General features: G+C 70.6%; 186 protein-coding genes, 5 tRNA genes, 1 pseudogene and 2 riboswitches (1 of these 194 cut by a window edge). Of the genes and pseudogenes, 123 read left to right on the forward strand and 69 right to left on the reverse strand.

Translation table 11 applies throughout. The annotated features are described in order from the left end of the window. Positions 1–70: 70 nt before the first annotated feature. Both ACZ7M2_RS42155 and ACZ7M2_RS42160 read right to left on the reverse strand, forming a co-directional pair. On the reverse strand, positions 71–2,197 hold the full coding sequence (locus ACZ7M2_RS42155) for an alpha-1,4-glucan--maltose-1-phosphate maltosyltransferase (RefSeq protein WP_471599844.1): 2,127 nt from the start codon (positions 2,195–2,197) through the stop codon (positions 71–73). Between the two features lie 194 nt (positions 2,198–2,391). Next, complete coding sequence (locus ACZ7M2_RS42160) at positions 2,392–3,594, reverse strand: S8 family peptidase (protein ID WP_471599845.1); 1,203 nt, start codon at positions 3,592–3,594, stop codon at positions 2,392–2,394. Positions 3,595–4,178: 584 nt separating this feature from the next. Here ACZ7M2_RS42160 and glgP point away from each other — a divergent pair. After that, entirely contained in the window at positions 4,179–6,818 is a 2,640-nt protein-coding gene (gene glgP, locus ACZ7M2_RS42165; protein WP_471599846.1) for an alpha-glucan family phosphorylase, read from the forward strand. A 31-nt stretch (positions 6,819–6,849) separates the two neighbouring features. On the opposite strand, the gene ACZ7M2_RS42170 is transcribed toward glgP, so the two are convergent. The 7 genes from ACZ7M2_RS42170 to ACZ7M2_RS42200 form a co-directional block, all read right to left on the reverse strand. Beyond that, positions 6,850–7,365 carry a DUF1990 family protein gene (locus ACZ7M2_RS42170; RefSeq protein ID WP_471599847.1) on the reverse strand — a complete coding sequence of 172 codons (516 nt, stop codon included), beginning with the start codon at positions 7,363–7,365 and terminating at the stop codon, positions 6,850–6,852. A gap of 87 nt (positions 7,366–7,452) precedes the next feature. Continuing rightward, positions 7,453–9,111: a M4 family metallopeptidase gene (locus ACZ7M2_RS42175; RefSeq protein ID WP_352049300.1), complete on the reverse strand. Its 1,659-nt coding sequence runs from the start codon at positions 9,109–9,111 to the stop codon at positions 7,453–7,455. A gap of 298 nt (positions 9,112–9,409) precedes the next feature. Further along, positions 9,410–11,452, reverse strand: a complete 2,043-nt coding sequence (locus ACZ7M2_RS42180; protein WP_471599848.1) for a M4 family metallopeptidase — start codon at positions 11,450–11,452, stop codon at positions 9,410–9,412. Positions 11,453–11,956: 504 nt separating this feature from the next. Beyond that, entirely contained in the window at positions 11,957–13,696 is a 1,740-nt protein-coding gene (locus tag ACZ7M2_RS42185) for an ABC transporter ATP-binding protein (RefSeq protein WP_471599849.1), read from the reverse strand. Continuing rightward, the gene (locus tag ACZ7M2_RS42190) at positions 13,693–15,402 is read right to left on the reverse strand and encodes an ABC transporter transmembrane domain-containing protein (protein ID WP_471599850.1); all 1,710 of its coding nucleotides are present in this window, start codon (positions 15,400–15,402) and stop codon (positions 13,693–13,695) included. Before ACZ7M2_RS42190 ends, ACZ7M2_RS42185 begins: the two co-directional genes overlap by 4 nt. Before the next feature lie 67 nt (positions 15,403–15,469). After that, the gene (locus tag ACZ7M2_RS42195; RefSeq protein ID WP_471599851.1) at positions 15,470–17,401 is read right to left on the reverse strand and encodes an ABC transporter ATP-binding protein; all 1,932 of its coding nucleotides are present in this window, start codon (positions 17,399–17,401) and stop codon (positions 15,470–15,472) included. Further along, positions 17,398–19,182, reverse strand: a complete 1,785-nt coding sequence (locus ACZ7M2_RS42200; RefSeq protein ID WP_471599852.1) for an ABC transporter ATP-binding protein — start codon at positions 19,180–19,182, stop codon at positions 17,398–17,400. Before ACZ7M2_RS42200 ends, ACZ7M2_RS42195 begins: the two co-directional genes overlap by 4 nt. 206 nt (positions 19,183–19,388) lie before the next feature. On the opposite strand from ACZ7M2_RS42200, the gene ACZ7M2_RS42205 reads away from it, so the two are divergent. From ACZ7M2_RS42205 to ACZ7M2_RS42220, 4 genes are read left to right on the forward strand one after another with little or no spacing between them, the layout of a single operon-like run. After that, entirely contained in the window at positions 19,389–20,291 is a 903-nt protein-coding gene (locus ACZ7M2_RS42205; RefSeq protein WP_471599853.1) for an ABC transporter ATP-binding protein, read from the forward strand. After that, entirely contained in the window at positions 20,288–21,022 is a 735-nt protein-coding gene (locus ACZ7M2_RS42210; RefSeq protein ID WP_471599854.1) for an ABC transporter permease, read from the forward strand. Before ACZ7M2_RS42205 ends, ACZ7M2_RS42210 begins: the two co-directional genes overlap by 4 nt. Positions 21,023–21,047: 25 nt before the next feature. Next, positions 21,048–22,313 carry a sensor histidine kinase gene (locus ACZ7M2_RS42215; RefSeq protein ID WP_471599855.1) on the forward strand — a complete coding sequence of 422 codons (1,266 nt, stop codon included), beginning with the start codon at positions 21,048–21,050 and terminating at the stop codon, positions 22,311–22,313. Beyond that, positions 22,303–22,989, forward strand: coding sequence for a response regulator (locus tag ACZ7M2_RS42220; RefSeq protein ID WP_471599856.1), 687 nt, complete (start codon positions 22,303–22,305; stop codon positions 22,987–22,989). Before ACZ7M2_RS42215 ends, ACZ7M2_RS42220 begins: the two co-directional genes overlap by 11 nt. Positions 22,990–23,045: 56 nt before the next feature. On the opposite strand, the gene glgX is transcribed toward ACZ7M2_RS42220, so the two are convergent. Beyond that, positions 23,046–25,313 (reverse strand): glycogen debranching protein GlgX, encoded by a 2,268-nt coding sequence (glgX, locus tag ACZ7M2_RS42225; RefSeq protein WP_471599857.1) that lies wholly within the window; start codon positions 25,311–25,313, stop codon positions 23,046–23,048. Positions 25,314–25,588: 275 nt separating this feature from the next. Between glgX and ACZ7M2_RS42230 the strand changes: the two genes are divergently transcribed. The 7 genes from ACZ7M2_RS42230 to ACZ7M2_RS42260 all read left to right on the forward strand — a co-directional run bounded on the left by ACZ7M2_RS42230 (position 25,589) and on the right by ACZ7M2_RS42260 (position 32,777). Beyond that, positions 25,589–26,806, forward strand: coding sequence for a L,D-transpeptidase (locus ACZ7M2_RS42230; RefSeq protein ID WP_471599858.1), 1,218 nt, complete (start codon positions 25,589–25,591; stop codon positions 26,804–26,806). A gap of 203 nt (positions 26,807–27,009) precedes the next feature. Further along, a complete protein-coding gene (locus ACZ7M2_RS42235) occupies positions 27,010–28,269 on the forward strand; it encodes a L,D-transpeptidase (protein WP_471599859.1) in 1,260 nt (419 codons plus the stop codon). A 91-nt stretch (positions 28,270–28,360) separates the two neighbouring features. Continuing rightward, the gene (locus tag ACZ7M2_RS42240) at positions 28,361–29,128 is read left to right on the forward strand and encodes an enoyl-CoA hydratase/isomerase family protein (RefSeq protein ID WP_054234656.1); all 768 of its coding nucleotides are present in this window, start codon (positions 28,361–28,363) and stop codon (positions 29,126–29,128) included. Positions 29,129–29,392: 264 nt separating this feature from the next. Next, positions 29,393–29,896, forward strand: coding sequence for an ATP-binding protein (locus ACZ7M2_RS42245; protein ID WP_054234655.1), 504 nt, complete (start codon positions 29,393–29,395; stop codon positions 29,894–29,896). A gap of 83 nt (positions 29,897–29,979) precedes the next feature. Beyond that, a complete protein-coding gene (locus ACZ7M2_RS42250; protein WP_471599860.1) occupies positions 29,980–30,888 on the forward strand; it encodes a polysaccharide deacetylase family protein in 909 nt (302 codons plus the stop codon). Then, on the forward strand, positions 30,888–32,078 hold the full coding sequence (locus tag ACZ7M2_RS42255; RefSeq protein WP_471599861.1) for a YncE family protein: 1,191 nt from the start codon (positions 30,888–30,890) through the stop codon (positions 32,076–32,078). The genes ACZ7M2_RS42250 and ACZ7M2_RS42255 overlap by 1 nt, the downstream gene beginning before the upstream one ends. A gap of 90 nt (positions 32,079–32,168) precedes the next feature. After that, positions 32,169–32,777 (forward strand): ADP-ribosyltransferase, encoded by a 609-nt coding sequence (locus tag ACZ7M2_RS42260; protein WP_471599862.1) that lies wholly within the window; start codon positions 32,169–32,171, stop codon positions 32,775–32,777. 3 nt (positions 32,778–32,780) lie between these two features. On the opposite strand, the gene ACZ7M2_RS42265 is transcribed toward ACZ7M2_RS42260, so the two are convergent. Beyond that, entirely contained in the window at positions 32,781–33,413 is a 633-nt protein-coding gene (locus tag ACZ7M2_RS42265; protein ID WP_471599863.1) for a GNAT family N-acetyltransferase, read from the reverse strand. Between the two features lie 49 nt (positions 33,414–33,462). Here ACZ7M2_RS42265 and ACZ7M2_RS42270 point away from each other — a divergent pair, with 49 nt between their 5' ends. After that, positions 33,463–34,377, forward strand: coding sequence for a helix-turn-helix domain-containing protein (locus tag ACZ7M2_RS42270; RefSeq protein ID WP_471599864.1), 915 nt, complete (start codon positions 33,463–33,465; stop codon positions 34,375–34,377). A 48-nt stretch (positions 34,378–34,425) separates the two neighbouring features. Beyond that, positions 34,426–34,638 (forward strand): EF-hand domain-containing protein, encoded by a 213-nt coding sequence (locus ACZ7M2_RS42275; RefSeq protein WP_095852504.1) that lies wholly within the window; start codon positions 34,426–34,428, stop codon positions 34,636–34,638. A gap of 66 nt (positions 34,639–34,704) precedes the next feature. On the opposite strand, the gene ACZ7M2_RS42280 is transcribed toward ACZ7M2_RS42275, so the two are convergent. Then, positions 34,705–35,493, reverse strand: a complete 789-nt coding sequence (locus ACZ7M2_RS42280; RefSeq protein WP_471599865.1) for an ABC transporter ATP-binding protein — start codon at positions 35,491–35,493, stop codon at positions 34,705–34,707. Further along, complete coding sequence (gene leuA, locus ACZ7M2_RS42285; protein WP_471599866.1) at positions 35,490–37,256, reverse strand: 2-isopropylmalate synthase; 1,767 nt, start codon at positions 37,254–37,256, stop codon at positions 35,490–35,492. Before leuA ends, ACZ7M2_RS42280 begins: the two co-directional genes overlap by 4 nt. Before the next feature lie 193 nt (positions 37,257–37,449). Between leuA and ACZ7M2_RS42290 the strand changes: the two genes are divergently transcribed. Together ACZ7M2_RS42290 and ACZ7M2_RS42295 are read left to right on the forward strand one after the other, a co-directional pair. Further along, entirely contained in the window at positions 37,450–38,166 is a 717-nt protein-coding gene (locus ACZ7M2_RS42290; RefSeq protein WP_471599867.1) for a FadR/GntR family transcriptional regulator, read from the forward strand. Between the two features lie 60 nt (positions 38,167–38,226). Beyond that, on the forward strand, positions 38,227–38,898 hold the full coding sequence (locus tag ACZ7M2_RS42295; protein WP_471599970.1) for an NADPH-dependent F420 reductase: 672 nt from the start codon (positions 38,227–38,229) through the stop codon (positions 38,896–38,898). Positions 38,899–38,900: 2 nt separating this feature from the next. Here the strand turns inward: ACZ7M2_RS42295 and ACZ7M2_RS42300 are convergent. The 7 genes and pseudogenes from ACZ7M2_RS42300 to gcvT all read right to left on the reverse strand — a co-directional run. After that, positions 38,901–39,358: pseudogene (locus ACZ7M2_RS42300) on the reverse strand (MOSC domain-containing protein); the annotation flags it as partial. 21 nt (positions 39,359–39,379) lie between these two features. Beyond that, complete coding sequence (locus tag ACZ7M2_RS42305; protein WP_352049321.1) at positions 39,380–39,733, reverse strand: hypothetical protein; 354 nt, start codon at positions 39,731–39,733, stop codon at positions 39,380–39,382. A 131-nt stretch (positions 39,734–39,864) separates the two neighbouring features. Beyond that, on the reverse strand, positions 39,865–40,422 hold the full coding sequence (locus ACZ7M2_RS42310) for a glycoside hydrolase family 25 protein (RefSeq protein WP_352049399.1): 558 nt from the start codon (positions 40,420–40,422) through the stop codon (positions 39,865–39,867). A 164-nt stretch (positions 40,423–40,586) separates the two neighbouring features. Beyond that, entirely contained in the window at positions 40,587–41,954 is a 1,368-nt protein-coding gene (locus ACZ7M2_RS42315) for an L-serine ammonia-lyase (protein WP_471599868.1), read from the reverse strand. 142 nt (positions 41,955–42,096) lie between these two features. After that, entirely contained in the window at positions 42,097–43,359 is a 1,263-nt protein-coding gene (glyA, locus tag ACZ7M2_RS42320) for a serine hydroxymethyltransferase (protein ID WP_352049323.1), read from the reverse strand. A 13-nt stretch (positions 43,360–43,372) separates the two neighbouring features. After that, positions 43,373–43,750: a glycine cleavage system protein GcvH gene (gene gcvH, locus ACZ7M2_RS42325; RefSeq protein WP_067370840.1), complete on the reverse strand. Its 378-nt coding sequence runs from the start codon at positions 43,748–43,750 to the stop codon at positions 43,373–43,375. A 141-nt stretch (positions 43,751–43,891) separates the two neighbouring features. Next, positions 43,892–45,010, reverse strand: a complete 1,119-nt coding sequence (gene gcvT, locus ACZ7M2_RS42330; RefSeq protein WP_471599869.1) for a glycine cleavage system aminomethyltransferase GcvT — start codon at positions 45,008–45,010, stop codon at positions 43,892–43,894. Positions 45,011–45,044: 34 nt separating this feature from the next. Then, positions 45,045–45,156, reverse strand: a riboswitch (glycine riboswitch). Next, positions 45,157–45,257: riboswitch (glycine riboswitch) on the reverse strand. Between the two features lie 168 nt (positions 45,258–45,425). Between gcvT and ACZ7M2_RS42335 the strand changes: the two genes are divergently transcribed. From ACZ7M2_RS42335 to ACZ7M2_RS42370, 8 genes are all read left to right on the forward strand, one after another. Next, positions 45,426–46,106: an AAA family ATPase gene (locus ACZ7M2_RS42335; protein ID WP_471599971.1), complete on the forward strand. Its 681-nt coding sequence runs from the start codon at positions 45,426–45,428 to the stop codon at positions 46,104–46,106. 130 nt (positions 46,107–46,236) lie between these two features. Continuing rightward, a complete protein-coding gene (locus ACZ7M2_RS42340; RefSeq protein ID WP_471599870.1) occupies positions 46,237–47,040 on the forward strand; it encodes an enhanced serine sensitivity protein SseB C-terminal domain-containing protein in 804 nt (267 codons plus the stop codon). Positions 47,041–47,264: 224 nt separating this feature from the next. Next, positions 47,265–48,074, forward strand: coding sequence for an enhanced serine sensitivity protein SseB C-terminal domain-containing protein (locus ACZ7M2_RS42345; RefSeq protein WP_351304002.1), 810 nt, complete (start codon positions 47,265–47,267; stop codon positions 48,072–48,074). A gap of 344 nt (positions 48,075–48,418) precedes the next feature. Beyond that, complete coding sequence (locus ACZ7M2_RS42350; RefSeq protein ID WP_351304005.1) at positions 48,419–49,426, forward strand: ABC transporter permease; 1,008 nt, start codon at positions 48,419–48,421, stop codon at positions 49,424–49,426. A 70-nt stretch (positions 49,427–49,496) separates the two neighbouring features. Then, on the forward strand, positions 49,497–51,293 hold the full coding sequence (locus tag ACZ7M2_RS42355) for an ABC transporter substrate-binding protein (protein WP_471599871.1): 1,797 nt from the start codon (positions 49,497–49,499) through the stop codon (positions 51,291–51,293). A gap of 111 nt (positions 51,294–51,404) precedes the next feature. After that, complete coding sequence (locus tag ACZ7M2_RS42360) at positions 51,405–52,403, forward strand: ABC transporter permease (protein ID WP_471599872.1); 999 nt, start codon at positions 51,405–51,407, stop codon at positions 52,401–52,403. Next, positions 52,400–53,494, forward strand: a complete 1,095-nt coding sequence (locus tag ACZ7M2_RS42365) for an ABC transporter ATP-binding protein (protein ID WP_471599873.1) — start codon at positions 52,400–52,402, stop codon at positions 53,492–53,494. The genes ACZ7M2_RS42360 and ACZ7M2_RS42365 overlap by 4 nt, the downstream gene beginning before the upstream one ends. 23 nt (positions 53,495–53,517) lie before the next feature. Continuing rightward, positions 53,518–54,897 (forward strand): ABC transporter ATP-binding protein, encoded by a 1,380-nt coding sequence (locus ACZ7M2_RS42370; RefSeq protein WP_471599874.1) that lies wholly within the window; start codon positions 53,518–53,520, stop codon positions 54,895–54,897. Between the two features lie 80 nt (positions 54,898–54,977). Here the strand turns inward: ACZ7M2_RS42370 and ACZ7M2_RS42375 are convergent, their stop codons facing one another. Then, positions 54,978–55,499: a hypothetical protein gene (locus tag ACZ7M2_RS42375; protein ID WP_471599875.1), complete on the reverse strand. Its 522-nt coding sequence runs from the start codon at positions 55,497–55,499 to the stop codon at positions 54,978–54,980. Between the two features lie 347 nt (positions 55,500–55,846). Between ACZ7M2_RS42375 and ACZ7M2_RS42380 the strand changes: the two genes are divergently transcribed. Then, complete coding sequence (locus ACZ7M2_RS42380; protein WP_471599876.1) at positions 55,847–57,238, forward strand: M1 family metallopeptidase; 1,392 nt, start codon at positions 55,847–55,849, stop codon at positions 57,236–57,238. 47 nt (positions 57,239–57,285) lie between these two features. Then, positions 57,286–57,951 carry a trimeric intracellular cation channel family protein gene (locus ACZ7M2_RS42385; RefSeq protein ID WP_352049333.1) on the forward strand — a complete coding sequence of 222 codons (666 nt, stop codon included), beginning with the start codon at positions 57,286–57,288 and terminating at the stop codon, positions 57,949–57,951. On the opposite strand, the gene ACZ7M2_RS42390 is transcribed toward ACZ7M2_RS42385, so the two are convergent. Continuing rightward, positions 57,851–59,080 carry an alpha/beta hydrolase gene (locus tag ACZ7M2_RS42390; RefSeq protein ID WP_352049401.1) on the reverse strand — a complete coding sequence of 410 codons (1,230 nt, stop codon included), beginning with the start codon at positions 59,078–59,080 and terminating at the stop codon, positions 57,851–57,853. The genes ACZ7M2_RS42385 and ACZ7M2_RS42390 overlap by 101 nt on opposite strands. A 214-nt stretch (positions 59,081–59,294) precedes the next feature. Here ACZ7M2_RS42390 and ACZ7M2_RS42395 point away from each other — a divergent pair, with 214 nt between their 5' ends. Continuing rightward, a complete protein-coding gene (locus tag ACZ7M2_RS42395) occupies positions 59,295–60,155 on the forward strand; it encodes a thioesterase family protein (RefSeq protein ID WP_352049334.1) in 861 nt (286 codons plus the stop codon). Here the strand turns inward: ACZ7M2_RS42395 and ACZ7M2_RS42400 are convergent. Beyond that, on the reverse strand, positions 60,148–60,729 hold the full coding sequence (locus tag ACZ7M2_RS42400) for a TIGR03086 family metal-binding protein (protein ID WP_471599877.1): 582 nt from the start codon (positions 60,727–60,729) through the stop codon (positions 60,148–60,150). The genes ACZ7M2_RS42395 and ACZ7M2_RS42400 overlap by 8 nt on opposite strands. Before the next feature lie 208 nt (positions 60,730–60,937). Here ACZ7M2_RS42400 and ACZ7M2_RS42405 point away from each other — a divergent pair, with 208 nt between their 5' ends. Next, positions 60,938–61,921, forward strand: a complete 984-nt coding sequence (locus tag ACZ7M2_RS42405) for a helix-turn-helix transcriptional regulator (protein WP_471599878.1) — start codon at positions 60,938–60,940, stop codon at positions 61,919–61,921. A 125-nt stretch (positions 61,922–62,046) separates the two neighbouring features. Beyond that, complete coding sequence (locus ACZ7M2_RS42410) at positions 62,047–62,457, forward strand: hypothetical protein (protein ID WP_471599879.1); 411 nt, start codon at positions 62,047–62,049, stop codon at positions 62,455–62,457. Positions 62,458–62,504: 47 nt separating this feature from the next. Here the strand turns inward: ACZ7M2_RS42410 and ACZ7M2_RS42415 are convergent, their stop codons facing one another. After that, positions 62,505–63,131 (reverse strand): TetR family transcriptional regulator, encoded by a 627-nt coding sequence (locus ACZ7M2_RS42415; protein ID WP_352049338.1) that lies wholly within the window; start codon positions 63,129–63,131, stop codon positions 62,505–62,507. 144 nt (positions 63,132–63,275) lie between these two features. Here ACZ7M2_RS42415 and ACZ7M2_RS42420 point away from each other — a divergent pair, with 144 nt between their 5' ends. The 3 genes from ACZ7M2_RS42420 (at position 63,276) to ACZ7M2_RS42430 (ending at position 65,110) form a co-directional block, all read left to right on the forward strand. Beyond that, on the forward strand, positions 63,276–63,443 hold the full coding sequence (locus tag ACZ7M2_RS42420) for a hypothetical protein (protein ID WP_095852481.1): 168 nt from the start codon (positions 63,276–63,278) through the stop codon (positions 63,441–63,443). A gap of 175 nt (positions 63,444–63,618) precedes the next feature. Beyond that, the gene (locus ACZ7M2_RS42425) at positions 63,619–63,831 is read left to right on the forward strand and encodes a hypothetical protein (protein ID WP_054234680.1); all 213 of its coding nucleotides are present in this window, start codon (positions 63,619–63,621) and stop codon (positions 63,829–63,831) included. Between the two features lie 109 nt (positions 63,832–63,940). Beyond that, positions 63,941–65,110: a cysteine desulfurase family protein gene (locus tag ACZ7M2_RS42430; RefSeq protein ID WP_471599880.1), complete on the forward strand. Its 1,170-nt coding sequence runs from the start codon at positions 63,941–63,943 to the stop codon at positions 65,108–65,110. A gap of 49 nt (positions 65,111–65,159) precedes the next feature. Here ACZ7M2_RS42430 and ACZ7M2_RS42435 read toward each other — a convergent pair whose 3' ends face one another. Both ACZ7M2_RS42435 and ACZ7M2_RS42440 read right to left on the reverse strand, forming a co-directional pair. Then, a complete protein-coding gene (locus ACZ7M2_RS42435) occupies positions 65,160–66,653 on the reverse strand; it encodes a multicopper oxidase family protein (protein WP_352049340.1) in 1,494 nt (497 codons plus the stop codon). Between the two features lie 261 nt (positions 66,654–66,914). Beyond that, positions 66,915–67,703: an N-acetylmuramoyl-L-alanine amidase gene (locus tag ACZ7M2_RS42440; RefSeq protein ID WP_471599881.1), complete on the reverse strand. Its 789-nt coding sequence runs from the start codon at positions 67,701–67,703 to the stop codon at positions 66,915–66,917. Between the two features lie 110 nt (positions 67,704–67,813). Here ACZ7M2_RS42440 and mnmA point away from each other — a divergent pair, with 110 nt between their 5' ends. Next, positions 67,814–68,941, forward strand: a complete 1,128-nt coding sequence (gene mnmA / locus ACZ7M2_RS42445; RefSeq protein ID WP_471599882.1) for a tRNA 2-thiouridine(34) synthase MnmA — start codon at positions 67,814–67,816, stop codon at positions 68,939–68,941. A gap of 108 nt (positions 68,942–69,049) precedes the next feature. On the opposite strand, the gene ACZ7M2_RS42450 is transcribed toward mnmA, so the two are convergent. Next, positions 69,050–69,373, reverse strand: a complete 324-nt coding sequence (locus ACZ7M2_RS42450) for a DUF427 domain-containing protein (RefSeq protein WP_352049341.1) — start codon at positions 69,371–69,373, stop codon at positions 69,050–69,052. A 50-nt stretch (positions 69,374–69,423) separates the two neighbouring features. Here ACZ7M2_RS42450 and ACZ7M2_RS42455 point away from each other — a divergent pair, with 50 nt between their 5' ends. From ACZ7M2_RS42455 to ACZ7M2_RS42525, 15 genes are all read left to right on the forward strand, one after another. Further along, entirely contained in the window at positions 69,424–69,963 is a 540-nt protein-coding gene (locus ACZ7M2_RS42455; protein ID WP_471599883.1) for an LOG family protein, read from the forward strand. A 7-nt stretch (positions 69,964–69,970) separates the two neighbouring features. After that, a complete protein-coding gene (locus tag ACZ7M2_RS42460) occupies positions 69,971–70,669 on the forward strand; it encodes an SDR family oxidoreductase (RefSeq protein WP_352049343.1) in 699 nt (232 codons plus the stop codon). After that, on the forward strand, positions 70,666–71,661 hold the full coding sequence (locus ACZ7M2_RS42465) for a methionine synthase (protein ID WP_471599884.1): 996 nt from the start codon (positions 70,666–70,668) through the stop codon (positions 71,659–71,661). Before ACZ7M2_RS42460 ends, ACZ7M2_RS42465 begins: the two co-directional genes overlap by 4 nt. 15 nt (positions 71,662–71,676) lie before the next feature. After that, on the forward strand, positions 71,677–73,872 hold the full coding sequence (gene ligA / locus ACZ7M2_RS42470; RefSeq protein ID WP_471599885.1) for an NAD-dependent DNA ligase LigA: 2,196 nt from the start codon (positions 71,677–71,679) through the stop codon (positions 73,870–73,872). A gap of 260 nt (positions 73,873–74,132) precedes the next feature. After that, complete coding sequence (locus ACZ7M2_RS42475; protein WP_352049346.1) at positions 74,133–76,379, forward strand: putative bifunctional diguanylate cyclase/phosphodiesterase; 2,247 nt, start codon at positions 74,133–74,135, stop codon at positions 76,377–76,379. Positions 76,380–76,827: 448 nt separating this feature from the next. Continuing rightward, positions 76,828–77,124 carry an Asp-tRNA(Asn)/Glu-tRNA(Gln) amidotransferase subunit GatC gene (gene gatC, locus ACZ7M2_RS42480; protein WP_010984178.1) on the forward strand — a complete coding sequence of 99 codons (297 nt, stop codon included), beginning with the start codon at positions 76,828–76,830 and terminating at the stop codon, positions 77,122–77,124. A gap of 5 nt (positions 77,125–77,129) precedes the next feature. Further along, positions 77,130–78,635 carry an Asp-tRNA(Asn)/Glu-tRNA(Gln) amidotransferase subunit GatA gene (gene gatA / locus ACZ7M2_RS42485; RefSeq protein ID WP_471599886.1) on the forward strand — a complete coding sequence of 502 codons (1,506 nt, stop codon included), beginning with the start codon at positions 77,130–77,132 and terminating at the stop codon, positions 78,633–78,635. Then, on the forward strand, positions 78,632–78,874 hold the full coding sequence (locus ACZ7M2_RS42490; protein ID WP_352049348.1) for a hypothetical protein: 243 nt from the start codon (positions 78,632–78,634) through the stop codon (positions 78,872–78,874). Before gatA ends, ACZ7M2_RS42490 begins: the two co-directional genes overlap by 4 nt. A gap of 16 nt (positions 78,875–78,890) precedes the next feature. Further along, complete coding sequence (gene gatB / locus ACZ7M2_RS42495; protein WP_471599887.1) at positions 78,891–80,408, forward strand: Asp-tRNA(Asn)/Glu-tRNA(Gln) amidotransferase subunit GatB; 1,518 nt, start codon at positions 78,891–78,893, stop codon at positions 80,406–80,408. Positions 80,409–80,653: 245 nt separating this feature from the next. Beyond that, a complete protein-coding gene (locus tag ACZ7M2_RS42500; RefSeq protein ID WP_471599888.1) occupies positions 80,654–82,909 on the forward strand; it encodes an MMPL family transporter in 2,256 nt (751 codons plus the stop codon). Then, a complete protein-coding gene (locus ACZ7M2_RS42505; RefSeq protein WP_054234584.1) occupies positions 82,887–83,453 on the forward strand; it encodes a GNAT family N-acetyltransferase in 567 nt (188 codons plus the stop codon). The genes ACZ7M2_RS42500 and ACZ7M2_RS42505 overlap by 23 nt, the downstream gene beginning before the upstream one ends. A gap of 64 nt (positions 83,454–83,517) precedes the next feature. Next, positions 83,518–84,114 carry a hypothetical protein gene (locus ACZ7M2_RS42510; protein ID WP_471599889.1) on the forward strand — a complete coding sequence of 199 codons (597 nt, stop codon included), beginning with the start codon at positions 83,518–83,520 and terminating at the stop codon, positions 84,112–84,114. Between the two features lie 222 nt (positions 84,115–84,336). After that, the gene (locus ACZ7M2_RS42515; RefSeq protein ID WP_471599890.1) at positions 84,337–84,534 is read left to right on the forward strand and encodes a hypothetical protein; all 198 of its coding nucleotides are present in this window, start codon (positions 84,337–84,339) and stop codon (positions 84,532–84,534) included. Positions 84,535–84,680: 146 nt separating this feature from the next. Continuing rightward, positions 84,681–87,764 (forward strand): helix-turn-helix transcriptional regulator, encoded by a 3,084-nt coding sequence (locus ACZ7M2_RS42520; RefSeq protein ID WP_471599972.1) that lies wholly within the window; start codon positions 84,681–84,683, stop codon positions 87,762–87,764. A 38-nt stretch (positions 87,765–87,802) separates the two neighbouring features. Then, positions 87,803–88,039 (forward strand): DUF6191 domain-containing protein, encoded by a 237-nt coding sequence (locus ACZ7M2_RS42525; protein ID WP_471599891.1) that lies wholly within the window; start codon positions 87,803–87,805, stop codon positions 88,037–88,039. Positions 88,040–88,049: 10 nt separating this feature from the next. Here the strand turns inward: ACZ7M2_RS42525 and ACZ7M2_RS42530 are convergent, their stop codons facing one another. Together ACZ7M2_RS42530 and ACZ7M2_RS42535 are read right to left on the reverse strand one after the other, a co-directional pair. Further along, positions 88,050–89,201 (reverse strand): PQQ-dependent sugar dehydrogenase, encoded by a 1,152-nt coding sequence (locus ACZ7M2_RS42530; protein WP_471599892.1) that lies wholly within the window; start codon positions 89,199–89,201, stop codon positions 88,050–88,052. A gap of 118 nt (positions 89,202–89,319) precedes the next feature. After that, on the reverse strand, positions 89,320–90,327 hold the full coding sequence (locus tag ACZ7M2_RS42535; protein WP_471599893.1) for an aldo/keto reductase: 1,008 nt from the start codon (positions 90,325–90,327) through the stop codon (positions 89,320–89,322). 76 nt (positions 90,328–90,403) lie between these two features. Between ACZ7M2_RS42535 and ACZ7M2_RS42540 the strand changes: the two genes are divergently transcribed. The 6 genes from ACZ7M2_RS42540 (at position 90,404) to serA (ending at position 100,340) form a co-directional block, all read left to right on the forward strand. Continuing rightward, complete coding sequence (locus ACZ7M2_RS42540; RefSeq protein ID WP_352049356.1) at positions 90,404–91,345, forward strand: 2-hydroxyacid dehydrogenase; 942 nt, start codon at positions 90,404–90,406, stop codon at positions 91,343–91,345. 380 nt (positions 91,346–91,725) lie between these two features. Then, positions 91,726–94,731 carry a putative bifunctional diguanylate cyclase/phosphodiesterase gene (locus tag ACZ7M2_RS42545; protein ID WP_471599894.1) on the forward strand — a complete coding sequence of 1,002 codons (3,006 nt, stop codon included), beginning with the start codon at positions 91,726–91,728 and terminating at the stop codon, positions 94,729–94,731. 226 nt (positions 94,732–94,957) lie between these two features. Beyond that, positions 94,958–96,811, forward strand: a complete 1,854-nt coding sequence (locus ACZ7M2_RS42550) for an acetolactate synthase large subunit (RefSeq protein WP_471599895.1) — start codon at positions 94,958–94,960, stop codon at positions 96,809–96,811. Positions 96,812–96,838: 27 nt separating this feature from the next. Further along, on the forward strand, positions 96,839–97,369 hold the full coding sequence (ilvN, locus tag ACZ7M2_RS42555) for an acetolactate synthase small subunit (RefSeq protein ID WP_054234575.1): 531 nt from the start codon (positions 96,839–96,841) through the stop codon (positions 97,367–97,369). A 115-nt stretch (positions 97,370–97,484) separates the two neighbouring features. Next, a complete protein-coding gene (ilvC, locus tag ACZ7M2_RS42560; RefSeq protein WP_471599896.1) occupies positions 97,485–98,483 on the forward strand; it encodes a ketol-acid reductoisomerase in 999 nt (332 codons plus the stop codon). A 267-nt stretch (positions 98,484–98,750) separates the two neighbouring features. Beyond that, a complete protein-coding gene (serA, locus tag ACZ7M2_RS42565; protein ID WP_352049359.1) occupies positions 98,751–100,340 on the forward strand; it encodes a phosphoglycerate dehydrogenase in 1,590 nt (529 codons plus the stop codon). A gap of 52 nt (positions 100,341–100,392) precedes the next feature. On the opposite strand, the gene ACZ7M2_RS42570 is transcribed toward serA, so the two are convergent. Both ACZ7M2_RS42570 and ACZ7M2_RS42575 read right to left on the reverse strand, forming a co-directional pair. Then, a complete protein-coding gene (locus tag ACZ7M2_RS42570; RefSeq protein WP_471599897.1) occupies positions 100,393–103,359 on the reverse strand; it encodes a helix-turn-helix transcriptional regulator in 2,967 nt (988 codons plus the stop codon). Between the two features lie 496 nt (positions 103,360–103,855). Next, positions 103,856–105,421 carry an MFS transporter gene (locus tag ACZ7M2_RS42575; protein ID WP_471599898.1) on the reverse strand — a complete coding sequence of 522 codons (1,566 nt, stop codon included), beginning with the start codon at positions 105,419–105,421 and terminating at the stop codon, positions 103,856–103,858. A 97-nt stretch (positions 105,422–105,518) separates the two neighbouring features. Between ACZ7M2_RS42575 and ACZ7M2_RS42580 the strand changes: the two genes are divergently transcribed. Then, positions 105,519–106,106: a TetR/AcrR family transcriptional regulator gene (locus ACZ7M2_RS42580; RefSeq protein ID WP_471599899.1), complete on the forward strand. Its 588-nt coding sequence runs from the start codon at positions 105,519–105,521 to the stop codon at positions 106,104–106,106. Between the two features lie 4 nt (positions 106,107–106,110). On the opposite strand, the gene ACZ7M2_RS42585 is transcribed toward ACZ7M2_RS42580, so the two are convergent. Further along, positions 106,111–107,307, reverse strand: a complete 1,197-nt coding sequence (locus ACZ7M2_RS42585; protein ID WP_471599900.1) for an MFS transporter — start codon at positions 107,305–107,307, stop codon at positions 106,111–106,113. Positions 107,308–107,354: 47 nt separating this feature from the next. Between ACZ7M2_RS42585 and pdxR the strand changes: the two genes are divergently transcribed. Continuing rightward, the gene (gene pdxR, locus ACZ7M2_RS42590; protein WP_471599901.1) at positions 107,355–108,788 is read left to right on the forward strand and encodes a MocR-like pyridoxine biosynthesis transcription factor PdxR; all 1,434 of its coding nucleotides are present in this window, start codon (positions 107,355–107,357) and stop codon (positions 108,786–108,788) included. Here the strand turns inward: pdxR and ACZ7M2_RS42595 are convergent. Together ACZ7M2_RS42595 and ACZ7M2_RS42600 are read right to left on the reverse strand one after the other, a co-directional pair. Further along, positions 108,785–109,993, reverse strand: coding sequence for a winged helix-turn-helix domain-containing protein (locus ACZ7M2_RS42595; protein ID WP_471599902.1), 1,209 nt, complete (start codon positions 109,991–109,993; stop codon positions 108,785–108,787). The two genes, pdxR and ACZ7M2_RS42595, sit on opposite strands and share 4 nt — an antisense overlap. Before the next feature lie 131 nt (positions 109,994–110,124). Continuing rightward, positions 110,125–111,408, reverse strand: a complete 1,284-nt coding sequence (locus ACZ7M2_RS42600) for a PucR family transcriptional regulator (protein WP_471599903.1) — start codon at positions 111,406–111,408, stop codon at positions 110,125–110,127. Between the two features lie 163 nt (positions 111,409–111,571). On the opposite strand from ACZ7M2_RS42600, the gene ACZ7M2_RS42605 reads away from it, so the two are divergent. From ACZ7M2_RS42605 to ACZ7M2_RS42615, 3 genes are all read left to right on the forward strand, one after another. Further along, entirely contained in the window at positions 111,572–112,498 is a 927-nt protein-coding gene (locus ACZ7M2_RS42605) for a proline dehydrogenase family protein (protein ID WP_470054060.1), read from the forward strand. 49 nt (positions 112,499–112,547) lie between these two features. Beyond that, on the forward strand, positions 112,548–114,179 hold the full coding sequence (pruA, locus tag ACZ7M2_RS42610; protein ID WP_471599904.1) for an L-glutamate gamma-semialdehyde dehydrogenase: 1,632 nt from the start codon (positions 112,548–112,550) through the stop codon (positions 114,177–114,179). A 111-nt stretch (positions 114,180–114,290) separates the two neighbouring features. Then, positions 114,291–115,154 carry an alpha/beta fold hydrolase gene (locus ACZ7M2_RS42615; protein WP_471599905.1) on the forward strand — a complete coding sequence of 288 codons (864 nt, stop codon included), beginning with the start codon at positions 114,291–114,293 and terminating at the stop codon, positions 115,152–115,154. 31 nt (positions 115,155–115,185) lie between these two features. On the opposite strand, the gene ACZ7M2_RS42620 is transcribed toward ACZ7M2_RS42615, so the two are convergent. After that, a complete protein-coding gene (locus ACZ7M2_RS42620) occupies positions 115,186–115,392 on the reverse strand; it encodes a DUF5988 family protein (RefSeq protein ID WP_054234564.1) in 207 nt (68 codons plus the stop codon). A gap of 156 nt (positions 115,393–115,548) precedes the next feature. After that, positions 115,549–117,483 carry a glycoside hydrolase family 97 protein gene (locus ACZ7M2_RS42625; RefSeq protein WP_471599906.1) on the reverse strand — a complete coding sequence of 645 codons (1,935 nt, stop codon included), beginning with the start codon at positions 117,481–117,483 and terminating at the stop codon, positions 115,549–115,551. Positions 117,484–117,549: 66 nt separating this feature from the next. On the opposite strand from ACZ7M2_RS42625, the gene ACZ7M2_RS42630 reads away from it, so the two are divergent. Continuing rightward, complete coding sequence (locus ACZ7M2_RS42630; RefSeq protein WP_471599907.1) at positions 117,550–118,254, forward strand: MFS transporter; 705 nt, start codon at positions 117,550–117,552, stop codon at positions 118,252–118,254. Between the two features lie 202 nt (positions 118,255–118,456). Next, positions 118,457–118,585, forward strand: coding sequence for a hypothetical protein (locus ACZ7M2_RS42635; protein ID WP_352049372.1), 129 nt, complete (start codon positions 118,457–118,459; stop codon positions 118,583–118,585). A gap of 57 nt (positions 118,586–118,642) precedes the next feature. On the opposite strand, the gene ACZ7M2_RS42640 is transcribed toward ACZ7M2_RS42635, so the two are convergent. Continuing rightward, positions 118,643–120,211 (reverse strand): purple acid phosphatase family protein, encoded by a 1,569-nt coding sequence (locus tag ACZ7M2_RS42640; RefSeq protein ID WP_471599908.1) that lies wholly within the window; start codon positions 120,209–120,211, stop codon positions 118,643–118,645. Positions 120,212–120,353: 142 nt separating this feature from the next. Here ACZ7M2_RS42640 and ACZ7M2_RS42645 point away from each other — a divergent pair, with 142 nt between their 5' ends. The 4 genes from ACZ7M2_RS42645 to ACZ7M2_RS42660 all read left to right on the forward strand — a co-directional run bounded on the left by ACZ7M2_RS42645 (position 120,354) and on the right by ACZ7M2_RS42660 (position 125,414). Next, complete coding sequence (locus ACZ7M2_RS42645; RefSeq protein ID WP_054234560.1) at positions 120,354–121,397, forward strand: 3-isopropylmalate dehydrogenase; 1,044 nt, start codon at positions 120,354–120,356, stop codon at positions 121,395–121,397. A gap of 265 nt (positions 121,398–121,662) precedes the next feature. Then, complete coding sequence (locus ACZ7M2_RS42650) at positions 121,663–122,751, forward strand: branched-chain amino acid aminotransferase (protein ID WP_471599909.1); 1,089 nt, start codon at positions 121,663–121,665, stop codon at positions 122,749–122,751. A gap of 204 nt (positions 122,752–122,955) precedes the next feature. Beyond that, entirely contained in the window at positions 122,956–124,026 is a 1,071-nt protein-coding gene (locus tag ACZ7M2_RS42655; protein ID WP_471599910.1) for a hypothetical protein, read from the forward strand. 5 nt (positions 124,027–124,031) lie between these two features. Further along, a complete protein-coding gene (locus ACZ7M2_RS42660) occupies positions 124,032–125,414 on the forward strand; it encodes a KamA family radical SAM protein (RefSeq protein ID WP_471599911.1) in 1,383 nt (460 codons plus the stop codon). Here ACZ7M2_RS42660 and ACZ7M2_RS42665 read toward each other — a convergent pair. Beyond that, on the reverse strand, positions 125,361–126,794 hold the full coding sequence (locus ACZ7M2_RS42665; RefSeq protein WP_471599912.1) for a cytosine permease: 1,434 nt from the start codon (positions 126,792–126,794) through the stop codon (positions 125,361–125,363). The genes ACZ7M2_RS42660 and ACZ7M2_RS42665 overlap by 54 nt on opposite strands. A 143-nt stretch (positions 126,795–126,937) precedes the next feature. On the opposite strand from ACZ7M2_RS42665, the gene ureA reads away from it, so the two are divergent. From ureA to cimA, 5 genes are all read left to right on the forward strand, one after another. Continuing rightward, the gene (gene ureA, locus ACZ7M2_RS42670) at positions 126,938–127,648 is read left to right on the forward strand and encodes an urease subunit gamma (RefSeq protein ID WP_471599913.1); all 711 of its coding nucleotides are present in this window, start codon (positions 126,938–126,940) and stop codon (positions 127,646–127,648) included. Beyond that, entirely contained in the window at positions 127,645–129,321 is a 1,677-nt protein-coding gene (locus tag ACZ7M2_RS42675) for an urease subunit alpha (RefSeq protein ID WP_471599914.1), read from the forward strand. The genes ureA and ACZ7M2_RS42675 overlap by 4 nt, the downstream gene beginning before the upstream one ends. 14 nt (positions 129,322–129,335) lie before the next feature. After that, positions 129,336–130,373 (forward strand): agmatine deiminase family protein, encoded by a 1,038-nt coding sequence (locus ACZ7M2_RS42680; protein WP_471599915.1) that lies wholly within the window; start codon positions 129,336–129,338, stop codon positions 130,371–130,373. Positions 130,374–130,453: 80 nt separating this feature from the next. Next, positions 130,454–130,990: a TetR/AcrR family transcriptional regulator gene (locus tag ACZ7M2_RS42685; protein ID WP_471599973.1), complete on the forward strand. Its 537-nt coding sequence runs from the start codon at positions 130,454–130,456 to the stop codon at positions 130,988–130,990. Between the two features lie 637 nt (positions 130,991–131,627). Beyond that, positions 131,628–133,232, forward strand: a complete 1,605-nt coding sequence (gene cimA, locus ACZ7M2_RS42690) for a citramalate synthase (protein WP_352049380.1) — start codon at positions 131,628–131,630, stop codon at positions 133,230–133,232. Between the two features lie 470 nt (positions 133,233–133,702). Here cimA and ACZ7M2_RS42695 read toward each other — a convergent pair whose 3' ends face one another. After that, positions 133,703–135,571, reverse strand: a complete 1,869-nt coding sequence (locus tag ACZ7M2_RS42695; protein ID WP_471599916.1) for a ricin-type beta-trefoil lectin domain protein — start codon at positions 135,569–135,571, stop codon at positions 133,703–133,705. Positions 135,572–135,933: 362 nt separating this feature from the next. On the opposite strand from ACZ7M2_RS42695, the gene ACZ7M2_RS42700 reads away from it, so the two are divergent. Together ACZ7M2_RS42700 and ACZ7M2_RS42705 are read left to right on the forward strand one after the other, a co-directional pair. After that, positions 135,934–138,951, forward strand: coding sequence for a glycoside hydrolase family 3 protein (locus ACZ7M2_RS42700; RefSeq protein WP_471599917.1), 3,018 nt, complete (start codon positions 135,934–135,936; stop codon positions 138,949–138,951). A gap of 150 nt (positions 138,952–139,101) precedes the next feature. Beyond that, entirely contained in the window at positions 139,102–140,445 is a 1,344-nt protein-coding gene (locus tag ACZ7M2_RS42705) for a hypothetical protein (RefSeq protein ID WP_471599918.1), read from the forward strand. 41 nt (positions 140,446–140,486) lie between these two features. Here the strand turns inward: ACZ7M2_RS42705 and ACZ7M2_RS42710 are convergent, their stop codons facing one another. Beyond that, entirely contained in the window at positions 140,487–140,942 is a 456-nt protein-coding gene (locus tag ACZ7M2_RS42710) for a MarR family winged helix-turn-helix transcriptional regulator (protein ID WP_471599919.1), read from the reverse strand. Between the two features lie 60 nt (positions 140,943–141,002). On the opposite strand from ACZ7M2_RS42710, the gene ACZ7M2_RS42715 reads away from it, so the two are divergent. Further along, positions 141,003–142,049, forward strand: coding sequence for an FUSC family protein (locus tag ACZ7M2_RS42715; RefSeq protein ID WP_471599920.1), 1,047 nt, complete (start codon positions 141,003–141,005; stop codon positions 142,047–142,049). On the opposite strand, the gene ACZ7M2_RS42720 is transcribed toward ACZ7M2_RS42715, so the two are convergent. Both ACZ7M2_RS42720 and ACZ7M2_RS42725 read right to left on the reverse strand, forming a co-directional pair. Then, positions 142,050–142,853 carry a response regulator gene (locus tag ACZ7M2_RS42720; RefSeq protein WP_471599921.1) on the reverse strand — a complete coding sequence of 268 codons (804 nt, stop codon included), beginning with the start codon at positions 142,851–142,853 and terminating at the stop codon, positions 142,050–142,052. Next, the gene (locus tag ACZ7M2_RS42725; protein ID WP_471599922.1) at positions 142,850–144,040 is read right to left on the reverse strand and encodes a sensor histidine kinase; all 1,191 of its coding nucleotides are present in this window, start codon (positions 144,038–144,040) and stop codon (positions 142,850–142,852) included. The genes ACZ7M2_RS42720 and ACZ7M2_RS42725 overlap by 4 nt, the downstream gene beginning before the upstream one ends. 158 nt (positions 144,041–144,198) lie before the next feature. Between ACZ7M2_RS42725 and ACZ7M2_RS42730 the strand changes: the two genes are divergently transcribed. The 4 genes from ACZ7M2_RS42730 to ACZ7M2_RS42745 are packed head-to-tail and all read left to right on the forward strand — an operon-like array spanning position 144,199 to position 147,969. Next, positions 144,199–145,143, forward strand: coding sequence for an ABC transporter ATP-binding protein (locus tag ACZ7M2_RS42730; protein ID WP_471599923.1), 945 nt, complete (start codon positions 144,199–144,201; stop codon positions 145,141–145,143). After that, on the forward strand, positions 145,140–146,690 hold the full coding sequence (locus ACZ7M2_RS42735; RefSeq protein ID WP_471599924.1) for a DUF1349 domain-containing protein: 1,551 nt from the start codon (positions 145,140–145,142) through the stop codon (positions 146,688–146,690). Before ACZ7M2_RS42730 ends, ACZ7M2_RS42735 begins: the two co-directional genes overlap by 4 nt. Then, positions 146,687–147,556, forward strand: a complete 870-nt coding sequence (locus tag ACZ7M2_RS42740) for an ABC transporter permease (RefSeq protein ID WP_471599925.1) — start codon at positions 146,687–146,689, stop codon at positions 147,554–147,556. The genes ACZ7M2_RS42735 and ACZ7M2_RS42740 overlap by 4 nt, the downstream gene beginning before the upstream one ends. A 50-nt stretch (positions 147,557–147,606) precedes the next feature. Continuing rightward, positions 147,607–147,969 carry a DUF4180 domain-containing protein gene (locus ACZ7M2_RS42745; RefSeq protein ID WP_471599926.1) on the forward strand — a complete coding sequence of 121 codons (363 nt, stop codon included), beginning with the start codon at positions 147,607–147,609 and terminating at the stop codon, positions 147,967–147,969. Between the two features lie 64 nt (positions 147,970–148,033). Here the strand turns inward: ACZ7M2_RS42745 and ACZ7M2_RS42750 are convergent, their stop codons facing one another. Further along, complete coding sequence (locus tag ACZ7M2_RS42750; protein ID WP_471599974.1) at positions 148,034–148,690, reverse strand: class I SAM-dependent methyltransferase; 657 nt, start codon at positions 148,688–148,690, stop codon at positions 148,034–148,036. Positions 148,691–148,907: 217 nt separating this feature from the next. Here ACZ7M2_RS42750 and ACZ7M2_RS42755 point away from each other — a divergent pair, with 217 nt between their 5' ends. The 4 genes from ACZ7M2_RS42755 (at position 148,908) to ACZ7M2_RS42770 (ending at position 152,854) form a co-directional block, all read left to right on the forward strand. Further along, positions 148,908–149,843, forward strand: a complete 936-nt coding sequence (locus tag ACZ7M2_RS42755) for an ABC transporter ATP-binding protein (RefSeq protein WP_168511504.1) — start codon at positions 148,908–148,910, stop codon at positions 149,841–149,843. Next, positions 149,840–150,688, forward strand: a complete 849-nt coding sequence (locus tag ACZ7M2_RS42760) for an ABC transporter permease (protein ID WP_352049393.1) — start codon at positions 149,840–149,842, stop codon at positions 150,686–150,688. Before ACZ7M2_RS42755 ends, ACZ7M2_RS42760 begins: the two co-directional genes overlap by 4 nt. Positions 150,689–150,791: 103 nt before the next feature. Continuing rightward, positions 150,792–152,162: a sensor histidine kinase gene (locus ACZ7M2_RS42765; protein ID WP_471599927.1), complete on the forward strand. Its 1,371-nt coding sequence runs from the start codon at positions 150,792–150,794 to the stop codon at positions 152,160–152,162. Continuing rightward, positions 152,159–152,854, forward strand: coding sequence for a response regulator transcription factor (locus ACZ7M2_RS42770; protein WP_351708820.1), 696 nt, complete (start codon positions 152,159–152,161; stop codon positions 152,852–152,854). Before ACZ7M2_RS42765 ends, ACZ7M2_RS42770 begins: the two co-directional genes overlap by 4 nt. Before the next feature lie 101 nt (positions 152,855–152,955). On the opposite strand, the gene ACZ7M2_RS42775 is transcribed toward ACZ7M2_RS42770, so the two are convergent. Then, positions 152,956–153,567 (reverse strand): YceI family protein, encoded by a 612-nt coding sequence (locus tag ACZ7M2_RS42775; protein WP_471599928.1) that lies wholly within the window; start codon positions 153,565–153,567, stop codon positions 152,956–152,958. A 495-nt stretch (positions 153,568–154,062) separates the two neighbouring features. Here ACZ7M2_RS42775 and ACZ7M2_RS42780 point away from each other — a divergent pair, with 495 nt between their 5' ends. Together ACZ7M2_RS42780 and ACZ7M2_RS42785 are read left to right on the forward strand one after the other, a co-directional pair. After that, positions 154,063–155,652, forward strand: coding sequence for an acyl-CoA carboxylase subunit beta (locus tag ACZ7M2_RS42780; RefSeq protein ID WP_471599929.1), 1,590 nt, complete (start codon positions 154,063–154,065; stop codon positions 155,650–155,652). Positions 155,653–155,709: 57 nt separating this feature from the next. Continuing rightward, entirely contained in the window at positions 155,710–155,904 is a 195-nt protein-coding gene (locus ACZ7M2_RS42785) for an acyl-CoA carboxylase subunit epsilon (RefSeq protein WP_067370986.1), read from the forward strand. Between the two features lie 159 nt (positions 155,905–156,063). On the opposite strand, the gene ACZ7M2_RS42790 is transcribed toward ACZ7M2_RS42785, so the two are convergent. The 8 genes from ACZ7M2_RS42790 to ACZ7M2_RS42825 all read right to left on the reverse strand — a co-directional run bounded on the left by ACZ7M2_RS42790 (position 156,064) and on the right by ACZ7M2_RS42825 (position 166,527). Further along, positions 156,064–156,645: a GTP-binding protein gene (locus ACZ7M2_RS42790; RefSeq protein WP_026248371.1), complete on the reverse strand. Its 582-nt coding sequence runs from the start codon at positions 156,643–156,645 to the stop codon at positions 156,064–156,066. Continuing rightward, a complete protein-coding gene (locus tag ACZ7M2_RS42795) occupies positions 156,626–157,216 on the reverse strand; it encodes a DUF742 domain-containing protein (protein ID WP_352047762.1) in 591 nt (196 codons plus the stop codon). The genes ACZ7M2_RS42790 and ACZ7M2_RS42795 overlap by 20 nt, the downstream gene beginning before the upstream one ends. A gap of 94 nt (positions 157,217–157,310) precedes the next feature. Continuing rightward, complete coding sequence (locus tag ACZ7M2_RS42800) at positions 157,311–157,724, reverse strand: roadblock/LC7 domain-containing protein (protein ID WP_030948713.1); 414 nt, start codon at positions 157,722–157,724, stop codon at positions 157,311–157,313. 10 nt (positions 157,725–157,734) lie between these two features. Further along, positions 157,735–160,959 (reverse strand): sensor histidine kinase, encoded by a 3,225-nt coding sequence (locus ACZ7M2_RS42805; protein WP_471599930.1) that lies wholly within the window; start codon positions 160,957–160,959, stop codon positions 157,735–157,737. Positions 160,960–161,309: 350 nt separating this feature from the next. Beyond that, the gene (locus tag ACZ7M2_RS42810) at positions 161,310–161,885 is read right to left on the reverse strand and encodes a GTP-binding protein (RefSeq protein ID WP_054235412.1); all 576 of its coding nucleotides are present in this window, start codon (positions 161,883–161,885) and stop codon (positions 161,310–161,312) included. Next, positions 161,866–162,264, reverse strand: a complete 399-nt coding sequence (locus ACZ7M2_RS42815; RefSeq protein ID WP_054235411.1) for a DUF742 domain-containing protein — start codon at positions 162,262–162,264, stop codon at positions 161,866–161,868. Before ACZ7M2_RS42815 ends, ACZ7M2_RS42810 begins: the two co-directional genes overlap by 20 nt. Positions 162,265–162,375: 111 nt before the next feature. Further along, on the reverse strand, positions 162,376–162,789 hold the full coding sequence (locus ACZ7M2_RS42820) for a roadblock/LC7 domain-containing protein (protein ID WP_010984127.1): 414 nt from the start codon (positions 162,787–162,789) through the stop codon (positions 162,376–162,378). Between the two features lie 9 nt (positions 162,790–162,798). Beyond that, positions 162,799–166,527, reverse strand: a complete 3,729-nt coding sequence (locus ACZ7M2_RS42825; RefSeq protein ID WP_471599931.1) for a sensor histidine kinase — start codon at positions 166,525–166,527, stop codon at positions 162,799–162,801. Between the two features lie 598 nt (positions 166,528–167,125). On the opposite strand from ACZ7M2_RS42825, the gene ACZ7M2_RS42830 reads away from it, so the two are divergent. The 10 genes from ACZ7M2_RS42830 to ACZ7M2_RS42875 all read left to right on the forward strand — a co-directional run bounded on the left by ACZ7M2_RS42830 (position 167,126) and on the right by ACZ7M2_RS42875 (position 173,776). After that, positions 167,126–167,311, forward strand: coding sequence for a hypothetical protein (locus tag ACZ7M2_RS42830; protein ID WP_352047765.1), 186 nt, complete (start codon positions 167,126–167,128; stop codon positions 167,309–167,311). Positions 167,312–167,675: 364 nt separating this feature from the next. After that, the gene (locus tag ACZ7M2_RS42835) at positions 167,676–168,464 is read left to right on the forward strand and encodes a fumarylacetoacetate hydrolase family protein (protein WP_471599932.1); all 789 of its coding nucleotides are present in this window, start codon (positions 167,676–167,678) and stop codon (positions 168,462–168,464) included. Then, complete coding sequence (gltX, locus tag ACZ7M2_RS42840; protein ID WP_471599933.1) at positions 168,457–169,980, forward strand: glutamate--tRNA ligase; 1,524 nt, start codon at positions 168,457–168,459, stop codon at positions 169,978–169,980. Before ACZ7M2_RS42835 ends, gltX begins: the two co-directional genes overlap by 8 nt. A gap of 172 nt (positions 169,981–170,152) precedes the next feature. Then, positions 170,153–172,390 carry a FlgD immunoglobulin-like domain containing protein gene (locus tag ACZ7M2_RS42845; protein ID WP_471599934.1) on the forward strand — a complete coding sequence of 746 codons (2,238 nt, stop codon included), beginning with the start codon at positions 170,153–170,155 and terminating at the stop codon, positions 172,388–172,390. A 36-nt stretch (positions 172,391–172,426) separates the two neighbouring features. Further along, positions 172,427–173,158 (forward strand): HAD family hydrolase, encoded by a 732-nt coding sequence (locus ACZ7M2_RS42850; RefSeq protein ID WP_471599935.1) that lies wholly within the window; start codon positions 172,427–172,429, stop codon positions 173,156–173,158. Positions 173,159–173,248: 90 nt separating this feature from the next. After that, positions 173,249–173,320, forward strand: a tRNA-Gln gene (locus ACZ7M2_RS42855). A 42-nt stretch (positions 173,321–173,362) separates the two neighbouring features. Further along, positions 173,363–173,435, forward strand: a tRNA-Glu gene (locus ACZ7M2_RS42860). Positions 173,436–173,497: 62 nt separating this feature from the next. Continuing rightward, positions 173,498–173,570: transfer RNA gene (locus ACZ7M2_RS42865), tRNA-Glu, on the forward strand. Positions 173,571–173,602: 32 nt separating this feature from the next. Beyond that, a tRNA-Gln gene (locus tag ACZ7M2_RS42870) sits at positions 173,603–173,674 on the forward strand. 29 nt (positions 173,675–173,703) lie between these two features. Beyond that, positions 173,704–173,776, forward strand: a tRNA-Glu gene (locus tag ACZ7M2_RS42875). Between the two features lie 100 nt (positions 173,777–173,876). Here the strand turns inward: ACZ7M2_RS42875 and ACZ7M2_RS42880 are convergent. Next, the gene (locus ACZ7M2_RS42880; RefSeq protein WP_388119207.1) at positions 173,877–174,521 is read right to left on the reverse strand and encodes a MerR family transcriptional regulator; all 645 of its coding nucleotides are present in this window, start codon (positions 174,519–174,521) and stop codon (positions 173,877–173,879) included. Positions 174,522–174,603: 82 nt separating this feature from the next. Here ACZ7M2_RS42880 and ACZ7M2_RS42885 point away from each other — a divergent pair, with 82 nt between their 5' ends. Continuing rightward, entirely contained in the window at positions 174,604–175,137 is a 534-nt protein-coding gene (locus ACZ7M2_RS42885; RefSeq protein ID WP_471599936.1) for a DUF4188 domain-containing protein, read from the forward strand. Positions 175,138–175,310: 173 nt separating this feature from the next. On the opposite strand, the gene ndgR is transcribed toward ACZ7M2_RS42885, so the two are convergent. Next, on the reverse strand, positions 175,311–176,030 hold the full coding sequence (gene ndgR / locus ACZ7M2_RS42890) for an IclR family transcriptional regulator NdgR (RefSeq protein WP_352047772.1): 720 nt from the start codon (positions 176,028–176,030) through the stop codon (positions 175,311–175,313). 189 nt (positions 176,031–176,219) lie between these two features. Between ndgR and leuC the strand changes: the two genes are divergently transcribed. The 4 genes from leuC to ACZ7M2_RS42910 all read left to right on the forward strand — a co-directional run bounded on the left by leuC (position 176,220) and on the right by ACZ7M2_RS42910 (position 179,559). Next, entirely contained in the window at positions 176,220–177,653 is a 1,434-nt protein-coding gene (gene leuC / locus ACZ7M2_RS42895; RefSeq protein WP_352047773.1) for a 3-isopropylmalate dehydratase large subunit, read from the forward strand. A 6-nt stretch (positions 177,654–177,659) separates the two neighbouring features. Beyond that, positions 177,660–178,253, forward strand: coding sequence for a 3-isopropylmalate dehydratase small subunit (gene leuD / locus ACZ7M2_RS42900; protein ID WP_075031174.1), 594 nt, complete (start codon positions 177,660–177,662; stop codon positions 178,251–178,253). A gap of 277 nt (positions 178,254–178,530) precedes the next feature. Beyond that, complete coding sequence (locus tag ACZ7M2_RS42905; RefSeq protein WP_054235400.1) at positions 178,531–178,761, forward strand: SCO5555 family protein; 231 nt, start codon at positions 178,531–178,533, stop codon at positions 178,759–178,761. Between the two features lie 138 nt (positions 178,762–178,899). After that, positions 178,900–179,559, forward strand: a complete 660-nt coding sequence (locus ACZ7M2_RS42910; RefSeq protein ID WP_352047774.1) for an HU family DNA-binding protein — start codon at positions 178,900–178,902, stop codon at positions 179,557–179,559. Between the two features lie 91 nt (positions 179,560–179,650). Here the strand turns inward: ACZ7M2_RS42910 and ACZ7M2_RS42915 are convergent, their stop codons facing one another. Both ACZ7M2_RS42915 and cofC read right to left on the reverse strand, forming a co-directional pair. Continuing rightward, the gene (locus tag ACZ7M2_RS42915) at positions 179,651–179,854 is read right to left on the reverse strand and encodes a hypothetical protein (RefSeq protein ID WP_054235398.1); all 204 of its coding nucleotides are present in this window, start codon (positions 179,852–179,854) and stop codon (positions 179,651–179,653) included. Positions 179,855–179,944: 90 nt separating this feature from the next. Next, positions 179,945–180,592 (reverse strand): 2-phospho-L-lactate guanylyltransferase, encoded by a 648-nt coding sequence (gene cofC, locus ACZ7M2_RS42920; RefSeq protein WP_471599937.1) that lies wholly within the window; start codon positions 180,590–180,592, stop codon positions 179,945–179,947. 145 nt (positions 180,593–180,737) lie between these two features. Between cofC and ACZ7M2_RS42925 the strand changes: the two genes are divergently transcribed. The 3 genes from ACZ7M2_RS42925 (at position 180,738) to ACZ7M2_RS42935 (ending at position 183,846) form a co-directional block, all read left to right on the forward strand. Beyond that, entirely contained in the window at positions 180,738–181,544 is an 807-nt protein-coding gene (locus tag ACZ7M2_RS42925) for a lysophospholipid acyltransferase family protein (RefSeq protein ID WP_352047776.1), read from the forward strand. After that, a complete protein-coding gene (locus tag ACZ7M2_RS42930) occupies positions 181,541–182,551 on the forward strand; it encodes an NAD(P)H-dependent glycerol-3-phosphate dehydrogenase (RefSeq protein WP_471599938.1) in 1,011 nt (336 codons plus the stop codon). Before ACZ7M2_RS42925 ends, ACZ7M2_RS42930 begins: the two co-directional genes overlap by 4 nt. 137 nt (positions 182,552–182,688) lie before the next feature. Further along, positions 182,689–183,846 carry a D-alanine--D-alanine ligase family protein gene (locus ACZ7M2_RS42935; protein ID WP_352047778.1) on the forward strand — a complete coding sequence of 386 codons (1,158 nt, stop codon included), beginning with the start codon at positions 182,689–182,691 and terminating at the stop codon, positions 183,844–183,846. 57 nt (positions 183,847–183,903) lie between these two features. Here the strand turns inward: ACZ7M2_RS42935 and ACZ7M2_RS42940 are convergent, their stop codons facing one another. Further along, positions 183,904–184,398 (reverse strand): DUF3515 domain-containing protein, encoded by a 495-nt coding sequence (locus ACZ7M2_RS42940; RefSeq protein ID WP_471599939.1) that lies wholly within the window; start codon positions 184,396–184,398, stop codon positions 183,904–183,906. A 20-nt stretch (positions 184,399–184,418) separates the two neighbouring features. Then, entirely contained in the window at positions 184,419–184,652 is a 234-nt protein-coding gene (locus ACZ7M2_RS42945) for an Lrp/AsnC family transcriptional regulator (protein ID WP_028802415.1), read from the reverse strand. 206 nt (positions 184,653–184,858) lie between these two features. Here ACZ7M2_RS42945 and ACZ7M2_RS42950 point away from each other — a divergent pair, with 206 nt between their 5' ends. Then, positions 184,859–185,824 carry a thiamine-phosphate kinase gene (locus ACZ7M2_RS42950; protein WP_054235392.1) on the forward strand — a complete coding sequence of 322 codons (966 nt, stop codon included), beginning with the start codon at positions 184,859–184,861 and terminating at the stop codon, positions 185,822–185,824. 12 nt (positions 185,825–185,836) lie between these two features. Here ACZ7M2_RS42950 and ACZ7M2_RS42955 read toward each other — a convergent pair whose 3' ends face one another. The 3 genes from ACZ7M2_RS42955 to rpmB form a co-directional block, all read right to left on the reverse strand. Further along, positions 185,837–187,045: an FAD-dependent monooxygenase gene (locus tag ACZ7M2_RS42955; RefSeq protein WP_471599975.1), complete on the reverse strand. Its 1,209-nt coding sequence runs from the start codon at positions 187,043–187,045 to the stop codon at positions 185,837–185,839. Positions 187,046–187,183: 138 nt separating this feature from the next. After that, positions 187,184–190,261, reverse strand: coding sequence for an AfsR/SARP family transcriptional regulator (locus tag ACZ7M2_RS42960; protein ID WP_471599940.1), 3,078 nt, complete (start codon positions 190,259–190,261; stop codon positions 187,184–187,186). A 203-nt stretch (positions 190,262–190,464) separates the two neighbouring features. Next, positions 190,465–190,650 (reverse strand): 50S ribosomal protein L28, encoded by a 186-nt coding sequence (rpmB, locus tag ACZ7M2_RS42965; protein WP_003993230.1) that lies wholly within the window; start codon positions 190,648–190,650, stop codon positions 190,465–190,467. A 260-nt stretch (positions 190,651–190,910) separates the two neighbouring features. Between rpmB and ACZ7M2_RS42970 the strand changes: the two genes are divergently transcribed. After that, on the forward strand, positions 190,911–192,740 hold the full coding sequence (locus tag ACZ7M2_RS42970) for a DAK2 domain-containing protein (RefSeq protein ID WP_471599941.1): 1,830 nt from the start codon (positions 190,911–190,913) through the stop codon (positions 192,738–192,740). Positions 192,741–192,962: 222 nt separating this feature from the next. On the opposite strand, the gene ACZ7M2_RS42975 is transcribed toward ACZ7M2_RS42970, so the two are convergent. Together ACZ7M2_RS42975 and ACZ7M2_RS42980 are read right to left on the reverse strand one after the other, a co-directional pair. Then, on the reverse strand, positions 192,963–196,097 hold the full coding sequence (locus ACZ7M2_RS42975; protein ID WP_471599942.1) for a tetratricopeptide repeat protein: 3,135 nt from the start codon (positions 196,095–196,097) through the stop codon (positions 192,963–192,965). Next, entirely contained in the window at positions 196,094–197,923 is a 1,830-nt protein-coding gene (locus tag ACZ7M2_RS42980; protein WP_471599943.1) for an HSP90 family protein, read from the reverse strand. Before ACZ7M2_RS42980 ends, ACZ7M2_RS42975 begins: the two co-directional genes overlap by 4 nt. 166 nt (positions 197,924–198,089) lie before the next feature. On the opposite strand from ACZ7M2_RS42980, the gene ACZ7M2_RS42985 reads away from it, so the two are divergent. The 8 genes from ACZ7M2_RS42985 to mutM all read left to right on the forward strand — a co-directional run bounded on the left by ACZ7M2_RS42985 (position 198,090) and on the right by mutM (position 206,578). After that, positions 198,090–201,329, forward strand: coding sequence for a helicase-related protein (locus ACZ7M2_RS42985; protein ID WP_471599944.1), 3,240 nt, complete (start codon positions 198,090–198,092; stop codon positions 201,327–201,329). A gap of 39 nt (positions 201,330–201,368) precedes the next feature. Continuing rightward, complete coding sequence (rsmD, locus tag ACZ7M2_RS42990) at positions 201,369–201,956, forward strand: 16S rRNA (guanine(966)-N(2))-methyltransferase RsmD (protein WP_471599945.1); 588 nt, start codon at positions 201,369–201,371, stop codon at positions 201,954–201,956. A 26-nt stretch (positions 201,957–201,982) separates the two neighbouring features. After that, positions 201,983–202,462 (forward strand): pantetheine-phosphate adenylyltransferase, encoded by a 480-nt coding sequence (gene coaD / locus ACZ7M2_RS42995; RefSeq protein ID WP_471599976.1) that lies wholly within the window; start codon positions 201,983–201,985, stop codon positions 202,460–202,462. A gap of 99 nt (positions 202,463–202,561) precedes the next feature. Further along, the gene (locus tag ACZ7M2_RS43000; RefSeq protein ID WP_471599946.1) at positions 202,562–203,635 is read left to right on the forward strand and encodes an ATP synthase F0 subunit B; all 1,074 of its coding nucleotides are present in this window, start codon (positions 202,562–202,564) and stop codon (positions 203,633–203,635) included. Positions 203,636–203,807: 172 nt separating this feature from the next. Further along, positions 203,808–204,461 (forward strand): YceD family protein, encoded by a 654-nt coding sequence (locus ACZ7M2_RS43005; protein ID WP_471599947.1) that lies wholly within the window; start codon positions 203,808–203,810, stop codon positions 204,459–204,461. A gap of 2 nt (positions 204,462–204,463) precedes the next feature. Beyond that, on the forward strand, positions 204,464–204,637 hold the full coding sequence (gene rpmF / locus ACZ7M2_RS43010) for a 50S ribosomal protein L32 (protein WP_006139588.1): 174 nt from the start codon (positions 204,464–204,466) through the stop codon (positions 204,635–204,637). A gap of 19 nt (positions 204,638–204,656) precedes the next feature. Beyond that, complete coding sequence (rnc, locus tag ACZ7M2_RS43015; RefSeq protein WP_060895408.1) at positions 204,657–205,514, forward strand: ribonuclease III; 858 nt, start codon at positions 204,657–204,659, stop codon at positions 205,512–205,514. A gap of 179 nt (positions 205,515–205,693) precedes the next feature. Beyond that, positions 205,694–206,578, forward strand: coding sequence for a bifunctional DNA-formamidopyrimidine glycosylase/DNA-(apurinic or apyrimidinic site) lyase (mutM, locus tag ACZ7M2_RS43020; protein ID WP_471599948.1), 885 nt, complete (start codon positions 205,694–205,696; stop codon positions 206,576–206,578). On the opposite strand, the gene ACZ7M2_RS43025 is transcribed toward mutM, so the two are convergent. Next, a complete protein-coding gene (locus tag ACZ7M2_RS43025) occupies positions 206,568–206,981 on the reverse strand; it encodes a winged helix-turn-helix transcriptional regulator (protein WP_471599949.1) in 414 nt (137 codons plus the stop codon). The two genes, mutM and ACZ7M2_RS43025, sit on opposite strands and share 11 nt — an antisense overlap. Positions 206,982–207,082: 101 nt before the next feature. Between ACZ7M2_RS43025 and ACZ7M2_RS43030 the strand changes: the two genes are divergently transcribed. After that, positions 207,083–207,691, forward strand: a complete 609-nt coding sequence (locus ACZ7M2_RS43030; RefSeq protein WP_471599950.1) for a flavodoxin family protein — start codon at positions 207,083–207,085, stop codon at positions 207,689–207,691. Positions 207,692–207,978: 287 nt separating this feature from the next. Here ACZ7M2_RS43030 and ACZ7M2_RS43035 read toward each other — a convergent pair whose 3' ends face one another. Then, the gene (locus tag ACZ7M2_RS43035; protein WP_471599951.1) at positions 207,979–208,968 is read right to left on the reverse strand and encodes a CAP domain-containing protein; all 990 of its coding nucleotides are present in this window, start codon (positions 208,966–208,968) and stop codon (positions 207,979–207,981) included. Between the two features lie 140 nt (positions 208,969–209,108). Here ACZ7M2_RS43035 and ACZ7M2_RS43040 point away from each other — a divergent pair, with 140 nt between their 5' ends. From ACZ7M2_RS43040 to ACZ7M2_RS43055, 4 genes are all read left to right on the forward strand, one after another. After that, a complete protein-coding gene (locus tag ACZ7M2_RS43040; RefSeq protein WP_054235378.1) occupies positions 209,109–209,390 on the forward strand; it encodes an acylphosphatase in 282 nt (93 codons plus the stop codon). 381 nt (positions 209,391–209,771) lie between these two features. Continuing rightward, the gene (locus ACZ7M2_RS43045; RefSeq protein WP_028802434.1) at positions 209,772–209,975 is read left to right on the forward strand and encodes a hypothetical protein; all 204 of its coding nucleotides are present in this window, start codon (positions 209,772–209,774) and stop codon (positions 209,973–209,975) included. Positions 209,976–210,190: 215 nt separating this feature from the next. Then, positions 210,191–213,949 (forward strand): AAA family ATPase, encoded by a 3,759-nt coding sequence (locus ACZ7M2_RS43050; RefSeq protein ID WP_471599952.1) that lies wholly within the window; start codon positions 210,191–210,193, stop codon positions 213,947–213,949. 252 nt (positions 213,950–214,201) lie between these two features. Further along, a complete protein-coding gene (locus tag ACZ7M2_RS43055; protein WP_471599953.1) occupies positions 214,202–215,620 on the forward strand; it encodes a sugar porter family MFS transporter in 1,419 nt (472 codons plus the stop codon). Positions 215,621–215,707: 87 nt separating this feature from the next. On the opposite strand, the gene ACZ7M2_RS43060 is transcribed toward ACZ7M2_RS43055, so the two are convergent. Both ACZ7M2_RS43060 and ACZ7M2_RS43065 read right to left on the reverse strand, forming a co-directional pair. Continuing rightward, the gene (locus tag ACZ7M2_RS43060; protein WP_471599954.1) at positions 215,708–216,679 is read right to left on the reverse strand and encodes an LLM class flavin-dependent oxidoreductase; all 972 of its coding nucleotides are present in this window, start codon (positions 216,677–216,679) and stop codon (positions 215,708–215,710) included. A 45-nt stretch (positions 216,680–216,724) separates the two neighbouring features. Continuing rightward, the gene (locus ACZ7M2_RS43065) at positions 216,725–218,191 is read right to left on the reverse strand and encodes a cytosine permease (protein ID WP_471599955.1); all 1,467 of its coding nucleotides are present in this window, start codon (positions 218,189–218,191) and stop codon (positions 216,725–216,727) included. 151 nt (positions 218,192–218,342) lie between these two features. Between ACZ7M2_RS43065 and ftsY the strand changes: the two genes are divergently transcribed. Then, entirely contained in the window at positions 218,343–219,551 is a 1,209-nt protein-coding gene (gene ftsY / locus ACZ7M2_RS43070) for a signal recognition particle-docking protein FtsY (RefSeq protein ID WP_471599956.1), read from the forward strand. 106 nt (positions 219,552–219,657) lie between these two features. On the opposite strand, the gene ACZ7M2_RS43075 is transcribed toward ftsY, so the two are convergent. Next, complete coding sequence (locus ACZ7M2_RS43075) at positions 219,658–220,320, reverse strand: bifunctional DNA primase/polymerase (protein WP_471599957.1); 663 nt, start codon at positions 220,318–220,320, stop codon at positions 219,658–219,660. Between the two features lie 458 nt (positions 220,321–220,778). Between ACZ7M2_RS43075 and nsdA the strand changes: the two genes are divergently transcribed. From nsdA to ftsH, 6 genes are all read left to right on the forward strand, one after another. Continuing rightward, on the forward strand, positions 220,779–222,254 hold the full coding sequence (gene nsdA / locus ACZ7M2_RS43080) for a transcriptional repressor NsdA (protein ID WP_471599958.1): 1,476 nt from the start codon (positions 220,779–220,781) through the stop codon (positions 222,252–222,254). 337 nt (positions 222,255–222,591) lie between these two features. Beyond that, positions 222,592–223,929: an ammonium transporter gene (locus ACZ7M2_RS43085; protein WP_352047801.1), complete on the forward strand. Its 1,338-nt coding sequence runs from the start codon at positions 222,592–222,594 to the stop codon at positions 223,927–223,929. Then, positions 223,926–224,264: a P-II family nitrogen regulator gene (locus ACZ7M2_RS43090; protein WP_054235369.1), complete on the forward strand. Its 339-nt coding sequence runs from the start codon at positions 223,926–223,928 to the stop codon at positions 224,262–224,264. Before ACZ7M2_RS43085 ends, ACZ7M2_RS43090 begins: the two co-directional genes overlap by 4 nt. A 42-nt stretch (positions 224,265–224,306) precedes the next feature. Beyond that, positions 224,307–226,742, forward strand: coding sequence for a [protein-PII] uridylyltransferase (locus tag ACZ7M2_RS43095; protein WP_470054180.1), 2,436 nt, complete (start codon positions 224,307–224,309; stop codon positions 226,740–226,742). A gap of 162 nt (positions 226,743–226,904) precedes the next feature. Further along, positions 226,905–228,458, forward strand: coding sequence for a signal recognition particle protein (gene ffh / locus ACZ7M2_RS43100; protein ID WP_471599959.1), 1,554 nt, complete (start codon positions 226,905–226,907; stop codon positions 228,456–228,458). A 161-nt stretch (positions 228,459–228,619) separates the two neighbouring features. Beyond that, a complete protein-coding gene (gene ftsH, locus ACZ7M2_RS43105) occupies positions 228,620–230,557 on the forward strand; it encodes an ATP-dependent zinc metalloprotease FtsH (RefSeq protein WP_471599960.1) in 1,938 nt (645 codons plus the stop codon). A gap of 121 nt (positions 230,558–230,678) precedes the next feature. Here the strand turns inward: ftsH and ACZ7M2_RS43110 are convergent, their stop codons facing one another. Continuing rightward, positions 230,679–230,686, reverse strand: the end of a protein-coding gene (locus tag ACZ7M2_RS43110; RefSeq protein WP_471599961.1) for a class I SAM-dependent methyltransferase. It continues 820 nt past the right edge of the window; only the last 8 of its 828 coding nucleotides appear in the window; the start codon falls outside the window, past its right edge; its stop codon occupies positions 230,679–230,681.

Here is a 230,686-nt window from a genome sequence, read left to right on the forward strand (position 1 = left end):
TTGAACCAGTCGGGGTCGCGGTCCCTGGCCGGGGTGTCCTCGAAAGTGTCCGGGACGGGCTCGTTGACGATCATGTGGTGGGTGACCCTCCGATCTGCGGTGAGGACGGTCGCAGGACGGTGAGGATGTGCGCGGGGCTGTGCCCTGGCTCAAGACGCACATAGTTGGCCCTGCCCCAGTGGTAGGTCTCGCCGGTGAGCTCGTCGCGCACCGGCACGGACTCGTGCCAGTCCAGGCCGAGTTGCGGCATGTCCAACGAGACCGTCGCCTCCTGGGTGTGGTGGGGGTCGAGGTTGACCACCACCACAACCGTGTTCGATCCGCTCCCGTCCGTGACCGACTTCGAGTAGGCGATCACCGCGTCCTTGTCCGTGTGGTGGAAGTGGAGGCCGCGCAACTGGCGCAGCGCCGGACTGCGCCGGCGGATGGCGTTGAGCGCCCTCAGCAATGGCGCGATGCTACGACCCTCCCGCTCCGCCGACTCCCAATCCCGCGGACGCAGTTGGTACTTCTCGGAGTTCAGGTACTCTTCGCTGCCCGCACGCAGCGGGGTGTTCTCACAGAGCTCGAATCCGCTGTAGACGCCCCAGGTCGGAGACAGCGTCGCGGCGAGTACCGCACGCAGTTCGAAGGCCGGCCGCCCGCCGTGCTGAAGGAACTCGTGCAGGATGTCCGGGGTGTTCACGAAGAAATTGGGCCGCATGGAGGCGGCCGCCTCCCCCGACAGCTCACTGAGGTAGTCGGTGAGCTCCTGCTTGGTGTTGCGCCAGGTGAAGTAGGTGTACGACTGCTGGAAGCCGACCGCCCCCAGCGTGCGCATCATCGCGGGCCGGGTGAACGCCTCGGCCAGGAAGATCACGTCAGGGTCGGTGCGGTTGATGTCCGCGATGACCCGCTCCCAGAAGACGACCGGCTTGGTGTGCGGGTTGTCGACGCGGAAGATCCGCACGCCGTGGCTCATCCAGTACCGCAGCACCCGCAGCGTCTCCTGGACCAGCCCCGGCATGTCCTGGTCGAAGGCGATCGGATAGATGTCCTGGTACTTCTTCGGCGGATTCTCCGCGTACGCGATCGACCCGTCGGCCCGGTGGTGGAACCACTCGGGATGCTTCTGCACCCACGGGTGGTCCGGCGAGCACTGGAGCGCGAAGTCGAGCGCGATCTCCAGCCCCTCCCGCTCCGCCCGGCGCACGAACGCGTCGAAGTCGTCGATCGTGCCGAGGTCCGGATGAACGGCGTCGTGCCCGCCCTCCGGGGAGCCGATCGCCCACGGCACACCGACGTCGTAGGCCCCCGCCGAGAGCGTGTTGTCGGGCCCCTTGCGGTAGGTGGTCCCGATGGGATGGATCGGCGGCAGATACACCACGTCGAAACCCATCCGCGCGATGGCGGGCAGCCGCTCGGCGGCGGTGCGGAAGGTGCCGTGCACCGGCGGATCGAGATGGCCGCTCTCCGAACGCGGAAAGAACTCGTACCAGGAGCCGTACAACGCCCGCTCGCGCTCCACCAGCAGGGGCAACGGCTCCGAGCTGCTGACCAGCTCACGCAGCGGATGACGCGTGAGGACCCGGTCCACTTCAGGGGTACGGGCGGCGGCGAGCCGGGCCGCCGAGGAACGGCCGGTGTCCCGCAGCGCGTCCGCCGCGGCGAGGACGACATCCCTTCTGCCCTTGCTCTTCGGCACTCCGGCGGCAGCGCGCTCGTACAGCCGGGCGCCCTCCTCCAGGACCAGTTCCGTGTCGATGCCCGCCGGGATCTTGATCCCCGCGTGATGGCGCCAGGTGGAGACAGGATCGCTCCAGGCCTCCACGGTGTACGTCCAGTGGCCGGTCGTCCCGGCACGGACGGCGGCGCCCCAGCGGTCGGTGCCGGGGGCGAGTTCGCGCATCGGGGTCCAGGGGCCGGTGCGGCCCTCCGGATCGCGCAGGACGACGTTCGCGGCGACGGCGTCGTGACCTTCGCGGAAGACGGTGGCCGTGACCTCGAAGACCTCGCCGACAACTGCCTTGGCGGGGCGGCGGCCTTGCAGGACGAGGGGCCGAACGTCGACGACGGGAATGCGTCCGACGCTCTCGCCGCCTTCGGCTCCCTGTTCGGAGGGTTGCTCCGGGGCGCGCGGGACGGCGTCGACCTTGCGTATGGGGGGTGTGTCGGAGGTGGTCGTCGGGGGTGGCGACGTGTGGTGCGTGGCGGGCATGACCGCTCCTGTCCGCGTCAACGTGGGTGGGCGGATGACGGTGTGGGGAGGTGGGGCCTGCGGGGTGTACCGGGGGAGCCTTCCCACCCTATTCGGGTGAGCAATCCGGCAGGTTGCTAACTACTTACGCGTATGTCTACACACAAGACCGGCCTCGTCCGACGGGCGAGGCCGGTGCCTGCTGCGGCGGTTCCTTACATAGAGCCGACCTGTAGAAGCCTGTTCGGCGAACCGAGCCCCGCACCGCCGACCTTCCCGTACACCGCTCGCTGGACCAACGCTTTGCCCACTTGGGCCGGGGTCGCCTTCGGGTGGCCGGCGAGATAGAGCGCCGCCGCGCCCGCGACATGCGGGCTCGCCATCGACGTACCGGAGAAGGTCGCCTTCCCGGTGTCGCTCGTATACGACGCCGACGTGATCGCCACGCCGGGCGCGAACAGGTCGAGCGCCGCGCCGAAGTTGGAGAAGCTCGCCCGGGCGTCGGCCCGGTCGCTCGCTCCGACCGTCAGCGCCTCCTTGACCCGGGCGGGGGAGTACAGCCCGGCGGCCAGTCCGTCGTTGCCCGCCGCGACCGAGTACGTCACCCCGGAGGCGATGGAGTTGCGTACGGCGGCGTCCAGCTGGGCGTTGGCGTGGCCGCCCAGGCTCAGATTGGCGACCGCGGGCTTGTGCGCGTGCCGGGTCACCCAGTCGATACCGGCGATGACCTGCGCGGTGGTGCCGGACCCGGCGTTGTCGAGCACCCGCACGGACACGACCTTGGCCTTCTTCGCCACACCGTAGGTCGTCCCCGCGATGGTCCCGGCGACATGCGTCCCGTGTCCGTTCCCGTCCCCCGCCGTCTTGTCGTTGTCCACGAAGTCCCAGCCGTAACTGGCCCGCCCCCCGAAGTCCTTGTGCGTGATCCGGATCCCCGTGTCGATGACGTACGCCGTCACGCCCGCGCCCGCCGACTCCGGCCACGTATAGCCCTTGTCGAGCGGCAGAGCGGGCTGGTCGATCCGGTCAAGACCCCAGGACGGCGGGTTCTTCTCGAAGTGGTCGAGTGCCACCCGGGTGTCCTGGACGACGGAGGCCACACGGGAGTCCGCCGCGAGCCACCGCGCCTGCTTCTCGCCCACCTGAACCGCGTACCCGTTGAGTGCCGTGCCGTACGTGTGGCTGATTCGCGCTCCGTACTTCTCGGCGATGCCCTTGCCCGCCGACGACGGAGCCGTCGTACCCCCCTTGAGTGTCACGATGTAACTGCCGCTGACGGAACCGGGTTCGCCGGCGCCGAGTATGCGCCCCTGCGGGGCGGCGTGCGCGGGCAGGGTGATGGCCGAAAGCACCGCGGCCGTCGTGACCGCGGTGAGGCATCCTGCCCAGCGCAGACGCCGCTGTCTCGTCTGTGCCATGACGTGAGTTCCCCTCCTCAAGTCGGCGTACGCCGACCGGGACCGACCGGTGTGCGACCGGGGCCGCGCGTACGCCACTTGGCAGCCTCTCGTGTGGTGTGAAGCACCACAAGGCCGCCCATGCGGGCGGAATCGGCCATACCCTCCGGGGGTGGGGCGGAATGGTTGCGTCGATTCCCGGTCGACGGTCCCTCTTGCCGACGCCCTCGGCCGAGCCCGTCGCCCATGGGCCACTGGTGTCCGTCCGCGCCGTTCCCCGCGCCCCTGACGGGCACTTTTGACGGAGCGTTCCACTCACCCGCAGCTGTCGGACTGCGGAAGGGGGCGTGGGGGTGTGTCGCAAGCCCGTCGCTTACGTTCGGATCGAGCGGCGGCTCGCTTGCCCGGCCCACGTCTGATCCGGCGGCGACGGGCTCGACGCACCCCCACGCCCCCGACCCACCCACGCGCCCGCCACCCACCCACGCACCCGCCACCCACGACGCCGGAGTTCATCGATGCGCCGTGTTGTGGAAACACCCTCGCCGCTACCGTCGTCGGTGACGTACTTCCCGCCGCATACGTCTTTTGTGAAGGTGGAACTTGTGAAGGCAATCCGCAGATTCACCGTTCGCCCCGTACTGCCCGACGCCCTTCACCCGCTCAGCGACCTCGCCCGCAACCTGCGCTGGTCCTGGCACGCCGAGACCCGCGACCTCTTCCAGTCCGTCGACCCCGAACGCTGGACCGCCTCCGACGGCGACCCCGTACGCCTGCTCGGCAGCGTCGCTCCCCACCGCCTCGCGGAACTCGCCGAGGACCGCCGCTTCCTGCGCCGCCTCGCCGCCGTCGCCGACGACCTGCGCGACTACGTGACCGGCGAACGCTGGTATCAGACCCAGACCCAGATTCCCGACCTCCCCGCCGCCATCGCCTACTTCTCACCCGAGTTCGGCATCACCGCGGCCCTGCCCCAGTACTCCGGCGGCCTCGGCATCCTCGCCGGCGACCACCTCAAGGCGGCCAGCGACCTGGGCGTACCCCTCATCGGCGTAGGACTCCTCTACCGGCACGGCTACTTCCGTCAGTCCCTCTCCCGAGACGGCTGGCAGCAGGAGCACTATCCCGTCCTCGACCCCAACGAACTCCCTCTCGTACCCCTGCGCGAATCCGACGGCGCCCCGGCCCAGGTCACCCTCGCCCTCCCCGGTGCCCGTGCCCTGCGCGCCCGCATCTGGCTGGCCCAGGTCGGTCGCGTCCCCCTCCTCATGCTCGACTCCGACGTCGAGGAGAACGACCTCGGCGAACGCGGGGTGACCGACCGGCTGTACGGCGGCGGCAGCGAGCACCGGCTGCTGCAGGAGATGCTGCTCGGCATCGGCGGGGTGCGCGCCGTACGGACGTACTGCCGGCTGACCGGCCACGCCCAGCCCGAGGTGTTCCACACCAACGAGGGCCACGCGGGCTTCCTCGGCCTGGAACGCATCGCCGAACTCGCCGAGGGGCAGGACGGGCACGACGGGCTGGACTTCGAGGCCGCTCTCGAATCCGTCCGCGCCGGTACCGTCTTCACCACTCACACCCCCGTCCCCGCCGGCATCGACCGCTTCGACCGCGAGCTGGTCGCCCACCACTTCGGCCCGGACGCCGAACTCCCCCGTATCGACGTCGAGCGCATCCTCGGCCTCGGCATGGAGACCTACCCGGGCGGTGAGCCGAACCTCTTCAACATGGCCGTGATGGGGCTCAGGCTCGGCCAGCGGGCCAACGGGGTGTCGCTGCTCCACGGTCACGTCAGCCGCGAGATGTTCTCCGGGCTGTGGCCGGGTTTCGACCCGGACGAGGTCCCGATCACCTCGGTCACCAACGGCGTGCACGCACCGACCTGGGTGGCACCGGAGGTCTTCCGTCTGGGCGCCCGCCAGATCGGCGCCCAGCGCACCGAGGACGCGATGACGGTCGGCGGCTCGGACCGCTGGGACGCGGTGGCGGACATCGGCGACCAGGAGATCTGGGACCTGCGCCGGGTGCTGCGCGAGCAACTGGTCCTCGAGGTACGCGAACGCCTGCACGCCTCCTGGCGCCAGCGCGGTGCCGGAACGGCCGAACTCGGCTGGATCGACGGGGTGCTGGACCCGGACGTCCTCACGATCGGCTTCGCCCGTCGCGTCCCTTCCTACAAGCGTCTGACCCTGATGCTGCGCGACCGCGACCGCCTGATGGACCTCCTCCTGCACGCCGAACGCCCGATCCAGATCGTGGTCGCGGGCAAGGCACACCCCGCCGACGACGGCGGCAAGCGGCTCGTGCAGGAACTGGTGCGGTTCGCGGACGACCCGCGTGTGCGCCACCGGATCGTCTTCCTCCCGGACTACGGGATGGCGATGGCGCAGAAGCTGTACCCGGGCTGCGACATCTGGCTGAACAACCCGCTCCGCCCGCTGGAGGCCTGCGGCACGTCCGGGATGAAGGCGGCACTCAACGGCTGTCTGAACCTCTCCGTCCTGGACGGCTGGTGGGACGAGTGGTTCCAGCCGGACTTCGGCTGGGCGATCCCGACGGCGGACGGTACGGCGACGGACGACGACCGCCGGGACGACCTGGAGGCGGCGGCCCTCTACGAGCTGCTGGAACAGCGGGTGGCGCCCCGCTTCTACGAGCGGGGTCAGCACGGTCTGCCCGACCGGTGGATCGAGATGGTCCGCCAGACGCTGACCCATCTCGGCCCGAAGGTCCTGGCGGGCCGGATGGTGCGCGAGTACGTGGAGCGCCTGTACGCCCCCGCGGCCCGCGCCCACCGCGCCCTGGCCCCGGAGACGGCCCGTGAACTGGCCGCCTGGAAGTCCCGCGTCCGGGCGGCCTGGCCCCGGGTCACGGTGGACCATCTGGAGGCCTCCGCCGCCACCACGACCGCCGAGCTGGGCACCACCCTGTCCCTGCGGGTGCGGGTGGCGCTGGCCGACCTCGTCCCGGACGACGTCGAGGTCCAGGCGGTCTCGGGCCGCGTCGACTCGCAGGACCGCATCGCGGACGCGAGCTGCGTCCCGCTGAAACCGGCGGGCGGTCCGGACCTGGAGGGGCGCTGGGTGTACGAGGGTCCGCTCTCCCTCGACCGCACCGGCCCGTTCGGCTACACGGTCCGTATTCTCCCCACGCACCGACTGCTCGCGTCCGGCGCCGAGCTGGGCCTGGTGACGATGCCTTCGGAGGAGGTGGGGGAGGAGGCCGGGGTCCTGATGCGCTGAGCGAGCCGCGAGCGGAAGGCGGACAGCGGGCCTACGGTTCGAACCCCGCGCACAGCCGGCGCAGTACCGTCCCGCAGCGCCGTGCGTAGGCGTGCTGGAGCCCCCGGGTCGCCGGTCCGCCCGCACGGGTGTACCACTTGGCCGCACGGCTGAAGGCGGTCACGGTCAGCCAGACCGTGCCGTCGCCCGTGCGGTCGATCACGAAGGCCTCCTCGCCGCGCTCGGGGTGGCCGGGCAGGGTGCCGTAGGCCCAGCCGGCCCGGCGGTATTCCTCGACCGTCCAGACCACACGGCAGGGGGCCTTCAGGGGGCCGAGCCCGACGGTGACGTCGACTCCGGGGGCCGCCTTGTCGGCGGTGGCGGTTATACCCACGCCCATCGCGCGGTGCATCTCCCAGGTCATCACCGCTTCGGACGCGGCGCGGAAGACGGCCTCGCCCTCGCCGACGCGGGTGCGCAGGTGCAGGGGGTGGAACCCCGGCGGGCAGCGGCCGTCGCGCGTTGCGCCCACGTCCTCGTATGTGAAGGGGTTGTCCGGGGAGACCATGGGGGACAGCGTAGGGCGGTACCCGGAGGTGCTTTCTCTCCGGGTACCGCCCAAGTGCCTAGGCGGGTCTCGAGGACCCCGTGGGCACTAGCTCACGTTGACCGCGGTCCAGGCCGCGGCCACCGCCTTGTACTCGGCGCTGGTCGAGCCGTACAGGGCGGACGCCGCGGAGAGCGTCCCCGTGCGGGCCGACTTGTAGTTGGTCGTCGACGTGAAGTACGTCGTCAGCGCCTTGTACCAGATCTGCAGCGCCTTGTCCCGGCCGATGCCGGTGACGGCCGTGCCGTTGTACGTGGGCGAGTTGTAGCTGACGCCGTTGATGGTCTTGGCGCCGCTGCCCTCGCTCAGCAGGTAGAAGAAGTGGTTGGCGACACCGGACGAGTAGTGCACGTCCAGGTTGCCGACGCTGGAGGACCAGTAGTCGGCGGAGCCGCCGTCCTTGCTGGGCTTGTCCATGTAGCGCAGCGGGGTGCCGTCGCCGTTGATGTTGATCTTCTCGCCGATGAGGTAGTCACCCACGTCGGAGGAGTTCCCCGCGTAGAACTCGACGCCGGTGCCGAAGATGTCGGAGGTCGCCTCGTTCAGACCGCCGGACTCGCCCGAGTAGTTGAGACCGGCCGTGTTGGCGGTGACGCCGTGGCTCATCTCGTGCCCGGCCACGTCCAGCGAGGTCAGCGGGTGGTTGTTCCCGGAACCGTCGCCGTACGTCATGCAGAAGCAGCTGTCGTCCCAGAACGCGTTGACGTACGCGTTGCCGTAGTGGACCCGGGAGTACGCGCCGACACCGTTGTTCTTGATGCCGCTGCGGCCGAAGGTGTTCTTGTAGAAGTCCCACGTCTCCTGCGCGCCGTACGCGGCGTCGGCCGCCGCGGTCTGGTCGGTGGTGGAGCTGGAGGCCGCGCCGGTGCCCCAGATGTCGTCCGCGTCGGTGAACAGGGTGCCCGCGGAGGAGGAGGTGGTGTGCGACTTGTTGTACGTCTTGTGGCCGCCGCGGGTGCCGTCGGTCAGCTGGTACGTCGAGCCCGACAGGGTGGTGTTGAGGCTGACCGTGCCCGAGTAGAGGGTCTTGCCGGTGCCGGTCTCGATGCCCTGGTACTCGTAGAGCTTCTTGCCGGTGGCCGCGTCGGTGATGACGTGCAGCTCGTTCGGGGTGCCGTCGTCCTGGAGACCGCCGATGACCGTCTCGTAGGCGAGGGTGGGCTTGCCGGTGGCGGCCCAGATCACCTTGCGGGGAGCGCGGTCGGCCGTGGTCTTCTCCGAGCCGGCGGCCTTCGCGGCGGTGAGAGCCTGCTTCTCGGCCTTCGCGGTGGTGACCTGCGGCTTCAGCGAGGCGACCTTGATGGCCGTCTTCACGGCCTTGGTGACGCCCTCGGTCTTGCCGGCCTTGGACTCGTGGACGACCAGGTCGCCGCCGAGGACCGGAAGGCCGTTGTACGTGCGCTCGTAGCGGGTGTGCACGGTGCCGTCCGCGTCCTTGAGGACGTCTCTGACGACGAGCTTCTCCTTGGCGCCGAGGCCTATCTGCTGGGCGGTCTCGGGCGCGGCCGCGTCGGCCTGCTGGATCAGGCTCGTGCGCGCGGCGGCGGAGAGCTGGACCGTGGCGCCGGGGATCTTCGCCTTGGCGGCGGCCGACTCGGTCTGGGCGGAGGCGCCGGTGGTCAGACCGGTGGTGAGCAGGGCTCCGGCAGCGACAGCGGTGGCGATGGCCAGAGTGGTGCGCTTGTGACGCGCGTAGAGGGGGGTCACGCAATCTCCTCTTGTGGGGGCGACCGGACGGCGTGGGGTGGCCGTACGGAAGGTGCGAAGTTGCGGTGCGGGTGAGCCGTGCGGTGGAAGAGTGACATCCGGGACGCGTACATGTCAGGAGGGCGATGAAATCTTGGCCGAAAAGCGTCCGGTGGATGAAGATCGCCGTTCGTTACGCGGATCTCGATCTTCGTCAAGCGACAGCAAAAGCAGGGTCATGGAGCAGCAAAGAGGGCGCCGCCCCGGGGAGTCGACCCCCGGGGCGGCGCCCTCTCGATGCCGCGTGTTCAGACGCGGTCTACGGGAACGTCAGCTTCCAGCTGTCGATGTAACCGGTGTCCTGCGCGGCCTTGTCCTGGACCCTCAACTTCCACGTGCCGTTGGCGACTTCGGAGGACGCGTTGACCGTGTAGGTCTCCTGGACGTTGTCCGCCGAGTCGGAGGAGCTGAAGGCCTTCAGGGGGTACACCGTGCCGTCCGGAGCCAGCAGGTCCACGACCAGGTCGCCGCGCCAGGTGTGCACGATGTTCACGTCGACCAGAAGGTTCGACGGGGCGTTGCCGGTACGGCCGGTGACCGCGATCGACGACGTCACGGCCGGCCCGTTGTCCGGAATCGATACGTCGCCGGTGTTCTCGAACGACGTACCGGTACCGCCGCCACCGCCCGGACGCGAGCCGACCTTCACGGCCGCCCAGGCGTTCTGCACCGCCGTGTACTCGGCGCTCGTCGTGCCGTACAGCTCGCCCGTCGCCGCGAGCGTGCCGGTGCGGGCCGCCGCGTAGTTGGTGGTCGAGGTGAACTTGGTGGTGAGCGCCCGGTACCAGATCTGCAGGGCCTTGTCCCGGCCGATGCCGGTGACCGGAAGGCCGTCGGCGGTCGGCGAGTTGTAGCTGACGCCGTTGATGACCTTGGCGCCGCTGCCCTCGCTCAGCAGGTAGAAGAAGTGGTTGGCGACACCGGACGAGTAGTGGACGTCGAGACCGCCCACGCTGGAGGACCAGTTGTCCGCCGAGCCGCCGTCCTTGCTGGGCTTGTCCATGTAGCGCAGCGGGGTGCCGTCGCCGTTGATGTTGATCTTCTCGCCGATGAGGTAGTCACCGGGGTCGGAGGCGTTGTTGGCGTAGAACTCCACGCCGGTGCCGAAGATGTCGGAGGTCGCCTCGTTCAGACCGCCGGACTCACCGGTGTAGTTGAGGCCCGCGGTGTTGGAGGTGACGCCGTGGCTCATCTCGTGCCCGGCCACGTCCAGCGCGGTCAGCGGGTCGGCGTTGCCGGAGCCGTCGCCGTACGTCATGCAGAAGCAGCTGTCGTCCCAGAACGCGTTGACGTACGCGTTGCCGTAGTGGACCCGGGAGTACGCACCCACGCCGTTGTTCTTGATGCCGCTGCGGCCGAAGGTGTTCTTGTAGAAGTCCCAGGTCTCGGCGGCGCCGTAGTGCGCGTCGGCGCCCGCGGTCGCGGCGTTCGACGTGGTGCCGTTGCCCCAGGTGTCGCTGGTCTGCGAGAACAGGGTGCCGGTGCCGGACGTGCCGCGGTTGAGGTTGTACGTCTTGTGGCCGCCGCGCGCGCCGTCGGTGAGCGTGTAGTTGGAGCCCGACTGCGTGGTCGTCAGCGTCACCTGGCCGCTGTACTGGGTGTTGCCGATCCCGGTCTCGATGCCCTGGTACTCGTAGAGCTTCTTGCCGGTGGCCGCGTCGGTGATGACGTGCAGCTGGTTCGGGGTGCCGTCGTCCTGGAAGCCGCCGACGACCGTCTCGTACGCGAGGGTCGGTTTGCCGTCCGCCGCCCAGATCACCTTGCGGGGCGCCCGGTCGGCGTCGGTCTTCTTCGAACCGTCGGCCTTCGCGGCGGAGAGGGCCTGCTTCTCCGCCTTGGAGGCGGCGACGGCGGGCGTGAGCGAGGCGACCTTGAGGGTGGCCCGCGTCGCCTTGATGACCCGCTCGGTCTTCCCTGCCTTGGTGGTGTCGACCACCAGGTCGCCGCCGAGGACCGGGAGTCCCGCGTACGTGCGCTCGTAGCGGGTGTGGACCGTGCCGTCCGCGTCCTTGATGACGTCGCGGGCGACGAGCTTCTCCTTGGCCCCGAGGCCCAGGTCCTTGGCGGTGGCCGCCTTGGCGGTGTCCGCGTCGCGTATCAGCTCCGCGCGCTGCGATGGCGTGAGCTGGACGGCGAGAGAACCACGGTTGATCTTGCCGAGGGAGGACTTCTGGGGGGCCGCGCTCGCGGCGCCCGACTGGACGGCCGCGGCCAGCAGGGCGGAGACGCCGACGAGGGCGACGGCCGCGACGCGGCGCTGGGTGGTGTGGGAGGTGCGTCTGTGGGAGGAACTGCTGCTCAACACACTGACTCCTTCTGCGTGGCCACGGCTCGCGCGGCCAGTGGGGATCCGGTCGGGGTGGGTACCCGTCCGGGCAGAACAGGGCAGAACAGGGCAGAACAGGGTGGAACGCGGGACCAGTTGCCTGAGGGTCCACGGCCACGACACGGCGACGGTGCTGTGAGGTTGCTGTGAAGTTGCCGTGGGAAGAGTGGCAGGAGATTTCGCTTTCTGTCAGGACCGCGTCAGGAAGTTGGCCGGAATTCGTCCGTTGTCCGGGTGTTCATGTTCGGCATGCGGACTGTTCGCCGGAGTGCGTCTGGTCTGTGGCGCGGCGCGGCGCCGCGGCCCTGCCGCCCCGTGCCCAGGACGACCGGACGTGACCCGATTCGTCGCGCCCTGAGCGGGTCGGGCGAAGTCCGCTGCGGTTCGGCAGCGCCCTGAAGGGGCGCGGGGAACCGCGCGACCCGTCACGAGGGCGCCGCAGACGATCGACGGCACATCCCGGTACGTCCAGCGGAGCGCTCAGTCCCCGTGCCACGTCCGCCACAGTGCCGCGTACGCCCCCTCGGCCGCCACCAGCTCGTCGTGCGTGCCGAGTTCGGTGAGCAGTCCGTCCTCCATCACGGCGACCCGGTCCGCGTCGTGCGCGGTGTGCAGCCGGTGCGCGATGGCGATCACGGTGCGCCCCTCCAGTACGGCGGCGAGCGCACGCTCGGTGTGGCGCGCGGTCGTCGGATCGAGCAGGGCCGTCGCCTCGTCGAGGATCAGGGTGTGCGGGTCGGCCAGCACCACCCGGGCCAGGGCGAGCTGCTGGGCCCGCGACCCGTCCGTCCGGCGGCCGCCGGTACCGAGCTCGGTGTCCAGGCCGTCCGGCAGCTCCCGGACCCAGCCGTCGGCACCGACGGCGGCCAGCGCCGCCCACAACGCCGCGTCATCGGCGGCGGGTTCGGCGATCAGCAGGTTGTCGCGAACGGTGCCCAGGAACACGTGGTGCTCCTGGGTGACGAGGACGACCTGCCGGCGCAGCTGCTCGGGATCGAGGTCGGCGATCGGTACGCCCCCCACCGTCACCGACCCGGACCGCGGCGCGTCGATGCCCGCGAGCAGTCGGCTCAGCGTGGTCTTCCCGGCGCCGGAGGGCCCGACGACGGCCAGCCGTTCCCCGGGCCGCACGATCAGGTCGACTCCGCACAGCACCTCGCCCCCGCGGTCGTAGGAGTAGCGGACATCCGTCACGTCGATCCGGTCGTCGACCGGGGTGGGCGAGCCCGACGCCACGGCCCGTGGCGCGCGGGCCAGCCCCTCGACGCGGGCGAACGAGGCGCCGCTGCTCTGGAGCTGCTCGACCTGCATCAGGATCTGGTCGAGCGGCTCCGCGAGCTGGCGCAGATACAGGGTCGCGGCGACCACCGCACCCAGGCTCATCGACCCCCGCGCGTGCAGGGCACCGCCCACCAGCAGGGCGGCGACCACGGGAACGACGTACGACACCTCCACGGCCGGGAAGAACACGCTGCGCAGGAACAGGGTCCGCATCCGCCTGAGCCGGGACGTCTCCAGCGTCCGACGGCTCGCGGTGATCCGCCCGCGCTGCAGCCCGAACGCCTCCACCGTACGGGCACCGGACGCGGTGGCCGCGAGGATCTCGGCGACGTCCGAGGTGGCGGTGCCCTCGGCGAGATACGCGGTGCGCGCACGGCGCAGATACCAGCGCAGGGCGAACCAGATCCCGACGAGCCCGAGCACCCCGCAGGCGCCGAGCAGCGGGGCGATGACGAAGACCGCGCCGAGGATGAACAACGCCTGGGCGCAGGAGATGAGCAGTTCGGGTCCGGCGTCGCGCAGGGTGTTGCCCACCACGGTGACATCGGCGGTGCCGCGCGCGGTCAGGTCACCGGTGCCGGCCCGCTCCACGACCGAGGCGGGCAGACTCAGCGCCCGCTCCACGAACTGCTCCCGCACCCGGGCCAGCGTCCGCTCCCCGAAGCGGTGCCCGACGTACCGGGCCCACCGCGCCAGCAGCAACTGCGCCAGCGAGCACACCAGGATGACCGAAGCCAGCCGGTCCACGACGTCCACACCGTCCCCGGCCCGTACGTCGTCGATGATCCGCCCGAGCAGCCAGGGCCCGACCAGACCGGCCGCGGCGGCCAGCGCGTTGAGGCCGAGCACGGCGGCGAAGGACCGCCCGTCCGCCCGGATCAGCCGCAGTGCCGCCCGGCGCACCTCGGCGGGTTCGGCGACCGGCAGATGCGCGCTCATCGCAGGACCTCTTCCGTGTCGCGGGCCACCAGTGCCCGGTATCCCGGCTCCCCGTCGAGGAGTTCGTGATGGCTGCCGCTCGCCGCGACCTTGCCGTCGACCAGGAAGTGCACGGTGTCCATCTGGTCGAGCATCAGCGGCGAGGTGCTGGTGACGACGGTCGTACGGCCCGAGCGTGCGGCCCGCAGCCGGGCCGCCACGGCCGCCTCGGTGTGCGCGTCGAGCGCCGAGGTGGGTTCGACGGCCAGCAGTACCTCGGGGTCGGCGAGCAGCGCCCGCACCAGGCGTACGCGCTGCCGCTGGCCGCCGGAGAGGCTGCGGCCCTGGGCGGCGACATCCGAGTCGAGACCGTCGGGGAGACCGAGCACGATGTCGTCCGCCGCCGCCGCGCGCACCGCCCGGGCGATCGCCTCCTCGTCGTGCTCCCGGCGGCCGGAGACCAGCTCGCGCAGGGTGCCCGCGAACAGGTCGGCCTCGTTGTCCGCGACCAGGATCCGCTCGCGCAGCTGCGCCAGGGCGATCTCGTCGAGCCGTACGCCACCCCAGGTGACCGCCGACTCCGCGTACCGGCCGAGGCGGTCGACGACGGCCTCGGACTCCGCGGGAACCGCTCCGACCAGCGCGGTGAGCCGCCCCGGCAGCACCCGTACACCGGAGTCCGGATCGTGCAGTACCGCCGGGGAGGCGGGCGCGTCCCGGGCGTCGGGGTGGTCGGCGACGGGCTCCAGGGACAGGAACCGTACGACGCGCCGGGCGGCGACGACGGCTCTGCTGAGCTGGTAGCCGCTCTCGATGAAGAAGTACACCGGCATCACGAGGACCGCGACATAGCCGTACACGGACACCAACTGGCCGATGGTGATCTCCCCCTGGGCGGCGAGCCGGGCCGCGAGCCAGGTCACGAGGGCGAGGAAAAGGGTCGGCAGCCCCGTGCCCAGGGCCTGGATCCAGCTGGTCGCCGCACCGACCCGGTACCCCTGCGCCCGCAGCTGCTGCGAGTCGCGGCGGAAGGTGTCCGCGAACAGCCCCTTGCCGCCCAGGCCGTTGAGGACGCGCAGACCGCCCGCGAGGTCGCCGATCCGCGCCGTCAGCACGCCCTGCCGCTCGCGGTACTCGGTCTCCGCACCCTGCAGCCGGCCCATCAGCGGGCCGACGAGCCCGGCGATCAGCGGCACCCCGAGGAGTATCACCACCGACAGCTGGAGCGAGACCGACATCAGCAGCGCGGCCACCACGCCGTAGGTGACGATCGCGGCGATGCCGGGACCCACGACGGTCAGCGACTGGCTGATCGTCTGGACGTCACCGACGCCGATCGTGACGACCTCCCCGGCGCCGACCTGGCGGCCCAGCGCGGCACCCAGCCGCGCCGACTGTCCCACCACGACCTTGACCGTGCGGAAGTTGGCGTCCATCCGGACCTTGGTCATGGTGCGGTGCCGCATGATGCCCAGCCAGGCGTTGAACACGCCGATGCCCAGCACGGCGGCCGTCCAGCCGAACAGGGCGCCCCGGTCGCCCGGCTCCAGGCCGTCGTCGATCGCACGGGACAGCAGGTACGGCGGCAGCGCCAGGAGCGTCATCCACACCGTGGCGAGCAGCGCGCCCGCCGCGCTGCGCCCCGACTGCCGGGTGACCAGCCACCACAGATACCGCCACCCGCCCCGGCAGTCGGGCGTCCCCGGGTCCTCGTGAGCGTCGATCATGCAGCCCTCATGCCTTTCCCTTGCCGTCCGCCGTCCGCCGTCCGCCGTACGAGTCGTTCGCCGTCTGCTAGACGAGGCTGTCGCGCCACGCCTGGTGCAGGTCCGCGAATCTGCCGGTGGACGCGACGAGTTCGGCCGGGCTGCCGTCCTCGACCACCCGCCCGTGCTCCATCACCAGCACCCGGTCGGCGATCTCCACCGTGGACAGGCGGTGGGCGATGACCACCGCCGTCCGGCCGCGCAGGACCGTCGACATGGCGCGCTGCACCGCCCGTTCCCCCGGGATGTCGAGGGAGCTGGTGGCCTCGTCGAGGATGAGGACGGCCGGGTCGGCGAGCAACGCCCGTGCGAAGGCGACGAGTTGGCGCTGCCCGGCGGAGATACGGCCGCCCCGTTTGCGTACGTCCGTGTCGTAGCCCTCGGGCAGCGCGCTGATGAAGTCGTGGGCGCCGATCGCCTTGGCGGCCCGCTCGATCTCCTCGCGGCTCGCGTCGGAGCGGCCGATGGCGATGTTCTCGGCGACCGTGCCGGAGAACAGGAAGGCCTCCTGGGTCACCATCACCACCCCGCGCCGCAGCTCGGGCACCGACAGCTCGCGCAGGTCGACGCCGTCGAGCAGGACCCGGCCGTCCGTGGGGTCGTAGAAGCGGGCCAGCAGCTTGGCGAGCGTCGACTTGCCCGCGCCCGTCGAGCCGACCACGGCCACCGTCTGCCCCGCGGGGAGCGTGAGCGAGAAGGTGGGCAGCACCTCGCCGCCGGTGCGGTAGGCGAAGCGGACGTCCTCGAAGACGACCTCGCGGCCCGGCTGCGCGGAGGCGAGCGCGGGCAGCCGCTTCGGTTCGGCCGGTTCCGGCACGGACGGCGTCTGGGCCAGCAGGCCCGCGATCTTCTCCAGCGAGGCCGCCGCGGACTGGTAGGCGTTGAGGAACATGCCCAGCCGGTCGATCGGGTCGTACAGGCGGCGCAGATACAGCACCGAGGCGGCCAGCACGCCCAGCGCGAGGGAACCCCCGGCCACCCGGTACGCGCCCCACAGCACGATCCCCGCGACCGCCGTGTTGGCGACCAGCCGGGAGCCGACGACATAGCGGGCCATCTCCAGCAGGGCGTCCCCGTTGGTGCGCTCGTGGCGCTTGTTGAGGACCCGGAACTCGGCGTCGTTGGCGTCCTCGCGGCGGAACGCGCGCACCGGCCGGATCCCGTTCATCGTCTCCGCGAACTTCACGATGACGGCGGCGATCGCGGTCGAGCGGAGGCGGTAGATACGGCCGGCGCGGCGCCGGTACTGCCGTACGAGGAGGTAGAGCGGCACGAAGGACGCCACCGCCACCGCGCCCAGACCCAGGTCCAGCCAGAGCAGCATCGCCGAGATGTAGACGAAGGACAGGATCACCGTGATGAGCTCCTGCAGGCCCTCGCTGAGCAGTTCGCGCAGCGACTCGACGTCCGTCGTGGAGCGGGAGATCAGCCGGCCCGAGGTGTAGCGCTCGTGGAAGTCGATGCTGAGCGCCTGCGCGTGGCGGAAGATCCGGCCGCGCAGGTCGAGCAGCACGTCCTGGTTGACGCGGGCGGACGCCCGGGTGAAGGCGTACTGGAGTCCGCCGGCGGCCAGCGCGCACAGCAGATAGCCGACACCCACCGCGATCAGCGGGCCGTGATCGTGCGCGCGGAACGCCGGTACGGCACGGTCGATGGCGTACGCGACGATCAGCGGGCCCGCCTGGATCGCGGCCTGCTGGAGCAGGAGCAGCACCAACGTCAGCACCACACGGGCCTTGAGCGGGGCGAGGAGGGAACGCAGGAGCGCGCCGGTGGCGCCCGGGGGAGTGGGCAGGGCGTCGCGGTCGAAGGGGTCCTGGTGCGGGTGGGACTCTCGCGCGTCCGGACGGTCCTCGCCGGGCACCCCGCCGTCGGGTTCCGCGCCCGCGTCCCTGCCCGTTTCCCTGCCCGGTTCCCGGTCCGGCTCCTTGTTCGGCGCCGTCGTCGTGGGCACCGTCATCGGTCGGCCTCCTCGTCACCTGACATCAGATGGGCGTACTCGGCGTTGCTGCGCAGCAGTTCGTGGTGGGTGCCGATCGCGGTGATACGGCCGCCGGAGAGCAGGGCCACGCGGTCGGCGAGCAGGACCGTGGACGGGCGGTGCGCCACGATCAGCGCGGTCGTCTCCGCCAGGACGCGGCGCAGCGCGGCCTCGACCGCGGCCTCCGTGTGGACGTCCAGCGCCGACAGGGGGTCGTCGAGGACGAGGAAGCCGGGGCGGCCGACGACGGCCCGCGCGAGGGCGAGGCGCTGGCGCTGGCCGCCGGACAGGCTCAGGCCCTGCTCACCGACCTGGGTCCGCGTGCCCTGCGGGAGCGTGTGCGCGAAGTCGGCCTGGGCGACGGCGAGGGCACGGTCCAGGTCCGCTTCGCCCGCGGAGTCCGGGGCGCCCATGAGCACGTTCTCCCCGACGCCGGCCGAGAAGAGGGTGGGCTCCTCGAAGGCCACGGCCACGCGCGCGCGAAGCTCCTCGCGGGGCATCGCCGTGATGTCCTCGCCGTCCAGCGTGATCCGCCCGGCCGTCACCTCGTGCAGCCGTGGGACGAGGGCGGTGAGGGTGGTCTTCCCGGTGCCGGTCGCGCCGACCAGGGCCATCGACTCACCCGGACGGATGTGCAGATCGATGCGGTCGAGGACGGGCGGCGCGTCCGCCGGGGCGTCGGGATAGCGGAACTGGACGCCGTGGAAGCGGAGTCCGCCCTCGCCCTTCCTGGCGACGACCGCGGATGTCCCGGTGGACTCCGGCTGCTCGTCCATCACCTCGAAGTACCGCTCCGTCGCCGTCGCCGCCTCCTGGCTCATCGCGAGGAGGAAGCCGATGGACTCGACGGGCCAGCGCAGCGCGAGCGCCGTGGACAGGAACGCCACCAGCGTGCCGGCGGACAGCCGGCCGTCGGCGACCTGCACCGTGCCGAGCACGAGGGCGGCGCCGATGGCGAGTTCGGGGAGGGTGACGATGACCGTCAGGATGGCGGCGAGGAGGCGGGCCTTGGCCAGCTCCGTGCCGCGCAGCGTGCGGGACAGCTCGCGGAAGGCGAGGGCCTGGCTGCGGTAGCGCCCGAAGCCCTTGATGATGCGGATGCCGAGCACGCTCTCCTCGACGACCGTCGTCAGATCGCCCACCTGGTCCTGGGCCCGCCGCGCCACCAGCGAGTAGTGCCGCTCGAAGAGCCAGCAGACCACCATCAGAGGCACCGCGGGAGCGAGCAGCACCAGGCCGAGGGTCCACTCCTGGGCCAGCATGATCATGACGCCGACGAGGATCGTCACGGAGTTGACCAGTAGGAACGTCAGTGGGAAGGCGAGGAACTGGCGCACCAGCATCAGGTCCGTGGTGCCCCGGGACAGCAGCTGACCGGAGGCCCAGCGGTCGTGGAAGGCGACCGGGAGCCGTTGCAGATGCCGGAACAGATCCGCCCGCATGTCGGCCTCGACGCCCGACAGGGGCCGCGCCACCAGCCACCGCCGAAGCCCGAACAGCACCGCCTCCGCGATCCCGAGCAGCAGCAGATACAGCGCGCCGAGCCAGATGCCCGCCGCGTCGTGTCCGGCCACGGGACCGTCCACCATCCACTTCAGGACGAGCGGGAACACCAGCCCCGTACAGGAGGCGAGGACCGCGACGAAGGCGGCACTGAACAGCCGCGTGCGCACCGGCCGCACGTACGGCCACAGGCGCAGCAGGCTGCGTACGGTCGAATGGTCGGCTCGGCCCGGGGTCACCGCATCTGGAGTGGACATCAGGAGCGAGCCTACGGTTCGGCACTGACAGAGCCCACCGAGTTTTGGCCGGGCCTGAATCGTTCCACGGATCCGGGACCGGTGCCCCGGACCCCGGACCCCGGACCCCGGGACTCGGTCGTATCGCCGCATCAACCGATCGGCTGATGCCGCTTCGAGCGCGATGGACGATGTGCCCGCTCCCGTCCCGACGGGATCCTCGGGACATGTCAGTCATCGAAGTCACCGGACTACGCAAGTCCTACGGAGGCCGGCCCGTCGTCGACGGTGTCTCCTTCGCCGTCGAGGAGGGCGAGATCTTCGGGATCCTCGGCCCGAACGGCGCCGGCAAGACCACCACCGTCGAATGCGTCGAGGGCCTGCGGATCCCCGACGCGGGCCGCGTCCGGGTCACCGGGCTCGACCCCGTCGCCGACCACGAACAGGTCGCCCGCGTCCTCGGCGCCCAGCTCCAGGAGAGCGAGCTGCAGGCCAAGCTCACCGTCCGCGAGGCCCTGGAGCTGTACGCGGCCTTCTCTCCGCACCCCGCCGACTGGCGGCCCCTGGCCGAACGCCTCGGCCTGACCGCCAAGCTCACCACCCGCTTCGCGAAGCTCTCCGGCGGCCAGAAGCAGCGCCTGTTCATCGCGCTCGCGCTCATCGGCAACCCCCGGGTCGTCGTCCTCGACGAACTGACCACCGGGCTCGACCCGCGCGCCCGCCGCGACACCTGGCAGCTCATCGAGGACGTCCGGGCGAGCGGGGTCACCGTCCTGCTCGTCACGCACTTCATGGAGGAGGCGCAGCGCCTGTGCGACCGGATCGCCGTGATCGACAAGGGCCGGGTGGCCGCGCTGGACACCCCGGCAGGGCTGATCCGGCGCTCCGCGGGCTCCACCGTCATCAGCTTCACGCCGTCCGCGCCGCTGGACGAGGGTGACCTGAACGCGCTGCCCGCGCTCGCGTCGGTCGAGCACAAGGACGGCCGGATCACGCTGTCCGGCACCGACGAGACCGTCAACGCGGTCATCACGCTGCTCGCCCGGGGCCACATCACCGCCCACCAACTCCGCGTCTCCGACGCCACGTTGGACGACGCGTTCCTGGATCTGACGGAGGTCACCTCATGAACACCACAGTCCTGCGCACCGAGTTGCGCCTCTTCCGCCGCGAACCGGGCGCCCTCTTCTGGGTCCTGGTGTTCCCCACCCTGTTGCTGGTGATCCTCGGTTCCATCCCGTCGTTCCGCCGTCACCACGCCGACCTGGGGGGCCTGCGCACGGTCGACGTGTACGTCCCGATCGCCGTGCTGCTCGGCATGATCGTCGGCACGCTGCAGTTGATGCCGCAGCACATCACCGGCTATCGCGAGCGCGGCATCCTGCGCCGCATGTCCACCACCCCGGTACGGCCGTCCGCCCTGCTGTCCGCCCAGATGCTCGTCTACGGCGCGGCGGCCCTGGCCTCGGCCCTGTGCGCGCTGATCGTCGGCCGACTGGCCTTCGACGTGCGACTCCCGAAGCAGCCGTACGGCTATCTCCTCGCCCTGCTCCTCGCGACCCTGGCCGCGCTCGCGCTCGGCGCCGTGGTCTCCGCGCTGTCCCGGACGACGAAGATCGCGGGCGCGATCGGGTCGGCGGTGTTCTTCCCGATGATGTTCTGCGCGGGCGTGTGGCTGCCGGTGCAGTCGATGCCCGACCTGCTCGCCCGGATCGTCGGATACACCCCGTTCGGCGCCGCCGCGCAGGCCCTGAACCGGGCGGCGGCGGGGGACTGGCCGGGCTGGGCGCACCTGGGGGTCCTCGCGGCCTGGACGGTGCTGCTCACGGCGGGTGCCTCCCGCTGGTTCCGATGGGAGTAGGCGAGGGGCCGTGCAGACTGGGGAGATGACCACCAAGGACAGGCAGATCGAGCGGCGTTGGGAGCAGCTGCACACCTGGGGGCCGTACGGTCTGCTCGGCATCAGTGTCGTCCTCGCGCTCGCCTCCACCGGCGTGTTCGACCGTTCCACCGAGTGGTACGCCGCCTGGGCCCTGGTCGCCGTCGCGGTCGTCCTCCAGCTGTGGTGGCACGGCACCCGTTCCCGCCGGGCCGGCCGCGGCCGGATCCCGAGCCGGGCGGGGACGGCGTACTACGTCGTCCGCTGGGCCCTCGCCTTCGCCCTCGCCTGGATCGACCCGTTCTTCGCGTTCTACGCCGCCGCCGGCTACATGGACGCCGACGAGCTGATCCCCGGCAGGTGGCAGCGGCTCGGACTGTTCGCGAGCGCGGTCACCGTGGCCGGTGCGCAAGCCGGCGGGCTGCCGTTCGGGAGCGGCGTTCAGTGGATCCTCTTCGCCGCGCTCCTGGTCGCCAACTCCGGCCTGCAGATGGTGGTCGCCCATCTCACCCAGCAGGAGGCCCAGCGCTCCCGCGAGCGCACCGAGACCATCACCGAACTCGAACGCACCAACGCCGCCCTGCAACAGGCCCTCGACGAGAACGCCGCCCTGCACGCCCAGCTTCTCGTCCAGGCGAGGGAAGCCGGCGTCGCCGACGAACGCCGCCGGCTGGCGGCCGAGATCCACGACACCATCGCCCAGGGCCTGACCGGCATCATCGCGCAGCTCCAGGTCGTCGCGAACACCCCCGATCCGGGGGCCGCCCGCGTCCATCTGGGCCGCGCGTCGGAGCTGGCCCGCCAGAGCCTGGGTGAGGCGCGCCGTTCGGTGCACAACCTCGCTCCGGTCGCCCTGGAACACGACGGCCTTCCCGAGGCGCTGAAGAAGACGGTCGCGGACTGGGCCCGACGCACCGGCGTCCGCGCGGACTTCACCCTCACCGGCACGGTGGAACACCTCCACGAGGAGATCTCGGCGACGCTGCTGCGCATCGCCCAGGAGGCCCTGTCCAACGCGTCCCGGCACGCGCGCGCGGCCCGGCTCGGCGTCACCCTCTCCTTCATGGGCGACGAGGTGACCCTGGACGTACGCGACGACGGCCGCGGCTTCGACCCCGCCGCCGTCCCCGAACGCACCGGCAACGGCGGCTTCGGCCTGGACGGCATGCGGGCCCGCGCCGAACGCGTCGCGGGCTCCCTCACCCTGGAGTCCGAACCCGGCCACGGTACGGCGGTCTCGGCGCGCGTACCGTTGGTCCGCCATGACCGATGACTCGTTCCCCCCGGCCGATGACACCGCGATCACCCTCCTCGTCGTCGACGACCATCCCGTCGTACGGGACGGTCTGCGCGGCATGTTCGAGTCCGCGCCGGGATTCACGGTCCTCGGCGAGGCCGCGAACGGCGTCGAGGCCGTCGCCCTCGCCACCTCCCTCGACCCGGATGTCGTCCTGATGGACCTCCGCATGCCCGGCGGCAACGGCGTCGAGGCCATCGCGGAACTCACCCGCCGCGGCGCTCGCGCCAAGGTGCTCGTCCTCACCACGTACGACACCGACTCCGACACCCTCCCCGCGATCGAGGCGGGCGCGACGGGCTATCTGCTGAAGGACGCCCCGCGGGAGGAGCTCTTCACCGCCGTCCGCGCGGCAGCGCAGGGCCGTACGGTGCTCTCCCCGGCGGTCGCCTCCCGCCTGGTCTCGGCGGTCCGCGCGCCCGCCTCGACCCAGGACTCCCTCTCGGCCCGCGAGTGCGAGGTCCTGGCCCTGGTGGCCAAGGGCACCTCGAACCGTGAGACAGCCCGAGTGCTGTTCATCAGCGAGGCCACGGTCAAGACCCACCTCACCCACCTGTACGCCAAGCTGGGCGTCAACGACCGCGCGGCGGCGGTGGCGGTCGCCTACGACCGAGGCATCCTGGGCCGGCACCCAGATTCCCGCGCCCCTTGAGAGCGCCGGCGCGCATCTTTCAGCCCGTCCGGCGTTCGAGGACGAGGACAGGTGTCTCAGCCCACCACGCGTAGTAACAGCACCGCCCGCGCGGGCACGGTGACCGTGCCGCCCGCGCGGTGGATCACGCCCGGCGCCCGCGCCTGATCCTCCGTCGAGGTGTCGACCACGACTTCGTAGCGCGAGGCCCACGGAGGCCCCGGCAGGACGAAGCTCACCGGCCGGTCCCCGGCGTGCAGCACCGCGAGGAAGCTGTCGTCCACGACCGGCGCTCCGCGGGCGTCGCGTCCGGGGATGTCCCGGCCGGAGAGGTACATCCCCAGGGTCGCGGCCGGCGCGTACCAGTCCCGTTCCGTCATCTCCGCCCCGCGCGGGGTGAACCACGCCAGGTCCCGCAGCCCGTCCACCGAATGGGCCCGCCCGGAGAAGAACGCCCGGCGCCGCAGCACGGGGTGCTGGTGCCGGAGGGAGATCAGCCGGGACGTCAGGTCGTACAGCGCTCGCCAGCCCGGTTCCTCCAGCAGGCTCCAGTCGACCCAGCTGATCTCGTTGTCCTGGCAGTACGCGTTGTTGTTGCCGCGCTGGGTGCGCCCGAACTCGTCCCCCGCGACGAGCATCGGCACCCCCGTGGACAGCAACAACGTCGTCAGCAGGTTCCGCAACTGGCGCCGCCGCAACCCCTGTACCCGCTCCTCGTCCGTCTCTCCCTCCGCCCCGCAGTTCCAGGCCCGGTTGTCGTTCGTGCCGTCCCGGTTCCCCTCCCCGTTGGCCTCGTTGTGCTTGCGCTCGTAGGAGACGAGGTCGCGCAGCGTGAAGCCGTCGTGGGCGGTCACGAAGTTCACCGAGGCATAGGGGCGCCGCCCGCCCCACGCGTACAGGTCGCTCGACCCCGAGAGGCGGTACCCCAGGTCCCGTACGTCCGGCAGCGCGCCCCGCCAGAAGTCCCGGACCGCGTTGCGATAGCGGTCGTTCCACTCCGTCCACAGGGGTGGGAAGGCGCCCACCTGGTAGCCGCCGGAACCGACGTCCCACGGTTCGGCGATCAGCTTCACCCGACGCAGGACCGGGTCCTGGGCGATGACCGCGAGGAAGGGGGAGAGCATGTCGACGTCGTGCATCGAGCGGGCCAGCGCCGCCGCCAGGTCGAAGCGGAAGCCGTCCACCCCCATCTCCGTCACCCAGTACCGCAGCGAGTCCGTGATCAGGCGCAGGACGTGCGGCTGCACCACGTGCAGCGTGTTGCCGCAGCCCGTGTAGTCGGCGTACCGGCGGGCGTCCGACTGGAGCCGGTAGTAACCCCGGTTGTCTATGCCGCGCAGGGACAGCATCGGGCCCAGTTCACCGGCCTCCGCCGTGTGGTTGTAGACCACGTCGAGGATCACCTCGATACCGGCCGCGTGCAGCGCCCGCACCATCCGCTTGAACTCGCCGACCTGCTGTCCCGTCGTCCCGGAGGACGCGTAGCCCGCGTGCGGGGCGAAGTAGCCGATCGAGTTGTAGCCCCAGTAGTTCTTCATTCCGCGCCGTAGGAGGTGGTCCTCGTGGGCGAACTGATGGACGGGCAGGAGTTCCACGGCCGTGACGCCCAGCCCGGCCAGGTGCTCGATCGCCGCCGGGTGGGCGAGCCCGGCGTAGGTCCCGCGCAGTTCCTCCGGGATCCCGGGGTGCAGCCGCGTGAAGCCGCGGACGTGCAGCTCGTAGATCACCGAGTCCGCCCACGGGGTCTTCGGGCGGTGGTCGTCCGACCAGTCGTCGTCATCGTGGACGACGACGCCCTTGGGGACGTACGGCGCCGAGTCGCGGTCGTCGCGCACGGTGTCCGCGACCTGCTGCTGGGGCCAGTCCCGGACATGCCCGTACACCTCGGGCGGCAGACTGAAGTCGCCGTCCACCGCACGGGCGTACGGGTCGAGGAGCAGCTTCGCCGGGTTCCAGCGGGCGCCGGTCCACGGGTCCCAGCGGCCGTGCACGCGGTAGCCGTAGCGGCGGCCGGGCAGCACGCCGGGGACGAAGCCGTGCCAGATCTCGTGGGTCAGCTCGGTGAGCGGCACGCGCGTCTCGTGGACCTCGCCCTCCCGCTCGTCGAAGAGGCAGAGGTCGACGGCCTCCGCCCCGCCCGCCCACAGGGCGAAGTTGGTGCCCGCCGCGCCGTCGGGGCCGACGCGGAAGCGCGCCCCGAGCGGGGTCGGGGCGCCCGGCCACACGGACACGGCGGGCGACGGCGCCCGCTGGGCGCCGTTCAGCACGGGGGACGACTGCGCGGGCAGTTTCTCGCCCGTGGCCCGCCCCTCCGGCACTGCCTCCTGCTCGGCTGCGCTCGACACCGTTCAGCCTCCTGCGGCTCGGTGGACGGCCGGAAGAGGAGCGTGCGGCGTCCCGGCACCTCTTGTCGGCCCGCTCGCCTCCGGGGCGCCACAGCCGGTGTCGGGAGGCCGACCGTGCTCAGCCCTTCGGGCCTCCGCGCGCTCGACCTCCCGACACCGGCGCGCCCCTGCGGCTCACGGGCGCGGCTCCCCTTCGCGTCGTCCTCCCCACTGTTCTGCCCAGCGCTTGGCTCGCACTCACGTTTCCCCAGAGGTGCACACTCGTTGGGCCCGCTGTGAAGCACGAACAGACACGCGCGCGGCGCGCAGGGGCCGCACTGGCCGCCGTACTGACCTGGGCCGGCCTGCTCGCCGGAGCAGCCGGCTGCACCTCGCACGGGATGGAGGACGTGCTCGGCAAACCCCCCGCCGCCGAGGACGTCATCCGGATCTCTCCCGACGACAACAGCAAGGGCGTACGCCCGCGACAGGCGCTGCGGGTGCGGGTGCCCGACGGGCGTCTGGAGTCCGTGCAGGTCGTCAAGGACCAGGACGCGCAGGAGTCCGCGGTGCCCGGGCGTATCTCCGCCGACGGCCTGAACTGGGCCCCCGACGACCCGCGGCTCGCGCTCGCCGCCAAGTACACCGTGGACGTGGTGGCTCTCGACGGGCACGGGCGGCGCTCGGCGCGGCACACGACGTTCACGACGTACGTCCCCGAGGAGCGGTTCATCGGATACGTGACGCCGGAGAACCGCTCCACCGTCGGCACCGGCATGATCGTCTCCCTCGCGTTCAACCGGGAGATCGAGAACCGGTCCGCCGTCGAGCGCGCGATCCACATCGAGGCCAGCCCCGCGGTGGAGGTCCGCCCGCACTGGTTCGGCAAGAGCCGCCTCGACTTCCGGCCCGAGAAGTACTGGAAGCCGGGCACGAAGGTCACCGTCGGGCTGCGGCTGCGCGACGTCGAGGGGGCGAAGGGTGTCTACGGACTCCAGTACAGGACCTTCTCGTTCACCATCGGACGCAGTCAGGTCTCGCTGGTCGACGCCGCCGCGCACACGATGGAGGTACGCCGCGACGGCGACCTCCTCGCCACGGTGCCGATCACGGCGGGCGCTCCGAAGAGGACGACGTACAACGGGAAGATGGTCGTCATGGAGATGCTGGACGTGACGCGCATGAACAGCCGCACGGTCGGCTTCGGCGGCGAGTACGACATCCCGGACGTCCCGCACGCGATGCGCCTCACCGATTCCGGGACCTTCGTGCACGGCAACTACTGGGCCTCGGGCGTCTTCGGCAACAGCAACGTCAGCCACGGCTGCGTCGGTCTCCAGGACGTGAAGGGCGGCAGCTCCGACACCCCCGCGGGCTGGTTCTTCGACCGCACTCTCATCGGCGACGTCATCGAGGTCGTCAACAGCGACGACAAGGAAGTCGCTCCCGACAACGGCCTCGGAGGTTGGAACATGGACTGGAAGGAGTGGAAGGCGGGCGGCGCGGTGAAGTAGCCCGGCGAAGCGGCCCGGTCAAAGGGGGGAAGCACGTGTCGTAGGGCAGGGGACTCCAGCGCGCCCCCACACGGCCGAACTTGGGACTGAACGGTGACAATCCCGGGGAGCCATCTCTCAGAGCCGTGTGATTAATTAGCGCGATACGCGCGGCGACGCGCTGGGGTGCGGGCCTGATCAGGCCGTGCGAGGGGAGAACAGACTTGAACGGGCGACCGATATCGGGGGCGTCGGTTGGAACGCGGGCACGGGGGAGCCGGGGGAGCAAGGGGATCCTGGCGCTGCTGCTGGGCGTGCTGCTGCTCGCCGTGACCGCGTGCGGCGGGGGAGGGGACTCGGACGCCGGGTCCGGGAACGGCAAGGACAAGAGCACGGGCAGCTCCACCAAGGCCGACACCAAGGTCTCGCAGGCCGTGGTGACCATCGCCCCGAAGGACGGCACGAACGGCGTGGCCACCAGCGGAGCCCTCAAGGTCAGCGCGGCCAAGGGCAAGCTGACCGAGGTCACGGTCAAGGACGGCAAGGGCAACGCGGTCGACGGCGCGATAACCGGCGGGGGTGCCACCTGGACGCCCTCGACCCACCTCGCCTCCGCCACCAAGTACAAGGTCCACGCGGTGGCCAAGGACGCCGACGGCCGTGAGGCCGCCGAGGAGTCCGCCTTCACCACGCTGACCCCGAAGAACACCTTCGTCGGTATGTTCACGCCCGAGGACGGTTCCAAGGTCGGCGTGGGCATGCCCTTCTCGGTCCGCTTCACCCGGGGCATCACGCACCCGGACGCCGTCGAGAAGGCCATCAAGATCAAGACCGAGCCGGCCGTCGACGTCCAGGGCCACTGGTTCGGCAACGACCGCCTCGACTTCCGCCCCGAGCAGTACTGGAAGGCCGGCACAAAGGTCACCGTCACCCTCAACCTCGACGGCGTCGAGGGCCGGCCCGGGGTCTACGGCAAGCAGGCCAAGACCGTGTCCTTCACGATCGGCCGCAGCCAGGTCTCCACGGTCGACGCCAAGACCCACAACATGGTCGTCAAGCGCGACGGCAAGGTCATCAGGAACATCCCGATCACCACGGGCAAGCCGGGCTACGACACCTGGAACGGCCAGATGGTCATCAGCGAGCAGCTCCGGGTGACCCGTATGAACGGTGAGACGGTCGGCTACGGCGGCGAGTACGACATCAAGGACGTGCCCGACGCCCAGCGCCTGACCGACTCCGGCACCTTCATCCACGGCAACTACTGGGGCGGCGACGCCTTCGGCAACTACAACGCCAGCCACGGCTGCGTGGGCCTGCGCGACGTGCGCGGCGGCGGCGACCGCAGTGCCCCCGCCGCCTGGTTCTTCGACCACTCCATCACCGGTGACGTGGTGATCGTGAAGAACTCCCACGACAAGACGGTCGCCCCGGACAACGGCCTCAACGGCTGGAACATGTCCTGGTCGGCCTGGACCGCCTGACCGTTTCGCCTCGACGGGCCCGCTGTGCCAGGTCACTTCTGTGACCGAGTACACCGGGCCCGTTGTCGTTAGTCCCCGTTAACCTGCCTCCATGACTGTGCATCTCGAAGTGGCCGAAGGCGTCGGCACCCTCCGCCTGGACCGCCCGCCCATGAACGCGCTGGACGTCGCCACACAGGACCGGCTCAAGGAGCTCGCCGAGGAGGCCACCCGCCGCGAGGACGTGCGCGCCGTGGTCATCTACGGCGGCGAGAAGGTGTTCGCGGCGGGCGCGGACATCAAGGAGATGCAGGCCATGGACCACGCGGCGATGGTCGTGCGGTCCCGTGGCCTGCAGGACTCCTTCAGCGCCGTGGCCCGTATCCCCAAGCCGGTCGTCGCCGCCGTCACCGGGTACGCGCTGGGCGGTGGCTGCGAGTTGGCGCTCTGCGCGGACTTCCGTATCGCCGCGGACAACGCCAAGCTCGGTCAGCCGGAGATCCTGCTGGGCCTGATCCCCGGCGCCGGCGGCACCCAGCGCCTGTCCCGTCTGATCGGCCCCTCCAAGGCGAAGGACCTCATCTTCACGGGGCGGATGGTGAAGGCCGACGAGGCGCTGTCGCTCGGTCTCGTGGACCGGGTCGTCCCGGCCGACGAGGTGTACGCCCAGGCGCACGCGTGGGCCGCGAAGCTGGCGCAGGGTCCCGCGCTCGCGCTGCGCGCGGCCAAGGAGTCCATCGACGCGGGTCTGGAGACCGATCTCGAGACGGGGCTCGCGATTGAACGGAACTGGTTCGCGGGGCTGTTCGCGACCGAGGACCGCGAGCGCGGCATGCGCAGCTTCGTGGAGGAGGGGCCGGGGAAGGCGAAGTTCCTCTGATCCCCTTGCAGTTGACGCGATGTCTTATCCAGTGTCCCCCGAAGGGCTGGTTTATGTAAGCCTTAAGGGAACCTTAAGCTTGCCTTGTCGGCGACGACTGGCGATTGCCGTCAACTGGGGCATTCCGGCAGGTCAGATGGGCCCTGGCGAGCCACGAACTGCCGGGGGCATATGCCGATCGGATGGTGCGGAATGGGCGGTTCCGGGGGGCGTATTCCTCCGGAACGGCCCCGAAGCGAGCTCTGGGCGGCCATGATGGGGGGCATGGCGGGGCTGGAGGGTATCGAACAGCCGCGGCGGCACGGGAGTGCGACCGCGGCGCGCTGGTCGCCTGCGGTCGAGGACGAGCGGGCGCTCAAGGCGCTCGAGTTGTTCGGCAATCCGACGGAGGGCGAGGTCCCGCTGCCGTCCCGCCCCGAGTCCGCCGCCACCGCGCGGCGGCTCACTCAAGTCATCGTCCTGCGGCACTGGGGGCTCTCCCCGAAGATGACCGAGGACGCCGTGTTACTGGTGTCCGAACTCGTCGGCAATGCCGTACGGCACACGGGCGCCCGCGTCTTCGGACTTCGGATGCGCCGCCGCCGGGGCTGGATCCGCGTCGAGGTCCGTGACCCCTCCCGCGGTCTTCCCTGTCTGATGCCGGTCCAGGAGATGGACCTGAGTGGTCGCGGTCTCTTTCTCGTCGACAAGCTCTCCGACCGCTGGGGAGTCGACCTCCTGCCCCGCGGCAAGACCACCTGGTTCGAGATGCGCGTCGCCGACCGCTGACCGCTCACCCCCAGGGCCCGCGTCGCGACCCGCACCTTCATCAATCGGACCAATCGCACGTTTTCTTACCATTACACCCTTAAATGGTGCGGGTGATCACGCCCGCTCGTCCCCCTCAGCCGTCCCCCGACGGAAGCTCCGCCGGAAGTCCCCAAGAAAGCGCCGACGGCAGCCCCGACGCAAGCGTCGCGCGCGCGGCGCCGGATCGACGTGCGGCGCTGCGGTCGGGTGTCGCGCTCGCCGCCGGATCACTCGCCGCGGGGTGTTCCACGACCGGCGCCGTCGCCCACCCGGTCGCCGTGTCCCGCACGGCCGTCTCTCCCTCCGCGAACCCGTCCGCGAACCTCTCCGCCAAGCCCGCCGCCGCGCCCGCGCCCCGCCGCTTCCCGCAGCAGCCCGCCGAGATCACCCACGGCCCCCGCGACCGTCCGCGGGTCGCCCTCACCTTCCACGGCCAGGGCGACCCGGCCGTCGCCAGGGCACTGCTCGGCGAGGCGGAGAAAGCCGGCGCCCGGGTCACCGTGCTCGCGGTGGGCAGTTGGCTCGACGAGCACCCCGACATCGCCCGCCGCATCCTCGACGGCGGCCACGACCTCGGCAACCACACCCTGCGCCACCTCGCCATCAACACGATGTCCGAGGCGGACGCGGAGGCCGAGATCCGGGGCTGCGCGGACCGGCTGCGGCGGCTGACCGGGTCCATCGGCACCTGGTTCAGGCCCTCCCGGACCCCGACCGCCTCCGCCCTTGTGGCGGGCGTGGCCCGCCGCGTGGGCTACCCGCACGTCCTCTCCTACGACGTCGACTCGCTCGACTACACCTCGCCGGGCGCCCCCGCCGTCACCCGCCAGGTCATCGGCGGGGTCCGCGACGGATCCGTGGTGAGCCTGCACTTCGGGTACGCGGACACGGTCGCCGCGCTCCCCGCCGTCCTGGAAGAACTCGGCCGCCGCGGTCTGCGCGCGGTCACCACCACGGAGCTGCTGAGCTGATGCACCGCAACCGGAACCTCACGAAGCGCGCCCTGCTCGCGGGCGCGGTACTCGCCGCACTCGCCGCACTTCCGGGCTGCGACGGCGAGTCCAAGAACACCGCCCACGAGGCCGTCGGCACCCAGGCCGCCGTCAAACCGGCCCAGCCGAAGCAGCTCGACGGCCTGCCCGGCATGCCGCCCGTGCTCGACCCGAAGGACGTCTACGCCGCCGACCGGCCGAACAAGCTCTCGCCGGTCGTCAAGGACTTCCCGTCCCGCGTGTACGTCCCCAACACCAACTCCAACACGGTCTCCGTGATCGACCCGAAGACGTACGAGGTCATCGAGACGATCCGGGTCGGCGCCCAGCCCCAGCACGTCGTCCCCTCCTGGGACATGAAGACGCTCTGGGTCAACAACGACCGGGGCAACACCCTCACCCCCATCGACCCGAGGACCGGCAAGGCGGGCAAGACCGTCGACGTGCACGACCCGTACAACCTGTACTTCACGCCCGATGGCAAGTACGCGATCGTCATGGCCTCCCTCGACCGCGAGCTGGTCTTCCGCGACGCCCACACCATGAAGCGCGTGCGGACCGAGCCGGTCAGCTGCTACGGCGTCAACCACGCCGACTTCTCCCCCGACGGCCGCTACTTCATCGTCTCCTGCGAGTTCAGCGGCGAGCTGCTGAAGGTCGACACCGCGCGGATGAAGGTGGTCGCCCAGCAGAAGCTGCCCTTCCGCGGCGCCATGCCGCAGGACGTCAAGATCTCCCCCGACGGCAAGCGGTTCTACATCGCCGACATGGTGGCCAACGGCGTGTGGGTCGTCGACGGCGACAAGTTCACCAGGCCGTCCTTCCTCCCGACCGGCAAGGGCTGCCACGGGCTGTACGTCAGCCGTGACTCGCGCGAGATGTACATCTCCAACCGGGGCGAGGGCACCATCTCCGTCTTCGACTTCACCCAGAACAGGCTGACCAAGAAGTGGCGCCTGCCACACGGCGGCAGCCCCGACATGGGCGGCGTCTCCGCCGACGGCAAGGTCCTGTGGCTGTCGGGTCGCTACAACTCCGAGGTGTACGCCATCGACACCCATACCGGCGCCCAGCTGGCCCGCATCCCGGTCGGCAGCGGCCCGCACGGCCTGGCCGTCTACCCGCAGCCGGGCCGCTACTCGCTCGGCCACACCGGCATCTTCCGCTGATCCACGCCCGGTCGGCCCGAAGGCGGTGACACGCCGCCGTACGGGTGAAGATCCCCGGCCCGCCGCCGCAGAACCGAGATCGTGCTCCCCATGATCACCACTCGCCTGCGGCGACGGGCCGCCGCCGTCGTCGTTTCCCTCTCGGCCGTCTTCGCGACCTCCGCCGCGACGCTCCCCGCAACCCTCGCCGCCCCGTTCGCCAAGGCCGTCGCGCCCACGTGTCCCCAGTTCGACGACCCGGTCAAGGCCGCCGCCGACCACCGCGTGCAGGTCGACCGCATCACCCCCGAGCCGGTCTGGCGCAAGACCTGCGGCACGCTGTACCGCAGCGACAGCCGGGGCCCCGCCACCGTCTTCGAGCAGGGCTTCCACCCCAAGGACGTCATCGACGGGCAGTACGACATCGAGCAGTACGTCCTGGTCAACCAGCCCTCGCCGTACGTATCGACGACGTACGACCACGACCTGTACAAGACCTGGTACAAGTCGGGCTTCAACTACTACATCGACGCGCCCGGCGGCGTAGACGTCAACAAGACCATCGGTGACACCCACAAGTGGGCCGACCAGGTCGAGGTCGCCTTCCCCGGCGGTATCGCGCGCCAGTACATCATCGGCGTCTGCCCGGTCGACAAGAAGACCAAGACCGAGATCATGAGCGACTGCGAGAGCAACCCGTACTACGAGCCCTGGCACTGACGCCTACCCGGCGACGAGCAGCGCCTCCGAGCCCACGGGACGGTAGCCGGCGGCCTGGAACGCCCGCATGCTGCGGGCGTTCCCCGGCGCGACCTGGGCCCACAGCGGCTCCGGGGCGAGCTGCCGGGCCGCCGTCACCAGGGCCCGGCCCAGCCCTCGGTGCCGTACTCCTTCGTCCACCTCGACGGAGACCTCCAGCCGCCCCGCGATCCCTCGCCCCAGCACCAGCACACCGCCCTCCGTCGTCCACGCGCGCACGTCGGTACGGCGCCTGCGGGCGTACACGATCCGCGGATGTTCGCCGTCCGATATCTCCTTCAGCGGGAGCGATGGCCCGCCCGGCAGGGGAGAGCCCACGAGCATCGCGTCGATCGTCTCGGACGTACGCCCCGTCCGCTCGACGAAGGCCGCCAGGAACCGCGCGTTCATCGGCGCGGCGAGGGCGTCGCACGGCACGGCGGCCAGCGTGTCGTGCACCCACCGCGGATCCTCGTCCGTGAAGACCACCGCGTGCGCGGTGAAGGCGAGCACACCCGCGTCCCGGTGGGACGCCTGCGCCACGACGGTCGTACGACCGTCCGCCGGTGGGAAGACACCCCGTGCGGCCGCGTCGAGAATGTCCCGAAGAGTCTCCATCACCGCGCTCCTTGAGTCTCCACCCACTGGAAGGCCCAGACTCGCAGACATGATCGACGACGGCACCGGACTTCTCACCATCGGCGAGCTGGCCCGGGCCACCGGACTGACCGTGCGCACCATCCGCTACTGGTCGGACGAGGGCGCCCTTCCCCCGGTGGCCCGCTCCTCGGGCGGCTACCGGCTGTACGACGCCGCGTCCGTGGCCCGCCTCGAACTGATCTGCACCCTGCGTGAACTGGGCCTCGGTCTGGACGCCGTACGCAAGGTGCTGGCCGGCGAGACGACGGTCGCGGAGGTGGCCGCCGCCCATGTGACGGCGCTGGACGCGCAGATCGGCTCGCTGAAGGTGACGAGGGCGGTGCTGTCGTCCGTGGCGCGACGCGGTTCGACCGCGGAGGAGATGACGCTCATGAACAAACTGGCGCGGCTGTCGGCCGCTGAACGGAAACGGATCACGGAGGAGTTCGTGGAGGAGTTGTTCCACGGGCTCGACTCCGTGGACCCGACCATCCAGGAGCGGATGCGGTCCACCGCGGTGGACCTGCCTCAGGACCCGACACCCGAGCAGGTGGACGCCTGGGTGGAGCTGGCGGAGATGGTCCAGGATCCGGAGTTCCGGGCGCAGATGCGCGCGGTGGTCGAGTTCAACGCGGCCGACCAGGACCACGCCGCGGCCGCCGGGCGGTCCGTGTGGTTCCCCATGCGCATGCTCCAGGTGGGGACCGAGGCCCGCGCCCGGGGAATCGCCCCCGAGTCGCCGGAGGCGGCGGCGCTCCTGCGGGAGGTGCTGGGGGACGGCGACCCGGCCGCCGTACTCGCACGCATGGAGTCGGCGTCCAACGACCGGCTCGCCCGCTACCGGGAGTTGCTGTCCACGGTGAAGGGCGCGGGGACCCCGTCCGGGCACCGTGCGGAGTTCGGCTGGGTGGTCGCCGCACTGAGGGCCGAAGCGGACCGTTAATCTGACCTCCGTCAACACAGCTGTCATGCACTACGAAGGGGCGGATCGGTGGCGGACATCGAGGAAGCACGCAAGCAGTTCGAGCGGATCGATACGGACGGTGACGGTTTCATCACCGCGGCCGAGTTCAAGAGCGCCCTCGCCCAGGGCGGCGACTGGAACGTCACGGACTCGGTGGCGGAGGCCATCATCGCCACCCGCGACCTCAACGGGGACAAGGTCCTCTCGTTCGACGAGTTCTGGACCCACCTGAACAAGTGACCCGGGCCCTGACCAGGTGACCCGGGCACAGGGGCGCCCGCCGAGCATCCGGCGGGCGCCCCTTCGTCATGCCGGCCTTCGGATCCGTACGCTCCAGCGCCCGTCCCGCCGCTCCAGGGTCAGCGGCAGGTCGAGGCACTTGCCGACCTGATCGCCGGTCAGGACGGCCTCGACCGGTCCACGGGCGAGTTCGCGGCCCTCCCGCAGGAGAAGCGCGTGCGTGGTGCCCGGGGGCAGCTCCTCCAGGTGATGGGTCACCAGGACCGTCGCCAGAAGCGGGTGTGCGCGGCGGAGGGTGTCCAGCGCGTCGAGCAGGTGCTCGCGGCCCGGCAGGTCGAGGCCCGTCGCCGGTTCGTCGAGGAGCAGCAGCCGGGGGTCGGGCATCAGGGCCCGGGCGATCAGGGCGCGACCGCGTTCCCCCTGGGAGAGCGTCGGCCAGCGGGCCTCGCGGCGGCCCGCGAGCCCCAGGGTCCCGATGAGCCGGTCGGCACGGCGTCCCTGTTCCGGTGTCGGCTCCCAGCGGGGCGGACGTTCGACCGAGTTCGTGAGGCCGGTCAGCACCACATCGCGCACGCGCAGGGGGGAGCGCAGCGGATGGCGGGGGTTGACGTGGCCGACGTACGAGCGCAGCTCCCGCAGGTCGACGGTGCCCAGCCGTCTGCCGAGCACCTCCACGGTGCCGTGGGTGGGGTGGGTGAGCGCGCCGAGCAGGCCGAGCAGCGTCGTCTTGCCGGCCCCGTTGGCGCCGAGCAGGGCCCAGTGCTCCCCGGCGCGGACGCTCAGCGACACCTCCTGGAGGATCGGGACGCCGTCGCGGACGACGTGGACCTCGTGGGCGCGCAGTACCTCCGTCACAGCGCCCTCGCCCCGTTGACGGCCGACAGCACGGCCTGGACCGAGGCCGTGAGGACGGAGGTGTCGCGGCCCGCGCCCCAACGGGTGACCCCGTCGACGCGGCACTGCGCGTAGGCGACCGCCTCGCTGTCGGGGCCGGGGGTGGTCGCGTGTTCGTGGAAGTCGAGGATGTCGACGCGGAGACCGGCGCCGGTGAGGGCGTCAGTGAAGGCGGAGAGGGGGCCGTTGCCGGTGCCCTCGTAGTCGCCGAACCGGTCGCGGACCTGAAGGGTGCAGACGAAACGGTGGGCGCCCGACGCCTCCCGGTGAGTGGACCAGGCGTGCAGGAGCACATCGCCCTCGGGGAGCAGATACGTCGCCCGGAACAGCTCGTACAACTCCTTGGGCGTCGCCTCGCGACCGCTCGCGTCCGTCGCCTCCTGGACCACGCGGGAGAAGTCCGGACGCATGCGCTCGGGCAGGTCCACCCCGTGGTGGGTCTTCAGCAGATACGCCACTCCGCCCTTGCCCGACTGGGAGTTGACGCGGATGACGGCCTCGTACGTACGCCCCACGTCGGCCGGGTCGATGGGCAGGTACGGGACGGCCCACGGCGCCCGCCCGGCCGGTACCCCCAGCTCCGCCGCTGTCCGGGCGTGGTGCGCCAGGCCCTTGCTGATCGCGTCCTGATGGGTGCCCGAGAACGCCGTGTGGACGAGGTCACCGCCGTACGGGTGGCGCGGATGCACCGCCAGCCGGTTGCAGTGTTCGACCGTCTCCCGCACCCCGTCGAGGTCGGAGAAGTCGACCATGGGGTCCACCCCCTGGGCGTACAGGTTGAGGGCGAGGGTCACCAGGTCGACGTTCCCGGTCCGCTCCCCGTTGCCGAACAGGCACCCCTCCACGCGCTGCGCTCCCGCCAGCACCGCGAGCTCTGCGCACGCCACCCCCGTACCGCGGTCGTTGTGCGGGTGCACGGACAGGATCACCGAGTCGCGGCGCGCCAGGTGCCGGTGCATGTACTCGATCTGGTCCGCGTAGACGTTCGGGGTCGCGATCTCGACCGTCGCGGGCAGGTTGTGCGTGACCGGGCGGTCGGGGCTCGCGTCCCACAACTCGGTGAGTCCGTCGCAGAGTTCGAGAACGTAGTCCGGCTCGGTGAGGTTGAAGGTCTCGGGCGCGAACTGGAAACGGATGTACGGAGACGGCATCGACGGCGTGGACGGCATCGCGTCCGCCCGTCGGACCATGTGCGCCGCCGCGTCCCGTACCGTCTCCCACACCTGGCCCCGGTCCCGCCCGAGCACCACCTCCCGCCACACCGGCGAGGTCGGGATGTACAGGTGGACGACCGCGCGCGGCAGCCCCTCGATCGAGTCGAACGTGCGGTCGATCAGATCCCGTCGGGCCGGAGTGAAGACCACCGGTGTGACGTCGTCCGGGACGGCGCCGGTCCGCACGAGGCGGACGAGGTGGCGTACGAAGTCGAAGTCCGTCCGGCTCGCGGAGGGATAGCCGACCTCGATCTCCTTGAAGCCGACCCGGGTCAGCAGGTCGAAGAAGCGGCGCTTGCGGGCGGTGTCCATCGGCTCGGCGAGCGCCTGGTTGCCGTCGCGCAGGTCGACCGGCACCCACAGGGGCGCACGCTCGATGCGGGCGGAGGGCCAGCTCCGGTCCTCCGCGGGGACGTCGACCCGTTCGTGGAAGGGGCGGTAGCGGTGGTGCGGCATGGGACCGGGGCGTTGCGGATTCCAGCGGGGAGTGTCGTACGACGTGGTGGTCATCTCTGGCCTTCGGCTCGGTCGGACGCGGACCGGCAGCACGGCGACCCGCGGCGGGGTGCCGGTCGCGTCAGGCCCCGCCGCGGCAGCCGAGAAGAAGGAGACCGCGAAGCGTCATGCCGGTAGGCTAGCCATGGTTCAACTCCTCAGACAAGTGAATTCCTCTCACTCCTCAGACAAGTTGGTGGGAACGCCGATGCAACCGGGCCCCGTCCGCCCCAGCCCCCTGGTCGAACAGGCCGCCGAACGCCTGCGCGCGCGGATCGCCGACGGCAGCTGGGCCGTGGGCACGAGGCTGCCGGGCGAGACCACGCTCGCCGCCGAACTCGGCGTGGGCCGCTCCACCGTCCGCGAGGCGCTGCGCGCGCTCGCCGGGGCGGGGCTGGTGCGGCCCCGGCAGGGCTCCGGCGTCTTCGTCATCGCGACCCAGCCCGTCGAGGACTGGCCCACCCGGCTGCGCCGCGCCGCGGTGACGGACGTCTACGAGGTGCGGATCCTGGTGGAGGTGCAGGCGGCCCGCCTCGCCGCCGCTCGCCGCACACCGGAGGACGTCACCGCCCTGGACGCCGCGCTGGCCGGCCGCCGCGCCGCGTCCGCCGGGGACGACGCGGCCTTCGTCGACGCCGACATCGCGCTGCACGCGGCCGTGGTCGCCGCCGCCCGCAACCCCGTACTCACCGACCTCTTCAGGGAGTTCGTGCCCGCCCTGCGGGAGGGCCTGATCGAGATGCTGGACCTGGTGGGGATGCGGGAGCACGACCCCAACACGGGCGACGACGCCCACGCGGCGCTGGTACGGGCCGTCGCGGACGGGGACGCGGACACGGCGGGGACGGTGCTCCGGGAGGAGCTGGAGGAGACGCTCGCCCTGTTGCGGCGGCCCGGCACCCGGACGCCGTACGTCCCGGAATAGGCGCGCGTGCACCACGGTTGACGATCACCGTCAGTCCAGTGGCGTCAACCCCGGAAGGGCCTGTCCATCATGAAGATCGGCATCATCGGAGCGGGCAACATCGGCGGCAACCTCACCCGACGGCTCACCGCCCTCGGACACGACGTCTCGGTCGCGAACTCCCGCGGTCCGGGGACCCTCACCGCACTCGCGGAGGAGACCGGGGCGACCGCCGTCAAGGTCGAGGACGCGGCGCGCGACGCCGAGGTCGTCGTCGTCACGGTTCCCCTGAAAGCGGTCCCGAACCTGCCGCACGGGCTTCTGGACCAGGCCGCCGAGGGCGTCGCCGTCATCGACACCGGCAACTACTACCCCCAGCAGCGCGACGGCAGGATCGCCGCGATCGAGGACGAGGGCCTGACCGAGAGCGGCTGGACGGCCAGGGAGATCGGCCACACCGTCGTCAAGGCGTTCAACGGCACGTACGCCCAGGACATCCTGGACCGGCACCGCCCGGCCGGCGCCCCCGACCGACTGGCGCTCCCGGTGGCCGGTGACGACGAGGCCGCCAAGCGGGTCGTACGTGAGCTCATCGACGAACTCGGCTTCGACACGGTCGACACGGGCGGGCTCGACGACTCCTGGCGCCAGCAGCCCGGCACCCCGGTCTACGGCCTCCAGAAGGGCGTCGACGAGGTGACCAAGGCGCTGGCGGAGGCGCCGCGGGAGCGCCCCGCGGACTTCCGCGCGTAACGTCAGACGATCCGCAGCGGAAGGTGCGGCCCGGCCGGCAACCCGACCTCGACGGGGGCCCCGGGCCGCACCACACCGCCTTCCCGTACGACGCTCATGACCCCGGACTTGTAGACGACGCCGCCGCTGTCCTCGTCTCTCCCGACGACCTGCTTGAGCAGCCCCTTCTGGAAGTCGTCGATCTGCGCGCAGGGATTGCGCAGACCGGTGATCTCCACGACGGCCTCGTCCCGAGACGCAGCAGCGTGCCCACCGGCAGCCCCAGCAGATCGACACCCCGGGTGGTGACGTTCTCCCCGAGTTCCCCGGGAGCGACGGCGAAGCCGTTCTCGCGCAGCTCGTCGAACAGCTCCTCGTGCATCAGGTGCACCTGTCGCAGGTTCACCTGCGACGGGTCCTTCGCCATCCGGAACCGGTGCTTCACGGTGGTTCCCGCGTGCACATCACCCTCCACCCCGAGCCGCAGGTCGGAGCGTACGCGTCAGGAGAACTCATGGGTCAGCCGGATCTCTCCGACGATGTGGGCGTTGAACTCGTCGAGTTCCTCGGCCGGCACCCACAACTCGAGGATGGTCCGCCCGCCGACCTGCTGGACGGGGTACCGGCTCAGGAACTCCGAGTCGACCTCGAAGCGGGTGACGTAGCCGGCACCGCTGTGCTTCACGTTCCAGTCCCGCGCGATCCTGATCGCGTAGTCCTCGTTGAGCACCGGATAGAAGATCGGCTGCTCGGGCAGCCGGGGCGGCCAGGCGCGCCACCCCGACTGCCGGACCAGGTCCAGCTCCTCGGGACCGGTGGGGCGCCACAGGGGCGTGGTCGCCGGCTGGCTGGACATGCGCACCGCTTTCGAAGGGGGAGGTACGGGGGAGCCCGGACGATACCGGCGTCATGAGCCCGGCGGCCACGAGGTTTCCGTCCGTTCCACGGGGGGCGGCGGCCGGTCCACAGGGGGCGGCGGCCGGCTCGTCAGCCCCCCGTCGCCCACTCCTTCAGCGCGGCCTTGCTGCCGAAGTTGGCGACATCCCTGTCCAGGGGCTCGTCGGTGAACTGGTGGAATCGCCACGAGGCCTCGATACGGGGCTTGCCCGCGGTCACGTAGTCGGCGATCCACAGCCCGTCCCCGGCGTACGAGGTGGTGTCGACGGTGAGCCAGTAGTTGCGGTTGGTGTAGAGCAGGACCCGGTGGTGCGGCCGAAGCTGCTTCACCATCCGGATGAAACGGTCCTTCTCGGCGTTGCTCGCGTGCGTGCCGTCACCGGTGGCCTCCCAGTCGACGGCGAGCAGGTCCCCGGCTTTCTCGGGGGCCTTGCCGACGAAGTACTCCGCCTGGGCGGTGATGTTGCCGGGCCACAGGAAGTGGTAGAACCCGACCACGCACCCGGCGTCCCGGGCCGTCTTCACCTGTGCCGTGAGTTTCGGATTGACGTACGTATGGCCCTCCGTCGCCTTGACGAAGACGAAGGAGAGACCCTCGGTGGAGAAAGCGGACGACTGGTAGGCGCTTACGTCGATGCCGCGCAGCATGGGCGACTCCTCCGTGCGTGGGGGGATGAACACGTACCGTCCTGCCTGATACGTGCGGGGACCGACTCCTTGTCACATGCCCCCGCTTCCTCCACCACACCCTCGAACAACGGCCCGGACACGGAACCTCCGCTACCGCAGGCACGGGAAGCCGCGGCCGGCGCTCAGCACTCGATGATGTTGACCGCCAGCCCGCCCCGCGCCGTCTCCTTGTACTTGACGCTCATGTCCGCGCCCGTCTCCTTCATGGTCTTGATGACCTTGTCGAGGGAGACCTTGTGGGAGCCGTCGCCGCGCATGGCCATGCGGGCGGCGGTGACCGCCTTGACCGCTGCCATGCCGTTGCGTTCGATGCAGGGGATCTGGACGAGGCCGCCGACCGGGTCGCAGGTGAGGCCGAGGTTGTGTTCCATGCCGATCTCGGCGGCGTTCTCGACCTGTTCGGGGCTGCCGCCGAGGACCTCGGCGAGGGCGCCCGCGGCCATCGAGCAGGCCGAGCCGACCTCGCCCTGGCAGCCGACCTCGGCGCCGGAGATGGAGGCGTTCTCCTTGAAGAGCATCCCGATGGCGCCGGCGGCCAGCAGGAAGCGCACGACGCCGTCCTCGTCCGCTCCGGGGATGAAGTTGATGTAGTAGTGGAGGACCGCCGGGATGATGCCCGCGGCGCCGTTCGTGGGGGCCGTGACCACGCGGCCGCCCGCCGCGTTCTCCTCGTTCACCGCCATGGCGTAGAGCGTGATCCACTCCATCGCGTGGGCCAGCGGGTCGCCCTCCGCCCGCAGCTGGCGGGCCGAGACGGCGGCGCGGCGGCGGACCTTGAGCCCGCCCGGCAGGATGCCCTCGCGGGCCATGCCCCGGGAGACGCACGCCTGCATCACACGCCAGATGGCGAGCAGACCCTCGCGGATCTCCTCCTCGGTGCGCCAGGCCCGCTCGTTCTCCAGCATCAGGGCGGAGATCGACAGGCCGGTCTCCTTCGTCAGCCGCAGCAGCTCGTCGCCCGTGCGGAAGGGGTACTTGAGCACCGTGTCGTCGAGCTTGATGCGGTCCTCGCCCACCGCGTCCTCGTCGACCACGAAGCCGCCGCCGACCGAGTAGTACGTCTTCTCCAGGACGAGTGTGCCGGAGGCGTCGTAGGCGAAGACCGTCATGCCGTTCGCGTGGTACGGCAGGGCCTTGCGGCGGTGCAGGACCAGGTCGTCGGCGAAGGAGAAGGAGATCTCGTGCGTGCCGAGGAGCGAGAGACGGCCCGAGGACTTGATCTGCTCCACGCGGTCGTCGGCGCCCTCCACGTCCACGGTTCGCGGCGACGCGCCCTCCAGGCCAAGGAGCACCGCCTTGGGGGTGCCGTGGCCATGACCGGTCGCGCCCAGGGAGCCGTACAGCTCCGCCCGGACGGAGGCCACGGAGTCCAGCAGCTCCTCGTTGCGCAGCCGGCGGGCGAACATGCGCGCCGCACGCATCGGGCCCACCGTGTGGGAGCTCGACGGGCCTATGCCGATCGAGAACAGGTCGAAGACCGAGATGGCCACGGGGACTCCTCACAACAGGGGTGGTGCAGGGGGGCGGGCGCCGCGCACAGCTCCGGTTCCAGTGTGCGCGGCGTCCCGGTGAATCGTACGTTCCATGCGAATTTCTGTACGAAAGTGAACTTTCGCAGGAACTGGTTCTGTACTACTTCAGGCCGGGGTACAGCGGGTGCTTGTCGGCCAGGGCGGAGACCCGGGACTTGAGGGACTCCGCGTCGTACGAGGGCTTCAGCGCCTCGGCGATGATGTCCGCGACCTCGGTGAAGTCCTCGGCCTGGAAGCCGCGGGTGGCGAGGGCGGGCGTGCCGATGCGCAGGCCGGACGTGACCATCGGGGGTCGCGGGTCGTTCGGGATGGCGTTGCGGTTGACCGTGATGCCGACCTCGTGGAGACGGTCCTCGGCCTGCTGACCGTCCAGCTCGGAGTTGCGCAGGTCGACCAGGACCAGGTGCACGTCCGTGCCGCCGGACAGGACGTCCACGCCCACGGCCTTGACGTCGTCCTGGACCAGGCGCTCGGCCAGGATCCGCGCGCCGTCCAGCGTGCGCTGCTGGCGCTCCTTGAAGTCGTCGGAGGCGGCGACCTTGAAGGAGACGGCCTTCGCGGCGATCACGTGCTCCAGCGGACCGCCCTGCTGGCCGGGGAAGACCGCGGAGTTGATCTTCTTCGCCAGCTCGGCGGTGGACAGGATCACGCCACCGCGCGGGCCGCCCAGCGTCTTGTGCGTCGTGGTCGTGACCACGTGGGCGTGCGGCACCGGGTTCGGGTGCAGGCCCGCGGCCACGAGGCCCGCGAAGTGCGCCATGTCGACCATCAGGTACGCGCCGACCTCGTCCGCGATCCGGCGGAACGCGGCGAAGTCCAGCTGACGCGGGTAGGCCGACCAGCCCGCCACGATCAGCTGCGGCCTGGACTCCTTGGCGAGGCGCTCGACCTCGGCCATGTCGACCTGACCGGTCTCGTCGTTCACGTGGTACGCGACCACGTTGTACAGCTTGCCGGAGAAGTTGATCTTCATGCCGTGGGTGAGGTGCCCGCCGTGCGCGAGGTTCAGACCCATGATCGTGTCGCCCGGCTTCAGCAGCGCGAACATCGCCGCCGCGTTGGCCTGGGCGCCCGAGTGGGGCTGCACGTTCGCGTGCTCGGCGCCGAAGAGCGCCTTGACGCGGTCGATGGCGATCTGCTCGACCACGTCGACGTGCTCGCAGCCGCCGTAGTAGCGGCGGCCCGGGTAGCCCTCGGCGTACTTGTTGGTCAGGACCGAGCCCTGGGCCTCCATGACCGCGACCGGAGCGAAGTTCTCCGAGGCGATCATCTCCAGGGTGGACTGCTGGCGGTGCAGCTCGGCGTCGACGGCGGCGGCGACGTCCGGGTCCAGCTCGTGCAGGGGCGTGTTCAGAAGCGACATCAGTCAGAAGTCCTTAAGAGCCGGAGAACTCGGTGTACTCGTCGGCGGAGAGCAGATCGGCCGGCTCGTCCGTGACGCGTACCTTGAACAGCCAGCCACCCTCGAAGGGGGCGGAGTTCACCAGCGACGGGTCGTCGACCACGTCCTGGTTGGCCTCCACGACCTCGCCGGTGACCGGCGCGTACAGGTCGCTGACCGACTTGGTCGACTCCAGTTCGCCGCAGGTCTCGCCCGCGGTCACCGTGTCACCGACCGCCGGAAGCTGGGCGTAGACGACATCGCCGAGCGCGTTGGCCGCGAACTCGGTGATGCCGACCGTCGAGACGCCGTCCTCGGCGACCGACAGCCACTCGTGCTCCTTGCTGTAGCGCAGCTGCTGGGGGTTGCTCATGGCCTGAATTCTCCTGTACGCGGGGGAGTGCGGATGAACGGGATGACCGAGTGGTCTTGGGATACGAGACGTGACACAGCGGCGTGCGTCACGTGGGCGCGCTGGACGGGGCCCTTTCGGCCCCGAAGCTCGGCCCCGAAGCTACTTCTGGCGCTTGTAGAACGGCAGCGCCACGACCTCGTAGGGCTCATGGCTGCCCCGGATGTCCACGCCGACCCCGGCCGTGCCCGGCGAGGCGTGCGCGGCGTCGACGTACGCCATCGCGATCGGCTTGCCCAGCGTCGGGGAGGGCGCGCCGGAGGTGACCTCGCCGATCACCTTGCCGTCGGCGACGACCGGGTACCCGGCGCGCGGCACGCGACGGCCCTCGGCGACAAGCCCGACGAGTACCCGCGGAGGGTTCTCCTCGGCGCGGGAGGCGGCCTCCTGGAGCGCGGCACGCCCCACGAAGTCCCCCTCCTTCTCGAACTTCACGACCCGCCCGAGCCCCGCGTCGAAGGGGGTGAGCGAGGTGGTCAGCTCATGCCCGTACAGCGGCATGCCCGCCTCCAGGCGCAGCGTGTCGCGGCAGGAGAGGCCGCAGGGGACGAGCCCGACGGGCGTGCCCGCGTCCGTCAGCGCCTGCCACAGCTTCTCCGCGTCGGACGGGGCCACGAACAGCTCGAAGCCGTCCTCGCCCGTGTAGCCCGTGCGGGCGATCAGCGCCGGGACGCCCGCGACGGTGCCCGGCAGGCCCGCGTAGTACTTCAGCCCGTCCAGGTCGGCGTCGGTCAGCGACTTGAGGATGCCGGGGGACTCGGGGCCCTGCACGGCGATCAGCGCGTACGCGTCGCGGTCGTCGCGCACGAGGGCGTCGAAGACGGCGGCACGCTCGGTCAGCGCGTCCAGCACCACCTGGGCGTTGGAGGCGTTCGCGACGACCATGTACTCGTTTTCGGCCAGCCGGTAGACGATCAGGTCGTCCAGGATGCCGCCGTCCTCCCGGCAGATCATCGTGTAGCGGGCGCGGCCGACGCCGACGGAGGCGATGTTGCCGACCAGCGCGTGGTTGAGCAGGGCGGCGGCCTGCGGTCCGGTGACCGTGATCTCGCCCATGTGCGACAGGTCGAAGAGACCGGCCCGGGTGCGCACGGCGAGGTGCTCGTCGCGCTCGGAGCCGTAGCGCAGGGGCATGTCCCAGCCCGCGAAGTCGGTCATCGTCGCGCCGAGCGAGCGATGCAGGGCATCGAGCGCGGTGAGACGGGGTGCGTTACTGCTCATCGGTGGGGCTCCCAAGGCATGACGGCGAGGTCGTTCCTCCCCATCTGTCATCGGAACCTGAGAGGTTCATCACGACCCCGCGAACGGAGGTCCTGACTTGCACCTTGGGTGGAGCCGCTGGACAGCGGCCCGCTTTTCAGATGTGCCTCGCCCGCGCGGTAACGGGGCCTGAGAGATTCAAGGGAGGGACTTGCTCCTTCGGCGCCCGGGTACCCGAAGGTTCCCGGAACTCTCCCGCGCGGATTCAAGCGGCCGGTATGCAGTTGGCGGGCACATCATCGCACGCGCCGTCCGATCATGGCAGTCCGCATCTGTAACCGGCCTGTGGCAGTCCGCGTACGGAAACGAGAGACACCGCGCATTACCTTCTCTTTACACTCGACGGGGATGGGACTCCAGACCCAAGGGGAGGACGATCACGGTGAACAGGACCACGGCGTACGCCACGACCTCGGGCCTCGCGCTGCCCGAGCAGCCCGGTGCCCCGGCCAGGACCCGGGAGACGTGCGGAGCGCTGCCGACGGCCGTCGTCCGCGACCTCAGAGAGCGCGCGGGACACTCTCCGCACGGTCTGCACTTCGCGGCGGCCGACGTCGTCGTGGTCACCGGACTGCCGGGCAGCGGCAAGTCCACCCTGATGCGCCGCGCCGTCGAGGGCCCGCGCATCGACTCCCAGGACACCCGGGACCGCTGGGACGAGCGGACGGGCGGCCGGCTGCCGTACGCCGCCTACCGGCCCCTCGTCCGCCTCGCGCACTACGCGGGCCTGCGTCGCGCCCTGCGCTCCGGTGCCGGGCTCGTCGTCCACGACTGCGGTGCGCAGGCCTGGGTGCGCCGCTGGCTCGCCCGCGAGGCCCAGCGCCGCGGCGGCACCCTCCACCTGCTGCTGCTCGACGTCGCGCCCCGCACGGCGCTGGAGGGCCAGCGTGAGCGCGGCCGGGGCGTGTCGCGATACGCGTTCGCCCGTCACCGGGGCGCGGTCGCCCGGTTGCTGCGCTCCGTCGAGCGGGGCGACCTGCCGGAGGGCTGCGGCTCGGCGGTGCTCCTCGACCGGGACGCGGCGGACGTACTGCGGCGGATCGGCTTCGGTGACTGAGAAACGGCCGCGAGTGGCCGAGAGCAGTCGAGAGGCGCCGCGAGCGGTCGGGAAGTCGTACAGGCCCACTAACCTTTCCAGCCAGAACACCAGAACAGTGGTTCACCGCAGGCGGTAGACAGGTAGACAGATGGACATCCCCGACTTCCCGGACTTCTCGGTACCGGCGTACCCGCAACCCGGCCCCCACCCCCACTCGCACGGCGGCTGGCCGGGCAACGAACTGGAGGAGGTGCTCTCCGCGTCCCTCGGAGTGCCCTCGGCCGGCGGCCGCATCGTCGAGGTCCTCGGCCGCAGCTTCGTCTGGGTGCCGCTGCCCAACGGCGGCGGACCGCACGCGGGATCCCTCGACCTGCCCACCCTGGAGATCGAGGGCCAGGCGTACGTGCCGGTCTTCAGCTCCGAGGAGCAGTTCCGCCAGGTCGCCGGCAGCCATCTGTCGTACACGATCGCGCCCGCCGTCGAGTTCGCCCGCGGGCTGCCCCCGCAGGTCGGTATCGCGATCAACCCGGACGGGGTGGTCGGCGTGCCGCTGCCGCCCCTCGCGGTCGCCGAGCTGTGCCGGACCGGGCGCACCCCGCTGGACGGGCCCACGAGCGGTGGCCGGGTGAAGCTCTACGAGCCCGACTGGCAGGACGACCCGGTGGACTTCTTCGCCGCCGCCTCGGCCGAGTTCGCGGCGACGGGAGTCGTCCTGACCGCCCGCCGCTGTCTGGCCAGCATCGAGGGCGACGACCCGGTCATGTTCGTCGGGGTCGAACTCTCCGTGTGGGAGGGAGACCTCCGGACGCTCCCCATGGACGCCCTCGCCCGCGCCCTCGCCCGCGTCGCGGTCAAGTGGCCGGTGAACCTGGTCCTCCTCGACGTCGCCCAGGACCCGGTGGCCGACTGGATGCGCGCCCAGGTGCGGCCCTTCTACCAGCAGGCCCGGTAGAAGCGCCCCGAAAGGGGCGCGAGGCTGCGACCCTTGTGCGGCTCCGCCGCGTGGGCGCGCCCGGCCACGAACAAGCCGCGGCCTCCCGACCGCAACGGGTCCCGAGCTCTCAACGGCTCCCCCGGCGGAGCGCATTCGCCGCTTAAGCTGGTTTCATGGCTCGGCCGGGGTTCGGCCGAGGTGTTGGTCGACGTCATGATTTCTTCGCGAAGGGGCGGTTGAAGGTGAGCGCGTCGGGCACGGCCGCGGCCGGTCAGGTCGAGCACATGCTGCGCCAGGTGACGCCCGGGCGTTACGACGCCTACGAGGCGCTCCTTCGCGCGCTCGCGACCCCGTCGTCCGGCCAGGTGTGGATGCTGCTCTGGCACGGCCAGGCCGGCTCTCCGGACGCCCAGTACGGGAACATGGAGGTGGAGGGCTTCGGCTACGCGCCGTGCGTCACCTCCGCCCAGGAACTCTCGGCCAGCGGCTGGAACCGGTCGTACGAGGTCGTCGACGGTCTCGACGTGGCCCGCACCCTCTACCCCGACCACTTCGGGCTCTGGCTCAATCCGCACGCCCCGGGCGGCGGGGTCGGCATCCCATGGCTCGATCTGCGCAGAATCGCGGCGGGTCTGGAGCGCCAGCCCGCCGGTCCGCTGCGACTGTCCGAACCCGGCATCGAGATCCCGCAGTTCTACGCCCTGCTCACGCAGAACGCTCATCGCACCACCGCCGTGCGCTCGCTGCGCCGCGCCTGGGTGCAGCCGGCGCTCGGGGCGCCGTATCTGGCCATCGGGCTGGACGTCTACGACACTTCGCCGCCCGCCGTCGACTCGGTGCGGGCGATGATGCAGCAGTCCATCGGCGCGGTTCCGGACGGGCTGCCCGTGTCGACCGTCGCGATGTCGGACGAGTACGACCCGGTGGCGATGTGGCTGCGCGCCAACGCGCGGCCGTTCTACGACCGCGAGGCCCACGCGGCTCCCGCGGCCCCCGCCCAGGCTCCGATGGCGGGTGGGTACGGCTATCCACCGGCACCCGGCGGATACTGATCCGCCGTCCGGTGGACTGTGAAGGATCGGCACGGGTCCTTCACCGCGGCTCTGCATTTCTTCGCGCGTAGATGGCGAGGGAACGTCCGGGTAATGCCCGTATTAACCTCCGGAGTCCCAACTGTCCCGTGTCCGACCCCCGTTACCCGCCGTCCGGATAACGGAACCCCCCTGACAGCATCACGTTTACGCATCCATTCACCGTCAAGTCTGGCTACAGATCGCCGAGGCGTTGAAGACTCCCGCTCCAGGGGGTTTAGCCCCTGTGTACGACGGACTGATCACGCCGCTACAAGCGGCACGTGTGGGCCGGCTACCGCCGGTTGAGAGGGGTCCCTGCCACGATGACGGCACCATTGCACGAGCCGACCACGGACGCGACACCGAGTGCGGCCGAAGAAGCGGCGGCTGCCGCCGCCGGCGAGAAGGTCGTGCAGGGACGTTCCCTGGGCCGGATTGCCTGGGAGCGCCTGAAGAGGGACAAGCTCGCCCTGACCGGCGGCATCGTCGTGCTCGTCCTCATCGTGATCGCCCTGCTGGCGCCAGTGATCACCCACCTGCTCGGTCAGGACCCGGACACCTTCAACGAGAAGCTGATCGACCCTCTGTTCGGCACCCCCACGGGGTCATTGGGCGGCATCAGCGGTGACCACCTGCTGGGCGTCGAGCCCGTCAACGGCCGCGACATCCTCGCCCGCATCCTCTACGGGGCTCGCGTCTCGCTCCTGGTGGGCTTCCTCTCCGCCGTCGTCGCGGTCGTCCTCGGCACCGTGCTCGGCATCCTGGCGGGCTTCTTCGGAGGCTGGGTGGACTCGCTCATCAGCCGCGTGATGGACGGCCTGCTGGCCTTCCCGCAACTCCTGTTCACGATCGCCCTGGTCTCGGTGATGCCGAACGACATGCTGGGCCTGTCCGGCTCCAACGTGCGCGTGTTCGTGATGATCCTGGTCATCGGATTCTTCGGCTGGCCCTACATCGGACGCGTGGTGCGCGGCCAGACGCTCTCGATGCGTGAGCGCGAGTACGTCGAGGCCGCCCGTTCGCTGGGCGCCGGGCGCTTCTACATCCTGTTCAAGGAACTGCTGCCCAACCTGGTCGCGCCGATCATCGTCTACACGACGATGATGATCCCCACGAACATCCTCACCGAGGCGGCACTCAGCTTCCTGGGCGTGGGCGTCAAGCCGCCCACCTCGTCCTGGGGACAGATGCTGTCGAGCGCGATCGACTACTACGAGTCCGACCCCATGTACATGGTGGTCCCTGGTGTGGCGATCTTCATCACCGTCCTTGCCTTCAACCTTTTCGGCGACGGCGTGCGGGACGCGCTGGACCCGAAGGCCTCCCGCTGAACCTGCCACACCCCAAGCGTCCCGTGGCATCGACACGGGGTCTCTCATCAAATCCGGAGGATCCGAGATCGTGACTACCCAACGCACCTCAGGGCGGCGTAAGCAGGCGTTTGCCGCCGCTGCTGCGGTCGCCGCACTGCTGACCACGGCGGCGTGCGGCGGTGGCGGCAGCGACGACAACAACGGTTCGAAGACCGGCGCCGCCGGCTTCGACGCCGCCAACAACAAGGTCGCCCAGGCCTCCCTGGTCAAGAAGGGCGGCACGCTGCGGTTCGGCGGTGCCCAGGACGCGGACTCGTGGGACACCACGCGTGGCTACTACGGCTTCATGTGGGACTTCGCGCGCTACTACAGCCGCCAGCTGGTCACGGGCAAGGCGGAGCCGGGCAAGGCCGGCGCCGAGCTGACCCCGGACCTCGCCACCGGTCTCGCCAAGGTCACCGACGACGGCAAGACCTACACGTACACCCTGCGTGACGGCATCACGTGGGAGGACGGCAAGGCGATCACGTCCAAGGACGTGAAGTACGGCATCGAGCGCGTGTGGGCGCAGGACGTGCTGTCCGGCGGTCCGACGTACCTCAAGGACTTCCTGGACCCCAAGGGCGAGTACAAGGGTCCCTACAAGGACACGTCCAAGGACAAGCTGGGCCTGAAGGCCATCACCACGCCGGACGACAAGACGATCGTCTTCCACCTCCCCAAGGCCAACTCGGACTTCCAGGAGGTGCTGGGTCTGGTCTCCGCCTCCCCGGTCCGCCAGGACATGGACACCAAGTCCAAGTACAGCCTGAAGCCGTTCTCCTCCGGCCCGTACAAGTTCGAGTCGTACAGCCCCGGCAAGAGCCTGACGCTGGTGCGCAACACGAACTGGAAGCAGTCCTCGGACCCGGTCCGCAAGGCGTACCCGGACAAGATCACCGTCCAGTTCTTCTCGGACGCCAACCAGCTGGACCAGCGCCTGCTCAACGGTGACCTGGACCTGGACATCAACCAGACCGGCATGTCCCCGCAGGGCCGCACCACCGCCCTGAAGGAGCACAAGGCCAACCTGGACAACCCGATCTCGGGTTACATCCGGTACGCGGCCTTCCCGCAGAGCGTGAAGCCGTTCGACAACGTCGAGTGCCGCAAGGCCGTCATCCTCGGCGCGGACCACGTCTCGCTGCAGACCGCGCGCGGTGGCCCGGTCGCCGGTGGCGACATCGGCACCAACATGCTCCCGCCGTCCGTCCCGGGCGCCGAGGGCCAGAAGTACGACCCGTACAACATCGCCGGCGCCGACAAGAACGGCAACGTCGAGAAGGCCAAGGCGGCGCTGAAGGCGTGCGGCAAGCCGAACGGCTTCTCCACCACCATCGCGGTGCGCAACAACAAGCCGGTCGAGGTGGCCACGGCCCAGTCGCTGCAGGCGTCGCTGAAGAAGGTCGGCATCACCGCGCAGATCGACCAGTTCGACGGTTCGCAGACCACCGGCATCATCGGCAGCCCCGAGAACGTGAAGAAGAAGGGCTACGGCATCATCATCATGGGCTGGGGTCCGGACTTCCCGACCGTCCAGGGCTTCGGTCTGCCGCTGTGGGACAGCAAGTACATCGCGCCGAGCGGTAACAACAACTTCGCCCTGATCAACGACAAGACCATCGACGGTCTGTTCGACCAGTACGTCACCACGCTGGACGACGCGGGCAAGACCAAGCTCTCGACCGAGATCAACCACAAGGTCATGGAGGGCGCGTACTACCTGCCCTTCACCTTCGAGAAGTTCATCAACTGGCGCGGCGACAACCTCGCGAACGTCTACACGACCGACAACTACAGCGGTACGTACGACTTCGTGAACCTCGGTCTGAAGTCCGCAAAGTAATCCCGGCACACCCGCCGTACGGCACGAAAGGCAGGTGAAGGCCGGCGCGGCGTGGTCGTGGGCCATCGGATGACCTCCGGTGGCCCGCGGCCCCGCGGCGGGCCGTAAGCTGTGCTCGCTTACCTGATCAGGCGGCTGTTCGCCGCCGCAGTGATGCTGGTGGTCATCGTCATGGTGGTCTTCGGCATCTTCTTCCTCGTCCCCAAGTGGGCGGGCGTGGACATCGCCTCGAGCTTCGTGGGCAAGCAGGCCGACCCGGCCGCCGTCGAGGCCGTACGACAGAAGCTGGGCCTGAGCGACCCGATCTACTCCCAGGTCTGGGAGTTCTTCAAGGGCATCTTCGCCGGCCGCACCTACTCGGGCGGCGGCGACGTCACGCACTGCGCCGCGCCCTGCTTCGGCTATTCCTTCCGCAGCGAGCAGGCCGTCTGGCCGGTGCTCACCGACCGCTTCCCGGTGACCCTGGGGCTCGCGCTCGGTGCCGCCGTGCTGTGGCTGGTCTTCGGTGTCGCGGCCGGTGTGCTCTCCGCGCTCAAGCGGGGCACCATCTGGGACCGTGGCGCGATGGTCGTCGCCCTGGCGGGTGTCTCCCTCCCCATCTACTTCACCGGTCTGCTCAGCCTGGCGATCTTCGCCTTCGGCCTGAAATGGATCAACGCGCAGTATGTGCCCCTCGACCAGAGCTTCAGCGGCTGGTTCGGCGGCATGATCCTGCCCTGGATCACCCTCGCGTTCCTCTACGCGGCGATGTACGCCCGGATCACCCGCGCCACCATGCTGGAGATCCTCGGCGAGGACTACATCCGCACGGCACGCGCCAAGGGCCTCAAGGAGCAGGTCGTCATCGGCAAGCACGCCATGCGCTCCACGATGACCCCCATCCTCACCATGCTGGGCATGGACCTCGGCGCCCTCATCGGCGGCGCCATCCTGACGGAGTCGACGTTCAACCTGCCCGGCCTCGGTCGTGCGGTGCTCGACGCCATCCGGAACCAGGACCTGCCCATCATCCTGGGCGTCACCCTGATCACTTCTCTCGCGGTGCTGATCGCCAACCTCGTGGTGGACGTCCTGTACGCCGTGATCGACCCCCGAGTGAGGCTCTCATGACCGAACTCAGCAAGAGCGGAGCGGTGGCCGAGCCCGTCAAGGACTCGTCCGCACCCTCCGCCTTCCTCGAAGTACGCGACCTGAAGGTGCACTTCCCGACCGACGACGGTCTGGTCAAGTCCGTCGACGGGCTCAGCTTCCAGCTGGAGAAGGGCAAGACCCTCGGGATCGTGGGCGAGTCCGGCTCCGGCAAGTCGGTGACCTCGCTCGGCATCATGGGCCTGCACACGGCCGGCCAGTACGGCAAGCGCAAGGCGCAGATCTCCGGCGAGATCTGGCTGAACGGCACCGAACTGCTGTCCGCCGACCCGGACTACGTACGCGAGCTGCGCGGCCGCGAGATGGCGATGATCTTCCAGGATCCGCTGTCCGCGCTGCACCCGTACTACACGATCGGTCAGCAGATCGTGGAGGCGTACCGCATCCACAACAACGTGGACAAGAAGACGGCGAAGCGCCGCGCGGTCGAGATGCTCGACCGGGTGGGTATCCCGCAGCCGGACAAGCGCGTCGACAGCTACCCGCACGAGTTCTCCGGCGGTATGCGCCAGCGCGCGATGATCGCGATGTCGCTGGTCAACAACCCCGAACTGCTCATCGCGGACGAGCCGACGACCGCCCTGGACGTGACCGTCCAGGCGCAGATCCTCGACCTGATGCGGGACCTGCAGAAGGAGTTCGGCTCCGCGGTCATCATCATCACCCACGACCTGGGCGTCGTCGCGGAGCTCTCCGACGACATCCTGGTGATGTACGGCGGCCGTTGCATCGAGCGCGGTCCGGCCGAGAAGGTGTTCTACGAGCCCCGGCACCCCTACACCTGGGGGCTGCTCGGCTCGATGCCGCGCCTGGACCGTGAGCAGACCGAGCGCCTCATCCCCGTCAAGGGCTCCCCGCCCTCGCTGATCAACCTCCCGTCCGGCTGCGCCTTCAACCCGCGCTGCCCGTACGCGGACGTTCCCAAGGACAACGTGACCCGCACGGTCCGCCCCGAGCTGACCGAGGTCGGCGGACGGCACTGGGCCGCCTGCCACATGACCCAGGAGCAGCGGGAACGCATCTGGACCGAAGAGATTGCGCCGAAGCTGTGAGCGAGAAAGCCAAGGACGCGGAAGTGACCATTCCCGCACAGGCACAGGACGAAGGCGGCGCCACCCTCACCAAGGACGCCGCTCCCGGTGACGTCCTGCTGAAGGTGACCGGACTGCAGAAGCACTTCCCCATCCGCAAGGGCCTGCTGCAGCGTCAGGTCGGTGCCGTGCGCGCCGTCGACGGCCTCGACTTCGAGGTGCGCTCCGGGGAGACCCTGGGCGTCGTGGGCGAGTCCGGCTGCGGCAAGTCCACGATGGGCCGGCTCATCACGCGGCTGCTCGAACCGACCGCGGGCAAGGTCGAGTTCCAGGGCAAGGACATCACGCACCTCGGTGTGAACGGTATGCGTCCGATGCGCCGTGACGTCCAGATGATCTTCCAGGACCCGTACTCGTCACTCAACCCCCGCCACACGGTCGGCACGATCATCAGTGCCCCGTTCAAGCTGCAGGGCGTCACTCCCGAGGGCGGCGTCAAGAAGGAGGTCCAGCGACTGCTGTCGGTCGTCGGCCTCAACCCCGAGCACTACAACCGCTATCCGCACGAGTTCTCCGGCGGTCAGCGCCAGCGCATCGGCATCGCCCGTGCGCTCGCGCTCAACCCGAAGCTGGTCGTGGCGGACGAGCCGGTCTCGGCGCTCGACGTGTCGATCCAGGCGCAGGTCGTCAACCTCCTCGACGACCTTCAGCAGGAGCTCGGCCTGACGTACGTGATCATCGCGCACGACCTGTCGGTGGTCCGGCACGTCTCGGACCGGATCGCGGTGATGTACCTCGGCAAGATCGTGGAGCTCGCCGACCGCGACTCGCTCTACAAGGCGCCGATGCACCCGTACACCAAGGCGCTGATGTCCGCGGTGCCGATCCCGGACCCCAAGCGCCGGAACGTGAAGAGCGAGCGCATCCTGCTCAAGGGCGACGTGCCCTCGCCGATCGCGCCGCCGAGCGGCTGCCGCTTCCACACGCGGTGCTGGAAGGCCACGGAGATCTGCAAGACGACCGAGCCGCCGCTCCTGGAGCTGAAGCCCGGCCAGCAGGTCGCCTGCCACCACCCGGAGAACTTCGAGGACCAGGCGCCGCAGGACACGGTGCTGCTGTCCGCGGCGAAGGAGGCCGCGGCGCTCGTGGCCGACGAGGTGCTGGCGGAGTCGGCGGAGACGTCGGCGGCGGTGGCCGCGGAACTGGAAACCTCGGAGGAGACTCCGGAGCCCGCCGCGGAGACGACCACCGAGCCTGCCGAGGAGGCCGCCCCGAAGGAGGCCGCACCTGAGGAGGCCGTCACTGAGGAGGCCGCGGCTGAGGAGGCCGCCCCCGCGGAGGTCGCCGCTGAGGAGGCTTCCGAAACGGTCGCCGTCGACGAGTCGGACTCGTCGGAGGAGTCGGGAACCGAAAGCCAGAAGTGAACAGGGCGGTGTGAATTCACCGAAACAAATGCCCCGGTAACCAGAGGAATGGTTACCGGGGCATTTGTTTTGAAGAATTATCAGGAACTGGTTTCCCAGTAGTGCCAGCCGACCGAAGTTGCCGGAAGCTTGGCCGTGCCCCTCGCGAGCGTCGTCACCGAACAGTTCGGGTTCGTGCGGTTCGACTCCCATCCGACCTTGAAGCCGTTGGAGCCGTACTGCAGGTTCCCGTACTTGTTGGAGTGGATGTTGTGCGAGTACGTGTGGCCGGTCGTGATCGCCACGGACTTCGTGATGCTGCCGCTCACCGACGCCTTGGCCGAGGCGAAGAGGTAGCTCGCGCTCACCTCCAGGGAGGCGGAGACGCTGTACGTGATGGTGGACGCCCTGGTGACGGAGGCGGTGATGGTGCCGCCCGGACCGTCCTTGAAGTAGGCCCCCGAGGCGGGAATCCGGTAGGCCGAGTGCGAGGTGATCAGGACCCCGTAATCGACCGGGCACGACCTTTTCGGAGTCACGACCGCCGAGGCCGGCGCCGCACCCGCGACGAGCGGCATTACTCCGGCGACGACGAGTGTGGCCAGCTTGGTTCTCGTACGCATGAATTTCCCCCATGCAAGTGGTCCGGCCTCCGTTTCGGCGGAGCCCGTCAAGCTGGAATGAGCCTATGAAGTTGACCGAGACCGGTCAATCACATTCTGTGGAGTTGAGCAACAATTGAGCCTGTCGCTCCGGGCGGTAAAGACTCGGAAATGCCAGGGTCTTCGTACGGTCAAATGGCGGACCGTTTCCGTCCGCTCGGAGAGACCGGAAGTCGATCGTCAGGAGTCAACTGACGGGTAGGCCATGACGATTGGGCAAAGTCATGAGCATGCCCGAAGGGAAGAGTGCAGAGTCTCGCGTGTCCAACTGATCGGGAACGATCGGAACACGTACGAAAGGGACGCTCATGGCACTCTCCCGTTCGGCACGTTTAGGAGCCCTCGCGACCGCGGCGGCCTCCTTCCTCGTCATCGCCGCCTCCTCCGCCCCGACCCCGGGCGCCGACGGCATCGGCGACTCCTACTTCCCCCAGCTCGGCAACGGCGGCTTCGACGCCCGCCACTACGACCTGAACGTGGCGTACAACCCGGACACCGACCGCCTGGACGGCCGTACGACGCTCACGGCCCGCGCCACCCAGTCCCACTCCTCCTTCGACCTCGACCTCCAGAGACTGGAGGTCACGCGCGTCGAAGTGAACGGCAGACGCGCCGACTTCACCCGCGACGGCGACGAGATCCACATCACCCCGCACGGGGCGATCCGCAAGGGCAGGACCTTCACCGTCACCGTCACCTACGGCGGCGTCCCCGAGGCCCTCAACGGTCCCATCGTCTTCGGCTCCGACTACGGGTGGATGAAGACCGCCGACGGAGTCTTCGTCGCCTGTGAGCCCAACGCCGCCTCCACCTGGTTCCCTTCCAGCGACCACCCCTCCGACAAGGCCACCTACGACATCCGGATCAAGGCACCCAAGGGCCTGACGGGCGTCTCCAACGGGCGGCTGATATCGACGTACGACAAGGGCGACAGCACGGTCGCGCACTGGCGCGAGAGCAGGCCGATGGCGACCTACCTCGCGACCGCGACCATCGGGAAGTTCGACGTGAAGACGGGGACGACCCCGGCCGGGACGCCGATCTACGTGGCCATCGACCCGGTGCTCGCGGGCAGCAACAGCGTCGACGTGTACGCGGTGACGGCCGAGGCCACCGACTACTGGTCGCAGGTCTTCGGCCCCTACCCCTTCGAGGAGACCGGCGCCATCGTCGACGACATGCCGCAGGCGGGGTTCTCGCTGGAGGTGCAGTCGAAGCCCGCGTACTCCGCCGTGCGCTCGGAGTCGACCATCGTGCACGAGCTGGCCCACCAGTGGTTCGGCGACTCCGTGTCGGTGGAACGCTGGAAGGACATCTGGCTGAACGAGGGGTTCGCGACCTACGCCCAGTGGCTGTGGTCCGAGCACAAGGGGATCCGCTCGGCGCACGACTCCTTCCTCGCCGGGTACAACGCGCGGCCCGCGGACTCCGCCTTCTGGGGGACCGTCGTCGCCGACCCGCAGCGCGACACCATGTTCGCCTCGGCGGTCTACCAGCGCGGCGCGATGACCCTCCAGATGCTGCGCGAGCGCATCGGCGACACCGCGTTCTTCGAACTGCTGCCCGCCTGGACGAAGCTCCACAAGTACGGCAACGCCGACACCGCCGACTTCATCCACCTCGCCGAGAGGATCTCGGGACGACAGCTCGACGACCTCTTCCAGACCTGGCTGTTCACCACAGGGAAACCAACCCTGTAGGCCTTCCTTTGTAAGGTGCGAGCCCCGTGACGGGTGAGAATGTCCGGGTGCTTCAGGAACTGTTCACCCCCTCCGTCCAGCATGTGCTCGACCTCGTGGGGATCTTCGTCTTCGCGATCTCCGGCGCCCTGCTGGCCGTCCGCAAGAACTTCGACGTCTTCGGCATCGCCGTCCTCGCCGAGGTCACCGCACTGGGCGGAGGGCTGTTCCGCGACATGGTCATCGGGGCCGTACCCCCGGCCGCGTTCACCGACCTCGGCTACTTCAGCACCCCGCTGCTCGCCGCCCTGCTGGTGTTCTTCCTTCACCCGGAGGTGGAGCGCATCCAGGTCGCGGTCAACGTCTTCGACGCGGCCGGACTCGGCCTGTTCTGCGTCGCGGGCACCACGAAGGCGTACGAGTACGGCCTCGGCCTGACCCCGTCCGCCGCCCTGGGCCTGGCCACCGCGGTCGGCGGCGGTGTGCTGCGCGACGTCCTCGCCAACGAGGTGCCCTCACTGCTGCGCTGGGACCGCGATCTGTACGCGGTCCCGGCGATCGTCGGCGCCACGATGGTGGTCCTGTGCATCCGCTACGACGCGCTGTCCCCGTTCACCAGCGGAGTCGCGGCCGTCACCGCTTTCGTCCTGCGGCTGCTTGCGATGCGCTACCACTGGCGAGCGCCTCGTGCTTGGCACCGCCGGTCGACGGCGACGGAGTCGGAGACTCCTTAGCGTGCGCCCCCGGCCCGATCTGCAGGGTCAGCCAACGGAAGGTCTCCGGGATCTGCGGCCGCCACAGGGCCATGTTGTGGCCGCCCGCGCTCCGCGGCAGCAGCACCACCTGCACGCTCGTCGGTGCCTTCGCGATCGACTGGAGCGCCGCGCCGGCCTCGTAGCCGTCGTGCGCCTCGCCGGAGACGTAGAGGGAGATGCGGGGCGGCGTGCGGTAGGACTTGAGCAGCAGGTAGGGATTGTTCTCCCGGCGCAGCGTCAGGCTCCGCGCCGCGAGCGAGTTGCGTTCCCCGATCGGGTCGTTGTACCCGGACATGCTCACCGCGGCCCGGTAGCGGTCGGGGTGAGCGACGGCGAGCTTGGCCGCGCAGTGCGCCCCGGCCGAGTAGCCGGCCACGCCCCAGCCGTCCGGCCCGGACTTCGCCCGGAAGTTGTCCATCACCATCTTCGGCACGTCGATGCTGAGCCAGGTGTCGGCGTTCACCTTGCCGGGCACGTTCGCGCAACCGGTGTCGGTCTTGGCCAGCAGATTCGTGCGCGGCGCCACCAGGATGAACGGCGCGACCTGCCCGTCACGCATCAGCGGCAGCAACTGCTCATGCACCTTCAGCGAACCGAACCACGCCTTCGCCGAGCCCGGGTAGCCGGGCAGCAGCTCCACGACGGGGAACTTCCGGTTGCGGTAGGCGGGCTCGTTGTACTGCGGCGGCAGCCAGACGTAGACCTCCGCGTCCACCCCCGACACCTGGCCGTGCAGCTGGGTGACCTGCACGCCGCCCGCCTGGGACATGCCGGGGCCGTCGGCCGCCGAGAACGTCTGGCGGACCTTGGGGAGCTTGCGCAGCGAGATACCGCCGGTGCCGTCACGGCCGAGGTTGGCGGCCGCCCGCACGTGGTTGCCCGTGCCGAGCAGGTCGGCCCAATTGTCGTACAGGCTGTTGGCGTTGTTCACGAGCACGAAGACGAGGGTGATCGCGGTGCCCTGGGCGAACAGCAGCATCACCATCCGGGCCGCGCTGCGTACCAACGCGGGGCCGGGAATGCGTGACCACAGTACGAGGGGCAGGATCAGGGCGACCGCGACCAGGATGATCGTGGTGAGGAGGAACGAGGTTCCGGTGAGGCTCACGATGGGTGCGGTCTTCCTGTGACGGGCCGGATCAACGGTCTGCAGCTGCATCGGGTTCTATGTCCTTGGAGAGGGGGATCCGATGCCGTTGGTTCACGGAAGAGTTCGGACACTTACTAAGAAATTGCCGAAACCTCACTCCCGGGTGACGGGGTTCACATGCCCGAAACAGTAAAAGCTACCGCTTAGTAATTACCTGTTGTACCGTTCAGGCATGTCAGAAGCAGCTACCGCACAGGCCGCGCGCGCCACGATCGGTGACAGCGAGTTCGACCGCGACACCGCGGTCACCCTGCGCGAACCCGGCGTCTACGACATCGACCTGTCCGCCGGATGGACCATCATCAGCGCTGTCAACGGCGGTTATCTGCTCGCCGTCCTGGGCCGCGCCCTCTCCGAGGCCCTGCCGCACAGCGACCCGTTCACCGTCTCCGCCCACTATCTGACCGCGTCGCAGCCCGGCCCGGCCGTGGTCCGAACGGACGTCGTCCGGACGGGGCGGACCCTGTCGACCGGTCAGGCCTCGCTCTTCCAGTACGACGACGAGGGCCGCGAGGTCGAACGGATCCGCGTACTCGCCTCGTACGGCGATCTCGACGCCCTGCCCGACGATGTCCGTACCACGGCGACACCGCCCGCGATCCCGCCCATGGAGCACTGCTTCGGGCCGGAGGACGGCCCGGCGCCCGTCGACGGCAGCTCCGCCATCACCGAGCGGCTGATGCTCAAGCTCGACCCCGCGACCCTCGGCTGGGCCCTGGGGGCGCCTTCCGGGAAGGGCGAGATGCGCTCCTGGTTCGGGCTCGCCGACGGCCGCGACCCCGACCCCCTCTCGCTGCTCCTCGCGGTGGACGCGCTGCCGCCCACCGCCTTCGAACTCGGCATCTCCGGCTGGGTGCCGACGGTCGAACTGACGGTCCATGTGCGCTGCCGTCCGGCGCCGGGCCCGCTGCGGGTGTCGATCACCACCCGCAACCTCGCCGGCGGCTTCCTGGAGGAGGACGCCGAGGTGTGGGACAGCGCGGACCGACTGGTCGCGCAGTCCCGACAGCTCGCCCGGGTCCGGCTCAGCTGAGCGGTCGCCGGCCCAGGTAGGCCGCGAGCCGTCCGTACGCGTCGGCCCCTTCGGGGGCCGGCACCGCCGAGTCGAACGGCAGTTCCTCGTCGTCGCGCCGCTCGTCCGGCAGCACGCGCCGGGCGATCCCGAGCGCGAACTCGGCCAGCTCCGGATCGAGTGCGAGCGGTCGGCCCAGAGACTCGGAGAGATCCCACGTGTGGGTGACGGTCTCCATCACATAGCCGGCCAGGGCGATACGGCCGGGGGCCTCGCCCCACGGCACGGTGACGAGGGCGTCCAGGCGCGCGTCGTCCGCCCAGGACTTCTGGGCCTCCGTCCTGACCTCGTCGTACGCCGCGCTCCAGCGGTCGTCCTCGACGCCGTCGAGGAACGGTCGTACGGCCATTCCGTCACCGCCCGCGCCGACCACGGCGATCCGGCGGGTACCGCCCGCGATGTGCGACAGCAGGGTCCGTACGTCGAACTCGGCGCACGGGGTGGGACCGGCGAGCCGCTCCGGGCGAACCGTCTCGACCAGAGCGGCGATCTGCTCCGTGGCGCGGGTGTGGAGGGGGCGGGGGTCGATGTTCATGGCGGACCTCTGTCGGCGTAGGTGTGTCGGTGTCGGTGTCGGTGTCGGTGTCGGCGGCGCGGGTCGGGTATTGGCGTTGCGTTGTCGTGCCGTTGCGCCTCAGGTTCGCCGGATAACCTGACAGTTTCCGTCAGCATTTGCGACGGGCTTCGGACGAGCGTCGGCCGGCATCGGCGGACGTGATCCGCGGTGCGCGATCCTGGTGCGCGTGAAGTCCGACCGCCTGCTCTCGATCCTTCTGCTGCTGCAGACCCGCGGCCGCGTCCCCGCACACGAACTCGCCGACCGGCTCGAGGTGTCGGTGCGCACCATCTACCGCGACATCGAGGCACTCTCGGCCTCCGGCGTCCCGGTGTACGCCGAGCGCGGGCGGCACGGCGGCATCGAACTGCTCGCCGGATTCCGTACGGACGTCACGGGGCTGACCGCCGACGAGTCCCGCGCGCTGTTCATCCTGGCCTCGCAGGGCGCGCACGCCGCGCTCGGCCTGGACGCGGCGCTCGGCTCCGCGCTGCGCAAGGTGATGGCGGCGCTGCCGGCGCCGCACCGTCCGGCCGCCGAGGTGACCAGCCGCCGGATCCTCGTCGACGCGACGCGCTGGAAGGGCGGCCCCCAGCGGGCCGTGGACCTGGAGGTGCTCCAGGACGCGGTCTTCGCCGACCGCAGGCTGCGGCTCAGCTACCGGCACGGCGGGCACACCGAGCCCAGCACCTACACCGTCGACCCGTACGGGCTCGTGTCCAAGGCGGGCGTCTGGTACCTCGTGGCCGACCGGCGCGCTCGGCCACGGCTGTTCCGGGCCGACCGGGTGCGCGCGGCGACACTCCTGGGCGATCCCGTGCAGCGGCGCCCGGGCGTCGAACTCGGTGACGTCTGGGAGGTGTTGCGGCGCCAGGTCGAGGAGCGGCCGGGCGGTCTCGATGTCACAGTTCGGGTACGGCGTTCCCGCCTCGACATGTTCCTCAGGCTCAACGCGGCCTCCCTCACGGCGCTTCCGGAGGACGACGGCGAGAGCGAGTGGGTCCTCGCGCACCTGTCGTACGGCGTCGTCCGCGAGGCACGCACGCTGCTGGCCTTCGTGGACACGGTGGAGGTGCTGTCGCCGCCGGAGGCGCGGGCGGAACTGGCCGGGGCGGCGGCCGCGATCCGTGCGGTGTACGGCGGGGATCGCGCCCCGCGCGAGGGAAGTTGACCCACAGGTAACCACAGGTTCGGCACAGCGCGGCCCTACGTGGATCTGGTCCTCTGTCCACCGCTCATCCCGCACTCATCCGGCCTTCATCAACCGGTCCACGTGACTTGACTGGGAGTTACCTCATGAACCGTCGTGCCCGACTCGTCCCCGCCGTGGCCCTGCTGGCGCTCTCGCCGTTGCTGGCGGCCTGCGGCTCGGGTGACTCGTCGTCCTCGAACAGCGGCAACTCGAGCCAGAACTGTCAGCGGCCCTCAGGGATGCCGAGCGGAGGCCCGTCGGGCATGCCGAGCGGAGGCCCGTCGGGCATGCCGAGCGGCGGGCGCTCCGGGATGCCCACGGGCTCGCCCTCCGGGACACCGTCGAACATGCCCACCGGCAAGATGCCCTCCGGCGGTCCCTCGGGCATGCCGTCCGGCGGTCCGGGTGGTGGCCAGGGCGGCGGTCAGGGCAACGGTCAGGGCGGCTGCGGCGGCGGCCCGGGCGGCGGGGGGCAGCCGAGCGGGCAGCCCAGCGGGCAGGCGGCACAGGGCTGAGCCCGTCCCGGTTGTCTCAGGGGTGACGTACTCGATACTCGGGTGCGTCACCCCAGCCAGTTGCGGCGGCCGATGGCGATCAGCCGCATCTGGCAGGTCGCGACACGGGTCACCCGCTCCCGCTCCGTCTCGGACGCCTCCAGCGCCTCCAGATAGAGCGAGGCCGTCATGAGCATCTGGTCGACGTACAGCCCCGCGAGCATCAGCAGGTCGTCGTCGCTCCACCCCTCCGACTCGGGGTGTTTGGCCAGCTCGACCTTCACCTCCTCGGCGAACCGCTCGAGTTGCTCCCTGATCGCCCGTCGCACCCGCTGGACGCCGCCGTGCCGCTCGCGCGCGATGAAACGGACGTGCGCGGGATGGGATTCGACATGGTGGGCGATCAGGTCGACCGCGCGCTCGATGCGTCCGGCGCTGTCGCCGGCCGCGGAGACCGTGTCCCCGATCATCGGGTGCAGACTGCCGAGCGCCTCCTCGACCAGCGCCACGCCGAGGTCCTCCGTCGAGCGGAAGTGCCGGTAGAAGGCGGTCGGCGCGACTCCGACGGCGCGGGTGACCTCGCGCAGACCCAGGCTGCTCAGGCTCTGCTCCTCCAGCAGTTCCAACGCCGCGTCCAGGAGCGCCTGACGGGTCTTCTGCTTCTGGGCCTGCCGGATGCCGAGAGTGTGACTCATACCATGCAGTTAACAACTGTTCTCTGTAATTGAAAAGCCGGGCGACGCGCTAGACTCTGGAGTCAGTGAACAACTGTTACTACAACCGTTCACTGAGTCGTCAAGTCCCCGAAACAATCGGGGTTCACTGTCGAGAGGCACCTCATGCTGTTCCTCGTCGCCGCCCTCCTGCTGCTGGGTGTCGTGATGGGCTCCGTAGCCCACGCCCCGCTGCCCGTCACCCTCGTCGCCGCGGTCGTCATCGGCGTCTGGCTGGCCGTCTTCGCGGTCCGCGAGCGCAACGCCCGTCGGCGCCACACCTCCACCAACTGATCGTTGGGAGCTGATTCACGTCATGGAACTCACCGAGCGAACCCACCTCACCACCGCGACGAAGCCGAGCGCGGCCAAGCCCGCCGCGGCCAAGCCCGCCGCGGCCAAGCCCGCCGCGGCCAAGCCCGCCGCGGCCGCGCCCCTCCGCGCGACCGGCGCCAAGGACGCCGACGGCATGGCCGTCGCCTCCTTCATCCTCGGCCTCCTCGGCCTGCTGGTCCTGAACGTCTTCCTGGGCCCGATCGCCATCGCCCTGGCCTCTGTCGCCCTCTGGCGGGGCACCGCCCGCCGTGGCCGCGCCTTCCTCGGCCTGGGCCTCGGCATCGCCGATCTGCTGGTGCTGGTGGCGTTCATGCAGTTCGACAGCACGGTGTCCTGGAACTTCTGAGCCGCCGCCGAACGAGGCGTTCGCTCCATGGCGGAACGAGGAGCGGACGGGCGGCTACCCGGACGGGGGCCGAGGACGCGGACGGACGGCCCGTAGAATCGGGCCCATCATGGCTTACCTCGACCACGCCGCGACCACACCGATGCTTCCCGAGGCGGTAGAGGCGCTGACCGCCCAGCTGAGCGTCACGGGCAACGCCTCCTCCCTCCACGCCGCCGGCCGCCGCGCCCGGCGGACGGTCGAGGAAGCCCGGGAGACCCTGGCGGAGGCCCTCGGCGCCCGCCCCAGCGAGGTCGTCTTCACCTCCGGCGGCACCGAGGCCGACAACCTCGCCGTGAAGGGCCTGTACTGGGCCCGCCGCGACGCCGACCGGGCCCGCACCCGGGTCCTCGCGAGCCCGGTCGAACACCACGCCGTCCTCGACGCCGTCCACTGGCTCGGCGAACACGAGGGCGCCACGGTCGAGTACCTGCCCGTCGACTCCTACGGCCGCGTCCACCCGGACGTCCTGCGCGAGGCCATCGCCCGAAACCCCGACGATGTCGCCCTCGTCACCGTCATGTGGGCCAACAACGAGATCGGCACCGTGATGGCGGTGCGCGAACTGGCCGACGTCACGGCCGAGTTCGGGATCCCGCTGCACGCCGACGCGGTCCAGGCCTTCGGCCAGGTGCCCGTCGACTTCACCGCCTCCGGCCTCGCCGCGATGACCGTCTCCGGCCACAAGATCGGCGGCCCGTACGGCATCGGCGCCCTGTTGCTGGGCCGCGAGTACACGCCCGTACCCGTGCTGCACGGCGGTGGCCAGGAGCGGCATGTGCGCTCCGGCACCCTCGACGTACCCGCCATCGCCTCGTTCGCGGTCGCCGGGCGGCTCGCCGCCGAGCAGCGCGAGTGGTTCGCCCGCGAGATCGGCGCCCTGCGCGACGACCTGGTCGACGCCGTACGCGCTGCCGTGCCCGACGCGATCCTCGGCGGTGACCCCGCGACCGGGGGCCGGCTGCCCGCCAACGCGCACTTCACGTTCCCGGGCTGTGAGGGCGACTCCCTGCTGCTTCTGCTGGACGCCCAGGGCATCGAGTGCTCCACGGGCTCCGCGTGCACGGCGGGCGTCGCCCAGCCCAGCCATGTCCTGCTGGCCACCGGCGCCGACCCCGACCTGGCCCGCGGCACCCTGCGCTTCTCCCTCGGCCACACCTCCACGGAGGCGGACGTCGAGGCGGTGGCCAAGGCGATCGGCCCGGCGGTGGAGCGGGCACGGACGGCAGGCCTGACCTGACACCACCGCGCTCGCTCACCCCGGACAGGTCCTCGCACCGGCTGTCGTCCTAGCTGTCCGTCACCATGAGGGAGGCCATCATGCCCTCGTCCTCGTGTTGCAGCAGATGGCAGTGGAGCATGTACATATAGGTGTCGTCCGAGAAGTCGGTGAACTTCATCGCGATCTCGATGGAGCCGCCGCCCACCACTTCGAACGTGTCGTACCAGCCCAGCTGGACGCCCGTCGGATCCTCCCCGTTGATGGAGATCAGCTGGAACGGCACATCATGCAGATGGAACGAGTGTTCAAGCTGCGTGCTGTTCTTGACCGTCCACACCTCCTCGGCACCCAGGGTGGTGCTGATCATCGCCATCGAGGACATGCTCGTCCCGGCGGAGCCGTTGATCGTCATCGTTGTGCCGCTCTGACCGAGCGTGATCGTCCGGGCGGTGAAGTCGCTGGTGTCGTAGCGGGTGATGGTGTTGAGGGTCGGCAGGGTCTCCGGAGTGTCCGAGGTGTCGGGGGTGACGGTCAGGAACTCGTACGTCCCGCTGCCGCCGCGCACCCAGCCCGTCGTCACCACGGCCTCCAACGTCACCGCGTCGCTGAGCTCCATGACGAACTCGGCCCGCGCGCCCGCCACCAGCCGGATCGACGCCACCTCGGTGGCCTCGGTCAGATAGCCCTGGTCGGTGGCGATCTGGGTGAGCGTCGCGCCGTCGCTGCGCTGGATGGTGAGGATGTCGGAAGGCGAGGCGTTGAGCAGCCGGAAGCGGGTGCGCTTCTTGGTGGCGGTGAAGGAGAGCGTGGTGTCGTCGACGTTCGTGCCGTTGCACAGCAGCGGGAAGCTGAGACCGTTGCTGAGGTAGCCGCTCAGGTTGTACTTGATGTCTCCCGCGCTGTCCGTGGCCAGACACTGCAGGATGATCGGGATGTCGTCGGTGCCGTAGGTGCTGGGCAGGGCCGCGGACGCGTCCGAGTCGTCCTCGACGATGATCATGCCCGCGAGGCCGTGGGTGGCCTGCTCCGCCGTGGTGCCCAGGGCGTGCGGGTGGTACCAGAGCGTCTTCGCCTCGTCCTTGACCGTGAAGGTGGGCGACCAGGTCTTCCCCGCGGCGAAGGCGTTCTGCGGGCCGCCGTCCATGCTGGGCGGGACGTGCGCGCCGTGGAAGTGGACGGTGGTGTCCTCGGTGAGGCTGTTGGTGATGTTCAGCAGGACGGTGTCGCCCGAGGTCCACTTCATGGTGGGGCCGAGGAACGACTGGTTGTAGCCCGCGGTCGTGCTGGTCACTCCGCTGAGCACCTCGCTGGTGCCGGTCTTCGCCTCCAGGGTGTACGTCGTGGTGCCGTCCGTGGTGGTCCCCTCCAGCAGGTCGGGGATGGTCAGCGTGGTGCCCGCGGCGTGCGCCTTGTTCTGCGTCGCGTTCGTCAGTAAGGCGATGGCCGTGCCGCCGGCGGTCACCGCCGCGATGCCCGCTCCGGCCATCCCGCCGAGGAACTTGCGGCGGTGCATGCCCTTGCCCGTGGTCTTGCGCGGGGTGTTGCCCGTGGTGTGAGTCATAGCGGTGGACTCTCGGCCTAAGGGCTATGTAAAGACTGGGCCGCAGTTAGGAGAACGCCGTCGTCGCTGTGAAATCCGATGACTTAAAGTCAGGATCAACTCCCCTGGCAACAGCGAGAGTTGACGTGTCGCTGGTCACATCGGCAGCACGGGACGCAATGGACAGGCCCGTCCCGCCGGTGCCTCACAGCATCACGATTAGGTGACTTGAGCCCTGTGCGCCGCTGTCTGTGAGCGCGCATCGAAAGCGCTCTCCGGCGGCTACGTCCCGGCTGTGCGCGTCGGCTCCGCCGCGGTGCGGGCCTGCCGTACGAGCCGTATGTACCGGTCCCAGTCCCAGTACCGCCCGGGGTCCGTGTGGTCGGTGCCCGGCACCTCGACGTGTCCGATGATGTGCGCACGGTCGACGGGAATGCCGTACCGCCCGCAGATCGCGGCCGTCAGCCGCGCCGAGGCCGCGTACATGGCGTCCGTGAACGACGAGGCGCGCTCCACGAAGCCCTCGTGCTCGATGCCGACGCTCCGCTCGTTGTACCCCCGGTTGCCCGCGTGGAAGGCCACGTCCAGCTCGCGGATCATCTGTGTGATGTGTCCGTCCTTGCGCACGATGTAGTGCGCGGCGGCGCCGTGTGCCGGGTCCTGGAAGACCTTCACGGCGCTTCCGTAGCTGCCCTGGGTGACGTGGATGACGACCCGGTCTATTCCGTAGTCGTCGGGCCGGTCCGCCCGCCTCCAGTTCGCCGACGAGGCGGCCACCCACTGTGCGCCCCGGAAGTCGACGGCTCCCGCCACCCGCGGCTTTTCGACGCCGGGCAGCCGCCACCACAGGTGGCCGAGCTCACCGCGTGCGAGCACCGCCGTGCCCACGGCGGCCGCGGCGCCACCGATCAGCAGCGTCCGTCGTCCGATCCGCCGGTCACGGTCCCGGCCGACGCGCCCCTCCTCGGCGCCGTCCGTGTGCCCGGCACCCCCAGGGGCATCCGGCGCTCCCGTGGTCCTCGCGGTCCCCGTGGCTCCGGTGGTTCCCGTGTTCTTTGCGCCCTCACCCATCGCGTCCGCCCCCGTCCTCCGTACCCGCCCGTCCGTCAGCGGTCCCCGCTGCGATCATCAACGGATACCCGCGGGCTTCGGTTCCCACGGCCCCGTACTCTGGAGGGGCTATGACTGAGACCTCGCAGCGCCCCCGCCCCCTCCGCGTCCTCGCCGCCATGTCCGGCGGCGTGGACTCCGCCGTCGCCGCCGCCCGCGCGGCGGAAGCCGGTCACGACGTGACGGGCGTGCACCTCGCGCTCTCCGCCAACCCGCAATCGTTCCGCACGGGCGCGCGAGGCTGTTGCACCATCGAGGACTCGCGCGACGCCCGCCGCGCCGCGGACGTCATCGGCATCCCGTTCTACGTGTGGGACCTCGCCGAGCGCTTCCGCGAGGACGTGGTCGAGGACTTCATCGCCGAGTACGAGGCCGGGCGCACCCCCAACCCGTGCCTGCGCTGCAACGAGAAGATCAAGTTCGCCGCACTGCTCGACAAGGCGCTCGCGCTCGGCTTCGACGCGGTCTGCACGGGCCACTACGCCAAGGTGATCGTGAACGAGGACGGCACGCGCGAGCTGCACCGGGCCTCGGACATGGCCAAGGACCAGTCGTACGTCCTCGGTGTCCTCGACGACCGCCAGCTCGCCCACGCGCTGTTCCCGCTGGGTGACACGGTGACGACGAAGGACGAGATCCGCGCGGAGGCGGAGCTCCGGGGCCTGGCCGTCGCCAAGAAGCCCGACTCGCACGACATCTGCTTCATCGCCGACGGCGACACCCAGGGCTTCCTGGCGAACCGCCTGGGCAAGGCGGAGGGCGACATCGTCGACGAGTCCGGATCGGTCGTCGGCTCCCACGAGGGCGCGTTCGGCTTCACGATCGGGCAGCGCAAGGGGCTGCGCATCGGTACCCCGGCCGCGGACGGCAAGCCTCGCTACGTCCTGGACATCTCGCCGGTGAACAACACGGTGACCGTGGGTCCTGCGGCATCCCTCGACGTCAGCGGGCTGACCGCCATCAAGCCCCGCTGGTGCGGCGCCGCGCCCACCGGCCCTGGCACCTACACCGCCCAACTCCGCGCCCACGGAGGCGAGACGGAGGTCGCGGCCGAGCTGGTCGACGGCGAACTCGAGGTCACGTTCACCGAGCCGGTCCGCGGCGTCGCCCCCGGCCAGGCGATCGTCCTGTACGACGGCACGCGCGTGGTGGGCTCGGCGACGATCGCGACGACCACGCGCGCGACGGCGAGCGTCTAGGGCTGGCGCGCCGCCCGACGAGATGACGTTGAGCGCCGCGCCGCTCCGGCGGTCGTAGATGACGGCCCCGAAGTGGCCCGGCCCGCTGCCGGGCACGGGACTCGTCGGTTACGCCACGTGGACTTCGTAGAAGCAGAAGTGGTCCTTGATCCGCGCGACGTCCGGCTTGGGGTCGGGGTAGGACCAGACGAGGTCGGGGGCGTCGGGCAGGGACCAGTAGGACGCGTCGCCCTTGAAGGGGCAGTGCGTGTGGGTGTCGGAGGTCGTCAGCAGGTCGAGGCGGACGTCCTCGGCCGGTAGGTAGTAGCGCACGGGACAGCCGGTCTCGCGCAGCACCAGGGGCCGGTCGCTCTCCGCCAGCACCTGGTCGCCGTGCACGACGCGTACCCGCTCCGTGCCCTGTTCGATCGTGATCGTGTGTCCATTGGCCATACTCGTACAGCGCGCGTGGGACCCGGGTTCTTCCCTCGTACCGTAGGCACATGAATATCTGCGTCTTCCTCTCCGCCGCCGACCTCGACGACCGCTACACCCGTCCCGCCCGGGAGTTCGCCGAACTCCTGGGCAAGGGCGGTCACTCGTTGGTGTGGGGCGGCTCCGACGCGGGGCTGATGAAGGTGGTCGCCGACGGGGTGCAGGAGGCGGGCGGACGTCTGCTGGGCGTCTCCGTGGACTTCCTGGCGGCCACGGCACGGGCGGGGGCCGACGAGATGGTGATCGCCAAGGACCTCGCCGAGCGCAAGGCGCTGCTCCTGGCCAAGGCGGACGCCGTCGTGATCATGGTGGGCGGCACCGGGACCCTCGACGAGGCGACCGAGATCCTGGAACTGAAGAAGCACGGGAAGACCGAGAAGCCGGTCGTCCTGCTCAACACGGCGGGCTTCTACGACGGCCTGAAGGAGCAGTTCCGCCGCATGGAGGCCGAGGGCTTCCTGCCGTGCCCGCTCACCGACCTGGTGTTCTTCGCCGAGGAGCCGGTGGGCGCGCTGGCCTACCTGGAGGAGAGTGTGGGCACCCGGTGATGCGAGCATGGCGTCCATGGCTACACATGTGATCACCGGGGCGGGCTCCGGCATCGGCGCGGCCGTCGCCCGCCGTCTGCACGCGCGCGGGGACGACCTCGTTCTCCACGCGCGCGACGCGGGCCGCGCGAAGGAACTGGCGGCCGAGTTCCCCGGGGCCCGGACCCTGGTCGGCGACCTGGCGGACCCGGACAAGCTCTCCTGGGCGTTCTCGCACCAGTCCCTGCCCGAGCGCGTCGACTCGCTCCTGCACATCGCGGGCGTCGTCGACCTCGGCCCCGTCGGGGAGCTGACCCCCAAGTCCTGGCGTCACCAGCTCAACGTCAACCTGATCGCCCCCGCCGAGCTGACCCGCCACTTCCTGCCGCAACTCCGCGTCGCCCAGGGCCACGTCGTGTTCGTGAACTCCGGCGCCGGCCTCGCCGCGGGCGCCGACTGGTCCGCGTACGCCGCCTCCAAGCACGGCCTGAAGGCCCTCGCGGACTCCCTGCGCCACGAGGAGCACGCGAACGGCGTCCGGGTGACCTCCGTCTACCCCGGCCGGACGGCGAGCCCCATGCAGGCGAAGGTCCACCAGCAGGAGGGCAAGGAGTACGACGCCTCGAAGTGGATCGACCCGGAGTCCGTCGCGACGACGATCCTGATGGCCGTCGACCTGCCGCGCGACGCGGAGGTCAACGACCTGACCGTGCGGCCGGGACGATGAGCTTCACCTGGGGCCCCGCCACCGGGGTCGGATCCATGCCCGGCGGCGACGCCCGCGAGGCCGCCAAGACCGTGACCGGATCCTTCGAGGACTTCCCGTTCCTGCCCGAACTGCCCGCCCGGGGACCCGGCGCGGACATGATCGGACGGACCGCCGGGATGCTGGTCGAGCTCTACGCGCGCGTGGAGCCCAGCGGCTGGCGGATCGGGGACCGGCCGGGGCGCGACACCAAGCGGGCCAGGTCCTGGCTCGGCGAGGACCTCGACGCGCTGGAGGAGTTCACCCAGGGCTACGAGGGGCCGCTCAAGGTACAGGCCGTGGGCCCCTGGACGCTGGCCGCCGCGCTGGAACTGCGGGGCGGCGAGGCGGCGCTCTCCGACCTCGGCGCCTGCCGGGACCTCGCCGGATCGCTCGCCGAGGGGCTGCGCACGCACCTCGACGAGGTACGGCGGCGGGTGCCCGGCGCCCAGATCGTGCTGCAGCTCGACGAGCCCTCGCTCATCGCGGTGCTGCGCGGCCAGGTGAAGTCCGCCAGCGGCTACCGCACCCACCGCGCCGTCGACCGGCAACGGGTGGAGGCGACGCTGCGGGACGTCGTCGGGGTGCACACCGACGGCCCGGTCGTGGTGCACTCGTGCGCACCCGACGTACCGTTCGCGCTGCTGCGCAGGGCGGGGGCCGCCGCCATCTCGTTCGACTTCTCGTTGCTCACCGAGCGTGACGACGATGCGATCGGTGAGGCGGTGGAGGGCGGCACCCGGCTGTTCGCCGGTGTCGTGCCGGGCACGGACGGACCATTGTCAGACCCTGCCGGTAGCGTCATGGGGGTCAGGACGCTGTGGCGCAGGCTGGGGCTGCATCCGGGTCTTCTCGCGGAGGCGGTCACGGTCACCCCGTCGTGCGGACTCGCGGGCGCTTCCCCGGAGTACGCGCGCCGGGCACTCGCCCACTGCGCCCGGGCGGCGAGATCCCTCGCGGACAACCCAGAGTAACGGGAGGACGACACGGTGGCCGGCGACAAGGACGCACAGCCCAATTCCCTGCCCGCCGAGGCACGGGAGCAGCACGCGCAGCTCGCTGAGCAGATCGAGGAGCACCGCTTCCGGTACTACGTGAAGGACCAGCCGGTCGTCAGCGACGCGGAGTTCGACCGGTTGCTGCGCTCGCTGGAGGCCCTGGAGGAGCGGTATCCCGAGCTGCGCACCCCCGACTCCCCGACCCAGAAGGTCGCGGGCGCGTACGCGACCGAGTTCACCTCCGTCCAGCACCGCTCACGCATGCTCTCGCTGGACAACGCCTTCAGCGACCTGGAGCTGGCGGCCTGGGCCGAGCGCGTCGCCAAGGACGTGGGCGCCTCGGACCACCACTTCCTGTGCGAGCTGAAGGTCGACGGCCTCGCGGTCAACCTGACCTACGAGCACGGCCGCCTCATCCGTGCGGCGACCCGCGGCGACGGCCGCACGGGCGAGGACATCACGCCCAATGTGCGCACGATCGCGGAGATTCCGGACCGCCTCCATGGTGACCACGTGCCGGACCTGGTGGAGATCCGCGGCGAGGTCTACTTCCCAATGGAGAAGTTCGAGCAGCTCAACGCCCGCCTGGTGGAGGCCGGCGACAAGCCCTTCTCCAACGCGCGCAACGCGGCGGCGGGTTCGCTGCGCCAGAAGGACCCCCGCGTCACCGCGAGCCGGCCGCTGCACATGGTGGTCCACGGAATCGGCGCCCTGGAGGGCTTCGAGGGCCTCGCCCGCCTCTCCGAGGCGTACGCGCTGCTGCATTCCTGGGGCCTGCCGACCACGCGGTACGCGAAGGTGGTCGACGACCTCGACGGCGTACGGGAGTTCATCGCGTACTACGGCGAGAACCGGCACTCCGTGGAGCACGAGATCGACGGAGTCGTCGTCAAGCTCGACGAGATCCCGCTGCAGGGCCGCCTCGGCTCCACCTCGCGCGCGCCGCGCTGGGCCATCGCCTGGAAGTACGCGCCCGAGGAGGTCAACACCAAGCTCGTCAACATCCGGGTCGGCGTCGGCCGCACGGGCCGCGTCACGCCGTACGCGCAGGTCGAGCCGGTCACGGTGGCCGGCTCGGAGGTCGAGTTCGCCACCCTGCACAACCAGGACGTGGTGAAGGCCAAGGGCGTCCTCATCGGGGACACGGTGGTGCTGCGCAAGGCCGGTGACGTCATCCCCGAGATCCTCGGCCCGGTCGTCGACCTGCGGGACGGCAGCGAGCGCGAGTTCGTGATGCCCGCCGAGTGCCCCGAGTGCGGTACGCCGCTGCGGCCGATGAAGGAGGGCGACGTCGACCTGCGCTGCCCGAACGCGCGCTCGTGCCCGGCCCAGTTGCGTGAGCGTCTCTTCTATCTCGCGGGCCGCAAGGCACTCGACATCGAACACTTCGGGTATGTGGCGGCGGCGGCCCTCACCAAGCCGCTGGAGCCGGCCGAACCGCCGCTGGCCGACGAGGGTGACCTCTTCGACCTCACCATCGAGCGGCTGCTGCCCATCAAGGCGTACGTCCTCGACCAGGACAGCGGTCTGCCCAAGCGCGACCCGAAGACCGGCGAGGAGAAGATCGCCACGGTCTTCGCCAACCAGCAGGGCGAGCCCAACAAGAACGCGATCGCGATGCTGGACAACATCGCGGCGGCCAAGGAGCGCCCGCTCGCCCGGATCCTGACCGGCCTGTCGATCCGTCATGTGGGGCCGGTCGCGGCGGAGGCGCTGGCGCGCGAGTTCCGCTCCATCGACCGCATCGAGCAGGCCACCGAGGAGGAGCTCGTCACCACCGAGGGGGTCGGCCCGATCATCGCCGCCTCGCTCAAGGAGTGGTTCGCGGAGGACTGGCACCGCGAGATCCTCCGCAAGTGGCGGTCGGCGGGCGTCCGTACGGAGGACGAGGGTTCCGGCGAGGACGAGGGTCCCCGGCCGCTCGAAGGACTCACCGTCGTCGTCACCGGCACGCTCGAACACCACACGCGGGACGGCGCGAAGGAGGCCCTTCAGAGCCGGGGAGCGAAGGTGACCGGTTCGGTCTCGAAGAAGACGTCTTTCGTGGTGGTGGGCGACAATCCGGGGTCCAAGTACGACAAGGCGATGCAGCTGAAGGTGCCGGTTCTGAACGAGGACGGCTTCGCCGTTCTGCTCGAACAGGGACCGGAGGCCGCCGCGGAAGTCGCCCTCCCGACCGAGGAGTAGCGGTTGAAGGCCACCCGTTCGGCGCATATCAGATGCATACGGGTGGCCGGGTCGCATTCGGGCAACCGTCGTCGACCGCTGCCCGTAGAAGCCTTCTGCGGCCTACTGTTGAGATGTGCGCCTGCCGTGCCCAGCTGCGGTTGGGGCATCCCCTGCTCCGCAAGAGTCTGGGGAAGGGTTTTCAGACGCGGTGCCGTTGGCAGTTGTCGCCGGCAACGGGCCGCGTGGCGTGGGCACCGCCGGCTGTGAGAGGGACGGGAATGGAACCGACCGAGAGCGCCGCCCCGGACTCACGGCTGCGCCTGCGCCGGATGACCGGCGCGTGGAGGGCTGGCCTCCGGACGGGGCGTCCGTCGGAGCGCCCCGGCACGGGCGGGCAGGGCTCCGCACCACCCCTCACCGTAGCCGCCCCCGCCCCGGGTGCCGACAGGCTCGCCGCAGGGCGTGGCGGGGACCTGTCCGGTCACGAACCCGAACGGCACCTCTCCTGGCCCACGCTGCCCGCCGCGGTCGTCGGGGCAGCCGCGTTCGTCCTCGGCGGCGGCTTCTACCGTGCGTTCGGCGGCCACCACGCCCTCTTCCCGTCCGGTGCGGTCGGCTGGTCGCTGGCGGTGCTGACCGGCATCATCGTCGGCCATCTGGTCGCCCTCGGCCGCGCCCGCTGGTGGGGCGGCACGGGCTCCGGCGCCGCGCTCACCCTCGCGGTCCTGCTGCTGTACGGCTGGGTGGCCGCCGGGATGGTCAGTCTGACCGTCGTCGCGCTGGTCGGCGCCGCGCGCCGAGGCCGCTGGCGCCAGGGGGTGTTGCACGGCGCGGTCGACATCCTCGGCATCGGCGCCGGAGCGCTGGTCCTCGCCATGTTCGGGCGAGTGCCGTCCGTGGAGGCGCCCTGGAACCCGGAGAGCTGGAACTTCTACGCAGCACCCCAGGTGGTGCTGGTCGCGACCGCCTATCTCGCGGTCACCCGCGTCCTGCTCTGGTACCTGCACGCGCCGGGCACCGGCGGACTGCCGACCGCCACCCGCACGGCGCTGGTCAGGCAGGGCCTGGTCGCCGTCGCGCTGCTCGGTATCGCGCCGCTGATCTGCGTGGTCGCGATCGCCCAGCCGATGCTGCTGCCGCTGTTCTCGATCCCCCTCATCGCACTCGACTCCACCCTGTGGATCGCCCGCGTCCGGGCCGAGGAGCAACTGCGCGACCCGCTCACCGGGCTGCCCAACCGCCAGTGGCTGCTCGAACGGACCTGGACGGCTCTGGACGACGCCGAGCGCATCGGCGCGCGTTCCGCCCTGATGCTGATCGACCTCGACCGCTTTCGTTCGGTGAATGACACGTTGGGGCACCTCGCCGGTGACCGACTGCTCCTTCAGATAGCCGACCGGCTGCGGCTGGCGCTGCCGCGCGGGGCGGAGGCCGCGCGGCTCGGAGGGGACGAGTTCGCCGTGTTACTCCCCGTCGCCGACTCCACCACGTCGGCCACGCGGGTCGCCCGCAATCTCGTCGCCGCCCTCGGCTCGCCGCTCGACCTCGACGGACTCACCCTCGTCCTGGAGGCCAGCGCCGGGCTCGCCGTCTTCCCCGACCACGCGCTGGACGCGGAGGGACTGCTGCGACGGGCGGACGTGGCGATGTACCAGGCCAAGCGTGACCGTACGGGGGTGGAGGTCTACGAGTCCAAGCGGGACTCGAACACACCGGACCGGCTCGGTCTCCTGGGAGATCTGCGCCGGGCGCTGGACGCCGGTGACGTCGAACTGCACTACCAGCCCAAGGTCCGCTTCGACGGACAGGTGGCCGGGCTCGAGGCGCTGGTCCGCTGGGTGCATCCCGAGCGGGGGAAGGTGCCGCCGGACGAGTTCATCGCGATCGCCGAGTCGTCCGGACTGATGCCGCACCTCACCGAGTACGTGCTGGAGACGGCGCTCGCGCAGGTCGCGCGCTGGCGGGCGCAGGGACTGTGCGTACCGGTCGCGGTGAACGTGTCCCCGCGGGACGTCCACACCCCCGGCTTCGCGGGTTCGGTCGCCGCGCGGCTCGCCCGGCACGGGGTCCCCGCGGGGGCGTTGCAGCTGGAGATAACGGAGCATGTGCTCCTCGAGGACCCGCAGCGGGCCGCGGACACACTGGCCGGACTGACCGGGCACGGCGTGAAGATGTCGCTGGACGACTTCGGTACGGGGTACTCCTCGCTGGTGCATCTGCGGCGGCTGCCGGTGAGCGAGCTGAAGATCGACCGGTCGTTCGTCGCGCGGCTCGCCGTGGACAACGAGGACGCGGAAATCGTGCGCTGCACCGTCGATCTCGCACATTCGCTGGGGCTGCTCGTCGTGGCGGAGGGTGTCGAGGACGACGAGACGTGGGAGCGGTTGCGGGATCTCGGGTGTGACGCGGTGCAGGGGTGGCTGGTCGCGGCGGCGATGCCTCCGGAGGAGGCGACGGCGTGGCTGCTGGCGCGGGGGTCGCGCGGCTGGCAGCGGCCGCGCGCCGCGCTGCCGGCCGCGGAGTAGCTCCGCCGGCTTGTTCGTCGGGTGCGGGTCGGTGGGGGCGCCCGGTTCTCCAGCCCGCGCACCGCCCGTGGCGGTCTCCCGACAAGGTGAGCTCTCCCGGGGAGGTACAGCGCCTTCGGCGTCCGCACCCCGGCAGGCGCACGGGGTGCTGCGCACCTGGCCACGGATGGATGGCAGCTTCTTCACGGCGGAGGAGGCGCCTCCGGCAGGGGCGCGGGGGGCTGCGCGCTCCGCCGTGTTCGGTCCGCGGGTTCTGGGGGGTGGTGTCCGTCCCCGGACGGGGTGGCGCCGACGGCGAGGAATCCCCACCGGCGACTTCCACCTCGTACACGAACCGTCACGGGTGGTGCGGGTGGGAGAGGGGCCTGAGGCAAACCCGTGCGCGGGCATCGGCCCCGGACCCATAGGATTGGGCCAAACCACACACTCTCACCCAGAGGATCGCTGCATGCCTGGCATCACGCGCGAGGAGGTCGCCCACCTCGCACGGCTGGCGCGTCTGGAGCTGAAGGCCGAAGAGCTCGACCACTTCGCCGGCCAGCTCGACGACATCATCGGCGCGGTCGCCCGCGTCAGCGAGGTCGCCGACCAAGACGTACCGCCGACCTCTCACCCGCTGCCGCTGACGAACGTCATGCGCGCGGACGAGGTCCGTCCGTCGCTCACCCCCGAGCAGGCGCTCTCCGGCGCCCCGGCCCAGGAGCAGCAGCGTTTCAAGGTGCCGCAGATCCTGGGGGAGGACTAATCACCATGACGGACACCAACGTCAACATCATCAAGCTGACGGCGGCCGAGATCGCCGCGAAGATCGCCGCGGGCGAGCTCACGGCCGTCGCGGTCACCGAGGCCCACCTTGCCCGGATCGAGGCCGTCGACGAGAAGGTGCACGCCTTCCTGCACGTCGACCGCGAGGGCGCCCTCGCACAGGCCCGCGCCGTCGACGCCAAGCGGGAGCGGGGCGAGAAGCTCGGCCCCCTCGCCGGTGTGCCGCTCGCGCTCAAGGACATCTTCACCACCGAGGGCATCCCGACGACCGTCGGTTCGAAGATCCTCGAGGGCTGGATCCCGCCGTACGACGCGACCCTCACCAAGAAGCTGAAGGCCGCCGACGTCGTCATCCTCGGCAAGACCAACATGGACGAGTTCGCCATGGGGTCCTCCACCGAGAACAGCGCGTACGGCCACACCGGCAACCCCTGGGACCTCACCCGTATCCCCGGCGGCTCCGGCGGCGGGTCGAGCGCCGCGCTCGCCTCGTTCGAGGCGCCTCTCGCCATCGGTACGGACACGGGCGGTTCCATCCGCCAGCCCGCCGCCGTCACCGGCACGGTCGGCGTCAAGCCGACGTACGGCGGGGTGTCGCGGTACGGCATGGTCGCGTTCTCCTCCTCCCTCGACCAGGGCGGCCCCTGCGCGCGTACGGTCCTGGACGCCGCGCTGCTGCACGAGGTCATCGCGGGCCACGACCCGCTCGACTCCACCTCCATCGACGCCCCGGTCCCGCCGGTCGTCGAGGCGGCCCGCAACGGCTCCGTCGCCGGCATGCGCGTCGGTGTCGTCAAGCAGTTCCGCGGCGAGGGCTACCAGGCCGGTGTCGTGCAGCGCTTCGACGAGGCCGTCGCCCTGCTCAAGGAGCTCGGCGCCGAGATCGTCGAGCTGGACTGCCCGTCCTTCGACCTGGCGCTGGCGGCGTACTACCTCATCGCCCCGTCCGAGTGCTCGTCGAACCTCGCCCGCTTCGACGCCATGCGCTACGGCCTCAGGGTCGGCGACGACGGCACGAAGTCGGCCGAGGAGGTCACCTCCCTCACCCGTGAGGCGGGCTTCGGCCCCGAGGTCAAGCGCCGCATCATGCTCGGCACGTACGCGCTCAGCTCCGGCTACTACGACGCGTACTACGGCAGCGCCCAGAAGGTCCGTACGCTCATCACCCGCGACTTCGAGAAGTCGTTCGAGAAGGTCGACGTCATCGTCTCCCCGACGACGCCCACCACCGCCTTCCCGATCGGCGAGCGCGCCGACGACCCGATGGCGATGTACCTCGCGGACCTGTGCACCATCCCGACCAACCTGGCGGGCAACGCCGCCATGTCGCTGCCCTGCGGTCTCGCGCCGGAGGACAACCTCCCGGTCGGTCTGCAGATCATCGCCCCCGCGATGAAGGACGACCGGCTGTACAAGGTCGGCGCCGCGGTCGAGGCCGCCTTCGTGGAAAAGTGGGGCCACCCGCTGCTCGAGGAGGCTCCGTCGTTGTGAGTAAGGCTCTGACCAAGGCCAAGGGCTTCAAGAAGTCCAAGTCCGGCACGTACCTGTCCATCGCGAGCACCGCGTTCGGTGCGATCGGCGTCGCCAAGCAGGCCAAGAAGGCCCGTTCGGAGCACGACACGCTGCGCCTCATCGACGCGGCCGTGTCCGCCGCCGCCATCGTCACCGGCCTCGCCATCCTCTACCGGGAGCTCAGGCGCCTGGGCGACGACGACGTCCTGCTGGGCTGAGAGGGAAGTTTTCACCGTGACCACCACGACCGACGAGCTGGTGTCGTACGAGGACGCTCTCGCGACGTACGACCCCGTCATGGGCCTCGAAGTCCATGTCGAGCTCGGCACCAAGACCAAGATGTTCTGCGGGTGTTCCACCGAGCTGGGCGCCGCGCCCAACTCGCAGACCTGCCCGACCTGCCTCGGCATGCCCGGCTCGCTGCCCGTCGTCAACGCGACCGGCGTCGAGTCCGCCATCAAGATCGGCCTCGCGCTGCACTGCGAGATCGCCGAGTGGTGCCGCTTCGCCCGGAAGAACTACTTCTATCCGGACATGCCGAAGAACTTCCAGACCTCCCAGTACGACGAGCCGATCGCCTTCAACGGCTACCTCGACGTACAGCTGGAGGACGGCGAGGTCTTCCGCGTGGAGATCGAGCGCGCCCACATGGAGGAGGACACCGGCAAGTCCACCCACGTGGGTGGCGCGACCGGCCGTATCCACGGCGCCTCGCACTCGCTGCTCGACTACAACCGCGCGGGCATCCCCCTCATCGAGATCGTCACCAAGCCGATCGAGGGTGCGGGCGAGCGCGCTCCCGAGGTCGCCAAGGCGTACGTCGCCGAGCTGCGCGAGCTCATCAAGGCGCTCGGCGTCTCGGAAGCCCGCATGGAGATGGGCCAGATGCGCTGCGACGTGAACCTGTCGCTGCGCCCGCACGGCCGCGAGAAGTTCGGCACGCGCTCCGAGACGAAGAACGTCAACTCGCTGCGCTCCGTGGAGCGTGCGGCCCGCTTCGAGATCCAGCGGCACGCCGCGGTTCTCAACAGCGGCGGCACGATCATCCAGGAGACCCGCCACTTCCACGAGGACACCGGGTCCACGACCTCGGGCCGCGTGAAGGAGGAGGCCGAGGACTACCGGTACTTCCCGGAGCCCGACCTCGTCCCCGTCGCCCCGTCCCGCGACTGGGTCGAGGAGCTGCGGGCGGGCCTGCCCGAGCAGCCGCTCGCGCGTCGTAACCGCCTCCGTGAGGAGTGGGGTGTCTCGGCGCACGACATGCAGTCGATCCTGAACGCCGGTGCCATCGACCCGATCGTCGCCACGATCGGGGCCGGTGCGGACGCCGCGTCCGCCCGTAAGTGGTGGATGGGTGAACTGGCGCGCAGCGCCAACGAGTCGGGCAAGGCCCTGGAGGACCTGCCCATCACTCCGGCGCAGGTCGCCCGGGTGACGCAGCTCGTCGCCTCCGGAGACCTGAACGACAAGCTCGCCCGCCAGGTCATCGAGGGCGTGCTCGCGGGCGAGGGGACTCCGGACGAGGTCGTCGACCAGCGCGGTCTGAAGGTCGTCTCGGACGAGGGTGCGCTCACCACCGCCGTCGACGAGGCCATCGCCGGCAACCCGGGCGTCGCGGACAAGATCCGCGGCGGCAAGGTGGCCGCGGTCGGCGCCCTGGTCGGCGCGGTCATGAAGGCCACCCGTGGCCAGGCCGACGCGGCCCGCGTCAAGGAACTCATCCTGGAGAAGCTGGGCGTCAGCGAGGGCTGAGTGCCCGTCAAGTACCCACCTGAGGGGATGCATCGGCTCCGATGCATCCCCTCAGGCGTGCTCGGGCCCCTTGATGCGACAGAGTTCATCGGATTGTCGTGTGAACTAACTCGCACTCTCGGGAGCAGACCCACGAACGAGATGAACGGTCGCTTCTGGCTGCAAGAGTGATGACGTATTCGTCATGCGTTTCTTTGCGGGCAACTCCCGGTAAAGATCCATAAATCACTCAGGGAGCTTGTCCGTTGGCAGCCCTTGCACGCTGGTGCGTACGGCACCGCCTCGTCACCGTTCTGCTGTGGCTCCTCGCCCTCGGCGGGGTGAGCGCCGCCGCGGCCGTCGCGGGCTCCGTGTACTCGAACAACTACGAGGCCCCCGGCACCGAATCGAGCCGCGCCGACCGGCTTCTGCGGCAGGGCTTCCCCGGTCTCGGCGGCGACAGCGACACCGTCGTCTGGCGCATCGGCCCCGGCACCGTCCGCTCCGCCGCCGTCGAACAGACCATGACCCGCGCCCTCGACGAGATCGCCGCGCTGCCCGGCGTGGCCTCCGTCGTCAGCCCCTACGAAGGGCAGGGCACGGGCCGGATCAGCGGCGACGGACGTACGGCGTACGCCACCGTCACCTTCGACGACCAGGCCGACAACCTCTCCAGGGGCGAGGCACAGGCCGTCGTCGACGCCGCCGAGGCCGCCGAGACCGAGGGGCTCCAGGTGGAGTTGGGCGGCAGCGCCATCGGGCTCACGGAGTCCTCCGGCGGGCACCTCGCCGAGGTCGTCGGCGTGGTCGTGGCCGCCGTGGTGCTCTTCCTCGCCTTCGGCTCGCTCGCCGCCTCCCTGCTGCCCATCGCCACCGCCCTGGTCGGCGTCGGGACGGCGTACGCCTCGATCGTGCTCCTGGGGCACGCGATGATGGTCGCCGACTTCGCGCCCATGCTCGGCATACTGATCGGCCTCGGCGTCGGCATCGACTACGCGCTGTTCATCGTGACCCGGCACCGGCGCGGGCTGAAACGCGGGCTGGCCGTGGCCGAGGCGGCCCGCAACGCCGTCGCCACCACCGGCCGCGCGGTCGTCTTCGCGGGCGCCACCGTCTGTATCGCCCTGCTCGGCATGCTCATCCTGCGGCTCAGCTTCCTGAACGGTGTGGCGATCGCGGCCTCCTTGACCGTGGTCCTCACCGTCGCGGCCTCCGTGACCCTGCTGCCCGCCCTGCTGTCCTTCATCGGGCCGCGAGCCCTCAGCCGACGCGAGCGGCGCAGGCTGTACGAGCACGGGCCCCAGCCGGAGCTCCCCACCGGACTCGCCGCCCGCTGGTCGGTGTTCGTGGAGCGTCACCCCAAGCTGCTCGGCGCGGTCGCCGTGGTCGTCATGGCGCTGCTCGCGCTGCCCACGCTCTCCCTCCACCTCGGCACCGCCGACCAGGGCAACAACCCCAGGTCGGCGACGACCCGGCAGGCGTACGACCTCCTCGCCAAGGGCTTCGGGCCGGGCGTGAACGGGCCGCTGACCCTGGTCACCCGCGTCGGCGGCGCCGAGGACAGGCTCGCCCTCGGCAGTCTGGACAGCACGCTCCGGGCGACCGCCGGGGTCGCCTCGGTGACCCCGGTGACGTACGACACCGGAGGCGACACCGCGTACCTCACCGTCGTCCCGGACTCCGCGCCGCAGTCCCAGAAGACCAGCGACCTCGTGGACCGGCTGCGCACCGAGGTGCTGCCACGCGTCGAGGCGGGCAGCGGGCTCGACGTGCGCGTCGGCGGGGTGACGGCGAGCTACGACGACTTCGCCGCCGTCATCGTCGGCAGGCTGCCCCTCTTCGTGGGCGTCGTCATCGGCCTCGGCTGTGCCCTGCTCCTGCTCGCCTTCCGCTCGCTCGGTATCCCGCTGAAGGCCGCCGTGATGAACATCGCCGCCGTGGCCGCCGCGTTCGGGGTGGTCGTCGCGATCTTCCAGTGGGGCTGGGGGAGTGAGCTGCTGGGCCTCGGCCGCGCGGGTCCGATCGAACCCTTCCTTCCCGTGATCATGGTGTCGGTCCTCTTCGGGCTCTCCATGGACTACCAGGTCTTCCTGGTCAGCCGGATGTACGAGGAGTGGTTGGAGACCGGCGACAACCGGCGTGCCGTCCGGGTCGGGCTCGCCGAGACCAGCCGGGTGATCAACTCCGCCGCCGTCATCATGATCTCGGTCTTCCTCGCCTTCGTGCTCAGCGGCGACCGCGTCATCGCGATGTTCGGCATCGCCCTCGCCTCCGCCGTCGCCCTCGACGCCTTCGTCCTGCGCACCCTGCTCGTCCCCGCCCTCATGCATCTGCTCGGCGGCGCCAACTGGTGGCTGCCCCGCCGGCTCGACCGGTGGCTGCCGCGCATCAGCGTCGAGCCGCCCGAGTGCCGCGTCGCCCATGAGAGGCTGGCCGCTGCGACGGACGCCGAGGTGGCGGACGTACTGGAGGACGAGCTGGAGAAGGAGCGGCAACGGGATGTACGCGATATCCCTGGGTGACGACGGCGCGGAACTGCGGCCCCTGGAGCCCTGGCACGCGGAGGAGTTCCTCGCGCACCTGGACCGGGGGAGGGAGTTCATCGGGCAGTACATCCCCTTCGGGTCCAAGGCCACGGATGTGCCCTCCGCGCGCGAGACACTCCAGCGGTACGCCGACATGCGCGCCGCCGACACCGGGTCCCTGCACGGCCTGTGGCTGGAGGGGAAGCTCGTCGGCGGGGTGCTCTTCCTGAACTTCGACGCCGAGCACGGCAACTGCGAGGTCGGCTGCTGGCTGGAACCCGCCGGCACCGGACGAGGTCTGGTCACCAGGGCGATGCGGATCCTCATCGACTGGGCGGTCGAGGAGCGCGGGATCCATCGGGTGGAGTGGATCGCCGCCTCCGCGAACGTGCCGAGCGTGAACGGCGCCCGGCGGCTCGGCATGACCCGGGACGCGGTGCTGCGGGAGAGCTACCCCCACCGGGGTGTACGCCTCGACATGGAGGTCTGGTCGGTGCTGGCGCCCGAGTGGCGGGCGGCACGCGCGCGTGAGCAACGATGATCTTGGTCGTCGCTCACAACGATCATTAAGAGACTTCTCAGACTCCGTCCGTACGGTGCGGGTCATGGGAACCAAGACAGTTGACGAAGCCGTGGACGCGAACGGCACCGAGGCACAGAGCGACGAGGAGACCGTGAACGTCACCAAGACCGACGAGGCGCCGGACGCCGAGGTCGAGGAGACCGGCGACACCGAGACCGAGGACCAGGACGACCTCGACGCCGAGGCCCTGGAGGGCGAGGACACCCCCGAGGCCGAGAAGGGCACCCCCGGCGTCGGCCAGGGCGCCGCCGCCGTCGTCTCCGCCGGCCTTGGCGTCGTGTCCCTCACCGGCAGCTGGGTCGCCACCGTGGCCGCCGCCCGCGAGACCCTCGTCGGTCAGCTGGGGACCTCCTCGACCGCGAGCGTCGCCAAGCAGGTCAAGGAGGTCTACGGCGACGCGTGGGCGACCACCGCGCTGGTCGGCGGCCTCTTCGCGCTGGCCGCGCTGATCGTCGGCGTCGTGGTCCTGGTCCGGCCCGCCTTCGGGGCCCCCGGCAAGCCGCAGGCCGCCTGGATCAAGTCGGTCGCCTGGGCGGGCGTCTCGCTCGGGGTCATCGGCCTGGTCCTCGCCGTCGCCAAGTACTCCGACATCATTCTCGGACTGCCGTCCACCAGCTGACACCACGACTGGATCCCCGGCTGAAATCCTGGCTGGATCCCCGGCTGGATCTCCGTACCTCTGAGGGGCCTTAGGGCCGCCGTAAGTCACTTACGGCCGCTCTAAGGCCCTTCGCGTGCGCAAGATGCGGAACTCTCCCGATGTGACGCACCCCCCTGGGAGACGAAGGTTGAGGCATCGCACAAAGCGATGACGAAACCGACTCCTCACGAGGGACACGACATGTTCGAGTACGAGCTCCATCAGATGCGATCCAACGAGCTGATCCGCGAGGCACAGAACCACCGCCAGGCCCAGGAAGCCCTCCGTGGCCGTCGCGCCACACGCCGCGCCGCAGCGCGCGAGTCCGGGCAGAACGACCCGGAGGGGCAGGCGCATAGCCGGCGCCCCCGTCGGCACCGGTTCGCCCGCGCCGCGTGAGCGCGGGGGCGGGGGGCGGCCGTACGGGGGTCGGCCGCCTCCCGGCGAACGGTGACCGCCGCGACACGGCGACGGTCGCCCGTCACGCGAAGGGGGCGACGGCCGCCCGCTCGATAACCAGTGCCGCACTGTCGGACCCCTGTGCGATGCTCGGGCCCGTGGAAACCAGGTCCGTCAGCCCCGTGTTCGTCGGCCGCACCGCCGAACTCGGCATCCTGCACGACGCACTCGCCCGCAGCGCCACCGGGGGAACCTCCCAGGCGTTCAGCACCGGGGGAGAGCCGCAGGCGTTGCTGCTCGGCGGTGAGGCCGGGGTGGGAAAGACCCGCCTGCTCGAGGAGTTCGCCACCGCAGCCGTCCGCGAGGGCGCCGTCTTCGTGAGCGGCGGCTGTGTGGAGATCGGTGCCGACGGACTGCCCTTCGCCCCGTTCTCCACCGCCCTGCGCGCCCTGCGCCGACTGCTCCCCGACGAGCTCGCCGCCGCGGCCGCCGGACAGGAGGACGAGCTGGCCCGGCTGCTGCCCGAGCTGGGCGAGACCGGCCGCGGCGGCCGTCCCGACGAGGAGGGCATGGCCCGCCTCTTCGAGCTCACCGCCCGTCTCCTGGAGCGCGTAGCCGCCGACCGCACCGTCGTCGTCGCCCTCGAAGACCTGCACTGGGCCGACGCCTCCACCCGCCACCTGCTGGCCTACCTCTTCCGCACCCTGCGCAGCGGCCGCCTCGTCGTCATCGCCACCTACCGCGCCGACGACATTCACCGCCGCCACCCCCTGCGCCCCCTGCTGGCCGAACTCGACCGCCTCCGCACGGTCCGCCGCATCGAACTCGGCCGCTTCAGCCGCGCCGAGGTCGGCCGCCAGATCGCCGGCATCCTCGCCCACGAACCCGACCCCGCCCAGGTCGACGACATCTTCGAACGCTCCGACGGCAACGCGTTCTTCGTCGAGGAGCTCGCCGTCGCCGCCCACCAGGGCTGCCGCACCGGGCTCACCGACTCCCTGCGCGACCTGCTCCTCGTCCGCGTCGAGGGCCTCCCCGAGAGCGCGCAGCGCATCGCCCGGATCGTCGCCGAGGGTGGCTCCACCGTCGAGTACCCGCTGCTCGCCGCCGTCGCCCGGCTCGCCGAGGACGACCTCATCGAGGCGCTGCGCGTCGCCGTCGGCGCCAACATCCTGCACGCCTCACCCGGCGGCGACGGCTACCGCTTCCGCCACTCCCTGGTCCGGGAGGCCGTCAGCGACGACCTGCTCCCCGGTGAGCGCTCCCGTTTCAACCGCCGCTACGCCGAAGCCCTGGAGGGCGACCCCACGCTCGTCCCGGCCGACCAGCGCGCCACCCGCCTGGCCAGCTACTGGTACCACGCGCACGACGCGGCCAAGGCCCTCCCCGCCGTCCTCGACGCCTCCGTCGAGGCCCGCCGCCGGCACGCCTACTCCGAGCAACTCAGGCTCCTGGAACGGGCGATGGAGCTGTGGGAGGCCACCCCCGAAGCCGTACGGGACGAACTGCGTCCCATCGACTACGTCGAGGTCTTCCCGCCCTGTGGCTGCGACCCGGCCACCACCCCCCTGCGCTACCTCGACCTGATGGCCGAGGCCGCCGTCGCGGGCCGGCTGTGCGGGGAGCGCGAGCGCGCCCTGAAGATCACCAAGCGGGCGCTGCGCGTCCTGGAGGACGAGGACGACCCCCTCCGCGCCGCCTGGTTCTGGATCCAGCGTTCCCGCGTGGTGCAGGCACAGGCCCGCGGGGACGGCTGGACGGAGCTCGCCATCGCCCGGGACCTGGTGCGCGGCCTGCCGCCGTCGGAGGTGCACGCCGAGGTGCTCTCCATGGTCGCCGCCTGGTGCATGCTGCACGAACCGGGTCCCGGCGCCCTCTCGGCCGCCGAGCGCGCCGTGGAGTACGCGCGCATGGTGGGCGCCCGGGACATCGAGCTGAACGCCCGGCTCACGCTCGGCGGCCTCATGGTCGACGCGGGCGACGTGGAGACGGGCATCGCGGAGATGTACGAGGTCAAGGAGCGGGTGCTCCGGCACGCCCCCTCCATGGTCACGGGGCGCGTCCACATCAACCTGCCCTCCCATCTGGAGTCCGTCGGCCGCTCCCGGGAAGCGGTCACGGTCCTGCGCGAGGGCATCGAACTCGCCCGTAGGTCCGGGCTGTTGGACACCGAGGCCTGGGTGTGGGGCAACCTCTCGGAGTCGCTCCACGCGCTCGGCCAGTGGGACGAGGCCGTCGAGGCCGCGCGCAACGCACTGGGTGTCGGGCTCAGCGGCAAACCGTCCGGCAGCGGTGCCACGCGCCTCGCGGATCTCGCGCTCGCCCGCGGCGACCTCGCCGAAGCGGCACGTCAACTAGCCGCCGCCCGCGCTCACTTCGGCACCCACGACCCCATGCCGCAGCACTCGCTGCCCCTGGTCCGCACCGCGATCGGTATCGCCGCCGGAGAGGGGCGCCTCCTCGACGCCCGGGCCGCCCTGGAGGACGTCCTCGACGCGGGCTTCCCGCCCGGCACCCAGCGCCACGGCTGGCCGCTGCTGCTCGCCGCCGCCACCGCGGAGGCCGACGCCCGCGGACTGCCCGTCGCCGAGGCGGGCCGCGCCGGGACCCTGGAGCGGCTGCGCAAGGCCGCCAAGTCCCTGGCGACCGGAGCACCCGTCTGGCTCGCCCACGAACAGTGGGTACGCGCCGAGCTCCGCCGTGCCGAGGGCATGGCCGACCCGCACGAGTGGTCCGAGGCAGTCACCGCCTTCGAACCGCTGGAGCGCCCCTACGACCTCGCCCGTGTCCGGCACCGCCTGGCCGAGTCCCTGCTGATCGCGGGAGCCGACGAGGACGACCGGGCCCGCGCCACGGAGCTTCTGCGGCTGGCCGGGGCGGCGGCCGCCCACCTCGGCGCCCGCCCGCTCGCCGACACCGTCGCGCTCCTCGCCCAGCGGGCCCGCCTCGCCCTGGGCCGAGCCCCCGAGCCGTCGGCCCCGGCTCCCGCCGACCCGGCCGAGGCCCTCGGCCTCACCAGCCGCGAGCGCGACGTCCTGCGCCTGGTCGCCGCCGGCCGCAGCAACCGGCAGATCGCCGAAGAGCTCTTCATCTCCCCGAAGACCGCCAGCGTCCATGTCTCGAACATCCTGGCCAAGCTGGACGTCTCGGGCCGGGGGGAGGCGGCGGCGCTGGCGCACCGGCTGCGGTTGTTCCCCCAGGAGGCCCCCACTGCCCGGACGGCGGGCTGAGGCATAGGCTGGCGGGGACCCGGGCCGAGGGAGGCGCCGTGTTCAATATGTTCGAGGAGCTCTTCGCACCAGGCCGCAAGCACACCAACGACGAACGCAAGCGGCTCGAACTGAGCCGTGTGGACCTGAACGACGGTGATCCGGGCCGCGGCCCCATAGACCTGACCTCCGGCAAGGTGGTCGTACGGCTGCCCAAGCAGGAGCGAGACCAGGAGCAGGAGGGCGGGCAGGCCGACATGGGGGAGGAAGCCGTGTCGGAACCGGACGAGTCCTGAGGCCGGACGCCTACTTCACCTCCAGCTCCAGAATCCTGTCGTCGCCCTTGCCGGGGCTGCCCCGGCCGTCCGTCTCGCTCGTCATGAGCCAGAGCTTGTCGCCGCCCGCCGGGACCACCGTGCGCAGCCGCCCGTACTCGCCCTTCAGGAAGGCCTGCGGGGCGGCGGCGGCCTCCGTGCCCTTCAGCGGGATGCGCCACAGCCGCCGGCCGCGCAGCCCCGCCATCCAGATGGAGCCCTCGGCGTAGGCGATACCGCTCGGGGAGGCCTGGTCCGTGTGCCACTGGGCGACCGGGTTGTGGTACTTCGGGTCGTCGCTCCTGCCCTCGACCACCGGCCAGCCGTAGTTGTCGCCCGGCTTGATCTGGTTCAGCTCGTCCCAGGTGTCCTGACCGAACTCGGACGCCCACAGCCGCTGCTTGTCGTCCCAGGCGAGGCCCTGCACATTGCGGTGGCCGTACGAGTAGACCACCGAGTTGTCGAAGGGGTTGCCGGGCGCCGGATCGCCGTCCGGCGTCATCCGCAGGATCTTGCCGCCGAGCGCCTTCGTGTCCTGGGCCTGCCCCCGGTCACCCGTCTCGCCCGCTCCCGCGTACAGCATCCGGTCGGGACCGAACGCGATCCGCCCACCGTTGTGGATCATCCCCTTGGGGATGCCCTTGAAGATCGTGTCCGGCGCCCCGAGCTGCTCCCCGGACGGCTTCTTCTCGTCGTACAGCATGCGGACGATGCGGTTGTCCGAGGCCGTCGTGAAGTACGCGTAGATCATGTGGTCGGAGGCGTACGCGGGGGAGAGCGCGATGCCGAGGAGGCCGCCCTCGCCGGCGGGGGCCACGCCGGGCACCTGGCCCAGCTCGGTCTTCTTGCCGGTCTTCTCGTCGACCCGCGTGATCGTCCCCTCGTCCCGCGACGACACCAGCAGGCCGCCCTCCGGCAGCGGCGCCAGGCCCCAGGGCGACTTGAGGTCCTCGGTGACGGTGCGCACCACCTTCACCGAGCCCTTGGCGGGCGCGGCCGTCTCGGTGGCCCGCGGGGCGGACGACGCCCCCGTCCCCGTACCGTTCGACGACGGGCTCAGGCCGCCGATCGGCACCCCTCCTGCGCCACCGGAGGAACAGCCGGCGGTCACCACCAGTGCTGCCGCGGCCAACACGGCCTTCATCACTCGACGTTGCACGATCAGAGGTCCCTTCGACGCGGCGGTCCTACTGTTCATACACCGCGCGAGTCCCAGGGGTTCCCGAACCGGAAACACCCGGTCCCTCCGGAGCGGGGCGGCCTCAGTCCCAGGACCCCCGTGCCCCTGGCAGCGCCGCCACCTCCGCCAGGTCCTCCGGCGTCAGCCGCAGCCCCGCCGCCCCGGCGTTCTCCGTGACCCACCGTTCCCGCTTGGCCCCCGGCACCGGGACCACGTGCCGCCCCTGGGCCAGCACCCAGGCCAGCGCCACCTGGGCCGGCGTGACCGCGTTCCCGGGCAGGCCGTGGCGCCGGGCGATGCGCCGCAGCCCGACGACGATGGGCTGGTTCGCGGCCATCATCTCGGCCGTGAAGCGGGGGTGGCGGGCGCGCAGGTCATCGCGTTCGAACCCCTCGCCGGGGGTGAGCGTGCCGGTCAGGAAGCCGTTGCCCAGGGGCATCGCCGCCAGGAAGCCCACCCCGCGCGCCGCGCACCACGGCAGCAGCGCGTCCAGCGCCTCCGTCGACCACACCGACAGCTCCGCCTCCACCGCGCTCACCGGGAAGACCTGCTGCACCCGCTCCAGTTGCCGGATCGTTCCGTCGTGCAGCCGCGCCCCCGCACGACGGGCGGACCTGGCGCCCACCGCGCACAGCCCGAGCGAGCGCACCTTTCCGGCCGACACCAGGTCGGCCATCGCGCCCCACGTCTCCTCGACCGGAATCTCCGGGTCCGCGCGGTGCAGTTGATACAGGTCGATCACATCGGTCTGGAGGCGGCGCAGCGAAGCGTCGCAGGCCCGCCTCACATAGCCGGGGCGCCCATTGGCCACGATGTGCTGCTCGCCCACCAGCAGCCCCACCTTCGTCGACACGAAGGCCTCGGAGCGCCGCTCCTTCAGCGCCCGCCCCATCAGCAGCTCGTTGGTGAAGGGCCCGTACATGTCGGCCGTGTCGAGCAGCGTCGACCCCCGGTCGAGCGCCGCGTGCACCGCGCGCAGCGACTCCTCACCGCGCTGTCGCGAACCGGTGTACGCCCAGCTCATCGGCATGCACCCGAGCCCGATCGCCCCCACATCGAGCGTTGCCGCGCCGATCGTCCTGCGCTCCACCTGGCCCTGACCCTCCTTCTTCCGGCACCCCAACCTAACCTCTGCGCGACCGGGCGCCTGGCATAGCCTCCTGACCATGACTTCCGATGTGTGGCTTCCCTTTCACGCCGACGAGATCGAGGGCCTCCCCGAGGGCCTGAGCTACCGCTTCTGGGACGGCGACCAGGAGTTTCCCGCGGATCCCGCGCACTGCGAGTTCTACGTCGTCCCCTATATGAAGGCGCCCGGCGTCGGGCAGCGGCCGCTGGCCGAAATGACCTCTCTGCGGGTCGTGCAGACGCTCTCCGCGGGGGTCGACCACGTCCTGCGGGCCGTGCAGTCCCTGTCCCCGGGCGTGCAGTTGTGCAACGCACGCGGAGTGCACGAGGCGAGCACCGCCGAGCTCGCGCTCACGCTGATCCTCGCCTCGCTGCGGGGCGTTCCCGACTTCGTACGGGCGCAGGACAAGGGGGAGTGGCGCTCCGGATTCCATCCGGCGCTGGCCGACAAGTCCGTACTGATCGTGGGCTACGGCTCGATCGGGTCCGCGATCGAGGACCGGCTCACGCCCTTCGAGGTAGCGCGGGTGGCGCGCGTCGCGCGCTCTGAGCGCACCACGGCGCGCGGTCCGGTGCACCCACTCACGGAACTGCCCGCACTGCTCCCCGAGGCCGACATCGTGGTGCTCGCCACGCCCCTCACCGACAGCACACGGGGCCTGGTGAACGCCGAGTTCCTGGCCCGGATGAAGGACGGCGCACTGCTGGTGAACGTCGCCCGCGGGCCCGTCGTCGACACCAAGGCGCTGCTCGCCGAGCTGGACAGCGGGCGCCTCACCGCGGCCCTCGACGTCACCGATCCGGAGCCGCTGCCCCAGGGACATCCCTTGTGGCAGACGCCCGGCGTGCTCATCAGCCCCCATGTCGGCGGCCCCACCTCCGCGTTCCTGCCGCGCGCCGAGCGGCTTCTGACCGCGCAGTTGAATCGTTTCGTGAACCGGGAGCCCCTGGGCAACGTGGTCCTTACGACGGGCGCGTAGCCCGCTTCGGGCACCCTCCGCAGTCCGGCGAATGCGGGCGGTGTCCGCGCTGCCGCTGATCGTCACGGAGCGTAGAGGCACTATGTCCCTGAGTGACGAGACTGGTGTATCGTCCCGACAGGGGCTGCGCCGCGCACCGTTCGGCGCCGGGGATGGACATTCGGACTGCGAGGGGGGCGACGGGCGATGCACGGCCTATGGACCAACGATCCGACGCGGCGGGGCCGCCGACGACCCTGGCGCGCGGCCACGCGCAGACGCGGCCACGGCAGCCATGGTGGTCACGGTGGCCATCACCACCGCGGGCACAGCGGCCGCAGAAGGCATGCGCACCCAGCGCACACGGGCCAGCGGGACCCCGCGCGGACCGGGTGGGCCCGGTGAGCTCCCCCGGGGCGCTGCTGTCCCGTCGGCCGTTGTACGGCGCTGGGACGGGCGTGATTCCGCAACTCGTGCTGGCCCTGGTGTGCGCGGGCTACGCCTTCGGTTCCGCGCTCGGCTGGGGCTCCGCGAGCCTCGCGCTGTTCATGGGCGACTTCGGGCTGAGCGCCGCCGCGGGCACCGCAGCGGTCTCCTGCTTCCTCTACGCCCGCAGCCGCCGCAGCCGCTTTCGACCCGCGTGGCTGCTGTTCGCGCTCTCCTCCACCATGGCCTCGCTGGGCAACGGAGTCTGGGGGTGGTACGAGGTCGTCCTCGACCGCCAGGTCCCGAGTCCCAGTTACGCCGATCTCTTCTTCCTCTGTTTCGCTCCGCCCGCCATCGTAGGACTGCTCGTGCTAGCCAAGAGGCCCGTGACCAAGGCGGGTTGGGTCTGCCTGGCGCTGGACTCCTGGCTGATCGGCGGTTCCCTGCTCACACTGTCCTGGAGCCTCGCGCTCGCCCAGGCGGCGAAGTTCGACGGGCCCAGCGTCGCGCACACCGCGCTCTCGCTGGCGTACCCGCTGCTGGACATCGCCCTGGTCAGCATGGTGCTCGCGCTGCACTTCAGGCGCTCGTCGGTGAACCGCTCGGCGGTGAACACCGCGATCGGCGCGCTCGCCCTGACCGTGATGTGCGACGCCCTGTTCACCTCGCCCCTCCTGCACAACAACTACCACTCCGGGCAGCTCCTCGACGCGGGCTGGTTCGCCGGGTCACTGCTCCTCGCGTACGCCCCGTGGGTCGGTCCCCGGCTCGGGCAGCCGACCGCCGACGGTCACGACACGGAGGAGCCCCGTAGGGACGGGCACGCGCGCGTGGTGCACGAGCACATCCCGGGACCCCGCCAGGGCGGACCAGGGATCACCCAGGGATCTCAAGGGCATCAGGAGGCACCTCAGGGGGCTCAGGACGGTGGCCACAACCGGTATCCGGCCACCCGTCCGATCGCCGGATCACTGGCCGCACTCACGCCCTACCTGGCCGCCGCCGTGTGCACGCTGGGCATTCTCTACAACGTCCTGAACGGCCGCAGCGTCGACCGCGTCGTGCTCATCACGGCCGGCCTCGTCGTGCTCGCCCTCGTGGTGCGCCAGGGCATCATGCTGCTCGACAACATCACCCTCACCCAGGAGCTGGCCCAGCAGGAGAACCACTTCCGCTCCCTGGTGCAGGGCTCCAGCGACGTCATCATGATCGCCGCACCGAACGGCATCCTGCGGTACGTCAGCCCGGCCGCTGCCGGGGTCTACGGCCGCAACGCCGAGGAACTCGTCGGCTCCGAGCTCGCCTCCCTCATCCACCCCGAGGACCTCGGCTGTGTGGTGCACGAGGTGCGCCGCTTCCTGGCCGCAAGCCATCTGGAGGAGCCCACCACTCGCATCGAGTGCCGCTTCAAGTCCGGCGACGGCGGCTGGCTCAATGTGGAGTCCACCGTCAACCGACACCACGGCGGCCTCATCTTCAACAGCCGTGACGTGACCGAGCGGGTCCGGCTCCAGGCGCAGCTCCAGCACAACGCCGAACACGATCCGCTCACCGACCTGCCCAACCGTGCGCTGTTCACCCGGCGCGTCCAGCAGGCCCTGTCCGGCCGCCGCTCCACCGACCGCGGCGCCGCGCTGCGCGGCACGGCCGTCCTCTTCATCGACCTCGACGGTTTCAAGGCCGTCAACGACACGATCGGGCACCAGGCCGGCGATGAGCTCCTCGTCCAGGCCGCCCGCAGACTCCAGGACTCGGTGCGCCAGGGCGACACCGCCGCCCGCCTCGGCGGCGACGAGTTCGCGGCGCTCATCGTCGGCGACGGCAGCCGCGACCGGGGCGCGCGCGAACAGCAGATCCTGGAGCTCGCCGACCGGCTGCGGATCAAGCTCTCCCAGCCGTACGCCATCGGCGGCAACGATGTCCGCGTCGCCGCGTCCATCGGCGTCGGTTTCGCCGAACCGGGCCTGGGGGCGGGGGAGTTGCTGCGCAACGCCGACCTCGCCATGTACCGGGCCAAGGCGGCCGGAAAAGGCCGCGTCGAGCTGTACGCGCCCCAGATGCAGCAGGACGTCGTACGGAAGGCGGAGCTGGCCACCCGGCTGCGCTCCGCGCTCCAGGACGGCGAGTTCGCGCTGCTCCACCAGCCCGTGGTCTGCCTCGGCAATGGCCGGATCGCGACGGTCACCGCCCAGGCCCGCTGGCGTTCCTCCCAAGGGGTGCTCTTCACGCCGGCGGAGTTCCTGCGCGTCGCCGAGGACAGCGACAAGACCGCCGAGCTGGGCCGATGGATGCTCGAGCAGGCCGTCGAGCAGGCCGCCGAGCGGGCCGCCGCGGGTGTCACGGTGCCCGTCGCCGTGCGGATGAGCGCCCGGCGTCTGCTGGACCGCTCGATGCCGCTCGGCTCCGTGGAGGCCCTGCTGACCCGGCACGGGCTCGCCTCCGGCTCCCTGATCGTCGAGCTGGCCGACACCGACCCCCGGGTCTCCCTGGACGAGCTGGAGCGGCGGCTGAACGCGCTGCGGCGGCTCGGCGTCCGGATCGCCCTGGACGGCTTCGGCAGTGGCTACGCGGCCATCACGACGCTCAGAAGGCTGCCCGTCGACGTACTGAAGCTCGACCGGGGCCTCGTCGAGGGTGTTGTCGAGTCCGCCCGGCTGCACAAGATCACCAGCGGGCTGCTGCGGATCGCCACCGACCTCGGGCTGCAGTCCGTGGCCGACGGTGTGGACCTGCCCGAGCAGGTCGTCGCCCTGCGCGCGATGGGCTGCACACACGGACAGGGCATGGCCTTCTCCGGACCGCTCGACGAGTACCGGCTGCGCAGAGCGCTGTCCTGCGGTCACTACCCGGTGCCGCACGGCCCCGCCGAGCCCGCGTTCGCGGGCGGCGGCGCGGGGGTGTATACGAGTGGTGTGCCCGCAGTCTTCGGAGGCGGTACGGCCCTCCGCTCACATAATGAGACTCCCGTCCCACCCACTTGACAGTCAGTGCGTGCCGGGGGGAGGGTCAATGCCATGCGCACCCGAATTCTCGTACTTGGAAAGCGCGTCGGCTGAAGCTGGTGACCACCGGACGGACCCGGAACACCCAGCGACCGCACCCGGCGCGCTCCCCTCGCTTGCCTCACGGCACGAGGGGTTTTTTGTTGCACAGGCACCAGTCGTACACCGCACAAAACTCGCAAAAACCCTCAGCATCGAGAAGAGAATGCCGATGACCGAGCAGGCCACCGGGGCCCATCACCCGCAGCCGCGGCCCCGTTCCGGAGGACAGTCCGCCCCCGAGCACGTCACGGGAGCGCAGTCCCTCATCCGCTCGCTTGAGGAGGTCGGGGCCGAGACGGTATTCGGCATTCCCGGCGGCGCGATCCTTCCGGCGTACGACCCGCTGATGGACTCCACGCGTGTGCGGCACGTGCTCGTGCGGCACGAGCAGGGCGCGGGTCACGCGGCCACCGGTTACGCGCAGGCCACCGGCAAGGTCGGCGTCTGCATGGCGACCAGCGGCCCGGGTGCCACCAACCTGGTGACGCCGATCGCGGACGCGCACATGGACTCGGTGCCGCTCGTGGCGATCACCGGGCAGGTCGCGTCCAAGGCGATCGGCACGGACGCCTTCCAGGAGGCGGACATCGTCGGCATCACCATGCCGATCACCAAGCACAACTTCCTGGTGACCAAGGCCGAGGACATCCCGAGGACGATCGCGGAGGCCTTCCACATCGCCTCCACCGGCCGCCCGGGCCCCGTCCTCGTCGACATCGCCAAGGACGCCCTTCAGGCGCAGACCACCTTCCAGTGGCCGCCCACCCAGGACCTGCCCGGCTACCGCCCGGTGACCAAGCCGCACGCCAAGCAGATCCGCGAGGCCGCCAAGCTGATCACCCAGGCCAAGCGGCCCGTCCTCTACGTCGGCGGCGGCGTCCTCAAGGCCAAGGCCACCGCCGAGCTGAAGGTCCTCGCAGAACTCACCGGAGCGCCCGTCACCACCACCCTGATGGCGCTCGGCGCATTCCCCGACAGCCACCCGCTGCACGTGGGAATGCCGGGCATGCACGGTGCGGTCACCGCCGTCACCGCGCTGCAGAAGGCCGACCTGATCGTCGCCCTCGGAGCCCGCTTCGACGACCGCGTCACCGGCAAGCTGGACAGCTTCGCCCCGTACGCCAAGATCGTCCACGCCGACATCGACCCGGCCGAGATCGGCAAGAACCGCGCCGCGGACGTGCCGATCGTCGGTGACGCCCGCGAGGTCATCGCCGACCTGGTCCAGGCCGTGCAGAAGGAGCACAGCGAGGGCCACGCCGGCGACTACGCCGCCTGGTGGAAGGACCTCAACCGCTGGCGCGAGACCTACCCACTGGGCTACGAGCAGCCGGACAACGGCTCCCTGTCGCCCCAGCAGGTGATCGAGCGGATCGGACAGCTCGCCCCCGAGGGCACCATCTTCGCGGCGGGCGTCGGCCAGCACCAGATGTGGGCCGCGCACTACGTCCAGTACGAGCAGCCCGCGACCTGGCTGAACTCCGGCGGCGCCGGAACGATGGGCTACGCGGTCCCGGCCGCGATGGGCGCCAAGGCCGGTCAGCCGGACAGGACGGTCTGGGCGATCGACGGTGACGGCTGCTTCCAGATGACCAATCAGGAGCTCACCACCTGCGCCCTGAACAACATCCCGATCAAGGTCGCCATCATCAACAACGGCGCCCTCGGGATGGTCCGCCAGTGGCAGACCCTCTTCTACAACCAGCGCTACTCCAACACCGTGCTGCACTCCGGCCCGGACGCGGACGGCAAGCAGCCGAGCGCCGGCACCCGCGTCCCCGACTTCGTGAAGCTGTCGGAGGCCATGGGCTGCTACGCGATCCGCTGCGAGTCCCCCGAGGACCTCGACAAGGTCATCGCGGAGGCGAACTCGATCAACGACCGCCCCGTCGTGGTCGACTTCATCGTGCACGAGGACGCCATGGTGTGGCCGATGGTCGCCGCCGGCACCTCGAACGACGAGATCATGGCCGCCCGGGACGTCCGCCCCGACTTCGGCGACAACGAAGACGACTGAGACCGAGAGAGAGCCGAGTCCACCACCATGAGCACCAAGCACACCCTCTCCGTCCTCGTCGAGAACAAGCCGGGTGTCCTCGCCCGGATCACCGCCCTGTTCTCCCGCCGCGGCTTCAACATCGACTCGCTCGCCGTCGGTGTCACCGAGCACCCCGACATCTCGCGCATCACCATCGTGGTGAACGTGATCGAGGCGCTGCCGCTCGAACAGGTCACCAAGCAGCTCAACAAGCTCGTCAACGTGCTGAAGATCGTCGAACTGGAACCCGGCTCGGCGGTGCAGCGCGAACTCGTTCTGGTGAAGGTGCGTGCCGACAACGAGACGCGCTCCCAGATCGTCGAGATCGTCCAGCTGTTCCGCGCCAAGACCGTGGACGTCTCTCCGGAGGCCGTCACCATCGAGGCCACCGGCGGCAGCGACAAGCTGGAGGCCATGCTCAAGATGCTGGAGCCGTTCGGCATCAAGGAGCTCGTCCAGTCCGGCACGATCGCGATCGGAAGAGGGGCGCGTTCGATCACGGACCGCTCGCTGCGCGCGCTCGACCGATCAGCCTGATCCTTGGTAGGGGCGGTCGGCGATCACCGACCGCCCGTATACCGAGACCCGAAAACTTCCCTTCCCCCGCCCGCCGTACGGTGGGACGCAACACCGCACACCAAGGAGAACCCCAGTGGCCGAGCTGTTCTACGACGACGACGCCGACCTGTCCATCATCCAGGGCCGCAAGGTCGCGGTCATCGGCTACGGCAGCCAGGGCCACGCCCACGCGCTGTCGCTGCGCGACTCGGGTGTCGACGTCCGCGTCGGTCTGCACGAGGGCTCCAAGTCCAAGGCCAAGGCCGAGGAGCAGGGCCTGCGCGTGGTGACGCCGTCGGAGGCCGCGGCCGAGGCCGACGTCATCATGATCCTGGTGCCGGACCCGATCCAGGCCCAGGTCTACGAGGAGTCCATCAAGGACAACCTGAAGGACGGCGACGCGCTGTTCTTCGGCCACGGTCTGAACATCCGCTTCGGCTTCATCAAGCCCCCGGCCGGTGTCGACGTCGCCATGGTCGCCCCCAAGGGCCCGGGCCACCTGGTGCGCCGCCAGTACGAGGAGGGTCGCGGCGTTCCCTGCATCGCGGCCGTCGAGCAGGACTCCACGGGCAGCGCCTTCCCGCTCGCCCTGTCCTACGCCAAGGGCATCGGCGGCACCCGCGCGGGCGTCATCAAGACGACCTTCACGGAGGAGACCGAGACCGACCTGTTCGGTGAGCAGGCCGTTCTCTGCGGTGGCACCGCGGCGCTGGTCAAGGCGGGCTTCGAGACGCTGACCGAGGCCGGCTACCAGCCGGAGATCGCGTACTTCGAGTGCCTCCACGAGCTGAAGCTCATCGTCGACCTCATGTACGAGGGCGGCCTGGAGAAGATGCGCTGGTCGGTCTCCGAGACCGCCGAGTGGGGCGACTACGTCACCGGCCCGCGGATCATCACGGACGCCACCAAGGCCGAGATGAAGAAGGTCCTCGCGGAGATCCAGGACGGCACCTTCGCCAAGAACTGGATGGAGGAGTACCACTCCGGCCTGAAGAAGTACAACGAGTACAAGACGCAGGACGAGAACAGCCTCCTGGAGTCCACCGGCAAGGAGCTCCGCAAGCTCATGTCGTGGGTCAACGACGAGGCGTAAGCCGTACGGCCGAAGGGGCCGGAGCATCCGCTCCGGCCCCTTCGGCCAACCCTGGGTAACGCCCGTGAGCGCGCCGTTGTCCACCCCGTCCAGCCACGGACGGGTGATCCTTCCACGGAGGCGCAAGAAGGCCCCCGTTGCGGCACTACACTGCTGCACAACATACGCGTCAGGCCCACAGCGTCGTGCGTCTTCCACGCGGCTAGCAACCCTCCACCGCATGCGGCCGTCGGGACGGCCGTCCGCATTGGACCTGTGAGGACTCACGTGAGCTCGAAACCTGTCGTACTCATCGCTGAAGAGCTGTCGCCCGCGACCGTCGACGCCCTGGGCCCGGACTTCGAGATCCGGCACGCGAACGGCGCGGACCGCGCCGAGCTGCTGCCCGCGATCGCCGACGTCGACGCGATCCTGATCCGTTCGGCCACCAAGGTCGACGCGGAGGCCGTGGCCGCCGCGAAGAAGCTCAAGGTCGTCGCACGAGCCGGCGTCGGCCTGGACAACGTCGACGTCTCCGCCGCCACCAAGGCCGGCGTGATGGTCGTCAACGCCCCCACCTCGAACATCGTGACCGCGGCCGAGCTGGCCTGCGGCCTCCTCCTCGCCACCGCGCGCCACATCCCGCAGGCCAACTCGGCGCTGAAGAACGGCGAGTGGAAGCGCTCGAAGTACACCGGCGTCGAGCTCGCCGAGAAGACCCTCGGTGTCGTCGGTCTCGGCCGCATCGGCGCGCTGGTCGCGCAGCGGATGTCCGCGTTCGGCATGAAGGTCGTCGCCTACGACCCCTACGTCCAGCCCGCCCGGGCCGCGCAGATGGGCGTCAAGGTCCTCTCCCTCGACGAGCTGCTCGAGGTCTCGGACTTCATCACCGTGCACCTGCCCAAGACGCCCGAGACGGTCGGTCTCATCGGCGACGAGGCGCTGCACAAGGTCAAGCCGTCGGTGCGGATCGTCAACGCCGCGCGCGGCGGGATCGTCGACGAGGAGGCGCTGTTCTCGGCGCTCAAGGAGGGCCGCGTCGCCGGCGCCGGCCTCGACGTGTACGCGAAGGAGCCCTGCACGGACTCCCCGCTCTTCGAGCTCGACCAGGTCGTCTGCACCCCGCACCTCGGCGCCTCCACCGACGAGGCGCAGGAGAAGGCCGGTGTCTCCGTCGCCCGCTCGGTGCGCCTCGCCCTCGCCGGTGAGCTCGTCCCGGACGCGGTGAACGTGCAGGGCGGTGTCATCGCCGAGGACGTCAAGCCCGGTCTGCCGCTCGCCGAGAAGCTCGGCCGCATCTTCACCGCCCTCGCGGGCGAGGTCGCGGTCCGCCTCGACGTCGAGGTGTACGGCGAGATCACCCAGCACGACGTCAAGGTGCTCGAACTCTCCGCGCTCAAGGGCGTGTTCGAGGACGTCGTCGACGAGACGGTGTCGTACGTCAACGCCCCGCTGTTCGCGCAGGAGCGCGGCGTCGAGGTCCGTCTGACCACGAGTTCGGAGTCCCCCGACCACCGCAACGTGGTCACCGTGCGCGGCACGCTCGGCGACGGCCAGGAGGTCTCGGTCTCCGGCACGCTGGCCGGCCCCAAGCACCTGCAGAAGATCGTCGCCGTCGGTGAGTACGACGTGGACCTCGCGCTCGCCGACCACATGGCCGTGCTGAGCTACGAGGACCGTCCCGGTGTCGTCGGCACCGTCGGCCGCATCCTCGGCGAGGCGGGTATCAACATCGCCGGCATGCAGGTCGCGCGTGCCGCCGCGGGCGGCGAGGCCCTCGCGGTCCTCACCGTCGACGACACGGTCCCGCAGAACGTGCTGAGCGAGGTGGCCGAGGAGATCGGCGCCACCTCGGCGCGCTCGGTGAACCTCGTCTGACCTTCGCGGTACGCGGTCCGGGGCCCGGTCACCTCAGGTGACCGGGCCCCGGTCATGCGCGGGAGTCCCGGGGCGGCTCGACCAGTCCCTCCCGGTAGGCGATGGCCACGGCCTCGGTGCGGCCCGAGGCGCCCAGCTTGGCGAGGATGTTGGAAACGTGCACGCTCGCCGTCTTCCCCGTGATGAACAGCTCCTCGCCGATCTGACGGTTGGTACGGCCGCGGGCCAGCAGCCTCAGGACATCGCTCTCGCGGGCGGTCAGCGCCGGGACACGGTCCGCGGCGGACGGTGAGTCGGCGAGACGACCGCGCCGGATCAGGGCGTCCAGCTCCTCGCGCAGCGGTACGGCGCCGAGCCGGACGGCGGTGTCGCGCGCCGTGCGGGCCCGCTCGGCGGCCTCCTCCCGACGGTCCGCCACGAGCAGCGCCTCGGCCAGCCGTCTTTCGCAGCGGGCCAGTTCATAGGGATCGCCGTAGTCGAACGCGGCGACCGCCTTCTCCCAGGCGGCCACCTCGGGACCCGAGTGCGCGCGCAGCCACTCCGCCTCGGCGCGGGCGAGCCAGGCCAGCCCCTCCGGTCCCTGCCGCGAGCCGTCCTCCCCCTTCGCGGCCGTGCTCCGGGCGACCTCCACCAGCTCGGTCGCGAGGTCCGCCCAGCGCCGGGAGCCCGCCTCGTCGCCGGTCAGACGCAGCTCGACGGCGGCGTCCGCGACCGCCGACAGAGCCAGCGCCGCGAGCCGCACACCGATGTCGGGCCGCTCGCTGCCGGAGCCGTCGCTGAGCGATGCGAGCGTCGCACGTACGGAGGCGACGGCGCCCTCGGGATCACCGCGCAGGGCTGCGGCGTCGGTCAGCACGATGCCCGCGACGAGCGTGGCCATCCAGTCGAACGGTCCGTCGAGCAGCGCGCGGGCCCGCTCGGCGGCCCCCTCCTCGCCGCGCGCCAGGGCGACGTACAACGCGGGTCCGACGGCGAAGCCGCCCGCCGGTGGCAGCCGTTGGGCGTCGACGGCGGCGGCCCGCGCGCACTCGTCCCAGCGGCCCAGGGTGTAGAGGATCAGGGACTGGAGGTAGCGCAGCTCCAGCGCGTACGGGGAGGAGACGAGGCCGGAGCGGTTCGCCCGCTCGAGTCCCTCGGCGAGCCAGGTCAGGCACTCGTCCAGGGCCCCGGACTCGTAGGCCCCGATGGCGAGGTTGAAGTGGGCGCGCATCTCGATGGAGACATTGCGGGCGCGCCGGGCCAGGTCACGGGCCTGCCGAAGCCGCTCCCGGCCCTCGGTCGTACGCCGGTTGTGGTCTTCCAGACCGACCAGGGAGATGATCAAGTCGGCCTGGGCGTCGGCGAGTCGGAGCTCCTCGGCGGTGCGCAGCGCCTGTCGGGCGACGCGCTCGGCGTCCTCGTCGTGGCCCATGTACCGCGCGGCCATGACATGGGTGGCCGCCGCCCACACCCAGGTGTGCGACGGGGGCTCGGCCGGGATCATGGCCAGCGCCTCGCTGCTGTAGGTGAAGGCGGCCTTCAGACTGTCGACGCGCATCAGATTGCCCGCGAGGGTGTAGCGGACGCGGGCGGCGAGCTCCGAGTCCGCGTCCGATCCCGCCCTGGCGAGTGCGGCGCGGGTGAGGGAGACCGCCCGGTGGGTCTGGCCGGCGTGCGCGGCGGCGGCGGAGGCGCGCAGGGTGAGGGTGACCGGGTCGCCGTTGCGGGGGCGGGCGCCGGGGTCCACCGCGGGCCACAGTTCGAGCGCGGCCTCCACGTGGTGCAGCTCCTCGGCGGGCGCGCCGACCCGCTGGGCGTGGTCGGCGGCTTCCAGCGAGGCGGTCAGAGCGTCCGCGAGATCGTGGCTCTCCCGCGAGTGGTGGGCGCGCTCGGCCGCGCTTTCCGCCGTGTGACCGCGTCCGGCGAGGAGTCTGGCGAACGAGCCGTGCAGCCGGACCCGCTCGCCGGGCAGCAGATCGGCGTAGACGGCCTCACGGGCGAGGGCGTGCCGGAAGGAGTACGTGGCGTCGTCGCCGGGGACCAGCAGCTGCCGTCCTACGGCCTCCCGCAGCGCCGACTCCAGCTCTTCCTCGGGCAGTTGTACGGCGTCACGCAGCAGGTCGTGCTCGACGCGCCGCCCGGCGACCGCGGCCGTGCGCAGCACCTGCTGGGCGGTGTCGGAGAGTTGCTCGATCCGGATGAGGAGGAGGTCGGCGAGGCCGCTCGGCATGGCGGGCGCCGCGGGGTCGAGGTCGCTCGGCAGCGCGGCGAGCAGCTCCTCCGCGTAGAAGGCGTTGCCTTCGGCGCGGTCGACTATGCGGCGGACGGTGGTGTCGGAGAGGGCGTCCGTCCGCAGGGCACGCACCAGGCGGGCCACTTCGGCGTCGGCCATGGGGCGCAGTTCGAGCCGGTCCACGGAGGGGAGCCGGGCCAGCTCGGCGAGCAGGGGGCGCAGGGGGTGGCGGCGGTGCAGGTCGTCCGAGCGGTACGAGGCGAAGAGGGCGAGGCGGTGGGTGGGCGAGCCGGGGGTCGGATTCTGCAGGGCGCCTCGGCTGAGGAGGAAGCGCAGGAGGTCCCTCGATGACTGGTCCGCCCAGTGGAGGTCTTCGAGGACCAGGAGGAGGGGGGTGATGTCGGCGGCGTCCGCCAGCAGGCCGGCCACGCCCTCGAAGAGTCGCAGCCGGCTGCCGGTGTCCGTGTCCGTCCCGCTGCCGGAGCCCAGCAGGCGGTCGACCGCCGGGTGTGCCGCGAGGGCGGCGGCGAACCGCTCGTCTCCGCCGAGCGCGCCGAGGATCTCCGTGAACGGCAGATAGGGCAGGCCCACGTCGCCGAGGTCCACGCAGTGGCCGGTGAGCACCGTCATGCCGGTGTGCGTGGCGTGTGCGGCGGCTTCCGTCAGGACGCGGGTCTTGCCGACGCCGGCGTCCCCGGAGAGGACGACGGCGCGCGGGGTGCCTGCGCGGGCGCGGTCCAGCACGCCGGTGAGCCAGGCGAGTTCGTCGTCGCGGCCGATGAACGGCGTACCGGATGTCTGTGCCACGCCGCCATCCTGACACGCCCCACCGACAACGCCCCGCCCCCGTCCGCGCCCCTACCGGCCCCGGCCCCCTCATCAACCTGAACGCCCTCGTCCTCAAACGCCGGACCGTCCGAAAACCCCGGGCAGGACCCGGGGTTCTCAGGGGCGCGGGGAACGGCGCGACCGGCCCCCACCACCCGCAGACGAAGCACTCAGGGAGGCCGGGAATGCGGGGCGTAGCCCCGCCTGAGGGGCGCGGGGAACTGCGCGATCAGCCCCCACCGGCCCGCAGGCAAAGCGCTTCGGGTGGGCGGGGTTTCGGGGCGCAGCCCCGCCTGAGGGGCGCGGGGAACTGCGCGATCAGCCCCCACCGACCCGCAGGCAAAGCACTTGGGGAGGGCGGGGGTCCGGGCGCAGCCCCGCCCGAGAGGCGCGGGGAACTGCGCGACCGGACCCCGCCCCCCGTAGTCGGAGCGCGCAGCCGGGGTTCCCAGGGCGTAGTCCTGGTGAAGGGGTGTCAGGCGGGAGCCTGTTCGGGGTGCGGGGCCTCGGCCCCGACCTCCCGCACCCGCACGCGCCGCAACGTCGCAGACGCCACCCCCGCCGCCCCCAGCAACAGCACCGCCCCCGCGATCGCCGCCGCCTGCATCCCACTGGTGAACGCCTCCCGCGCGGCCCGCACCAGCGCATCGCCCGCGCCGTCCGGCAACCGGTGGGCGACCGCCAGCGCGCCGCCGAGGGTCTCCTGGGCCGGCGCCGGGACGCCGGACGGAATCTCGTGGCGGTAGACGGCCGTACCGATGGACCCGAGGACCGCCATACCGAGCGCCCCGCCGAACTCGGCCCCCGTCTCCAGCAGCGAGGACGCGGCGCCCGCGTTGCCGACGGGGACGGTGCCCAGCGCCAGATCCATCATCTGGGACATCACGGTGACGATCCCCGAGGCGAGGACTCCGGCCCCGGCGAGGACCAGCCACATCGAGTCGGTCCCGGTGAGGGCCAGCAGACCGTAGCCGCACGCGGCGAGGACGAAGCCGCCGGAGACGACGTGGGCGCGGTGGACGCCCTTCTGCACCAGCTGCGCGGCGACCGGCGCGGCGACCCCGACCAGGACCGTCGGCAGCAGTGACCACAGCGCGGCCTCCATGGAGCTCTTGCCGAGGACCGACTGCAGGTACTGGGTGGTGAAGTACGCCGACCCCATCATCCCGAACGCGGAGACCAGGTTGAGCACGACGGCGGGCGCGAAGCCCCGGCCCCGGAACAACTCGGGGGAGATCAGCGGGGACTTGGCGGTGCGCTGCCGCTGGACGAAGAGCGCGGCGAAGACGAGACCGACGACGATCGAGACGCCGTACTCGAACTTCCAGCCCTCGGACGGGATTTCCTTCACGCCGTAGATGACGGGCAGCACGGCGGCCATCGACAGCGGCACGCTGAGCAGGTCGAAACGGCCCGGTTCCGGGTTCTTGGACTCGGGGAGCAGGATCGGGCCGAGGACCAGCAGCAGCACCATCGCGGGCAGGTTGACGAGGAAGACCGAGCCCCACCAGAAGTACTCGACGAGGACACCGCTCATCACCGAACCGAGCGCGATACCGCCGGTCATGACGCCGGACCACAGACCGATCGCCTTCGCGCGCTGCCCGGGGTCGGTGAACATCGTGCGGATGATCGCCATCGTCGACGGCATGAGGGTGGCGCCACCGATGCCGAGGACCGCGCGGGCCGTGATCAGCATCTCGGCGCTGTCGGCGTAGGCGGCCATGACCGAGGCCGTGCCGAAGGCGGCGGCGCCGAAGAGGAGGAGCTTGCGGCGGCCTATGCGGTCGCCGAGCGAGCCCATCGTCATCAGCAGTCCGGCGAGCACGAACGCGTAGATGTCGAAGATCCACAGCTGCTGGGTGCCGCTCGGCTCCAGGTCCGCACTGATCGCGGGGATCGCGAAGTAGAGGACCGAGACGTCCATCGAGACCAGGAGCAGCGGAAGCATCAGGACGCCGAGGGCGGTCCATTCGCGGCGGCCGGCGAGGCCTCCGCCGGGTGCGGGGGTGGTGCTCGTCGAGTGCTTCGAGTTCGTCATGACAGGGACTGTACGGACGTCTTAAACGCTTGTCTAGTACGCTTGTTTAAAACGAGCGTCTGGGACGGTTGTCTGGATCGGGGGTACGCTGATCGGCATGGGACACCGTGAGGATCTGCTCGAAGGCGCCAAGCGCTGCCTGCTGGAGAAGGGGTTCGTGCGCACCACGGCGCGCGACATCGTGAAGGAGTCCGGGACGAATCTGGCGTCCATCGGCTACCACTACGGGTCGAAGGACGCGCTGCTGACGCAGGCCTTCGTGGAACTGGTGCAGGAGTGGGGCGAGAAGTCCGCCCATCATCCGGAGCACGAGGACACGCCCGGGGGTTCCGTGGAGCGGTTCCACAGCGTGTGGGCCCGGATGCTGGAGTCCTTCGAGGAGTTCCGCCCCGTCTGGGCGGCCAGCATGGAGATCGTGACGCAGGGGGAGCGGGTTCCGGAGCTGCGGAATCTGATGGCGAAGGCGCAGATCGAGGGACGGTCCGGGCTCGTCGCGATGCTCACGGGCCTGGACGAGGAGACGCTCGACGAGCGCACCGTCCAGTCCCTCGGCGGCTTCTACCAGGCGCTGCTCAACGGTCTGATGGTCCAGTGGCTCTTCGACCCGGCGAGCGCCTCCACGGCGGACGACCTCACGGAGGGGCTGCGACGGGTGATCGAGGGGGCGACCGGCTCGCGCGACTGAGGCGTCACCCGGCCACGACTCCGGTCGGCGTGGCGCCGGGCCCGCGATCGGCTCGCGCGTCGCGGGAGGCCGGGACCAGCGCCACCAGCATCAGTACGGCGGTGACGGCGAAGGCCGACGGATACCCCGTCACCCCGGCCAGCACGCCGAAACCCGCCGCGCCGACGCCCATGCCACCGTCGTACGCGACGTTCCACAGCGCTGTGACGGTGCCGTATCCCGAGGCCGGGACGCGCGCGTACATCAGGGTCAGCGTGGCGTTCTGGGCGATTCCGAAGCCGGTGCCGAAGACCGCGACCCCGACGAGGACCGCGACGGGACTACCGGTGATCGCCGTGATCGACAGGCCCCCCGCCGAGAGGACCAGACCGGGCACGAGGAGCCGCGCGGGCCCGTGCCGGTCGCCGTACCGGCCCGCCGCCCAACGGGCCGCGGTCGACGCGGCCGGCTGCACGAAGAGGGCCACGGCGACGACCGTGCCGTACGCGGCAGGGACCGCCAGCGGCAGGAACGTGACGACGATCCCGGCGGCGAGGGCGGTGGTCGCGAAGACGGCCCCGGGCCGCATCAGACCACCGGTGCGCAGCCCGGCCAGCACCCCCACCGGTTTCCCGGACGCCGGCTCCCGGTCCGGCAGGCCCGGTACGGCGACGATCGCGGCCAGCGCCGCCACGCCCGCGGCCACGGCGACCGGCCCGTACCCGGCGTGCGCGGCGAGCCACACGCCGAGCGGCAGCGCGATCAGCGACGGCACTCCGGAGACCACGCCCACCAGCGCGAGGCCCTCCCCGCGCCGCTCGGCCGGAATGAGCGACGCGGTGAGCGCGCCGCCCGCGACGAGCGTGAGCGCGAAGCCGAGGCCGCGGACCAGACAGACCGTCACGATCCACGCCATGCCGTCGGAGGCGGTCAGGACCAGCGCGGGAGCGCCGAGCAGGGTGAGCCCGGCGATCAGCGCGACCCGGTAGCCGTAGCGGCCGACCAGGCGGGGAGCGGCCAGTTCGCCCAGGACCGTGGAGAGCATCAGGGCGCCGGTGGCCAGGCCCGCGCCCGACGCCGTGGCGTAGCGGGGCACGACCGACAGGAGCAGGAAGAAGCTCGTCGAGGCGCCGACCATGCTCACGAAACGGAGCAGCAGGGGGCGGGTGAGGAGAGGGGGCCTCGAAGCTGCCGCGGGGACACGGGGCGTGGTCGCTGTCATGGAAACGACGCTAGGCACCTGCCGGACCCCCGGTAAGCTCCAATTCCATGCCGTTGCAGTGGGCCGGTCTGTCACCCGAACTGCTCCTGCGCGTCGACCGGGAGAGCGGCGAGCAGCTGCGCGCCCAGCTCGAACGGCAGCTGCGGGACGCGATCCGCACGGGCCGCCTCGGCGCCGGCGAGCGGCTGCCCTCCTCGCGTGAACTCGCCCGCGAGATGGGGCTGTCGAGGGGCCTCGTCCAGGACTGCTACGCCCAGCTCCAGTCCGAGGGCTACCTCGTGACACGCGTCGGCTCGGCCACCCGGGTCGCGGCGTGCGCCCACGTACCGCCCGCGCCCGCGCCGCACCGGAGCGCGCCCGAGCGGCTGGTCGCCGACTTCCGGCACGGCGTGCCGGACCTGACCGGCTTCCCGCTCTCCGACTGGCTCTGGGCGCTGCGCGAGGCGGGCCGCACCCTGCCGACCGCGGACCTCGACTACGGGGACCCTCGCGGGAGTTGCGTGCTGCGCGAGGTCGTCGCCGGATATCTGCGCCGGGTACGTGCCGCCGCGGCCGACCCCGAACGGATCGTCGTCTGCTCCGGCTACGCGCAGGGCCTCGCCCTCACCCTGGAGAGCCTGGCCGGGGCGGGGGTGCGTGTCGTGGCCTACGAGGACCCGGGCGCCCCCGCCACGGTGACGGCAGCCGCGGCCGCGGCGGGTCTGACGGCGGTGCCCGTCCCGGTCGACGAGCAGGGCATCGACGCACGGGCGCTGGCGGCGACCGGGGCACGGGCCGTCGTCGTCACCCCCGCCCACCAGTGGCCCACCGGCGTCGTCCTCGCGCCCGAACGCCGGCTCGCGCTGATCGAGTGGGCGACGCGGCGGGACGCGTACGTCGTCGAGGACGACTACGACGCGGAGTTCCGCTACGACCGTGAACCCGTCGGAGCCCTGCACGGACTGGCCGCCGACCGGGTCGTCTCCATCGGCACCGTCAGCAAGTCCCTCGCCCCGGCGCTGCGCATCGGCTGGCTGCTCTGCCCGCCCGCGCTCGCCGCCCCGATCACGGCGGCCAAACTGCGCACCGACCGCGGCTCCCCGACCCTCGACCAGCTCGCCCTCGCCCGCCTCGTCGAGTCCGGCCGCTACGACCGCCATCTGCGGCGCATGCGCACGACCTACGCGACCCGGCGTACGGCCCTGGTCACGGCCCTCGCCGCACACGCCCCGGAGGTCCGGCTGACGGGTCTCGCGGCCGGGTTCCACGCCGTCGCGCACCTGCCCGGCACGGACGCGGCCGCCGAACGGGCCGTCATCGACGGGGCGCGCGCACGGTCCGTCGGCCTGTACGGGATGAGCGCCTGTCGCGCGGACCGGGCGACGGCGCCGCCCCAACTCGTCCTGGGCTTCGGTGACGTGGGTGAACGCGCGATCACGGAGGGCATCGCGGCGATCGGCGACCTGCTCGTCGGCCGTCCTGGAACCGAGGACCTGTCCTAGGGCCGGCGCAGGGCCGCGCGCCAGGGCTCGGGTACCGTCTCGCCGTACTCGACGTCGGTGGCTCCCACGAGGGCCGCCAGGTCGGCGAGTTGCCCGGTGACGGCCTTGCGCAGGGCCACCGTCGGTCTGACATCGGGCTCCAGATAGAGGCCCTCGACCAGCAGGGTGCCCCGGTTCCGGTCGCGGCGGGGCGAGATACGGCCGACCAGACGGTCCTCGTGCAGGATCGGCAGCAGGTAGTAGCCGTACTCCCGTTTCGCCCTGGGCACGTACATCTCGTTGCGGAAGGCGAAGCCCCACAGCCGTTCGGTCAGGCGCCGGTCGCTCACGAGGTTGTCGAAGGGGGAGAGCAGCGCGGTGCGCCCGTGCCAGTCACCGGCGCGGATCGCCTCCAGCTCGGCCATGGCGTCGACGTGCACGTACCACGTCTCGGTGGCCGAGGCCGCCCCCTCCACCCGTACGGGTATGACGCGACCCTCCTTCGTGAGCGTACGCAGCACCTCGGCCAGGCCGTCGTACTTGCCCCGAAGGAAGTACTGCTTGATGTCCAGCGGACGGGCGACGCCGAGGGCGCGCAGGGTGTGCTCCGCGGCCGTGGTCACCCTCTCCCGCGCCGACACCGCGACCCGGTCGGTGCCGGGCGGCAGACAGGCGTCCGGGAGGCCCCACAGACGCCGGCCCGCCTCGCGCCCCGCGACCATGATCCGGCCCTGGAGCCACAGGAACGTCAGCATCCGCTCGACGTTGCGGCCCGCGGTCCAGCCGCTGGAGGGCCACTCCATGACCGAGCGGTCCTCGAAGGCGTCGGTGGGCAGCGGGGTGCCTTCGGCGAGCCGGGCGAGGATGTGCTCCAGGAGCCCCTCGTTGGCCTCCATCCAGACCTTGGTCAACGACAGGTTCTTCGGGGGGTAGCCGTCCATCGACACCCGGTGGATCGGATAGTCCTCGGTGAGCACCAGGGCCGCGGAGTGCGCCCAGTACTCGAACAGCCACCGCTCCTCCCACCACAACGCGCCGAGAGGCGAACCGGCCCCCGCCCCGAGGCGGCTCCACACCACGAGCTCATGACTCGGCGCCACGACGCTGATGGGGTCCAACTGCAGATAGCGCAACGACCGCAGCACGGCCCGCAGCCCCTCCCCGTCCCCCGACGGACGCACCCCGCCGAGCCACTGCCGCGACAGCGCGAGCCGACGCGCCTCCACCTGACTGATGGTCAACTACTGCTGAGGCGTGGGCATTCCGGGTCCCCGAATTCCTGCTCAGTGGGCCGCTGCCTGAGCCCGCGGCGAGCGTTTCGACGGCACACCCTACGGCTGGCCGCCGCGCGCGGGCATTACAGTCGCGCCCCCTTCAACGCCATGTGCAGCAGCAGGCGGTCCTCGCCGTCGTCCAGGTCGAGGCCGGTCAGCTGCTCGACGCGGGACAGGCGGTAGTAGAGGGTCTGCCGGTGGATGCCCAACTCCGCCGCCGTGCGCCCTGCCTGACCCGCGCAGTCGAGGAACACCTCGGCGGTGCGGGCGAGTTCGCGGTGCGCGGGGGAGAGGAGGGTGCGGACGGCCGGGTCGTGGGCCGCCTCCGGGGGCAGGGCCGTGAGGAGACGGAACGGGCCGATGGAGGCCCACTCGGCGACCGGGCCGAGGCGGGGCTCCGCGAGGACCGCGCGGGCGGCGGCGGACGCCTCCTGCCAGGCCGCCCCCAGCTCGGCGAGGCCCACCCGGGCCCCGGCGACTCCGGCGGCCACGGTCGTCCCGGCACCCTTCGCCGTTCCCTGTCCACCCCCGCGCTCCCCGGCCGCCTCCCGTACGAAGCGGGTCGCCGCCGTGAGCGCCGGAGTCAGTACGTCCGCCGAGCGCAGCCGTACGAGAAGGGCCAGGCTCTGGCCGGTGGCCCCCCACGGCACCGTGCACAGCGCGGTCGCGCCCGGCACCGTACGGACCGAAGGGGCGTCGTCCGGGTCGGCGGAGGGCCAGGGGGCGACGCACACCACCGCGTGCAGGCCGTCGCCGCGCGGGCCGAGGGCGGTGCGCAGCTCGGCGACCGCCATGTCCCGCTGCCAGCCGCGCTCGGCGGTGAGGACCGCCCGCAGCTCGCGGGTGAGGTCCGCGCCCGCCTGTGCCTCGTCCGCGAGCAGGTCGCCGATGCGGGCGGCGACCTCCATCGCCGCGGAGAGCTGCGCCTCGGACGGGCCGGGGTCGTCCTCCAGCAGCCAGACATAGCCGAGGACGACACCCCGATGGCGTACCGGCAGACAGATCCGGCCCCGGTACACGCCCGCCTCCGGGGTGGGCGGGATGTGCACGGGGGCCGTCGCGCGCGTGATGCCGAAGCCCTCGAACCAGGTGCGGACCGCCGCCGTGGAGCGACGGGTGAGGATCGAGCGGGTCCGCACGGGGTCCAGGGCCGACGGGTCGAGCTCGCCCTCGCTGTCGTAGGCGCCGAAGGCGATCAGCTCGAAGTCCCGGTTCTCCAGCGTCGCGGGCACGCCGAGGAGCGCCGAGATCTCGTCGACCAGCTCCTGATAGCCGCCGTGGTCGCCACGGTGATCTCGGTGCTCCCGGTGATCCCGGGGCTCTCTGTGATCCCTGTGTTCGTCGCTCACCCGGGCATTCTCCCGCAATTCCGCAGCCCTTCATACATCTGTCTGAGATCCAGGGCACGGATGCGTGACAGCTGTCGATGGCTCAGGATCGGAGGGATCCTTAGGTTTCACGGTGGTTCTCCGTGCCGTACCCGAATGGTCGGGATACGGCCTTCTGCTCACCTTGTTGTGGAGGTGCCCCGTGCTGGGTCCCGTGATTCTCGCCGCGTCGCGCAGCGACCGGATGCGCCGCTTCGTGTCGGCGGCCCCCGGCACCAAGCAGGTGGTCGCCCGTTTCATCGCCGGTGAGAGCGTCGACCAGGTCGTTCCGGTCGTCCGGGACGCCGTCGCCAAGGGTCTGGAAGTCACCCTCGACGTCGTCGGCGAGGACATCACCACCCGTGAGCAGGCCTTCGCCGCCCGGGACGCGTACCTGGAGCTCATCGAGCACCTGAAGGAGCTGGACCTCGGCACCAAGGCCGAGATGTCGATCAAACTGTCGATGTTCGGGCAGGCCCTGGAGGGCGGCCACGAGCTGGCCCTCGCCAACGTGCGCCCCGTCGTCGAGGCCGCCGCCGCCATCGGCACCACCGTCACCCTGGACGCCGAGGACCACACCACCCTCGACTCGATGTTCGCCATCCACGAGGAGCTGCGGAAGGACTTCCCGCAGACCGGCTGCGTCATCCAGGCCTACCTGTACCGCACCGAGGCCGACGCCCGCCGCCTCGCCGCGAGCGGCAGCCGCGTCCGCCTGGTGAAGGGCGCCTACAAGGAGCCCGCCGAGGTCGCTTACCAGGACAAGGCCGAGACCGACAAGGCGTACGTCCGTGTCCTGCGCGTCCTGATGGAGGGCGAGGGGTACCCGATGATCGGGTCCCACGACCCGCGCCTCATCTCCATCGCGCAGGAGCTGGCGCGCAAGGCCGGGCGCAAGCTGGACGAGTACGAGTTCCAGATGCTGTACGGCATCCGTGGCGAGGAGCACCTGCGGCTCGCCGCCGAGGGCCACCGCATGCGGGTGTACACCGCGTACGGCACCGACTGGTACGGCTACTTCATGCGCCGCCTGGCCGAGAAGCCGGCCAACCTCCTCTTCTTCGCACGCTCGATCCTCACCAAGGGCTGATCCACGGGCCGAGCCCGAACCACCCGCTCATAAAGGAGTTACGGAAATCATGGACGCTGTGACCCAGGTCCCCACCCCCGTCAACGAGCCGGTGCACGGCTACGCCCCCGGTTCGCCCGAACGCGCCCGCCTGGAGGCCAAGCTCAAGGAGCTGGCGGAGAACCCGATCGAGCTGGCGATGACCATCGGCGGCGAGAAGCGGCTCGGCGGCGGTGAGCGCTTCGAGGTCGTGCAGCCGCACAACCACAAGGCCGTCATCGGCACCGGCGCGCACGCCACCCAGCAGGACGCGCAGGACGCCATCGACGCGGCCCTCGCCGCCGCGCCCGCCTGGCGCGCGATGTCCTTCGACGACCGCGCCGCGATCATCCTGCGCGCCGCCGAGCTGCTGGCCGGCCCCTGGCGCGAGACGCTGGCCGCCTCCACCATGCTCGGCCAGTCGAAGACCGCCCAGCAGGCCGAGATCGACACCCCCTGCGAGCTCGTCGACTTCTGGCGCTTCAACGTCCACTACGCCCGCCAGATCCTCGCCGAGCAGCCGCCGGCGAACTCCCCGGGCGTGTGGAACCGCATGGACCACCGTCCGCTGGAGGGCTTCGTCTACGCGATCACGCCCTTCAACTTCACGGCGATCGCGGGCAACCTGCCCACCGCTCCGGCGCTCATGGGCAACGTCGTCGTGTGGAAGCCGTCCCCGACGCAGACCCACGCCGCCGTGCTGCTGATGCAGCTCCTGGAGGAGGCGGGCCTGCCCAAGGGCGTCATCAACCTCGTCACCGGTGACGGCATCGAGGTATCCAAGGTCGCCCTGGAGCACCGCGACCTCGCCGGCATCCACTTCACCGGCTCGACCAAGACCTTCCAGTACCTGTGGAAGACGGTCGGCAACAACATCGAGAAGTACCGCTCCTACCCGCGTCTGGTCGGCGAGACCGGCGGCAAGGACTTCGTCGTCGCCCACCCGTCGGCGGACCGCGCGGTCCTCAAGACCGCGCTGACCCGTGGTTCCTTCGAGTACCAGGGCCAGAAGTGCTCGGCGAGCTCCCGCGCCTACGTCCCGGCCTCCATCTGGAACTCCGGTTTCAAGGAGGAGTTCGCGGCCGAGGTTGACTACCTGACCATGGGTGACGTCACCGACCTGTCGAACTTCATCGGCGCGGTCATCGACGAGCGCTCGTTCGCCAAGAACAAGGCGGCCATCGACCGCGCGAAGGCCGACCCGACCTGCACGATCGTCGCGGGCGGCACGTACGACGACTCCGTCGGCTACTTCGTGCGCCCGACCGTCGTCGAGTGCTCGGACCCGGAGAACGAGGTCTTCACGACCGAGTACTTCGGCCCCTTCCTCGCCGTCCACGTCTACGAGGACGACAAGTACGACGAGATGCTGACCCAGATGGAGTCGGCGTCCGACTACGCGCTCACCGGCGCGGTCATCTCCGGCGACCGCGCGGCGGCCGCGTACACGATGGAGAAGCTCCGCTACGCCGCGGGCAACTTCTACATCAACGACAAGTCGACCGGCGCCGTCGTCGGCCAGCAGCCCTTCGGCGGCGGCCGTGCCTCCGGCACCAACGACAAGGCGGGCGCCCCGCAGAACCTGATGCGCTGGACGCTGACCCGCGCCATCAAGGAGACCCTGGTCCCGCCGACCGACTACACGTACCCGCACATGGGCTGATCAGCCCTTCCGAACCCGGGCCGGGAAGCCCGACCCCCCGAGCAGGCTTCCCGGCCCGTCTCCATGTCCGGCCCGTCTCCGTGTCCGGCCGTCTGCGGGCAGAATTTCTCCATGGCCCGGACGCGGAGTGAGATGGTCGAGACCGACGACGGAGTACGTCTGTGGGCGCAGCGGTCGGGTGAAGGTCCCCCGCTCGTGCTGTGCCACGGCGGTCCTGGCCTGTGGGACATGTTCGAGGACGTGGCCGGATCACTGACGGACCGGGCCGCCGTCCACCGCTGGGACCAGCGCGGTTGCGGACGGTCGGGGTCGTGCGCCGGGCCCTGGACGAGCGAGCGGTTCGTCGCGGACCTGGAGGCCGTACGGCGGCACTTCGGGCTGGAGCGGATGACGCTGCTCGGCCATTCGTGGGGCGCGCAGCTGGTGCTGAGCCATGCGCTGGCCCATCCCGAACGGGTGAACGCGCTGGTCTACGTGAGCGGTACGGGGATCGGACCCGACTCCGACTGGTTCGACGGCTTCAAGGCGAACCTCGTCGCCCGGCTCGGTGAGCGCCCCGAACGCCTGGCCCGCTGGCGTGAGTTGACGGACCGTCCGGTGCGTTCCGAGGCGGAGGAACGGGAGCGTGCGGTGCTGCAGTGGTCCGCCGAGTTCGTGGACCGCGAGCGGGACCTGGAGCATGCCGGGCGGATGGCCGAGCGCTGGTTCGCCATCAACACCGCGTGCAACAAGGCCTTCAACGCCGAGCGGAGAAGGACCTGGGGCACCCCGGAGCTGTACGCCGCCTGCCAGGAGCTCGACCTGCCCGTGGTCGTCGTCGACGGGGCGCTCGACATCCGGCCGCGCTCGGCGGTCGACTCGCTGGAGAGGGCGCTGCCCCGGGTGCGCCGGGTGATCCTGCCGGAGGCCGGGCACCTGCCGTGGGTCGAGGACCCGAGGGGCTTTCGGGAGGCGGTGACGGCGGCGTTGCGGTGAGCCGCCGTCCCTCGCCGCGGCGCAGGTGGCGTTACCCGGCGAACTCCGTCCGCTCCCACCACTCGTACACGGGCAGCCTGCCCTCCGGCGTGTCCGCCTGCCGTGGGGTCGCCCTGAAGTGTTCGTATCCACCGCGCAACTCGATCTTCACGTCCGTTCCAGGGGGCGGGACCGGGACGATCCGCTCGGGCAGATCGTCCGGGCCGCCCTCGAGCAGTGCTTTGGTCGTGTCGCTCATGACGTCACCGTTCCCCCTGCCGGAGCCCGATGTCGCATGCCGCGCGGAGGATCAGTCGTGTGGGCGATCCGCCGCTCAGCCGTCGGCGGTCGCCGTGCACGAACGGCTCCCCCGACCCCGTTCGGGGCCAGGGGAGCGGTGGGTGGCTTCGGTGGGTCAGTTCTCGCAGGTCGTACGGCCTTGGTGGGCGCGACAGGCGAGGGCCGCGAAGCCGCCGTCCGCCACGACGGGTACGGTCAGCGTGCTGTCGCCCCGGACGACGTGCGTCTCGCGCACCAGGCCCGACGGACCGTCCGTCAGGGTCTCCACCAGCCAGCGGCCCGCGTCCAGCCGCAGCGGTACGTCGACCGTGCGGGCCGCGCCCGTGAACGTGCCGCCGATGAACCACCGGCCGTCGGCGGCGCGCCGGGCGAGGACCGCCGAGCGGCCCGGATCGCCGGTCAGCAGCCGGGTCTCCTCCCAGCGGGCGGGAAGCTGCTCCAGATAGCGGCGGGCCTCGGGCCGTGCGTCGTAGGACTCCGGGGTGCCGGACAGGTTCTGGATCCCGGACTCGTACAGGACGCTCAGGCCCAGCTCACCGGCGTCCGAGGCGACGTTCGGGCGGTACGGGCGATGGAAGGCGCCCGGGGTGAAGTCCATGGAGCCGATGACATTGCGGGTGAAGGGGAGCGAGGCCAGCTGCTCCGCCGTGTTGTTGCGCTTCTCCTCGCCGCCGACCCCCTCCATCGACATGACCTGCGGCCAGGTGCGCTGGATGCCCTTGGGGATCGTCGAGCCGTGGAAGTTCACCATGAGGTGGTGGCGGGCCGTGGACTCCAGCACGTCGTCGTACCAGCGCATCCGCTCCTGGGACTCCGAGTCCATGAAGTCGATCTTCACGCCCTTGACGCCCCAGCGCGCCAGCGTGGAAAGCCACTTCTCGCGCTCGACGGGATCGGTCAGCAGGCTGTAGTGCAGCCAGACGTGGATGCCCACGCCCTTGGTCGCCGCGTAGCGCACCAGCTCCGGCATCCAGCTGTCCGTCTGCCACTGGGGATCGATCACGTCCCAGGCGTCGGTCTTGAAGTACCAGCCCGCGTCCACCACTTCGTACGGCCAACCGCGCTCGGCCGCGTAGTCCACGTACTTCTCCTGCGCGGCCAGGCTCTGCCCCGCCTCCTTGCCGCCCGCCAGCCAGGTCCACAGCGCCGGGCCCGGCTTGATCCAGGAGGTGTCGCGGACCCGGGACGCCGGGGCGAGGTCGTCGACGAAGGTCGACTGGGTGACCGTCGCGAGATCACCGGTGACGATCGCGCGCCAGGGGGTGGTGAGCGGGCCGGTCGTCAGGATCGGCTCGTCGTTCCAGAGACTCAGCCCGTACGTCGACGAATCCGCGGTGTGCGTCAGGTGGGCCCCCGCGTAGGTGCCGTTGACGTCCGATTCGGCGATCAGGGCGTAGTCGCCGTCGGCGGCGGCGCCGTTGCCCCCGTCCGTCCTGAACAGGCCCTGCATCATGTACGCGCCCGCCGGCACCGCCGCCGCGGAGTCGTAGCGGGTGAAGCGGAGCTCGTTGTCGGCGCGGTAGCCGCCGAGGAGGGCGTTCGCGCCGGTGGGGAGGGTGAAGGCGGAGGCCTCGCGCAGTACGTTGCCGTGGCTTCGCGGCAGGACGTAGCGGTAGGCGACGCCGTCGCGGGCGACCCGTGTCACCAGGTCGAGCCGGGCGCCGTCGGCGGTGCGGAAGCGGAAGCGGGCCTCGGTCATGCGGGCGACACGGTCGCGGGACTTGCCGGTCGGGCTCGTGTAGTGCTCGGTGATCGTGCGCTGGGAGCGTCCGGTGAGGGTCAACCCCCGGGAGAAGTCGGTCTGTTCGGTGACCAGGCCGAGGGGGGAGGGCTCCAGGACCGGTCTGCCCTCGCGTCTCACGGCGAGCGTGGGATGTCCGTCGGTCCGATCGAGCGCGACGACCGCCGTCGGGGAGCCGTGCGGCCCCTTCACCTCCCAGGCGGCCCGCGCCGTCTCCTCGGCGCGGGCGGGGAGCGCCGCCACCGCCGTGGCGAGCAGGGTGGAACAGAGCGTCAACACGATGGTGCGGGCCCGTAACTGGACCGACATCAGGAACCCTCCTTCTCGCAGCCATCTCCTGTAGTCATCCGATGATTGTGAGAGTGAAGGTGCGCAATGGGCCTGTCAAGGCGTCTGACCGCATCAGAGATAGGACCAATTTTCGACGACGTATCTGATCTCCGCCGGGACGAGCGCCAGGGCGTCGGTGCGCAGGACGAAGAAGCAGGCCGCGCCGAAGGTGGGGGCGGTCGCCAGGACGTCGCGGCGCAGGCCGAGCCGGGCGAGGTGGTGCTGTTCGTCTTCGTCGGGAACATCGGGGTCAAGCCCGCGACGACGTATCTGATCAACCGCTTCGGCTTCCGTCCGCTGCTGATCGTCTCCTCGCTCGGGCTCGCGGTCACCACCGCGGCCTGCGCGCTGTTCACGCGGGGGACGTCGGTCGCGGTGATCGCGGTCGTCGCGGTGCTCTCCGGTGTCGCCCGTTCGGTCGGCCTCAGCGGCTACGCGACCATCGCCTTCAGCGAGACCCCGCCGGAGCGGCTGCGCGACGCCAACGCCCTCTTCGCGACCTCCCACCAACTGGCCGCGGGGCTGGGCGTGGCCGTCACCGCCGTCGCGCTTCGTGGGGGCGCGGCGCTGACGGACGGGACGCGCTCGGCGTATGCCGTCGCGTTCGTGGTGCTCGGCGTGCTGTGTCTCGTTCCGACGGCGGGCGCCCTGCGGCTGCACCCGGCGGCGGGCGATGCCGCGCGCACTGTTGTCCCAGCTCAGAGCCGTGTGACCCAATCCACCGTCTCAGATAGTAGGAAGTCCGAGTAACTGTGGAGACAGATGCCCCTTCCTCGCTTAGTTTTGTAGGAGCCGAACGTCTCGCTAGACCCAGCGAATGGCGGTCGTGAGCTGGAGCCCCTGGCAGGCAACCCCTGCGGCACCGCTCCCCGCCCCCGGCGTCTCGTATCCCTCATCGCACTTCCGGTGGTCCCTCGCGGGACGCTTTCCGGAGGCAAGGAGTCGATTCATCATGGCCGAGACGACCGTCCGCCGAGTCCGCCACGTGTCCCGTACGAGCGAGTCCGACCGCAGGAACGCGGCCGCCGCGCTCCAACGCGCCCTCGACCGCAGGGACAACGGCGGCGAGACGGGTCACTGACCCGCCCGCACCACCCCTCTACGGGGAGCCGCACCCGCACGGGGTGCGGCGCGGGGTTCACGCCCCGCGTCGCACCTCGAAGTGGTCGATGCGCCTGCCGCTCTCCGCGAGCGCCGACACCTTGAGCCGGGGCGCCGTGCCCGCCTCCGCCTCCACCGAGAGGAAGGAGAAGCCGGCGTACCGCACCCGGGACCACTCCACCGTCTCCCGCTGCTGGTCCTGCGACTTGGTCCAGTGGAAGCTGCTCACGGACTCATGGCGGGCGACGTGCCCTTCGTAGCTGTCCTTCACGCCCGACGGGAAGCCGTACAGATCCTTGCCGCCGCCGCCCGCGGTGACGTAGACGATCCCGTCCCGCGTCGGATCCGTAGAGCCGCCCACCGGCACCGCACGGCCCACCGCACCCTTCTTGACGGCGTCCGTCCGTTCGTACACGTGGTTGTGCCCGTTGATCACCAGGTCCACCTGGTGCTTGGCGAACAGCGGCAGCCACGCCGCGCGCACCCCGCCGTCGGAGGCGTGCGCGGAGGTCGAATAGGCGCAGTGGTGGAAGAAGACCACGATGAAGTCCACCGCCGCCGAGGCGCGCAGCTCGCCCAGCTTCCTGTCCAGCCACTTCGTCTGCTTCCCGCCCGTGTAGCCCTGGTTGGCGGGAATCTCGTACGACACGTCGTTCGCGTCCAGTGCCACGACGCCGACGTTGCCGTACGTGAAGGAGTAGACGCCCGGTGCCGTCCGCGGGTCGAAGCCGCTGTCCGGGAGGGAGAAGCGGGCCGCCTGGCCGCCGTAGCCGTCCGGCGAGTACCAGGCCTCCATGTCGTGGTTGCCGGTCGTCACCATCCACGGCACCGACTTCGCCACCGGCTCGGTCTGCTTGAGGAACAGGTCCCAGTACCCGGGGTCGAACCCGTCCGACTTCTTGCCGCGCCCGGTCCCGTCCGCGTAGCAGATGTCACCCGCGTGGAGGTGGAAGGCGGGCTTCTGGCGCAGCAGCACCTTGTCGTTGGCGAGCGCGGCCGAGCTGACGCCCTGGTCGCCGAAGGCGGTGAACACGAACTTCTCCGGGTTCGCGGGCGCCGTGCGGAAGGAGCCGACGGTCGATCTGTGCGCCGGTGAGGCCGGGTCGAAGCCGTCGTGGCCGACGCCGTAGTAGTACGTCGTGCCGGGCCGCAGACCGTCCAGGGCCGCGTGCACGTAGTACTGGTCCAGCGCCAGTCGTACGCCCGCGACCCCCGGCGTGTGCAGCGCGCGGACCTCGGCCCCGACCTTCCGGCTCAGCTGTCCGGGATGCGTGCCCACCCGCAGATACGGCCTCCGGACCGCGAGCGGCACCTGCCAGGAGACCCGCATCTGGGTCTTCGGGTCGGCGCCGAAGGCGAGGTGGCGGCCGAACGGCGTGACGGCGGAACCGTGCACCTGCCCGGTGACGCTCGTGCTCGGGGTGGAGCCGCGCGTCACCGTCCCCGACGGGGACGAGCAGCCGGCCAGCAGCCCGCCGCTCGCGAACGCACCCGCCGACACCAGGGCGCGGCGCCGCGTGAGCTTCGTACGCAGGTACTCGTACTGCTCCGCCATGCTCATCCGGCTCGCGAGCTGCTGCGGAATGCCGAAGTCGGGAATGTCCATGCTGGTGAACTTCCCAGCATGTCCCAACGCCCGCCATACGTACGGGTGAACGCACGTCGACGAAACGGTTCGCGACACCCCGAGGAAGTCCGGATGGCGGACACCTCGTGTCATTCCATGGGACACGGAGTACGGTGCCTTCATGTCTCGCAGCATCAATCTCGCAGTGATCCCCGGTGACGGCATCGGCCAGGAGGTCGTGGCCCAGGGGCTGAAGGTGCTCTCCGCCGTCCTTCCGCAGGATGTGAAGCTGGAGACCAAGGAGTTCGACTTCGGGGCCAAGCGCTACCACGCCACTGGTGAGACCCTCACCGAGGCCGACCTCGACGCCCTCAAGCAGCACGACGCGATCCTGCTCGGCGCGATCGGTGACCCCTCGGTCCCGTCCGGCGTCCTGGAGCGCGGCTTCCTGCTCAAGCTCCGCTTCGCCTTCGACCACCACGTCAACCTGCGTCCGTCGAAGCTTCTTCCGGGTGTCGCCACCCCGCTGGCCGGCCAGCCGGAGATCGACTTCGTCGTGGTCCGCGAGGGCACCGAGGGCCCGTACACGGGCAACGGCGGCACGATCCGCAAGGGCACCGAGCACGAGGTCGCCACCGAGGTCTCCGTCAACACGGCCTTCGGTGTCGAGCGTGTCGTCCGTGACGCCTTCGCCCGCGCCCAGGCCCGCCCGCGCAAGAAGCTGACGCTGGTCCACAAGAACAACGTGCTGACCTTCGCGGGTCACCTCTGGACGAACGTCTTTAACAAGGTGGCCGAGGAGTTCCCCGAGGTCACCACGGACTACATCCACGTGGACGCCGCGACGATCTACCTCGTCACGGACCCCGCGCGTTTCGACGTGATCGTCACCGACAACCTCTTCGGCGACATCATCACCGACCTCGCCGCGGCCGTCTCCGGCGGCATCGGCGTCGCCGCGAGCGGGAACATCAACCCCTCCGGTGAATTCCCCTCGATGTTCGAGCCCGTGCACGGCTCGGCGCCCGACATCGCGGGCCAGGGCAAGGCCGACCCCAGCGCCACCGTCCTGTCCGTCGCCCTCCTGCTGCGCCACCTCGGCTACGAGGCCGAGGCCGCCCGCATCGAGGACGCCGTCTCGGCCGACCTCGCCGAGCGCGTGGGCAAGCCCGCCCGCAGCACCGAGGAAATCGGCGACGCGCTCGCCGTACGAGTAGCCGGCTGACCCGCCGCGCCACTTACGTCTCGTAGGAGCCGCCGGGTCGCATCCGCACCCGGCGGCTTTTCCTATGCCCTCGCCGGGTGTCACCATCAACAACCCCTGGGCAACCCCTGGGCCGTCTTCACCCCGTTTCGTCCACGGCTTCGCGCGCGCGATAATCGAACGCGGAGCCGCGGGAATGAGGGAATGCTCGGACGTCCTAGTACTGGCCACTGGCAGTACTGGCGTGAGCGCGGCCCGTCACACACAACCGGTGAAGGACAACCACATGACGACGCCCACGATCGAGCTCAAGCCCTCTTCGCAGCCCCGCTTCGCGGCGGACCGCGAGGCGATCCTCGCCAACCCCGGGTTCGGCCGCCACTTCACCGACCACATGGTGACGATCAAGTGGACCGAGGGCCGCGGCTGGCACGACGGCCAGCTCGTCCCGTACGGCCCGCTCTCCCTCGACCCCGCGAACATGACCCTGCACTACGCGCAGGAGATCTTCGAGGGGCTCAAGGCCTACCGCCAGCCCGACGGTTCCGTCGCCACCTTCCGCCCGGACAAGAACGCCCGGCGCTTCCAGGCCTCCGCCCGCCGGCTCGGCATGCCGGAGCTGCCCGTGGAGACGTTCATCGAGGCCTGTGACGTGCTGGTCCAGCAGGACCGCGACTGGGTCCCGGCGCACGGCGGCGAGGAGTCCCTCTACCTGCGCCCGTTCATGATCGCGACCGAGGTCGGCCTGGGTGTGAAGCCCGCCAACGAGTACCTCTTCCTGGTCATCGCCTCCCCGGCGGGCGCCTACTTCCCGGGCGGCGTCAAGCCCGTCTCCATCTGGGTCTCCGAGGACCACGTCCGCGCCGTGCCCGGCGGCATGGGCGACGCCAAGACCGGCGGCAACTACGCCGCCTCTCTCCTCGCCCAGGCCGAGGCCGCCGCCAAGGGCTGCGCCCAGGTCTGCTACCTCGACGCGGTCGAGCACAAGTGGGTCGAGGAACTCGGCGGCATGAACCTGTACTTCGTGTACGGCGACAAGATCATCACCCCGTCCCTGACCGGCTCCATCCTGGAGGGCGTCACCCGCGACTCCCTCCTCACTGTCGCCCGCGACCTCGGCTACACCTCCGAGGAGGGCCGCGTCTCCATCGACCAGTGGCAGCGTGACACGGAGAACGGCACCCTGACGGAGGTCTTCGCCTGCGGCACCGCCGCCGTCATCACCCCCGTCGGCACGATCAAGCGCGCCGGCGGCGAGTGGCAGCAGTCCGGAGGCGAGCCCGGCGGGGTCACCCTGAAGCTGCGCGAGGCGCTCCTCGACATCCAGCGCGGCATTAGCGAGGACAAGCACGGCTGGATGCACCCGCTGGGCTAGGACGACCCCCGCGACCCTCGCGACCCGCGCGCCCGTCGGTCCACGGCAATCCGCGCCTCCCGCCGGTCCCCCTCTCCCCAACAGGAGTGCGGGGACCGGCGGTTCGTTCGACGCGTAGCGGCTGCGTGACACGGGTATCCACAGATTCCACGGGGGGAGCGTGCCGCCCTCCCGTGTGCCCGCACGGCCACGGAGGGAGCGCAGGTGAGCGCAGGGTCGCCGATACCACGACTGCGCTGGCTGCTGCGCACCTTACGCACCCCACGCCGCCCCCAGAGCCTCACCGTCCTCGTCCTGCTCGCCGCCGTCGCAGCCCTCCTCCTCTGGAGCAGCTCGCGGATGGACAACTACGGGGAGAACCTCACCCTCAACCTCGGCACCGACATCGTCGGCGTCGTCGTCACCGTCTTCGTGATCGGCCCGCTGATCAGCCGCGCCCAGGAGGGCCGGGTCCGCGAACACACCCGGCTGGACTACGAGTGGTTCAGCGCCCAGGTCTACGGCTCGACCTCGAACGTGAAGGTCCTCGACACCTTCTCCAATGTGTTCGGCCCGCAGTTCTCCGAGCGCCTCTTCCGCGGCATCAAGGCGGCCACCGGGCACGGCGCCCGCGTGCAGATCCTCCTGCTCGACCCTGACTCCCTCGCGGTCATCCTGCGCGGCCGTGAACTGGGCGAGCAGAGCGCCGACATCCGCCGCGACATCATGCGCAACCTGCGCACACTCGACCGGTTCGCGCTCCGGCTCGACGAGAACTCCCGTCAGCTCCTCGAGGTACGCCTCTGCTCCACCTCCCCCGGCGTGACCCTCTACCGCTGGGACGAGCGCTCCCTGGTCTCCTTCCTGACCGTCGGGCGTCTGTCCGGCGAGGGAGTCCAGCTGGAGGTCGCCGTCCACTCCCCGCTCGGCACCTTCGTCGAACAACGCTTCGACGAGCTGTGGCAGCAGAGCAAGCCGATGGAGCGATTCACCCATCTGCCGCTGACCCTCGTCGACGCGACCGACGGCCGCCGGGCGTTCAGCTGCCGCTTCGTCTACGTGGACGACTGCCTGTACGTCGCCGGACACGACCTCGTGTCGCACATGGCCCGCCACCGCCTCGACCAACTCTCCGCCTACAGCGATGCCTTGACCGCCTCCGGCGCGCACGAGCTGATCGTCGTGGACGACGAGAGCGAGCTGCACGGGCTGCTCATGCAGCGCTTCGCGGAGAAGTACGATGCGTCGGCGGGCGCCTTCGTCGAGTTGCGGCCGTTGGTCCTGGTCAGGGAATAGCACACATGAGTTCAGCGCTCCACCCCGCTCAGCCCGCGAGACCCGGCTCCGCGCACCCGAGCCTCCGGTCTCCGGACACCAGCTCCCGGTCTTCGCACCCGAGCCCCCGCTTCCGCGCCTTCACGCCCCGTGACCTGGACGGCCTGCTGCGGCGCGTGGCCCTGCCGCCCGCCGAGCGACTCGCCCTGCGGGCCGTGGCGGCCGTCCTGCCGTTCCGTACGAACGTCTACGTGGTCGACGAGTTGATCGACTGGTCGGCCGTGCCCGACGACCCGATCTTCCGGCTGACGTTCCCGCAGGCCGAGATGCTGCCCGAGCCCGACCTCAGGCAGATGGCGGAGCTGCTGGCGCGGGACGCCCCGAAGGCCGACGTCCTGCGCGCGGCCCACGAGATCCGGATGAAGCTCAACCCGCATCCTTCCGGCCAGCTCGACGCCAACGTCCCCGTGCACGAGGGGCGGCGCCTCACCGGCCTCCAGCACAAGTACGCGGAAACGGTGCTGGTCTTCCCGCGCCAGGGCCAGACCTGCCACGCCTACTGCACGTACTGCTTCCGCTGGCCCCAGTTCGTCGGCGAGTCCGACCTGCGCATCGCCACCGACGACATCGGCGCCACGTCCGCCTATCTGCGCGCCCACCCGGAGGTCACCAGCGCGCTCATCACGGGTGGCGACCCGATGGTGATGAGCACCGAGGTGCTGCGCCGCTACGTCGAACCGCTCCTGGAGATCGAGTCGGTCCAGTCGGTCCGCATCGGCACCAAATCGCTCGCCTTCTGGCCGTACCGTTTCCTCACCGACCGCGACGCCGACGACGTGCTGCGCCTCTTCGAGAAGGTCGTCGCGAGCGGCCGCCACCTCGCGCTGATGGCCCACTTCACCCATCCCCAGGAGCTGCGGCCCCCGGTGGTGCGGGAGGCGATGCGCCGGGTGCGTGACACGGGTGCCGTGATCCGCTGTCAGGGGCCGCTGGTCAGGGGCATCAACGACAGCGCCGAGGCGTGGGCCGGACTGTGGAACGAGACGACCGCGCTGGGGGCGGTGCCGTACTACCAGTTCGTGGAGCGGGACACCGGCCCGCAGGGCTACTTCGGGGTGCCGCTCGCCCGCGGTCACCAGATCTTCCGCGACGCCTACGCCCAGGTGTCCGGCCTCGCGCGGACCGTGCGCGGCCCCGTCATGTCGGCGATGCCGGGCAAGGTGTGCGTGGACGGGATCACGGAGGTGGCCGGTGAGAAGGTCTTCGTGCTCCACCTCATCCAGGCCCGCGACCCGGAGCTGGTGGGCCGCCCGTTCTTCGCCGCGTACGACGAGAACGCCACCTGGTTCAGCGACCTAAAGCCCGCTTTCGGCGCGAGCCAGTTCCTGCCCGGCCTCGACCCGGTGTGAGGCCCGCTTCGGTGAGAGGGTCACGTAGACGAGGCCGCCGACCAGGCCCGACAGGAGGAAGCTGCAGTCCACTCCGCCGGTGAGGGACAGCAGCGGTCCCTGGTACGACGGGAGGGAGACGGCGAGGAGGCCGGCGAACGCGCCCAGTGCCCAGGCCACCGTCGCCTGGACGTTCCAGCCGGCTCGGTACCAGTAGATCCCGCCCCGGGAGCGGCGGTTGAAGACCTGGAGGGCGTCCGGGTCGTAGATTCCGCGGCAGCGGGCGAAGCCGATGAGGGTGATGACGGCCCACGGGGTGCCGATGGCGGTCAGGAGAAGGACGAAGGACGTCATCGCGGACTGCGCGTTCCAGGCGTAGTGGCCGACGAAGACACAGACGGTGGCGACGACGGCGACCGTGAGGGTCGCCCGGGCGCGCGAGGCCTTCGGCAGGATCGCGTCGAGGTCCAGGCCCATGGAGTACAGCATCAGGCCCGCGTTGCCGACCGACCCCGCGGAGGCTGCGAGCAGTAGCGGGACCAGGTACCAGGTGGGGGAGGCGGAGACCAGCGGCCCCGCGTAGTCGAGGGCCGCGCGGGCGGCGTACGCCGTGAAGGTGCCGAAGAGCTGCGGGACCAGCAGCCCGGCGATCAGGCCCAGCCAGGTGGCGTGCAGGACCGTACGGGAGGAGTGCCGGGACGGGGAGATGTAGCGCGTGTAGTCGCCGAGCAGGGTGATGAACGCGATCGGTCCTGACAGGCCCGCCGCGACCGCCGCCAGCAGCCAGGTCGGCCAGAACGAGCCCAGCAGATAGCCGCCGGTCTCCGGGAGCGCGGCGGTGGTGAAGTGCGGCGCGTAGGCGAGCACACCGAGCGCGAGGAGCGCGGTCATCCCGACCGCGAGGACCCGGGACATCGCGAGCAGCACGCGGTAGCCGTACACCGCGCCCGCGACGGTGGCGGCGGCGAGGACGGCGTACACGACGGCGTACGACAGTCCGTTCGCCGGCAGCCCGAACAGGCGGCCGAGCACGCTCACCATCACATCGCCGCCGATCCAGACGGTCAGCGCGGTGTAGCCGAGGGCGAGCAGCAGCCCGACGACCGAGCCGACCAGCCGTCCGCGCACGCCGAACTGGGCGCCGGAGGAGGTGGAGAGGTTCGTCGCCGTGCGCAGCGACACCAGCGCGAGCGGCGCGGTGAGCGCCGTTCCGATCACCGTGCCCGCCACGATCGCGCTCACCGACGACCACCAGTCGAGCCCGAAGGAGGGTGGCAGCCAGCCGAAGATGATCACGCCGAGACAGAGGTTCGACCCCAGCAGGATCGAGACGAGGTCCCCCGGCCCGCTGGTCCGTTCCTCGTCGGGGATGGTGTCGACTCCGCGCTGTTCGATCGGCATGGCTGGTCTCCTTCGACGGCCGCCTGAGAGTTAGAGCGACGTTCAATGTCTTTGACCAGATTCTGGATGTCAATGTTTCCGTTCCATGAATCTCGTGTTTAGAGTGGTGCTCTAAATCGAGGAAGGCAAGGAGGTGCCCGGACATGAGACTGACCCCCACGGAACGTGACCGGCTGCTGCTCTTCGGGGCCGCCGAGCTGGCCCGTGCCCGCCGGGCCCGGGGCCTCAGGCTGAACGTTCCCGAGGCGACCGCCCTCATCGCGGACACCGTGTGCGAGGCGGCCCGGGACGGGCGCCGGCTCGCCGAGGCGATCGCGGCGGCCAGGGCGGTGCTCGGCCCGGACGACGTCCTGCCGGGCGTCGCCGACGTCGTCACCGAGGTGCACGTCGAGGCCGTCTTCGACGACGGGTCCCGGCTCGCGGTCGTCAGCGACCCCCTCGGGGGCGGGCTGGGGGAGCGGGCGCCGGGCGCGCTGCTGCCGGGGCCGGCGCACGCCGAGCCCGCCGCGGTCGTCCGGCTGACGGTCACCAACACCGCGACCGTGCCCGTCTCCGTCACCTCGCACTTCCACTTCTTCGAGACCAACCCGCGGCTCGACTTCCCGCGGGCGGCGGCCTACGGGATGCGGCTCGCGGTCCCCGCCGGGTCCTCCGTGCGCTTCGGGCCGGGGGAGAGCTTCGAGGTCGGGCTGCTGCCCATCGGCGGTGAGCGGATCGCCATCGGCTTCGCGGGACTGGTCGACGGGCCGCTGGACGCGCCCGGGGCCAGGGAAGAGGCCCTGCGCAGGGCCGCCGCCTGCGGATACCTCGGAGCTGGGGACGCCGGGGAAACGCAAGGAGCTGAGCCGCGATGAATCCGTACGAGTACGCGGCCACCCACGGGCCCCGCGCCGGCGACCGCGTCCGCCTCGGTGACTCCGGGCTGACCATCCGCGTCGAGTCCGACGCCCAGCAATACGGCGACGAGTTCCTCGCCGGCTTCGGCAAGACCGCCCGCGACGGACTGCACCTCAAGGCCGCCGCCGTCCGCGAGACCTGCGACGTCGTCATCAGCAACGTAGTGGTGATCGACGCGGCCCAGGGGATCCGCAAGGTCTCCATCGGCATCCGCGAGGGGCGGATCTGCTCGATCGGGCGGGCCGGGAACCCCGACACCCTCGACGGGGTCGACGTGGTGGTCGGTACGGGGACGTCGATCGTCTCGGGCGAGGGACTGATCGCCACCGCCGGAGCCGTCGACACCCACGTGCACCTGCTGTCGCCGCGCATCATGGAGGCCTCGCTCGCCTCCGGCGTCACCACGATCATCGGCCAGGAGTTCGGGCCGGTGTGGGGCGTCGGCGTCAACTCGCCCTGGGCGTTGCGCCACGCCTTCAACGCCTTCGACGCCTGGCCGGTCAACATCGGCTTCCTGGGCCGGGGTTCGTCCTCCGACGCAGCCCCCCTCGTCGAGGCCCTGGCCGAGGGCGGCGCGAGCGGCTTCAAGGTGCACGAGGACATGGGCGCCCACACCCGCGCCCTCGACACCGCCCTGCGCGTCGCCGAGGAGCACGACGTCCAGGTCGCCCTGCACAGCGACGGGCTGAACGAATGCCTGTCGGTCGAGGACACCCTGCGCGTCCTCGAAGGCCGGACCATCCACGCCTTCCACATCGAGGGCTGCGGCGGCGGTCACGTGCCGAACGTCCTGAAGATGGCGGGGGTCCCGAACGTCATCGGTTCCTCCACCAACCCCACCCTGCCCTTCGGCCGGGACGCGGTCGCCGAGCACTACGGCATGATCGTCTCCGTCCACGACCTGAAGACCGACCTGCCCGGCGACGCGGCCATGGCCCGCGACCGGATCCGCGCCGGGACCATGGGCGCCGAGGACGTGCTGCACGACCTGGGCGCGATCGGGATCACCTCCTCGGACGCGCAGGGCATGGGGCGCGCGGGCGAGACCGTACGCCGCACCTTCGCGATGGCCGGAAAGATGAAGGCCGAGCGCGGCGCCCCGGCGGACGTGGACCACGACAACGAGCGCGTCCTGCGCTACATGGCCAAGCTCACCATCAACCCGGCCATCGCGCACGGACTCGCCCACGAGGTCGGCTCGATCGAGGTCGGCAAGCTCGCCGACATCGTCCTGTGGCGCCCGGAGTTCTTCGGCGCCAAGCCACAGCTCGTCCTCAAGTCCGGCTTCCCCGCGTACGGCGTCGTCGGCGACCCGAACGCCGCCACCGACACCTGCGAACCGCTCGTCCTGGGGCCGCAGTTCGGGGCGCACGGCGCGACGCCCGCCGAGATCTCGGTGGCCTTCGTCGCCCAGGCCGCGCTCGACCAGGGCAACGACCTCATGCCGACGCGCCGACGCCGGGTCGCCGTGCGCGGCACCCGCGGGATCGGGCCCGCCGACCTGCGCCTCAACTCCCGTACCGGATCCGTCGACGTCGACCAGCGCACCGGCCTGGTCACCCTCGACGGCGACCCGTTGCGCTCCGAGCCCGCCGACTCGGTCTCCCTCAACCGCCTCTACTTCCTGTGATGAAGGTGCACGTCATGACCCCTGCCACCGACGGTTTCCGGATGCCCGCAGAGTGGACCCCGCACGAGCGCACCTGGATGGCGTGGCCGGGCCCCAACCCCACCTTCGACAACCCCGACGACCTCGCCGAGGCGCGTGCGGCCTGGGCGGCGGTGGCGCGCGCGGTCCGCCGGTTCGAACCGGTGACGGTCGTGTGCGGGCCGGGCCAGTCGCAGGCGGCCCGGGCGCTGCTCGGCCCGGACGTCGACACCGTCGAACGCGAACTCGACGACGCCTGGATGCGTGACATCGGCCCCACCTTCCTCACCAACGGGAAGGGTGAACTGGCCGCCGTGGACTGGACGTTCAACGGCTGGGGCGCCCAGGAGTGGGCCCGCTGGGAGAACGACGCCAGGATCGGCGCATATGTCGCGGACCTCGCGGGGGCGAAGACGTACGCCTCGAAGCTGGTCAACGAGGGCGGTGCGATCCACGTCGACGGCGAGGGAACCGTGCTCCTGACCGAGACCGTGCAACTCGGCCCCGAGCGCAACCCCGACTGGACGCGCGAGCAGGTGGAGACGGAGATCCACGCCCACCTCGGCACCCGCAAGGCGATCTGGCTGCCGCGCGGGCTGAGCGGCGACTACCCCCCGCACGGCTTCGGCACGCTCGGCCATGTCGACATCGTGGCCGCCTTCGCCCGCCCCGGAGTCGTGGTCGCGCACTCCCAGCCCGACCCGGCGCACCCCGACCACGAGGTGACCAAGGAGGTCATCGGCCTACTCAAGGCCGCGACCGACGCGCACGGGCGCCGCCTGGAGGTCGTCGAGGTCCAGGCCCCGACGATCCTGGAGGCCGACGGCCACTGGGCCGACTACTCCTACATCAACCACTACCTCTGCAACGGCGGCGTGGTCCTGTGCGGCTTCGACGACCCGCGCGACGAGCTCGCGGCCGGCATCTTCCGACGGCTCTTCCCCGAGCGGACGGTGACACTGGTGGACGCACGTACGATCTTTGCGGGAGGCGGTGGCATCCACTGCATCACCCAGCAGCAGCCGAGGATCTGAACCAGGAGTCGCACGTGGCAGGGGACAGCACGCCGCGGAGGAAGAACGCGCCTCCGCGCGAGGACGTGCTGGCAGCCGCCATGGACATGATCGCCGAGCGCGGTCTGGAGAAGCTCACCATGGCGGCGCTCGGCCGCGAGGTCGGCATGAGCAGTGGTCATCTCCTCTACTACTTCCACTCCAAGGACGAGCTGTTGCTGCAGACCCTGGAGTGGAGCGAGGGGCGGCTCGGCGCCGAGCGCGGCCGGTTGCTCGCCGCCCGGGGCACCGCCCGTGAGCGGCTCGACGCGTACGTCGACCTGTACGTCCCCGACGGCCACCGCGACCCGCACTGGACGCTCTGGCTGGAGGTCTGGAACCGCTCGCAGAACGCCGACGACGCCGCCCGCGAGCGGCAGGTCGCCATCGAGGGCGCCTGGCACCGCGACCTCGTCGCGCTGCTCGCCGAGGGTGTCTCGCGCGGCGAGTTCCGGCCGGTCGACCCGGACCGCTGCGCCGCCCGGCTGCGGGCCCTGCTCGACGGCTTCTCCATCCATGTGGCGATCGGACTGCGCGGCACGGACAGAGCGCGGATCCTGCGCCACGTGAGGGAGTTCCTGGACGAATCCCTGCGCTGACCGTCACTCGTGCCATGAACGCCATGAACGCAATGAACCAGACGTGAGGCACCCTTCTCGCGGCAGTGATCAGCGGGCACGTTTCGGCTCATGGCCCTCACCGCCCTCACCGCCCTCACGGCACTCACGGGACGAGAGCGCCGCGCCTTGTTCATGCGCCCGGTCGGCGGCCGGCTGCTCGGCCGATCGCCGACCTCCCCCACGCCTCGGGGGCGCGGGGGACCCCCGGGCCGCAAGACCGCCCCGACGCTGACCGTCACCCTGTCATGCGGGAGACCCGCGGCCTGGATCTCAACCAGGTCGGCCCCGGCCGGTAACCCTCCCCGGAGCCCACGGCGCGGCTCGCATCCTGAGACGACCCGTGAGCATGGGGGCGGTATGTGCCAGACTGCCCCCGTGCTCTCGTTCGCCATGATTATTGGCAGCAGGCGCGCCGGTCCGCAGTGACCGCCACGTACCACCACGTACGGGCGGACATCGTCGTCCTCGACCCGCGCGCAGACCTCTCGCACCCGCGAGAGGTTTTTCGTTTTCCTGGCCCACCTCAAGCCGGGAAGGGAGCGCGAGGGATCATTGGAGGACGGTGGAGCCGGTCATTCCGGTACAGACCGAGATCCGACATCAGGAGCCGAACACCATGACCGAAACCAGCGAGCTCGACGATTCGTTCCACGTCTTCGACACGACCCTGCGCGACGGTGCGCAGCGTGAGGGCATCAACCTCACCGTGGCGGACAAGCTGGCCATCGCACGGCACCTGGACGACTTCGGCGTGGGCTTCATCGAGGGCGGCTGGCCCGGCGCCAACCCACGCGACACCGAGTTCTTCGCCCGCGCCCAGCAGGAGATCGACTTCAAGCACGCCCAGCTGGTCGCGTTCGGCGCCACCCGCCGCGCGGGCGGCAAGGCGAGCGAGGACCCGCAGGTCAAGGCCCTTCTCGACTCCGGCGCCCAGGTGATCACCCTGGTCGCCAAGTCCCACGACCGGCACGTCGAACTCGCGTTGCGCACCACCCTCGACGAAAACCTCGAGATGGTCCGCGACACGGTCTCCCACCTGTGCTCGCAAGGCCGCCGGGTCTTCGTCGACTGCGAGCACTTCTTCGACGGCTACCGCGCGAACCCCGAGTACGCGAAGGCGGTCGTCCGCGCGGCCTGGGAGGCGGGCGCCGATGTCGTCATCCTCTGTGACACCAACGGCGGCATGCTCCCCGCCCAGGTCCAGGCGGTCGTCGCCACGGTCCTCGCCGACACCGGCGCCCGGCTCGGCATGCACGCCCAGGACGACACGGGTTGCGCGGTCGCCAACACGCTGGCCGCCGTCGACGCGGGCGCGACCCACGTGCAGTGCACCGCGAACGGCTACGGCGAACGGGTCGGGAACTCGAACCTGTTCCCGGTCGTGGCCGCCCTGGAACTGAAGTACGGCAAGAAGGTCCTCCCTGACGGCGCCCTGCGCGAGATGACCCGCATCTCGCACGCGATCGCCGAGGTCGTCAACCTCACCCCCTCCACGCACCAGCCCTACGTCGGCGTCTCGGCCTTCGCCCACAAGGCGGGCCTGCACGCTTCCGCGATCAAGGTCGACCCGGACCTCTATCAGCACATCGACCCCGAGCAGGTCGGCAACACCATGCGGATGCTGGTCTCCGACATGGCGGGCCGCGCGTCGATCGAGCTCAAGGGCAAGGAACTCGGCATCGACCTCGGCGGCGACCGCGAACTCGTGGGCCGTGTCGTGGAACGCGTCAAGGAACGCGAGCTCAAGGGCTACACGTACGAGGCGGCGGACGCCTCCTTCGAACTCCTGCTCCGCGAGGAGGCGGAGGGACGGGCCCGCTCGTACTTCCAGGTCGAGTCCTGGCGCGCGATCGTCGAGGACCGCCCCGACGGCACCCACGCCAACGAAGCCACCGTCAAACTCTTCGCCAAGGGCGAGCGCATCGTCGCCACGGCGGAGGGCAACGGTCCGGTGAACGCCCTCGACCGTGCCCTGCGGGTCGCCCTCGAAAAGATCTACCCCCAGCTCGCCAAGCTGGAGCTCGTCGACTACAAGGTCCGCATCCTCGAAGGCAAGCACGGCACCCAGTCCACCACCCGCGTCCTCATCTCCACGTCCGACGGCGCGGGGGAGTGGTCCACGGTGGGCGTCGCGGAGAACGTGATCGCGGCGTCCTGGCAGGCGCTGGAGGACGCGTACACGTACGGCCTGCTGCGCGCGGGTGTAGAACCGGCGGAGTAGCCGCCCCACCACCTGGACCCCCGGGCGGGGGCTGCGCCCCGCCTCCCCCGCCCGGCCGATCCGTTCGTCCGACGGCCGGTCGGGGGCTGGTCGCGCAGTTCCCCGCGCCCCTGAAGACCCCGGGTCGTCCGGCGCTCGATGGCTGAGCCGGAGGAGCTACCCCCCACCCACCCCGGCCCGCGCCCTTCGGCCCGTCCGGCGTGCGAGGACGGGGCCGGAGGCCGATGCCCCACCCACCCCAGCCCGTCCGGCGTTCGAGAACGAGGCCTGGGGCCGATGCCCCACCCACCCCCTGGTCCCCCCACCCACCGCGGCCCGTATTACTCAGCCCGTCCGGCGTTTGAGGACGAGGCCGTTCAGGCCGTGCGGGGGTCCAGGGGGCGCAGCGCCCCTGGCGGGGTTGAAGGGGCGGAGCCCCTGGGGATGGGTCGGGTAGGGGCGGCGGGGGCGAGGAAAGCGGGCGAGCCCTGTCAGCGCAGCGCCCACTTCTGATTGGCCGCCCCCGTACAGGACCAGATCTGCGTCCGAGTCCCATTCACCGCCGAGTTGCCCGTCACATCCAGACACTTGCCCGCCGCCGAATTGACCACGTCACCCGTCGACCCGTTGTACGACCACCGCTGCGCCCCGGTCCCATTGCAGTCGTAGAGCTGAACCTTCGCCCCGTCAGCCGTGGACGCCGACGTCACGTCGAGACACTTGCCCAGCGCCTGGACCGACCCGTCCCCCGCCACCGTCCACCGCTGCGCGTCCGAGCCATTGCAGTCGTACAGCTGAACCGCCGTACCGTTCGCCGACGACCCCCCGGCCACATCAAGACACTTCCCCGCGAGCCCCACGAACGCCCCCGTCTGTCCACCCCCACCGACCTGCTCCCCAGCCCAGGTGAACGTCGCGGACGTCTTCCCCGGCAGTGAGTACGTCGCGTGCTGCGAGCCCCAGTTGATGGTCACGGTCTTCGCGGACGAGGAGTCGTTGTAGGCGATCAGCGCCTTGGAACCGTCAGGATTGCGCCACGCCACGTTCGGCACGGACGTACTCGCCGTAGAGGCCACCCGCTGCGCCCCCGGCCGCACGAACTTCGTCAACTGCCCCATCGTGTAGTACTCGATCGTGTAGTCGACCTGCCCACTCGCCCCGTCCCCGTTGTGGACGGTGATCAGCCCGGAGCACGTCCCGCACCCCCCGTTGTGCGGCCCCCGGTTCTGATCGACGGCCAGCGACCACTTCGTCACCGACTTCGCCCAGTTCCGCGTGTAGTCGACGATGTTGAGCATGTCCTCGCGCTGCTGGTTGGCGATCCAGGTGCCACCGGAGTGCTCGGTCCCGAAGGCGTCCACCCCCGGGTACTGGTTGTGCACGCTCGTCTGTTTGCCCACGTCCCCGCCGTACCCGTGCCAGGCGATCCCGCCGAAGTTCGGATGCGCGCGCACGGCCGCGTCGTCGACGGTCTGGGCGGCGTACGAGTCGTACACGTCCCAGTTCCAGTCGTGCGCCAGCACCTTCGTGGACAGCCCCGCGGCCTGCAGCTTCGGCAGCAGCTCATTCTTCGTGAAGTACGCGAGCCCCGACGCGTTCCAGCTCATCGACGGATACCCCGAGCAGCACGTCGGCTCGTTCTGGGCCGTGACGTAGGAGACCGGCACCCCCTGGTCCCGGTACGCCTGGAGGTACTTGACGAAGTACGAGGCGTACGCCCCGTAGTCCTCCGCCTTCAGCCAGCCCCCGTTGAGCTGCCCGCTGTCCTTCATCCAGGCGGGCGCCGTCCACGGCGAGGCCATCACGGTGAGCGAGGGGTTCAGCTGGAGCGCCTGCCTGGTCAGCGGCACCACGTCGGCCAGATCGTGCGCGATCGAGAACGACGAGAGGGACGGATCGCTCTGCCCAGCCGGCACGTCGTCGTACGTGTACCCGTACCGGGCGAGATCGGACGCACCCATCGGATTCCGCAGGAACGAGAGCCCGATGCCCTCCGTCGGCGAGAACAGCTTCCGCATCGTCGCGTCCCGGGTGGCTCCCGACAGCGCCCCGCTGCTGTTCATCAGCCAGGCCGCGGTGTCGGTGAAGGACGCGCCGCCGCCCGTGAAGGTCTGGTAGCGGGTGTTCTCGTCGACGGTGATGTTCTCGCCGCCGCCGCCGGTACCGGCCTGGAAGGCGAACGGCGTCTGGGCCTGCAGCCCGCGGACGACATGGCGTCCGCCGTCGTCGTCCGTCGTGGTCAGCCAGGCCGTGACGGGTTCGCCCGCGGCGTGCGCGGGCGCCGCCGTGACGGCGGTCAGTCCGGCGGTGGTGAGCAGTCCGGCGAGAAGAAAACGGACCGCCCGAGTGGATCTCCTCATGACGCGTCGCCCTTCTGGGTGTGGGGGAGGGGGCGTGCGAGCCGTGAGTAAATGACGGCTTCGGGTCCACGTCAAGGGGTCTCGCGTTCAGAGCGTGAAAGAACAACTGCCCTGATCCGGCCGCACATTGCCCGTGTACCGGTTCTGACGTGAAGTCTTGACGGCCTCCCGGGGCGCCAGTTAACTCACGCCGTGATCTAAGCCGTAAGAGACCAACCGGAAGAGACGCCGTCAGGTATTCAGCCAGGTAGTCAGCCAGGCATTGACCCAGACATTCAGCAAGACATCCAGCAAGGCATCCAGTCAGGGATCACCAGGATCACCAGGTATTACAGGGACTACGTAGAGTCGAGGGAAGGTCCATGCGAAGAACCGCCCTGCTCGCCTCCGCCGCTTTGCTCACGGGGCTGCTGCCGCTCCTTTCGGCCGGAGCGGCCACGGCCGACGAACCGGCCCCCGTCCCCGTCGACCGTTTCGAGGGCGAGGTCCCCTTCGCCAATCCCCCCGCCGGGGGCCTGTTCACCTGGGGCGGTGACGCGGACGACCCGCCCGCGCTCGCCCTGACCACCCGTACCGACGCCCCCGAGGGCGCCAAGGTCCTCTCCGGCACCTACGACATCAGCGGTTACGGCGGCTTCACCCACGACTTCGCCTTCGACCAGCCGGCCCACGACTGGTCGGCCCACAAGGGCATCCGCTTCTGGTGGGACGGCCAGAACAACGCCAAGAAGGTCGCCTTCGAGATCAAGGACGGCGGTGCCAACGGCGAGGCCTCCGAGCTGTGGACGACGTCCTTCACCGACGACTTCACCGGCTGGAAGCAGATCGAGATCCCCTTCACCGACTTCACCTACCGAACGGACTACCAGCCCGTCGGTGGCATCGACCAGGTCCTCGGCCTCACCCAGATGTGGGGGTACGCCCTCACGCTCCCGGTCGGCGTCAAGGGCCGGTTCGCCATGGACGACGTCGAGTTGTACGGCAAGGCCGACCAGTCCCTGCGCGCCTCCGTCACCGCCGACTCCGCCGTCCACCCGGTGAAGGAGGGAGCGACGGCGACGGTGAAGCTCTCCGTCGCCACCACCGGAGCCGCCCCGATCGACGAACCCGTGACCGTCGCCTACGAGAGCGCGGGCGGCACCGCCGAGCCCGGTAAGGACTACACGCCGGTCAAGGGCGAGATCACCTTCCCGGCGGGCACGGCCTCCGGTACCTCCCGCACCGTCCAGGTCCCGACGCTGCGCGACAAGTCGGCCGAACCCGCCGAGACGATCCCCCTGAAGCTCACGGTCACCGGCGCGAAGGCCCCCGCCGAGACCCCGCAGATCGTCATCGACGCCCACGGCCTGCCGTACCTGGACCCGAAACTGCCCGTGAAGAACCGGGTCGCCGACCTCGTGTCCCGCATGTCCCTGGAGGAGAAGGCCGGGCAGATGACCCAGGCCGAACGCGGCGCGCTCACCGCGCAGGGCGACATCGCGACGTACGACCTCGGCTCGCTCCTGTCGGGTGGCGGCTCGACCCCGGCGCCCAACACCCCCGAGGCCTGGGCGAAGATGATCGACGCCTTCCAGCTCCGGGCGCAGGCGACACGGTTCCAGATCCCGCTGATCTACGGCGTGGACGCGGTGCACGGCCACAACAACCTCACCGGCGCGACGATCATGCCGCACAACATCGGCATCGGCGCGACCCGTGATCCCCAGCTGGCGGAGCGGACAGGTTCCGTGACGGCGGCCGAGGTGCGCGCCACCGGCATCCCCTGGGACTTCGCCCCCTGCCTCTGCGTCACCCGCGACGAACGCTGGGGCCGCTCCTACGAGTCCTTCGGCGAGGACCCCGCGCTCGTCGAGTCCATGGAGACGATGATCCAGGGCCTCCAGGGCGCCGCGAACGGCAAGGACCTGAAGGACAACGACAAGGTACTGGCCACGGCCAAGCACTTCGTCGGCGACGGCGGCACGGAGTACGGCTCGTCCACGACGGGCTCGTACACCATCGACCAGGGCGTCACGAAGGTCACCCGGCAGCAGTTGGAGGCCGTCCACCTGGCGCCGTACCAGACGGCGGTCGACCGTGGCATCGGCTCGGTCATGCCGTCCTACTCCTCCCTCGACATCCTCGGCGACGGCCAGGGCCCGGTGAAGATGCACGCCCGCGCGGACATGATCAACGGCGTGCTCAAGGACCGTATGGGCTTCGACGGATTCGTCATCAGCGACTGGCAGGCCATCGACCAGATCCCCGGCGACTACGCGTCCGACGTCGGTACGTCGATCAACGCGGGCCTGGACATGATCATGGTTCCGTACGCCTACAAGGACTTCCGCACGACGCTGGTCGACGAGGTACGGGCGGGCCGCGTCAGCGAGGCGCGGGTGAACGACGCCGTGTCCCGCATCCTCACCCAGAAGTTCAAACTCGGCCTCTTCGAGAAGCCGTATGCGGACACGAGCGGCGCGGCACAGATCGGCTCCGCCGGCCACCGGGCGGTCGCCCGCGAGGCGGCGGCCAAGTCCCAGGTCCTCCTGAAGAACGCGGCCGGCGTGCTGCCCCTGAAGAAGTCCCAGAAGGTGTACGTGGCCGGTTCGAACGCCGACGACCTCGGCAACCAGACCGGCGGCTGGACGATCACCTGGCAGGGCGCGTCCGGGAAGCACACGGACGGTACAACGATCCTCCAGGGCATGCGGAACGCCGGCGGTGACGTCACCTACTCGAAGGACGCCTCAGCCCCGACGTCCGGCTACGACGTGGGTGTGGTCGTCGTGGGCGAGACCCCCTACGCGGAGGGCGTCGGCGATGTGGGCAACGGCAACGACCTCGCTCTGACCCCTGCCGACCAGGCCGCCGTGGACAAGGTGTGCGCGGCCATGAAGTGCGCGGTCCTGATCGTCTCGGGCCGCCCGCAGCTCATCGGCGACCGCCTGGGTGGGATCGACGCCCTGGTGGCCTCGTGGCTGCCCGGCACGGAGGGCGACGGCGTGGCGGACGTCCTGTACGGCAAGCGCGCCTTCACCGGCCAGCTCCCCGTCACCTGGCCCAAGTCGGAGACCCAACTCCCGATCAACGTCGGCGACGCGTCCTACGATCCCCAGTTCCCCTACGGCTGGGGTCTGACCACACTCACGAAGGTCCCCGGGGGCGGCGAGGCCACGCTCAAGGCCCTCACCCTTCTCGCCCGGACCGCGGACCGAACCGGCTCAGCACGACTTGGCCGCGCCGCGGTCACCAAGGCCCGCCTCCTGGTCCAGCAGAGCACAGGCTCAACCATCACCCCAGCCCTCGCCAAACCCTTCGCAGAAGCCGACCACCTACTCCTGACCGCCCACTACACCCAGGCCCTGACGAAACTCCTGCAGGCCTACCGAGCCAGATGACGGCCAGAGGCTGATGTGCGGCGGGGCGTGGGGGGCTGATCGCACAGTTCCCCGCGCCCCTGGGCGAGGCTTCGCCCCGCCCCCTGGGGGCACCCCATCCCCACCAACCCCAATGCCCAGTTTTACGCACGTTCAGGTAGCTTCGGAGATATGAAGGCCGCACTGATCCGAGGGCTCCCCGGACTGCTGATCGCGCTGACACTCGCCGCCCTCACGGCACTCGCTCTCACCGCACCCCCCGCCCACGCGACCACAGACGTGGGAACAGTGGCGGCAGCCCTCCGCAAGAGCCCCGTCTACGTGGACCCGGCAGCCTCCGCGCAACTCTCCAAGGCGGACGCCGACACCCTGGCCAAGAAGATCAAGAACGCGAACAAGCCCGTCTTCGTGGCCGTCCTCCCCGCGGACTTCCCCACCCAGAACCTCTTCCAGAACCTCCGCACCGACACCGGCATCACAGGCCTGTACGCCATCAGACTGGGCACCCGCTTCGACGCCCGCGCCGACACCGCCGTCATGCCCCGCACCGCCGTCCAGAACCTCGTCACCAGCGTCAAGGGCGAACCCACGAAGGCCCAGCTGAACAACTTCACGGACCGCGCCCTGGCCAACATCAACGGCTCGGCCCCCAAGAGCTGGGGCTCGGCCGACGGAAACGGCGTCTCCGCCGGCACCCTCATCGCGGTGGCCGCGGTAGCCGTGGCCGGCGGCGCGGGCGCCTACACCCTCGTGCGCCGCAACCGCCGCCGCAAAGAGTGGGAACAACAGGAAGCACTGGACAAACTCCGCGTGGTCGTCGACGAGGACATCACCGCCTTCGGCGAGGAACTCGACCGGCTCGACTTCCACCCCGCCGAGGCCGGCGCCGACGACGCGATGCGCGCCGACTACGAACGCGCGCTCGACGCCTACGAACAGGCGAAGTCGTCCATGGCGGCGGCCCGCCGCCCGGAGGACGTACGCGCCGTCACCCAGTCCCTGGAGGACGGCCGCTTCTCCCTCGCGCTCCTGTCCGCCCGTCGCGAGGGCAGGCCCCTGCCCGAACGCCGCGCCCCCTGCTTCTTCGACCCGCGACACGGCCCGTCGGTCGCCGACGCGACCTGGACCCCGGCCGGCGGCGCCCCCCGCGAGGTCCCGGTCTGCGCGGCGGACCAGGCCCGTCTGGCGGACGGCCGCGCCCCGGCGGTCCGCGAGGTCGACACCGATGACGGCCGCCGCCCGTACTGGGACGCCGGCCCGGCCTACGGCCCCTGGGCGGGCGGCTACTTCGGTGGCGGCCTGCTCCCCGGCCTCCTCGTCGGCACCCTGCTCGGCAGCGTGATGGCCACCCCCTCCTACGCGTCCGACTACGGCTCCGGTTACGGGGACTTCGGTGGTTACGGCGGCGGTGACGTCTCCGGCTCCGACTTCGACCCCGGCGACTTCGGCGGCGGTTTCGGAGACGGCGGCGGCGACTTCGGCGGCGGCGGAGGAGACTTCGGCGGCGGCTTCTGAAACGAGGGCTTCTCCAGCACAGCCGTCCCGGACAAAGGCTCCTACGGTGCGGCCGTCCCTGACGAGGTCCCCCGAGGCTCGGTATCCGCAAGGCGGTCCATCAGCGCCCCCGCCAGTCGCAACACCTCACATTCGGTCTCGTTCAACGTGCCGAGCGCCTCCGCCAGCCAGGCATCCCGCTCAGCCATGTCATGCCCCAGCGCCCGCAGCCCCTCCGCGGTGAGCGTCAGCAGGGACTGGCGCCGGTCCGCGCTGTCGGCCGTCCGCGCGATCAGCCCGTCCGACTCCAGCTCGGCGAAGACCCGGGTCAACGACTGCGGCCGCTGCCGCTCGGCCGCCGCGACCTCGCCGGGCGTCGCCGCCCCGTGCCGACGCAGGTGTCCCAGCACCCCCAGCTGATTCGGACTGAGGCTGCCCTCGCCCCGCTCCTGCCGCAGCCGCCGGTTGAGCCTGACGACACCACGCCGGACCTGGGCCGCATAGGAGAGATGATCCATCCGTCCATCGTAAGCTAAAACTTACTAACTATCACTCCAAATCCCCCTACCATCGGCACTATGCCCGGCAAACACATACGCAATGCTTATGAAGCAGCGCTGACCATGACGGCCGTGCTGCTCTCCTACTCCCTCGCCCTGTGGCTGGAGGACGCCGCCGCACTGCACACGGACGTCCTCGTCCTCGCGGTCGCGCTGACCCTCACCCTGGCCCGCACCCAACGGACCGCCGATGCCCGCCGACGCCTCATGGCCTGCGTCCTGCTGCCCGCCCTGGCCGGTGCGGCGACCCTGCTCGGCCACCTGATCGCCGACCACTACGCACTCGGCGCCGCGGTGTTCACCCTCGCCATCTCCCTGCCGATCTGGATCCGCCGCTTCGGCCCGGCCGCGACGAAGGCAGGCACGCTGATGACCTTGCCGCTGGTCGCCCTGCTCGTCGTCCCCGGCCCCGCGCTGCCGCCCGGGGCCCAGAGCGCGCTGGTGAACTGGGGCTGGTCGGCGGTGATCGGGCTGCTGGCATGCGGCTGCGTCTGGCTGGTCCAGATGTCCGCCGACCGCCTCGGCCCCGGGCGCCCCGACCCGGAACCGGACCGCCCCCGACGAGCCTCCCGACTGCGCCCCGTCCCCAGCACCCGCATGGCGTGGCAGATGGCCGCCGCCGTCGCCGCTGCCTTCACCCTCGGACGGCTCCTCTTCGACCACCACTGGCCGTGGATGGTCCTGACCGTGTACGTGGTCGCGAGTGGCAACCGCGGCCGCGCCGACGTCATACGCAAGGGAGTCGAACGCCTGGTCGGCGCCTGCGCCGGCACACTGCTCGCCACCGCGGTGGCCGCCGCCGGCATCACCGGCCGGACCTCCGTCGTCCTGATCTTCGCCGTACTGGCCGTCGCCCTGTGGCTCCGTCCGCTGAACTACGCCTACTGGGCCGCCGGCATGACCACCGCCCTCTCCCTCCTCCTCGGCTACTGCGGCCAGGACGCGCAGGACCTGCTGCCCACCCGTCTCGGGGCGATCGCGGTCGGCGCGGTCCTGGCGGTCGCGTCGGCCTGCTGCGTTCTGCCGATCCCACGCCGCCGGGCACCGGCTCCCAGCCCCGCCTGACTAACCCCGCAACCCCTGTCCACGCAGTCCCTCCCCTCTCGGTCTCGTCCCGCGCTCGCCCTCCCCCCGCGGATCCTGCCGCCCGACAGCCTCCGGAGCCGCCGCACGCGGCACGACCAGCCCCGTCTCGTACGCCGTCACGACCGCCTGCGTACGGTCGCGCAGCCCCAGCTTGGACAGCACCCGGCTGACATGGGTCTTCACCGTCTCCTCGCCCACCTGGAGCCGCGCGGCGATCTCCGGGTTGGACAGCCCTTCCGCCAGCAGCCGCAACACCTCCGTCTCGCGCGGGGTGAGCACGCCGAGCGCCGTCCCCGTCGGCGCCCTGGGCTTGAGCCGGGCGAACTCGGCGATCAGCCGCCGGGTGATGACGGGCGCGAGCAGCGCCTCCCCGGCGGCCACGACCCGTACCGCGTCGAACAGCCGCTCCGCCGTCACGTCCTTCAGCAGGAACCCGCTCGCCCCGGCCGCGAGTGCGTCATACACATGCTCGTCCAGGTCGAAGGTGGTGAGGATGAGCACGCGCGGCGCGTCCCCGGCCTCCGGCCCCATCAGCTCGGCGGTGGCCTGGATCCCGTCCATGACCGGCATCCGTACGTCCATGAGGACCACGTCGGGACGCCGCTCCCGGCAGACCCGTACCGCCTCGGCGCCGTCGCGCGCCGTGCCGACGACGGTGAAGTCCGCCTGGGTGGCGAGAAGCCCCGCGTACCCGGCGCGCACCACCTCGTGGTCGTCGGCCACCACGATCCGCACGGCAGGGACCCGTCCTTCGGCTTCCGAGGCCTCTACGGCTGTCGTCATACGAGAGCCTCCGCCCGCACCGGGAGCCGTGCCTCGACCAGGAAGCCACCGCCACGCGCCGGACCGGTGCGCAGGGTGCCGCCGACCGTGGCGGCCCGCTCGCGCATGCCGAGCAGGCCGTGCCCGGCGGTCGGGGACGCGGGCCCCGGCCCGTTGTCGCGCACACGGATCGCCAAGTCGTCCTCCGCGTAACGTAGTTCGACGTCGACGGCGGCACCCGGAGCATGCCGGCGGGCGTTGGTGAGGGCCTCCTGCACGATCCGGTACGCGGTGACCTCGATGCCTGGGTCGAGCGGGGCGACCGGCCCGCTGACGATCAGCCGCGTACGGGATCCGGAGGCGTCCCGGGACTCGTCGACGAGCTCCAGGAGCTGGCGCAGCCCCGGCTGCGGACGCCGGTTGACCCCCGTGTCGGCGTCCTCCCGCAGTACCCCCAGCAGGCGCCGCATCTCCGTCAGCGCGCTCCGTGCGGTGTCCCCGATGGCGAGCAGCCGGGTGGCGCCGTCGGCAGGGAGCCCTGCCGTGGTCAGACGGGCCGTCTCCGCCTGCACGGCGATCATCGAGATGTGGTGCGCGACCACGTCGTGCAACTCCCGTGCGATGCGCGCCCGTTCACCCCGTGCGGCGTGGGCGAGGAGCGTGTCCGCGAAGGCCCGCTCCGTCGCGCTGTGGGCCAGCGCGGCGCTGCGGACGTGGTGCGTGATGCCCGTCGCGGCCGCTGCCGAGGCGAGCGTGGCCACCAGCACGGCCATCACCCGGGTGGTGAGGTCGTCCTGACTGACGAGGGCCAGCACGACGTACGGCACGACGAGTATTCCGCTGAGCCGGGGCGCCCCCGCCCGTCCCAGCCAGTACACCGAGGCCAGCTGGGCCGCCACCCCCGCCAGCGTGAGGGTGCGGAACGGCGCCAGCGCCAGCACGCCCGCCGAGGTCACGGCCACGGCGGCCCCGGCCCGCGCCGGCAGGACCCGGTCGGTGCCGAGCACGAAGGTGAGCGGCAGGGTGGTGCAGACCCCGAGCAGCAGGGCGAGCGACAGGTTCTCGCGCAGGCCCCCGAGTCGGATCAGGACCTCGGCGCAGGCGAGGAGTGCGAGGGCGACCGGGTAGGTCACGGAGGCGGGGAAGTGCCGCAGCAACTTCCGTACCCCCGCGATTCCTTCGCCGTGTCGCGCCGTGTCCTCGCCCATGCCGCCATTGTGCCGTCGGACGCGCCGCGGCGCGTCACCCTGGGGTTTCTCCCTCACACGAGGGACCCGGCCGACGATCCGTCCCTCGTGACAGGGGCGCCGAAGACGGCTCCGTGGCGGGACGACGCCGAGGCCCGCCCGTCCCTAATCTCGCTGGCATGAGCGATGCAACGATCGAAGTCCAGGACCTGCGCAAGCGGTTCGGGCGGACCGTCGCGGTCGACGGACTCACCTTCACCGTCCGGCCGGGACAGGTCACCGGTTTCGTGGGTCCGAACGGGGCGGGCAAGTCCACCACCATGCGGGCCGTGCTCGGCCTGGACACTCCCGACGAGGGGCGCGCCCTCATCGGCGGCCGTCCCTACCACGCCCTGCGGTCACCGCTGTTGGAGGTCGGCGCGCTCCTCGACGCGGCAGCCCTGCACCCGAGCCGGCGCGGACGCGACCATCTGCGCTGGCTGGCGCACTCGCACGGGCTGTCCCTGCGCCGGGTCGACGAGGTGCTCGAACAGGTGGGCATGGACCAGGCCGCCCGCCGCCGCGCGGGCGGCTACTCACTCGGTATGCGCCAGCGCCTGGGCATAGCGGCCGCGTTGCTCGGAGACCCTCCGGTGCTCCTGCTCGACGAACCAGTCAACGGCCTTGATCCCGAGGGCATCCAGTGGATCCGCGGCCTGCTGCGCCGACTGGCCGGGGAGGGCCGCGCCGTCCTGGTCTCCAGTCACCTCATGAGCGAGCTGGAGGACACCGCTCACCACCTGCTGGTCGTCGGCCGTGGCCGCCTCATCGCGGACACCTCCGTCGCCACCCTGCTCGCCGCCGCGTCCGGCGACCGCGTGGCCCTGCGTACGGGCGCCCGCACGGAGGCAATGGAGCTGCTCACCCGAAAGGGCGGCACGGCCGCGGTCACCAGCGCCGACACCCTCACGGTCACCGGTCTGCCCGCGGAGCGGATCGTCGCGCTGCTCGCCTCGGCCGGCGTCCCCTTCGCCGAGGTCGGCGCGCACCGGGCCTCGTTGGAGGAGGCGTACATGGAGCTCACCAGGGACGCTGCGGAGTTCACGTCGACTCCGGACGTGACGGACGGCGAGGTGACCCGATGACCTCGACCTTCACTCCCTACCGCTCCTCGCTCAAGCCCGCCCGCGAGGGATTCGGGCGCCTGTTGCGCGCGGAATGGAGCAAGTTCTGGACGGTACGCGTGTGGGTGCTGGCCCTCGTCGTGGTGGCCGCGGTCACGGTCGCCATCTCCCAGCTCGCCGCGAGCGGCTCCGTCGACGATTCCAACGAGCACCCGCTCACCGTCGGGCCCGACGGCACCCGCGTCAACGACACCTTCCACTACGTCCACCAGTCCCTCCCGGCGAACGGCGGCGTGACGGTCCGCGTGTCCGACCTGAAGGGCGGCGGCGGCCGGGACCCGGAGCCGTGGGCGAAGGCCGGCGTGCTGGTCAAGGCGAGCACGAAGGCCGGCAGTCCGTACGCGGCCCTGATGCTCACTCCCGACCACGGCGTCCGCCTCCAGTGGAACTTCACACACGACAAGGCGGGCAGTGCCGCCTCCGGCACAGCCCCCCACTGGCTGCGCATGACCCGCTCGGGCACCCGCCTGACCGGATACGAGTCCTCCGACGGCGCCCACTGGACCAAGGTCGGCGCGGTCACCCTGCCGGAGCTGCCCAACACGGCACAGGCGGGCCTGTTCGTCGCCTCACCTCTGCACAACAATCTGCGCCGCTCGTTCGGTGGCACGTCGGAGACGGCCGGTAGCGCGACCGCAGGGGCGACTTTCGACCACCTGGCCCTGAGCGGTGCCACCGCGACCGGCTCGGCCGCCTGGACGAGCACGGACGTGGGCGCCCCCGATCCGAACGACCCGGACACCCCGCAATCCGGCCCCGCCCGCGCCGAGCCTGGCACCACCGCAGTCTCCGCGACCGGTGTCTACACCCTCACCGGCCAGGGAGACATCGCCCCCGACGAGACCGGCAGCGACACCGTCCAGATGAGCTTCCAGGGCGTCTTCGTGGCCGTCCTCTTCATGGTCGCCCTGGGGACCCTGTTCATCACGACCGAGTACAAGCGCGGCATGATCCGTACGACGTTCACGGCGACCCCGCGCCGGGTGCGGGTCCTCACCGCGAAAGGCCTGGTGATCGGGGGCATCACCTTCGCCGTCAGCCTGCCGGCCGTGGCGATCGCCTTCCTTCTGGCCCAGCGCACGATGCGTTCCCAGGGCTTCGCGCCACCCGCCTACCCCGACCTGTCACTCCTCGACTCACCCGCCCTGCGGGCGGTGGTGGGCAGCGCGGCACTGTTGTCCCTGGTGGCGGTCCTCGCCCTCGCCCTGGGAGCGATACTCCGCAACAGCGCGGGCGCGATCACGGCCGTCGTGGTCCTAGTGATCCTGCCGCAGATCCTCGCCTTCGCTCTTCCGCTCCCGGTCGGGCAGTGGCTGCTGCGTGCGACGCCGGCCGCGGCTTTCGCGGTCCAGCAGGGCAAGGCGTACTACCCCCAGGTGCAGCACAACTGTCTGCCGGAGAGCGGCTGTTACCCCATGGCCCCGTGGAACGGCTTCGCCGTGCTGTGTGCGTACGCGGCCGTGGCGCTCGCCCTCGCGGCCTGGCGCCTGCGCAGGAGGGACGTATGAGGCGTGCGAGGCCGGCACTCGGCGCCCACCACCACCCCGCGGGGCCCGCACCCCATCCTCCACTCCACACACAGTCCGCACTTCGCGCACTCCACGCCGAGTGGACCAAACTCCGTACGCTGCCCAGCAGTTGGCTGCTGCTGGCCGCGACGGTGGCCCTGACCTTCGCGGTGGGCACGGCCGCGGTGTCCTCGGTCAGCACCCGGGAGTGCGCGAGCGCCGCGGCCTGCCACGAGGACACGGTGAAGCTCGCCCTGACGGGTGTGTGGCTCGGCCAGGCGACCGTCCTCGTCCTGGGCGCCCTGTCGATGGGGGCGGAGTACGGCACGGGCACGGTACGCACGACGCTGACGGCGATCCCGCGCCGGGCGACGGTCCTGGCGTCGAAGGCGGCGGTGCTGGCCGCGGCGACGGGTATCGCGGCCGGCACGGCGATCCTCGCCTCCCTCGCCACGGCCCGCTGGATTCTCCCGGCCAACGGCTTCACCCCCGGGGCGGGCTACCCCCTCCTCTCCCTCACCGACACCCCCACCCTCCGGGCTGCCCTCGGCTCCACCCTCTGCCTGATCCTCGTAGCCCTCCTGGGCCTGGGGCTGGCGGTCCTGCTCCGCGACAGCGCGGCGGCGATCACCACGGGCCTGGGAGTCCTCTACGTGGTCCCGCTCATGTCGGACCTCCTGGGCTCACCCACCTGGAAGGACCGCCTCGAACGCTGGGCCCCCATACCGGCGGGTCTCGCCATCCGCGCGACGAAGGACCTCGCCCGCCTGCCGATCGGCCCCTGGCCGGGGCTGGGGGTGCTGGCGGCCTACGCGCTGGGGGTGCTGCTGGTGAGCGGCGCGATATTCACACGCCGGGACGCGTAGCCGGGAAATCCGTGGCCCACCGGGCGCCTTCACACCTAGCCTCGATCCTCATGAGCACCCTGCAGACGATCCACGACGTACCCGTGATGATGTGTGCCGCCGAGGGCGAGGTCATCGGAAGCGAGGGCGACGTCCTGGACCTCATCGGCAACGCCTCCTACCAGGGTGCCCAGTGGGTGGTCATTCCCGCCGAGCGGTTCGACGAGGCCTTCTTTCAGCTGCGTACCCGCGTGGCCGGTGACATCGTCCAGAAGTTCGCCAACTACCGGATGGCACTTGCCGTCCTCGGCGACATCTCCCGACACACGGAGGCCAGTTCGGCGCTGCGGGACTTCGTCCGTGAGTGCAACCGGGGGCGGCAGACCTGGTTCCTCACCGATGTCGAGGAACTGCGGGAACGCCTGAAGGGCTGACGAGTGACGGGCTGACGGCTGGAGGGCCGGGCCTGTTGCGCCGTGGCGTTGCCGGCATCCGGCCTCATGACCGTTCCGGCTTTCGGGCGAGGAACGTGGCGACCGTCCTCTTGGCTCCCTCGCCGGGCTCCTGCACCAGCCGCGCGGTGACGACGAGCCCGGCCCGCTCCAACAGCTCGGCAACCCGGTCCGGCGGCAACAGGTAGGACTCGAAGGACACCGGATGGCCGCCGTACGCCTGCGTCGGACGCAGACGTTCTCCGGCTCCCACATAACCGGCGATCATCAGACGGCCGCCGGGCGCGAGCGTGCGACGGAATTCGGCGAACACGACGGGCAACAACTCCGGTGGCGTGTGGTGGACGGAGTAGTAGGCCAGGATGCCGCCGAGCTCGTCGTCCTCGAGGGGCAGCTCGGTCATCGACCCGACGGTGAAACGCAGACCCGGGTGGGCCCGACGGGCCAGCTCGACCATCGCGGGCGAGAGGTCGATGCCGAAGACGGGCACCCCCAGGTCGGCGAGATGGGCCGTCACCCGGCCGGGCCCGCATCCCAGGTCCGCGAGGGCGCCGATGCCGGCCGTCCGCACCATCTCGGCGAACGCGACGAGCATCGCGCGCGACAGCGGATCCAGCTGCGCCGGGGTCTTGACCTGTTCGGCGTAGTCGGCGGCGACCCTGTCGTACGACTCCCGGACGGCGGCGAGGTAGGCGAGATCCATCACACGGGCGACTGTAGGGGAGGGCCCCCGACCTCCGTAACCACCAGGGCGTATGCGGGAGGTGACGTCATCCCCCACGCGTGGCCCCGTGGTACCTCGGTACTACCTGCCGCACCTCATTGAGCTCCCGGGTACCACGGATCCCGGTCCGCGGGCCCCTAGCGTGGCGAGTGAGCAGTCTGGCGGGGTCAGGCCCCCCGAGCGTGAGGGAAGAGCGATGATCGAGGCACATCAGCTGACGAAGCGGTACGGGGAGAAGACGGCGGTCGACCGGCTCGACTTCGTCGTCAGGCCCGGCACGGTCACCGGCTTCCTGGGCCCGAACGGCGCGGGCAAGTCCACCACCATGCGCATGATCGTCGGACTGGACGCGCCGTCCGGCGGCAGCGTGACGGTCAACGGCAAGCACTACGCCGAGCACACCGCGCCGCTCCAGGAGGTCGGCGCGCTGCTGGAGGCCAAGTCGATCCACCCCGGCCGCTCCGCGTTCGACCACCTGATGGCGCAGGCCTACACCCACGGCATTCCGCGCCGCCGGGTGGAGGAGGTCATCGAGCTGACCGGTCTGCAGTCCGTGGCCAAGAAGCGCGCGGGCGCCTTCTCCCTCGGCATGGGCCAGCGGCTGGGCATCGCCGCCGCGCTCCTCGGCGACCCGGCCACCATCATGCTCGACGAGCCCGTCAACGGACTGGACCCCGAGGGCGTGCTGTGGATCCGCAACCTGCTGACCGGACTCGCGGCGGACGGCCGTACGGTCTTCGTCTCCTCGCACCTGATGAGCGAGATGGCGCTGGTCGCCGACCACCTGATCGTCGTCGGCCGCGGGCGCCTGCTCGCCGACACCACCGTGCAGGAGCTGGTCCAGCAGGCCGGCGGCGACACCGTGACCGTGGCCTCCGATCAGTCGGCCCGTCTGCGCGAGGTGCTGGCCGGCCCCGGCGTCGAGATCACCGGCGAGGTCGGCTCCGAGGAGCTGCACGTGACGGGCCTGTCGGCGCGGGCCATCGGTCTCAAGGCCGCCGAGCACGGCATCCCCCTGTTCGAGCTCAGCTCCCGGACCGTCTCGCTGGAACAGGCCTTCATGGACCTGACCCGTGACGCCGTCGAGTACCACGCCACCGCCACCGTCGAGGCCCCTGGGAGGGCGGCATGAGCACCATCACCGTCACCGACAGCTCCGCGCCCGCACCGGCGCGGACCGTACGTCCCGAGTACAAGGTCACCGGCCGGCGCGTGCTGCGCTCGGAGTGGGCCAAGCTGTGGTCCCTGCGCTCCACCTGGATCACTCTCGGTCTGGGCCTGCTGTTCCTGGTCGCGTTCGGCGTGATCGCCGCCGCGCACTACAAGTCCCAGATCAACTCCGGTGAGCGGCTGCGCCCGGACGACGCCACGGCCACCGCGCTCAGCCTCTCCGTGTTCGGCACGAACTTCGCCCAGCTGGCGCTCGGCGTCCTGGGTGTACTGGTCACCGCCGGCGAGTACTCCACCGGCATGATCCGCTCCACGCTGGCCGCCGTCCCGCGCCGCCTGCCGGTGCTGTGGTCCAAGTCGGCGGTGTTCGGACTGGTCGCCCTCGTCGTCTCCACCATCGGCGTCTTCATCGCGTTCATGATCACCAGCGGGATCGTCTCCGGCACCCCGGCGGCCCTCACGATCTCCCACTCCGGTGTCGTGCGCAGCCTGCTGGGCGCGGGCCTCTACCTCGGCCTGGTCGGCGTGATCGGCACCGCTCTGGGCGCCCTGCTGCGCTCGGTCGCCGGCGGCATATCGGTCCTGGTCGCCTCGCTGATGCTGGTCCCCGGCCTGATCTCGCTGCTGCCCACCTCGTGGCAGGACAACATCAGCCCGTACCTGCCCAGCAACGCGGGTGAGTCGATGTTCGCGCTCACCCACGACTCGACGACCCTCGCGCCCACAGCCGGGCTCGTGGTCTTCCTCGGCTGGACCGTGCTCGCTCTGGCGGGCGCCGCCTACCGCCTCCTGCGCACCGACGCCTGACGCCTGACGCCTGATGAAGAGGCACCCGGAGAGACACGCGGACAGGGAGGCGGCCGGACACACAATGGACAGGTGACACCCATGAACGCGGACGAGTGACCCCATGAGCATCGACGACGCCGCCCACCCAGGGGCACCCTCCGACCTGCCCCTCGCGGAGGCGGAGCTCCCGTGGAACCACCCCCTGGCCCGTGGGCTGTCCCGGCTCGGCCGACGGCTCAAGCAGGGCGACCGGAACCATCCGTGGGTCCTGGACACGGGTGTGATCGTGGTCGTGGCGCTGATGTTCTGCGTGCCGGACCTGGTGCACGACGACGACGGCCGACGACACGCCTTCGACACCCAGGTCACCCACCTGCCCTGGCCGGTGACCGTCGCCCTGCAGGCCGGACTGGTCCTGCCGCTGCTGTGGCGGCGGCGAAGGCCGTCACTCGCCTTCGCCGTGATCGCCGCGGTGCTCTTCCTCCAGGTGGTGCTGGGAGTCTGGCTGCGCGCCGACGTCGCCCTGCTGATCGCCCTCTACAGCCTGGTGCTGCACGGACAGCTGCGGCGGCTGCCCGTGGCCTGCGCGGTCACCGCGGCCGCCCTCGGCCTGGTCGCCCTGCGGCTGCCGTCCGCGGTGTCCGTCCTGGACGCGCTGTTCTTCCTGTTCAGCACGATCACCGCGGCGGTCGCGCTCGGTCTGGCCGTACGGATCCGGCGCGCACAGCTCGCCGTCCTGCGCGACCGCGCGACCCGCCTGGAGATCGAACGCGACCAGCGCAGCAAGCTCGCCGCCGCCGCCGAACGCACCCGGGTGGCCCGCGAGATGCACGACATCGTCGGCCACAACCTCTCCGTCATCATCACGCTCGCCGACGGTGGCGCGTACGCGACCGACATCGCACCGGAACGCGGCAAGCAGGCACTGCTGCTCATCGGTGACACCGGGCGTCAGGCGCTGGGCGAACTGCGCCGCATGCTCGGCGTGCTGCGCGAGCAGACCCAGACCCCCGCCGCGCCCCAGCTCAGCCCCCAGCCGGGCATCGCGGACATCGACGCCCTGTGCGCCCGGATCCGCGCCGCCGGTCCCCAGGTCGTCTACCGCACGGGCGGCGAGCTGGACACCCTGGACCGCGGGGTCCAGCTGACGGTGTACCGCATAGTGCAGGAAGCACTCACCAACGCCCTCAAGCACGCGGGCCACGACACCCGCGTCGAGCTCTCGGTCGGCGTCAAGGACACGCGGCTGCACATCGACGTCCACGACACCGGCCGGGGCGGCGGTACCGTCCCTCCCGGGCCGTCCCAGGAGGAAGGACACGGACTCGCCGGCATGAGAGAACGCGCAGCCCTCTACAGCGGGACCGTCACCGCGGGGCCCGCCCCCGGCGGGGGATGGACGGTGCGGGCCACCCTCGACCTCTCCCCGCCGGCCGAGACCCTGGCCGGGACCGATGTCACCCCGCCGGCCGCCACGGGCGGTGCGGTGTGACCACCGTGCTCATCGTGGACGACCAGCCATTGCAACGCCTCGGCTTCCGGATGCTCCTGGAGAGCACCCCCGACACCGAAGTCGTCGGCGAGGCGGCCCACGGCGCCGACGCCGTGCGCAGGGCCGCCGAACTGCGCCCGGACGTGATCCTCATGGACGTACGGATGCCCGGCATGGACGGCATCGAGGCCACCCGTCGCGTGGTCGCCTCCGGTGACCGCTCCCGCGTCCTCATCCTGACCACGTTCGACCTGGACGAATACGCCCACGCGGCGCTGCGCGCGGGAGCCAGCGGATTCCTCCTCAAGGACGCCCACCCCGAGGAACTGCTGGCCGGCATCCGCGCGGTCGCGGCGGGCGACGCGGTGATCGCCCCGGCACTGACCCGCCGCCTCCTCGACGCCTACGCCAAGCACCTGCCGCGGGATGCGTCCGGCCGGCCGGGTGCGTCGGGTCCAAGGACGGCGGACGACCCCCGGGTGCGCGCTCTCACCGAACGGGAGTACGAGATCTTCGTCGCCATCGGCCAGGGCTGGAGCAACAGCGAGATCGCCGAGCGTCTGGTCGTCGCGGAATCCACCGTGAAGACCCATGTCGGCCGGGTCCTGGCGAAGGTGGGAGCCCGCGACCGCGTCCAGGCCGTCATCCTCGCCTACGACCTCGGCCTCGCCCACCCGAATCCACCCGACTAGCGGGGCAGCGGGGCGGCGTACGCGGACATGCCGAGCGCCCGCCCTCCCGCTGGGGGAGTCAGAGGGCGGGCGCGCTCAGGGCACCGGCGTGAGCCGAGGGCTCAGGCGTTCTTGATCGCCGAGATGTCGAAGGTCAGCTTGATCTTGTCGGAGACGAGGACGCCACCGGTCTCCAGGGCCGCGTTCCAGGTCAGGCCCCACTCGGAGCGCAGGATCTCCGCCTTGCCCTCGAAGCCGACGCGCTCGTTGCCGAAGGGGTCCTTCGCGGAGCCGTTGAACTCCAGGTCGATGGAGAGCGGCTTGGTGACGCCGAGGATCGACAGGTCGCCGGTGATCCGGTAGTCGTCGCCGCCGAGGGCCTCCGCCTTGGTGGAGCGGAAGGTCATCGTCGGGAACTCGTCGATCTTGAAGAAGTCGGAGCTCTTCAGGTGGCCGTCACGGTCCGCGGAGCCCGTCTCGATGCTGTCCATCTTGACGTCGATCGTGGCGGTGGACTTGGACGGGTCCGTGCCGTCCAGGTGCAGGGTGCCGTCGAAGTCCTTGAAGTAGCCCTTGACGTTCGTCACCATGGCGTGACGGGCGATGAAACCGATCTCCGAGTGGGACGGGTCGATCGTGTATTCGCCGGTGAGCGCGGCGAGTTCGGGGCTCACGGCGGCGGGGGCCGTGGTCGCGGCGGGGGTGTCGGTGGTCTTGCGGCCGAAGATGCCCATGACGTGCTCCTAGGGGGACGGGTCGCGGTTTCGTCGGGAAGCCGAAAACCGCGGCAGAGAGTTTGTTGAAGATTCAACGAGGCCAACAAGGGAGACAGTAGACCTATTCCGTTCAAGTTTCAACATCATCCGCCATGTGTTTACGACGTTACGTTGCGCTTCGTCGACCCGCTTCCCGGCGGTCACTCCCCGCTCGCCCGTGGCAGTCCGCGTATCCTCGCTCCGCCTGCACGGGGGTCGGGCCGAAGGCGCGGTGTACTCCGAACGGGTCCCGTCCAAGGCTCCATGTCACTCTAGGGATGGCATGGGACCCTCACGAATGTGAGCGGGCTCTCAGCCCGCGACTTTGTGAGACCTCTACAAGCCAGATGCCCTCTGAGCAGTCAGATCGCCTGCATGCCGTCACGGTTCTGTTCAGGGGTACCAGGAAAACGGGCCGGAGACTGTACGGAGTCGACGGCCCGGTTTTCTTGTTCGACTTCGTATGGTCGCTACATGACCGTTTTGGATGAGGCCGCACCGTCAGGCGAGCCCGCGGACGCACGCGGCCGCGTGGCCGAACTGCATGCGATTCGTGCGGCGGCGCTGCGAGGACCCAGCGAGAAGGCGACCGAGGCGCAGCACACCAAGGGCAAGCTGACCGCCCGGGAGCGCATCGAGCTGCTTCTCGACCCCGGGTCCTTCCAGGAGGTCGAGCAGCTGCGCCGGCACCGGGCGACCGGGTTCGGCCTGGAGGCCAAGAAGCCGTACACCGACGGTGTCGTCACCGGCTGGGGCACGGTGGAGGGCCGTACGGTCTTCGTCTACGCGCACGACTTCCGTATCTTCGGCGGCGCGCTGGGCGAGGCGCACGCCACGAAGATCCACAAGATCATGGACATGGCCATCGCGGCCGGCGCGCCGCTGGTCTCCCTCAACGACGGCGCGGGCGCCCGCATCCAGGAGGGTGTGAGCGCGCTCGCCGGCTACGGCGGCATCTTCCAGCGCAACACCAAGGCGTCCGGCGTCATCCCGCAGATCTCGGTGATGCTCGGCCCGTGCGCGGGCGGTGCGGCGTACTCGCCCGCGCTGACGGACTTCGTGTTCATGGTGCGTGAGACCTCGCAGATGTTCATCACCGGCCCCGACGTCGTCAAGGCGGTCACCGGTGAGGAGATCACCCAGAACGGGCTCGGCGGCGCCGACGTCCACGCGGAGACCTCCGGTGTCTGTCACTTCGCCTACGACGACGAGGAGACCTGCATCGCGGAGGTGCGCTACCTCCTGTCGATGCTCCCGCAGAACAACCGCGAGAACCCGCCGCACGCGACCTCGCAGGACCCCGCGGACCGCCGCTCGGACGTCCTCCTGGACCTGGTCCCGGCGGACGGCAACCGGCCGTACGACATGACGAAGGTCATCGAGGAACTCGTCGACGACGGCGACTACCTGGAGGTCCACGAGCGCTGGGCCCGCAACATCATCTGCGCGCTGGCCCGTCTGGACGGCCAGGTGGTGGGCATCGTCGCCAACCAGCCGCAGTCCCTCGCGGGCGTGCTGGACATCGAGGCCTCCGAAAAAGCTGCGCGCTTTGTCCAGATGTGTGACGCTTTTAATATTCCGATCGTCACCCTCCTGGACGTTCCCGGATTCCTGCCCGGGGTTGACCAGGAGCACGGCGGGATCATCCGGCACGGCGCCAAGCTGTTGTACGCGTACTGCAACGCGACGGTGCCGCGGATCTCGCTCATCCTGCGCAAGGCGTACGGAGGTGCCTACATCGTCATGGACAGCCAGTCCATCGGGGCCGACCTCACCTACGCCTGGCCCACCAACGAGATCGCCGTGATGGGTGCGGAAGGTGCGGCCAACGTCATCTTCCGTCGGCAGATCGCCGAGGCCGCCGACCCCGAGGCCATGCGCGTACGCATGGTCAAGGAGTACAAGGCCGAACTCATGCACCCCTACTACGCGGCCGAGCGGGGCCTGGTCGACGACGTCATCGACCCGGCGGAGACCCGCGAGGTGCTGATCCGCTCCCTGGCCATGCTGCAGTCCAAGCACGCGGACCTGCCCTCCCGCAAGCACGGCAACCCCCCGCAGTAACCCTGCGGATCCTCCGCGGTACCGCCGCGGAAACCTCTCTCACGGAGACTGAAACCTATGGACACCCCTGACATCCGCGTCGAGAAGGGCCACGCCGAGCCCGAGGAAGTCGCCGCCATCACGGCCATCCTCCTGGCCCGCGCCGCCGCCCAGCCGGACACCACCCCCACCCACCGTGGCCGTGCGAAGGCCGGCTGGCGCCGCCTGGAGCGCGAGCCCGGCTTCCGCGCCCCGCACAGCTGGCACGGCTAGCCCGCGGCGCCTCAGCAACGGGGAAGGGCCCGCTCTGTGAAGAGCGGGCCCTTCCCTTTGTCGTTGTCCCAGGGCAAAGGACTCCCAGGGTGAAGGAAGGGGCGCCCTCTCCACCGAGTGGAGAGGGCGCCCCTTCCGTTGCTTCGCCGCGCGCGGGCGCTACCGCAGACGTGCCATCAGGGCGTGCTCGACCAGCGTGATCAGCGCCGACTTCGCGTCGGCGCGGTGCCGGGCGTCCGTCGTGATGATCGGCGTGTCGGGGCCGATCTGAAGGGCTTCACGGACCTCGTCCGGGTTGTAGGGCTGGTTGCCGTCGAAGCCGTTGAGGGCGATGACGAACGGCAGGCCGCTGTTCTCGAAGTAGTCGACCGCGGGGAAGCAGTCGGCGAGACGGCGGGTGTCGACCAGGACGATCGCGCCGATGGCGCCGCGGACCAGGTCGTCCCACATGAACCAGAAGCGGTCCTGACCGGGGGTGCCGAACAGGTACAGGATCAGGTCCTGGTCCAGGGTGATGCGGCCGAAGTCCATGGCGACGGTGGTCGTCGTCTTGTCTCCGGTGTGCGTGAGGTCGTCGATGCCCGCGGACGCGGACGTCATGACGGCCTCGGTACGCAGCGGGTTGATCTCCGAGACGGCCCCGACGAACGTGGTCTTGCCCACGCCGAAGCCGCCCGCCACCACGATCTTCGCGGACGTGGTGGAGCGGGAAGGCCCTCCGCTAGAGCTTGCGAAGTCCACTGAGCACCCTTTCGAGCAAAGTCACGTCTGGCTGGCCGCCGGCGTTCTCGTCGCCGCCGGGCTGATGGATGGCGACCAGGCCCGCCTCCGCCAAGTCGGCGACGAGAATCCTGGCCACACCGAGAGGGATCGTCAGCAGCGCCGAGATTTCGGCCACCGACTTGATCTCCCGGCAGAGGTTGCAGATCCGCTGATGTTCGGGCAACTGGCCCTGCATCTGGTGCGGTTGTGCGGTGGTGTGCACCAGCGCCTCGATGGCGAGCTGGTAGCGGGGCCTGGTGCGGCCGCCCGTCATCGCGTACGGGCGCACCAGAGGGTTGTTCGACGATCCCGCGGGCGCCGGCTCGGGGGTGCGTCGCTGAGGCTGCACAGGCTGAATGCGCGGCGCCGGCGGCTGGTCGTACGGCGAGGGGCCGGGGCCCTGCGGTGCGTACGGCTGCTGGCGTCGGTGACTTGGCGCGGAGGGGAAGTTGTATCGGTTCGGGTTCTGTGAACCGTCACCCTGGCCCTGCCCCTGGCCGGGGCCGTACGACCAGTTGCCCGAAGACGAACCGCCTGGGGGTGTTGCCACTTTCTCCTCCTCCGACTGTGCCGGGCACCCATCACTGTGGGACCGCGTCCCGAAACCTTACGGCCCCGGGACGCCAAAACGCACGGTCTGTCTGTTAGTTGAGAAGGCTCCCTTGGAGCTCCGCTCGAAGATCCGGGGTCAGAACCGTACCGGCACGGTCCACCAGAAGGGCCATCTCGTACCCGATGAGACCGATGTCCGCTTCGGGATGTGCAAGGACCGCGAGCGAGGAACCATCAGAAATGGACATGAGGAAGAGGAATCCTCGCTCCATCTCCACAACTGTCTGGTTCACGCTGCCGCCCTCGAAGATGCGGGACGCGCCCGCGGTCAACGAGGTCAGCCCGGACGCGACGGCCGCGAGCTGGTCGGCGCGGTCACGGGGAAAACCTTCGGACATCGCCAGAAGGAGTCCGTCGGCGGAGACCACCACCGTGTGGGACACCCCGGGGGTGTTGTCCACGAAGTTGGTGATCAACCAGTTGAGGTTCTGCGCCGCCTGGCTCATCGGGCTCACACTAACGCTCCTGGTTGTAGGTGCTGTCAGGACCGAAGCCCTGGCCGTTCGTGTCACTACCTGCATTGCGTCCCTGCTGGACACCGCGGCGCAGGTTGCTCAGCCTGCCCCGGATGTCCTCGGGAGCGCGGGAGACCTGGGGGCCGCCCTGTGGGGTCGTTTCCGCGGTTCCCTCGACCAGATTGGCCTTGGGCACCCGCCGGGGAAGACCGGACGAGGTGACCCCGCCCGCCTTGGGCTTCTTGAGCTGCTCGGCGCGCTGCCAGCGGTTGTCGTTGGACGTACGCCAGTCGCCGTCGCCATTGCTCGCGGTGGCCGCGGGCGGTGCCTGAACCCCCTGGGTGCCCTGGTCCACGGGCCGCTGGCCGTTGGTGCCGCTCGCGGAGGATCCGCGGCGCGGCAGCCCGGCGTCGGTCAGCGCATGGGGGGCGGAGGAGGTCGGTCCCGGACGGCTGAAGCCTACGCGGTCCTGCTCACTCACGTCAGCGGCCTGCGGAGATTCCGCTTCGGGAGCGTACTCGGACGGGTAGCCGCTCCGGTACGAGTCCTGCTGCGGCCAGTCGTCCTGGTAGGACGGCTCGTCGAAGGTCGAGAAGGTGTCCGAAGCGGAACTCCGGGCTCCCGTGTGCTCTTCCTGGACCGGCTCCGCATACGCGGGTTCCGGGTAGCCGCCGTTCGACGGGAAGTACGTCTCGTCGTACGTTCCCTGCTGCGGTTCCTCGTACCCCGTCTGCTGGTCGTACGAGGCCTGCTGCTCCTCGTAGGCACCCTGGCCGTTGTCGTACCCGGGCTGCCCGTTGCCGTAGGCGGCCTGAGCGTCGTCGTACGCGGGCTGGGGGGCCTCGAAACCCTCCGGGTACCTCGGCGGCTCGATGGCCTCCGGCTGGCCCTGTGCCTGGGCCTCCAGGGCCGCACGGCGCTCCTCACGCATCAGCGAGCGCCCGACGGGGTCCAGCTCGCGGATGTCGTCGGGGACCTCCGTGTAGCGGCTGTCGTCGAATCCGAGTTCGGCGGCGGTGCGCATCGGCTGGGCCTGGGACTGGAAGGCCTGGTCCGGCTGGAAGCCCTGCGGCTCCGGGATGATCTGCGAGACGGTGAACTCGTCGCGCTGGAGCTGCTGTTCGCCGCCGCCACCACCGTGGGTGATCGCGTCGGGGAGCATGACGAGGGAGGTCGTACCGGCCTGCTCGCCGGAGGGGCGCAGCTGGACGCGGATGCCGTGCCGGTCGGACAGCCGGCCGACCACGAACAGGCCCATGCGCTGCGAGATCGCGGCGTCCACGGTCGGCGGGTTGGCCAGCTTGTGGTTGATGTCCGCGAAGTCCTCGGCGGTGAGGCCGATGCCCTTGTCGTGGATCTCGACCATGATGCGGCCGTCGGGCAGCCGGGTCGCGGTGACGCGGACCTTGGTCTGCGGGGAGGAGAACGTGGTGGCGTTCTCCAGGAGCTCGGCGAGCAGGTGCACGAGGTCGGTCACGGCACGGCCGTGGATCTCGGCCTCCGGGACGCCGGAGAGCTCGATGCGCTCGTACTGCTCCACCTCGGAGGAGGCGGCGCGCAGCACGTCCACGAGGGGCACCGGCTGGTCCCAGCGGCGGCCGGGCTCCTCGCCCGCGAGGACGAGGAGGTTCTCGCCGTTGCGGCGCATACGGGTCGCGAGGTGGTCCAGGCGGAAGAGGTTCTCCAGCTGGTCCGGGTCGGCCTCGTTGTTCTCCAGGTCGGTGATGAGGGTCAGCTGGCCCTCGATCAGGGACTGGTTGCGGCGCGACAGGTTGGTGAAGATCGCGTTGATGTTGCCTCGCAGGAGGGCCTGCTCGGCGGCGAGCCGGACGGCCTCGCGGTGGACCTGGTCGAAGGCGCGGGCGACTTCGCCGATCTCGTCCGTGGTGGTGATCGGGATCGGTTGGACGCGGGTGTCGACGCGGCCCGGGTCGGTGCGCGAGAGCTGGTCGACCAGCATCGGCAGACGCTGCTCGGCGACCCCGAAGGCCGCGTTGCGCAGCTGGCGCATGGCGCGGCTCATCTGGCGGGCCATGAGCCCGGCCAGGATGAAGGCGGCGAGCAGGGCGATGACGACGATGGCGCCGTTGATGTAAGCCCGGCGCTGGGCGTCGGAGGCGATGCTTCCGGCGTCGTTGACGGCCCGGTCGATGAGTTCCTTCTCGACCTGGCTGTAGCCCTGGAACTTGAGGGTGGCGGCAGCCATCCAGGTATCGGGAGTGATGCCCTGAGCGGCGAGCTGGGTGGGCGTGGCGCCGCTGGCGATCGCCTGGATCATCTTGTCCATGGCGGGCGGCGTCACGAAGGTCCCGCCCGCGGCCTCGGTCTTGCTCTTGGCCGCGGCCAGCTGGCTCTTGCCCTCGGCGGTCTTCTGCTCCATGACCGTGGTGAGCCGGGCGGCGTCCGCCTCGGTACCACCGGAGACGTACTCCTGAAGAGCGATGTTCTCCAGGTACGCGTACGAGGTGAAGGAGGTGACCTGGAGCGCGTGGTTCTGCGTGTTGGTGCTGGGCTTGACCAGCAGGTGGATGCCGATCGAGCGCTGCAGCGACTCGGCGCCCTTGGCGAGCGCGATGGCGTACACCGAACGGCCGTAGCTCGTGATGTTGCCGGTGCCCAGGCCCAGCTCGTTCGAGAACTCCATGAGGAGGTGCTCGACGGTGACGTAGCCCTCTTCGGTCTGCACCGGGTCCATGGCCTTGGTGAAGGCGAGTTTGCGGATCTGGTCCAGCTGGGGCTCGGCCTTCACCACCAGGCTCAGCCGGCGCTCAAGACCCTGCTTGGCCGGCATGCCGACGACTTCCTTGTGGAAGGCGTCCGCCATCTGGTCGGTGGTCGCGCGGACCTTCTTGACCGTGGCGTTGTTCCGGTCACCCTTGAGCAGTGGCTCGGCGGACACGTCGCGCTCGTTGAGCAGAGCCTCGGCGTAGTCGCTGGAGGCCGCCACGATCTTGGCGACCTTCTCGGCGTCGCGCGCCTCCTGCCAGGTGTCGATCGAGTTCTTCACCTGGAAGCCGCCCATGATGAGGCCGACGATCACGGGTATGAGCAGGATCGCGTTCAGCCTGGTGGGTACGCGCCAGTTACGGGGGGACAGACGACCGCCGCTCGGCGCGGGCGCCGGCGTGGGCTCCGGGACGGGCACCTGTGCGGGCGCCGCGCCGCGCGGCGGCGGGGTGAAGTTGCCCCGTGCCGACGGCTCGGGACCGTTCTTGCTTCGCCTCACTCGACCAACAACCTCTCGGCGTCGGCACCTACGTTGTGCCGCGGTGTCTCCAGCGCCCTTGACTACTGGGCAGTTCAGCGCATTCCAGCACGTCAGGCAGCGCCCTTCCAAACACTCGGAACCGCTGGTTCCGGGTGACGTATCCCCTAGATAAAACGGTCATAAAGAGCGAGCCCCGTCAAAAGACGGGGCTTTTGTGAGCGCAGCGACACCGAATGACCGCGATGCGTGTCGGTGTCCACCGAATTCCATGTCGAAACGTTATGAACACTGTGGCCGACCGTGTCAAACGACACAGCCGGCTCCAATGTCCCTACGACAACTGTCTTATGAAGCTGTCGACTTGAGTGCTACCGCAGACGTGCCATGAGCGCGTGCTCGACCAGCGTGATGAGTGCGCTCTTCGCATCCGCACGGTGCCGGGCGTCCGTCGTGATGATCGGGGCGTCCGGTCCGATCTGGAGCGCCTCGCGCACCTCTTCGGGGTTGTAGGGCTGATGTCCGTCGAAGCCGTTGAGGGCGATGACGAACGGCAGGCCGCTGTTCTCGAAGTAGTCGACCGCGGGGAAGCAGTCGGCGAGACGGCGGGTGTCGACCAGGACGACGGCACCGATGGCGCCGCGGACCAGGTCGTCCCACATGAACCAGAAGCGGTCCTGACCCGGCGTACCGAAGAGGTACAGGATCAGGTCCTGGTCCAGGGTGATGCGGCCGAAGTCCATGGCGACGGTGGTCGTCGTCTTGTCTCCGGTGTGGGTGAGGTCGTCGATGCCCGCGGACGCGGACGTCATGACGGCCTCGGTACGCAGCGGGTTGATCTCCGAGACGGCGCCGACGAACGTGGTCTTGCCCACGCCGAAACCGCCCGCCACCACGATCTTCGCGGAGGTGGTCGTCCGACCTCCGTCAGAGCTTGCGAAGTCCACTGAGCACCCTTTCGAGCAAAGTCACGTCCGGCGCGCCGCCGTTGTTCTCATCGCCGCCAGGCTGGTGAATGGCGACGAGTCCGGCCTCCGCGAGGTCCGCGACGAGGATCCTGGCCACGCCCAGCGGCATGGACAGGAGGGCCGACACCTCGGCCACCGACTTGACCTCACGGCAGAGGTGGCAGATCCGCTGGTGCTCGGGGAGCAGCCCCATCAACTGCGCGGGGTCGGCCGTAGTGCTGATCAGTGCCTCGATGGCGAGTTGGTACCGCGGCCGGGTCCGGCCGCCGGTCATCGCGTACGGACGTACCAGCGGCTGGTCGCCCTCATCCCCGTACGGCTGTGCGTACGGATCATGAGAGGCGGTGGGCGGGGTCATGAATCCTCCGGGCGGGACAGCAAGTCGGTCATTCGTGCCGTCTGTTGGGGCCGGTGGGGGGATTGTGGCGGCCGGACGGTGATTTCGTGCAGTCTCTAGAACCAGGGCCCTTTAGTGGAGCAGACTTCCCTGGAGTTCAGCGCGCAGGTCCGGCGTGAGTACGGCACCCGCCCGGTCGACGAGCAGCGCCATCTCGTAACCGACAAGGCCGATGTCGCACTCCGGGTGGGAGAGGACCGCCAGGGACGAGCCGTCCGAGACGGACATGAGGAAGAGAAAGCCGCGCTCCATTTCGACGACCGTCTGGGCCACCGTGCCGCCCTCGAAGATCCGGGAGGCCCCGGCGGTCAGCGAGGTCAGGCCGGAGGCGACGGCCGCAAGCTGGTCGGCGCGGTCGCGTGGGAATCCTTCGGACATGGCCAGAAGGAGCCCGTCGGCGGACACGACGACGGTGTGGGACACCCCGGGGGTGTTGTCCACGAAGTTGGTGATCAACCAGTTCAGGTTCTGTGCCGCCTGGCTCATCGGGCTCAACTAACGCTCCTGCTGGTGAGTGGGGCTGGGGAAGCTGCCGGTCTGGCCGGTACCGGCCTGTCGACCCTGCTGAATGCCCCTACGGAGATTGGTCAGCCGGCCGCGTACGTCATCAGGCGCACGGGAGACCTGCGGACCGGTTTGGTGCTGTTGCTGCTGTGCCGTGCCCGCGACGAGGTTGGCTCGCGGGACGCGGCGCGGCAGGCCTGAGGTGGTGACCCCGCCCGCCGACGGTTGACGGACGCGTTCTGCCTGCCGGACGAGGTCGTCGTTCGGCGAGGTGCGCCAGTTGGCGGAGGCCGGTGCGGCTGCCGGCCGTTGCGGTGGTGCTGTGGGGGTCTGAGGCGGCTGCTGCGAGGGCTGCGAGCCGTTGGTGTGGACGCCGTTGCTCTGGGCGCCGTTGTGAGCTCCGTTGGGGGAGCCGTTCTGGGCGGCGCCGTTCGCCTGACCGTGGAACCAGTTGGTCTCCAGCGTGTCGTACAGCGGCGTACGTCCGTCACCGGGGCCCGTCGCCGGAGGCAGCGCCTCGGGCTGCTGCGGACGCGTGGGCCGCTGCTGCGGGGGCGCCGGGCGCTCGAACTGGCCGGTGGACGAGGGGTCCTGGCGGTTGCCGTAGCCGGGCGTCGCGAACTGGCCGGTGGACGACGGGTCCTGGGAGGCGCCGTAGCCGGGCGTCGCGAACTGGCCCGTGGACGAAGGGTCCTGGGAGGCACCGTAGCCCGGGGTCGCGAACTGGCCCGTGGTGGACGGGTTCGGGGCGGCCGGAGCCGTGCCCGAGGAGCCGTACACGTCGGGGCGGACGAACTGACCGTTGTTCTGCCCGTTGTTCTGCGGCGTGTTCATGCCGGGGCGCGGGGCGTCGAAGTCGGGGCGGGGGAACCCCGAGGTGGCTGCGGGACCCTGGCGGTCGTCGATCCGCGGCATCTCCGAGGTCGCGGCCGGGTCCTGCCGGTCGTCGATCCGGGGCATGCGCGAAGTGGAGTCGGGTTCCTCGTGACCGCGCGGGGTGTCGAGGGACGCGCGCGGCACCGGCGGCTGTGCGTTGTCGTCGCTCCAGCTCGGCCGGGACTGCTGCGGGCTGCCACCGGGCAGCTCGGCACGCGGACCACCGCGTCCGGGCAGCTGCGGCCTGCGACGGCCGCCGCCCTTGTTGCCCGCGGGCTGCTGCGCAGGAGTGGCCGCGGGGCCGCTGTTGTCACCGAAGTCGAAGCCCTGGCGGGTCGCGGGTCCGTCGCCGAAGCCCTGGGGAGCACCGGTTCCGGCGGCCTGCAGGCCCTGCGGGCCCTGCCCGAAGGCACCCGCACCGGCCGGGGCCGGCTTGCCCTGGTTGCCGGGACCCTGCGGTCCACGCGCCGCACCCGGGGCACCCGGGCGACCGCCCTGGTTGCTGCCGGGGAGCGCGGCTCGCGGACCCTGACCGGCGCCGACCTGTCCGCGCTGCGGCGGGGCACCGAGGAGACCGCCACCACCGGCGGGGGCACCCGCCCCGAGGGACGGACCGCCACCCTGGCCGCCGCGGCGGGCCGCCGCGACACCGGCCGAGGCCTGTGCGGCGGCCGGACCACCGGAACCGCCCGGACCCGGCTTGCCCGGAGCCTTCTTGCCGCCCTGGGCGACATCGACGGGGAGCATGACGAGCGCGGTGGTGCCACCGGAGTCGGACGGACGCAGCTGGATGCGGATGCCGTGCCGCTGCGACAGACGACCGACCACGAACAGACCCATGCGGCGGGAGACGGAGACGTCCACGGTGGGCGGCGAGGCGAGCCGCTCGTTGATCGCGGCCAGGTCCTCGGGGGAGAGGCCGATACCGGTGTCGTGGATCTCGATCAGCACGCGGCCGTCGGGCAGCGCGTGACCGGTGACCTTGACCTTGGTCTGAGGGGAGGAGAACGAGGTGGCGTTCTCGAGGAGCTCGGCGAGCAGGTGCACGAGGTCGTTGACGACCCGGCCGGCGACCTGCGTCGTCGGGACCGAGGACAGCTCGATGCGCTCGTACTGCTCCACCTCGGAGGCGGCGGCGCGGAGCACGTCGACCAGCGGGACCGGGCGGGTCCAGCGACGGCCGGGCTCTTCACCGGCGAGAACGAGGAGGTTCTCACCGTTACGGCGCATGCGGGTCGCGAGGTGGTCGAGCTTGAAGAGGGAGGACAGCTGGTCCGGGTCGGCCTCGCGGGACTCCAGCTCGGAGATGAGCGAGAGCTGACGCTGGATGAGGCCCTGGGAGCGGCGCGAGAGGTTGGTGAACATCGCGTTGACGTTGCCTCGCAGGAGGGCCTGCTCGGCGGCCAGTCGTACGGCCTCGCGGTGCACGTCGTCGAAGGCCGCGGCCACCTGGCCGATCTCGTCCCGGGAGTGCACACCGACGGACTCGACGGAGGTGTCGACGTCCTGCGGGTCGGACTCGGAGAGCTGCTTGACCAGCTCGGGCAGGCGGTCCTGGGCGACCTTGGTCGCGGTGTCCTGGAGCCGGCGCAGCGAGCGGATCATGGAGCGGGCCACGACGAAGGCGCCGACCAGCGAGACGCCGAGGACCAGCAGGATCAGCGCACCGGAGATGATCGCTTCCTGCTGGGAGGCGTTCTTCAGCTCACGGGCCTTCTGCTCCATCTGGTTGAGCAGCGTCAGCTCGATCTTCGACATCTGCTCGATCTTGGCCGTGTCGTCGTCGACCCAGTCCCTGTACGAGCGCTGGTCCTGGGTCCTCAGACCGCCCGTCGAGCCGAGCACGCGGTTGGCGTACGCGTCGGCCGACTGGATGGTCGGGTTGCCCTGGTCGATCGGCTTGGTGAGGTCCTCCGCCCCGGAGCCGTAGATGCTCGCGAAGCTGGTGCGCTCGGAGGCCTCGCTGTCCTGCGCGGAGTTCGCGTACAGCCGGTCGTTCTCGGAGAGGGTGCCGAAGGTGGTGTTGTTCGCGGGCAGCGCGGCGGCGATGACGGCGCGCTGGACGGAGGCGTACTCCTTGGCGGAGGAGAAGGCCGACAGGGCGCGGGTGCGGGAGATCATCTCCGGGTTGCTGGTCGCCTCGGCCATGTCCTGGGAGAGGCCGATCAGCTGGGTGATCAGGCGGTGGTACCCGTCGACCGTCTGCGAGGAGTTCTTGGAGTCGCTGTAGGCGCCGTTGCGGATGGTGCTCAGCTTGTTCAGCTCGCCGGCGATGGCCACGAGGCTGTCACGGACACCGGTGAGCTGTCCGTTCGCGCTGGCGGTGTCGATCTCCTGCGTGCCCTGGATGAACTGCTGCTTGGCGACGTCCGTCGCGTCGCGGACACCCTTGACCGTGATGTCGTTGGGCTTCGCGCCGTGCGCGAGCGGGCCGGCCGACTGGTCGCGCTCCTTCTGGAGGGCGGCGGCGAGCTCGGTCGCCTGCTGGGTCATGTCGGTCAGCAGCTTCATGTTGTCGAGCTGCTGGATGTCGTCCATCGACTGGTTGATGCGCAGGGCACCCAGGGTGGTCGCGGCGACCACGGGGAGCGCGAGCAGCGACACCAGACGCGTGGAGATGCGCCAGTTGCGCAGAGCTATTCGGGGGCCGGGGCCGGGGGGACCCTGCGGCTTCGCGGGTGGTTGGTCGGGAGTCGTCGCGCCGGGGCGCGCGGAGCGCTCACCGCCGCCGAGCTCTGATTGTCCCGGGTTCTGGGCGTGCTGGGGCGAGGAACCGCGGTCGGTCCCGCCGTGCGGCTCCGGCTCCGCCGAAGCGCTGCCATCCCTCTTGAAACGTCCCTGCACTAGCGTCGCAACCTCTGGACCAGGCGCCCCTCCGCGAAAACGGCGGGACGGTGTCGGCGTCGTTCAGGGGCGCAGATACGCCCCCAGGTGTGGTCGTGAGTGACCGGCGCAACTCCCCCTTCCCGCCGCCACCCGGCGCTGAGTCGCGCCCCCTGTGCGCCGGTTGGATCCCGCGGCGGTCCGTGGAATTCCAGCACAGTGCAGGATCTCCAACAAGGCCCATGTACCAGGCTGTGACCACCGTGACACCTTGTGAGGGATGCGTTACGAGACGTAGAAAGTGATCTCGTACATAAGGGGCGTATGCCTACGAGCCGTGGGCGCGCGAGGGGTGTCCCAGTCGCGATGATCAGGAGCGGAATGTTGGGTTCAGTAGAGCAATGTCCGTTTCGTCGCGACGAGTTGACGGCCTGAATTGACCGGTTTGCCTGCTAGTAAGTGAGCAAACTCACATGGCGATCATGCGGTCTTCACGACTCCGACCGGGAATTGCATGTTTAGCCTGACGCTTTACAGGGATGGCAAATCCGACAACCCGCGCCGACCAGGCGGTCCTTGACCTCCCGCGGCGCCCACCACCACGAGGTCTAGGACAACAGTGAAGACGACGATGATGTTCCGCAACATAGCCAACCCGCGACGCACCACGCTGGCGCACCTCGAGGACGCCGACGCGCTGCAGACGCCGGAGCAGCCGGAGCACTCGGTCGACCTCCCCGCCCAGACCGCCAACCCCCGCCGCACCATCCTGATGGAAGCCCCGGTCACGGCCGCCGCCGAGTAGTACGCACGCGGAGCGCCGCCGACTCACCGCGGCGACGGACGGCCGCCACCCACGGCCTGAGGCCGACCGGCAAGGCGGCTGACGGCCGGCCACCACCCACGCATTGCGGCTCTCCGGCACACGCGGCCGAGGGACGATGCCACACGCGGCCGAGGGCCGATGTCGCACGCGGCTCGTGGCCCACCGGCAGCGCGGCCGGGGGCCGACCGCCCCCGGCCGACGGCCGCCCGCTCCATGTCGTTGAGGGGCCGACGTCGCACACGGCTTGCGGCCCACCGGCGGATATACGCGAGGCTCGCCCCCCTCCCCGCGTTAGCCTGGAGCGTCAGACTCCAGCCAGCTCAGTGAGGGGCGCAAGGATCCCGTGCGCATCGCCAGGTTCTCCATCGACGGCAACGTCGCTTTCGGCGCGGTCGAGGGCGACAAGCCGGACGAGCTCGTCCTCGACATCATCAAGGGCATTCCGTTCGCGGACTTCGAGCTCTCCGGTACGAAGGTCCCGCTGAGCAAGGTGCGGCTGCTGCCGCCGGTGCTCCCCAACAAGGTCGTGGCCTTCGGCCGCAACTACGCGGAGCACGCGAAGGAACTCGGCAACGAGGTGCCCGACGCCCCGTTCGCCTTCTTCAAGCCGTCGACCTCGGTGATCGGCCCCGGCGACGAGATCCAGTACCCCTCCTTCTCCAGCGAGCTGCACCACGAGGCCGAGCTCGCCGTGGTCATCGGCCGCATGTGCCGTGAGGTCCCGCGCGAGCGCGTCAAGGACGTCATCCTCGGTTACACCTGCGCCAACGACGTCACCGCGCGCGACGTCCAGAAGCGCGAGAAGCAGTGGGCCCGGGCCAAGGGCTTCGACAACTCCTGCCCGCTCGGCCCCTGGGTGGAGACGGACCTCACCCTCGCCGCGATCGCCGAGGGCATCACGATCCAGTGCACGGTCAACGGCGCGCAGCGCCAGCTCGGCCGCACCAGCGAGATGATCCACTCCATCGAGGACCTGATCGTCAACATCACCGAGGCCATGACGCTGCTCCCCGGCGACGTGATCCTCACCGGCACCCCGGCTGGGGTCGGCCCCCTGAACGTCGGCGACGAGGTCGCCGTCACCATCGAAGGCATCGGCACTCTCACCAACAAGGTGATCAAGCGTGGCTAACGCGAACTCCCCCAAGTCCTCGACTCCGCTCGGACAGGGGGTGCCCCCACGCGTACGTTTCTGTCCGTCCCCGACCGGCAACCCCCACGTGGGCCTGGTCCGCACCGCCCTGTTCAACTGGGCGTTCGCCCGGCACAACGAAGGCAGCGGAGCCAAATTCGTATTCCGCATCGAGGACACCGACGCGGCCCGCGACTCCGAGGAGTCGTACAACCAGCTGCTCGACTCGATGCGCTGGCTGGGCTTCGACTGGGACGAGGGCCCGGAGATCGGCGGCCCGCACGCGCCGTACCGCCAGTCGCAGCGCATGGACATCTACAAGGATGTCGCCCAGAAGCTGCTGGACGCAGGCCACGCGTACCACTGCTACTGCTCCACCGAGGAGCTGGACGCCCGCCGCGAGGCCGCCCGCGCCGCCGGCAAGCCCTCCGGCTATGACGGCCACTGCCGCGACCTCTCCGCCGAGCAGAAGGCCGCCTACGAGGCCGAGGGCCGGACGCCCATCGTCCGCTTCCGGATGCCCGACGAGGCCATCACCTTCGACGACCTGGTGCGCGGCGAGATCACCTACCTCCCGGAGAACGTTCCGGACTACGGCATCGTCCGGGCGAACGGCGCACCGCTCTACACGCTGGTCAACCCGGTCGACGACGCCCTGATGGAGATCACCCACGTCCTGCGCGGTGAGGACCTGCTCTCCTCCACCCCGCGGCAGATCGCCCTCTACAAGGCGCTGATCGAGCTGGGCGTGGCCAAGGAGACCCCCGCCTTCGGCCACCTGCCGTACGTCATGGGCGAGGGCAACAAGAAGCTCTCCAAGCGCGACCCGGAGTCCTCGCTCAACCTCTACAGGGAGCGCGGTTTCCTCCCCGAGGGCCTGCTGAACTACCTCTCCCTGCTCGGCTGGTCGCTCTCGGCGGACCGCGACATCTTCTCCATCGACGAGATGGTCGCCGCCTTCGACGTCACGGACGTGAACCCGAACCCGGCCCGCTTCGATCTGAAGAAGTGCGAGGCGATCAACGCCGACCACATCCGCCTGCTCGACGTGAAGGACTTCACCGAGCGCTGCGCCCCCTGGCTGCGAGCCCCGTTCGCCCCCTGGGCGCCGGAGGACTTCGACGAGGCGAAGTGGCAGGCGATCGCCCCGCACGCCCAGTCGCGGATGAAGGTCCTCTCCGAGATCACGGACAACGTCGACTTCCTGTTCCTGCCGGAGCCGGCCGTCGACGAGGCCTCCTGGACGAAGGCCATGAAGGAGGGCAGCGACGCCCTGCTCCGCACGGCCCGCGAGAAGCTGGACGCCGCCGACTGGTCCTCCCCGGAGTCCCTCAAGGAGGCCGTCCTGGCCGCCGGTGAGGAGCACGGTCTCAAGCTCGGCAAGGCCCAGGCACCGGTCCGCGTCGCCGTCACCGGCCGCACCGTGGGCCTGCCCCTCTTCGAGTCCCTGGAGATCCTGGGCAAGGAGAAGACCCTGGCCCGCGTCGACGCCGCACTGGAGCGGCTCACCGCATAGGCACATGGTGTACGCACAGGGGGGCGGTGTCCGGTTCGGACGCCGCCCCCCTGGTGTGCGCCGATCCGTCACCCGGAGTTCACCATTTCCGTCAACTCCCGCTCTGGCGGAGCAGTTGTATGTCCCCCGTGCTCATGATGCGTCTGTGCACCATGCCTCAGGGGAGGGGAACGTGACCCGTTCACGAAGACTTGCCGCAGTGGCCCTCAGTGGGGCCGTGGCCCTGTCGTGCGCCGTGCTCACCACGCCCGCGCACGCCGCGCCGAGTGTCGACACACCCGTGGCCACCGTACAGCTGAGCAGCACGCTGCCGACCGAGATCGACTACACCTGGGCGGGATCCTCCGGGTTCCGCTACCGGCTGCCCGAGAGCTCGGGAACGCTCCAGTGGGCCGACTATCCGGGTGTCACGCCGCCCGCGCACGCGGGCCCGGACGACCTGACCACCGGCACCGACGTCATCACCAGCGTCTCCGGCGCCACCGTGACCCAGCAGCACCGCTCCACCGGCGTGACCGCCACGGTCACCGTCCCGTCCGGCCAGACGTACCGGGCCGCCTCCGGCTGGAGCGTGCTCACCCAGGACGCCGCGGGCGCCCCGCACGTGCTGCGTGCCGCCGCCGACGGCACCACCACCGATCTTCCGGTGACCGGGCTCCCCGACGGTGCCCAGCTGACCGGCACTTTCGTCACCGGCGGCTCGGTGCGCCGCCTCGCCGTCGTCTACACCCTCGACGGCGCCACCGACGTGGGGCTCGTGGACCTCGCGGACGGGACCTTCCGTACGTACCTCACCGGCGTCGGCAACGCGCCCCGGATCGTCTTCAACGACCGCTGGGTGGTCAACGGCACCAAGGCGATCCGCGTGGACTCCGCCCCCGGTACCGCCCCCAGCACCATCACGGCGTCTTTCCTGGGCGAGGCGCAGGCCGTGGTCGGCGACCAACTCCTCACCGGCAACGCGATGTTCCTGCCCGGCGGCGCCACCCCCGAACTCACGGCCGTCTCGCTCACCGACAACACGGCCCACACACTGCTCGCCAACTCCAAGGGCTCCTTCCTGGCCACCCCGGACGGCGGCGCCCTTGCCACCGCAGGACCGTCGAGCGTCGACTGGCACGTGTACCGGGTCACCCCCGCCGGGGACGGCTCCGCCACCACCGAGAAGGCGCTCGACCTGCCCGCCTCGCAGGCCGCGCCGGACGGCATGACGCTCGCCGGGGGCGAGCTGCTGATGTACGGCAACACGACGCACACCGGCGGCATCTACGGCTTCTACGGCATCCCGCTGGACACCGCCGGCAGGCCCACCGGCCTGCAGTCCCGTCACGGCCCGACGCTCCAGGGCTCGACCTGCCCGGGCGGCGACGCCGCGTGCCCGCAGCTCGAAGCGCTGGGCGACGGCCGGGTGGCCTACCTCTGGACCGACGCCCAGGGCGAGGAGCACGTCCTGGCCGTCGGGCTCGACGCGACGACCATCGCCGACGAGCCCACCGGCGACGCGGGCGGCCGCATCGGCACCGGCACCGGGCGCTACGTCCTCTACAACGGCGGCACGCCCGGCAGCCAGCGGGTCGCCGACTTCCCGCGCGGCGCCACCGCCGGCGGGACCGCGCTCGACCGCACCCGCACCGCCGCCGCGGTCTGGGGCCAGCGTGTGTGGACCCCCGGCAGCACCCAGGGCACCGTCGTGGCGTACGATCTCAAGGCCAAGAAGAACGTCGCCACCGTCGACACCGGGGCCCCCTGCACGCCCAGCGAGATCCAGGCCGTCAACGCCTGGCTGTACTGGAGCTGCGGCTCGGCCGGCCCCGCGGGCGTCTACGACCGTGCCGCGAACCGCGCCATCACCGTTCCGTCCGGGCAGGCCCGCCTCGCCGACGGCTATCTCGTCCGCGAGAACCGCACCACGCACGAGCTGCTGCTCACCGACTTCCACACCGGCACGGCGACCACCCGGACCGTGGCCGTGCTGCCCACCGCGGACCAGAACACCGGCGGCAGCACCGGCCGCTGGGCGGTCGACCGGTTCGGCGGCAACGTCGCCTACCTCACGGACAGGCATCAGGTGGCGATCGTCACGGCGGGCGTGCCGACCTCGGCGCTCGCCCAGATGGAGGCACAGACCGACCCGCAGCCGGGCGGCCCCACCACCGCGAACCCCTGGCGGCCCGTGTGGCAGCTGAACAAGCCCTCGACATGGCGGCTGACCCTGAGCAACGCCTCCGGCACCGCCGTGCGCACCCTCACCGGCGCCTCCACCGCCGCCGCGGTCCGCCCCACCTGGGACGCCCGTACGGACTCCGGCACTTACGTTCCGTCCGGTACCTACACCTGGAAGCTGACCGCCGAGCCGCGCGACGGCCAGGGGCCGGCCCTCGCCCTGACCGGTACGACCACTGCCGGCTGAGGGACAGCCGCCCGCGCCCGGGGATACGGTCGGTGCATGAGCATCGACGCGGTGGTCTGGGACATCGACGACACGATCTTCGATTACACGGCCGCGGACCGGGCGGGCATGCGGAACCATCTGGCGGCCGAGGGCCTGCTCGACGGCGCGTCCGTCGAGCAGGCCCTCGCGCGCTGGCGCGAGGTCACCGACGCGCAGTGGGCGCGGTTCTCGGCGGGTGAGACGGACTGGCAGGGCCAGCGCAGGGAACGCGTCAGGGTGTTCCTGGAGGAGCCGCTGAGCGACACCGAGGCCGACGCCTGGTTCGACCGTTACATCACACACTACGAGTCCGCCTGGAGCCTTTTCCCGGACGTCCTGCCCGTCCTGGACAGCCTCGTCGCCAGCCACCGGCACGCGGTCCTGTCCAACTCCAGCCTCCTCGTGCAGGACCGCAAGCTGCGGGTCCTCGGTGTGCACGACCGCTTCGAGGCGATCCTGTGCGCCGCCGAGCTCGGCGTCTCCAAGCCCGCCGCGGCCGCCTTCCACGCGGCCTGCGAAGCCCTGGAACTGCCGCCGCACCGGGTCGCCTACGTCGGTGACCACCCGGAGATCGACGGACGGGGCGCCGCCGAGGCCGGCCTGCTCTCCGTCTGGATCGACCGGGACGGCACTCACACCGCCGCAGGCGGTCCGCCCACGGGGCCGCACCGGATCGCCTCGCTGGCCGAACTCCCCGCGATCCTCGGCGTCGATACCCGTTTTGGAGCGCCGTCCACCTTCAGGTAATGTTCTTCCTGCGCCACCGAGAGCGGGCCGAAAGGCCGGGACTCGGAGGCGCTAGCTAAAACAAGATCCCCGCAAGGGATTGAGTTTCAGTGGCCTATGGTGTAATTGGCAGCACGACGGTTTCTGGTTCCGTTAGTCTAGGTTCGAGTCCTGGTAGGCCAGCTCGCAGAGCTCATCTGCAAACGCGGAGATCAACTCCGCAACGCCCCCGTTGTGTAGCGGCCTAGCACGCTGCCCTCTCACGGCAGTAGCGCCGGTTCGAATCCGGTCGGGGGTACAGATCCTTCCCAGGAAGGCAGTCCGGGTCGCACCCGCTGTCTCTCATGCAGGATCGCTAGGGCCCCCGTTGTGTAGCGGCCTAGCACGCTGCCCTCTCACGGCAGTAGCGCCGGTTCGAATCCGGTCGGGGGTACTGGTCTAAACCATTTATGGTCTAAACCACCATGGGCTATGGTGTAATTGGCAACACTCCGGTTTCTGGTACCGTCATTCTAGGTTCGAGTCCTGGTAGCCCAGCTCGGATCTGCGGAAACGCAAGATCCAAGGCCCCCGTTGTGTAGCGGCCTAGCACGCCGCCCTCTCAAGGCGGTAGCGCCGGTTCGAATCCGGTCGGGGGTACAGAGTCCTACGGGCCTCCACTTCGGTGGGGGCCCGTAGGCGTTTCCGGTCCGGCCCGCGCCCCGTCGTACGGCCCGACGCGCCCGGCCCGTACGACCGCTCACTCGATGCCGTACCGCCGCGCCGACTCCTGCTCCTGCGCCAGCCGGTGCAGCGCCCGCAGCACCGGCTCGAAGAGCACGGCCGAGGCGACCGCCGTCTCCACCCGCTCCGCGTCGGATGTGTGTGTCTCCAGGTAGTCCAGGTCCCGCATCGCCACCTGGTGCATCAACTCCGCGTACGGCGCGAGGAGTTCGGCGTCCCAGGAATAGCCGAGCCGGATCAGCGTGGCCACCGCCGCCACCAGTGAACGGTGCACGGGGGAGAGGGGCGCGAGTTCCCGTGCGGTCTCCCAGCCCAGGTCCGCCAGCAGTTGGTCCACCTCGCGGCGCGCGGACCGGACGGCCGGGTCCTGATCGTCCGGTTCGGGCTCCTGCGGCAGCGCCCACAGGGCCGCGCCCAGCCGGATCGTCCGGCCCAGGGACTCGTCGTCGACGTGTCCGAGAATTTCCCGGGCCGTGGCCACCGGCACCCGGCCCACCTGGATCAGCGCCCGCACCAGCCGCAGCCGGCGCAGATGGCTCTCGTCGTAGTCCGCCGTCGTCGTGTTGACCTGGCGCCCAGGAGTCAACAGCCCTTCCCGCAGGTAGTACTTGATCGTCGCGGTGGACACCCCGCTCCGCTCGCTCAACTCCGACAGCCGCATCTCTTGCGCCCTTCCTTGGGTGGCGCCACTATCCAAGCACGGCGCCATCGGATAGCGCCGCTCGCCAATGGAGGGGGACGAGATGTCCGGTGCCCGGGTGACCGCAGGCCGTACCACCGCAGCAGCCCAGGGGGACGTGGTCGTCCTGCTGATCGGCATGCGCGTCAACCACTTCTGGGCGGTGCACCAGTGGGTACCGGTGTTCTTCGCCATGCTGCGCATGGTGCGGGACCTGGAGAAGGACGGCAGCCGAGGTCTGCTCGGCCGCGTTCTGCTGACGGCGTCACCGCGGACGTACTACGTCGTCCAGTACTGGGAGTCCAAGGAGAAGCTGTACGCGTACGCGTCGGCGCCCGACATGTTCCATCACAAGGTGTGGGCGATCATCAACCGTAAGGAACGGGCGGGGAAGGTACGGCAGCACGTGGGGATCTGGCACGAGGCGTATGTGGTGCCGGAAGGGTCGTACGAGTCGATCTACGCGGACATGCCGCCCTTCGGGCTCGCGGCCGCGTACGGGGCGTTGCCCGTGGAGAAGCGGGGGCGGCGGGCGGCGGACCGGTTCGCTCATCGGTCGCCCAAGGCGGGAGCGGAGGCCGGGGGAGTGGCGGGCTGACCGGATGGTGAGGGCCCGCTGCGGCTGATTGCGCAGTTCCCCGCGCCCCTGGGGGCGGGGAGGAGCGGAGAAGAGAGGAGAGGAGAGGTGTTCGGGGGATGAGCCTGCCGCGGCGTTGAGGCCGGCTCGTCCCCCGGTGTCGTACGGGACCGGTGTCGTACTGGAGGTGTCGCTCAGCCGCCCGTGCGGCGGAGGGCCTCGGAGAGGCGGGCGGCGGCGTCGATGACCGCCTGGGCGTGCATACGGCCAGGGTGCCGGGTCAGGCGCTCGATCGGACCGGAGACCGAGACGGCGGCGACCACCCGGTTCGAGGGTCCGCGCACCGGAGCGGAGACCGACGCGACCCCCGGCTCGCGCTCGCCGATCGACTGGGCCCAGCCCCGGCGCCGTACGCCCGAGAGCGCCGTGGCGGTGAAGCGGGCGCCCTGGAGGCCGCGGTGCAGACGCTCCGGCTCCTCCCAGGCCATCAGGATCTGCGCCGAGGAACCGGCCTTCATCGTGAGCGTCGAACCGACCGGGACCGTGTCCCGAAGGCCGGACAGGCGCTCGGCCGCGGCGACGCAGATGCGCATGTCGCCCTGGCGGCGGTAGAGCTGGGCGCTCTCGCCCGTGACGTCGCGCAGGTGCGTGAGCACCGGGCCGGCCGTCGCGAGGAGACGGTCCTCGCCCGCGGCCGCGGCCAGCTCGGCGAGGCGGGGGCCGAGAATGAAACGGCCCTGCATGTCACGCGCCACCATGCGGTGGTGTTCAAGTGCCACGGCGAGGCGATGTGCCGTGGGTCGTGCCAGTCCGGTCGCCGCGACCAGTCCCGCGAGGGTGGCCGGACCGGACTCCAGAGCGCTCAGGACAAGGGCTGCCTTGTCCAGAACGCCGACGCCGCTACTGTTGTCCATGCAACGATACTCGCGTCTCACTCTGTGAAACGCAAGTTCAATTTTCGGTGGAACGCGCCACCCTTGTAGACACAGCGGCCCGCGGACCAACGGGCCCGGTGGAGGGCGTCCGGACGAGGGGTGCGGACGCCGCCGCCCCGGAAATCTCTAGTTGGGCCGGCGCCACACAGGCCGGCCGGAGGGAAAGCGATGGGTAGGACACTCGCGGAGAAGGTCTGGGACGACCATGTCGTCCGGCGCGCCGAGGGCGAGCCCGACCTCCTCTTCATCGATCTGCACCTGCTGCACGAGGTGACCAGCCCGCAGGCCTTCGACGGCCTCCGCCAGGCGGGACGTCCGGTGCGCCGTCTCGACCTCACCATCGCCACCGAGGATCACAACACCCCGACCCTCGACATCGACAAGCCCATCGCGGACCCGGTCTCCCGGGCCCAGCTGGAGACCCTGCGCAAGAACTGCGCCGAGTTCGGTGTACGGCTGCACTCGCTGGGTGACGTCGAGCAGGGCGTCGTCCACGTGGTGGGACCGCAGCTGGGTCTGACCCAGCCCGGCACCACCGTGGTCTGTGGAGACTCCCACACCTCCACGCACGGCGCCTTCGGCGCGCTGGCGTTCGGCATCGGCACCTCGCAGGTCGAGCACGTGCTGGCCACCCAGACGCTGCCGCTGGCCCGCCCCAAGACCATGGCCATCACGGTCGACGGCGAGCTGCCCGACGGCGTCACCGCCAAGGACCTGATCCTGGCGATCATCGCCAAGATCGGTACGGGTGGCGGCCAGGGCTACATCCTGGAATACCGCGGCTCCGCCATCGAGAAGCTCTCGATGGAAGCCCGGATGACCATCTGCAACATGTCGATCGAGGCCGGCGCCCGCGCGGGCATGATCGCCCCCGACGAGACCACCTTCGAGTACCTGAAGGGCCGTGCGCATGCCCCCGAGGGCGAGGAGTGGGACGCCGCGGTCGCGTACTGGAAGACCCTGAAGACGGACGAGGACGCGGTCTTCGACGCCGAGGTGGTCATCGACGGCCCGTCGCTGGCGCCGTTCGTCACCTGGGGCACCAACCCCGGCCAGGGAGCGCCGCTTTCGGCGTCCGTCCCCGACCCGGCTTCGTACGAAGACGCTTCGGAGCGCATGGCCGCCGAAAAGGCCCTGGAGTACATGGGGTTGACCGCCGGACAGCCGCTGCGCGACATCAAGGTCGACACCGTCTTCGTAGGTTCCTGCACCAACGGCCGCATCGAGGACCTGCGCGCAGCCGCCGCGATCGTCGGGGGCCGCAAAGTCGCCGACGGTGTACGGATGCTGGTGGTCCCCGGATCCGCGCGGGTCGGTCTGCAGGCCGTCTCCGAGGGCCTGGACGTGGTCTTCAAGGAGGCCGGCGCCGAGTGGCGGCACGCGGGCTGCTCGATGTGCCTGGGCATGAACCCCGACCAGCTGGCCCCCGGTGAGCGCTCCGCGTCCACCTCGAACCGCAACTTCGAGGGCAGGCAGGGCAAGGGCGGCCGTACGCACCTGGTGTCGCCGCAGGTCGCCGCCGCCACCGCCGTACTCGGCCACCTGGCCTCCCCGGCCGATCTCGCCGACTCGTCTGCCGCCCGCACGCCCGCTGGAGTCTGAGAAGTCATGGAAGCATTCACCACGCACACCGGCCGGGCCGTTCCGCTGCGCCGCAGCAACGTCGACACCGACCAGATCATCCCTGCCCACTGGCTCAAGAAGGTGACCAGGGACGGTTTCGAGGACGGGCTGTTCGAGGCCTGGCGCAAGGACTCGTCCTTCATCCTCAACCAGCCCGAGCGCAAGGGCGCCACGGTCCTGGTCGCGGGCCCCGACTTCGGCACCGGCTCCTCTCGCGAGCACGCCGTCTGGGCGCTGCAGAACTACGGCTTCAAGGCCGTCATCTCGTCCCGTTTCGCGGACATCTTCCGGGGCAACTCGCTCAAGAACGGCCTGCTCACGGTGGTTCTGGAGCAGAAGATCGTGGACGCGCTGCAGGAGCTGACGGAGAAGGACCCCGAGGCCGAGATCACGGTCGACCTGGAGGCCCGCGAGGTGCGCGCCGAGGGCATCACCGCCGCCTTCGAGCTCGACGAGAACGCCCGTTGGCGGCTGCTGAACGGGCTGGACGACATCTCCATCACCCTCCAGAACGAGGGCGACATCGCGGAGTACGAGGCCAAGCGGCCGTCGTACAAGCCGAAGACGCTCCAGGTCTGACGCCTGGACCGCTTCGCGGCTGAGGCAGGGCTGATTTCAGCCACCGCAACACCCCTCTGTACCCCCAATCGTGGACGGTTGGGGGTACAGCTGTGTCTGCCCCCGGACGCCCCCGGATCGCCCCTTCGAGGGGCTTCAACTCCCCTAGTTACAAAGGAGATTGCCTGGGTACGCGCCTCTTGGCGACGCGGTGCTCCGGGGCGCTCAGGACCCCCTCCAGGGGCGGCAGTTACCCCCTGGGCAGGCGACAACTCGCCCCAGATGGCACAATCTGTGCATGGAACACGACGGCCAACTCGAGCTCTATGCGGCAGTCGCGGCCCAACTGAAGGAAGCGCACACAAGAGTGCGCGCACTGCAAGTCCCGGAGGGCGTACGGATGGCGCTGACCCGGAAGCTGCTGGTCATTACGGCCGTGGCCAAGCACGATCTCGCCGACGCGACAAGGCGGCTGGAGCGGTTCACCACCGACCTCGACGAGGGTCGATTCCTCGAAGGGGATCGCTGAGGAACTCCGCGACAGCCCGAGTTCGTTGCGGCACAAGGGTGATTAGCCCGTTTCGTGTTTGATTTGCGGTATATATCTGCCTAACGTGCGAAAAAGCTTGAACGCATTCGTTCGGGCAATGTCTCCGAAGGGGAAGACGTGAACAAGGCGCAGCTCGTAGAAGCGATTGCCGACAAGGTCGGCGGGCGTCAGCAGGCCGCCGACGCGGTCGACGCCGTACTGGACGCGATCGTCCGTGCAGTTGTCGGCGGGGACCGGGTCTCGGTCACCGGCTTCGGTTCCTTCGAGAAGGTCGACCGTCCGGCTCGTTACGCCCGCAACCCGCAGACCGGTGAGCGCGTTCGGGTCAAGAAGACCTCTGTGCCGCGCTTCCGCGCCGGTCAGGGCTTCAAGGACCTGGTGAGCGGCTCGAAGAAGCTCCCGCGTGGTGGCGAGGTCGCGGTCAAGAAGGCGCCCAAGGGCAGCCTGACCGGCGGCGCCGCGGCGACCGTGAAGAAGGCCGCGGCCAAGAAGGCCACCACGGCCAAGAGGGCGACGGCCGCGAAGAAGACCACCGCCGCCGTGAAGAAGACGGCCGCGAAGAAGACCACCACCGCGGCGAAGAAGACCACGGCGACCGCCAAGAAGACGACCGCCAAGAAGACCACAGCGACCGCCAAGAAGACCGCGGCGAAGAAGACCACCGCCAAGAAGGCGACGGCCAAGAAGGCCCCGGCGAAGAAGGCGACCGCCAAGAAGGCCCCCGCCAAGAAGTCGACGGCTCGCAAGACCACCGCCAAGAAGACCACCGCCCGCTAGAAGCAGGGGCGCAGGGCAACCCACGCGCCGGGCCGGACTCCCACGGGGAGCCCGGCCCGCGGCGTGTCCGGGACCTGGTGCGAGGGCCTGGTCAGAAGGTCTGGAGCGTCACCAGGGTGATCCGGCGGGCCTCGCCGTCGCCCTCGGTCTCGATGCGCACGCGCTGTCCCGGGCGCAGCAGCCTGAGCCCGCCGGCGTCGAACGCCGCGCCGTCGAAGGGCACCGGCGTGCCGTCGTCGAGCAGAACCTGCCCGCTACGGGTGTCGGGGTCGTACGTGTACGCGGTCGCCTGCATGCCGAAAGCCTATCCAGCGCCGGTGTACGCCGCCGGTGGGCCCGGCGGACCGGGCTTCGGTGAACGCCGGTTCACGCGGCCGAGGGGCGTTCAGGCGCCCGGTTGGCCCGGGATCAGGAGTTTCGCCGCCAGCGTGGCCGTGCGCGGGCCCACTCCCAGGGCGAGCGCCGCGCGCAGATCGTCGCCGGTGTCCACGTCCTGGCGTACGGAATCCACCGCGGCGAGGAGGAGTTCCGCGGCTCCCGAGGCGCGATGACGGGCTCGGGAATCGGTGCCGAAGGCGGGACGCAATTCCCGGCCGGGAGATGCGGCCAGCAGAGTGGTGCCGATTGCGGCCGCATCGGAGAGAAAAGCACGCGGGAATTCGGCGGCGGCATCGAGTACCCGGGCCAATTCCAGGGGACGCAACGCGGGCAGATCGGCGTTCAGGGCGGCCACAGCGCATTCGGGACTTCGGGTGCGTACGGCCGCCGTCCCGTGCGCCAGCGCGGCGTTCAGACCGCCGCCCGGCTCGTCCGGCACGATCCACGCCCCCAGCGCGGCCAGCTCCCGCCCGGCCAGCGCGTCGTCCGTGACGACCGCCACATCATCGACCGCCGCGCAGGCCAGCGCGGCTGCCACGGTGTCCTGTGCGAAGGCGAGGGCGAGTCCGGGGCGCACCGCGTCGGCAGCGGTGTCCGAGAGCCTGCTCTTGGCCCGCGCCAAGGCTTTGAGGGGGATGACCAAGGTCCACTGCACGAGCGCTCCGTTCCTCCCTTGTCGCGCCCATTGTGACCCGGCACCCCTGGCGGTCCGGACGTCGGGGCGTACGGTGTTCTCGACAGACAGGCGGCCTGGGGCGACACTTGTGCGGCCCCCCAGGCCCTAAGAGGAAGGTGTCCGCGTGCCCCGCCGCAGAATCGGCTTCTGGTACCGCTTCGCAGCGGTCCTCTGCAAACCACCACTGGTGGTTCTGATCAAGCGGGACTGGCGCGGAATGGAGAACATTCCGGCTGAGGGCGGATTTATCACCGCGGTGAACCACAATTCGCATGTGGACCCGTTCGCGTATGCCCACTATCAGTACAACACCGGGCGTGTTCCGCGTTTCCTGGCCAAGGCCGGGCTTTTCAGGAAGGGATTCGTGGGGGCCGCGATGCGCGGCACCGGACAGATCCCCGTGTACCGCGAGAGCACCGACGCGCTGAGCGCGTTCCGGGCCGCGATCGACGCCGTGGAGCGCGGCGAGTGCGTCGCGTTCTACCCCGAGGGCACCCTCACCCGCGACCCCGACGGCTGGCCGATGACGGGCAAGACCGGTGCCGCCCGGGTCGCGCTGCAGACCAAGTGCCCGGTGATTCCGGTCGCCCAGTGGGGTGCCAACGAACTGCTGCCGCCGTACGCCAAGAAGCCCAACCTCCTTCCGCGCAAGACCCACCACGTTCTCGCGGGCCCTCCGGTGGACCTGTCGCGTTTCTACGACAAGGAGATGAGCCCGGACCTCTTGAAGGAGGCCACCGAGGTCATCATGGCCGCCATCACCGCGCAGCTGGAGCAGCTCCGCGGCGAGAAGGCCCCTGAGACGCCCTACGACCCGCGCCAGGTACGGATCGAACAGCGCAGGCGTACCAGGGCGCAGGAGCAGGCTCAGGAGCGGGCACAGGCCCAGCAGCAGGCGCAGGCACAGCAGGAAGAGGGGCAGAGCACGTGAGCAAGCCGGTCAAGGCGGCCGTCTTCGGGACCGGATCGTGGGGTACGGCCTTCGGCATGGTGCTCGCCGACGCGGGGTGCGAGGTCACCCTGTGGGCGCGGCGCGCTGAGCTCGCCGAGGCGGTCAACTCCACGCGTACGAACCCGGACTACCTGCCGGGCGTCGAACTCCCCGAGAACCTGCGGGCGACGACCGACGCCGCCGAGGCCGCGCGTGACGCCGACTTCACCGTGCTCGCCGTGCCCTCGCAGACCCTGCGCGGGAATCTCGCCGAGTGGACGCCGCTGCTGGAGCCCGACACGGTCCTGGTCTCCCTCATGAAGGGCGTCGAACTCGGTTCCGCGATGCGGATGAGCGAGGTGATCGAGGATGTCGCCAAGGTCGGCGCCGACCGTATCGCCGTGGTCACCGGACCGAACCTGGCCCGTGAGATCGCCGCCCGGATGCCGGCCGCCGCCGTGGTCGCCTGCACCTCCGAGGCGGTCGCCCAGCGCCTCCAGGCCGCCAGTCACAACCCGTACTTCCGCCCGTACACCAACACCGACGTGGTGGGCTGCGAGCTGGGCGGCGCGGTGAAGAACGTGATCGGTCTCGCCGTCGGCATCGCGGACGGCATGGGCCTGGGCGACAACGCCAAGGGCTCGCTGATCACGCGCGGACTCGCCGAGACCACCCGTCTCGGCGTCGTCATGGGCGCCGACCCGCTGACCTTCTCCGGACTCGCGGGCCTCGGCGACCTGGTGGCCACCTGCTCCTCGCCGCTGTCGCGCAACCACACCTTCGGCACCAACCTCGGCAGGGGCATGACCCTCCAGGAGACCATCGCGGTCACCAAGCAGACCGCCGAGGGCGTCAAGTCCTGTGAGTCGGTGCTGGATCTGGCCCGCAGGCACGGCGTCGACATGCCCATCACCGAGACGGTCGTCGGCATCGTCCACGAGGGCAAGTCGCCGGTCGTCGCCGTCAAGGAGCTCATGGGGCGCAGCGCCAAGGCCGAGCGCCACTGAGGAGCCACGCCGCGGCGCCGGGAATCTACGCTCCGCAACGGCTCGTACGACGCTGAGCGACCACCCGTGCGACGTTGGACAACGGCCGCGGTGGGGCGCTGACTCAGCGCCGTACCAACGGGTACTCTCAACGCGATATGAGCACCGAGAACCTCTCCCAGAGCCCTGAGCAGCCGCCTCGCAAGCCGCGCGTGGCCGTCGTCTTCGGCGGCCGCAGCTCCGAACACGGGATCTCCGTGGTCACGGCCGGCGCCGTCCTGCGCGCCATCGACCGGACGAAGTACGACGTCCTGCCGATCGGCATCACCCGGGACGGCCGTTGGGCGCTCACCGCCGACGAACCGGACCGGATGGCCATCGTCGACCGGCGCCAGCCGGACGTGGAGCAGCTCGCCGAGTCGAACGAGGGCGGCGTGATCCTCCCCGTCGACCCGGCCAACCGCGAAGTCGTCTACAGCGAGCCAGGATCGGTCCCCAAGGCCCTGGGCGAGGTCGACGTCGTCTTCCCCGTGCTGCACGGCCCCTACGGCGAGGACGGCACCCTCCAGGGCCTCCTGGAGCTCTCCGGCGTCCCGTACGTCGGTGCGGGTGTGCTCGCCTCGGCCGTCGGCCAGGACAAGGAGTACATGAAGCGGGTGTTCACCTCCTTCGGGCTGGCCGTCGGCCCGTACGTGGTGATCCGGCCCCGTGAGTGGGAGCGCGACGAGTCCGCCGCCCGCAAGAAGATCATCGACTTCGCGGGTGAGCACGGCTGGCCGCTGTTCATCAAGCCCGCGCGTGCGGGCTCCTCGATCGGCATCACCAAGGTCGACTCCCTCGAAGGCCTCGACGAGGCGATCGAGGAGGCCCAGCGCCACGACCCGAAGATCATCGTGGAGGCGCTGCTGCGCGGCCGCGAGATCGAGTGCGGGGTGCTGGAGTTCGAGGACGGTCCGCGCGCCAGCGTGCCCGCCGAGATCCCGCCCGTGCAGTCGCACGCGTACTACGACTTCGAGGCGAAGTACATCGACTCGACGCCCGGTCTCGTGCCCGCCCCGCTGACCCCCGAGCAGACCGCCGAGGTCCAGCGGCTCGCGGTCGACGCGTTCGAGGCCGCCTCCTGCGAGGGCCTGGTGCGCGCGGACTTCTTCCTCACCGAGGACGGCGAGTTCGTGATCAACGAGATCAACACCATGCCGGGCTTCACGCCCATCTCCATGTACCCACAGATGTGGCAGGCGAGCGGCGTGGCCTACCCGGAGCTGGTGGACCGTCTGATCGGGGCGGCGCTGCGCCGCCCGACGGGGCTTCGGTAGACCTGGGGCACCGGGGTTCAGCTCCAGGGAACACGCCCCCGCGCGCACGTGTGTACGTCAGTCGGCGATCCCTTCGGGGATCGCCTTCTTGATGGGCGCGGCCAGGTCGACGAGCGCGTTCGACCCGTCCCGCTGGACCCACTTCTTGGGCACGCTGACCTCGACGTACGCGCGCCGCAGGCTCGTGGTGAAGCGGTACGACCCGTCGTCCTGCTTCTCCATGAGCCAGCCGACGCCGTTCACCTCGCCGCTGAGCGCGTTCTGGTCGCTCATCTTCGCGGGTCGTTCGACACCGCAGCGCAGTATGATCGCCGGGCTTCCCCAGCCCGCGGTCAGCGCGGACCGGGGCTCGGGATCGTTCCGGTCGAGGCCGTCGATCTTCTTCGGCAGCACCTTGTCCAGGTTCTGGCACAGCCCGGTGACCTTCGCCCCCGGGCTGGGAACCGCGGCCGATCCGCCGTCGTCTGCTGAGGAGCAGCCTGTGGCGGCGATCAACAGGGCGAGAACGGGCAGCCCGAAGCGAGCGGTGTGCCGGTGACGGGAGAAGTTCACCGGCCAAGGGTAGACGGGGGCTAGAGGTGCACCACCGGACAGGTCAGCGTACGGGTGATGCCGTCCACTTGCTGGACTTTCGCGACCACCATGCGGCCGAGTTCGTCGACCGTGTCGGCCTGGGCGCGCACGATCACGTCGTACGGTCCTGTCACGTCCTCGGCCTGGATCACCCCCGGGATCTTGCTGATCGTCTCGGCGACGGTCGACGCTTTGCCGACCTCCGTCTGGATCAGGATGTACGCCTGTACCACGGAACCTCCAGGGCGGCCACGAGGATCATGTGGGGAAAAGGAACGCCACGGTATCGCGTCGCCGCTCGCCACGGGGAGACCCGCGGTGGCTGGGGCTTGCGCGCCGGGGTGCACGGACTGCACAAGTTGACGGTCAACTCGACCGTACCGAGGACAGAGACGGCTCGCGACCGGGCACGGGTAGCGGCAGAGGGAGCAGTACGATCATGAAGGGCACCGTGGGCGAGTTGGGGGAGTTCGGGCTCATCAAGGAGCTCACCTCGCGTCTCACCACCACCCCGGCGGTCCGGGTCGGCCCCGGCGACGACGCCGCGGTGGTGGCCGCGCCCGACCGCAGGGTGGTGGCGAGCACCGACATCCTCCTGGAGGGGCGGCACTTCCGCCGCGACTGGTCCACGGCGTACGACGTCGGGCGCAAGGCGGCCGCGCAGAACCTCGCGGACATCGCCGCGATGGGCGCCGTGCCGACCGCGCTGCTGCTCGGTCTGGTCGTCCCGGCCGAACTCCCGGCCACCTGGCCCTCCGAGATGATGGACGGGCTGCGCGACGAGTGCCAGGTCGCGGGCGCGTCCGTGGTCGGCGGCGATGTCGTGCGCGGCGACACCATCATGATCTCGATCACCGCGCTCGGCGATCTGCGCAACCACGAGCCGGTCACCCGGGGCGGCGCCCAGCCTGGTGACGTGATCGCCGTGACGGGCTGGCTGGGCTGGTCCGCGGCCGGGCACGCGGTGCTCTCCCGCGGCTTCCGCTCACCGCGCGCCTTCGTCGAGGCCCACCGTCGCCCCGAGCCGCCGTACCACGCGGGCCCCGCCGCCGCCGGGCTCGGAGCGACGGCGATGTGCGACGTGAGCGACGGGCTGATCGCCGATCTGGGCCACATCGCCGAGGCGAGCAAGGTGCGCATCGACATCCGTTCGGGCGCGATCGACATCCCCTCCCAGATGAACGACATCGGCCAGGCCGTCGGCGTCGACCCCATCCAGTGGGTGCTGACCGGCGGGGAGGACCACGCGATCGTGGCGGCCTTCCCACCGGACGTGAAGCTGCCCGCGCGCTGGAAGGTGATCGGCGAGGTCCTCAACCCCTCGGCGCTGCCCCAGGTCACGGTGGACGGCGCGCCCTGGACCAGCAAGGGCGGTTGGGACCACTTCGGGGACATCGAGTCGTAGCCGCCCACCCCGTCAGGCGGGATATGCGCGGAGTTCGATGCCGGTGGCCGCCTTCTCGGTGAGCTTCTTGAAGAAGCCCGCCAGGAGGCGGGAGCTGAGCAGCCGGTACGCGCGGTCCCGGCTGCGGATCCGCCGCTCGGTCGGCGGCGCGAAGAACGGTCCGGCGTTGCCCGAGATCTTCTGGCAGCCCTTGGCGAAGTCCCGGACGCGGGTCTCGTACTCGGCGAAGGCGGTGCGGTGGTCGCCGCCCGCGAGGGCCAGCTCGCCGGCCAGGACGTACGCCCCCACGATCGCCACTCCGGTGCCCATGCCGCCCATCGTGGCCCCGTACCCGGCGTCCCCGAGCAGCACCACGCGCCCCTGGGTGAGCCGTTCGACATGGATCTGGGCGATCGCGTCGAAGTACAGGTCGTCGGCCCGCTCCAGGGCCTTGAGGACCCCCGGGGTCTCCCAGCCCATCCCCGCGAACCGTTCCGCCAGGATCCGCTTCTGCGCGGCCACGTCACGGCGGTCGAACTCCAGCTTCTCGGACCGGAAGACGAGCAGCGCGCCCGCCCGGTCCGGGTCGCCGTCGTAGTTGCCGACGACCACCGCCCGCCCCGGTTCGCTGTACAGCCGCCCGGTGCGGTCGAGCCCCAGGTCGTTGGGGACACCGAAGGCCGCCACGTAGTGGTCGAGGAAGCGCAGGTGGCGGGACTCCTCTCCGAAGACGAGCCGACGGGTGAGGGAGTGCAGTCCGTCGGCGCCCACGACGAGGTCGAAGCGACGCGGGGCGCCGCGCTCGAAGGTCACGTCGACGCCTTCCGGGGTCTCGGTGAGGGTGGCGATCGAGTCCCCGAAGACGTACTCCGCCCGGTCCTTGGTGCGTTCGTACATGATCCGCGCCAGCTCACCGCGGAAGATCTCCACATCGCCGCTCATCATCTCGGCCGGCAGGTCCACGCGCGGGGTGCCGTCGGCGTCGACGACGGTCTGACGGCCCATGTGTGTCTGACGGGCGTGGATCTCGTCCCAGATGCCCATGGCGGTCAGGACGGTCCGGTGGACGTGCCCCCGGAAGTCGACCGCGAATCCGCCGGGCCGCAGGTCGGGTGCCTTCTCGACGACAGTGACGCGGGCGCCGTAACGGATCAGGTTGAGGGCGAGGGCGGGACCCGCGACGCTGGCGCCGGAGACGAGGACATGGAGGTGGGCGAGTTTCCCCGCCGGGTTCTCCGCCATGTTCTGTGTCGGCTGTGCCGGGTCCTGTGCCGGGTCCTGTGCCGGGTTCGTTGTCATGGGCAGGAGCTTCGCGGGAGGCGCTGACCGTGCTCCTACCGTTCGCTGACCGTGTGCCTGGCCGCCGGTCGGCGCGTCCGCCTAGTCGGCGGTGAGCGCCGCCGCCCCGAGCACTCGTCCCTGTTCAAAGGCCCTTTCGTACGCTTCGGGGGACAGTTTCTCGCGGATGTCCCGCTCATTGCGTACGGCTTCGGGGTCGCCCCGCAGTGCCGTCCCGCGCAGGCCGACGGCGGCGCCCAGCAGGACGGCGGCGCGCTCTGGGGAGTCGGCGAGGACCGCCAACGCCTCCGCGGACTCGGCGAGTTCCAGTACCCCGGGACTCTCGACGGCGAGGTCGGCCGCCTGGCGGGCCCAGTCACGCGCCTCGTCGAGGCGCCCCTCCATGGCCGCCGAGCGGCCGAGACCGATGAGGATGCGCACGGTCTCCCCCATGCTGAACCAGTTGGCGGCGCAGGCCTCCAGGGCGCTCTCGTAGCGCACGCGCGCGTGGCCGATGTCTCCCGCGAGCCGAGCGGCGTCGCCCAGGCCCCGCAGGGCACCCGCCGCCTTGTCGGTGAGGCCCACGGTGCGGGCCAGTGTCAGGGCCTGGCTGAAGTGCTCCCTCGCCTCGACCAGTTCCCCCTGGTGCAGCAGCACGGTCGCACGGGTGCGCAGGAGGTCCGAGGTCTCCTCGGGAGCGGCCAACTCCCTGACGTACGAGAGCCCTTCGTCGAGCAGTTCGAGAGCACGCCGGTGATCCCCGCGCCAGTCGGCGAACATGCCCAGCGGCTCGAGGCAGTTCGCCATGCCCCAGCGGTCCCCGGTCGCGCGAAAACCCGCCAGAGACCGTGCGAACGACTCCTCGGACGCCGTCGGACGCCCGGCGAACTGTTCCTGGAAGCCGAGGCCGACATCAAGAAGAGCCCGCCCCCACGCGTCGCCCCCGACCTGCACGCGCACCCGGTCGTTCGCTGCGGGGCGCGGCCCACCCACCACCGACCACAGCACCACGGTGAAGGGCAGCCGCAGGGGTCGGCTCAGCCCGGCCAGTACGTCCTCGACACGGGCCAGGCGCCGCTGATCGGCCGGATCGCCGCTCTCACCCGAGAGCGCGTTGATCACGCACAGGACGTACTCCTCCGCGAGACCCGCGGGCGGCTCGGCGCCCACGGCCGCGAGCAGCTCCCGGGCCGTGGCCGCCTGCTCTCCGTAGAGACCGCGCAACCGCCAGAACCAGGAGAGCTCGGCCATCAGCCGCAGGGCCTTCTCCCGGTCGGCGCGCACGAGATGACGCAAGGCCGCGTCCAGGTTGCCGTGCTCGGCGGTCAGCCGGTCCAGCCAGGGCAACTGGGCATCGTCGCGCAGGAGCGGCTCCGCCCGTTCGGCCAGCCGCAGGAAGTACGCGGCGTGGGCGTCCCGCAGCCGCTGCTGCTCGCCCGCGCGGACGAGGTGCTCGGCGCCGAACGCGCGGATGGTCTGCAGCATCCGGTAGCGCCCCTCGGTGACCTCCAGGAACGACTTCTCCGCCAGCGAGGCCAGCAGGTCCTCCGGAAAGGGCGTCCCGCACACCGCCTCGACCGCCTCGGCCGTCGCGCCCCCGGAGAACACGGTCAGCCGCCGCGCCATCTCCCGTTCCTCCTCGTCCAGCAGTTCCCAGCTCCACTCCACGACGGCACGAAGGGTGCGGTGCCGGGGTGCCTTGGTGCGGTCACCCCGGGACAGCAGCCGGAAGCGGTCGTCCCCGACGTGCTGGGTGAGGCGGTCGGCCAGTTCGTCCGGGGTCAGTGTCCGCAGCCGCGCCGCCGCAAGCTCGATCGCCAGTGGCAGCCCGTCCAGGGCGGCGCAGATGTCCGGCACGCGCGCGTGCCCCGCGAAACCGGGGCGCACGGCGGCCGCCCGGTCCAGGAACAGGCGCGCGGCCGGCTCCGCCGACAGCGGTGGCACCGGGCACAGCACCTCACCGGTGATCCCCAGCGCCTCACGGCTCGTGGCGAGGATCCGCACACCCGGGCAGGCGCCGAGAAGCAGCCCCGTGATCCGTGCCACGTCCTCGACCAGATGTTCGCAGTTGTCCAGGACGAGCAGCAGCTCGCGGTTCTCCAGGGCGGCGAGGAGGCGGTCGGTGGTGTCCCCCGAGGGAGTGCGGAAACCTTCACGCAGACCGAGGGCGGTGAGCAGGGCGTAGGGGAGCTGGGAGGGGTCGGTGAGAGGGGCGAGCTCGACAAGGCAAACGGGTGCGTAAGCGTTTACGTAAGCGTTTACGCGAGCGTGTGCGCTGACGCGCGCGTCCGCGTTCGCATGGGCGAGCTCGATCGCCAGGCGGGTCTTGCCCGCTCCGCCCGGCCCGGTGAGTGTGACCAGGCGCTCCTGGGTGAGCAGAGCGCCGATACGTGCGAGTTCGTCGTCGCGCCCGATGAAGCGGGTCAGCTGGGCGGGCAGCCGACGGTGGGCGGGGCCCGCGCCCTGGAGCAGTTCCAGGTGGAGGGCGGACAGGCCGGGCGAGGGGTCGGCGCCCAGTTCCTCGGCGAGGGTGCGTCGTGCCTCCTCGTACACCGTCAGTGCCTCGGCGGCCCGGCCGCTCGCGTGCAGCGCCCGCATCAGCTGTCCGTACAGCCGCTCGCTGAGGGGATGCGCGGCGAGCAGTTCCCGCAGCTCGGGGACGAGTGCGGGGCCGCCGCCGAGCGCGAGGTCCGCGTCGATCCGGTCCTGTAAGGCACTGAGCCTCAGCTCTTCGAGGCGGGTCACCTGGGCGTGCGCGCCGGGGAGGTCGGCCAGGGCCGGGCCGCGCCACAGGGCGAGCGCCTCCCGGAGCAAGGCCGCGGCTCGGGAGTGGTCGCCCTCGGTGAGGGCCGCGGTTCCGTCGCGGGAGAGCCGCTCGAAGCGGTGGGCGTCGACGGCGTCGGGGGAGACGGCGATGCGGTAACCGGTGGGGTCGGCGTCGATTCCGGTGTCGGGGCCGAGCCGCCTGCGCAGCCGGGAGACCTGGGACTGGAGGGCGTTGGCGGCCCCGGCCGGCGGATCGGCGCCGTACAGACCGTCGGTCAGCCGTTCCCTGGAGACGGTCCGGCCCGCGTCCAGGAGGAGCAGGGTGAGCAGCGCGCGGGGGCGGGGGCCGCCGGGGTCCAGGGGGCTGCCGTCCGTGGTGCGGATCTCGAGGGGGCCCAGGATGCCGAAGCGCATTCGGCAGATTCTGGCAGGCCCGCAAGCCGGGGGCTACGCGCGCGTGGGACACCCCATGCCCGATACGGCACAGCGGAAGGCAGCATGAAGACAACAAAAAACCGGCCCACCGTGAGGTGGACCGGTTCTCAGCGAACCAGCAGTGGCCGCGCGCATGGGGATCCCCCCTGCTCGAGCGGAGTCGAGAGCTTGGGGGAGTTGCGTCAGCGCGAGACCTTGCCGGCCTTGATGCACGAGGTGCAAGCGTTGACGCGCTTCGGCGTCCCGCCGACCACGGTACGGACGCGCTGGATGTTGGGGTTCCAGCGACGGGACGTACGGCGGTGCGAGTGCGAGATGTTGTTGCCGAAGCCCGGCCCCTTGCCGCAGACGTCGCAGTTGGCAGCCACGGGTCACTCCAAAGACTTCAGATGCTCTTACGGTTGATCCCGGCATGCCGGAATCGAGATCTAGGATCTGAGTGGCGGTGCCAGGGGGAAGACCCGATCGAATCGGGCAACTGGAGCAGCATACAACGACTGCGTCCGGAGAACGAAACTACCATGGCTGCCCCGGGGCTCGCCCCGGCCCTCCTTGGGGTCCCCCTACCGCCAGTAACCCATTCTGGGACTACGCTGCGTGCCACGTCCAGATGCTCAAGGAGGCGCAGGTGCCGCAGGTGCCGCAGACATTGGATGCTCTCGCGGTGCGCACCTGGTGCGGCCTCGCGCTGGAGGCGCTGGGGCGGGCGCGCGAGGAGATCGACGCCATCAATGTCTACCCGGTCGCGGACGGGGACACCGGGACGAATCTGTATCTGACGGTGGAGTCGGCGACAGCGGCGGTGGAGGCGGTTTTCGCGGGCTACGAGACGGTGACGGGGGTCGGTCCCACGGGGTCCGCTGCCTCCGAGGCCGTTTCCACGGCGGCCACGGGAGCCGGTCTGCCCACTCTCGCCGACGCCGTGCGCGCGATGGCGCACGGGGCGCTGATCGGGGCCCGCGGGAACTCCGGGACGATCCTCGCGCAGCTGCTGCGCGGCATGGCGCAGGTACTCGCCGCCGACGGTGCGACCGTCGGTGCGACCGGTGGTGAGATCGGTGGTGAGATCGACGGTGTGACCGGTGGTGAGACCGCTCACACCGACGGACAGGCCCTCCGGCTGGCCCTCCGGCAGGCCGCCGACTCCGCACGCGAAGCCGTCGCGCACCCCGTGGAGGGCACGGTCCTCACGGTCGCCACGGCCGCCGCCGAGGCGGCCACCGGCACGGAGGGCGACTGCGGCACGGTCGCGTGCGCGGCGTACGAGGGAGCACGGGCGGCCCTCATGGCGACCCCTGGCCAGCTGGCCGTGCTGGAGCGTGCCGGTGTGGTCGACGCGGGTGGGCGGGGGCTGCTGGCGGTGCTGGCGGCACTGGCGGAGACGTTCACGGGGGAGTCCCCGGGCGCCGGACGGGTGGCGGGCGAGGTCCACGCGCGCGTGAATGGCGTGGACGGTGGAGTGGATCGTGTGGATGGCGTGGGCCCCGTGGATGTGAACGGCGTGTGCGTGGACGGCCGGCCTGGGGAAGAAAGCCCGGCCTTCGAGGTGACCTACCTGCTGGAGGCGGAGGACGCGGACGTGGCGCGGCTGCGGGCCCGGCTCGACCGCCTGGGCAACTCGCTCGTCGTGGTCGGCGGGGACGGGCTGTGGAACGTCCATGTGCACGCGGACGACGCCGGTGCCGCCGTGGAGGCGGGGGTCGAGGCCGGGCGGCCGTACCGGATCCGGATCACGCACTTCGGGCTCGGCGACGCCCACACGGCGGGCGCGGCCGGGCGGCCGCCCCGGGAGCGGGCGCAGCGGGCCGTGGTGGCGGTCGTGCCCGGCGAAGGGCTGGCCGGGCTGTACGCCGAGGCCGGGGCGACCACCGTGCTCGCGCGGCCCGGGGAACCACCCGCCAGCGGGGAACTCGTCGAGGCCGTACGCCGGGCCCACGCGCGCGAGGTGGTGCTGCTGCCCAATGACGCCGATCTGCGTCACACCGCGGCGGCCGCCGCCGAGCAGGCCCGTACGGAGGGCGTCCGGGTCGCGCTGATCCCGACCCGCTCCGCGGTCCAGGGCATCGCCGCGCTCGCCGTCCACGAGCCCGAACGCCGTTTCGACGAGGACGTCGTCGCCATGACTTCGGCGGCGGGCGCCACGCGTTACGCCGAGGTCGCCGTCGCCGAGCGTCAGTCCTGGACCATGGCCGGCATCTGCCAGGCGGGCGACGTCCTCGGGCTCATCGACGGCGATGTCGCCGTGATCGGCTCCGACATCACCGCCACCGCCGAAACCGTCCTCGACCGCATGCTCGCCGCCGGCGGAGAGATGGTCACCCTCGTCCTGGGCGACGAGGCTCCCGGCTCCATCGCCGCCCACCTCGAAGCACGGGTCCGGGAGTCGTACTTGGCCGTGGACACGGTGGCGTACCGGGGCGGTCGACAGGGCGCGTTGCTCCTGATCGGGGTGGAGTAGCCGCCGGGGGCGCGCCGTTCTTTTCGGCCTGAACGGCCTCGTCCTCAAACGCCGGACGGGCTTCAGGCTCTTAGGGGCGCGGGGAACTGCGCGACCAACCCCCACTCACCCGCAGACAAAAAGCCCACCCGGGGGCCTGGGGGCGGAGCCCCCAGGAACGGGACGGGTGGCGGGGGCGAGAACCCCCCGCCCCGGCCCGTCACTCGTCCCGCTGCTTCTCCCTCACGCCTTCTCCGTCACGCCCAGCATGTTCTCCGCCTCGGCCCGACGCGCCTCCGCGGTCTCCCCGTCCACACCCGCGTACGCGGAAAGCACCGCACGCGCGCGTGCGGCCGCCGCCGCGGGCCGGAGCAGATCGGCCTCCAGCCACCCCGCCGCGAGCTCGGCCCCGGTGCGCGCGTCGAGGGCATCGTCTCCGAGGGACGCGAAGACGGAGATGGCCCGCGTGTACTGGGCCAGAGCCTCCTCCGCGTCCTCCGGAACGGAACGGGCGATCAGGTCACCGAACTGCCGATGGGTGTGACCGAGTTCGGCGACAAGGCGATGACGGGCCTCCGCGGTATCGGAGTTCTCCATGGCGTCGGTGGCTGCCACGGCCTCCGAGGCCTCCACAGCCTCGGCCCCGACGGAGGACGACACCGCCCGAAGCCCCTCCTCGCACTCCCGCACCGCCGTCGCCATCGACTCCCGCGCCCCGTCCAGCCCCGAGTCCGTACGCAACGCGACCCACGCACGGGCCCGCAGCGACCGGATCAGACCGTGGACGTTGCCGAGGCCACGCCACAGGTCACCGGCGCGCGCGTACGCCTGCTCGGCCTGCGCGGGCAGTTCGGCGTGGCCGAGCGCCTCGGCGGCGAGATGGGCGAGCATCGCGTGGTCACGCTGCTCGGGCCAGTGCCGGGCGATGTCCGCGGCCCGCAACCAGTGCTCGGCCGCCGCACGGTGTTCGCCGAGCTCGGTGAGACAGTCGCCGAGCCACCACCGCGTCTGCACGATCGCACCGTCGCCGTGCATGTCCGTGGTCAGGTCGGGCAGTGCCGACTCCAGGATCTCCGCGGCCTCGGCCCACCGCCCCTGACGGAGCAGGAACCCGCCGAGCTGGTGCCGGGCCCAGGCGCCGAGCGTGGGCCCCTCGCCCGCCTCGTCGGCCCAGTGCGCGGCCTCCAGGGCGTGTTCCGAGGCGGGCCCGGACTGCCCGGTGGCGCCGAGGATCTCGGCGAGCTGCAGGTGCAGCTGCGCGTGCCCCATCGGCTCCAGGCGAGGCCCTCCGTGCTCCAGCGCCGCGCGTGCGGCCCGCTCGGCCTCCTCCGCGTCGCCCAGGTGCCGGGCGATCCCGGCGAGCCGGGACTCGTACTCGACGGCGAACCACGGCAGCCCCGCCGCCACGAACGCCGCCGCGGCCTGCCCGAGGAGCTCCGCGGCGGCCTCGGCGTCCCCGGCGTGCGTCGCGAGCTCCCCGAGCATCGCCCGCGCCTCCGCGGCCCGCGAGGCCATCCGCACGTCCGAGAGGTGCGGCTCGGCCAGCGCCAGCAGCTCCCGCACGGCCGCCTCGGCGGCACCCACGACCTCGTCCACGCCGGTCCCGGAACTGGCTCTCCCGGAACCGACCGTCCCGGAAGCCGTCCCCTCGGAGGCCACCGCCCCCGACTCGCCCTCGTCCGCGTCCGCCTGCACCAACAGCATCAATATCCGCGCCCGTCCCACCAGCACGGACGCCGCCTGGGACACCCCCGTCCCGCCGTCCGCGAGGAGGGCGAGCACCCCCTCGCACAGCTCCGAGACGGTCGCGAGCGCTTCCTCGGGCCGGCCGGTGAGGGCGAGGACGTACGCGGCACGGGCACGGGCCGCGAGCGCCTCGCCGGGGTCGCCCGCCTCGGCGTAGAGCTCGGCCGCCTCATGGAAGAGCCCGATGCCCTCGGGACCGCGTTCCATCGCCGCGTGGTCGGCGATCTCCGCGCGGTCGCGGACGTCCAGTTCCTGGCCCTCGGCGGCCCGTGAGACCGCCGCCCAGGCCTCGACGGCGTCCGGGCTCCGGGTCGCGGACAGCCGCCGGGCCTCGGCGAGCAGCGCCGAGAGCGAGGACGGGCCCGAGCCGGCGTCCGACTCCACGACGGCGTCCGACGATCGGGCCGAAGCCGAAGCCGAAGCCGAAGCCGAAGCCGAAGCCGAAGCCGAAGCCGAAGCCGAAGCCGAAGCCGCACCCGCCGTGGACCCCGAAGGCGAGAAATGTCGCGCGGACCGGGACCGCACCCCGAGCGGCAAGCGCTCGACCAACGGCGGCTGATCCATCCGCCCGCGAGCCCGCTCACTGACGTACGACGTGCCGTTGCGCGCGTCGAAGAGCGCCGCCAGGGAGAGGGCCTGCCCGCGCGCGTGGACAGCGAGCCCGCTCGCGGTCCACTCCCGGCCGGCCGGTCCCGGCACCGGCTGATCGCCGAGACCGAGCCCGGTCAGGCGGTCCATGAGGAGGGCGGTCACGGCCATGAAGTCGAGCTTGCTGCGCGGGTCCCCGGAGTCGGTGAAGTAGGCGGGCCGCTCCGCGAGCAGCTCCAGGGCGCGCGCCTCGTTGCCGGAGAGTGCGCAGAACTCCACGTGGTCCGCGTACGCGCCGCGCATGCTCTCCATGGGGCGCACCAGCCGGAAGCCCCGCAGGTGATGGGCACGGGCCTCGTCCAGGCGGCCCAGACGCAGCAGGGGGACCAGGGAGGACGCGAGGACGGTGTGCGGCTCGTGGGCGCACGTGTACTCGCCCTCCAGAACCGGGCGCCACAGTTCCAGCGCCTCCTCGTCGGCGTCGCGCTCCGCCCGCCACCATCCCTGGCTGTGGAGTTCGCACGCGTGGCAGTCGGCCATGGTGTCCCGGTCGGCGGCCAGCCAGGCGGTGTACGCCCGCTCGGCACGCCCCAGGTCGCCCAGGTGGGCGGCGACGCTGAACTCGGCTCCGCGCACGGCCCGTTCGGAGTGTCCGGCCAGCCGGTAGCGGTGCTCCATCTCGCCGAGCCACTTCTCTATGGAGGCGAGCGGGATGTGCGGCTGGTCGAGCATGCCGGCCGACATCCACTTGAAGACCCAGTGCAGGGAGTGGGTCTCGTACTCGTCGAAGTCCTCGGGGCGCTCGTCCCACATGCGCAGCAGACGCGCGAAGGGGACGAACATCTTGTCCTTCTCGGAGCTGTAGTTGTAGACCTTCAGCTGGTGTCCGAGCGCCTCGATCACGGCGAGCGGGATGTTCAGTTTCTCGGCCGCGACGAGCAGTTGCTCCGCGCGCGCGTTGCGTGCGGGACCCTCCGGCTGCTCCTGGTTGTCCGCCATCGCCTGGCGCAGGGTGTCGAAGTCCATGCCCATGGCCTGGCTCATCGGAGGTCGTCCTTCCCGGGCTCGGTGTGGGTGGCCCACTCCAGGAGGCCGATGAAGGCGCGGTTGAGGAGCGCGGAGTCGGCGGGCCGCAGGGGGCGCTGCGCCATGAGGAGGGCCTGTCCGTAGAGGGACTCCGTGGCGGTGCCTATCAGCTCTGGGTCGCGCAGTGAACTGATCCTTCGGATGAGTGGGTTGAGGTGGTTGAGGACCAGGCGGGCGCGGGGCGCGCTGCCGCGCAGCGAGCCGAGAATGCCCGCCCACAGGTCGTCGGCCTGCTCCTCGGCCTCCGCGCGGGCCTGCTCGTGGCGGGCCGCCCGGTCGTCCAGGTGCAGGGCGGGCACGGAGAGCGGGTGGAAGGCGCGCAGCACCACGTCGCAGCCCAGCGGGTCGAGCTTGGCCCGGGCGGCCATCAGGAAGCCCGAGAGGGCCAGTTCCTCGGCCGGGTCGACGGCGTCCAGGTGCGCCGTCACGGTGTCGGCGTCCAGCTCCGAGACGACCGTCCCCGGACGCACCGACGGCAGCGCCTCCACGAGCTCGCTGTCGTACGTGTAGCCGCCGTTGATCACCCCGATGCCCTGTGCGGAGGCGATGGGCGCGACCTGCCGGTACTCCTCCACGGTCCGCGTGAAGTGCACCACCGGGTGGCGCAACGCGAACTCCTCCAGGGACAGCCGTCCGTCTGTCGTCTCGAAGGGCAGCCACGGCAGCATCGTGCGCAGCATCTCGGTGTCGTGCCGCGCCAGGGACTTCACGCCCAGGTGGTGGACCGACAGGAAGGCCGCCAGACGCTCCGGGTCGCCCGCCGCGAGCCCCGTCAGCCACGACCGGATGCGCTCGCCCAGGGCCTCGCGTACGGCCGCCAGGGTCTCGTCCTCGTACAGCGACTCGCGCGAGGCGGTGGGCCGCAGGCTGTCCGTGTCCAGGACGCAGCGCACGAAGAACGCCCAGTCGGGCAACAGCTGTTCGGCCCGTTCGGTGAGCAGCATGCCCTTCAGGTGCACCCGGTGGCTCGCGCGCTGGGCAGGGCTGACCGCCGACGGCAGGACGTACGCCACGCCGCGGACTCCGGCGAGCGGCACGCTCAGGTCGATCGTGTCCAGCGGCGTGAAGCCGAACAGGTCGTGGCAGTGACGGGCCAGGGCCACCCTGCGGGTGGTGGGGCTCGGATGGGTGCGGTCCCAGGGCGCAGGAAGCTCCGCGATCGCCTCGTCGCCGACGCGTACGTCGTACGGCAGCAGCGAGCCGAAGTCCCGGGCCAGGGAGCGGACCCGCTCCTCGGTCAGCCATTCGCCGGCTCCGGCGCGCGCCACCAGGTGCACGGTGGTACCCGGTTCGGGACGGGCCTCGTGCGGCAGCGTGCGTACGGTGTACGAGCCGTCGTCGGTCGCCGTCCACTCCACGGGCGCCGCGTCGGGCGTGCGCGCGCTGCGGCTGACGACGCGGATGCGTTCGGCGACCACGAAACACGCCAGCAACCCGATGCCGAACTGCCCCAGGAAGTCGGAGCGCGCCGCCTGCAGGCCGTCCTCCCGCTTGGAACTGCGGCCGATCGTGGCGAGGAGGCTGTGCACGTCGGACTCGGTGAGCCCGACGCCGGAGTCCTCCACCCGCAGGGTGCCGCCCTCGGCGTACAGGCGCACGGCGGCCGGGGCCTCCGGCTGCTCCGCCCGCCGGGCGGTGATCGCGTCCACGGCGTTCTGCAGCAGTTCGCGCAGGTAGACCTTGGGACTGGAGTAGAGGTGATGGGAGAGCAGGTCCACCAGACCACGCAGGTCGACCTGGAAGGTGTGAGGTGACTGGGATGCCTGTGAGGTCTGGGAGTCCATCGTCGCTGCGCCGAGGGTGGGGGGACGTGCGACGGCGCGGGGTCGGGCGGTCCCGGGGGACGGTGACCGCGAAGAGGGCCGGAGCGCGTCATCCTAGGCCCGGAACGAGCCGTCTGACCAGCGGATTTCCGGGACGTATACGGCAATGTCAGTGGTGTGGTGTGCAATGGATCTCGTGCCCGCGCTCGATGAACCACTGAAAAAGGTACTCGGCCCCCCCACCGCGAAGGTGATGGCCGAGCACCTCGGCCTGCACACCGTCGGCGACCTGCTGCACCACTACCCGCGCAGATACGAGGAGCGCGGGCAGCTCACCCACCTCGCCGACCTGCCCATGGACGAGCACGTCACGGTGGTCGCCCAGGTCGCCGACGCGCGCCTGCTCACCTTCGCCTCCGCCAAGGCGCCCCGCGGCAAGGGCCAGCGCCTCGAAGTGACCATCACCGACGGCAGCGGCCGCCTCCAGCTGGTCTTCTTCGGCAATGGGGTGCACAAACCCCACAAGGACCTGCTGCCCGGCACCCGCGCGATGTTCTCGGGCAAGGTCTCCGTCTTCAACCACCGCCTCCAGCTGGCCCATCCGGCGTACGAGCCGCTGCGCGCCGACAGCGACGACGCCGCCGAGACCGTCGACTCCTGGGCGGGCGCGCTCATCCCGATCTACCCGGCCACCGCCAAGCTGGAGTCCTGGAAGATCGCCAAGTCCGTGCAGACGGTGCTGCTCAGCGCCCAGGAGGCCGTCGACCCGCTGCCGGACTCCCTCCGGGACGGCCGCGGCCTGGTCCCCCTCCCCGAGGCCCTCCTGAAGATCCACCGTCCGCACACCAAGGCGGACATCCACGACGCCCGCGCCCGTCTCAAGTGGGACGAGGCCTTCGTCCTCCAGGTCGCCCTGGCCCGCCGCCGCCACGCCGACGCCCTACTCCCCGCCCTGGCCCGTCTCCCCAAGCCGGACGGGCTGATGACCGCCTTCGACGCCAAGCTGCCCTTCACCCTCACCGAGGGCCAGCAGAAGGTCTCCAAGGAGATCTTCGACGACCTCGCCACCGAGCACCCGATGCACCGGCTGCTGCAGGGGGAAGTCGGTTCGGGAAAGGCTCAGCCGCTTGATTCCCTGGTCCTGACGCCTGCGGGCTTCAAGAGAATGGGTGATGTCTCGGTCGGGGACGCTGTTGTCACTCCCGTGGGTGACATCGCCCTGGTCGACGGAGTCTTTCCGCAGGGTGAACGCGATGTCTGGCAGCTCGTCCTGTCCGACGGCTCCACGGTGGAGTGCGACGACGAGCATCTGTGGATCGTCGGCACCAGTTGCGCGTGGGACCGAGGTCAGGAGCCGAAGGTGCTGACCGCCCGGGAGATCAGAGCAGACATCCACGAGGCGAACGGCTCGTCGAAGTGGTACCTCCCGGCGGTCACGCCAGTGGATCTCAGCGATGGAACAACGCCGCCTCTGGATCCCTATCTCTTCGGGCTGCTTCTGGGGGATGGATCCTTCAGGCACAACCTCCGTATGTCGACAATCGACGAGGAGATCGTGGCGGCCGTCAGCTTCGCCTCGCCTCCGGACTGCGAACTGGTGGCGGTGCCCGGCTCGCGCTGTGATTACACCCTCAGGCTTTCGGGGCCAAGGGGGGGCACACGAAGGAATCCGGTGATCAGTGCGCTGCGTGCGCTCGGGCTTTGGGGGGCGGGTTCGCACGACAAATTCCTTCCTCCCGTCTTCAAGAACACCTCGATCAAGGACCGTCTCGCCGTACTACAGGGGCTGATGGACACCGAGGGGACTGTGGACGCCCAGGGCATGAGCGTCTCGTTCTGCTCGGTCTCCAGGCGGCTGGCCGATGATGTGGCCTGGCTCGTCCGGTCGCTCGGGGGACGTGCGCGGGTCCTGCCGAAGAAGGCCGCCTTCAACGTGTCGATCGCCCTGCCCGAGGAGTACGGCCCATTTCGGCTCGCCCGGAAGGCAGACCGGATGCGCCCCGGGCCGGAATGCAACACTTTCCGACGAGGGATTCGCGCAGTCGAGTACGTGGGGCGCAAGCAGGTCCAGTGCATCAGCGTCGCCCACCCGAGCCACGCCTACGTCACCGACAACTTCACCGTCACTCACAACACCATGGTCGCCCTGCGCGCCATGCTCGCCGTCGTCGACGCGGGCGGGCAGGCCGCGATGCTCGCGCCGACCGAGGTGCTCGCCCAGCAGCACCACCGGTCGATCACCGAGATGATGGGCGAGCTGGCCGAGGGCGGCATGCTCGGCGGCTCCGAGCACTCCACCAAGGTCGTGCTGCTCACCGGTTCCATGGGGGCGGCGGGGCGGCGGCAGGCGCTGCTCGACCTGGTCACCGGTGAGGCCGGGATCGTGATCGGCACCCACGCGCTGATCGAGGACAAGGTGCAGTTCCACGACCTGGGCCTGGTCGTGGTGGACGAGCAGCACCGCTTCGGTGTCGAGCAGCGCGACGCCCTGCGCGGCAAGGGCAAGCAGCCTCCGCACCTCCTGGTGATGACCGCCACGCCCATTCCGCGCACGGTCGCGATGACCGTCTTCGGCGACCTGGAGACCTCGGTCCTCGACCAGCTCCCCGCCGGGCGTTCGCCGATCGCCAGCCATGTCGTCCCCGCCGCCGACAAGCCGCACTTCCTCACGCGCGCGTGGGAGCGCGTGCGCGAAGAAGTGGAGAACGGCCATCAGGCGTACGTGGTCTGCCCGCGCATCGGCGACGACGTCGACGAACCCGCCGACGCGAAGAAGGCCAAGAAGAAGTCCCCCGAGGACGAGGCCGAGAAGCGCCCGCCCCTCGCCGTCCTCGAGATCGCCGACCAGCTCGCCAGGGGACCCCTCCAGGGACTCAAGGTCGAGGTCCTGCACGGCCGGATGCAGCCCGACGACAAGGACGCCGTGATGCGTCGCTTCGCCGCGGGCGAGACGGACGTCCTGGTCGCCACGACGGTGATCGAGGTCGGGGTGAACGTACCGAACGCCACGGCCATGGTGATCATGGACGCCGACCGGTTCGGCGTGTCCCAGCTCCACCAGCTGCGCGGCCGCGTCGGTCGTGGTTCCGCCGCCGGACTCTGCCTCCTGGTCACCGAGATGCCGGAGGCGAGCCCGGCCCGCCAGCGGCTGACGGCGGTGGCGTCCACGCTCGACGGCTTCGAGCTCTCCCGCATCGACCTCGAACAGCGCCGTGAGGGCGACGTGCTGGGCCAGGCCCAGTCCGGCGTCCGTTCCTCGCTGCGCATGCTCGCCGTCATCGAGGACGAGGAGATCATCGCCGAGGCCCGCGAGGAGGCCGCCGCGGTCGTCGCCGCCGACCCCGAGCTCACCGCCCTCCCCGGCCTGCGCACGGCCCTGGAGGCCCTCCTCGACGAGGAGCGCGAGCAGTTCCTGGACAAGGGCTGAGAGACTGGCCCCGACACACTTCCAGCGCAAAGGACCCTCATGACCCGCGTGATCGCCGGCCGGGCCGGCGGACGCCGTCTGGCCGTCCCGCCGGGCACCGGCACCCGCCCCACCTCCGACCGGGCGCGCGAGGGCCTCTTCTCCACCTGGCAGTCCCTGCTCGGCGGCCCGCTGGAGGGCGAGCGGGTCCTCGACCTGTACGCGGGCTCGGGCGCCGTCGGCCTGGAGGCGCTCAGCCGCGGCGCCGGGCACGCCCTCCTCGTCGAGGCCGACGCCCGCGCGGCCCGGATCATCCGCGAGAACGTGAAAACGCTCGGCCTGCCCGGCGCCGAGGTCAGATCGGGCAAAGCGGAGCAGATCGTCCAGGGATCGGCGCCTACGGATCCGTACGACCTGGTCTTCCTCGACCCGCCGTACGCCGTGTCCGACGACGATCTTCGCGAGATTCTGCTCACACTCCGGGCGCAGGGCTGGCTCGCGGCCGAAGCGCTCGTCACCGTGGAGCGCAGCACCAGGGGCGGCGAATTCGGCTGGCCGGACGGTTTCGACGCGATCCGGGCCCGTCGTTACGGCGAGGGGACGTTTTGGTACGGTCGCGCCGCCTCTACGTGCGAAGACGCACGATGACCGGACCGGAGAGCGAGGGACCACAGTTGCGCCGCGCCGTCTGTCCGGGGTCATTCGACCCCATCACCAATGGACACCTCGACATCATCGCCCGCGCTTCCAGGCTCTACGACGTCGTGCACGTCGTGGTGATGATCAATCAATCGAAGCAGGGCCTGTTCACCGTCGACGAGCGGATCGAGCTGATCCGCGAGGTCACCGCCGAGTACGGCAACATCGAGGTCGAGGCCTACCACGGCCTCCTCGTCGACTTCTGCAAGCAGCGCGACATCCCCGCCATCGTGAAGGGTCTGCGGGCGGTCAGCGACTTCGACTACGAGCTCCAGATGGCCCAGATGAACAACGGCCTTTCGGGTGTCGAGACGCTGTTCATCCCGACCAGCCCCACCTACAGTTTCCTGTCCTCCTCGCTCGTGAAGGAGGTCGCCCAGTGGGGCGGCGACATCTCCCATCTGGTGCCGGGGGTCGTCCTGGAGGCGCTCAGGGGACGGCTCGGAAAGAGCTGAGTGCCTGACAGTGCGTCACCAGGTGTCGGGCGGGGCGGGAGTGGTCGTACAGTCGACCCGTCCGTCTCCATCACAGCTGTAGAGAGTGGCGAGCACACGGTGGACGTGCAGAAGAAGCTCGATGAGATCGTCGCGGCGGTCGGCAGCGCCCGTTCGATGCCCATGTCGGCCTCGTGCGTGGTCAACCGCGCCGAGCTGCTCTCGATGCTCGAAGAGGTGCGCCAGGCGCTGCCCGGCTCCCTGGCGCAGGCCGAGGAGCTGATCGGCGGCCGCGAGCAGATGGTCGAGCAGGCCCGCCAGGAGGCCGAGCGGATCATCGAGTCGGCGCACGCCCAGCGCGGCTCTCTGATCTCCGACACCGAGGTCGCCCGCCGCTCCCAGAACGAGGCGGACCGCATCCTCGCCGAGGCCCGCCAGGAGGCCGAGGAGGTCCGCGCGGAGGCCGACGACTACGTCGACTCCAAGCTCGCCAACTTCGAGGTCGTCCTCACCAAGACCCTCGGCTCCGTCGGCCGTGGCCGCGAGAAGCTCCTCGGCACCGGCCCCGGCACCGACGAGCAGGGCTACGAGGACGAGGACGCTCCCGAGCGCAGCCACGACCCGGAGACCCTGCGCCGGGACGCCGACGCGTACGTGGACGTCAAGCTCGGCGCCTTCGAGGCGGTCCTCGCCAAGACCCTGGAGGCCGTCGGCAAGGGTCGCCAGAAGCTGCACGGCCGTATCGCCAGCGACGACCTGGGCGAGCTGGGCACCTTCGCGGAGGACGGGACGCCCGGCCACCACACCAGCGACTCCGACTACCTGGCCGGCCTCGCCGAGCTCTCGGAGGCCCCCGAGCGGCCCGCGCAGACCCCCGAGGTGCCGGCCCAGCCGAACTACGGACAGCAGCAGGACGCCTACGCGTACCAGCAGCAGCCCGACCCCTACGGCTATCAGCAGCAGTACGCCCAGCAGGATGCGTACGGCTACCAGCAGGCCGACCCGTACGCCGCCTACCCGCAGCAGCAGGGCTACGACCAGCAGGCGGCGTACGACCAGAGCGGCCAGCAGTCCTATCCGCAGCAGCAGCCGGGGGCCCTGGACCCGATGGCGAACGCCCTGGACGAGACCAGCCTCTTCGACACCACCATGATCAGCGCCGAGCAGCTGCGGGCGTACGAACAGGGCCGCTGACCCCGGACGGACGCCGGACGGACACGGTCCGGGCACCGGCTGGGCACCGGATTGGGCCGAGAGCGAAAGGTCCAGTATCCTGGCTCTTCGGTCGCGTGTACGTCCGCGATCAAAGCTGCCCACGGAACTCCAGGGGTGGCATCCCCTTGAGCTTCGAAGATCGAAAGCAGGAATGGCTCTGAACACCCGCCTTGACCACCGCAACCCTCTCGTGTTCGACACACGCGAGTTGGGTCGGCGTCCTGGCGCGCTGCAGCGCTTGACCCGCACGATCGACGCCCCCAAGGATCTCGGGATCCAAGGAGTCATCGGAGTGCCGGAAGGCGCCCCGATGGAGCTCGAAATCCGCCTTGAGTCGGTCATGGAAGGGGTGCTTGTCACAGGCACCGCCCGTGCACGGGCCAAGGGGGAGTGCGTAAGGTGTCTGGAGCCGCTCGAGCAGCAGCTCGAAGCGGAATTCCAGGAGATGTTCTCGTACCCTGACGCCGACGACCGGGGCCGCGTGAAAGCGGAGCCGGCCGACGACGCCGAGGAAGACGAGGACAGGCTCTTCATCGAGGACGGCCTGTTCGACCTCGAACCCGTGCTGCGTGATGCGGTGGTGCTCGCACTGCCGATGCAGCCGGTGTGCCAGGACGACTGCCCCGGCCTGTGCTCCGAATGCGGAGAGCGGCTCGCGGACGACCCGGACCACCACCACGACGCCGTCGACATTCGTTGGGCGGCACTGCAGGGACTCGCCGGTTCACTCGAAGATGGCGAGAAGGACGAGATGAGCGGCGGCGCGCTTCCATCAGCGCACGCCGACGAGAAGCAGGAGAAGTAGCCGTGGCTGTTCCGAAGCGGAAGATGTCGCGCAGCAACACGCGCCACCGCCGGTCGCAGTGGAAGGCTGCGGTCCCCACCCTGGTTGCGTGCGAGCGCTGCCACGAGCCCAAGCTGCAGCACATCGCGTGCCCGGCTTGCGGCACCTACAACAAGCGCCAGGTCCTCGAGGTCTGAGCGGCTGGTGAGAGGTCTGATGTCTGACGCCAAGGCGGACCCAAACGCCAAGAAAAAGGCGGACAACACAGCCTCGTCCCACACGCTTCTGGAAGGGCGGCTCGGGTACAAGCTCGAGTCCGCCCTTCTGGTGCGTGCACTGACCCACCGTTCCTACGCGTACGAGAACGGCGGTCTGCCGACCAACGAGCGTCTGGAGTTCCTCGGGGACTCCGTGCTCGGCCTCGTGGTCACGGACACGCTGTACCGCACCCACCCCGACCTGCCCGAAGGCCAGCTGGCCAAGTTGCGGGCCGCGGTGGTCAACTCGCGTGCGCTGGCGGAAGTGGGCCGCGGCCTCGAACTCGGCCTCTTCATCCGGCTCGGCCGGGGCGAAGAAGGCACGGGAGGCCGGGACAAGGCATCCATCCTCGCCGACACCCTTGAAGCGGTGATCGGCGCGGTCTATCTCGACCAGGGTCTGGACGCGGCGGGCGAACTCGTCCACCGGCTCTTCGACCCACTGATCGAGAAGTCCTCGAATCTGGGAGCGGGCCTGGACTGGAAGACCAGTCTCCAGGAACTCACCGCGACCGAGGGGCTCGGCGTTCCCGAGTACCTGGTCTCGGAGACCGGCCCGGACCACGAGAAGACCTTTACTGCTGCCGCCCGCGTCGGAGGCGTCTCGTACGGCACCGGCACCGGCCGCAGCAAGAAGGAAGCGGAGCAGCAGGCCGCGGAGTCCGCGTGGCGTGCCATCCGCGCCGCCGCGGACGAACGCGCGAAGTCGGCCCAGGCCGCCGAGGAAGCGGCTCAGGCCGCCGAGCAGGCTGCCCAGGCCGCCGAGGGGACCACCGACGCCCCCTCGGCTCCGACGAGCGACTCGGCCACGGCCTGATTCCTTCGTAGCACCTTCGAAAGCACCTTCGTAAGCATCAGGCCCCTGCCGCAGCGTCCGCGCCGCGACAGGGGCCTGATGCGGCGTGTGCCCGCGCGTCCTGGGCCCCCGTCCGGGTGACGCGAGCACGAGGTAACCTTCGGGCGTCGTTCCCGTGCCCGCCCCTGCGGAGGAGTCCCGTGCCCGAGTTGCCCGAGGTCGAAGTCGTGCGGCGCGGCCTGGCGCGGTGGGTCAGCGGGCGGACCGTGACCTCGGTCGAGGTACGGCACCCGCGTGCCGTACGGCGGCATCTCGCCGGACCCGAGGGGTTCGCGAAGACGCTCGCGGGCCACCGCGTTGGACCGGCCATGCGCCGCGGCAAGTACCTCTGGCTGCCCCTCGACGACTCCCCGTTCTCCGTCCTCGCGCACCTCGGCATGAGCGGCCAGCTCCTGGTGCAGCCGGAGGACGCCCCGGACGAGAAGCACCTGCGCATCCGCATCCGCTTCGACGACACCCGGACGCCCGCCCCCGCCGGGGCGGAGGGCACCGAGCTGCGCTTCGTCGACCAGCGCACCTTCGGCGGACTCTCCCTCCACGAGAACACCCCGGACGGCCTGCCGGACGTCATCGCGCACATCGCCCGCGACCCGCTGGACCCCCTCTTCGACGACGCGGCCTTCCACACGGCCCTGCGCGCCCGGCGTACGACGATCAAGCGCGCCCTGCTCGACCAGTCGCTGATCAGCGGGGTCGGCAACATCTACGCGGACGAGGCGCTCTGGCGCGCCAAACTGCACTACGAACGCCCCGTGGCCGGCTTCACCCGGCCGCGCACCGCCGAACTCCTCGGACATGTCCGCGACGTCATGAACGAGGCCCTCGCCGTCGGCGGCACCAGCTTCGACAGCCTGTACGTCAACGTCAACGGCGAGTCCGGCTACTTCGACCGCTCGCTCGACGCGTACGGCCGCGAGGGCGAGCCCTGCCGCCGGTGCGGGACGCCGATGCGACGGCGTGCCTGGATGAACCGGTCCAGCTACTTCTGCCCGCGCTGCCAGCGCCCGCCGCGCGTCACTCCGTAGTCGCGCGGGTCTCGTCGTAGCGCTCGCGGGCTTCCAGAACATCGTCCATGCGGCCCTCGACGAAGTGGATGAGGGCCAACAGGCGCGTGGAGACCTCGCGACCGAGCGGGGTGAGGGCGTAGTCGACGCGCGGGGGGTTCGTGGGCTGTGCCTCGCGGTGCACCAGGCCGTCGCGCTCCAGCGCGTGCAGTGTCTGGGAGAGCATCTTCTCGCTGACGCCGTCGACCCTGCGCCGCAGCTCGTTGAAGCGGAACGTGCCCTCGTGCAGCGCCCCGAGCGTGAGCGATCCCCAGCGTCCGGTGACGTGCTCCAGCGTGCCCCGGGACGGGCAGCTGCGTGCGAACACGTTGTACGGCAGGTCCTGACACTCACCGCGCTCGGCGGTCTGCACGCTGGGTTCCATGGGCTCACCATACTCCGACGCAGCGCTAACCATCAGGTTGCACTAACTAGAAGTTAGTGCTTTCCTTTGGTTCGTTGTCACCACCTGGAGGAGTCCCCATCGTGAGCACCCCGAGTACCCCCGTCGTTTCCATCGCCTACCACTCCGGCTACGGCCACACCGCCGTCCTCGCCGAGGCCGTTCGCTCCGGTGCCGTCGAGGCCGGCGCCCAGGCGCACCTGATCAACGTCGACGAGATCACCGACGCTCAGTGGGAGCTGCTCGACGCCTCGGACGCGATCGTGTTCGGCTCGCCCACCTATATGGGCACCGCTTCCGGCGCCTTCCACGTCTTCGCCGAGGCGTCCTCGAAGCGCTGGTTCGGACAGGACTGGCGCGACAAGCTCGCCGCAGGATTCACCAACTCCGGCTCCAAGAGCGGCGACAAGCTGCACACCCTGCAGTTCTTCCAGATCCTGGCCGCCCAGCACGGCATGAACTGGGTCAACCTCGGTCTGCACCCGGGCTGGAACAGCTCGTCGGCCTCCGAGCACGACCTCAACCGCCTCGGCGTCTTCGCCGGCGCCGCCGCCCAGACCAATGTCGACGAGGGTCCGGAGGCGGTTCACAAGGCCGACATCGCCACGGCGGAGCACCTTGGGCGCCGGGTCGCGGAGGCGGCGCGGGTGGTCGCGCTGGGGCGCGCGGCGGTAGCCGGGGTGGCCGCGTAAGCGCTTGCGCAATCGTTTGCGTAAACGCTCGCGTAAACGCCTGCGCCGGGCTGGGCAAACGGTCGCGCACTGGCTTGCGTGAGCCCGCGCCAACATTCACGTAAAGGCTGGCGTAAGCGTTTACGCAAAGGTTTACGCGCCCGCACCACGTTCCTGCGCACACACGACGAAGCCGCCCACGCCGGCACGCGCCACACACCCGCATGCCCACGCCCGCACGACAAAGCCGCGCCCCATCGTTCAGCGAGGGGCGCGGCTTCGTCGTGTCGTGAGGGGTGGGCCGCCGGCTAGTAGCCGAAGTCCTGCGTCCACCAGGGACCGCCGGTGCCGAGGTGCACACCCACGCCCAGGGTCTTGAAGTCGCAGTTGAGAATGTTGGCGCGGTGGCCGGGGCTGTTCATCCAGGCCTCCATGACGGCGGCGGCGTCGGCCTGTCCGCGGGCTATGTTCTCGCCGCCGAGGCTGGTGATCCCGGCCTTGGCCGCCCGGTCCCAGGGGCTGAGCCCGCTCGGGTCGGTGTGGTCGAAGAAGTCGCGCACGGCCATGTCCTCGCTGAAGGCCTGGGCGAGGTCGGACAGGGCGCTGTTCGCCGCCACCGGACTGCAGCCGACCTTGGCCCGCTCGTCGTTGACCAGCTTGAGCACCTCGGTCTCGGCCGCCGTCTGGGCGGAGACGTCGACCGGGGCGGTGGTCTTGGGCGCCTTCGTCTTCGAGGCCTGGCCGGGCGGAGTCGCGGGCTTGTTCGCGTTGGCGGACTTGCCCGGCTTGGTTTTGGTGGGCTCCGGGGAGGGCGCCGTCGTCGGCGTGGCCGGCGAGGTCGCGGGAGCGGTCGAAGCCGATGCCGAGGGTGACGCGGCGCGGTCGGCGTCACGGCTCGTCGAGGTGCCCTCGCGGCCGTCCGCGCTCGCGCTGCCCGACGTACCGCCCTGCTGAGTCTCCTGGCTGGACGGGGACCCGACGGCCTGCACGCTGTCGGAGTTGTTGCTGCCACCACCGAGCGAGTAGTTCTCGGTGCCGGGCAGCACGCCGGAGGCGACGGCCACGGTGCCCAGTGCCACGGCCGCGGAGACGCCGAGCAGACCCGTGCGAACCGGCGTCGCGGTCTTGCGCTTGCGGTGCGAGCGGGCGGCGCCGGTCGGCGGGAGGTCGGCGACGGCGGCGTAGCCGTACAGGTTCTCCGGGCCGTAGCTTTCCGTAAGGGGTCCGTGATTCTCTGTAACCCCTGCGGCGCGGCCCGTGGCGGCGCGGCCGACGGCGGAGCGTCCGTGGCGTCCCATCTCCTGGCCTTCCTCGTTCTTGGTCAGCGTCCCTCACCCGAAAGAGTGAGTTTCATATGAGACTCATTGGGTCGGGACGGTACCGCATGGCGGGAGGGGAGGAAGTGCTGCGAGAGACTTTGTCCGGTTAGCGTGCACCCATGAACGAGGTTGTACGGCTGGTCGTTTGGGTACGCGGACGTGTCCAAGGTGTGGGTTTCCGCTGGTTCACGAGGGCCAAGGCGCTGGAGATCGGCGGCCTGAGTGGCTTTGCTCTCAATCTGGACGACGGACGGGTCCAGGTGGTCGCGGAAGGAACCCGGGCCGGATGCCAGGGTCTGCTCGACTGGCTACAGGGGGACGACACACCCGGGCGGGTGGACGGAGTCACTGAGATCTGGGACACGCCCCGAGGGATCTACGACGGCTTCGCGATCCGGTGACGGCGACGTGCGCAACGGCCCTGGCGGAAGCGGTATGGCATGCCACCGGCACCTGCCAGAAGCAGAAATGACCTGGTGGTTGCCAAGAACGGCTCCGCGTGGCAGGCTCCGCAGAGAAGGATGATCTCCACGCCCCCCGGGTCTCGCAGGAGTCGCAGCGCAGCCGTCCGAAGGGCCGCGCGACAGCGGGTTGCCCGCCAATACGGGGCGTGATCGTGTTGACCGTCAAACTTTTTGGTGAGACGCTGAAAGCCCCGCGCACCTTAGCTGTTTGGCATGTGGAACCGCAGCAAAAATTTAGTAAGTGTCAAGCATCGCGGGTGCGATCCCTCACGACCCACACCGCTTCGGTCGGTCACTCAGTGTGGAGGACCATCCATCATGGCAAAGGCGCTTCTCGGTTACGTCGGCGGTTCCGACCCGCGACTCATCGCCGAGATGCGACGGCTCCAGCAGCGTGTACAGGACCTCGAATCCGAGCTCGTACGGATTCAGGCCGAGAACGACGCGCTCGCGGCTGCCGCTTCTCACGACTCGCTTCTCGAGAGCATCGACGTACCCCAGGCGGAGCCTGCGCTCACCTGATCACTGCACCGCACTACGACAGCAGTGGTTGGGTTGCCCGTGTCAACCGCTAAGTTGTCAGCTGTCAGAATTGCAAGGGACGCCTCTTCGGCGTCCCTTCTTCTTTCCCCCGCGTGCCCTCCCACTCTCTTTAACGTCTGGTGTGCCCTGCACGTTCATGGGTGAAACCGTGGGTTCATGGAGTGAGACCGGCCCGAAAGGTAGAGTCCGGCGGCGTGCACCTCAAGGCCCTGACCCTGCGCGGGTTCAAGTCGTTCGCCTCGGCGACCACGCTGCGGTTCGAGCCGGGCATCACCTGTGTCGTGGGCCCCAATGGTTCGGGCAAGTCCAATGTCGTGGACGCCCTGAGCTGGGTCATGGGTGAGCAGGGGGCCAAGTCGCTGCGCGGTGGCAAGATGGAGGACGTCATCTTCGCCGGCACCACCGGGCGGCCGCCGCTCGGCCGGGCCGAGGTGTCCCTGACCATCGACAACTCCGACGGGGCGCTGCCCATCGAGTACGCCGAGGTCACCATCACGCGGATCATGTTCCGCAACGGCGGCAGCGAGTACCAGATCAACGGTGACACCTGCCGTCTCCTCGACATCCAGGAACTGCTGTCCGACTCCGGCATCGGCCGCGAGATGCACGTCATCGTCGGTCAGGGCCAGCTCGACTCCGTCCTGCACGCCGACCCGATGGGCCGCCGCGCGTTCATCGAGGAGGCGGCGGGCGTCCTCAAGCACCGCAAGCGCAAGGAGAAGGCGCTGCGGAAACTGGACGCGATGCAGGCGAACCTGGCCCGCGTCCAGGACCTCACCGACGAACTGCGCCGCCAGCTCAAGCCACTGGGCCGGCAGGCCGCCGTCGCCCGTCGTGCCGCCGTCATCCAGGCCGACCTGCGCGACGCCCGACTGCGCCTGCTCGCCGACGATCTCGTACGACTGCGGCAGGCGCTCCAGTCCGAGATCGCCGACGAGGCCGCGCTCAAGCAACGCAAGGAAACCGCCGAGGCCGAACTGAAGAAGGCGCTCCAGCGGGAGGCGCTCCTGGAGGACGAGGTCCGGCAGCTCACGCCCCGGCTCCAGCGCGCCCAGCAGACCTGGTACGAGCTCTCGCAGCTCGCCGAGCGGGTGCGCGGCACGATCTCGCTGGCCGACGCGCGGGTGAAGAGCGCCACTTCGGCGCCCGCCGAGGAGCGGCGCGGGCGCGACCCCGAGGACATGGAGCGCGAGGCGGCGCGGATCCGTGAGCAGGAGGCCGAGCTCGAAGCGGCCCTGGAGGCGGCCGAGCACGCCTTGGAGGACACGGTCGCGCACCGGGCCGAACTGGAGCGCGAGCTCGCCGTCGAGGAGCGCCGCCTCAAGGACGTGGCCCGCGCCATCGCCGACCGCCGTGAGGGCCTGGCCCGCCTCAACGGCCAGGTCAACGCCGCCCGTTCGCGGGCCGCCTCCGCCCAGGCCGAGATCGACCGGCTCGCCGTCGCCCGGGACGAGGCCCAGGAGCGGGCGTTCGCCGCGCAGGAGGAGTACGAGCAGCTGAAGGCCGAGGTCGATGGCCTGGACGCGGGCGACGCGGAACTGACGGAGCGGCACGAGGCGGCCAAGCGGGCGCTGTCCGAGGCGGAGGCCGCGCTGAGCGCAGCCCGTGAGGCGGCCACAGCGGCCGAACGCAGGCGCGCCGCCACCCAGGCCCGCCACGAGGCCCTCGCCCTCGGTCTGCGCCGCAAGGACGGCACGGGGGCGCTTTTGGGGGCCAGGGACCGCCTCACGGGCCTCCTCGGCCCCGCGGCCGAGCTGCTGTCCGTCACCCCCGGCCACGAGGTCGCGCTCGCCGCCGCCTTCGGCGCCGCGGCGGACGCCATCGCGGTCACCACCCCCGCCTCGGCCGCCGAAGCCATCCGCCTGCTGCGCAAGCAGGACGCCGGCCGCGCGGCCCTGTTGCTGGCCGGGGCTCCGGAGGAGGCGGGGGCGCCCGAGGCCAGGGGCATCGACGGCACCGGACAGCACCGGGCGGCGGGTGACATCGCTTCCGGTGGGGTGCCCATCGGGGGTCACCCCGACGGGCGTGACACATCCGACGGTACGAGTCCGTCCGCGGCCTCTCCGGACGACGTAACCCCAAGGGCCACCCCAGGGGCTCTGCCCGCGAACGGCGCCTCCGGTGACGCGGCGCCGCGGACGGCCCCCACCGGGCCGCCGTACGCCGCGGACCTCGTCCGTGGTCCCGCCGAGCTCATGCCTGCCGTACGGCGGCTGCTGCGCGGGATCGTCGTGGTCGGCACCCTCGAGGACGCCGTGGATCTGGTCGACGCGCGGCCGGAGTTGACCGCGGTCACCGCGGAGGGGGACCTGCTCGGAGCGCACTTCGCGCAGGGTGGGTCCGCCGGGGCGCCCAGTCTCCTCGAAGTGCAGGCGTCCGTCGACGAGGCGGCCGCCGAGCTCGAGGAGCTCGCCGTGCGGTGCGAGGAACTCGGCGCGGCGCAGCACCGGGCCGTCGAGGAGCGGGGGGAGCGGGCCGCGCTCGTCGAGGAGCTGGGGGAGCGGCGACGGGCCGCCGAGCGCGAGAAGTCGTCCGTGGCACAGCAGTTGGGGCGGCTGGCCGGGCAGGCGCGCGGCGCGGCCGGGGAGGCCGAGCGGAGCACCGCCGCCGCGGCGCGGGCGCAGGAGGCGCTCGACCGGGCCGTGGAGGAGGCCGAGGAGCTGGCGGAGCGGCTCGCCGTGGCGGAGGAGATGCCCGTCGAGGAGGAGCCCGACACGGCCGTACGGGATCGGCTCGCCGCGGACGGCGCCAACGCGCGGCAGACCGAGATGGAGGCCCGGCTCCAGGTGCGCACGCACGAGGAGCGGGTGAAGGGGCTGGCGGGACGGGCCGACGGGCTCGACCGGGCCGCGCGGGCGGAACGTGAGGCACGCGCGCGTGCGGAGCAGCGGCGGGCCCGGCTGCAGCACGAGGCGGCGGTCGCCGAGGCCGTTGCCTCCGGGGCGCGGCAACTCCTGGCGCACGTCGAGGTGTCACTGCGCCGTGCCGAGGAGGAGCGCACCGCAGCCGACACGGCCAAGGCCCGCCGTGAGCAGGATCTTGTCGCCGCGCGCAACGAAGGCCGCGATCTCAAGGCGGAGCTCGACAAACTCACGGATTCGGTTCACCGCGGCGAGGTACTCGGTGCCGAGAAGCGGCTGCGGATAGAGCAGCTGGAGACGAAGGCGCTGGAGGAGCTCGGTGTCGAACCGGCGGGGCTTGTCGCGGACTACGGTCCGGGCCAGCTCGTGCCGCCCTCGCTCCCCGCCGAGGGCGAGGAACTGCCCGAGGACCCGGAGCACCCGCGCAACCAGCCCCGGCCCTTCCACCGTGCCGAGCAGGAGCGACGGCTCAAGTCGGCTGAGCGGGCCTACGCACAGCTGGGGAAGGTCAATCCGCTGGCGTTGGAGGAGTTCGCCGCGCTGGAGGAGCGTCACAAGTTCCTCAGCGAGCAGCTGGAGGACCTCAAGAAGACGCGGGCCGATCTGCTGCAGGTGGTGAAGGAGGTCGACGAGCGCGTCGAACAGGTCTTCACCGAGGCGTACCGGGACACCGCTCGTGAGTTCGAGGGTGTCTTCAGCAGGCTGTTCCCGGGAGGGGACGGGCGACTGATCCTGACCGACCCCGACAACATGCTCACCACGGGCGTGGACGTCGAGGCACGGCCCCCCGGCAAGAAGGTGAAGCGGCTGTCCCTGCTGTCCGGTGGGGAGAGGTCTCTCACCGCCGTCGCGCTCCTTGTGTCGATCTTCAAGGCGCGGCCCAGTCCGTTCTATGTGATGGACGAGGTGGAGGCGGCGCTCGACGACACCAACCTGCAGCGGCTGATCCGGATCATGCAGGAGCTGCAGGAGGCCTCGCAGCTGATCGTGATCACGCACCAGAAGCGGACGATGGAGGTCGCCGACGCGCTGTACGGCGTCTCCATGCAGGGCGACGGTGTGTCGAAGGTCATCAGCCAGCGGCTCCGCTAGATGCGTGTAGTGCACACCGGTCTTGACCTGGGCTTCTAGTTGGATTCAAGTAGTGAACGGTCGATGACCGCTTGGGTGCGGAAAATTCACAGCTTACGAACTGTTGACTTCGATACTTGAAGGCATAGTCTCTGCAACGTTGCTTTTACCTTCAGGTGGTGGGGGCTGCGAAGTTGTGCGCCACTGGTACCACCACCGAAGGGCTTGCCCCCACACCCCCGGCAGCGAGGCCGGGTGCCCGAGGAGTTACACGTGACCAGCACCGCGCAGGCACCCCAACCAGGAGCCAGGACGGCTCACCCCGAACATCTCGGGCATGTCATCTTCATCGCGGCGGCGGCCGCAATGGGCGGCTTCCTGTTCGGTTACGACAGTGCCGTGATCAACGGTGCCGTCGAGGCGATCCGTAGCCGTTACGACATCGGCTCGGCGACCCTGGCCCAGGTCATCGCCATCGCGCTGATCGGCTGCGCCATCGGCGCGGCGACCGCGGGCCGCATAGCCGACCGCATCGGCCGCATCCGATGCATGCAGATCTCCGCCGTCCTCTTCACGGTCAGCGCCGTCGGTTCCGCGCTGCCGTTCGCGCTGTGGGACCTCGCCTTCTGGCGCATCATCGGCGGATTCGCCATCGGTATGGCCTCCGTCATCGGCCCCGCCTACATCGCCGAAGTCTCCCCGGCCGCGTACCGCGGACGCCTGGGCTCCTTCCAGCAGGCCGCGATCGTCATCGGCATCGCCATCTCGCAGCTGGTCAACTGGGGCATCCTGAACGCCGCCGGCGGCGACCAGCGCGGCAAGCTGATGGGCGTCGAGGCCTGGCAGGTCATGCTCGGTGTCATGGTCGTCCCGGCCGTCCTTTACGGTCTGCTCTCCTTCGCGATCCCCGAGTCGCCGCGCTTCCTGATCTCCGTGGGCAAGGAAGACCGCGCCCGTGAGGTGCTCAAGGAGGTCGAGGGCGACAAGATCGATCTGACGGCCCGCGTCGCCGAGATCGAGCACGCCATGAAGAGCGAGCACAAGTCGACCTTCAAGGACCTGCTCGGCGGCAGCTTCTTCTTCAAGCCGATCGTGTGGGTCGGCATCGGCCTCTCGGTCTTCCAGCAGTTCGTCGGCATCAACGTCGCGTTCTACTACTCCTCGACGCTGTGGCAGTCGGTCGGCGTCGACCCCTCGGAGTCGTTCTTCTACTCGTTCACGACGTCGATCATCAACATCATCGGCACCGTGATCGCGATGATCTTCGTGGACCGGATCGGCCGCAAGCCGCTGGCCCTCATCGGTTCCGTCGGTATGGTCATCGGTCTCGGACTCGAGGCCTGGGCCTTCTCGTACAACCTCGTGGACGGCAAGCTGCCGTCGACGCAGGGCTGGGTCGCCCTCATCGCCGCGCATGTCTTCGTCCTCTTCTTCGCCCTGTCCTGGGGTGTCGTGGTCTGGGTCTTCCTCGGCGAGATGTTCCCGAACCGGATCCGCGCCGCCGCCCTCGGCGTCGCCGCCTCCGCGCAGTGGATCGCCAACTGGGCCATCACCGCGAGCTTCCCGTCGCTGGCCGACTGGAACCTCTCCGCGACCTACGTGATCTACACGATCTTCGCCGCGCTCTCCATCCCCTTCGTGCTCAAGTACGTGAAGGAGACCAAGGGCAAGACGCTGGAGGAAATGGGCTGAGCCTCCTGAAGAGGCCCCGAGACTCGAGGAGAAGGGCCAAGTCCCCGCTGCCCCTCTCCTCGTACCCGTAAGACGTACTGCCCCGGCTCAATCACCGAGCCGGGGCAGTACGTCTTCGCAGAACAGGTGCAGGCTGCGCCAGCCCTCGTCGATCGGCATCCCGCCGGACAGCGGGTGCAGCACGTGGTTGTCGAGCCCCTGCGCCACGCACTGGTCGGGGGTCAGAATCCGGTACACGCCCTCCGCGCGCAGTTCCTCGACCGTCGTGGCAGCCGACTTCACCGCCGAGCGGATGTCACCGGACTGCCAGGAGGCGTACGTCCGTGCCTCGTGCAGGAAGTGCCCGCCGTACTCGGCCCACGCCCGGTCCGGGTCCTCGGCGATGTGCAGCAGCGGGGTCTCGGCGGCGGGCATCATGGTCCAGCCCTCGGTGCCGTACTCGACGAGCTGCTCCTTGTAGTACGCCTCCAGCTCGGGGAGGTGCGCGCTGGGAAAGAAGGGGAGCCCGAGCCGGGCGGCGCGCCGGGCCGCCGCCCTGGACGAGCCGCCGACCAGCAGCAGCGGGTGCGGGTCGGAGAACGGGCGCGGTGTGACCCGTACCGTACGGTCCCGGTAGGTGAACTCCTCGCCGGTCCACGCCTTCAGCACCGTCTCCAGGAGCTCGTCCTGGAGCGCACCGCGCCGCGTCCAGTCGACGTCGAACAGGGCGTACTCCTCAGGCCGGTAGCCGATGCCCGCGACGGTGACGAGTCGGCCGCCGCTGAGCAGGTCGAGCACGGCGATGTCCTCGGCGAGGCGTAGTGGATCGTGCAGCGGGCCGATGACCGCGGAGACGGTGACCGCGAGGTGCCGGGTCGCTCCGAAGACCGCGCCCGCGAAGGCGAACGGTGAGGGCAGCCAGTTGTTGGCCACTCCGTGGTGTTCCTCGGTCTGCACGGTGGTGATGCCGCGGTCGTCGGCGTAGGCGGCCATCTCGATGGCCGCCTTGTAGCGGGCGCTCAGCGACGCCGGGGTGGCGGCGGGGTCGACGAGGTTGAAGCGCACGACGGTTACGGGCATGGAAGCCCCCCTTCGGTGTGGAGGGGGACGGTAGCTGACGGTGCGTCAGACGGCCATAGTCGCGGACCCTTTCGCGGGCCGCGCCACGGGCGCCACCGCGGGCTTCGGCAGTACGGCGTACAGCAGGAAGGAGGCCGCGACGGCCGCCACCCAGCCGAGGCCGTACTCGCCGACGGGGTTGTTCGACGCCAGCGGTCCCGTGAACCAGTCGGACGTGCTGAACAGCAGGCCCGAGCCGAGCCCGAGCGCCCACGCGGCGACCGCGGCCGGGCTGAAGCCGCCCCGGTACCAGTAGGCGCTGGTGCGCGTGGTGTCGAGCAGGGCCCCGGCGTCGTACTCCGCGCGGCGCAGCATGTCCGCGCCGAAGACGCCGACCCAGGCCGAGAACGCGACCGCGAGCAGCGACAGGAACGCGATGAACGAGCCCATGAAGGAGGTCGCGACCAGCATCAGGACGCCGCCGAGGACCAGTGAGATCACGGCGTTGACCGCGACCGCCCGGTGCCGCGACACCTTGATGCCGAGGGTCTGCGCGGTGAAGCCCGCCGAGTACATCGACATCGCGTTGATCAGCAGCATGCCGACCAGAGCGATGAGCAGGTAGGGCACCGCGATCCACAGCGGCAGGATCGTGCCGACGAAGGAGACCGGGTCGGCGGCCGAGGCCAGGTCCGGCGTCGAGACCGCCATCACCGCGCCCATCAGGATCAGGGGGAGTACGACGACGCAGGCGCCGGTCACCGAATTGCGCACGATCGCCGTCGGCGAGGCCGTACGTGGCAGATAGCGCGTGAAGTCCGGCGCCGACGGCGCCCAGCTGATGCCGCCCGCCGCGATCAGTCCGACCCCCGTGATCATCAGGGGTGTCGGGCCGGCGGGCTGTCCGAAGACCCTGCCCCAGTCCGTGTCCGCCACCAGGTGGCCGAGGACGAGCACGGAGAAGCCGCCGAAGAGCCACGTCGCCCACGTGCTGCACGTGCGGACGGCGCTGATGCCGAGGCCCGAGATCGCGAACGTCCCGACCACGAAGGCCAGCAGCGTCGCGACGATCAGGAACGTGTTGCTCCTGATGCCGAAGAGCACGTTCAGGATGGTCAGCAGGGCGTAGGAGCCCGTCACCGCGTTGATCGTCTCCCAGCCCCAGCGGGCGATCCAGATCAGCGCACCCGGCAGGAGGTTTCCGCGCTGGCCGAAGACCGCGCGGGACAGGGTCAGGCCGGGAGCGCCGCCCCGCTTGCCCGCGATGCCGACCAGACCCACCAGGCCGTACGACACGACCGGCGCCGCGAGACCGACGGCCAGCGCCTGCCAGAAGTTGAGTCCGTAGGAGACGGCCAGCGCCGCGCCCATGGTCAGCAGCAGGACGGTGATGTTGGCGGCGATCCAGGTGGGAAGGAGTTCGCGGGTCTTCGCGTGTCGCTCGGCGTCGGGGACGGGCTCGATGCCCCGGGTTTCCAGAACATGGTGCGCGGATGTGTCGAGGGCGCCATCGGAGCGGTCGGTGGTCCTCATGGCAATTAAGCATACTTTGTGTCGTTTTTTATGCTTTTGCAAGGCGTGCCCGGGGCCGGCGAGGCGCGTGTTCCCGGGGAAAGCCACGGAATCCCTCCGATGACACGGAGAGCCCCTCCCGGCAGGGGGATGACTGATACTGGGGAGCGTTATGGAAACCGTCATCCTTGCTGTAGTCATCGCCGTGGTCGTGATCGGCGCACTCGGCGGGCTCGTCATCGGCAGTCGCCGCAAGAAGCCGCTGCCCCCGGCGCCCCCCACCACGCCCGACATCACCGCCCCTCCGGCCGAGCCGCACATCGGCGACGAGGCCGAGATCCCGCACGACGAAGAGCGCCGGACGATAGAGGAGGTGGATCTCCCGGACGGCTCGGCCGCGCCGGTCGTCGTCGAGGAACCCGAACCCGTTGTCGAAGCTCCCGCGATCGAGATCCCGGAGCCGACCGCGGGGCGCCTGGTGCGCCTGCGCGCCCGCCTCTCGCGCTCGCAGAACGCGCTCGGCAAGGGGCTGCTCACGCTCCTCTCGCGCGAGCACCTCGACGAGGACACCTGGGAGGAGATCGAGGACACGCTGCTGACCGCCGACGTCGGCGTGCAGCCCACCCAGGAGCTGGTCGAGCGGCTGCGCGAGCGCGTGAAGGTGCTCGGCACGCGGACGCCCGACGAACTGCGCAACCTGCTGCGCGAGGAGCTGCTGCAGCTTCTCGTCCCTGAGTTCGACCGTACGGTCAAGACCGACTCGAACCTCGACACCCCGGGCATCGTGATGGTCGTCGGTGTCAACGGCACCGGGAAGACCACCACCACCGGCAAGCTCGCCCGGGTCCTCGTCGCCGACGGCAAGAACGTGGTGCTCGGCGCCGCCGACACCTTCCGTGCCGCCGCCGCCGACCAGCTGCAGACCTGGGGCGAGCGCGTGGGTGCCCGTACCGTGCGGGGCCCCGAGGGCGGTGATCCCGCCTCGATCGCCTTCGACGCGGTCAAGGAGGGCATCGAGGAGGGCGCCGACGTCGTCCTCATCGACACGGCCGGACGACTTCACACCAAGACCGGGCTCATGGACGAGCTCGGCAAGGTCAAGCGTGTCGTCGAGAAGCACGCCCCGCTCGACGAGGTGCTGCTGGTCCTCGACGCCACGACCGGCCAGAACGGTCTGGTGCAGGCCCGCGTCTTCGCCGAGGTCGTCGACATCACCGGCATCGTGCTGACCAAGCTCGACGGCACCGCGAAGGGCGGCATCGTGATCGCGGTCCAGCGCGAGCTGGGCGTGCCGGTCAAGCTGGTGGGCCTGGGCGAGGGCGCGGACGACCTGGCGCCGTTCGAGCCGGAGGCGTTCGTTGACGCCCTTATCGGAGAGTGACCCCCACCTTCCGAAGTTGGTAGGTGGTTCTGGAAGCGTCCGCCCCCGAGGTGCAGTCCGGGGGGCGGGCGCTTCGCTGTGTAGGTCGGTATCGGTATCGGTGTCGTTACGCGCGCGACCGGTGTGCCACGTACGCCAGCGTCCCGAGCAGCAACCGCGCCTGTGGCGGCTTCGTCGCCGAGTCCAGGGCGGGGGAGCGCAGCCAGCGGACCGGACCGAGGCCGGCGCGGTCGGAGGGCGGGGCGGTGACGTACGTACCGGGGCCGAGGCCGTGCAGGTCGAGGGAGGCGTCGTCCCAGCCCATCCGGTAGAGCAGCTCGGGGAGCTCGGCCGCGGCGCCGGGGGCGACGAAGAAGTGGGCGCGGCCGTCCGGGGTCGCGGTGACCGGCCCGGTGGGCAGGCCCATCCGCTCCAGGCGGACGAGCGCGCGGCGCCCGGCGGCCTCGGCGACCTCGATGACGTCGAACGCGCGGCCGACCGGCAGCATCACCGCGGCACCCGGGAACTCGCCCCAGGTCTCGGAGACCTCGTCGAGCGTGGCGCCTGCTTCGAGCACCGGCGCGAAGTCCAGCGGATGCGCCCCCGGCGTGCGGCAGCCGGCCTTGCCGCAGGAGCACGCGCCCGCGGCGGCCCGGGCGCCGGGGACCACGTCCCAGCCCCACAGCCCCGTGAACTCGGCCACCGCGGTGCACTCCGACGAGCGGCCGCGGCGACGGGTGCCGGGCCGGCTTTCGCGCATTCCCCGACTGCTGCCGATCGTGAAGCCCATGCCCCCTCCAACGGGTCCAACGCGTCGACGGTTACGCCATGAACGCGGAACATCACTCAGTGTGTTCCCGTGCCCGGATGTCACGCGGTTGGCGACGCGATCCCGGCGGCGCCCGGAAGCGTCCCGGGTGGTGTACCCGGCGGCGTGCGCCCTCGAATGCATCGTTTCGCCACTTCTGGCTGTCCTATGTCAAGTGAATCGCGTACAGGCGATCAGGAGTTCATTCGAAGGGGTGGCGAATGGTGGCGTTTCCGGGATCGCCATGGCTGGACGCGTGATCGTAGGATTACTTTGAGTGCACGAGTCCTGGGGACGTATGCACTCGTGGGTATGCCGGAGGCAAGTCGGCTTCCCGTTCGAAGGGTGAGAACTGCCGGACGCGCGGCCGTATTTACCGGCATTCTGATAGGGCTTGGCGCACGCAGCGTACAAGTGGTCTCAGGGATGGGGGCGTTCCAGTGGGCGGCAACGGCGGAAGCGGTACGAACGCTGACAAGCGCCCGAATGAGCTGTTGGGCTCGTGGTTCGTGCGCAGTGGCTGGTCGAAGGGCGAGCTGGCGCGGCAAGTGAACCGAAGGGCCCGCCAGTTGGGGGCCAATCACATCTCCACGGACACCTCACGGGTGCGCCGCTGGCTGGACGGCGAGAATCCGCGCGAGCCGATTCCGCGGATCCTGTCCGAGCTGTTCTCCGAGCGGTTCGGCTGTGTGGTCGCCGTCGAGGACCTCGGCCTGCGTGCCGCCCATCAGTCACCGTCCGTGTCGGGTGTCGACCTGCCCTGGACCGGCCCGCAGACCGTGGCGCTGATCAGCGAGTACTCGCGCAGTGACCTGATGCTGGCGCGGCGTGGCTTCCTCGGCAGCTCGCTGGCCCTCGCCGCGGGCCCCGCCCTCATCGAGCCCATGCAGCGGTGGCTGGTGCCCTCCCCCGCCGCGCCCCAGGAGGAGCCCGAGTCCCCGGCCGCCGCGCGCCGCCCCGGCCGGCTCTCCCAGCCCGAGCTGGACCTGCTGGAGTCCACCACGGTGATGTTCCGCCAGTGGGACGCCCAGTGCGGCGGCGGTCTGCGCCGCAAGGCGGTCGTCGGCCAGCTGCACGAGGTGACCGACCTGCTCCAGGAGCCGCAGCCCGGGGCGACCAGCAAACGCCTGTTCATGGTCGCCGCCGAGCTGGCCGAGCTGGCGGGCTGGATGAGCTATGACGTGGGGCTGCAACCCACCGCGCAGAAGTACTTCGTGCTCGCCCTGCACGCCGCCAAGGAGGCGGGCGACAAGCCACTGGGCTCGTACATCCTCTCCAGCATGAGTCGCCAGATGATCCATCTCGGCCGGCCCGACGACGCGCTCGAACTCATCCATCTGGCGCAGTACGGAAGCCGTGACTGCGCGAGCCCGCGCACCCAGGCCATGCTGTATGCGATGGAGGCCCGCGCCTACGCGAACATGGGCCAGCCCGGAAAGTGCAAGCGGGCCGTCCGGATGGCCGAGGACAGCTTCGAGGACGTTCACGAGTGGGACGACCCGGACCCCGACTGGATCCGCTTCTTCTCGCTGGCCGAGCTGCACGGCGAGAACTCGCACTCCTACCGCGACCTGGCCTACGTCGCGGGCCGCAGCCCCACGTACGCCTCGCTCGCCGAACCCCTGATGCAGCAGGCCGTCGACCTCTTCGCCAAGGACGGCGAGCACCAGCGTTCGTACGCACTCAATCTCATCGGCATGGCCACCGTGCACCTGCTGCGGCGCGAGCCCGAGCAGAGTGCGGTATTGGCCAAGGACGCGATGGCGATCGCCAAGAAGGTGCGCTCCGAGCGCGTCAACACTCGTATCCGAAAGACGGTCGACGCGGCCGTCCGCGACTTCGGTGACCTCGCTGAGGTCGTGGACCTCACCGAGCAGCTCGCCGTCGACCTTCCCGAGACCGCGGAAGCGGTCTGAGCCCGGGCCGCGGAAGCGGTCCGATCCCAGTACCCCGGCCACGGCCGGTCGTCCCGAACCGCCCGACTCGGCTCCCCCGTGCCAGGTCATCGGACGACCAGCCGTGGCCGGTTCGTTTGCCTTCTGGGAAGGTTGCGCCACGATAACGATCGCTCCGCCCGGTATCAGCCAGTTCATGGAGGCGTAACACACGAGGTGCCTTCGTCACTGCGGCGAAACATCGAGGGGCGTCTACGGAAACCGCGCTGCGTCAATCTCATGGCGCATAACCGGCCCACCCCTCATGACCGCTCAGGCTTCGCCCGCACGGGGCCGTACCAACGACGAGGAGACGCCGATGGCACCAGCCATCACGCTAGCCGCAGAAGCTCCCAAGCTCTCGGCCGCCAACACCGGGTTCATGCTCATCGCTTCCGCCCTGGTGCTGATCATGACCCCCGGCCTCGCCTTCTTCTACGGAGGCATGGTCCGTGTCAAGAGCACCCTGAACATGCTGATGATGAGCTTCATCAGCATGGGGATCATCACGATCCTGTGGGTGCTGTACGGCTTCTCGCTCGCCTTCGGCACGGACAAGGGTTCGTTCATCGGCTGGACCTCGGACTGGGTCGGCCTGAGCAACATCGGCCTGACGGAGCTGTGGCCGGGCTACACCATCCCGATCTTCGTCTTCATGGTCTTCCAGCTGATGTTCGCCATCATCACGCCCGCGCTGATAAGCGGCGCGCTGGCGGACCGGGTGAAGTTCACGGCGTGGGCGCTGTTCATCACGCTGTGGGCCACGGTCGTCTACTTCCCGGTCGCGCACTGGGTCTGGGGCACCGGCGGCTGGGCGTTCGACCTCGGCGTGATCGACTTCGCCGGTGGTACGGCGGTCCACATCAACGCGGGTGCCGCGGCGCTCGGCGTGATCCTGGTCATCGGCAAGCGCGTCGGCTTCAAGAAGGACCCGATGCGACCGCACAGCCTCCCGCTGGTGATGCTCGGCTCCGGTCTGCTGTGGTTCGGCTGGTTCGGATTCAACGCCGGTTCGTGGCTCGGCAACGACGACGGCGTCGGCGCGCTGATGTTCGTCAACACGCAGATCGCCACCGCGGCCGCCATGCTGGCCTGGCTCATCTACGAGAAGATCCGCCACGGCGCGTTCACCACGCTGGGCGCCGCCTCCGGCGCGGTCGCCGGTCTGGTCGCCATCACCCCGTCGGGTGGCGCGGTCTCCCCGCTCGGCGCGATCGCCGTCGGAGCCATCGCCGGTGTCGTGTGCGCCATGGCCGTCGGCCTCAAGTACAAGTTCGGCTACGACGACTCCCTCGACGTGGTCGGCGTGCACCTCGTCGGCGGTGTCATCGGCTCGCTGCTGATCGGCTTCTTCGCCAGCGGCAAGGGCCAGTCCACCGTCGAGGGCCTCTTCTACGGCGGCGGTCTCACCCAGTTCTGGAAGCAGTGCGCCGGTGTCTTCGCGGTCCTCGGCTACTCCCTGGTCGTCTCCGCGATCCTCGCCTTCGTCATCGACAAGACGATGGGCATGCGGGTCACCGAGGACGAGGAGATCGCCGGCATCGACCAGGCCGAGCACGCCGAGACCGCATACGACTTCAGCGGAGCGGGCGGCGGCATCGTCGGCGGCTCGGTTTCCGCCCTCGCGGGTACGCAGAGCAAGAAGGTGGACGCATGAAGCTCATCACCGCCGTCGTGAAGCCCCACCGGCTCGACGAGATCAAGGAGGCCCTCCAGGCCTTCGGGGTGCACGGTCTCACGGTCACGGAGGCCAGCGGCTACGGTCGGCAGCGGGGACACACCGAGGTCTACCGTGGTGCCGAGTACACCGTCGACCTGGTCCCCAAGATCCGCATCGAGGTGCTGGCCGAGGACGACGACGCCGAACAGCTGATCGATGTCGTCGTGAAGGCGGCACGCACCGGCAAGATCGGTGACGGCAAGGTGTGGTCCATCCCGGTCGAGACGGCCGTCCGCGTCCGGACCGGCGAGCGCGGCCCGGACGCGCTCTAAGCAGAAGATCAGAACAGGAGCCACTGGGTGACGAGTGCGGAGATGCGTACGGAAGCAGAGGACTCGGGACCCAGCGGCTACGCGGCGGCCCGGCTGCGCCTCCTCCAGGAGGGGGCGCAGTCCGGGCCGCCGCGCCGTGCCGCCCTCGCCGAACTCACGGACGAATGGCTGACCGGCCTGTTCGGCGCGGGTGCCGAGGGACTGCGCGGCGTCTCGCTCGTCGCCGTCGGCGGCTACGGCCGCGGAGAACTCTCGCCGCGCAGCGATCTCGACCTGCTGCTCCTGCACGACGGCGCCGACGCCGGCACGGTCGCCGCGCTCGCCGACCGCATCTGGTACCCGATCTGGGACCTGGGCCTGGCCCTCGACCACTCGGTGCGTACGCCGGGGGAGGCACGCAAGACCGCGGGCGCGGACCTGAAGGTGCAGCTCGGCCTGCTGGACGCCCGCCACATCGCGGGCGACCTCGGCCTCACCGCCGGATTGCGTACGGCCGTCCTCGCCGACTGGCGCAACCAGGCGCCGAAACGGCTCCCCGAACTCCAGGAGCTGTGCGCCGAGCGCGCCGAGCGCCAGGGCGAGCTGCAGTACCTCCTGGAACCGGACCTGAAGGAGGCTCGCGGCGGCCTGCGCGACGCCACCGCCCTGCGTGCCGTCGCCGCCTCCTGGCTCGCGGACGCGCCCCGTGAGGGCCTCGCGGACGCCCGCCGCAGGCTCCTGGACGTCCGCGACGCCCTCCACCTCACCACCGGCCGCGCCACCGACCGCCTCGCGCTCCAGGAGCAGGACCAGGTCGCCGCCGAGCTCGGACTCCTGGACGCCGACACCCTGCTGCGCCAGGTGTACGAGGCCGCGCGCGTCGTGTCGTACGCCAGTGACGTCACCTGGCGCGAGGTGGGGCGCGTGCTCAAGTCGCGCGCTGTGCGGCCACGGCTGCGCGCCATGCTCGGCGGCGGTGCCAAGCCCGCCGTGGAGCGCTCACCGCTCGCCGAGGGTGTGGTCGAGATGGACGGCGAGGTGGTACTCGCCCGCGCCGCGCGCCCCGAGCGCGACCCCGTACTCCCGCTGCGTGCCGCGGCCGCCGCCGCACAGGCAGGGCTCCCACTCTCCCTGCACGCCGTACGGCGCATGGCCGCCGTCGCACGCCCACTGCCCACGCCCTGGCCCGCCGAGGCCCGGGAACAGCTCGTCACGCTGCTCGGCTCGGGCCGCCCGACCATCGAGGTCTGGGAGGCACTGGAGGCCGAGGGCCTGATCACCCGGCTCCTGCCCGACTGGGAGCGGGTGCGCTGCCGCCCGCAGCGCAACGCCGTGCACATCTGGACCGTCGACCGCCACCTCATCGAGACGGCCGTCCGCGCCTCCGAACTGGCCCGTCGCGTGGGCCGCCCCGACCTCCTCCTCGTCTCCGCTCTGCTGCACGACATCGGCAAGGGCTGGCCCGGCGACCACTCCGTGGCCGGCGAGATCATCGCCCGGGACGTGGCCGCCCGCATCGGCTTCGACCGCGCCGACGTGGCGGTGCTCGCCACCCTCGTACGCCACCACCTGCTGCTCATCGACACCGCGACCCGACGCGACCTGGAGGACCCGGCGACCGTCCGCTCGGTCGCCGAGGCCGTCGGATCGCAGGGCACCCTCGAACTGCTGCACGCCCTCACCGAAGCGGACGCGCTGGCCACGGGGCCCGCGGCCTGGTCCTCCTGGCGCGGATCCCTCGTCGCCGACCTGGTCAAACGGGTCGCCGCCGTGCTCGCCGGAGGCGCCCCCGAGGAGCCCGAGGCCGCCGCGCCCACGGCCGAGCAGGAGCGGCTCGCCATCGAGGCGTTCCGCACCGGCGGCCCCGTACTGGCACTGCGCGCGCAGACCGAACCGCCCACCGAGGAGGAGCCCACCGGCGATCCCGAGCCCCTGGGCGTGGAACTGCTCATCGCCGTGCCCGACCAGCCCGGAGTGCTCCCCGCGGTCGCCGGTGTCCTCGCGATGCACCGACTGACCGTGCGCACGGCCGAGCTGCGCGCCCTGGACCTGCCCGACGGCGTCGAGGGCTCGGTGCTGTTGCTCAACTGGCGGGTCGCCGCCGAGTACGGCTCCCTGCCGCAGGCCGCCCGGCTGCGCGCCGACCTCGTGCGCGCCCTGGACGGCTCCCTGGACATCGCGGCCCGGCTCGCCGAGCGCGACGCCGCGTATCCGCGCCGCCGGGGCACGATCGCGCCGCCGCCCCGGGTGACGGTCGCCTCCGCCGCCTCCCGCCACGCGACGGTCATCGAGGTCCGCGCCCACGATGCTCCCGGCCTGCTGCACCGCATCGGGCGGGCCCTGGAGGACGCGAGCGTATGGGTACGCAGCATGCATGTCTCCACCCTCGGCGCCAACGCCGTGGACGCCTTCTACGTGACCGGCCCCAAGGGCGCGCCGCTGCCCGCGGAGGAGGCGGTTTCGGTGGCGCGTGGGCTGGAGGAGATGCTGCGGGGATGACCTCGTGGCAGATGTGGCGGGAGTGACCTCGCGGTCCTGTCTCCGGCCATCGAACGTGGTCCCTGTCGGGTATTCACACCGGGCAGGGGACACCAACCCTTTTCGGGCAGATACCCTGGAGGGCAACCCAAACCGCCCCCGACTCCGAGGACCGACGCCACCGTGTTCGATACCCTCTCAGACCGCCTGAGCGCGACTTTCAAAAACCTCCGCGGGAAAGGCCGGCTCTCCGAGGCGGACATCGACGCCACGGCCCGCGAGATCCGTATCGCGCTCCTCGAAGCCGATGTGGCCCTGCCGGTCGTGCGGACCTTCATCAAGAACGTCAAGGAGCGTGCCCTCGGCTCCGAGGTCTCCAAGGCGCTGAACCCGGCCCAGCAGGTCCTGAAGATCGTGAACGATGAGCTCGTCACGATCCTCGGCGGCGAGACCCGCCGCCTGCGGTTCGCCAAGAACCCGCCCACCGTGATCATGCTCGCGGGTCTTCAGGGTGCCGGTAAGACCACGCTCGCCGGAAAGCTCGGCAAGCACCTGAAGGACCAGGGTCACTCCCCGCTCCTCGTGGCCGCCGACCTCCAGCGCCCCAACGCCGTGAACCAGCTCAGCGTCGTCGCCGAGCGCGCCGGTGTGGCCGTCTACGCCCCCGAGCCGGGCAACGGCGTCGGTGACCCGGTCAAGGTCGCCAAGGACTCCATGGAGTTCGCGAAGACCAAGGTCCACGACATCGTGATCGTGGACACCGCCGGTCGCCTCGGCATCGACCAGGAGATGATGCAGCAGGCCGCGGACATCCGCGACGTCGTCTCGCCGGACGAGATCCTCTTCGTCGTCGACGCGATGATCGGCCAGGACGCGGTCAACACCGCCGAGGCCTTCCGCGACGGCGTCGGCTTCGACGGCGTCGTCCTGTCGAAGCTCGACGGTGACGCCCGCGGTGGTGCCGCGCTCTCCATCGCCTCGGTCACCGGCAAGCCGATCATGTTCGCGTCGAACGGCGAGAAGCTCGACGACTTCGACGCCTTCCACCCGGACCGGATGGCCTCCCGCATCCTCGACATGGGTGACCTGCTCACCCTGATCGAGCAGGCGGAGAAGACGTTCAGCCAAGAAGAGGCCGAGAAGATGGCCTCCAAGCTGGCGTCCAAGAAGGGCCAGGACTTCACCCTGGACGACTTCCTGGCCCAGATGGAGCAGGTCAGGAAGATGGGCAGCATCAGCAAGCTGCTCGGCATGCTCCCGGGCATGGGCCAGATCAAGGACCAGATCAACAACCTTGACGAGCGCGACGTCGACCGCACGGCCGCCATCATCAAGTCGATGACGCCGGGTGAGCGCCAGGAGCCGACGATCATCAACGGCTCGCGCCGCGCCCGTATCGCCAAGGGCTCGGGTGTCGAGGTCAGCGCGGTCAAGAACCTGGTCGAGCGCTTCTTCGAGGCCCGCAAGATGATGTCCCGCATGGCCCAGGGCGGCGGCATGCCCGGAATGCCCGGGATCCCGGGCATGGGTGGCGGCCCCGGCCGGGCCAAGAAGAAGCAGAAGGTGGCCAAGGGCAAGCAGCGCTCCGGCAACCCGATGAAACGCAAGCAGCAGGAGGAAGAGGCCGCGGCCCGCCGTGAGGCCGGTGCCCAGCCGGGCGGCGCCTTCGGTCTGCCGGCCGGGCAGCAGGCCGAGGACTTCGAGCTGCCGGACGAGTTCAAGAAGTTCATGGGCTGACGGTTCGTTTCCGTACGGGTTTTCCGTACGGGGTTCCCGTACAGGTTCTTCCGTACGGGGGTCGTTCTCGTACGTCACTGGGGGCACCCCTCGTCGGAGGGGTGCCCCCAGTGGCATTTTCTGCGCATGCTGGCGAGTATTTCGTGTCGTAACGTCCTGATATGAGCAACCCTGTGCCGCCGCGCAAGGACCCCGAGCAGCCGTGGCGTACCGAGGGAACGCCACCGGACTCGACCGGTCCGCCCTCCGGGAGAAGGAAGATGCCCGGCGGCTGGATCGGCCTCGTCGTCGCCGTCCTGGTCGTGTTCGTGATCGCCCTCCTGGTGCTGTCCTTCTTCAACGAGGGCACCGAGCCGACGATCTCCTACACGGAGTTCAGCAAGCAGGTCGGCAACGACAACATCACCAAGATCTACTCCAAGGGCGACGCGATCCAGGGCCAGCTCAAGACCGCCCAGGCCAATCCGGACGGCGGCGCGAAGTACACCAAGTTCAAGACCCAACGCCCGTCCTTCGCGGACGACAAGCTCTGGCAGAACCTGGAGACACACCACGTCACGGTGACCGCCTCACCGGTGGTCCAGCAGCGCAGCTTCCTGTCCAACCTGCTGATCTCCCTGGCCCCGATCGTGCTCCTGGTACTGCTGTGGATGTTCTTCGCCCGGCGGCTGCGGACGGGCCTCGGCGGCCCGGGCGGCATGCTCGGCCGCAAGGCACCCCCGAAACCGGTCGAACTACAGCCGGGCGCCCAGCGCACGACCTTCTCCGACGTGGCCGGAATCGACGAGGTCGAAGGCGAACTGAACGACGTCGTCGACTTCCTCAAGAATCCGGACGCGTACCGCAGGATGGGCGCGAAGATGCCGCGAGGTGTCCTCCTCGCGGGTGCGCCCGGCACCGGAAAGACCCTGCTCGCACGGGCCGTGGCGGGGGAGGCGGGCGTCCCGTTCTTCTCGGCCTCGGCATCCGAGTTCATCGAGATGATCGTGGGTGTGGGCGCGTCCCGGGTCCGCGAACTCTTCGCCGAGGCCCGAAAAGTGGCCCCTTCGATCATCTTCATCGACGAGATCGACACCATCGGGCGGTCCCGGGCCGGCGGCTCGGCGATGGGCGGCCACGACGAGCGTGAGCAGACCCTGAACCAGATCCTCACCGAGATGGACGGCTTCTCGGGCTCCGAGGGCGTCATCGTCATCGCGGCGACGAACCGCGCGGACATCCTGGACCCGGCGCTGACCCGGCCCGGCCGCTTCGACCGGGTCGTCAACGTCTCGCCCCCCGACCGCCGTGGCCGTGAGGCGATCCTGCGGATCCACACCCGCGAGATCCCGCTGTCCCCGGAGGTGGACCTGGCCCGGGTGGCCCGTACGACGCCGGGCATGACCGGTGCGGATCTGGCCAACCTCGCCAACGAGGCGGCGCTGCTCGCCGTCAAGCGCAAGAAGGACCAGGTGACACCGTCGGACCTCTCCGAGGCGCTGGAGAAGGTCCAGCTGGGTGCGGAACGCTCCCTGGTGATGCCCTACGAGGAACGCCGCAGGACCGCGTATCACGAGAGCGGCCACGCCCTCCTGGGCATGCTGCAGCCGGGCGCCGACCCGGTTCGCAAGATCACCATCGTCCCGCGCGGGCGCGCGCTGGGCGTCACGCTCTCGACGCCGGACGCGGACCGGTACGCGTACACCGAGGAGTACCTGCGCGGTCGCATCATCGGCGCCCTGGGAGGCATGGCCGCCGAACACGTCGTCTACGGAGTCGTCACGACCGGCTCCGAGAACGACCTCGAACAGGTCACCAACGTCGTTCGCGGCATGGTCGCCCGCTGGGGCATGAGCGAACGGGTCGGCCGCCTCTCCGCCCTCCCGAACGACGCCCAGCAGGCCTACGGCCTCGCCGCCGCGCCGGCCACCCTCGACTCCATCGACCACGAGATGCGGCGCATCGTCGACGAGTGCTACGAGGAGGCGTGCCAGAAGCTCCGCGACCACCGGGACCAACTGAACGCCCTCGCGGAGGCCCTCCTCGCGAACGAGACGCTGGAGGAGGCGCAGGCATACCGGATCGCGGGAGTGACGCGCGTGAAGAAGGAGGAGGTGTGAGCCAGTTCCCCGCGCCCCTCTTCAGAGGCGCGGGGAACTGCGCGTCTTTTGGCGGAGGTCTTTTGGCAGAGCCCCCAGGGATGGGACGGGCAGGGGTGGCGGGGGCGTAGACCCTGCGACCTCAGCCCG

The organism is Streptomyces sp. NPDC111507 (assembly GCF_055638955.1).

Bases quoted from the DNA above. Each gene is read 5' to 3' on its own strand.
- ACZ7M2_RS42155 (WP_471599844.1), bottom strand. From the start codon at position 2,197: ATGCCCGCCACGCACCACACGTCGCCACCCCCGACGACCACCTCCGAC.
- ACZ7M2_RS42160 (WP_471599845.1), bottom strand. From the start codon at position 3,594: ATGGCACAGACGAGACAGCGGCGTCTGCGCTGGGCAGGATGCCTCACC.
- ACZ7M2_RS42170 (WP_471599847.1), bottom strand. From the start codon at position 7,365: ATGGTCTCCCCGGACAACCCCTTCACATACGAGGACGTGGGCGCAACG.
- ACZ7M2_RS42185 (WP_471599849.1), bottom strand. From the start codon at position 13,696: ATGAGCGCGCATCTGCCGGTCGCCGAACCCGCCGAGGTGCGCCGGGCG.
- ACZ7M2_RS42190 (WP_471599850.1), bottom strand. From the start codon at position 15,402: ATGATCGACGCTCACGAGGACCCGGGGACGCCCGACTGCCGGGGCGGG.
- ACZ7M2_RS42195 (WP_471599851.1), bottom strand. From the start codon at position 17,401: ATGACGGTGCCCACGACGACGGCGCCGAACAAGGAGCCGGACCGGGAA.
- ACZ7M2_RS42200 (WP_471599852.1), bottom strand. From the start codon at position 19,182: ATGTCCACTCCAGATGCGGTGACCCCGGGCCGAGCCGACCATTCGACC.
- ACZ7M2_RS42205 (WP_471599853.1), top strand. From the start codon at position 19,389: ATGTCAGTCATCGAAGTCACCGGACTACGCAAGTCCTACGGAGGCCGG.
- ACZ7M2_RS42210 (WP_471599854.1), top strand. From the start codon at position 20,288: ATGAACACCACAGTCCTGCGCACCGAGTTGCGCCTCTTCCGCCGCGAA.
- ACZ7M2_RS42215 (WP_471599855.1), top strand. From the start codon at position 21,048: ATGACCACCAAGGACAGGCAGATCGAGCGGCGTTGGGAGCAGCTGCAC.
- ACZ7M2_RS42220 (WP_471599856.1), top strand. From the start codon at position 22,303: ATGACCGATGACTCGTTCCCCCCGGCCGATGACACCGCGATCACCCTC.
- ACZ7M2_RS42240 (WP_054234656.1), top strand. From the start codon at position 28,361: ATGACTGTGCATCTCGAAGTGGCCGAAGGCGTCGGCACCCTCCGCCTG.
- ACZ7M2_RS42245 (WP_054234655.1), top strand. From the start codon at position 29,393: ATGGCGGGGCTGGAGGGTATCGAACAGCCGCGGCGGCACGGGAGTGCG.
- ACZ7M2_RS42250 (WP_471599860.1), top strand. From the start codon at position 29,980: ATGGTGCGGGTGATCACGCCCGCTCGTCCCCCTCAGCCGTCCCCCGAC.
- ACZ7M2_RS42255 (WP_471599861.1), top strand. From the start codon at position 30,888: ATGCACCGCAACCGGAACCTCACGAAGCGCGCCCTGCTCGCGGGCGCG.
- ACZ7M2_RS42260 (WP_471599862.1), top strand. From the start codon at position 32,169: ATGATCACCACTCGCCTGCGGCGACGGGCCGCCGCCGTCGTCGTTTCC.
- ACZ7M2_RS42265 (WP_471599863.1), bottom strand. From the start codon at position 33,413: ATGGAGACTCTTCGGGACATTCTCGACGCGGCCGCACGGGGTGTCTTC.
- ACZ7M2_RS42270 (WP_471599864.1), top strand. From the start codon at position 33,463: ATGATCGACGACGGCACCGGACTTCTCACCATCGGCGAGCTGGCCCGG.
- leuA (WP_471599866.1), bottom strand. From the start codon at position 37,256: ATGACCACCACGTCGTACGACACTCCCCGCTGGAATCCGCAACGCCCC.
- ACZ7M2_RS42290 (WP_471599867.1), top strand. From the start codon at position 37,450: ATGCAACCGGGCCCCGTCCGCCCCAGCCCCCTGGTCGAACAGGCCGCC.
- ACZ7M2_RS42305 (WP_352049321.1), bottom strand. From the start codon at position 39,733: ATGTCCAGCCAGCCGGCGACCACGCCCCTGTGGCGCCCCACCGGTCCC.
- ACZ7M2_RS42310 (WP_352049399.1), bottom strand. From the start codon at position 40,422: ATGCTGCGCGGCATCGACGTAAGCGCCTACCAGTCGTCCGCTTTCTCC.
- glyA (WP_352049323.1), bottom strand. From the start codon at position 43,359: ATGTCGCTTCTGAACACGCCCCTGCACGAGCTGGACCCGGACGTCGCC.
- gcvH (WP_067370840.1), bottom strand. From the start codon at position 43,750: ATGAGCAACCCCCAGCAGCTGCGCTACAGCAAGGAGCACGAGTGGCTG.
- gcvT (WP_471599869.1), bottom strand. From the start codon at position 45,010: ATGAGCAGTAACGCACCCCGTCTCACCGCGCTCGATGCCCTGCATCGC.
- ACZ7M2_RS42340 (WP_471599870.1), top strand. From the start codon at position 46,237: ATGGACATCCCCGACTTCCCGGACTTCTCGGTACCGGCGTACCCGCAA.
- ACZ7M2_RS42350 (WP_351304005.1), top strand. From the start codon at position 48,419: ATGACGGCACCATTGCACGAGCCGACCACGGACGCGACACCGAGTGCG.
- ACZ7M2_RS42365 (WP_471599873.1), top strand. From the start codon at position 52,400: ATGACCGAACTCAGCAAGAGCGGAGCGGTGGCCGAGCCCGTCAAGGAC.
- ACZ7M2_RS42375 (WP_471599875.1), bottom strand. From the start codon at position 55,499: ATGCGTACGAGAACCAAGCTGGCCACACTCGTCGTCGCCGGAGTAATG.
- ACZ7M2_RS42380 (WP_471599876.1), top strand. From the start codon at position 55,847: ATGGCACTCTCCCGTTCGGCACGTTTAGGAGCCCTCGCGACCGCGGCG.
- ACZ7M2_RS42395 (WP_352049334.1), top strand. From the start codon at position 59,295: ATGTCAGAAGCAGCTACCGCACAGGCCGCGCGCGCCACGATCGGTGAC.
- ACZ7M2_RS42400 (WP_471599877.1), bottom strand. From the start codon at position 60,729: ATGAACATCGACCCCCGCCCCCTCCACACCCGCGCCACGGAGCAGATC.
- ACZ7M2_RS42410 (WP_471599879.1), top strand. From the start codon at position 62,047: ATGAACCGTCGTGCCCGACTCGTCCCCGCCGTGGCCCTGCTGGCGCTC.
- ACZ7M2_RS42415 (WP_352049338.1), bottom strand. From the start codon at position 63,131: ATGAGTCACACTCTCGGCATCCGGCAGGCCCAGAAGCAGAAGACCCGT.
- ACZ7M2_RS42420 (WP_095852481.1), top strand. From the start codon at position 63,276: ATGCTGTTCCTCGTCGCCGCCCTCCTGCTGCTGGGTGTCGTGATGGGC.
- ACZ7M2_RS42425 (WP_054234680.1), top strand. From the start codon at position 63,619: ATGGCCGTCGCCTCCTTCATCCTCGGCCTCCTCGGCCTGCTGGTCCTG.
- ACZ7M2_RS42430 (WP_471599880.1), top strand. From the start codon at position 63,941: ATGGCTTACCTCGACCACGCCGCGACCACACCGATGCTTCCCGAGGCG.
- ACZ7M2_RS42435 (WP_352049340.1), bottom strand. From the start codon at position 66,653: ATGACTCACACCACGGGCAACACCCCGCGCAAGACCACGGGCAAGGGC.
- ACZ7M2_RS42440 (WP_471599881.1), bottom strand. From the start codon at position 67,703: ATGGGTGAGGGCGCAAAGAACACGGGAACCACCGGAGCCACGGGGACC.
- mnmA (WP_471599882.1), top strand. From the start codon at position 67,814: ATGACTGAGACCTCGCAGCGCCCCCGCCCCCTCCGCGTCCTCGCCGCC.
- ACZ7M2_RS42450 (WP_352049341.1), bottom strand. From the start codon at position 69,373: ATGGCCAATGGACACACGATCACGATCGAACAGGGCACGGAGCGGGTA.
- ACZ7M2_RS42455 (WP_471599883.1), top strand. From the start codon at position 69,424: ATGAATATCTGCGTCTTCCTCTCCGCCGCCGACCTCGACGACCGCTAC.
- ACZ7M2_RS42460 (WP_352049343.1), top strand. From the start codon at position 69,971: ATGGCGTCCATGGCTACACATGTGATCACCGGGGCGGGCTCCGGCATC.
- ACZ7M2_RS42465 (WP_471599884.1), top strand. From the start codon at position 70,666: ATGAGCTTCACCTGGGGCCCCGCCACCGGGGTCGGATCCATGCCCGGC.
- ACZ7M2_RS42475 (WP_352049346.1), top strand. From the start codon at position 74,133: ATGGAACCGACCGAGAGCGCCGCCCCGGACTCACGGCTGCGCCTGCGC.
- gatC (WP_010984178.1), top strand. From the start codon at position 76,828: ATGCCTGGCATCACGCGCGAGGAGGTCGCCCACCTCGCACGGCTGGCG.
- gatA (WP_471599886.1), top strand. From the start codon at position 77,130: ATGACGGACACCAACGTCAACATCATCAAGCTGACGGCGGCCGAGATC.
- ACZ7M2_RS42505 (WP_054234584.1), top strand. From the start codon at position 82,887: ATGTACGCGATATCCCTGGGTGACGACGGCGCGGAACTGCGGCCCCTG.
- ACZ7M2_RS42510 (WP_471599889.1), top strand. From the start codon at position 83,518: ATGGGAACCAAGACAGTTGACGAAGCCGTGGACGCGAACGGCACCGAG.
- ACZ7M2_RS42515 (WP_471599890.1), top strand. From the start codon at position 84,337: ATGTTCGAGTACGAGCTCCATCAGATGCGATCCAACGAGCTGATCCGC.
- ACZ7M2_RS42520 (WP_471599972.1), top strand. From the start codon at position 84,681: ATGCTCGGGCCCGTGGAAACCAGGTCCGTCAGCCCCGTGTTCGTCGGC.
- ACZ7M2_RS42530 (WP_471599892.1), bottom strand. From the start codon at position 89,201: ATGAAGGCCGTGTTGGCCGCGGCAGCACTGGTGGTGACCGCCGGCTGT.
- ACZ7M2_RS42540 (WP_352049356.1), top strand. From the start codon at position 90,404: ATGACTTCCGATGTGTGGCTTCCCTTTCACGCCGACGAGATCGAGGGC.
- ACZ7M2_RS42550 (WP_471599895.1), top strand. From the start codon at position 94,958: ATGCCGATGACCGAGCAGGCCACCGGGGCCCATCACCCGCAGCCGCGG.
- ilvN (WP_054234575.1), top strand. From the start codon at position 96,839: ATGAGCACCAAGCACACCCTCTCCGTCCTCGTCGAGAACAAGCCGGGT.
- ACZ7M2_RS42575 (WP_471599898.1), bottom strand. From the start codon at position 105,421: ATGACGAACTCGAAGCACTCGACGAGCACCACCCCCGCACCCGGCGGA.
- ACZ7M2_RS42580 (WP_471599899.1), top strand. From the start codon at position 105,519: ATGGGACACCGTGAGGATCTGCTCGAAGGCGCCAAGCGCTGCCTGCTG.
- ACZ7M2_RS42585 (WP_471599900.1), bottom strand. From the start codon at position 107,307: ATGACAGCGACCACGCCCCGTGTCCCCGCGGCAGCTTCGAGGCCCCCT.
- pdxR (WP_471599901.1), top strand. From the start codon at position 107,355: ATGCCGTTGCAGTGGGCCGGTCTGTCACCCGAACTGCTCCTGCGCGTC.
- pruA (WP_471599904.1), top strand. From the start codon at position 112,548: ATGGACGCTGTGACCCAGGTCCCCACCCCCGTCAACGAGCCGGTGCAC.
- ACZ7M2_RS42615 (WP_471599905.1), top strand. From the start codon at position 114,291: ATGGCCCGGACGCGGAGTGAGATGGTCGAGACCGACGACGGAGTACGT.
- ACZ7M2_RS42620 (WP_054234564.1), bottom strand. From the start codon at position 115,392: ATGAGCGACACGACCAAAGCACTGCTCGAGGGCGGCCCGGACGATCTG.
- ACZ7M2_RS42625 (WP_471599906.1), bottom strand. From the start codon at position 117,483: ATGTCGGTCCAGTTACGGGCCCGCACCATCGTGTTGACGCTCTGTTCC.
- ACZ7M2_RS42630 (WP_471599907.1), top strand. From the start codon at position 117,550: ATGGGCCTGTCAAGGCGTCTGACCGCATCAGAGATAGGACCAATTTTC.
- ACZ7M2_RS42635 (WP_352049372.1), top strand. From the start codon at position 118,457: ATGGCCGAGACGACCGTCCGCCGAGTCCGCCACGTGTCCCGTACGAGC.
- ACZ7M2_RS42640 (WP_471599908.1), bottom strand. From the start codon at position 120,211: ATGGACATTCCCGACTTCGGCATTCCGCAGCAGCTCGCGAGCCGGATG.
- ACZ7M2_RS42645 (WP_054234560.1), top strand. From the start codon at position 120,354: ATGTCTCGCAGCATCAATCTCGCAGTGATCCCCGGTGACGGCATCGGC.
- ACZ7M2_RS42650 (WP_471599909.1), top strand. From the start codon at position 121,663: ATGACGACGCCCACGATCGAGCTCAAGCCCTCTTCGCAGCCCCGCTTC.
- ACZ7M2_RS42660 (WP_471599911.1), top strand. From the start codon at position 124,032: ATGAGTTCAGCGCTCCACCCCGCTCAGCCCGCGAGACCCGGCTCCGCG.
- ACZ7M2_RS42665 (WP_471599912.1), bottom strand. From the start codon at position 126,794: ATGCCGATCGAACAGCGCGGAGTCGACACCATCCCCGACGAGGAACGG.
- ureA (WP_471599913.1), top strand. From the start codon at position 126,938: ATGAGACTGACCCCCACGGAACGTGACCGGCTGCTGCTCTTCGGGGCC.
- ACZ7M2_RS42675 (WP_471599914.1), top strand. From the start codon at position 127,645: ATGAATCCGTACGAGTACGCGGCCACCCACGGGCCCCGCGCCGGCGAC.
- ACZ7M2_RS42680 (WP_471599915.1), top strand. From the start codon at position 129,336: ATGACCCCTGCCACCGACGGTTTCCGGATGCCCGCAGAGTGGACCCCG.
- ACZ7M2_RS42685 (WP_471599973.1), top strand. From the start codon at position 130,454: ATGGACATGATCGCCGAGCGCGGTCTGGAGAAGCTCACCATGGCGGCG.
- cimA (WP_352049380.1), top strand. From the start codon at position 131,628: ATGACCGAAACCAGCGAGCTCGACGATTCGTTCCACGTCTTCGACACG.
- ACZ7M2_RS42695 (WP_471599916.1), bottom strand. From the start codon at position 135,571: ATGAGGAGATCCACTCGGGCGGTCCGTTTTCTTCTCGCCGGACTGCTC.
- ACZ7M2_RS42700 (WP_471599917.1), top strand. From the start codon at position 135,934: ATGCGAAGAACCGCCCTGCTCGCCTCCGCCGCTTTGCTCACGGGGCTG.
- ACZ7M2_RS42705 (WP_471599918.1), top strand. From the start codon at position 139,102: ATGAAGGCCGCACTGATCCGAGGGCTCCCCGGACTGCTGATCGCGCTG.
- ACZ7M2_RS42710 (WP_471599919.1), bottom strand. From the start codon at position 140,942: ATGGATCATCTCTCCTATGCGGCCCAGGTCCGGCGTGGTGTCGTCAGG.
- ACZ7M2_RS42715 (WP_471599920.1), top strand. From the start codon at position 141,003: ATGCCCGGCAAACACATACGCAATGCTTATGAAGCAGCGCTGACCATG.
- ACZ7M2_RS42720 (WP_471599921.1), bottom strand. From the start codon at position 142,853: ATGACGACAGCCGTAGAGGCCTCGGAAGCCGAAGGACGGGTCCCTGCC.
- ACZ7M2_RS42725 (WP_471599922.1), bottom strand. From the start codon at position 144,040: ATGGGCGAGGACACGGCGCGACACGGCGAAGGAATCGCGGGGGTACGG.
- ACZ7M2_RS42730 (WP_471599923.1), top strand. From the start codon at position 144,199: ATGAGCGATGCAACGATCGAAGTCCAGGACCTGCGCAAGCGGTTCGGG.
- ACZ7M2_RS42735 (WP_471599924.1), top strand. From the start codon at position 145,140: ATGACCTCGACCTTCACTCCCTACCGCTCCTCGCTCAAGCCCGCCCGC.
- ACZ7M2_RS42740 (WP_471599925.1), top strand. From the start codon at position 146,687: ATGAGGCGTGCGAGGCCGGCACTCGGCGCCCACCACCACCCCGCGGGG.
- ACZ7M2_RS42745 (WP_471599926.1), top strand. From the start codon at position 147,607: ATGAGCACCCTGCAGACGATCCACGACGTACCCGTGATGATGTGTGCC.
- ACZ7M2_RS42750 (WP_471599974.1), bottom strand. From the start codon at position 148,690: ATGGATCTCGCCTACCTCGCCGCCGTCCGGGAGTCGTACGACAGGGTC.
- ACZ7M2_RS42755 (WP_168511504.1), top strand. From the start codon at position 148,908: ATGATCGAGGCACATCAGCTGACGAAGCGGTACGGGGAGAAGACGGCG.
- ACZ7M2_RS42760 (WP_352049393.1), top strand. From the start codon at position 149,840: ATGAGCACCATCACCGTCACCGACAGCTCCGCGCCCGCACCGGCGCGG.
- ACZ7M2_RS42765 (WP_471599927.1), top strand. From the start codon at position 150,792: ATGAGCATCGACGACGCCGCCCACCCAGGGGCACCCTCCGACCTGCCC.
- ACZ7M2_RS42775 (WP_471599928.1), bottom strand. From the start codon at position 153,567: ATGGGCATCTTCGGCCGCAAGACCACCGACACCCCCGCCGCGACCACG.
- ACZ7M2_RS42780 (WP_471599929.1), top strand. From the start codon at position 154,063: ATGACCGTTTTGGATGAGGCCGCACCGTCAGGCGAGCCCGCGGACGCA.
- ACZ7M2_RS42785 (WP_067370986.1), top strand. From the start codon at position 155,710: ATGGACACCCCTGACATCCGCGTCGAGAAGGGCCACGCCGAGCCCGAG.
- ACZ7M2_RS42800 (WP_030948713.1), bottom strand. From the start codon at position 157,724: ATGAGCCAGGCGGCGCAGAACCTCAACTGGTTGATCACCAACTTCGTG.
- ACZ7M2_RS42815 (WP_054235411.1), bottom strand. From the start codon at position 162,264: ATGACCCCGCCCACCGCCTCTCATGATCCGTACGCACAGCCGTACGGG.
- ACZ7M2_RS42820 (WP_010984127.1), bottom strand. From the start codon at position 162,789: ATGAGCCAGGCGGCACAGAACCTGAACTGGTTGATCACCAACTTCGTG.
- ACZ7M2_RS42850 (WP_471599935.1), top strand. From the start codon at position 172,427: ATGAGCATCGACGCGGTGGTCTGGGACATCGACGACACGATCTTCGAT.
- ACZ7M2_RS42880 (WP_388119207.1), bottom strand. From the start codon at position 174,521: ATGCGGCTGTCGGAGTTGAGCGAGCGGAGCGGGGTGTCCACCGCGACG.
- ACZ7M2_RS42885 (WP_471599936.1), top strand. From the start codon at position 174,604: ATGTCCGGTGCCCGGGTGACCGCAGGCCGTACCACCGCAGCAGCCCAG.
- ndgR (WP_352047772.1), bottom strand. From the start codon at position 176,030: ATGGACAACAGTAGCGGCGTCGGCGTTCTGGACAAGGCAGCCCTTGTC.
- leuC (WP_352047773.1), top strand. From the start codon at position 176,220: ATGGGTAGGACACTCGCGGAGAAGGTCTGGGACGACCATGTCGTCCGG.
- leuD (WP_075031174.1), top strand. From the start codon at position 177,660: ATGGAAGCATTCACCACGCACACCGGCCGGGCCGTTCCGCTGCGCCGC.
- ACZ7M2_RS42905 (WP_054235400.1), top strand. From the start codon at position 178,531: ATGGAACACGACGGCCAACTCGAGCTCTATGCGGCAGTCGCGGCCCAA.
- ACZ7M2_RS42915 (WP_054235398.1), bottom strand. From the start codon at position 179,854: ATGCAGGCGACCGCGTACACGTACGACCCCGACACCCGTAGCGGGCAG.
- ACZ7M2_RS42935 (WP_352047778.1), top strand. From the start codon at position 182,689: ATGAGCACCGAGAACCTCTCCCAGAGCCCTGAGCAGCCGCCTCGCAAG.
- ACZ7M2_RS42950 (WP_054235392.1), top strand. From the start codon at position 184,859: ATGAAGGGCACCGTGGGCGAGTTGGGGGAGTTCGGGCTCATCAAGGAG.
- ACZ7M2_RS42955 (WP_471599975.1), bottom strand. From the start codon at position 187,045: ATGGCGGAGAACCCGGCGGGGAAACTCGCCCACCTCCATGTCCTCGTC.
- ACZ7M2_RS42960 (WP_471599940.1), bottom strand. From the start codon at position 190,261: ATGCGCTTCGGCATCCTGGGCCCCCTCGAGATCCGCACCACGGACGGC.
- ACZ7M2_RS42975 (WP_471599942.1), bottom strand. From the start codon at position 196,097: ATGAGCCAGGCCATGGGCATGGACTTCGACACCCTGCGCCAGGCGATG.
- ACZ7M2_RS42980 (WP_471599943.1), bottom strand. From the start codon at position 197,923: ATGGACTCCCAGACCTCACAGGCATCCCAGTCACCTCACACCTTCCAG.
- ACZ7M2_RS42985 (WP_471599944.1), top strand. From the start codon at position 198,090: ATGGATCTCGTGCCCGCGCTCGATGAACCACTGAAAAAGGTACTCGGC.
- rsmD (WP_471599945.1), top strand. From the start codon at position 201,369: ATGACCCGCGTGATCGCCGGCCGGGCCGGCGGACGCCGTCTGGCCGTC.
- ACZ7M2_RS43005 (WP_471599947.1), top strand. From the start codon at position 203,808: ATGGCTCTGAACACCCGCCTTGACCACCGCAACCCTCTCGTGTTCGAC.
- rnc (WP_060895408.1), top strand. From the start codon at position 204,657: ATGTCTGACGCCAAGGCGGACCCAAACGCCAAGAAAAAGGCGGACAAC.
- ACZ7M2_RS43025 (WP_471599949.1), bottom strand. From the start codon at position 206,981: ATGGAACCCAGCGTGCAGACCGCCGAGCGCGGTGAGTGTCAGGACCTG.
- ACZ7M2_RS43035 (WP_471599951.1), bottom strand. From the start codon at position 208,968: ATGGGACGCCACGGACGCTCCGCCGTCGGCCGCGCCGCCACGGGCCGC.
- ACZ7M2_RS43040 (WP_054235378.1), top strand. From the start codon at position 209,109: ATGAACGAGGTTGTACGGCTGGTCGTTTGGGTACGCGGACGTGTCCAA.
- ACZ7M2_RS43045 (WP_028802434.1), top strand. From the start codon at position 209,772: ATGGCAAAGGCGCTTCTCGGTTACGTCGGCGGTTCCGACCCGCGACTC.
- ACZ7M2_RS43060 (WP_471599954.1), bottom strand. From the start codon at position 216,679: ATGCCCGTAACCGTCGTGCGCTTCAACCTCGTCGACCCCGCCGCCACC.
- ACZ7M2_RS43065 (WP_471599955.1), bottom strand. From the start codon at position 218,191: ATGAGGACCACCGACCGCTCCGATGGCGCCCTCGACACATCCGCGCAC.
- ftsY (WP_471599956.1), top strand. From the start codon at position 218,343: ATGGAAACCGTCATCCTTGCTGTAGTCATCGCCGTGGTCGTGATCGGC.
- ACZ7M2_RS43075 (WP_471599957.1), bottom strand. From the start codon at position 220,320: ATGGGCTTCACGATCGGCAGCAGTCGGGGAATGCGCGAAAGCCGGCCC.
- ACZ7M2_RS43085 (WP_352047801.1), top strand. From the start codon at position 222,592: ATGGCACCAGCCATCACGCTAGCCGCAGAAGCTCCCAAGCTCTCGGCC.
- ACZ7M2_RS43090 (WP_054235369.1), top strand. From the start codon at position 223,926: ATGAAGCTCATCACCGCCGTCGTGAAGCCCCACCGGCTCGACGAGATC.
- ACZ7M2_RS43095 (WP_470054180.1), top strand. From the start codon at position 224,307: ATGCGTACGGAAGCAGAGGACTCGGGACCCAGCGGCTACGCGGCGGCC.
- ftsH (WP_471599960.1), top strand. From the start codon at position 228,620: ATGAGCAACCCTGTGCCGCCGCGCAAGGACCCCGAGCAGCCGTGGCGT.